The 164,461-nt window shown below is 50.0% G+C and carries 135 protein-coding genes and 1 pseudogene; 56 read left to right on the top strand and 80 right to left on the bottom strand.

The window, feature by feature from the left end; translation table 11 throughout:
- Positions 1-680 precede the first annotated feature (680 nt).
- The gene (gene mnmC / locus QN379_RS09120) at positions 681-2,657 is read left to right on the top strand and encodes an FAD-dependent 5-carboxymethylaminomethyl-2-thiouridine(34) oxidoreductase MnmC (protein WP_323506516.1); all 1,977 of its coding nucleotides are present in this window, start codon (positions 681-683) and stop codon (positions 2,655-2,657) included.
- A gap of 235 nt (positions 2,658-2,892) precedes the next feature.
- Here the strand turns inward: mnmC and QN379_RS09115 are convergent, their stop codons facing one another.
- Positions 2,893-3,207, bottom strand: a complete 315-nt coding sequence (locus QN379_RS09115; RefSeq protein WP_322235066.1) for a YXWGXW repeat-containing protein — start codon at positions 3,205-3,207, stop codon at positions 2,893-2,895.
- A 339-nt stretch (positions 3,208-3,546) separates the two neighbouring features.
- Between QN379_RS09115 and QN379_RS09110 the strand changes: the two genes are divergently transcribed.
- On the top strand, positions 3,547-5,160 hold the full coding sequence (locus QN379_RS09110; RefSeq protein WP_323506515.1) for an NAD(P)/FAD-dependent oxidoreductase: 1,614 nt from the start codon (positions 3,547-3,549) through the stop codon (positions 5,158-5,160).
- Between the two features lie 78 nt (positions 5,161-5,238).
- Here the strand turns inward: QN379_RS09110 and ygiD are convergent, their stop codons facing one another.
- Positions 5,239-6,045 carry a 4,5-DOPA dioxygenase extradiol gene (gene ygiD, locus QN379_RS09105; RefSeq protein ID WP_323506514.1) on the bottom strand — a complete coding sequence of 269 codons (807 nt, stop codon included), beginning with the start codon at positions 6,043-6,045 and terminating at the stop codon, positions 5,239-5,241.
- A 234-nt stretch (positions 6,046-6,279) separates the two neighbouring features.
- Here ygiD and QN379_RS09100 point away from each other — a divergent pair, with 234 nt between their 5' ends.
- Positions 6,280-7,197, top strand: a complete 918-nt coding sequence (locus QN379_RS09100; RefSeq protein WP_323506513.1) for a LysR family transcriptional regulator — start codon at positions 6,280-6,282, stop codon at positions 7,195-7,197.
- Positions 7,198-7,372: 175 nt separating this feature from the next.
- Here the strand turns inward: QN379_RS09100 and phaP are convergent, their stop codons facing one another.
- The 6 genes from phaP to QN379_RS09070 all read right to left on the bottom strand — a co-directional run bounded on the left by phaP (position 7,373) and on the right by QN379_RS09070 (position 15,783).
- Complete coding sequence (gene phaP / locus QN379_RS09095; protein ID WP_322235054.1) at positions 7,373-7,942, bottom strand: TIGR01841 family phasin; 570 nt, start codon at positions 7,940-7,942, stop codon at positions 7,373-7,375.
- A gap of 179 nt (positions 7,943-8,121) precedes the next feature.
- Positions 8,122-8,958 carry a M15 family metallopeptidase gene (locus tag QN379_RS09090; RefSeq protein ID WP_322235052.1) on the bottom strand — a complete coding sequence of 279 codons (837 nt, stop codon included), beginning with the start codon at positions 8,956-8,958 and terminating at the stop codon, positions 8,122-8,124.
- Between the two features lie 13 nt (positions 8,959-8,971).
- On the bottom strand, positions 8,972-10,375 hold the full coding sequence (locus QN379_RS09085) for a patatin-like phospholipase family protein (RefSeq protein ID WP_322235050.1): 1,404 nt from the start codon (positions 10,373-10,375) through the stop codon (positions 8,972-8,974).
- A gap of 578 nt (positions 10,376-10,953) precedes the next feature.
- Positions 10,954-12,414 carry a TolC family protein gene (locus QN379_RS09080; RefSeq protein WP_323506512.1) on the bottom strand — a complete coding sequence of 487 codons (1,461 nt, stop codon included), beginning with the start codon at positions 12,412-12,414 and terminating at the stop codon, positions 10,954-10,956.
- Complete coding sequence (locus QN379_RS09075) at positions 12,411-14,528, bottom strand: peptidase domain-containing ABC transporter (RefSeq protein WP_416348538.1); 2,118 nt, start codon at positions 14,526-14,528, stop codon at positions 12,411-12,413. The genes QN379_RS09080 and QN379_RS09075 overlap by 4 nt, the downstream gene beginning before the upstream one ends.
- A 10-nt stretch (positions 14,529-14,538) precedes the next feature.
- Positions 14,539-15,783 carry an HlyD family secretion protein gene (locus tag QN379_RS09070; protein ID WP_323506510.1) on the bottom strand — a complete coding sequence of 415 codons (1,245 nt, stop codon included), beginning with the start codon at positions 15,781-15,783 and terminating at the stop codon, positions 14,539-14,541.
- Positions 15,784-16,914: 1,131 nt separating this feature from the next.
- On the opposite strand from QN379_RS09070, the gene QN379_RS09065 reads away from it, so the two are divergent.
- Together QN379_RS09065 and QN379_RS09060 are read left to right on the top strand one after the other, a co-directional pair.
- Positions 16,915-17,112 carry a hypothetical protein gene (locus tag QN379_RS09065; RefSeq protein WP_322235044.1) on the top strand — a complete coding sequence of 66 codons (198 nt, stop codon included), beginning with the start codon at positions 16,915-16,917 and terminating at the stop codon, positions 17,110-17,112.
- Between the two features lie 210 nt (positions 17,113-17,322).
- Positions 17,323-18,846, top strand: a complete 1,524-nt coding sequence (locus QN379_RS09060) for a B12-binding domain-containing radical SAM protein (protein ID WP_322235042.1) — start codon at positions 17,323-17,325, stop codon at positions 18,844-18,846.
- A gap of 71 nt (positions 18,847-18,917) precedes the next feature.
- Here the strand turns inward: QN379_RS09060 and QN379_RS09055 are convergent, their stop codons facing one another.
- On the bottom strand, positions 18,918-19,136 hold the full coding sequence (locus tag QN379_RS09055; protein ID WP_323506509.1) for a DUF3717 domain-containing protein: 219 nt from the start codon (positions 19,134-19,136) through the stop codon (positions 18,918-18,920).
- 317 nt (positions 19,137-19,453) lie between these two features.
- Between QN379_RS09055 and QN379_RS09050 the strand changes: the two genes are divergently transcribed.
- Positions 19,454-20,209 carry an ABC transporter substrate-binding protein gene (locus QN379_RS09050; protein ID WP_416186797.1) on the top strand — a complete coding sequence of 252 codons (756 nt, stop codon included), beginning with the start codon at positions 19,454-19,456 and terminating at the stop codon, positions 20,207-20,209.
- A 79-nt stretch (positions 20,210-20,288) separates the two neighbouring features.
- Here the strand turns inward: QN379_RS09050 and rbsD are convergent, their stop codons facing one another.
- From rbsD to QN379_RS08985, 13 genes are all read right to left on the bottom strand, one after another.
- Positions 20,289-20,681, bottom strand: coding sequence for a D-ribose pyranase (gene rbsD / locus QN379_RS09045; protein ID WP_322235039.1), 393 nt, complete (start codon positions 20,679-20,681; stop codon positions 20,289-20,291).
- Between the two features lie 56 nt (positions 20,682-20,737).
- On the bottom strand, positions 20,738-21,667 hold the full coding sequence (rbsK, locus tag QN379_RS09040; protein WP_323506508.1) for a ribokinase: 930 nt from the start codon (positions 21,665-21,667) through the stop codon (positions 20,738-20,740).
- Positions 21,668-21,854: 187 nt separating this feature from the next.
- Entirely contained in the window at positions 21,855-22,886 is a 1,032-nt protein-coding gene (locus QN379_RS09035) for a LacI family DNA-binding transcriptional regulator (protein WP_323506507.1), read from the bottom strand.
- 147 nt (positions 22,887-23,033) lie between these two features.
- Positions 23,034-23,996 carry an ABC transporter permease gene (locus QN379_RS09030; RefSeq protein ID WP_323506506.1) on the bottom strand — a complete coding sequence of 321 codons (963 nt, stop codon included), beginning with the start codon at positions 23,994-23,996 and terminating at the stop codon, positions 23,034-23,036.
- A 61-nt stretch (positions 23,997-24,057) separates the two neighbouring features.
- Positions 24,058-25,674, bottom strand: coding sequence for a sugar ABC transporter ATP-binding protein (locus QN379_RS09025; RefSeq protein WP_323506505.1), 1,617 nt, complete (start codon positions 25,672-25,674; stop codon positions 24,058-24,060).
- Positions 25,675-25,864: 190 nt separating this feature from the next.
- On the bottom strand, positions 25,865-26,842 hold the full coding sequence (locus QN379_RS09020) for a sugar ABC transporter substrate-binding protein (RefSeq protein ID WP_322235028.1): 978 nt from the start codon (positions 26,840-26,842) through the stop codon (positions 25,865-25,867).
- Positions 26,843-27,061: 219 nt separating this feature from the next.
- On the bottom strand, positions 27,062-28,549 hold the full coding sequence (locus QN379_RS09015; RefSeq protein ID WP_323506504.1) for a SulP family inorganic anion transporter: 1,488 nt from the start codon (positions 28,547-28,549) through the stop codon (positions 27,062-27,064).
- Positions 28,550-29,285: 736 nt separating this feature from the next.
- On the bottom strand, positions 29,286-30,296 hold the full coding sequence (locus tag QN379_RS09010) for a hypothetical protein (RefSeq protein ID WP_323506503.1): 1,011 nt from the start codon (positions 30,294-30,296) through the stop codon (positions 29,286-29,288).
- 1,044 nt (positions 30,297-31,340) lie between these two features.
- A complete protein-coding gene (locus tag QN379_RS09005; RefSeq protein WP_323506502.1) occupies positions 31,341-32,411 on the bottom strand; it encodes a fimbrial protein in 1,071 nt (356 codons plus the stop codon).
- 1 nt (position 32,412) lies between these two features.
- Entirely contained in the window at positions 32,413-35,211 is a 2,799-nt protein-coding gene (locus QN379_RS09000) for a fimbria/pilus outer membrane usher protein (protein ID WP_323506501.1), read from the bottom strand.
- 31 nt (positions 35,212-35,242) lie between these two features.
- Positions 35,243-36,019, bottom strand: a complete 777-nt coding sequence (locus QN379_RS08995; protein ID WP_322235019.1) for a molecular chaperone — start codon at positions 36,017-36,019, stop codon at positions 35,243-35,245.
- Positions 36,020-36,317: 298 nt separating this feature from the next.
- Entirely contained in the window at positions 36,318-36,857 is a 540-nt protein-coding gene (locus tag QN379_RS08990) for a fimbrial protein (RefSeq protein ID WP_322235017.1), read from the bottom strand.
- A 628-nt stretch (positions 36,858-37,485) separates the two neighbouring features.
- Positions 37,486-38,697, bottom strand: coding sequence for a pyridoxal phosphate-dependent aminotransferase (locus tag QN379_RS08985; protein ID WP_323506500.1), 1,212 nt, complete (start codon positions 38,695-38,697; stop codon positions 37,486-37,488).
- 277 nt (positions 38,698-38,974) lie between these two features.
- Here QN379_RS08985 and pip point away from each other — a divergent pair, with 277 nt between their 5' ends.
- The 3 genes from pip to QN379_RS08970 all read left to right on the top strand — a co-directional run bounded on the left by pip (position 38,975) and on the right by QN379_RS08970 (position 42,326).
- On the top strand, positions 38,975-39,943 hold the full coding sequence (gene pip, locus QN379_RS08980; protein ID WP_322235013.1) for a prolyl aminopeptidase: 969 nt from the start codon (positions 38,975-38,977) through the stop codon (positions 39,941-39,943).
- A 215-nt stretch (positions 39,944-40,158) separates the two neighbouring features.
- A complete protein-coding gene (locus tag QN379_RS08975; RefSeq protein WP_323506499.1) occupies positions 40,159-41,787 on the top strand; it encodes a DNA-3-methyladenine glycosylase 2 family protein in 1,629 nt (542 codons plus the stop codon).
- Positions 41,784-42,326 (top strand): methylated-DNA--[protein]-cysteine S-methyltransferase, encoded by a 543-nt coding sequence (locus QN379_RS08970; protein ID WP_322235010.1) that lies wholly within the window; start codon positions 41,784-41,786, stop codon positions 42,324-42,326. The genes QN379_RS08975 and QN379_RS08970 overlap by 4 nt, the downstream gene beginning before the upstream one ends.
- A gap of 304 nt (positions 42,327-42,630) precedes the next feature.
- Here QN379_RS08970 and QN379_RS08965 read toward each other — a convergent pair.
- Together QN379_RS08965 and QN379_RS08960 are read right to left on the bottom strand one after the other, a co-directional pair.
- A pseudogene (locus QN379_RS08965) lies at positions 42,631-43,040 on the bottom strand (putative toxin-antitoxin system toxin component, PIN family).
- Complete coding sequence (locus QN379_RS08960) at positions 43,040-43,219, bottom strand: ribbon-helix-helix domain-containing protein (protein ID WP_322235008.1); 180 nt, start codon at positions 43,217-43,219, stop codon at positions 43,040-43,042. Before QN379_RS08960 ends, QN379_RS08965 begins: the two are co-directional and overlap by 1 nt.
- A gap of 560 nt (positions 43,220-43,779) precedes the next feature.
- On the opposite strand from QN379_RS08960, the gene QN379_RS08955 reads away from it, so the two are divergent.
- Positions 43,780-44,397: a GspH/FimT family pseudopilin gene (locus QN379_RS08955; protein ID WP_323506498.1), complete on the top strand. Its 618-nt coding sequence runs from the start codon at positions 43,780-43,782 to the stop codon at positions 44,395-44,397.
- 120 nt (positions 44,398-44,517) lie between these two features.
- Here the strand turns inward: QN379_RS08955 and QN379_RS08950 are convergent, their stop codons facing one another.
- From QN379_RS08950 to QN379_RS08935, 4 genes are all read right to left on the bottom strand, one after another.
- Complete coding sequence (locus tag QN379_RS08950; RefSeq protein ID WP_323506497.1) at positions 44,518-47,211, bottom strand: DNA topoisomerase III; 2,694 nt, start codon at positions 47,209-47,211, stop codon at positions 44,518-44,520.
- Between the two features lie 379 nt (positions 47,212-47,590).
- Positions 47,591-48,070, bottom strand: coding sequence for a DUF494 domain-containing protein (locus QN379_RS08945; RefSeq protein ID WP_322234999.1), 480 nt, complete (start codon positions 48,068-48,070; stop codon positions 47,591-47,593).
- A 383-nt stretch (positions 48,071-48,453) separates the two neighbouring features.
- Entirely contained in the window at positions 48,454-49,626 is a 1,173-nt protein-coding gene (gene dprA / locus QN379_RS08940) for a DNA-processing protein DprA (protein ID WP_323506519.1), read from the bottom strand.
- 138 nt (positions 49,627-49,764) lie between these two features.
- Positions 49,765-50,838, bottom strand: a complete 1,074-nt coding sequence (locus QN379_RS08935; protein WP_323506496.1) for a LysM peptidoglycan-binding domain-containing protein — start codon at positions 50,836-50,838, stop codon at positions 49,765-49,767.
- A gap of 341 nt (positions 50,839-51,179) precedes the next feature.
- Between QN379_RS08935 and def the strand changes: the two genes are divergently transcribed.
- Both def and fmt read left to right on the top strand, forming a co-directional pair.
- Positions 51,180-51,704, top strand: a complete 525-nt coding sequence (gene def / locus QN379_RS08930; protein ID WP_322234995.1) for a peptide deformylase — start codon at positions 51,180-51,182, stop codon at positions 51,702-51,704.
- A gap of 399 nt (positions 51,705-52,103) precedes the next feature.
- Positions 52,104-53,066 carry a methionyl-tRNA formyltransferase gene (gene fmt / locus QN379_RS08925; RefSeq protein WP_323506495.1) on the top strand — a complete coding sequence of 321 codons (963 nt, stop codon included), beginning with the start codon at positions 52,104-52,106 and terminating at the stop codon, positions 53,064-53,066.
- Between the two features lie 31 nt (positions 53,067-53,097).
- On the opposite strand, the gene QN379_RS08920 is transcribed toward fmt, so the two are convergent.
- The 7 genes from QN379_RS08920 to phnG form a co-directional block, all read right to left on the bottom strand.
- The gene (locus QN379_RS08920; protein WP_323506494.1) at positions 53,098-54,231 is read right to left on the bottom strand and encodes an alpha-D-ribose 1-methylphosphonate 5-triphosphate diphosphatase; all 1,134 of its coding nucleotides are present in this window, start codon (positions 54,229-54,231) and stop codon (positions 53,098-53,100) included.
- Positions 54,232-54,559: 328 nt separating this feature from the next.
- Complete coding sequence (gene phnL / locus QN379_RS08915) at positions 54,560-55,291, bottom strand: phosphonate C-P lyase system protein PhnL (protein WP_322234987.1); 732 nt, start codon at positions 55,289-55,291, stop codon at positions 54,560-54,562.
- 55 nt (positions 55,292-55,346) lie between these two features.
- The gene (gene phnK / locus QN379_RS08910; protein WP_323506493.1) at positions 55,347-56,135 is read right to left on the bottom strand and encodes a phosphonate C-P lyase system protein PhnK; all 789 of its coding nucleotides are present in this window, start codon (positions 56,133-56,135) and stop codon (positions 55,347-55,349) included.
- Complete coding sequence (locus QN379_RS08905; RefSeq protein WP_323506518.1) at positions 56,132-57,064, bottom strand: alpha-D-ribose 1-methylphosphonate 5-phosphate C-P-lyase PhnJ; 933 nt, start codon at positions 57,062-57,064, stop codon at positions 56,132-56,134. Before QN379_RS08905 ends, phnK begins: the two co-directional genes overlap by 4 nt.
- Positions 57,064-58,269, bottom strand: coding sequence for a carbon-phosphorus lyase complex subunit PhnI (locus tag QN379_RS08900; RefSeq protein ID WP_323506492.1), 1,206 nt, complete (start codon positions 58,267-58,269; stop codon positions 57,064-57,066). Before QN379_RS08900 ends, QN379_RS08905 begins: the two co-directional genes overlap by 1 nt.
- A gap of 39 nt (positions 58,270-58,308) precedes the next feature.
- Entirely contained in the window at positions 58,309-58,929 is a 621-nt protein-coding gene (gene phnH / locus QN379_RS08895; protein WP_322234980.1) for a phosphonate C-P lyase system protein PhnH, read from the bottom strand.
- Complete coding sequence (gene phnG / locus QN379_RS08890; RefSeq protein WP_322234978.1) at positions 58,926-59,402, bottom strand: phosphonate C-P lyase system protein PhnG; 477 nt, start codon at positions 59,400-59,402, stop codon at positions 58,926-58,928. The genes phnH and phnG overlap by 4 nt, the downstream gene beginning before the upstream one ends.
- Before the next feature lie 234 nt (positions 59,403-59,636).
- On the opposite strand from phnG, the gene phnN reads away from it, so the two are divergent.
- Positions 59,637-60,995 carry a phosphonate metabolism protein/1,5-bisphosphokinase (PRPP-forming) PhnN gene (gene phnN, locus QN379_RS08885; RefSeq protein WP_322234976.1) on the top strand — a complete coding sequence of 453 codons (1,359 nt, stop codon included), beginning with the start codon at positions 59,637-59,639 and terminating at the stop codon, positions 60,993-60,995.
- Between the two features lie 52 nt (positions 60,996-61,047).
- On the opposite strand, the gene QN379_RS08880 is transcribed toward phnN, so the two are convergent.
- The 11 genes from QN379_RS08880 to QN379_RS08830 all read right to left on the bottom strand — a co-directional run bounded on the left by QN379_RS08880 (position 61,048) and on the right by QN379_RS08830 (position 73,179).
- Positions 61,048-61,896: a D-hexose-6-phosphate mutarotase gene (locus tag QN379_RS08880; protein ID WP_323506491.1), complete on the bottom strand. Its 849-nt coding sequence runs from the start codon at positions 61,894-61,896 to the stop codon at positions 61,048-61,050.
- An 82-nt stretch (positions 61,897-61,978) separates the two neighbouring features.
- Positions 61,979-62,440 (bottom strand): GNAT family N-acetyltransferase, encoded by a 462-nt coding sequence (locus QN379_RS08875; protein WP_322234972.1) that lies wholly within the window; start codon positions 62,438-62,440, stop codon positions 61,979-61,981.
- A gap of 154 nt (positions 62,441-62,594) precedes the next feature.
- Positions 62,595-63,368, bottom strand: coding sequence for a phosphonate ABC transporter, permease protein PhnE (gene phnE / locus QN379_RS08870; protein WP_416186859.1), 774 nt, complete (start codon positions 63,366-63,368; stop codon positions 62,595-62,597).
- A 47-nt stretch (positions 63,369-63,415) separates the two neighbouring features.
- Entirely contained in the window at positions 63,416-64,393 is a 978-nt protein-coding gene (gene phnD, locus QN379_RS08865) for a phosphonate ABC transporter substrate-binding protein (protein WP_323506490.1), read from the bottom strand.
- A 167-nt stretch (positions 64,394-64,560) separates the two neighbouring features.
- Positions 64,561-65,406, bottom strand: a complete 846-nt coding sequence (gene phnC, locus QN379_RS08860; protein ID WP_416348539.1) for a phosphonate ABC transporter ATP-binding protein — start codon at positions 65,404-65,406, stop codon at positions 64,561-64,563.
- Between the two features lie 284 nt (positions 65,407-65,690).
- Positions 65,691-66,791 (bottom strand): septal ring lytic transglycosylase RlpA family protein, encoded by a 1,101-nt coding sequence (locus tag QN379_RS08855; protein WP_323506488.1) that lies wholly within the window; start codon positions 66,789-66,791, stop codon positions 65,691-65,693.
- 250 nt (positions 66,792-67,041) lie between these two features.
- Positions 67,042-68,154, bottom strand: coding sequence for a rod shape-determining protein RodA (rodA, locus tag QN379_RS08850; protein ID WP_322234961.1), 1,113 nt, complete (start codon positions 68,152-68,154; stop codon positions 67,042-67,044).
- A gap of 105 nt (positions 68,155-68,259) precedes the next feature.
- Positions 68,260-70,242 (bottom strand): penicillin-binding protein 2, encoded by a 1,983-nt coding sequence (mrdA, locus tag QN379_RS08845; RefSeq protein WP_323506487.1) that lies wholly within the window; start codon positions 70,240-70,242, stop codon positions 68,260-68,262.
- Between the two features lie 68 nt (positions 70,243-70,310).
- Complete coding sequence (gene mreD / locus QN379_RS08840) at positions 70,311-70,823, bottom strand: rod shape-determining protein MreD (RefSeq protein ID WP_322234957.1); 513 nt, start codon at positions 70,821-70,823, stop codon at positions 70,311-70,313.
- Positions 70,820-71,872, bottom strand: coding sequence for a rod shape-determining protein MreC (gene mreC, locus QN379_RS08835; protein ID WP_322234954.1), 1,053 nt, complete (start codon positions 71,870-71,872; stop codon positions 70,820-70,822). Before mreC ends, mreD begins: the two co-directional genes overlap by 4 nt.
- 263 nt (positions 71,873-72,135) lie before the next feature.
- Positions 72,136-73,179, bottom strand: a complete 1,044-nt coding sequence (locus QN379_RS08830) for a rod shape-determining protein (RefSeq protein ID WP_322234952.1) — start codon at positions 73,177-73,179, stop codon at positions 72,136-72,138.
- 371 nt (positions 73,180-73,550) lie between these two features.
- Between QN379_RS08830 and gatC the strand changes: the two genes are divergently transcribed.
- From gatC to gatB, 4 genes are all read left to right on the top strand, one after another.
- Entirely contained in the window at positions 73,551-73,853 is a 303-nt protein-coding gene (gene gatC, locus QN379_RS08825; protein WP_322240352.1) for an Asp-tRNA(Asn)/Glu-tRNA(Gln) amidotransferase subunit GatC, read from the top strand.
- A gap of 332 nt (positions 73,854-74,185) precedes the next feature.
- Complete coding sequence (gene gatA, locus QN379_RS08820; protein ID WP_323506486.1) at positions 74,186-75,652, top strand: Asp-tRNA(Asn)/Glu-tRNA(Gln) amidotransferase subunit GatA; 1,467 nt, start codon at positions 74,186-74,188, stop codon at positions 75,650-75,652.
- 19 nt (positions 75,653-75,671) lie between these two features.
- Positions 75,672-76,190 carry a hypothetical protein gene (locus tag QN379_RS08815; RefSeq protein ID WP_322234946.1) on the top strand — a complete coding sequence of 173 codons (519 nt, stop codon included), beginning with the start codon at positions 75,672-75,674 and terminating at the stop codon, positions 76,188-76,190.
- A gap of 93 nt (positions 76,191-76,283) precedes the next feature.
- A complete protein-coding gene (gatB, locus tag QN379_RS08810; protein ID WP_322234944.1) occupies positions 76,284-77,744 on the top strand; it encodes an Asp-tRNA(Asn)/Glu-tRNA(Gln) amidotransferase subunit GatB in 1,461 nt (486 codons plus the stop codon).
- Between the two features lie 125 nt (positions 77,745-77,869).
- On the opposite strand, the gene QN379_RS08805 is transcribed toward gatB, so the two are convergent.
- The gene (locus tag QN379_RS08805; RefSeq protein ID WP_322234942.1) at positions 77,870-78,580 is read right to left on the bottom strand and encodes a hypothetical protein; all 711 of its coding nucleotides are present in this window, start codon (positions 78,578-78,580) and stop codon (positions 77,870-77,872) included.
- Positions 78,581-78,776: 196 nt separating this feature from the next.
- Entirely contained in the window at positions 78,777-79,442 is a 666-nt protein-coding gene (pyrE, locus tag QN379_RS08800) for an orotate phosphoribosyltransferase (protein ID WP_322234940.1), read from the bottom strand.
- 351 nt (positions 79,443-79,793) lie between these two features.
- Here pyrE and lipB point away from each other — a divergent pair, with 351 nt between their 5' ends.
- Entirely contained in the window at positions 79,794-80,441 is a 648-nt protein-coding gene (gene lipB / locus QN379_RS08795; protein ID WP_323506485.1) for a lipoyl(octanoyl) transferase LipB, read from the top strand.
- Between the two features lie 28 nt (positions 80,442-80,469).
- Complete coding sequence (gene lipA, locus QN379_RS08790) at positions 80,470-81,504, top strand: lipoyl synthase (protein WP_323506484.1); 1,035 nt, start codon at positions 80,470-80,472, stop codon at positions 81,502-81,504.
- A 213-nt stretch (positions 81,505-81,717) separates the two neighbouring features.
- On the opposite strand, the gene QN379_RS08785 is transcribed toward lipA, so the two are convergent.
- From QN379_RS08785 to pxpB, 5 genes are all read right to left on the bottom strand, one after another.
- Positions 81,718-82,674: a DUF979 domain-containing protein gene (locus QN379_RS08785; protein ID WP_322234934.1), complete on the bottom strand. Its 957-nt coding sequence runs from the start codon at positions 82,672-82,674 to the stop codon at positions 81,718-81,720.
- Positions 82,671-83,420: a DUF969 domain-containing protein gene (locus tag QN379_RS08780; protein ID WP_323506483.1), complete on the bottom strand. Its 750-nt coding sequence runs from the start codon at positions 83,418-83,420 to the stop codon at positions 82,671-82,673. Before QN379_RS08780 ends, QN379_RS08785 begins: the two co-directional genes overlap by 4 nt.
- Before the next feature lie 55 nt (positions 83,421-83,475).
- Positions 83,476-84,312 carry a 5-oxoprolinase subunit PxpA gene (gene pxpA / locus QN379_RS08775; RefSeq protein WP_322240349.1) on the bottom strand — a complete coding sequence of 279 codons (837 nt, stop codon included), beginning with the start codon at positions 84,310-84,312 and terminating at the stop codon, positions 83,476-83,478.
- Positions 84,313-84,418: 106 nt separating this feature from the next.
- Entirely contained in the window at positions 84,419-85,411 is a 993-nt protein-coding gene (locus QN379_RS08770; protein ID WP_323506482.1) for a biotin-dependent carboxyltransferase family protein, read from the bottom strand.
- Complete coding sequence (gene pxpB, locus QN379_RS08765; RefSeq protein WP_322240347.1) at positions 85,408-86,079, bottom strand: 5-oxoprolinase subunit PxpB; 672 nt, start codon at positions 86,077-86,079, stop codon at positions 85,408-85,410. The genes QN379_RS08770 and pxpB overlap by 4 nt, the downstream gene beginning before the upstream one ends.
- A gap of 423 nt (positions 86,080-86,502) precedes the next feature.
- Here pxpB and QN379_RS08760 point away from each other — a divergent pair, with 423 nt between their 5' ends.
- Positions 86,503-87,012 carry a winged helix DNA-binding protein gene (locus tag QN379_RS08760; RefSeq protein ID WP_322234928.1) on the top strand — a complete coding sequence of 170 codons (510 nt, stop codon included), beginning with the start codon at positions 86,503-86,505 and terminating at the stop codon, positions 87,010-87,012.
- Between the two features lie 86 nt (positions 87,013-87,098).
- On the opposite strand, the gene QN379_RS08755 is transcribed toward QN379_RS08760, so the two are convergent.
- The 5 genes from QN379_RS08755 to QN379_RS08735 form a co-directional block, all read right to left on the bottom strand.
- Entirely contained in the window at positions 87,099-87,626 is a 528-nt protein-coding gene (locus QN379_RS08755; protein WP_322234926.1) for a TlpA disulfide reductase family protein, read from the bottom strand.
- Positions 87,627-88,017: 391 nt separating this feature from the next.
- Positions 88,018-88,659, bottom strand: a complete 642-nt coding sequence (locus QN379_RS08750) for a BON domain-containing protein (protein ID WP_322234925.1) — start codon at positions 88,657-88,659, stop codon at positions 88,018-88,020.
- Positions 88,652-89,248 carry a phosphoheptose isomerase gene (locus tag QN379_RS08745; RefSeq protein ID WP_322234923.1) on the bottom strand — a complete coding sequence of 199 codons (597 nt, stop codon included), beginning with the start codon at positions 89,246-89,248 and terminating at the stop codon, positions 88,652-88,654. The genes QN379_RS08750 and QN379_RS08745 overlap by 8 nt, the downstream gene beginning before the upstream one ends.
- 105 nt (positions 89,249-89,353) lie before the next feature.
- The gene (locus QN379_RS08740; RefSeq protein ID WP_323506481.1) at positions 89,354-89,809 is read right to left on the bottom strand and encodes a YraN family protein; all 456 of its coding nucleotides are present in this window, start codon (positions 89,807-89,809) and stop codon (positions 89,354-89,356) included.
- Between the two features lie 105 nt (positions 89,810-89,914).
- Positions 89,915-91,063: a penicillin-binding protein activator gene (locus QN379_RS08735; RefSeq protein ID WP_323506480.1), complete on the bottom strand. Its 1,149-nt coding sequence runs from the start codon at positions 91,061-91,063 to the stop codon at positions 89,915-89,917.
- 12 nt (positions 91,064-91,075) lie between these two features.
- On the opposite strand from QN379_RS08735, the gene rsmI reads away from it, so the two are divergent.
- Positions 91,076-92,008, top strand: a complete 933-nt coding sequence (rsmI, locus tag QN379_RS08730) for a 16S rRNA (cytidine(1402)-2'-O)-methyltransferase (RefSeq protein ID WP_322234918.1) — start codon at positions 91,076-91,078, stop codon at positions 92,006-92,008.
- Positions 92,009-92,384: 376 nt separating this feature from the next.
- The gene (locus QN379_RS08725) at positions 92,385-94,286 is read left to right on the top strand and encodes a potassium transporter Kup (RefSeq protein WP_323506479.1); all 1,902 of its coding nucleotides are present in this window, start codon (positions 92,385-92,387) and stop codon (positions 94,284-94,286) included.
- Between the two features lie 268 nt (positions 94,287-94,554).
- Here the strand turns inward: QN379_RS08725 and QN379_RS08720 are convergent, their stop codons facing one another.
- Positions 94,555-94,812, bottom strand: a complete 258-nt coding sequence (locus QN379_RS08720; protein ID WP_322234915.1) for a DUF3567 domain-containing protein — start codon at positions 94,810-94,812, stop codon at positions 94,555-94,557.
- A 402-nt stretch (positions 94,813-95,214) separates the two neighbouring features.
- Here QN379_RS08720 and QN379_RS08715 point away from each other — a divergent pair, with 402 nt between their 5' ends.
- On the top strand, positions 95,215-95,850 hold the full coding sequence (locus tag QN379_RS08715; protein ID WP_416186796.1) for a tRNA-uridine aminocarboxypropyltransferase: 636 nt from the start codon (positions 95,215-95,217) through the stop codon (positions 95,848-95,850).
- Positions 95,851-95,896: 46 nt separating this feature from the next.
- Here QN379_RS08715 and QN379_RS08710 read toward each other — a convergent pair whose 3' ends face one another.
- The 3 genes from QN379_RS08710 to QN379_RS08700 form a co-directional block, all read right to left on the bottom strand.
- Entirely contained in the window at positions 95,897-97,462 is a 1,566-nt protein-coding gene (locus tag QN379_RS08710; RefSeq protein ID WP_323506478.1) for a YifB family Mg chelatase-like AAA ATPase, read from the bottom strand.
- Between the two features lie 58 nt (positions 97,463-97,520).
- Positions 97,521-97,763 carry an accessory factor UbiK family protein gene (locus QN379_RS08705; RefSeq protein ID WP_322234911.1) on the bottom strand — a complete coding sequence of 81 codons (243 nt, stop codon included), beginning with the start codon at positions 97,761-97,763 and terminating at the stop codon, positions 97,521-97,523.
- A 249-nt stretch (positions 97,764-98,012) separates the two neighbouring features.
- Positions 98,013-98,747 carry a GNAT family protein gene (locus QN379_RS08700; protein ID WP_322234909.1) on the bottom strand — a complete coding sequence of 245 codons (735 nt, stop codon included), beginning with the start codon at positions 98,745-98,747 and terminating at the stop codon, positions 98,013-98,015.
- Between the two features lie 437 nt (positions 98,748-99,184).
- Between QN379_RS08700 and QN379_RS08695 the strand changes: the two genes are divergently transcribed.
- The 15 genes from QN379_RS08695 (at position 99,185) to QN379_RS08625 (ending at position 117,431) form a co-directional block, all read left to right on the top strand.
- Positions 99,185-99,994, top strand: coding sequence for a TorF family putative porin (locus QN379_RS08695; protein ID WP_323506477.1), 810 nt, complete (start codon positions 99,185-99,187; stop codon positions 99,992-99,994).
- Between the two features lie 11 nt (positions 99,995-100,005).
- Complete coding sequence (locus QN379_RS08690; protein ID WP_322234905.1) at positions 100,006-100,344, top strand: P-II family nitrogen regulator; 339 nt, start codon at positions 100,006-100,008, stop codon at positions 100,342-100,344.
- Between the two features lie 13 nt (positions 100,345-100,357).
- The gene (gene amt, locus QN379_RS08685) at positions 100,358-101,902 is read left to right on the top strand and encodes an ammonium transporter (protein ID WP_323506476.1); all 1,545 of its coding nucleotides are present in this window, start codon (positions 100,358-100,360) and stop codon (positions 101,900-101,902) included.
- 339 nt (positions 101,903-102,241) lie between these two features.
- Positions 102,242-103,534: a glutamate--cysteine ligase gene (gshA, locus tag QN379_RS08680; RefSeq protein ID WP_322234901.1), complete on the top strand. Its 1,293-nt coding sequence runs from the start codon at positions 102,242-102,244 to the stop codon at positions 103,532-103,534.
- Positions 103,535-103,603: 69 nt separating this feature from the next.
- Positions 103,604-104,554 (top strand): glutathione synthase, encoded by a 951-nt coding sequence (gshB, locus tag QN379_RS08675; RefSeq protein WP_322234899.1) that lies wholly within the window; start codon positions 103,604-103,606, stop codon positions 104,552-104,554.
- A 198-nt stretch (positions 104,555-104,752) separates the two neighbouring features.
- On the top strand, positions 104,753-105,157 hold the full coding sequence (locus tag QN379_RS08670) for a PTS fructose transporter subunit IIA (RefSeq protein ID WP_322240343.1): 405 nt from the start codon (positions 104,753-104,755) through the stop codon (positions 105,155-105,157).
- A 249-nt stretch (positions 105,158-105,406) separates the two neighbouring features.
- A complete protein-coding gene (locus QN379_RS08665) occupies positions 105,407-105,676 on the top strand; it encodes an HPr family phosphocarrier protein (protein ID WP_322234898.1) in 270 nt (89 codons plus the stop codon).
- Between the two features lie 235 nt (positions 105,677-105,911).
- Positions 105,912-107,669 carry a phosphoenolpyruvate--protein phosphotransferase gene (gene ptsP, locus QN379_RS08660; RefSeq protein ID WP_323506475.1) on the top strand — a complete coding sequence of 586 codons (1,758 nt, stop codon included), beginning with the start codon at positions 105,912-105,914 and terminating at the stop codon, positions 107,667-107,669.
- Between the two features lie 732 nt (positions 107,670-108,401).
- Positions 108,402-108,632, top strand: a complete 231-nt coding sequence (locus QN379_RS08655) for a hypothetical protein (RefSeq protein WP_323506474.1) — start codon at positions 108,402-108,404, stop codon at positions 108,630-108,632.
- A 431-nt stretch (positions 108,633-109,063) separates the two neighbouring features.
- Positions 109,064-110,269, top strand: coding sequence for a homoserine O-succinyltransferase MetX (gene metX / locus QN379_RS08650; protein WP_323506473.1), 1,206 nt, complete (start codon positions 109,064-109,066; stop codon positions 110,267-110,269).
- Positions 110,259-110,861 carry a methionine biosynthesis protein MetW gene (gene metW / locus QN379_RS08645; RefSeq protein WP_322234890.1) on the top strand — a complete coding sequence of 201 codons (603 nt, stop codon included), beginning with the start codon at positions 110,259-110,261 and terminating at the stop codon, positions 110,859-110,861. Before metX ends, metW begins: the two co-directional genes overlap by 11 nt.
- 83 nt (positions 110,862-110,944) lie before the next feature.
- A complete protein-coding gene (locus QN379_RS08640; protein ID WP_322234888.1) occupies positions 110,945-112,192 on the top strand; it encodes an AmpG family muropeptide MFS transporter in 1,248 nt (415 codons plus the stop codon).
- 232 nt (positions 112,193-112,424) lie between these two features.
- The gene (locus tag QN379_RS08635) at positions 112,425-114,347 is read left to right on the top strand and encodes a PrkA family serine protein kinase (protein ID WP_322234886.1); all 1,923 of its coding nucleotides are present in this window, start codon (positions 112,425-112,427) and stop codon (positions 114,345-114,347) included.
- 277 nt (positions 114,348-114,624) lie between these two features.
- The gene (locus tag QN379_RS08630) at positions 114,625-115,893 is read left to right on the top strand and encodes a YeaH/YhbH family protein (RefSeq protein WP_322234884.1); all 1,269 of its coding nucleotides are present in this window, start codon (positions 114,625-114,627) and stop codon (positions 115,891-115,893) included.
- Positions 115,890-117,431 carry a SpoVR family protein gene (locus QN379_RS08625; RefSeq protein WP_322234882.1) on the top strand — a complete coding sequence of 514 codons (1,542 nt, stop codon included), beginning with the start codon at positions 115,890-115,892 and terminating at the stop codon, positions 117,429-117,431. Before QN379_RS08630 ends, QN379_RS08625 begins: the two co-directional genes overlap by 4 nt.
- A gap of 107 nt (positions 117,432-117,538) precedes the next feature.
- Here QN379_RS08625 and guaD read toward each other — a convergent pair whose 3' ends face one another.
- The 4 genes from guaD to xdhA form a co-directional block, all read right to left on the bottom strand.
- Positions 117,539-118,876, bottom strand: coding sequence for a guanine deaminase (gene guaD / locus QN379_RS08620; RefSeq protein WP_322234880.1), 1,338 nt, complete (start codon positions 118,874-118,876; stop codon positions 117,539-117,541).
- A 130-nt stretch (positions 118,877-119,006) separates the two neighbouring features.
- Entirely contained in the window at positions 119,007-120,161 is a 1,155-nt protein-coding gene (gene xdhC, locus QN379_RS08615; protein ID WP_323506472.1) for a xanthine dehydrogenase accessory protein XdhC, read from the bottom strand.
- 96 nt (positions 120,162-120,257) lie between these two features.
- Positions 120,258-122,627: a xanthine dehydrogenase molybdopterin binding subunit gene (gene xdhB / locus QN379_RS08610; RefSeq protein WP_322234876.1), complete on the bottom strand. Its 2,370-nt coding sequence runs from the start codon at positions 122,625-122,627 to the stop codon at positions 120,258-120,260.
- A gap of 34 nt (positions 122,628-122,661) precedes the next feature.
- Positions 122,662-124,254, bottom strand: a complete 1,593-nt coding sequence (gene xdhA, locus QN379_RS08605; RefSeq protein ID WP_323506471.1) for a xanthine dehydrogenase small subunit — start codon at positions 124,252-124,254, stop codon at positions 122,662-122,664.
- A 577-nt stretch (positions 124,255-124,831) separates the two neighbouring features.
- Between xdhA and QN379_RS08600 the strand changes: the two genes are divergently transcribed.
- Together QN379_RS08600 and QN379_RS08595 are read left to right on the top strand one after the other, a co-directional pair.
- Positions 124,832-126,133 carry an NCS2 family permease gene (locus tag QN379_RS08600; RefSeq protein ID WP_323506470.1) on the top strand — a complete coding sequence of 434 codons (1,302 nt, stop codon included), beginning with the start codon at positions 124,832-124,834 and terminating at the stop codon, positions 126,131-126,133.
- Positions 126,134-126,410: 277 nt separating this feature from the next.
- Positions 126,411-127,934 carry an argininosuccinate lyase gene (locus tag QN379_RS08595; protein ID WP_323506469.1) on the top strand — a complete coding sequence of 508 codons (1,524 nt, stop codon included), beginning with the start codon at positions 126,411-126,413 and terminating at the stop codon, positions 127,932-127,934.
- A 134-nt stretch (positions 127,935-128,068) separates the two neighbouring features.
- Here the strand turns inward: QN379_RS08595 and QN379_RS08590 are convergent, their stop codons facing one another.
- Positions 128,069-128,764 (bottom strand): Crp/Fnr family transcriptional regulator, encoded by a 696-nt coding sequence (locus QN379_RS08590; protein ID WP_323506468.1) that lies wholly within the window; start codon positions 128,762-128,764, stop codon positions 128,069-128,071.
- Between the two features lie 184 nt (positions 128,765-128,948).
- Between QN379_RS08590 and QN379_RS08585 the strand changes: the two genes are divergently transcribed.
- A complete protein-coding gene (locus QN379_RS08585) occupies positions 128,949-130,583 on the top strand; it encodes an acyl-CoA synthetase (protein ID WP_323506467.1) in 1,635 nt (544 codons plus the stop codon).
- Between the two features lie 242 nt (positions 130,584-130,825).
- On the opposite strand, the gene QN379_RS08580 is transcribed toward QN379_RS08585, so the two are convergent.
- From QN379_RS08580 to rocD, 6 genes are all read right to left on the bottom strand, one after another.
- On the bottom strand, positions 130,826-131,224 hold the full coding sequence (locus tag QN379_RS08580) for a hypothetical protein (RefSeq protein ID WP_322234864.1): 399 nt from the start codon (positions 131,222-131,224) through the stop codon (positions 130,826-130,828).
- Entirely contained in the window at positions 131,221-131,628 is a 408-nt protein-coding gene (locus tag QN379_RS08575; protein WP_322234862.1) for a hypothetical protein, read from the bottom strand. The genes QN379_RS08580 and QN379_RS08575 overlap by 4 nt, the downstream gene beginning before the upstream one ends.
- A gap of 47 nt (positions 131,629-131,675) precedes the next feature.
- Complete coding sequence (locus tag QN379_RS08570; protein WP_323506517.1) at positions 131,676-132,440, bottom strand: DUF6402 family protein; 765 nt, start codon at positions 132,438-132,440, stop codon at positions 131,676-131,678.
- Between the two features lie 497 nt (positions 132,441-132,937).
- Positions 132,938-136,696, bottom strand: coding sequence for a methionine synthase (gene metH, locus QN379_RS08565; RefSeq protein ID WP_322234858.1), 3,759 nt, complete (start codon positions 136,694-136,696; stop codon positions 132,938-132,940).
- A 167-nt stretch (positions 136,697-136,863) separates the two neighbouring features.
- Positions 136,864-137,826 (bottom strand): dimethylarginine dimethylaminohydrolase family protein, encoded by a 963-nt coding sequence (locus tag QN379_RS08560; protein WP_323506466.1) that lies wholly within the window; start codon positions 137,824-137,826, stop codon positions 136,864-136,866.
- Positions 137,823-139,058: an ornithine--oxo-acid transaminase gene (gene rocD / locus QN379_RS08555; protein WP_322234854.1), complete on the bottom strand. Its 1,236-nt coding sequence runs from the start codon at positions 139,056-139,058 to the stop codon at positions 137,823-137,825. The genes QN379_RS08560 and rocD overlap by 4 nt, the downstream gene beginning before the upstream one ends.
- A 118-nt stretch (positions 139,059-139,176) precedes the next feature.
- On the opposite strand from rocD, the gene QN379_RS08550 reads away from it, so the two are divergent.
- Positions 139,177-139,644, top strand: coding sequence for an Lrp/AsnC family transcriptional regulator (locus QN379_RS08550; protein WP_322234853.1), 468 nt, complete (start codon positions 139,177-139,179; stop codon positions 139,642-139,644).
- Between the two features lie 263 nt (positions 139,645-139,907).
- Positions 139,908-140,306, top strand: coding sequence for a 4-oxalocrotonate tautomerase family protein (locus QN379_RS08545; protein ID WP_323506465.1), 399 nt, complete (start codon positions 139,908-139,910; stop codon positions 140,304-140,306).
- Between the two features lie 86 nt (positions 140,307-140,392).
- Here QN379_RS08545 and QN379_RS08540 read toward each other — a convergent pair whose 3' ends face one another.
- Entirely contained in the window at positions 140,393-141,292 is a 900-nt protein-coding gene (locus QN379_RS08540; RefSeq protein ID WP_322234847.1) for a LysR family transcriptional regulator, read from the bottom strand.
- Positions 141,293-141,554: 262 nt separating this feature from the next.
- On the opposite strand from QN379_RS08540, the gene QN379_RS08535 reads away from it, so the two are divergent.
- Positions 141,555-142,322, top strand: coding sequence for a class II glutamine amidotransferase (locus QN379_RS08535; RefSeq protein ID WP_322234846.1), 768 nt, complete (start codon positions 141,555-141,557; stop codon positions 142,320-142,322).
- Between the two features lie 73 nt (positions 142,323-142,395).
- Here QN379_RS08535 and QN379_RS08530 read toward each other — a convergent pair whose 3' ends face one another.
- Together QN379_RS08530 and QN379_RS08525 are read right to left on the bottom strand one after the other, a co-directional pair.
- Positions 142,396-148,008 carry an autotransporter domain-containing protein gene (locus QN379_RS08530; protein ID WP_323506464.1) on the bottom strand — a complete coding sequence of 1,871 codons (5,613 nt, stop codon included), beginning with the start codon at positions 148,006-148,008 and terminating at the stop codon, positions 142,396-142,398.
- Positions 148,009-148,606: 598 nt separating this feature from the next.
- A complete protein-coding gene (locus QN379_RS08525) occupies positions 148,607-149,380 on the bottom strand; it encodes an exodeoxyribonuclease III (protein WP_322234842.1) in 774 nt (257 codons plus the stop codon).
- 393 nt (positions 149,381-149,773) lie between these two features.
- Between QN379_RS08525 and QN379_RS08520 the strand changes: the two genes are divergently transcribed.
- Positions 149,774-150,367: a YigZ family protein gene (locus tag QN379_RS08520; RefSeq protein ID WP_323506463.1), complete on the top strand. Its 594-nt coding sequence runs from the start codon at positions 149,774-149,776 to the stop codon at positions 150,365-150,367.
- Between the two features lie 142 nt (positions 150,368-150,509).
- Here QN379_RS08520 and QN379_RS08515 read toward each other — a convergent pair whose 3' ends face one another.
- Entirely contained in the window at positions 150,510-150,809 is a 300-nt protein-coding gene (locus QN379_RS08515; protein ID WP_322234838.1) for a DUF2917 domain-containing protein, read from the bottom strand.
- 186 nt (positions 150,810-150,995) lie between these two features.
- Between QN379_RS08515 and gcvA the strand changes: the two genes are divergently transcribed.
- Positions 150,996-151,910, top strand: coding sequence for a transcriptional regulator GcvA (gcvA, locus tag QN379_RS08510; RefSeq protein ID WP_322234837.1), 915 nt, complete (start codon positions 150,996-150,998; stop codon positions 151,908-151,910).
- Between the two features lie 144 nt (positions 151,911-152,054).
- On the opposite strand, the gene QN379_RS08505 is transcribed toward gcvA, so the two are convergent.
- The 3 genes from QN379_RS08505 to QN379_RS08495 all read right to left on the bottom strand — a co-directional run bounded on the left by QN379_RS08505 (position 152,055) and on the right by QN379_RS08495 (position 154,225).
- Entirely contained in the window at positions 152,055-152,330 is a 276-nt protein-coding gene (locus tag QN379_RS08505) for a DUF493 family protein (RefSeq protein ID WP_322240341.1), read from the bottom strand.
- 84 nt (positions 152,331-152,414) lie between these two features.
- Complete coding sequence (locus tag QN379_RS08500) at positions 152,415-153,272, bottom strand: D-amino acid aminotransferase (protein WP_323506462.1); 858 nt, start codon at positions 153,270-153,272, stop codon at positions 152,415-152,417.
- Between the two features lie 242 nt (positions 153,273-153,514).
- Positions 153,515-154,225, bottom strand: a complete 711-nt coding sequence (locus QN379_RS08495; protein ID WP_323506461.1) for a LuxR family transcriptional regulator — start codon at positions 154,223-154,225, stop codon at positions 153,515-153,517.
- Between the two features lie 1,122 nt (positions 154,226-155,347).
- On the opposite strand from QN379_RS08495, the gene QN379_RS08490 reads away from it, so the two are divergent.
- The 10 genes from QN379_RS08490 to QN379_RS08445 all read left to right on the top strand — a co-directional run bounded on the left by QN379_RS08490 (position 155,348) and on the right by QN379_RS08445 (position 164,405).
- On the top strand, positions 155,348-155,968 hold the full coding sequence (locus QN379_RS08490; protein ID WP_322234832.1) for an acyl-homoserine-lactone synthase: 621 nt from the start codon (positions 155,348-155,350) through the stop codon (positions 155,966-155,968).
- Positions 155,969-156,545: 577 nt separating this feature from the next.
- Positions 156,546-157,937, top strand: a complete 1,392-nt coding sequence (locus QN379_RS08485) for an undecaprenyl-phosphate glucose phosphotransferase (RefSeq protein ID WP_323506460.1) — start codon at positions 156,546-156,548, stop codon at positions 157,935-157,937.
- A 97-nt stretch (positions 157,938-158,034) separates the two neighbouring features.
- Entirely contained in the window at positions 158,035-158,637 is a 603-nt protein-coding gene (locus QN379_RS08480; protein WP_323506459.1) for a hypothetical protein, read from the top strand.
- A 137-nt stretch (positions 158,638-158,774) separates the two neighbouring features.
- On the top strand, positions 158,775-159,656 hold the full coding sequence (locus QN379_RS08475) for an EpsD family peptidyl-prolyl cis-trans isomerase (RefSeq protein WP_323506458.1): 882 nt from the start codon (positions 158,775-158,777) through the stop codon (positions 159,654-159,656).
- Between the two features lie 135 nt (positions 159,657-159,791).
- Positions 159,792-160,592 carry a polysaccharide export protein EpsE gene (gene epsE, locus QN379_RS08470; RefSeq protein WP_322234822.1) on the top strand — a complete coding sequence of 267 codons (801 nt, stop codon included), beginning with the start codon at positions 159,792-159,794 and terminating at the stop codon, positions 160,590-160,592.
- A 127-nt stretch (positions 160,593-160,719) separates the two neighbouring features.
- Complete coding sequence (gene epsF / locus QN379_RS08465) at positions 160,720-162,078, top strand: chain length determinant protein EpsF (RefSeq protein WP_322234820.1); 1,359 nt, start codon at positions 160,720-160,722, stop codon at positions 162,076-162,078.
- Between the two features lie 165 nt (positions 162,079-162,243).
- A complete protein-coding gene (locus QN379_RS08460; protein ID WP_323506457.1) occupies positions 162,244-163,068 on the top strand; it encodes a hypothetical protein in 825 nt (274 codons plus the stop codon).
- 36 nt (positions 163,069-163,104) lie between these two features.
- Positions 163,105-163,518 (top strand): hypothetical protein, encoded by a 414-nt coding sequence (locus QN379_RS08455; RefSeq protein WP_323506456.1) that lies wholly within the window; start codon positions 163,105-163,107, stop codon positions 163,516-163,518.
- 12 nt (positions 163,519-163,530) lie between these two features.
- The gene (locus tag QN379_RS08450; protein ID WP_322234817.1) at positions 163,531-163,797 is read left to right on the top strand and encodes a hypothetical protein; all 267 of its coding nucleotides are present in this window, start codon (positions 163,531-163,533) and stop codon (positions 163,795-163,797) included.
- Positions 163,798-163,922: 125 nt separating this feature from the next.
- Positions 163,923-164,405, top strand: a complete 483-nt coding sequence (locus QN379_RS08445; protein WP_323506455.1) for an acyltransferase — start codon at positions 163,923-163,925, stop codon at positions 164,403-164,405.
- The last annotated feature ends 56 nt before the right edge of the window (positions 164,406-164,461 follow it).

The following is a 164,461-nucleotide window of genomic DNA, read 5'->3' as shown; positions in this document are numbered from 1 at the left end:
TCATGGTAGCCCGACAGTTGACTTCATCAACATGGGTCGTTTCAGTAAAAAATAGGTCTTTGATATTCGGTGGCATGAAACTCCTGTCTTTTGGCTTTCAGGTAAATCGAAAAAATAGGCAGGGCTTAGATAGTGCTGTTGTCCGGTTTCTTTGTTACCAACCGCGCTGCAGACAAATCCACCGTTGCCGTACAGTACGATCATCAACTCAAGGCTTCGGGCTTTATCAGCACGCCGGTTTAGTGAAACAACGCGTTCAGTCCCTCTGTTCCGCAGAGACTGAGTGGACCAGCGCAGGTTGATTCAAGCGTGTTGGAATAGCGCTGCCAGATGCGCTGAAAGTGCGACTGCTGGACATGATGGAAGACCTTCCGCTACGAACGTGAGGACGATTGAATGCAATCTTTATCTTTATTACAATCTTGCAATCGTGGAGGTGAAAAACTCTGCGGCAATAATAAACGGGAATGGTCGTGAATAGTTCTAAGAAGATTCTGGTTCTTGTAGGGAATGGCAAATCAAAAATGAGGCGAGCTAAGAAGCGAGTGTCGGAATTAACTATTCTTTACTGAGTCTTATGTAAACAATGCCAACCACAAACTTACCAATCCATCTAACGAAGAATTCGCCTTGCAGTCATAATTACATCTATTGAAAGGAAATGTCGTTACACTCTCCGCATGCACAAATCTGTCCCACCTTTTCTGCCTGGCGCGCCTCCTCCTGACAAATCCGATCCAGCTTCGGCGGAAGGAATAGCGCGTGACGAATCGATTAATACCATCATTGATACCGTCGTCGAAAAATCGGTAAATACTTCAGCCAATACATCAATGAATAACTTGCTCGGCATTGCATCGCCTATCGATCAATGGCAGCAACAGGATTGCTTCACAATTCTCGATACAGCGTTCGATGCAGGTGGTCATTTTCTCGCTACATGGCAGAGTTGGTGCGAACATCCCGAGCGCCCACAACAGTTACATTATTTGGCGTTGATGCCAACCTCATTTTCCATCGCGGAACTGACCGAAGCGCACGCAACATGGCCGGAATGGGCGATGCACGCGCAGGAATTACGTGCGGTCTGGCCAACCTTGATGGTGGGCTTTCATCGTCTTTATCTGGCGCACAACAAGATCGTATTGACGTTGATGATTGGCGACAGCGGTAAATGCTTACAACAGATTGAAGCCCGTATAAATACATTTTATGTCCATGGTCCAGCGCAACAACTATGGCCACTACCTTTGCTGGGAAGACTCAATCGACTAGCGATTCCCAACGCAAGATTAACTATTGTTGATCTGAGCGATAGACAACAAAAAAGTTTGGAGCAAGCCGGATTTGTTTTCGAGAATTCTGCCATCATCGACAATACAAAAAATTCTGCCGGCTTTGCAAACACTGCAATCGCGTATTTTTTGCCACGCTGGCAGCCAACTTTGCCAACTAGCAATCCCTCTCAGAATCAGCGTCACGCGATTATTATCGGCGCAGGATTAGCGGGCGCTGCCGCTTGCCAACGGCTGACATTGCGCGGCTGGAAAGTCAGCCTGATCGAGCGTCATGCCGATATCGCGCAAGAAGCATCCGGCAACGCCGTCGGCATTTTCATGCCGGTTTTGTCAAGAGATGATAATCCGACTTCGCGCTTGAGTTGTGCCGCGTATCTTTTCGCACGCCATGTATGGGAAAGTCTCGGCGGTATAGGCAATGCCTTCTCGGGTGCAAGTTGCGGTGTACTTCAGATTGCGCGCGACGCCGATCAGGCCGATGCGCAACGGCGTTGGGCGGCGCAAGCCAAGCATCCAAACGACTATGCGCAATGGCTCACGCAGTCGGCCGCCAGCGCGCTACTCGGAACCGAAGTGAACCATGGCGGTTGGCGGTTTCCCGGCGGCGGATGGGTGCATCCGCGTAGCTTATGTCAGACAATGCTGGAGGCTTGCGGTGAACGATTGGAAATGCATTTTAATAGGTCGGTCAGCTCGCTCATAAAAACGGTCGATGGTTGGCAAGTATGCGACGACCAAGGAAAAGGGATTGCCAGTGCGCCGGTGGTGATTATGGCAAATGGAATGGGTGCGCTAACGTTTCCACAAACCCGCGATCTGCCACTAACAGCCATTCGTGGTCAGGTTACCTACCTCCATGAGGACAGCGCCCCAAACATCACACAAGTGCTGTGTGGAGATGGCTATTTAACGCCGGCCGCTGACGGTTGGCACAGCTTGGGTGCGACGTATGACGAAGACCACGAGGAGATATTGCGGCAAAAAAGTCAGAATGAAAATATTGTCCGTCTTCAGAAAATTTTACCCGATTGGAAAGTCGATACGGCGCAACTGCCACTCGCTGGAAGGGTGGGTTTCCGCTGTGTCTCCACCGACCGTTTACCGTTAATCGGTGCCCTTCCAGATCCGATAACAAACTCTGCACTGCGTGAACCGCAACTGAAAGATCTGCCGCGATTTCCTGGCCTGTATGGATTGCTGGGATTTGCTTCGCGTGGGTTGATCTGGGCACCGCTCGCAGCCGAACTGCTGGCGGCAGAATTGAACGGTGAGCCGTTACCGATCGAAGCGGAGCTGGCGGCGGCCGTCGATCCTGCACGTTTTCTTTTGCGGACGCAGCGTCGGAAAAAATCCAATTAATGTAAACATGTAGCTGGCGATGAATTAAAAACCGTTCGCGACACCAATCCTGCAAAAATCTTCAATCACGAATCGATATTTCTAGAAGACTTCAAATAGACAAAAAAGATGCATAAAGGCGTGCGGCTACTTGGAGTGCACTTCGCCAATAAATATCGAAAAAGCAATAAAACGTACGAATACGTAAGAAAAACAATGATGACCCAAACGCATCAGGGCCATCATCACCAAAAAGTTATCTTTCCCAACCGCGCTCACGGAACCGCCAGTCACCGCGGGGACCGTGCTCCCAACCCGGTGCATGGTAACGATAGCCGGGACGCGCCCGCATATAATGTCCGCCGACCCAGACATGCCGACGACCATTCCAGCGCCAATAGCCCGGTGCCCAGATAAAGCCGCCACGCGGTGGCGGTACAACCTCATAGCGTGGAGGCGGCGGAGCAACCCCGATACCGACGACCACCTGTGCGTGTGCCTGCGTTATCGGCGCTATGAATCCAGCGCTCACTGCGAGCAAGCTGACGCAAAGAATCGATTTGAACTTCATGAAAATTCTCCTTTAATGTGAGCAAGTCCTGATAAGTAATATAGGCCAGCACTTTCACATTAACTGTAATTTTTTGTTTCCAATTTGACCAAACAACCGGTTTTTCAGCGTTTTTGACACAGTTTGAAACACCTCTCACGCTGCTTATCCTGCTCAGGCTAAATTCGACGGGAATCGACTGTGGTAAAAGCCGGAATGGGCGAGCGCTAAGGTAAAATGCATCCATTCAGCCGTGACCCGCAGGTCCGACAGGCCCCTAAGATCCGTCCGATGCATTCGACCCATGAATCAGTCCAATGATATCGGCACTTACTATTTACCAAAAATACCGGAACACCCATGTTGCGATTGAACGAAATACAGCTACCGCTCGACCACCCGGAAGACGCGCTCCGCAGCGCGATTCTGGACCGGTTAGCAATTAAACCGGCCGCGCTGCTTGGCTTTACGATTTTTCGTCGAAGTTATGACGCCCGCAAAAAGAATGCAGTGTTGCTGACCTATACGGTCGATGTCGAATTGGAAGATGAGGCGGCGGTGCAACAACGTCTCAAGGCGCTTAAAAATGTGACGCCAACCCCAGACATGGAGTACAAATTTGTAGCGCATGCAAACGGTACAGAAAAGTCGCGACCAGTTGTTATCGGCACCGGGCCTTGTGGACTGTTTGCTGCCTTGATTTTGGCGCAGATGGGTTTTAAACCAATTGTCCTGGAGCGTGGCAAAGCGGTGCGCGAACGGACCAAAGATACGTGGGGCCTCTGGCGCAAGCGCGAGCTGCAACCCGAATCGAATGTACAGTTTGGCGAAGGTGGCGCAGGAACCTTCTCCGATGGAAAATTATGGACGCAGATTAAAGATCCAAAGCACTACGGTCGCAAAGTGCTGACCGAATTTGTCACGGCAGACGCCCCGGAAGAAATCATGTACGTCAGCAAACCGCATATCGGCACCTTCCGTTTGGTGAAGATGGTCGAGAAAATGCGTGCATCGATTGAAGCGCTGGGCGGAGAGTTTCGTTTTGAGCAAAAAGTCCAGGATCTGGATATCGATAAGGGGCAAATCCGTGCCGTGATCCTCGCCAGCGGCGAGACCATTGTCACCGACCATGTAGTGCTGGCAATCGGTCATAGCGCCCGTGATACCTTTCGAATGCTTTTCGAGCGCGGTGTTTACGTCGAGGCGAAGGCATTTTCGGTCGGTTTTCGCATTGAACACCCGCAATCACTGATCGATAAATGTCGATTTGGCCCAAGCGCCGGTCACCCTATCCTTGGCGCTGCCGATTACAAATTGGTGCATCACTGCGCTAATGGCCGCGCGGTATACAGCTTTTGCATGTGTCCTGGCGGCACGGTCGTGGCGGCAACCTCCGAACCGGGACGCGTTGTCACCAACGGCATGAGCCAGTATTCGCGCAATGAACGCAACGCTAACAGCGGCATCGTGGTCGGTATTACGCCGGCTGATTACCCCGATCATCCGCTGGCCGGAATTGCCTTGCAGGAACATTGGGAGTCGCGTGCCTATGAACTGGGCGGCGGCAATTACAACGCACCAGGACAACTGGTGGGCGACTTTTTGGCGGGTCGCGCCTCAACTGAATTCGGCACGGTATTGCCATCCTACAAACCTGGCGTGCAGCTTGGCGACCTCAGTTTGGCACTGCCGGAGTATGCCATCACCGCCATGCGCGAGGCGTTACCCGCGTTCGATAAACAAATCCGTGGCTTTGCTATGGCGGATGCGGTACTGACGGGCGTGGAAACCCGCACCTCTTCGCCGGTGCGGATCAAGCGCCACGACGACAGCCTGCAAAGTTTGAACACTGTCGGTTTATTCCCTGCTGGCGAAGGTGCGGGCTATGCGGGTGGCATTATGTCCGCGGCAATTGATGGCATTCGTGTTGCAGAAGCGGTGGCGCTGAGCATGACCAGTAGCACCGGCAACTAGCCTGATCAGGAGATCATGTGACGCAAAAATAGCGCAGAGCGATAGCCGTTGAACACATGCCGGCGTCGCTCTACCGCTTCAATCCCATAGCGCACCCACGACCACCGACATCATACTGATCGCGCCCATTTCAATGCCGTCTACCGGGATTGAAATCGCTTCGTCATCCTGTTGCGTACCGATCACATACAGTAACGGCAAAAAATGTTCGGCGGTGGGGACTGACAATTGCCCATCTTCGCCTAGTGCAGCGTAATCCGTCACTTTTTGCACATCGCCAGCCAATAAGCTTTCTCGGATAGTGGTGTTGAAACGCATCGCCCAATCCCGAGCCGGTGCGTGTGGGTCCCAATTTGCCAGCCGCAAATTGTGCACCACATCCCCACTCCCGATAATCAACACGCCTTGCTCGCGCAAAACGGCTAATTTCCGTCCAAGTTCAAGATGAAATTGCGGTGGCTGCGTTGCATCGATGCTCAACTGGATAACCGGCACGTCGGCTTTTGGAAAAGCCTTCACCAGAACCGACCAGGTACCGTGATCCAACCCCCAGGAATCATCCATCTCAACCGTCATCGGTGCCAGCAAGTCACGCACTTGGGCCGCTAACGCAGGATCGCCCTGGGCTGGATACTGAATATCAAACAAGGCCTGCGGAAACCCTCCAAAATCATGAATAGTTTTCGGCATTGGCATCGCCGTAACATTGGTTCCACGCGTGTACCAATGCGCTGAAATAGATAAAATTGCCCTTGGCTTCAAGGCGGTTACGCGCGCGCCCAACTGTTCCCAAGCGGCGGTGTAGCGATTATCCTGCAAGGCGTTCATAGGACTGCCATGACCAAAAAATATCGCTGGCATGCGATGGGTGACAACATGGCTCATAAAATCTCTCCGCTAATAATGTAAAAAATTGAAAAGGCTGGGAATCACGCTACGCCAGCCGCTCAAATGGCCTTGAAACGAGCTGTGATACAAGCCGTTAATTCCAGCCGTTGATGCCAGCCGTTGACACAAGCCCTCAAACTGCGAATATTCACTATATATTTTTTCACTTGAAAGAAAAATAGGCTTCGTAGAAAATGATCATTCCGAATTCCAAAATAATAGTGCGTCGTTATGAATTTATTTGAATCGATGAAAGTGTTTGTCAAAGTCGCCGATTGCGGCAGTTTATCGGCCGCGGCGCGGGCATTGGATATCTCAAATCCATCGGTGACCCGCCACATTGCTGACCTTGAAGCCTATTTGCACGCGCGCCTTCTTAATCGCACGACCCGCCGGATTAGCCTCACCGATACCGGAACCGCGTATCTTGAGCGCAGTCGCCAGCTCTTATTTGATCTCGATGAAGCGGAAACGGAAGCCAGCAATAGCGCGGCGAACCCAAGCGGGATATTGCGTATTAACGTTCCGGTATCTTTTTCAGTGAATCATCTTGGCCGCGTATTACCGCTTTACGCTGAGCGATATCCTAATGTCGTACTTGATGTCTCCTTATCGGACCGCATCGTTGATCTGGTCGACGAAGGTTACGACCTCGCGATCCGAATCGGCAAACTACAAGGACAAAGTTTAGTTGTGCGGAAAATCGCACCGGCGCGGGTTTTGTTGTGCGCTGGGCCCGGCTATCTTGCAAAAAATGGTACCCCCCAACATCCGATAGACTTGGAAAACCATGTCTGTTTGAATTATGCCTACTCGACACCGCGTGATGAATGGCGTTTTTTACGCGATGGCAAAACGATTGCTGTGCATGTCAAAGGCCGACTTAACACGAACAACGGCGATCTGTTGCGTGAAGCTGCGATAGCGGGGATGGGAATTATTCGGCAACCTTCGTTCATTGTCGGTGATGATGTTCGCGCGGGGCGACTTGTCATGTTGCTACCCGAATATCACAGCGAGACACTTTCTATCTACGCGGCATATCCCAGCCGTCGCCATTTGTCTGCCAAAGTTCGCACCTTTGTGGATTTTTTGGGAGAGCAATTTGGGGACACGCCCTATTGGGATCTGGGATTGCCACACGAGTGAACCCGTCATACGGTTGATGTGCAACCAATCAATCCCTTGGCGCACCACAAAACCGCAATGCAAGCGGCACACAATAGTCCTTTCACCGCATATAACAAAAAGGGCCACTTAGCAAACTAAGTGGCCCTCTTGATGCAGCCGAACCAATGTTCGACTGACCATATTAATGCGAATATTATTTCTTAGGCGTTGCGGCGCGCGCAGCTTTTTCAGCTGTTTGTGCAAACTGAGTTGTTGCGTTATTTACATTAGCTTCCAATGTTTCAACGGCTTGCTTAGCTGACTTAGTCAATTGCTCGTAACCAGCGTTAGCGTTGCCAATGACAGACTTCAGAATCGCGATTGCATTTTCCGAACCTGCTGGAGCGTTCTTGCTAACTTCATCAATCAACGCGTTAATACGGCGGCTGGTTTCTGCAATTTGTACTTCTGCTGCTTTAGTCAATTCATTTTGTGTACCAGTAGCGATACCTTGCAAATGACGACCGTAAGCGGCTGCTTTTTCTGCGCTTGGCTTAGCTTGTGATGCCGATATCGACATAAATTCTTGCGCATCTTTCGCGCCCAACAATTGCTTGGCCGAAACGCTCGACTCTTCCATCGACGCTTTAGTTGCATTCATGTTCAATTCGATAACTTTTTCAACGCCTTCGAATGCTTTAGTAGTCAGCGTGTTCAATAGTGCGAGTTGCGCTTCGAAATGGGCTTTAGTGGCTGCGGAAAACTGCTCTTGAAATGAAAACATGTTCTTCTCCTAAATTATAAGTAGTATTGCTAAAGATCAGCCACCAAAATGGTGCGCTGCAACAAAACGTATTTTACATATAGAAAATATGACGTCAAGAACTATTGTGCGACGCAACAAATATAAACGAATGATTTAACATTTGTCTCTCGACACTTGTATTTATCCCACAACAGCACCTATTCTGCAAGGGTACAAAATCTTTTAGATTCGGACATTTTCCGGTTTCGCACTAAGCAGCTTTGATAGGCCTGGATGCTATTTTCAAAATACGTGCGTCCTTCTTTGAGTCCCAATTTGGCCAGGTGTTCCGCTGTCTTTCTGCTCACTTGAAAATGCTGATAATCAATCGGTTTACGCCAATCGCCGCCCCAAATCGGGAATCCATGCGCGGCAAAAATCTGGACTACCTGATCGTCGACCATTCCAGGTCTTAATGGTAAACGCGCTACATACGCCTTCCCGGCCGCTGGACTAACATCCACCCTTCCATTGCCAGAGCGGAGCAAATAGGGATTTTGTAGAGGATTAATATCAATCGCCAAACCGTATGCGTGTAACGACGGTGCACCACCGCCGGTTATCGGCCGATAGTTGAAAGCGGAGGTATTATTATCGGCCATCGACGCATCGTCATCCCCAAGATAACTATTCATCAAATGCGCACCGGCCAAAGGAAAGCGGCGTGCCAGCAATAGCGAGAAAATAGTGCGCACCTCCGGCGCAACCGCCGCCATCACCATGACTTCTCCGTCATTGTGTAAGCGATCATCGAAGCCGATATAAGAGAAACGCACTATTTGCAATTGGGAGCAATTCACAGGCGCGCCCGGTCGCATGACGCGTGTACTTTTAAGACGCGCGCAGTTGACATCGTCAGGCGCCACCATTGCCGGACGATCTGTCGACACTTCAGCGCCAGCCGCAACCACGCAACTCAGGGTAAGAATGAGGTGGGGAAGCAGCCTTAGCGATGGCAACAATCGCAATGTCAACGTTGTTGTTAATCGGTTCACAGCTGCCGACCTGTCAAGCGGGGACCTCAATCAGATCATGGATCACCAGCCCTGCATCGGTTCTGCCAAACATGCCGACTGTTGCACTTTGTATCGCCTTCAATGCATCTTGATAGCCTTGCTCCCAACGCCATTGCACCGAACCACGCGAAAAATTAACGTCCTTCGAGGCCATATTCCAATCATGACCGGAATAGCGTAGCCGCACCAAATGGATGGTGCTGGTGTCGGCGAGGCCAGCAAATTGTTTGAGATCGGCTTTGCTCCGCTCTTCTGCTGGTAATTTTTCATATAACGCCCGCGCTGTGCGGCGTAACTGATGATTGAGTAAATAGTTTTCAATGTGGCGCTGTGATCGAGATGCAAATGTCACATCCTTCTGGCGCGTTTCAACCTCATCGAGGGTGCGCGGCTCTTCACCTTCTGCACTCCAGAGATCCACCATCAGGCAGATCGTATCAACCCGCGGTTTATCGGGCCGATCATCCTGATCATCGAGCACGATTTCCAAAGGTGTATTCGAGTACAAACCGCCATCCCAATACAAGTCGCCATCCACGCGCACCGGGGCGAAACCGGGTGGCAACGCGCCACTAGCCATTACGTGTTCGATACCGATTTTGCGCTGATCGGAGTCAAAACAGACCAATTCGCCAGTCGTCACCTTCATGGCACTGACCGTTAGCCGAATACTGTCGGGACAGTTCAGAAAATCCAGATCAACCAATCGCGCCAGAGTCTCGCCTAACGGCGCTGTGTCATAGAAACTTGCTTGTTCCGGCTCTACCGGTAAACCCAGCGCGAATGGGTTAATGTGGCGCGGCTTAAAAAAACCCGGCACGCCGCGTAACACCGTATCTAACGTTGTCCACCAGGTACTGGACTTGCGCGCAGCATCCGGCACTTGCGCCATGTCCACCAGATCTTTATGCGAGACCGAATCCCAGAATTCTTTTAAGCGTGCGAGTCTTAACTCTCGCGAGTTACCGGCAATAATAGCGGCATTGATTGCGCCAATGGAAGTACCCACCACCCAATCCGGCGTCATGTTGTGTTCGTGCATGGCTTGATAGACGCCAGCCTGATATGCACCTAATGCGCCACCGCCCTGCAACACCAATACAATGCGGGGACTCGCGGCTGGTTTAGTTGTCGGCCTCGTGACTGGCTTACTACCTGACTCATTACTCGGCTTGGTCGTCGATTCAACTCCTGCTTTGCTGCCGTCCTTGATGCTTCGTTTAATGCTGGCCTTGGAGCTTGGTGCGGTATCGGCCTTGATAACTGCCTTTGCGATAGCCGGTTTATCGACTTTTTTCATACCCTTAGCAGGAATGACCTTGGTTGCGCCAGAGGTTGTCGCTTTAAGGGGAGATGCCACGCTAGCAGCACGTTTACTCGTAACTTTACTGGTCATGTGACGCCATCCTTTGCGGTAACAGAAACCTAATCTTACCCGACCTTACTAATGTGGTGCCGATAAGCAACTACTTATGCATTAAGCCAATGACGTTATCTTGCTTTGGCGCATCCATTAATCAGCGACACGGCCAACCGCAACTTCACTTTGCTAAGAGTCTCATGCCGAGAACTGACTCTACAGTCTCAATGCCAGCACATTATTGTAAACCTCCTTGATGAAGCAAGTCATCCGACGACGAATCGATTTCTTGTCGATACTTCATTTTTTTCTAATTAAATAGATTGCCAAACCGATCATCACCACCACACTCAGTTCCAATCCGACTACTACATAGTTCGCTAACATTTACTCCACCATTCCTTGTTATCACTCAGTTGTCGCTTAGCCATTGAAAATCAACCATGCAAAAAAGGAAAATTATCGCCTGATCAACTTACATGCGCTGTTTTTTTACCAACTGTGAGCATAGCATTAACCCAGCAATGCACCTTACCAATTGAAGCCGCCACATGATCGATTTACGCTTGCAGTCCACATTTTGAGTCCCTGCGCAGGCACATCCTACACGGCAATTATAGAACGTCCATCCGTAAGCGTGCCAGGCTGGCTGCCAATCTGAGGCGCGCAGTTTGTCCTCGCGTTAGCGCAATAATACGCTGCTGCCCAGCAGCGGCCAGTTCGCTCTGCGCCTTTAATAGTTCCAACATGGTACCGACGCCCGCCTTGTATCTGCCTTGCGCCACAACCATCGACTGCTGCGCACTCTGAATCAATATCAATGTTGCTTTTGCGCTCTCTGTTTCAGTGTGCAAACTCTTGGCGCTGTTCCAGACTTCTAGCGCCACCACTCGCTGCGTCTCTGCCAACTCCGCAGCAGCGCTTTCAACGCCCGCTTGCGCGCCGCGTGCCTGATAGTTGCGACTGATACCATCAAGCAATGGAATATTGATCTGCAAGCCGATACTGCGACTATTATTGATCTGCCGAGACGCCACTTGGTTGATAGGCGTATCGCTTCGATCACCCGTCATATACAGCGACAGCGTCGGTTTTCCTTGCGCCTGCGCTGCTTCCTCCTGCGCTTGCGCCGATTGCAACCGCGCTCGCGCCGCAATAATTTTTGGATGCACGCTCAACGCCGCCTCGATCAACTCTCCAACAGCTTTCTCAAAAACCGGCGCTGGCCCAACATCTTCCGCCTCCATGCCGATGTCCGCCAACTGCAACGGCGTATCGGGGCGCAGGCCCATAACACTCGCCAAACCACCTAATGCAGTCTGCCAGTCGCCGTCAGCGCGAACGCGTTGCACCACGGCCGACGCAGAAGCGGTTTGCGCCAGCAACTTATCGGCAAGAGAGCCGGCTCCTGCCACGTATTTAGCTTGGGCCGCGCGATAGCTCTGTGCCGCTGCCTGCTCCGCATCCTGAGCTGCCAATAACCCGGCTTGCGCTGCTTGTGCTGCGTTGAAACTGGTCGCCGTGCTTAAAAACACAGTTTGCAACACATCATCTTGCGCTGCCACCGCAGCATTTAGCAACTGGCGCGCACTCTCCAGATTAGCAGCGCGCAGTCCGAAGTCATATAACACCCAGTTCAAGCTTAAGTTCACGTCACTACTGCGCGCACTCAGCGCACTAGAAGCTGCAGGATAGTCGGGAATCGTAATCCGGTTAGCCACTTTCGCTACATTCGCACTGGCATTCAGGTGTGGCAGATACGCCGCTTGAGCGCTGCCGACAGAAGCAGCCTGCGCTTTCACACCGGCCCAACCCTGAGCGGTTTGCGGGTTATTACACAGGCTGCGACTGACAGCTTCGGCCATCGTTAATACCGTCGGCAAAGTCAGCCCGCCACATACACCAGCTAAAGCCATGTTCTTGTCAATGGTTGGTGAGACAGCGACGTTCACACCAAAAGGATCATGCAAAAAATCTATCGCCAAACATGACTTTGCGGCAAACACTGTCAGATAACACATCCATACTGCCATCCGTATGGCATTCCGACCTGTCGTCATGCTTTGGCTATTCATGCCGGTTGTGCCGGTGGCTGCTGCGTCAGTTTGCCGTCTTCAAGTATTAACACGCGGTCGGCTGATGCGATTGTTTCTGGTCGATGAGCGATAATCACCCGTGTAATGTGCAGCGATTTAACCGCATCATTAACCAGCCGTTCACGGGCGATATCCAGATGGCTGGTGGCCTCATCGAGAAACAATATCTTCGGCCGCTTATATAAAGCACGCGCCAGCAACACGCGCTGTTTTTGACCGCCCGACAACACCGTTCCCATATCACCCACCATTGTGTTGTAAGCCATAGGCATAGCGACAATGTCATCATGAATTGCCGCCAGCCTCGCGCACTCTCCGATCCACTCCCGATCCGCCGCAGGATCAAAAAAACAGATATTGTCAGTTATCGATCCGGCGAACAAAACATCGTCCTGTAACACCGTAGCGACCATACCGCGCAAAGTAGACAGACCCACCCGCTCAAGGTTGCGCCCTCCTATCAGCACCTCGCCCTCGGTCGGCGTCAGCACGCCTAACAAAATATTCATTAGCGTCGTCTTGCCGCCACCGGACGGACCAGCGATAGCCACAGACTCTCCGGCTCGAACCATGAACGATACGTCACTCAGTACGTCGCGCTCGCGCTCACTGTAGCGAAAGCGCACATTTATTACCTCCAGCGTTGCGGGTAGTCCATCCGGATTTTCATCGTTGGTCGCCATCGGTTCCGGCTTTTGCAACACAATATCCGACAGTCGTTCTCCTTGCAGTTTCAGCATCTTGACCTCGACCCATTTATCGATGAGCGAACTCACGCGCGAATCGAATTGTCCTTTATAGGCAACGAAAGCAATCAGCACACCGACGCTGAAATTTCCCTCCATGATTAGCTTTGCTCCAAGACTGATGATCAAAATATTTTCGATGCCGAAGATCATGCCATTGAGCGATTTGTAAAGCAGGTTAAGCTTTTGGGTGCGCAGATCCGCATTGATCTGATCGACCAGCAATCCCAGCCAACCCACACGTCGCGCATCACCGCGCTGAAACAACTTGATGGTTTTAACGCCGCGTATGGTCTCCAAAAAATGTGTCTGCTGAACAGCAGCGTGAATGATTTGTTCTTCAGTTGCTCGCCGCAGTGGCGCAAACCAGGCCCAGCGCACTAGTCCATATAACACCATCGCACCGACTGCAATCCATGCCAGCAAAGGACTATAGAGAAACATGAGCGTCAGCGTTAACGTCGCCATTACGCCATCAAGCAGCGCCTCCAGAAAGGAGATCGTCAGTGTGCGTTGAATGACGCCGACTGCACCGAAGCGCGACACGACATCACCCAGATGGCGTTTCTGAAACCAATCAATCGGTAAGCGCAGCAAATGCGATAAGACGTTACCTTGCCACTGCACATTGAGTGTCGTGCTCATATACATCGTTGCCCAACTGCGGACCAGGCCAATCAATTGCTGCAGTACCAGCAAAAATCCGAACCCCAATGCCAGCGTTAGTAACAAATCATGATCCGACGATATCAGTACATTATCGATCACCCACTGCATAAAGAACGGGCTCACCAGTGCAAATGTTTCAAGCGCCAGCGACAGCAAAATAATCTGACCGAACGATCGGTATAAGCCGCTGACATGTCCCAACAAATCGCGCAAACGCACACGCTTGGTTTCTTCCGCTGTCTTAAATCCGGGATCTGGCCAACATTCCAGCGCCACACCAGTGAAAGCATTCGACAGCTCCTCCAGCGTGCAGGTGCGGATGCCTGTTGCCGGATCGTGTATCGTCACTGTGCGGCGCCCCACCTTTTGCAACACGACAAAATGATTAAAATTCCAATGCAGCACACACGGCAGGCGTAACTGGTCAAGCGCATCAAGGTCAAGCTTGATCGGGCGCGACGCCATCGATAATTGGGTCGCGACGTGGATCAAATCACTTAATGTTGACCCTTTTAACGAAACCGGGAAGCGTTGCCGTAATGTCGCCAAATCGCTCCGATAACCATGATAGCCAGCCACCATCGCAACGCACGCAAGGCCGCATTCGGCGCTTTCGGTTTGTAAGATCAGCGGCAACGACGTAGCAAAACCAAAGGACAGCGGGGCCGCCATCATCAACGAACTTTCATCAGCGTTTTCCTGTCAATGTATATAACGGCTCAAGCACCCATTCATACAAATGTCTTTTTTCTTGCGCGATATCGGCCTCTAGCGACATACCCGCCAGCAATGGTTGCGGACTTCCATAGGCGCGTACGGATTGGTTTTGCAATGCCACGGTGATACGGTACAAGGGCTCTTTTGCACCGCTGGCGGTGCCGCCCAATTCGCTCCCAGATAAAGTAGTGAGCGCCACCGTTTCTACGGTACCGCGTTGATGTCCAAATTTTTGATAGGGATAAGCTGAGTAACGCAACGACACCTGATCACCGACGCGCACAAAACCGATTGAGCGGCTCGGCGCATAAAGCTCAGCGCGCAAACTAACGCCCGATGGGACGATGCTGAGCAAGGGGTGGGTCGGGTCTATGGTTTGTCCCATTTCGGCCAACACTGCAGTTACCCTCCCCGCTTGAGGGGCCTTAACTACCAACCGCCGACGCGCTTCACTTTCGCTCAATTCCTGCGAGGCGTTACTTAAGCTACGCTCGATCTGTGCTGACTGATTCTGCTGCTGCAAAGACAAAGCGCCAAGTGCATTCCGTTGCGCCGCAAGTTCGATCACAACGCTTATACGATCACGCTCCAGACTTTGCTGGCGATTGCGCTGATCAAGCAATTCTTCCTGCTTTTGCTGCCACTGTTCCTGAGAAATAAAATCCTGTTTCAGCAAGCCGTGATATCGCGCTTCTGTCAGTTGCGCAAGTGCGACACGGGCGCGCTGACCGTCGATCTGACCAGCAAGATTTTGACGTTGCGCATCCGTGCCAGTAATCTTGATGATTAATGCGCCACGCTCTTGCTGCTGCAAACTTCGCATGGCTTGTAACTCGCTTTGCAGACTGACCTGTCGTTGTATTACTGCGGCGCTGATAGCCGCTTGTGTAGGGCCACCGCTACTGCTGTCGCGCTCGCCCGACAATACGTACAACACTTCGCCAGCGATGACATTACTGTCCTCGGTCACCCGTTTTTCGACCACGATGCCGGGCTGCATTGCATAGACTTTGATAAAACCGGACGTTGGAATTAATTGGCCCGTTACGGTGCTGTGACGGGTATAACTGCCCCAAGTCAAAAACGCTCCGAGCAGCAACGCCAGTATGAATGCGCAACCTGTCAGAACTGACATTGACAGCGGTCGAATCAATATGATTCCATTCAGATAGTTAGCCTGTTGAGCGGCTATCGCTTGTTCTCGAAATAGAGGCATAGGCAACGTGGATCGATGAAATGAAGTAAAGGAATGCTGCGCCGTGGCGCGTTTTAGCCTCGCATGAAAACGGTTGATTCCGCAAATATTCGGAGAAATTTTTTGACGCTTAGGTTGCCAACCGACACTGAATATTAACTCGTAAAATTTCTCAATGGAAATAATATTTTATGGCATTCCAAGAAATTGATGGGCATATACAGACCCTGAAACAGGGTCTGTATATGCCGAGAAAATCTGTCAATAACCTCGAAATACTTATCCCGAATTTGCAACTGATCGAGTCACCAAAATAATTCTATCTAAAGCAAATAATTTTCCTTGTGGAAATATTTTTTTGTTCTATCCTAAATCTATTGTTCCTGCCGTAGACTTAAACTTTGCTGGTATCACCGACAAAATAAACGCATCCCGATCATGTTGAGCGGCAAGAGAAACCTGTTATTTATCACAGGTGATTACCTCGCATCACTTCACATGATTTGCACGCCAGAACATGCTGACCGATCCACAAATCGACATCGAGAAAAAATCTCCGGTATGCAAACTGTCACACTAAAAAACATCATTTGTTTTTTAAGCTGGAATAGATTTCCTTCCGCCCTTGCGAACCTGGAGGAAGCAGCAGGCAGTGACCGTATTGACGATCAGTGACAAAGCGTTTATCGACAACAGTTTTTTAACCACCTAAAAGGTGAATATCATGAAGAATGGCAATCTAATCGCACTGCAAGTCTGGGAACTGGATACTGTCTCTGGGGGAGCTATTATTCCCTCGGTCGTGCAGGGTACGGGCTTGCTTGTCCACGCTGGAATTTCCGAAGCTGACAGCATCATAGACAGCACCCTTGGAACTACTGTACCCGGCTTTCCGTCCGTAAGTTTAAATAATTCACCCAACTTTTTGTGAACCCCGGTATTCCCGTATGGGATGAGCAAGACAGATAAACCCACTCTCGCATTTGTACCTAACCCATCCAACCTGGCGCCGGGCCGGATGGGGTTTGTGTTGGAACAGGGATTTTGCATACGCATTAAAGAAAGGAAACTATGCGCATCGTGCGCGGAGTGAATACGTCTTAAAGCCTCTTTCACCGAAACACTGCATGTACCATCCCTGAGGTAAAACCCATGAAACATGATAATTTGATCGAACTGGAAATCTCTGCGCTGAATGCTTTTGCTGGACCAGAGGTTCTATTGGATACTTTACATGGTGCTTTTAACAATTTAAACCAAGAAGCGGCCGCGGCAGTTTTCGATTTGAAGGGAACGCTCATGAGCGCCCACGAACTCCGGGCAAGGCATCGTCAACAGCCCAGAAGTTAAGTCAACTTGGTAACATCAGCTAACGGCGCCCGCCGTTAGCAAAACGTCCCCATCACCCTTACATCTGGGATAAATCAGGGCGAAAGTCCATGCCGGTCATTCTCTACACATCAATTCCATTGCCCGTATTAACACGACAAAACACTATGCGGTCCTAAGACGCGTAAAATCGTGCATCAATTAGCTTATTGCGCGTCTGCCAAGCCCATTATGACCATCCTGTTGTCCACTTTAAACGCGCGTTACTCCCACGCCTCGCTCGGCTTACGTTACCTGCAAGCCAATATGGGCGCACTGCGTGAGCAAACCCATCTCCACGAATTCGTCATCGGTGCAAAAACCACTGACATCGTCGAAAAACTGATAGCCCACAAGGCCACCGATGGCAGCACCACCATTATCGGATTTGGCGTCTACATCTGGAACATCGAAGAGTGCACCAAGGTAGTAGCGATGCTGAAATGTGTCGCTCCCGAGATCGTGATCGTACTTGGCGGCCCGGAAGTATCTTATGAGTCAGAACAGCAACAGATCGTCAAACTGGCTGATTACCTGGTCACCGGATGGGGCGACATCACCTTCCCCGACCTTTGTCAGCAAATCATTAACGGCCCCAAACCGCTGATGAAAACGCATATCGGCAAACAGCCGCCGATGGAAGATATCGCCCTGCCGTATTCACTTTACAGTGACCATGACATCGCCCACCGCACCCTGTATGTCGAAGCCTCGCGCGGCTGCCCGTTCAAGTGTGAATTTTGCTTATCGGCACTGGATAAAACCGCGTGGCCATTCGCGCTCGACAATTTTCTGGCCGAGCTGGAATCACTGCATGCGCGTGGTGCGCGCTTGTTCAAATTCGTCGACCGTACTTTTAATCTCAATGTCAAAACCAGTCTCAAGATTCTGCAATTTTTTCTCGATAAACTAGCTGCAAATCCAGATGATCCGGTGTTCGCTCATTTTGAATTAGTCCCCGATCATTTGCCGGATGCGTTGAAAGAGGCAATTACCAAATTTCCCGCCGGTGCACTGCAATTTGAAATCGGTATCCAAAGCTTTAATCCGGAAGTCCAGGCGCTGGTCAGCCGCAAACAAAATAACCAGAAAGCTGCCGACAATATCCGCTGGCTGATTACTGAATCACACGCCCATTTACACGTCGATTTGATCGCAGGTCTGCCCGGCGAAGATGTCGACAGTTTTGCACAGGGCTTCGACAAACTGGTGGCGCTGGAACCGCACGAAATCCAGTTCGGCATCTTAAAACGTTTGCGCGGCACGCCCATCATTCGCCATACCCAGACTTTCGGACTGGTCTTTGATCCACATCCGCCGTACACCATTCTCGCCACCAACCTGATCGACTTTGCCACCATGCAGCGACTAGTCCGGTTTTCACGTTATTGGGATCTGGTGGCCAATTCTGGACGTTTTTCCCACACGCTGCCGATCATTCTCGGCGATACGCCATTCTTTAGTTTTATGGCGTTTTCGGATTGGCTGTATGGAAAAACCGATGCGACACATCGGATCGCGATGGACCGATTGGCGGGATTAGTCGGCCAATGGTTGCGCTTGCAAGGCTTGAGTGACGCGACGGTGAACGCGGTACTCAGTACGGATTACGCCGGTCAACCGCCAAAACTACCCAATACGCCAAAGCCGAGCATCGCCAAAGAGCATGCACCAACAGTTGCACCGCAGCGGCAAGCGCGACATTTGACGGCTTAATGAGGCTAAGTTCGCTCTAATGAGGTCAACGCGTAGTCTTGGTTAAAGTTGGCGACGGCGGTAAAAATAGCTCAAGCCGCTCGCTGATTTCGCCAGGCTGCGATCAGCTTTTGCGCAATGCCGTCGATCGTATCCAGCGAAACAGTCGATATCTGATTGAAAATCATCAATGCATAGACGGTCGCCAACGCGTTGACCTCGGGTGACAACGCGCATTCCTCACCAATCGCTGGGCGTTGCAAACGCCAATAATTAATGGCTTCTTCGAGTTCCGGTAGCGAAATATTCATAACTGTATTGTACTCGCGCAATTTAACTATTTATCAAGTTTACAGCGTTTATTCCCTTACCAAATGTTCCATCGAGGGCGATTTTACACTGCCCATTTTAAAATTTAATCCTCGATCTGGACAAGAATGACGTTGGCTGCAACATAACATTGGGTTAATTACTAAAGTGTTGCCTAATGCGGATCGGCCTGAATCCAAGTGCTATTATCGGCTTTATGCAGTGCGCACGGAAACGGCGGAATATCTTCCGTGCATCAAAAATCGCAGATCAACATGTGTCAATGCATTAACGCACCCATTACAGAAGGAGAACAACGATGACCTTGGCGCTGACACCGGCAATCCGAGACGCTTTTACGCCTACCGGAAAATTACGTGCTTCGATCAACCTCGGCAATCCAATTCTGGCGCATGCGGATGACGCACAAGGCGCACAAGGCGTTTCAGTCGATCTTGCCAGAGAATTCGCAGCATTACTCGGTGCAGAACTAGAGTTGATTGTATTCGACACAGCCGGGAAGTCGGTCGAGGCGGTCGCGGCCGAACAAGCTGACATCGGATTTTTTGCCATTGATCCGGTGCGTGGCGCCGACATTGCCTTCACTGCCGCGTATGTCCTGATTGAAGGTTTTTATTTGGTGAAGCAAGATTCGCCAATCACCTCCAACGCGCAAGTCGATATCGCTCAGAACCGCATAGTCGTAGGCAAAGGCAGTGCTTATGATCTGTATTTAACCCGCGAACTAAAGCAAGCGACCATCGTGCGCGCACCGTCGTCACCCACCGTGGTCGACACTTTTTTGAAGGAGCGCGCGGAGGTTGCCGCGGGAGTCAAGCAACAGTTAGAATCCGATGCGGCGCGGGCTGGTGGCCTGCGTCTACTCGACCAGCGTTTCATGGTGATTCAACAGGCGATGGGTCTACCAAAAAGTCGCAATGCCGATGCGGCAACATTTCTCAGTGATTTCGTCGAGCAAATGAAATCGTGCGGATTCGTCGCCGCTGCCCTCAAACGTCACGGCATCAAAGGCGCGTCGGTTGCTGGTCCAGTTGCCTACTCAATCGCGGACTAAGTTAACGCGTTTCTAACTGAGTTGCCAATGCCAGATCAGATCATCTTGTGAACCACTCACGCCAGGACTGTAGGTTAATTCAAAATACAACGCCAGCCACCAAAATGATATTGGCGTATGGCGTGCATTCACCAGTCCGGACGATAGCACGCGCACCTTGCGTCAGTTTTTTGAACTCTGTATGCGATAACACGCGCTTATCGGGCAAACCAAAACTCTCAAGCTGGGCTGCCAAATGCGGACTTTTATGCGCCAGCGCGTCTCCTACAACGTGATGTTCCACCTGCATTTCACTCAATATTGTCTTCACGGTTTCGATGAATCCGGGCACCCCATGCGTGAGCGCCAAATCAATTAGCGGAACGCCGGATGGGACTGGCAGTCCAGCGTCGCCAATCACGACCATGTCACCATGACCAAGCGAGGCGATCAACTGCGACAGGGCAATATTCAGTAATGGTGTTTTTTTCATGATGGTTTTGGGATGTTTATAAAAACGGTTGAATCGATTCTGCTAACAAAAAATATCTACACCGATGCAGAATTCTGCAACAGCTCGCGGCGGTAAGGAATAGAGGTCTGCGCACCAAACCGCGCCACACTTAGGGCCGCAGCGCGTTGACCAAAATTAATTGCATCGGCTTCAGTTTCACCATCAGCCAGCGCCGCCACAAATCCACCAATAAATGTATCACCGGCAGCAGTCGTATCAATCGCCGTTGTTGGTTGCGCTGCGAAATGGTGCGTACCGTCCGCAAGGGCAGCGCGTACGCCCTTTGCGCCGAGCGTTACCAGCACATTGGTGCAACCCAAACTACGTAATTCGCCGATGACAGCATCAATCTCTGAATCACTTTCCAGACTGGATGTAGCGTACCCCGCTAACATCGCGGCTTCGATTTCATTCGGAATCAGATACGACAGTTGATGCAATAACTCCACTGGTAGCGATTGCGCAGGAGCTGGATTGAGGACAACGATTTTGCCCAATGCATGCGCCATTTGTATCGCATAACGCACGGTCGCCAATGGCGTCTCAAGCTGCAATACGACTACCTTCGCCAGCGCGATCAAGCCATGCGCCGCATCAATGTGCGCAGGGCTCAGTGCATCGTTCGCACCCGCGGCCAGCATGATACTGTTTTGGCCTGTGGCATCAACCGAAATGACTGCTACGCCGGATGACGTTCCTGCGATGCTGTGAACGTGGGTATCGTCAATCCCATCATGCCTTAACGCTGCGCGTAATTCTGTACCGAAGGCATCTTCACCCAAACACGCAACCATCGCGACCGTTCCAGACTGACGACTCAGGCGCGCACAAGCGATCGCCTGATTAGCGCCCTTGCCGCCGGGAATGGTTTGAAACTGTCCACCCGACAATGTTTCTCCAGGATGCGGTACACGCTGCACGCGCATCACTAAATCCATATTAATGCTACCGATGACAACAATCATTTGCTGCTTTCCTATTACTTTTATTACCATTAGGGCTTATACAAAATCGCCTGGCGGCGCTGAACTTTTCTGGTTGTACTTATGTAGACGACAGACTATATAAATCCAATACTTGCCAGAACCGACATTCGGGTTGTTTTTTTGCTGAAAATTTTAAAATATAGCCACGATCGTTATCGTCATTTTTTTATTTTTTATTCCCGGTACCAACCACAGTGACCGTCGAGCCTCTGATATGTAATTCTGGCGCAATAGTATGCTGTTGCGAATCCATATCCGGCCTTGCAATCCGTGCCAATAAACACTCGGCCGTCAGTTGACCCAATCTGCGCGTGTTCTGTGCAACACTCGTCAACGTGGGATGGACAAATTGTGCCAGATTGATGTCATCGAAACCGATCACTGCAAGCGCTTCCGGTACTGCGATATCGCGCTCGGCAGCGGCCCGCAATGCGCCAATTGCCATTAAATCGTTACAACAAAAAATGGCATCGGGACGTTGCGACGGTTCAATATCTAACAATGCACAGGCCGCAACATAGCCACCAGCACTCGTAAAGTCGCCATAAACACATAGCGCTTCAGACAAGGCTATGTTGGCTTGCGTCAATGTCTGCTGTAGACCGGCAATCCGTTCGCGTGATACCGCAATTTCCTCTGGGCCACCAATACAGGCGATACGCGTACGTCCCAATGCCAACAAATGTTGCGCAGCGAGAGCGCCGCCGCCAACATTGTCGACCGCGACCAAATCGATCGCCAAATCCTCTGCTAAATCTTTCCTGGCCCGATCAAGCAGTACCGCAGGCACCTTCATTTTGCGCAGCAACTCGCCATCGGCCAAACCCAGCATCGCCACGATCAAACCATCGCAACGCTTGCTCAACAGCATGTTCAGATAATCACGTTGCTTGGCCGGATCATCATCCGAATTACACAAGATGACGCTATAACCGGCTGCATAACAACTATCTTCAATTCCCCGTGCAACCTCAGAAAAGTACGGATTGGTATTGTTGGGAATAATCAGGCCGATTGTGCCGGTAGTCTTAATTTTCAGCGACCGTGCCAATGCACTCGGTACGTAACCAAGTGCCGCAGCTGCTGCGATCACTCTTTCACGCGCGCCATCGCTGACAGGTCGGGTCCGATTCAACACATGCGATACGGTTGTGTAGGACACGCCCGCCGCCCGCGCGACTTCTTTTATGGTTGCCATCTGAGATTGACTAGTTCGCTATACGTTATCTAAAAAAACCGCCTTAATTAAACCACTGGTAAGACCCTCGGTCGGTTGTTTTGCCTGCTGTCGCAGGGCACTTTGGCAACCTTATTTCGAACCTTATTTGCAAACTTATTTGCAAACTTATGCAGCGCGTTCATTACGGCGACGGTATGCATCGAATACTACCGCAGCAACAATCACAACTCCGGTAATAATGCGTTTCATCGGCTCGCTCACGCCAACTTGCGCCAATCCGGCTTCCAGCACAGAAATAATCAGCACGCCGATAAACGTACTTACTACCGAACCACGACCGCCCATCAAACTGGTACCGCCAATCACGACCGCTGCAATCACCTGCAATTCCAACCCAACGCCGCCATTAGGATCGGCCGCTTCCAGTCGGGAAACCTGAAACAGCGCGCCCACACCCGCCAGCAAACCCATCAACGCAAAGACCATGATCTTGCTTGGTCGTGGATTGATACCGGCTAGTCGCATCGCTTCTTCGTTAGTACCGATGCCGATCCAGTGTCGCCCGACCACCGTTTTAGTGAGCACTAACTGACCAGCGATAACGATCAGCAGCGCGGCCAAAAATGCGGGTGATAAACCGAATGCAATCGGTGAACTGATCGAATCGACGGCGCTGCCAATGTACACAGTGCGCGAATTGGTGACCTGATACGCCATTCCGCGAGCGATTTCTAAAACACCTAACGACACAATAAAAGAAGGTATCCGCCAACCGACCGAGATTGAACCGGTTACCGCACCGCATAAAGTGGCAGCCAAAACGCCCAATACACAGGCCGGAAACAAGCTCCATCCCCATTGCACCATTGCTGTCGATAGCACCGAAGCGGCGAGCGCCAATACCGATCCAACTGACAAATCGATACCGCCAATAATCAGGACAAAGGTCATGCCGACCGCCATCACTACCAACGTCGGGATGTCGTTGGACAGCGTTTTGAAGGTTTCCATCGTGAGGAAGTTCTCACTCAAAACAGAAAATAGTGCGCACATTGCCAGCAACGCGCCAATTAGCCCAACATAATTCAACATGCCAGACATGGCGGTTTTTAGAGAAGTTTTTGTCATCTTCGGCACTTAAAAAGGTTCAAAAAAAGCGTATCACTATTTGCAAGGAGAATCGCCTAACCTAGGCGGCATGCGCAGCATCGTTAGCTACAGTCGCTGCCCCGCCATCCTTCGCTTTGGCGTAGCCGCTGAAAGCGGCCTGCAAAATCGTATCCTGACTCCATGCGCCGCGGTTAAACGTTTCCACCATGCGTCCGGCACTCATCACAGCGATGCGGTCACTGATCAACATCAATTCACGCAAATCACTCGACACGATAATCAGTCCTTTTCCCTGCTTCGCCAGCTCGGTAAGCAACTGATAAATCTCAAACTTGGCACCAATATCGATTCCACGTGTCGGTTCGTCAAATAACATGATGGGGCAATCCCGATATAGCCAGCGAGCAATCACCACTTTCTGCTGATTGCCACCGGATAGTTCGCCGACCGCTTGCGCGCCGCTACGACAGCGGACCTTGAGACGTCCGATATAGTCATCGGCCACAGCCATTTCGGTATCGCTATTGATCCATCCGGCGTTGCTGACACTGCCTAATTTAGCGAGCGTGGTATTGGCCGCAATCGATTGAGACAGCAATAGGCCTTGCCCTTTGCGATCTTCTGTAATCATTGCAAGGCCAGCGGCAATCGCCATTTGTGGAGAATGTATTTTTGTTGCGGCCGTATTTTGGCCGAAGAGCACTTCACCCTGATCGGCGCGATCCGCACCAAAAATCAATCGCAGCAATTCTGTGCGTCCCGACCCAATCAAACCAGCGATACCAAGAATTTCACCAGCGCGCAGATCAAACGAAGTCGGATGAACCACGCCGCCGCGCCCCAGATCACGTACGCGCAACAACGGTGCACCAAACGTGCGTGTACCATGCTCGCGCTCGGCATCGATGGACCGTCCGACCATCAGTTTCACCAGATCGTCGGCGGTGTAACCTTGAATATCCGCATCACACACCAGTTCGCCGTCGCGCAGCACCGCAATCCGGTCAGCCACCCGCTTGAGTTCCTCCAGACGATGCGAGATATAGACAATCGCCACGCCTTCCGCTTTGAGTCTGGCAATTTGCAGAAATAGTAATTCGACCTCACGATCGGTCAGCATGGCGGTCGGCTCGTCCAGCACCAGCAAACGACACTCGTCAATCAGATTGCGTGCAATTTCAACCATTTGCTGATGACCAACGCCCAGATCGCCAACGTGTGTCCACGGATCAATATCGGCCAGACCTACCGCCGCCATTTGTGTACGCGCCATGGCTTCCAGTCGCGGTCTGTCGATCCAGCCAAAGCGACTCGGCAACTTCTCTAAATAAAGATTTTCTGCGATGCTCAGCGTGGGAATCAAGTTTAATTCCTGCAACACCATCCGAATGCCGAGCTTCTCCGCGGCCTGACGTGAAGTCGGCTGATACGGCTGACCATCTAGTAACATATTGCCTTGCGTAGCAGAGATCAGGCCGCATACTATTTTTGATAATGTACTTTTTCCAGCGCCATTTTCGCCCGTCAGTGCCACAATCTGACCAGCGCTAATCTCCATTGAAACGCCGCCAAGTACCGGCTCTACGTAACTCTTGCCGATGTTGCTTAACGATAGCAATGGAATAGCAATCGCAGCATTGCTGTTACCAACTTGCGACTTATTTTTACGCGATAAAACGTGAGATGTATCGGACATACGGCCTCCACCAGACGTGGCGTGGGTTGCAAAAACAGGCAACATTGCGATGTGGGACGGTATAAAAAAGTACACAAAAGCGGATAGGCGATCGCACAAGATTGCCTATCCGCTATGCACTATTTATATGTACTGAGCAATGCCCCAAAATAGATAAATGATCACACTTGTGATCATCCACCTTTGGACTTTATTTAGTATCTTTGGTCACTAGTTGCACCTTGGTTTCAACTACGCCAGAAAGCCCGGATTGTGTCTTCTTGGCGGCAAGCGCCTTCAACACAGTATCAATACCGAACACTGCCTGTTGCGAACCAAACTGATCAACTGTGGCCAACACGCGACCATCTTTTAACATCGGCTTGATAGCATTGATATTGTCATAGCCGACGACCAACACTTTGCCAGTTTTGCCAGCTGCACGAACCGCAGCGACTGCGCCTAATGCCATATTGTCGTTACCAGCTAACAGCGCCTTAATATCTGGATGGGCATTCAGCATCGCGGCGGCTACTTTGTTGCCGGGATCAAGCTCCCATTGACCAGACTGAACGCTGACCACATTCGCGCCAACCGCCTTCATCGCATCCTGAAAACCTGCGGTGCGTTGTTGCGCATTGTAGGTGGACGAGACACCTTCTATGATGCCAACCTTGTCGCCGCTTTTAATTTGTTTGCCGAGATAATCACCGACCAATTTAGCGCCCATGCGATTGTCAGGACCAACGAACGGTACAACAATGCCTTTTTCTTTCAACGCGCCATCATCCAGTTTGTTGTCAATATTCACCACGATAATCCCAGCGTCGATGGCTTTCTTAATCACTGGAACCAACGCCTTCGAATCGGCGGGCGCGATCACCATGCCGTTGACCTTGGCGATAATCATCTGCTCGACGATCTTGATCTGGTTGGAAGTGTCTGTTTCGTCCTTGATGCCGTTGACGATCAAATCATATTTTGAAGCGTTAGCTTTTTGATTATCTTTAGCACCTGTTTCCATATTCAAAAAGAACTCATTGGCGAGCGACTTCATCACCAACGCGACTTTTGGTTTGGTCTGCGCCATCGCGGGCAGACTAATGGCAGGTAAAGCGCAGACTAGAATAGTTGCCGCAATCAATTTCAAACGCGTGCGAGCGGACGTGTGGAAGGGTCTGAATTTCATTAAAAGTCTCCTGTTATCTTTATCATTATCTTTTTTGAATCGCCTGTAGCGCATCGCGAGATGCTTGGCTAATCAGCTGTAATCACGCGCGCAAACGTTTGCGCGTCTTAATAATAGCATCAGATTGAAAAGGTGCAAGGAACATTATTAAATACAGGAAAGACTGCGAAAGACCGATCTATCGCGATTTTCGATCATGGATTAAGCCGATTTGTACAGTTAGCCCATACTGATCTCTAGACCTGCACGTTGCAACAACAACCGGTTCCGGTCCGACAAATGGGTCACCCGCAATTGTTTGCCAGCCTTTTGATAACGCTCGAACAATGCCTCCACAGCAGCGATAGCGGAATGATCGGCCAGATGAAGTTGCCGGCAATCAACTATAACGTGGACCGGATCGTTTTGTAGATCGAACAGGCCCTGAAAATGCGTGGTTGAGGCAAAGAATAATGTACCGTGGGGTGTGTACGTTTTTTCACCCGATTGATTTTCAACGATATCAGCACGCATCTCGCTAGCATGCTGCCAGGCAAAATTCAGTGCGGCGATAACGATGCCGCACAGCACGGCGGTCGCAAGGTCAGTGAACACGGTAATCACGGTGACTGCGATGATCACCAAGGCGTCGTGGCGCGGCACTTTGCCCAATACTCTTAACGATCCCCACGCGAAGGTTTGCTGGGCCACGACGAACATGACCCCGACCAATGCGGCCAGCGGAATGCGTTCGATCAAAGGCGACAAGAACAAAATGAACATCAACATCATGATGCCGCTGGTCAAGCCGGAAAGCCGCGAGCGACCGCCAGAACTTAGGTTGATCATGGTCTGACCAATCATGGCGCAACCGCCCATACCGCCCAACAAACCTGATACGACATTCGCCGCACCCAATGCCAGACATTCGCGATTTGGCTGGCCCTGCGTCTCAGTGATGTCGTCAGTGAGGTTGAAAGTGAGCAGGGTCTCCAGCAGCCCAACAATCGCCATCAGTACCGCATAGGGCAATATGATCCGCAGTGTCTCCATGCTAAAAGGCACGCTGGGGAAGTGCAGACTGGGCAAGCCGCCCGCGATATGAGCCATGTCCCCCAAAGTACGCGTCGGCAAATGCAGCAGTTGGCTCAATAATCCAATGCCCACAATTGCCACCAGCGCCGGTGGTACGGCCTTGGTCAGGCGCGGCAATAGATAGACGATTAACATGGTCAAGCCGACCAGAACGACCATCACCAAAAGAGGTGTGCCCTGCAACCATTGCGGACCTTGAGCCGTGGCCTGCTTAAAGTGTTCGAGTTGCGCCATGGCGATGATGATCGCCAAGCCATTGACGAAACCAAGCATCACCGGATGCGGGACCATGCGGATCAATTTACCAAGACGCAATGCGCCAAATAACACCATCAACAAACCGCTGAGAACCACGGTCGCCAACAAATACTCGACGCCGTGTTGCACCACCAACGCGACGATGACAACGGCCATAGACCCGGCAGCGCCGGAGATCATACCCGGACGACCACCAAATATAGCGGTCAATGTACAGATGATCACGGCACCGTAAAGCCCCATCAGCGGGTTGACTTGCGCTACAAGCGCAAAGGCGATGCATTCAGGGACTAAGGCGAAGGAGGATGTGAGGCCAGCTAACATATTTTTTTGCATCGCCGAGAACCACTCTTCTCGCAAGGTAATAATTTTCATTTATCGCAATCTGTGCACTAGTGACGCGAAACATCGGCATGTCTCATCCTGGCTTATTTGTATTGGCCAATTCATGTTTGCCGATGCGCGTTTGTTATATTGACCGGAAACCGTGGGCTACGTTTTTGTGCCATCGCAACTTCCACACGCTGAGTCCGATTGACACAAAAACGGTTTGATCGCAACGCGCTGCCATGCCGCCATCAGACACGCGCACGTGGTCTTAAACCTCCACACTGGAAGCCGCTTTAAAACCGTTTTGAGATTCTCTGAAAGCTACATGGGTGCGATGGACGAACCAAGAGGGTGGCTACAAAATGTATGCTTTTGCCGACAAAGGTTGATATTTTACAACATTCAGAGAGAGTTGATTGAATCTGGACCTAGCCGCCCATCCACAATCGCATCTGGCAACACCATGGGTGTTTTATTAATCGCGAATTCAAGGTTCATGGGTGCAGTGGGATGGTACGTGCGCAATTCAGATTGGAACAGAAAGGGTAAAAATCGATCTTTGAATATCAATATATTACGTATGGCCAGAACGCTTAGCGCATGAAAATTTGCCCGTGTACGGCATTTTTTGCAGACCTTTATACGCGGTAGAAAAAACCGTTTGAGAAACGAAAAAAATGGTCCCCAGCATTTTGCCGGGAACCATTTTTGTTGCCTACTGGCTAGGTCCTAACTTGGTACGCGTTACGTACAAATTAGAAATAAATAAAATGTATTTTATTTATTTCGAAGGACCACCCTCAATGTTTTTCACACGTTTTTCGAGAGCAATAAGGCTATCTTCGATGATTTTAAATTTAGCTTGCGACGCATCTAACTTAGCTGCAGATTCTGCTAACTTCGCTTCCGAGGCAACAACCTTGACTTCTGAAGCAGCGACCTTCGCTTCTGCGGCAACTAATTGCGCTGCTGCGGCATCCAGTTTAACCGCTGCTTCGTCGAACTTAGCTGCCGAAGCATCTAGTTTTTCTTCCATGGAAGCCATGCTATTGTCAAACGGCGTGATAACTTCGATCAATTGACGTACGGTAATCGCATCGCTCATTTCCGAACCATCTGCAACACGTTTGATTTGACGGTGACCGCCAAGCCCTTCGGAACGGCCGTAGTAATACGAACCAATCGATACCGGACCTTGACGACTATCTTCTACTGCGAAAGTAAGCTTTGTTTTCTTACCAACAAAAACATCTTTGTCCTCTCGCGGTGTCAAGTCGCGTGACGCATCCAGTTCAGAACCGGAACCGAGTGCTACGCCGCCACTTTGTCTTACACTGGTGTTAGAACCGATTGCAGTGGTTGACGAGGCTGAGGCTTGACTGCCATAACCAACTGCTGTCGTATTTTCCAGGACATTACCGGAACTACCATTGATATCACCAGCAACGGCTTTAACACCGATAGCTGTACTACGATATCCCCATGCACGGGCATCAGCACCCACTGCGGTTGCCCATGTATTCTCTTTGTACCAAGTGGCGCCCGGCTTTACTGCTGTGGCGTCAATAGTTGCGTAGGTATTTACACCAATTGCAACACCACGTTGTGAAGTTGATACGCGCATTCCCTCACTGTTCCAATTGCCAGAAATAGTACCACCTGCGACCAAAACAGATTCCGATCGATTACCGCCCAAGTCGCTTGCGGGCACACTGAACGCACTACCAGAAACCGTCAAAGCAATAGCAGCCAGGATCAGTGAAGAAGAAGTTTTCAGTTTTAACATAGTCATATTTATTTTCCAAAAATTAGCAAAAGATTCTTACCCGTTTTCGACATCTCACAATCGGCAGATATCTGATACGCTCAAGTGATAAGTTCAAAGAACGCACCATTTTTTTCTCTGCTATTTTTTGCCTGCTAATTAGCAACATCACTAACGGCCCATAACAACTTATGGAAATCAATCAACTAAGATTGCATGATGCCCAATGATGATGCGTTAATACAAATAGCAAATAGCATCTGTAACCAGAAAAGGCGCCGTGAGAGTGGTCAGCATGCCGGATGTAAAATCACGTTAAGTTCAGGAATAAACACCCAGAATGTTGTGTGTTTATCCTTAAGGGTGTTGCAATCACCCATGCACAAATTATCTGGTAAGTAGTTTTTATTTAATATCAGCAGACTCTTTTTTTTAGCGAGATAAATCTCTATTTGACCAAGATAAGTGAGTCTATGCAGTGAATTTTCCATCAGATATTTCTCGATTCTTCACAGATTTTGAAATAAACAGATTTAAAAATAACACCAACATTGGCCGAGATATAGGAAGAAATGCGATGTGAATGTTGACTACTACATTGTAGATTGTGCGCAGATGGGCAAACTTTTTCGCGCGTGATTTACATCACCTGATAGAAATTAATTGTGTTGATCCAAAACTGCGGATAGTGCGCCACAGTGCGACTGTTTTATCGACCAAAAACACCTTGCGGTGACGCAGGAAATAAAGCGATATCGCTCCGAAAATGCGCTTTACACAGACAACATAAAATAAAAAATAACGTGAAGACTTTTAACTGCCATGTAGGGGGAGAGGGGCACGAAGTACGCTCTAAAATCAATCCTCTGATTTGATAAAATGGCGTCAATCGATTCTCCTTATGATCCGCTAACAGCCGTTACGCTATTTTATGACAGCCGATTTAATCAAAATAAAAATCGTTAATTTTGATAGAAGCGCAATGCCTATTACCATTATTTTTATAAGAATAATGGCAAGGACAGCCATGAAAGGTAAAGCGCCCTCAACCACAATCAATACGCATCAAGTCTATTTATAGCTCAACGTAAAAGTGACTGCACCGTTTGCCACACCAACTGTTGGCTTATTAGAGATTTGGAAATAGGCTGCTTGCAATCTGACTCTCTGCTGACCAGCTTCGCCTGTATGCGCTCCCATTTTTTGCGGCGTGGCAAATGCAATCGGTGCGCCCGCGTTGTCCAATAACTGAATGCCAATTCCTTGCGCCACACCCGGCTCAATCGTTAATCCAGCCACACCCACGAGGCCATTAACAGCATTGGGGGTGTCAAATTGCATATAAGTGTCTTGATTTTCGTTTCCTATATCCGAACAATTTAGAACGATATCAAAGGACTTCGATGGACCGGCTGTGCCAGCACCTTTAAAATCAGTGAGTGCGGTTTTCGGCATATCCACTTGAATCGTTTTAGATCCCGGATCGAGCGTGCAACTGGCCGGAATAATAGTAATCCCCCTACCACTCAACGTCGTTGTAATCATGGGCTTTCCTGGGCCCTCACCACCGGTATAGTAATTCGTAAAGCGCCCCATTTTCAGCTCGCCCCCGTACGGTATCGGCCCCGTTTTGATGACCTCAATTTTGAATTGTGATCCAATATATAAACGTCGCAAACCTTCTTCCATGAGCGTATGAGGATACAGATGCTCTTTCGATTCAGCCCCCTCCCCCATAGCCATTACCCGCGTCATCCGAAGGCCAATACCGTCAATATCCGTATCAAATACATTCGGGTAAGTCGAGTTGGGACGAAAGTGGGGTTCAACTTCACCAATTAGTAAGGCCTTTCCTTCGCCTGTCGGACAATAAGCCATAATTTCGCTTTTTCCTATGACGGGAATATTGACCGACTTTTCTGCCAGCACGCTACCTATCGGCTGGTCTCGAATAATAATATTGCCAACATCGATTTGGACTTGCTTCGCCACGTATCCCGACACCACATGACAAACAGCCCAACTACCACTTGCCGCGCACATCAAAACACCTGCACAGATCATCTTTTCAATCTGCGCCCGTAATCGCCCAGGGGGAGCCGCTTCACCGGTCTTGGCGAACAACTTTGTTTGCTTGATCATCTTAAATTTCTTCCGTAATGTTGCACTTCGCGGTTATTTCTTTGAAGGCGCTGCTTTCCGTCACATTGCCGTCGATGGCATAAGGAACCTGACATTGCTGGTTGGGCTTTTTGCCCCATTTAACGGTCAGGCTGCCTTCGTTTTCCAGGCCGGTGACATACGCTTGCCCGTCAGGCCCGACAATGCCCAGTTCGCGTCCGTCATCGTCTTCAACGCGTGCGCCAAGCGGCAAGGATCTGCCGTTTGCGTCTGTTAATTCGAACAGCACGCGATGACCGACTCGCGCCTCAAATCTGGCTAGTACCACCGCGCCGCGCCGGGGAATAACATCTTGCACGGCGTTGGCAATTTCAATATCGTTACCTAACTCCTCGGTCCGCAATGCGATTCGATTTTTGTTGTAGGGACTGATATAGGGAATCACTGCGTTTCCGGCAGCATCGGTTTCGATACCGGCGTAGCCTTCAATCGGGATCCCTTTTCCACCCGGCACGTTGACCACGGCAACGGTCTCGCCCAACGACTGCGATAACGTCACGCCATCAGCGTGTGCCACAACACCACCTGTGACCGACATGCTGGTCTGGCCGTAGCCGCGACCCTGGCTGCGGCTGGCGTCGAAACGCGCAACTGGCGACAAGTACGTCATGGTTCCACTACCCGACATCCCACCGTCGGTACTCTTGTCGGCGTAGACACCATAAGTCAGGCGACTATCATCGAACGCCGACCCCGTGTAACTTGCATTCTGGACCAGATTGCCTTGATCATTGCGTGATGCGCCGTAACCAACGTAACCATCTTTTCCACCTAGTGGCATGGACAGGCTGACGCTAATCTGTTTGTTGGAACGACCGCCGTCGTAGGTGTTGTAATCGAGGTAAACGCCATAATTAATTTGTCTGAAACGACTGTTATAACTAAGGCGAACAGTGTTGTCTTTTGCCCGTCGTCCCCAGTAACTTTGCTGACCAGCGGTAAAGTACATTGCGCTATCGGTGCCGATACGTTGTGATACGGTACCTTCCATGCGGCTGCGCTGGTTATACAAAGCGTATCCGGGTGCCATGTCCTGCAATTGTGCCGCCTCGGCAAAAGTACGATAGCCGCGCGTTGAGTAGCGATAACCGAGTACGGAGAAATTGGTCCCGGATGACGCGAAGGATTTAGCATAGCGAAACCGAATCGAGCTACCCCGATATTCTGATCCGCCATTCGCTTGTGTGCGGGCGTGCGCCACATCAATCGAATACGCCCCAAAGCTATGTAAATTGATACCCGTACCAACCAACACAGAACCGTAAATAGTCGAGATATTTGCGCCGCCATACACGGTGACACCTGCCGGCAAACCACGTGTCACTGTGGCCTGCACAAAGACTGGCGTGCTGCCGGAATAGCCGCTGCGATATTTACCAGCAGTCGCGCTATAACGCCATGCACCATCTCGCATCATGACCGGCAAGGCTGCAAATGGCTGGATGAATTTGGTCTCGCGGCCATCGGCTTCGGTGATGGTCACTTCCAGATCGCCGCTGCCCGAAGTGGAGTACAAATCGTCGATGACGAATGGTCCCGGCGCAACGTAGGTCGTGTATATGATGTAGCCATTTTGTCGCACTGCTACTTTGGCAGCAGTTTGTGCTACGCCACGAATAGTGGGTGCGTAACCGCGCTGGCTGTTTGGCAACATCGCCTCGTCTGTTTGCATCTGCACGCCACGGAACTGTACGCCATCAAAAATATCGCCGGGCGAACTGCCATCGCCCACCACCAGTTGACTCTTGAGCGAAGTGATATCCCGTTGTCCGTAAGCGTTGACCGTTTGCCAGCCGCCACGGCCATTGCGGTTGGGGCTAAAAGTAGAAAAAGTACGCGCGCGCCAGTCGCCAACATTGACGCCGCTGCGCAGCCCTGCGAAGACAGTATTGCGCGAGTCGCCATCGGAGTGGCCCATATTAATCTGGTAATCCAGCAAACCCGCGGTGATGCCCGTATTCCACAATTTTAGATTCACCGTGCCACGCGCCACCCGTCGCATTGCTGCTTGCGGAACGCTGACATCAAGTCGAAATTGCCCTGCATCATAGGTCACATTCGCGGCGGGAATAAGGGTTGAAATATCAATACATTGTTCATCGGGAATATTAGTTGCGTTGTCCGCAGACGCTGTGCCGTTAGCCCCCATTGTATTGGCGGCATCGGTCTTAACTTTGGCGGGTATTGCGGGAAATGCGGCAAGGTTCACACCCCAACGACTCAACATTTTACGCGTGATGCAGGCTGTTACTTCCTTGCCGTTATCGTCTTTTGAAAAGCGAATATCGCGTCTTTCTTTAAAATTTTCATTGATATAAATATCGACAGAATAGATACCGGGCAACACCACATTGCGCTTGGAAAATACTGAAAGATCGGCTGTCGGCTGATTGCCGCTAATACTTAAAAAGGACGCATTAAACTCCAAATCGGTATCCGCCGCGCATGCCCATTGCGGCACCATCACCAGTGCAATAGCCGCCAAAGCACTCTGAATTTTGTTCAGTCGCCATTTTGGATGTCGCGTTGTATGTGGCAAGAAGATGGCTTCGGCAGATTGCCTGACCGCTATCGTCGCTATGGATTCCAATTTTCGGCTTAAATTCAGACGCGTCTGCTTCTTTGAAACTAGAGTGTTGGCTGAAGATTGTCCTGCACTCTGATCCAGAACGGAATCCAAAACAGGTTCCATCGTTTCAACCAAAATGTGGTCAAGATGTGCTGCCATCAACACGCCGGCTTTATTTTTTGACCCACTCATTTCGGCTCCTCTACTCTGCCAGTCTTTTGCATTACTCCGCCCTGTCCTGCGTATTGGCGAGACTTACCATGATGTCTTTTGAATCAGAGTGCGCACCATAATCGTTGATGGTAGAAAAGGTGATTTGCAATGGTCCGGTCGCATCGGCGTGCACGTCGCCTTGCGCAACTGTCAACGGAAAAATACGTTCACCGGATGGCGGAACCATATCGAGATCAATCTCCTGTTTGGTCGCGCCGTGTACTGTCAGCGACGCAAAAGTGACGTGATAGGGTGTCGGGTTGTTGACTTTTAATGCCTTGCCGACGCCGTTGGTGGCCGGCACCAAAGCCCACTGAAGCGCAGCCGGAGCCGCTAGCGAGCCACCTTCGAAGCTTGGCATGGCGGCCGGCCTGTAGAATATTTTGATGCGCGTACGCAACGCAATTTGCAGCACATTCTTTTCTTCTATTTTGGTCGGAATTTCTTTTACATTTAGCCAGAGTACCGATTCACGATCCTCGGGCAATGCTCCGCCACCGCGCACAATGCGGAGAATATTTTCCTTACCGGCATCCAGACGGGATAGCGGCGGCGTAACGACCAGCGGCGTTTTATCACCGGCAACGCGTTCCTTGCCAGCATCGACCCAGGTCTGCACGACATACGGAGAAGTGCCTAAATTACGAATAGAAACAGACGCTTCACGTTTTGTCGCATCATAGATTACGCGAGTTCCGCCTACGCTGACCCCGGCTGCGGCCTGCAACGCAAATCCAAGGGACAACAACGCGCCCACGCAGGTGTGCGCAAAATGTTTTTGAAACATGAGTATCCTTAGTATGCATACCCCTCAAACGGCGACCAGCGCTGTAGCTGGCTTTCGGACGTATTTGCGTCGGAGGTATGGCAAAGAAATGAATCAGGAAGCGAACCGAGAAATGCGTTGATTGGATTGCGCTAAACTGCTTCTTGATGCGCGGCCTTTGGCATAAACTACCAACGACCGCCCTGGCATAATTACCTGCCAATTTGCAGCAATTTTCCATCTATCTTTCAGCTATTTTGAAGCTGAATTTAAGCTGGATTTATGCTGAACCAATGCTGTTTTACTGATAGCCTGTTGATTACTTGTAAGTAATGTTGAATTGCGCAACAGCAGTAACATCACCAGCAATCATTTGTGATGCTTCAGCCATGGTACGAACAAAACGTGCATCGAATGGCAGCTTGTTAACACCGTCGAGCAATGGATACGCACGCGAGTCAGCACCCAGAATTGATGCGCCATCTACGTCCATAATTTGAACACCAACGCCTTGACCTTTACCGTTACCGACATCGACTGCCAGCAATGCAGCATCAATCGAATCGGTAGTGCCAGAAAATTGCACGGTTGCATTTTTCATTGCAGTCGTGTCGCAGTTTTCCAGATCGATATAAAAGCGATTGTTGATACCTTTATCGCCTGGTTTTTTCATCGAAGCATCGCTTAGTGCTAGCGTACCCAGATTCACATAGTTCATACCTTTGTTGGTACAAGTAGTCGCTTCAATTTTTCCAGAAAAAGCAACTTGACCATCAGGAATACCCGCAGCCATGGCTGATTGTGATGCGATACCTGCGAAAGTCAAAGTGACGATAGTTGCGGCTAATTTCAGTTTCATGTAAATCCCTTAAGTGATGTAAGCTTCCAGTAAAATGCGTCTGGCGAGAAAAATTCGCCGGGAAGAAAGCCGCTCTATAGTAAAGATTTGAAATGATAAAAAACATCAGAGAATTCTAATAAGAGATAAGACTTTGCTGAAAATGCATACAGAAATATCAGTCTATGTAGATACTTTTTTGGCGACAACTAACAAAAAAACGAAGATTAAAAAATCGTTGCAGATCAAAATGAGGCTTTCGCCTCCTATGAGGCGTTGCACATTTAACACCGCTTGGGATGTCATAAAAAGAGAGAGCAATGCGGCGAGAATTACCTTAGCAATCGAAGGGCTCTTGACCGTTGACTATTTGAAATGGCTGGATGTGGTTGTTTCAAACCGGCTGAGCGCCGATTGGAGGTAAAAATTGGTGGGCGAATCGTTGGATGAATCAGGAGATGAATTAGCGGGGGAATTGGTGGACGGAATTGCCAAACAAATTTGCACGCAAATTGGAAAATCGATACACCAGCGAATGGCACGATACGTCACCAGTTACACAAAAAAATTGGTCTTGCGATTGCCAAGACCAATGATGCGTGACCTTTTGTTATCGGGCAGAAGGATTAAAAGCGTAAAGATAACGCCTTCATCGTGCTAATAAAAACTTCTCTAACCGCTGCACGCCAGATGCGAGACGTTCTACCGAACTGGCAAAACACCAACGAATATAGCCCTCACCTTCAGGACCAAATGCACTTCCCGGAGCCAATCCCAAGCCAGCATCACGCACCAGTTGTTTGCACAATGCCAAACTGTCAGTAACGCCATCCAAGCGGAAAAATAAATACATCGCCCCTTTGGGCAACGGCGCGGTAATACCCGGCAACGCATTGAGGCGCTGATATAAAAAGTCGCGCGCGGTTTGATAGCGGTCAATAGTAGTGGCGATAATATCGTCCCCGCGTTCAACGGCGGCAATACCCGCACGTTGCACAAATCCGGGCGCACACGAGGTATTGAATTCGATCAATTTACCCAGATCAGTCATCAAGGTCGGCGGGGCGACCAACCAACCCAGACGCCATCCTGTCATCAACCACGCTTTTGAAAAACTATTGGATGAAATAAGTCGATCATTGGGTTCCGCAATATCCAGAAACGAAGGCGCGCAGAGCTTATCGTCATGGGCTTGCGTATCGTTGGACCGTCCGCTTATGGATGGGCGATACACGACCCGCTCATACACATCATCCGCGACGATCCAAATGCCGTGCTGACGGCAATGGTCCAAAACGATTTTCTGTTGCGCACGCGACATCACCCAACCGGTCGGATTGTTGGGGGAATTAATCATCACCGCCCTTGTGCCTGGCGTCAGTGCATCAATTAATTGCTGGATATCGAGATCCCATACCTCGCCAAATTGTAGTGGCACACGCACGACTTCAGCACCTAAAATCTTAGGGATTTCGACGACATTGGGCCACAACGGTGTGACCGCCACAACCCGATCACCCGGACTCAAAATCAGTTGAGACAGTAACATCAGCGCCGATACGCCAGAGGAAGTGACGGCAACGCGGCTAGCGTCCAGTGGTTGATGTAATGCGGATAAATAGCCAGCAAGCGCTTCACGTAACGGCGGTATGCCATAGTTGCTGGTATAGAACGTATCGCCGTCATCAAGCGCTGCTTTCGCGGCATCGCGAATGAAGGCTGGCGTTACCTGATCCGGTTCCCCGAACCAGAAAGGCAATACATCACTGCGTCCAATGCCAACATTTGCCACTTCACGGATACGTGAGGCTTCAAGACTTTGAACGACTAAACGGGCGCTAGGAGAAGGTGACAATACCATAGACTTCTGACTCCAGAAATGACAAATGAAGCGAAACGAATCCCGATCATTCTGCGCTATGAAGAGGAAGCGCTGACGACGTGAACCTAAATGAACCTAAATGAGCCTACGCGACACTGCACTAATTTGAACAAAACCAAGTGTAACGCATCCTGCAACGCTGTTTTCCGAACATCTTTGATTTTTTATCCTGTGGGCCACTCTGTGCGTTTTTTTACTATTTTGGCCGATTTCAGTTATTGTTCATCTCCTCAGGGCTATTGATGATGGAGTGGATATGAACAAGTTAAGTACAAATAATCTACGAGGGTTTTATCCGCCGATTGCTCCGTTCCGACAAGGCATGCTCGAAGTTGGAGACGGTCATCAGGTGTATTGGGAAGAATGTGGCAATCCTGCCGGTAAGCCGGTCTTGTTTTTGCATGGCGGCCCGGGTGCTGGTTGCAATGACAATCACCGACGACTGTTCGATCCGGCACGGTACAGGATCGTACTATTCGATCAACGCGGTTGCGGCCGCAGCAAACCCCACGCGCATCTTGAGGCGAATACAACCTGGCATCTGGTCGACGACATTGAACGGTTGCGCATCATGCTAAAAATTGAGCGCTGGCAAGTCTTTGGCGGCTCATGGGGAAGCACGCTGGCGCTAGCTTATGCACAATCGCATCCGCCGCGCGTTACCGAATTGATCGTGCGGGGAATTTTTACATCACGACAGCAAGAACTTGACTGGTTCTATCAATGTGGCGCATCGATGATTTTTCCGGAAGCCTGGCAAGAATTTATCGCCCCTGTGCCAGTGGCTGAGCAAGGCGATTTGATGGCGGCGTATCATCGGCTATTGAATGACGGCGATGAGCAAACCCAACTCGCTGCGGCACAAGCGTGGAGTACGTGGGAAGGACATGCGATTAGCTTGCTACCGAACCCGCAATTTGTGGAAGAATTTGCTGAAGCGCATCATGCATTGGCGGTAGCGCGGATCGAAAATCATTACTTCGTCAACGCGGGATTCTTTACGCCCGATCAGTTGATTATGAATGCCGGAGAACTGCGGGATATTCCCGGCATTATTGTGCAGGGCCGATACGACATCATTTGTCCACCACAAACGGCTTGGGAGTTGCATAACGCTTGGCCAAACAGCGAATTGATAATGATTGCTGATGCTGGTCATGCTGTCACGGAACCGGGCATTTTGGATCAATTAATCAGGGCCACCGATCGGTTCGCGAATCATTAAATAATAAAGCCATCGATAGTCGTTACGCGACTATTCGACTATTCGATTACCATCGTTCATCGCAAGTATTTTCCATCAAGCCATTGCGAGCAAGCAGGATTAATTGCTCGCAATGATTTAATGTAGCGCAAAACGTCAGATAGGTTATTCCAGGCGTCTATTTACGCGTCCGAAAACGGCTAGACGCCAACTTCCCTACGGCGTATAAATAGAGCATGAAAACTCTACTTTCACATCGACTTAGTACGTCATTATTGCCGCCACCAATCATCGACACCAAAATTGAATCAAGCACCAAACCGCTCAATGATGAGAGTTGCTATCGCGCATTGGCTGCCAAAGATAGTCGCTTTGACGGCGTCTTTTTTGTCGGTGTCAGCACTACCGGAATCTACTGTCGCCCAATCTGCACTGCCAAAACACCGCGCCCTTCGTCCTGCACATTTTATACAGGCGCAGCAGCGGCAGAAGCCGCAGGTTTTCGCCCATGTCTTCGTTGTCGTCCAGAATTAGCGCCCTACGCATTGCAACAAAATCTGGCCTATGCAGTGTGGCAACGCATTACTGCGGGTGCGCTGAACCGCAACAGCGACAATCGTAGCATCACCAATAGCACAGAAGATAAAAATACCGAGGGCGGCCGACTTGAGCAATTGGCAGCAGAAGTCGGGCTTTCTTCCCGCCAGTTAAGGCGGGTTTTGCTGCAACACTTCGGCGTTTCACCAGTTGAGCTGGCGCAAACCCAGCGTCTTTTATTTGCAAAAAAACTATTGCAGGAAACCCACTTATCCATGACCGAGCTGGCCGACGCCGCCGGATTTGGCAGTATCCGGCGCTTTAACGCCCTCTTTAACGCACGTTACGGCATGGCACCGACCGCATTGCGTCGACAGCATAAACCTGGTACCGCACACTCAAATCCGATGGAAGATGTGGTGACTGTGCGGTTGGCGTATCGCCCGCCGCTGGAATGGATTTCTATCTTGCAGTATTTGCAGCCACGCCTGATTGCAGGCGTCGAAGCAGTGCAACTGGCACACGCCAGTCCGGCCTACATTCGTAGTATCCGACTCGACAACGTCAGCGGCTGGCTGCGCGTGACGCACCTCGCCAGACAGCAACAATTGGAAGTACAGATTTCGCCGACACTGACCCCGATGCTAATGCCGATTCTGGCGCGGCTGCGCAATCTGTTTGATCTGGATGCCAACCCCGCGGTAATCACTGCGCATTTACGCTTAGACCCAGCGCTGGCAAACCGCATTGATGGGCAATCCGTTCAACATCGCCAACCGTGGATTCGAGTTCCGGGCACGTTTGCGCCTTTTGAGCTTGCGGTGCGGGCAATACTAGGGCAACAAGTCAGTGTAGCTGGCGCGAGCACATTGACGGCACGATTGGTGAGTCGATTCGGGTCATTATGCGAGACGCCCTTTCCTACAATCACACATCATTTTCCGGACGCAGAAACGCTGACGAATTTACCTGCGTCTACACTGGCAAGCATTGGTATTCCGACCTCGCGTGCTGAGACTATCCGGAATATGGCGCGCTATGCAACTGCGCATGCAGCCGATGGAAATCTACCCACCAGACCCGGTGCAACGCTCGCCGAAACAATCGCACAATTAACCGCGATACCGGGAATCGGCAACTGGACCGCCCACTATATTGCTCTGCGCGCTTTACGCTTTCCGGATGCATTTCCCGCTGGCGATCTGGGACTACAAAAAGCGATGGCCGAAGCTGGCGGTCGCCTGACTGAAAAACAACTCGCCGCGATAGCTACCGCATGGTCACCATGGCGCGGTTACGCGGCATTACTTTTATGGCAAACACTATGAATACCGTATCGATAAACACACTCAAAACCGTCGATGTCACTTATTACGTCGCCCATAACAGTCCGGTTGGCACGCTATTGATCGCAGCGACCGACGCCGGTATCAGCGGCATGTATTTTGAGGTGCACCGTCATTTCAAGGGAAAAGATGGATGGATACTGGCGCCCGACCATCCGCACCTCAAAGAAGCTGCACAGCAGTTAGATGAATACTTCGCAGGCGTTCGTCAGCAATTTGATCTGCCGCTGGCGTTGCATGGAACGGCGTTTCAACGCGCCGTATGGGACGCCTTAATCGCCATTCCTTTCGGCCAGTCGACCACCTACGGTCAGCATGCCGTGCAGATCGGGCGGGCCAATGCGGTGCGAGCGGTCGGCACGGCAATCGGGCGCAACCCGGTCTCCATTATCGTGCCCTGCCATCGGGTTTTAGGAGCCTCTGGGGCGCTAACCGGCTATGCGGGTGGCTTGGAGCGGAAAGGCTTCTTGTTGCGGCTGGAAGGCGCTACCGATCACAAAGCGCATGATGATCTGTTCTGAGCCAAGGAACAGGAGGCATTAGATGATTCACGTCCGATTAGCTGCCACTAACGCCTAGCGAAGTAGAGGATCATTTTTTCTAAGTGTCGGGCTGCGAGTGTTTCAAAAAGCGACAACCGGCAAACCCTGACTTAAAAATTGATCAAAAATGTGGGGCAATTTATGTTGAAATGCCGATCGCTTAAGGAAGTGTCATTGTTTGCACTTCTTTTTGGCAACATTCCGCAACCCCCTAAAGCGGCGCAGAGACTCAAATATTCTGCGATTGACTGCCCTGTTAGCGACGCTTACATCGTTTGCAATATTAAAGAATTTCGGGGCGGAATCCGCTGGGAGTAAGAATCCGTGTTCGACCAAAGCTCCCTCTCTGTAATAGACCCGCCCGCCGCTCTCAAGTCACCAGATAGTCAGCATCGCCTGCGAGCGCCATAGCGAGCAAAAACGCATCATTCGGGTCATCAGCCTCAACGTCTGATGTGAGTCGATCTAAAACAATTGCCCGTTGAAAATTGTTGACCATCGTGCCCACCTGATGGGGTTGCAATACTGCTTTGAATTTGGGGTATCGACTGGCGCGGCGCAATTCATCAAGTTGCACCAATGAATTGACAACTTCAAATTTCGCTGCGCGCCAAGCCCGATAATCGCGTCTGGTGCGCCATGAGGGGAAATAAGTGCGGACAATAAGACCTTCGTATCAAGTACCACCCGCATCAGTGGTTCCGGGCCCATTGCACGGCTTCATCAACCATGGCTGTCAGATCGACCTCGCTCACGCCCGTATTGGCCATTTTTGTCTGCTCGGCCGTTAGCTCGAGAATATGAGCGCGAACGGCCTCCTCAATAAACCGGGAAAGATCACCTTTTCGACCACCCCGACTAGCGAGGAACATACGAAGCGATTAATCTGTGTCCGGCGAAACCGCAATATTCCAGCGTATTTGGCGCATAATTATTTCCTTCTTAGGCGTATAACTGCTTATGTGTTTATGTGTTTATGTGTTTATGCACCAAGCTGAGACTCCGCTCAAGTTTATGTGGAATACGAGAATTTACTACCCTTTCCACAACCTGCAAATCTTGACTGAAAAACAGGCTAAATGCGGTTCAGCGTGATCACCGCCGATTTGTCTTTTTTATAATGCGTAAATTACGGTCACAAAATTGACTTTCAGGCCGTGCCTCTGAAAATCCGGCCCACTCCAAAACACTTCGTCCAAAATGCGCTAGTACTCAATCTATTTTTATAGATAAGTCTCCCCCCATTTTCAGATTTTTCTTAAATCTTTACACAGCACTTTCCTGCAGAATGAGCATTCTATCTTCTTAAAAAGACATGCCTTTCTGCGCCGGATCGTGGGTGATCTTTATCGCTTTGCAGTTTCTCCGCAAATAACATCGCCCTGTTTTTCCTCCCTCTTACTTGCTTGTTGCACCTACGAAGGTAGCCATTATGCTTAGTCCGAACAAAGGTTTTACGCTGGTCGAACTAATTATTACGATTGCGGTGGTCGCAATTCTGGTAGCGGTAGCGTTGCCATCCATGCGTGATTTTGTGACTGATATCCGCGTCGCCAGTAACGTCAAGTTGTTCTTGGCCGCGAATCGGTTCGCCCGATCAGAGGCGATTATGCGGGGTCGAATGGTAAGAGTGTGCGCGGCTTACGACATTGTCATGCCTGACAGACCTAACATAATTGTGTGTCGCGGCGGTGGCGCTAGCTACAACAGCCGATCACGGGGACACGATTATGATCCGGACGGCGATTATGAGCTCATTGAGCGCGATTGGTCTCAAGGATGGATTGTAGACGTTTCTATTGGCCGTTTTGATACCGAGCCAGTAATAAGGCTTTTCCACAGCCTCACATCCAATAGCATGACCACAATTACCGGCTCACACTCATATGTGGTATACAGCGCGACAGGCGCCCTTTCGGCCTCATACCGCTATACATTGTTTAATGTTCTATTCAGCCCCGGCACCAAATTTGCGCGACGCGTATGTATTTCGGTTACTGGGCTCGCACGAGTCGTCCGCAAAACAGGCGCTGCCGATCCTGTTTGCTAATAGCTAAACGCAGCAGCGCCAGAAGAAAACGCCTTAACAAAAAGCCGCCAGCGTTGCCACTGACGGCTTTTTGTAATGCTATCGCATCGATAATCGCGACCTAACTACATGTTAGTGCAATTATGCCGCTTTGGCTTTTGCGATCACGCGCTTCACCACTGCTTTTTTAACTGCTGGTTTCTTGGCGACGGCCTTCTTCACGGCAGCCGCTTTCACCACAGTTTTCTTTACGACGACTTTTTTGGCCGCGGTTTTGACCACTGCGACGTCTGCTGTATCAGCATCTGCGTCACCATCAACGACTGCCGCTTTGGCCTTCCCTTTAGCCGGTGCTTTTGGCTTCCGTTCTTCAAACTCAAAACTGACCTTGCCGTCCTTGCCTTTGACCAGAAATGCCTTGAATGGCCTACGTGTGCGTTGGGAAACAAAGCCCGGCAACAAATCGGTCTTTCCTTCATTGAGCAACTTCGCCATTTGCTCGGGCAAGATTTCTTGCTGCAAGATGATGCGGCCGCTGCGGAAATCACATTCTTTCGGCTTGGCGACGCTCTTCTCGCAAACGTACGCAAGACCCAGTTCAAATACGCCGTTGCCACATTTTGGGCATGGTCCTACGGGCGTTTGACCGGTGAAATCAACGCCTTCACCGTTTTCGCCTGCCTCGTCGTTTTGACCGAAATCAAACTCAAGTTTTGAGTTCTTGATCTCTTCATCGCGACTGATTTTGAGGATGGCCGCAAACGGACGTCCCATCTTGGAGCGGAAACCTTGTAACGGGCCGATAGTCCGATTGATCAGCAACTCTTCGACTTCTGCAATTTCAAATTGGCGGCTTCCCGGCGTTTTGCTCATTGAGAATTCGCATTTTGTACAAGCAAACCGACGATAATTTTCTTTGACTACAGCGCCACAATTTGGACACGGCGCAACCAATGTTGCGTAGTCGCCAGGGATCGTGTCGTTGTCGTATTCTTTGGCGCGCTTGACGATGGTTTGGGTCATCTGGGCAATTTCACGCATGAACTCTTCGCGCGTGATTTTGCCTTTTTCCATCTGCGATAGCTTATGCTCCCATTCGCCGGTCAACTCAGGCTCGGTTAATTCGTCAACACCCAGGCCATGCAAGAGCGTCATTAACTGGAACGCTTTGGCGGTCGGAATTAACTCACGGCCTTCACGCAGCATGTAGCGTTCAAAGATCAAACCCTCGATAGTGGCCGCGCGCGTGGCTGGCGTGCCCAGACCTTTACCGGCCATGGCTTCGCGCAGTTCACCATCATCAACCAGCTTGCCAGCACCTTCCATCGCGGACAGCAGCGTGGCTTCCGTATAGCGCGCTGGCGGTTTGGTGACTAATCCGTTGGCTGTGACTTTGTCGGTCTTGACCTTCTCGCCGCTGGCCACGGCAACTAATGTGCCGCTGTTTTCTGCATCTTTTTCGTCCGCGACTTCCTTGCCATAAATCGCCAGCCATCCCGGATTGATCATGACCTTGCCTTCAGTCTTGAACTGATGACCGGAAACTTCCGTAAAGCGTGTAGTCACCTGAAATTCAGCGGCAGGGAAAAACACCGCCATGAAGCGCCGGGTGACCAGATCGTACAATTTTTGCTCAGGCTCGGACAGATTCTTCGGTGCCTGCGTAGTCGGAATGATCGCAAAGTGATCACTGATCTTGCTATTGTCGAAAATACGCTTGTTCGGCTTGACCCAACCTTTGTTGAGAATCTGCGCGGCGAACTGTTGATAGTTGTTGTTCTCCGACACGGTTTCCAGCGTTTCTTTGACCGTGCTCAGATAATCTTCCGGCAAATGGCGCGAATCGGTACGCGGATACGTCAGGACTTTGTGGCGCTCATATAAAGACTGAGCAAGACCGAGCGTATTTTTTGCGGAGAATCCAAAGCGCGAGTTAGCCTCACGCTGCAAACTGGTCAGGTCGAATAATCCCGGCGCCATTTGCGTGGTTGGCTTGGATTCTTCGGTGACGTTGCCCATCTTGTTGCGGCAAGCCGCAACAATCGATTCTGCGGCAGCCAGACTCCACAAACGCTCGGCGCGTTTTTCGGGATCATTCTCGGTTTTTTTGTGTTGCGTATCGAGCCAGCGACCTTCATAAATACCGGCGGCGCAGATAAACTCTGCCCGCACTTCCCAGAAGTCACGCGGAACGAATTTTTTAATCTTCTCTTCGCGCTCGACCACGATCGAGAGTGTCGGCGTTTGTACGCGACCAACGGTGGTCAGATAAAAACCACCCTCTTTCGAGTTAAACGCGGTCATTGCGCGGGTACCGTTGATACCGATCAGCCAGTCAGCTTCACTGCGGCAACGGGCGGCGTCGGCCAATGGCAACATATCTTCATCGGCACGCAAATTGGCGAAACCATCGCGGATAGCGCCCGGCGTCATTGACTGCAACCAAAGGCGTTTGACCGGCTGTTTGGCTTTGGCGTGTTGCGCAATCAGGCGGAAAATCAGTTCGCCTTCACGTCCGGCATCGCAGGCATTGATCAGTGCGGTGACGTCTTTACGCTTGATCAGCTTGTTGAGTACTTTTAATCTGGCTTCGGTCTTGGCGATCGGATTCAACGCGAAATACGGCGGAATCATCGGTAAATGGGTAAAGGTCCACTTTCCGCGTTTGACATCGAACTCTTCAGGTACGGCGATTTCCAGCAGGTGACCGACAGCTGATGACAGCACGTATTCGTCGGACTCAAAGTACTCATCGTGCTTGGTAAAGCCGCCAAGCGTCTTCGCGATATCGTTCGCGACAGAAGGTTTCTCGGCGATGATGAGGGTCTTGCTCATAAATATGGTCTCGAAAGTGGCGCGCTTTCCCATCAAATGAGTTGGCGCATGTTACAGCTAAATACTCGTTTAACTAGTCGGTGAAATGCAGAACTTAATCATTGCTACGTTGGTACGACCGGGCTAAAACAATTGGGTTGAATCGGCCGGATTGAAACAGCTGGGTCGGAACAACTCGGTCCAAACAACTGCGAAATACAGCGTTATCGAAAGGAGTTATTAGCTTACCAAAAGGCAACTCTCGCACACTATAACAGCCAACATAGAATACGGCAGTGATTAAGCGGCCAATGATAAGCGGGTTATTGGGAATATCGCAAGCCCGGCAAGCGCTGCCGTTGCTTACAATTAATGGTCGAAGAAGCCTGCGCTGCCAATTCTAATGCAACAGGCGCGGTTCCGGGTCTTCATCGTCGTCAAGAAACAACTCATCAAACATCAATCCGTCCGGCTCTTTGCCTTGGCTCCACAACACCATCAACACGATTACTTTAAGCTTATCGAGTGATATTAGCGATTCCCCTGCGGCTAAAGCACGTTCGATGACGATTTCGCGCTGTACCGGATTGAGCATCTTAGCTGACTCAAGGAACTGAACGAAGCCTATTGCTTCTGTGCCAAGTGCGTCCATTTCTTGCGGCGCGTATATCCGCATGCCAAATGAAAATGCAGTTTGCTGAGGATAGCGGTCAGCGTAAGAGTGATTACTTACAGCCAGATCAGTCAGCCAGCCAAGCGCTTTGGTAATTTCATCATCTTCAAAACCAATTGCCGTCAGTTTCCTGACCAAGGCCTCAGGTTCCGGGCAGGCATCGGGACGGTAATATGTTTCATATAGGTAAACTAGGACTTCAAACATGGTTCTACTGTATCGCTAAGATTGGACTAAAACAAGTTGCTAAAACTATTTGCAAAAACAGCAATCAGCGAGGAGAGGTTGGGCCGCGTGGATTGCCAGGATACAACCCAATTGGGGCATTTTTGCGAAAATCCTAGACAATTATCGCAAAATTGCGGTCTTTACAATCGATTAAACGCCCAAATAAGGTGATTTACCCATAATTTATAGATACCTTTATACCAGTATCGCAGGATTTAACGCATTCTGCCGAAAGTGTCATTCTGACATGTGTAACTGGCGGTAAAAAAATTCGCTGAAATCTGAGCTTGAATCTACGCCAAAATTCACGCGAGACCCAAGCGGATTGATATCAAGATGCGCGACCAGCAGTAAAATTGTTTCTATTGGCCGATGCGCCGATAAACACCGCCTGGAAGCAACTCTACTAAACCCTCTAGCTCAAGCGTCAATAGCTGCGCACTTAATAGTGCGATATCGATACCACTGCGCGCTGCCAACATGTCGATGCTCGCCGGATCAAAGCCGAGAGCGGCTAGCAAAGGATCATCAACATAGCGCGTATGCTCACTATCGTCTGATGGCGTAGAAAACAATAATGGCTGCGCTAGTAATTCACCTTGCTTTGAGACCGCAGAAGCTGGACGCGCCGGCGATACAAAGGATGCCATTTCCTCCAGGATATCCTGCGCTGACTCAACGAGCTTGGCTCCTTGCTTAATCAACTGATGACAACCTTTAGAAAGCGGCGAATGAATTGACCCGGGAATCGCAAAAACGTCTCTGCCCTGCTCCGCCGCCATTCGGGCGGTGATCAACGAACCGGACTGGGCGGCGGCTTCTACCACCAGAACTCCGGCAGACAGCCCTGAAATAATCCGGTTCCGACGCGGAAAGTTAGCCGCAATACCCGACATGCCAAGCGGGTACTCACTAACAATACAGCCAAATTGTGCAATCTCATGGGCCAGACTGCGATTGCGTGACGGATAAACGATATCCGCGCCGGTCCCGATCACCGCGACTGTGCTCCCCGCGTCAAAGGTTTGGCGCGTGTTGCGCAACGCACCGACATGCGCAGCACTGTCGATGCCTAGCGCCAGACCCGAAATAATCGTCAGTCCGCGCTGGCTCAGGGTCTCAGAGAATCGCTCGGCATTAGTGGTGCCTTGCACGGTTGCATTGCGACTACCAACTACTGCCAGTGAAGGTCGCGCCAGCAATTCAACCCGACCTTTCACGTATAGAACTAATGGCGGATCAGAAATATTAAGCAACGTCGCGGGATAGTCGTTATCGGCCAGCGTCAGAATCCGGTTGCCCTTCTGCTGCGCCCATTCCAAAGCACAATCAATCCGTTGTTTAGTCAAATCCGATAACGGTGCCAACAGCGCCAGCGCAATTTTGTGCGAGACAACGTTTTGGAGAGCGGTTAGCGAGCTGGAAAAAATATTGGCTGGCAGGCCGAAGGCAGCCATCAGACGGCGTGCGGTGGAAGATCCGACACCCTCCGTCTGCTCTAACCTAAGCCAGTCTGCAAGATCGCTCGCCAACATCGGTTGAAACACCGATTGAGCAACCCCTGGCCGGCCGGGTGGTTGGGAGAATGTATTTGCCGCTGTGAATGGCGTTTCAATGACAGCGGCATCGTTACTAATATTGAGGATATTTTCTGTTTGCAACACTTAGCCCGTCTACTCTGGTGATCTGGCAATATCGCCGACCTCCACTGTATCGCGAACTTGCATGATCAATCCGTAAGAAATATGCCTAAATATTCTGAAGATAAATAACGTGCCGTATTGCTCATCGGGAAGTTTCACAGCTTTTTTTCCATCTAAAGGATCGGCGATGGTTTTACCAAATCGGTATAACTGCAACACATTGCCAACCTCCATGTTGTCTTCTGCACCCTTATTGATGGTGACAATCTGGTTCTGACCTGCATTGGCAACCCCACCGTAAATCGAGACAATGCGCGCATTGACGTCAGCCAAAGGTGGGTGCGGTACGTAGTTCAAAATGGCGGTAATCGGCACTGCCACCAAACGATCTCCGACGCTCATCTCTTCCTTCGACTCAACGATGCGGAAGGTATCCGCTTCATTTTCTGCTTTGCCTGCACGCTCCAGTTTCAACGTGCCTAAATATACTGCCTCATAGGCGATGACCTTGCCAGTGACCGGATCTTTCAAGGGTTTGCCGGGACGGAAAGCCTGGAATGAGGTACCGCCCTTAAGATCGCCACGCACGTAAGCGAGATCATTACGGCCCAAATTTACATGACCTTCCTGTACGGCAACAATATGCGGAGCGTTATTTAATCCGTCCTCTTCAATGATCAACGGCTGCGAAAGAAACGGCGCGATTTCCTCCGCCGGAATCGCAGAGATCGCTTCGCTTCCCAGACCTTCTACCCGAATTTGTGGCGACAACTTAATCGTGCCAGACGTGCCGCCAGTTGGCGTGCCGAGTCGCAGTCGACCCGCCGCGCGGTCAAAATAAACGATCTGTCCAGGATAAATCCAATGAGGATTTCGAATTTGCTCTCGGTTCATTCCCCACACTTGCGGCCAGCACCACGCATTCTGCAAAAAATGCCCCGAAATTCCCCACAGCGTATCGCCACGCACGACGACATGCTGATCTGGTGCATTGGGCAAAAACGCACAGCGCGCCTTTGCCGTCGTTTGCGCTTGGGAGATTGGCAAAATACCAATGCCAGCTACAAAAGCGAGAAGGAGTGCAGCTGTGCTAAACTTTTTCATGTTGTTTCCGGTAAATGTGGCGTTAAGTTAGCGCATCCTTAGTGCATCAATACGCACCTTTCCAACCACCTTTTCCCCCACCCTTAATGGTCAACGCAGCTGCTACGTAGAGCCAGCGAATTGGTCGGCCAGGTGAGTAAGGTGATTTGCGGACTATCAATGCGTTAAACTGGAATTGACTAACAAAATGCAATTGCGTGGTTTGCCGCGTAAAATACCGCTGTACACACCCACAATAGTTGTAAAAATGTTTGCCAAAGCGCATCAAATTTTGCCTACAAACGCTGAAACTAGCAAGTGATAAACCATTTTCGAATCGCCTTATTGTCGTCCAGAACCGTATGTCTCTATTAAATATCTTGCGTTACCCCGATGCCCGCCTGCAAAAAATTGCTCGGCCGATCACCGTTTTTGACGCCCGTCTTAAGCGCTTAATTGCCGACATGGCCGAGACAATGTACGAGGCTCCCGGCGTTGGTTTGGCGGCGTCCCAAGTCGATGTCCATGAGCAACTGTTGGTGATTGATACCTCCGACACGGGTAAAGAACTGCGCGTTTTTATTAACCCGGAAATTCTCTGGGCCAGCGAAGAAAAGCAAATCTACGACGAGGGATGCCTCTCAGTGCCGGGAATATACGACGGCGTCGAACGTCCAGCGCGCATCAAAGTGCGCGCATTGGATGCTGATGGAAAACCATTTGAAGTTGACGCTGAAGGTCTGCTTGCGGTCTGTATTCAACATGAAATGGACCATCTTAAAGGGAAGATGTTTGTCGAATATCTGTCGCCGTTAAAGCGCAACCGCATCAAAGCAAAGATGCTTAAAGAAGAACGAGAACTGAAGCGGGAAAAGCAATATCGCTAACAAGAAAGTATGGGGGAATACTTAAGCGATAATTGTTAAGCGTTAAGCCTCCGCTTTAAGCCCCTATAAATTGCCTGCATTTAGCACTCATGCAGGCAATTTTTTTAGCTAAAACAATGCTAAAAAAGATAAACTCACTATCAGCCGTTTCTGGCGACCATACCATCAAGACCGATTCGGTCGCCTGCAACGCACCTCACCACTTGCGGGGCCAATGCATCCGTGTCAAACCTTCCGTGTTAAATATTCCTTATCATTCCAATTTGATCAAGCTGCTGTCATCTATGGTGTGTGATGCATCACCATTGCATGATGACTATCTTGTCGCTTTTGCTAAAAACAAATAGTGAATAGCATTCATAAGCAGCAAAACAAACTCATCCGTAATAAAATCTTGGTATGAAAATAATCTTTGCCGGAACTCCTGAATTCGCCGCCGTTGCCTTAAAAGCCCTTCACGACGCAGGGCATGAGATCACGCTCGTACTCACACAGCCTGATCGCCCTGCTGGCCGCGGTATGCAATTGCATGCCTCCGCAGTGAAGGCGTTTGCGCTCGCGCATGATATACCCGTCGCACAGCCGGTCTCGTTGCGATTGGATGGAAAATATCCCGACATCGCACAAGACGCGCACACGTTATTAAAGGCCACACCGCATGACGTGATGGTAGTCGCCGCTTATGGCCTCATTTTGCCTCTCAGCGTTCTAACGATACCGCCCCATGGATGTATTAACATTCATGGTTCACTCTTGCCGCGCTGGCGCGGTGCGGCTCCGATACATCGGGCCATTGAATCCGGTGACACAGAAACCGGCGTGACCATCATGCAAATGGAGCAAGGTCTGGATACCGGTCCGATGATGTTGATTGAACACGTGCCGATTGGCGATCGCGACACCACCGGTAGTCTGCACGATAAGTTGGCGGTGCTCGGTGCCAGAATGATTGTGGAGGCAATTGGCAAGCTGGAGAAAAATGAACTACCGGCGACACCGCAACCGGACGTTGGCGTGACCTACGCGGCAAAGATTACCAAAGAAGAGGCGGCTGTAGACTTCAATTTGCCAGCAGATAGTTTGGATAGAAAAATTCGTGCGTTTAATCCCTTCCCCGGGGCGTTTGCCACTTTCGGAGGCGTGACATTAAAAATATGGGATGCCGAAGTCGTTCTCGACAGCAACCTAAACAATCAGTATAGCGCAGGGCAAGTAATCAGCGCCGATCCGCAAAATGGTGTCATCGTTGCTTGTGGTGCGAATGCATTGCGGCTCACCGTACTGCAAAAACCTGGCGGAAAACGCTTGCCGGCGAACGACTTTATACGCGCATTTCCAATGGCTGATGGGGCGTTTGATTAACCGGAAGGTACATACCCGGCAATTCCGTCGATCAGATCGCCCGCTGCCCCGACTTCCACACTTGCAAAATCACGGGAATATCATCGACCACGCGAACCCGCAAAAAGTCTGCACGCAAACCGGGCGCAATCTCGCCGCGATCATCGAAGCCAATCATACGGGCCGGATTGCGCGAGACGGTGTTGATCGACTTTGGCAAACTGAACCCTTCTTTTTGTAGCAGAAATGCTGCATGCAACAAGCTCGCTGGCACGTAATCCGACGACAATACATCGAGTAAATCAGCGCGCGCCAATTCGGCCGCCGAGATGTTCCCTGAATGCGAACCGCCTCGTACCACATTCGGCGCGCCCATGATGGTACCCAAACCGTTTTGCCGTGCAGTTTGCGCAGCAATCAGGGACGTAGGAAATTCACAAATCTTGATGCCTTCAGCAACGCCTTCAGTCACGTGCGCAACGGTAGTGTCGTCGTGCGTCGCCATCGGCTTGCCGATCGCATTACAACTCTCGACGATACGGCGACGATTATCGTCTGCATAGCGCACCTGGCGCTCAAGCATGTTCTCCAGCATTGAATCTACTTTTTCGTTGCTCCATCCCCGTTTTCCGGTGGTATAGATACGGTAGTGACTGAGGTCGGTCCACTGCCGCTGTCCGGGCGTGTGATCCATTAGAGACACGAGCTTTAAAGACGGATCGTTCAAGAACGGCAAAAACATTGTAAGCAGATTTTCTTCTGCCAGTTCAAGCCGCAAATGCAAAAAGTGCTCTACCCGCAAAAGACCTTTTTCGCGTGCACGCTGAATATTTAAAACACACATTGCGAGCATCGTGCTACGCACGCTTTCCGGATCGATATCACCAACGCCCAATGCGTCTAGTACGGTCGTGATACCAGCGGCCGCAATTTGTGCATCATGCGCCAGAATGGCTGGCAGGATTGGCCAGTTCACTTTTGGACGCGGCATCAAATGTTTTTCGAGATTATCGGTATGCAGTTCGACCATTCCAGGGATCAGATAATCACTCTCCCAATCCTCGCCCACCTGAGAGTTGCCAATGGCAACGTTGGCGATGGTGTCTGCGGCAACCGAAAGGTTACCGATAAAATGTTCTTGCGCCGTAACGATGCGCGCATTTTTTATGGCGGAGAGTATGGTCATAGTGATCGTAAGCCAACAAAGCTAAGGAAGTGCTGATTAAGCTACTGGGGGATCCAATTTCAGGTCTATGATGCTTTTCGTACATGCGTACGATTGCTTCCAGCCTAAAACCTGAACCGCTCGTAACGCTTGCTCAGAACTTACTCTACTTAATCAGAGATTTCCTAAAATAATAACGTTATAAGAACCGACAAATATTTGCGCATACAACGCACTGGCAACTGGCTATTGGGAGCGTCGCTGATGAATTTTAAATGTATCTCAGGTTTTGTATCAGGCTTTGCATCAGATTTTGTGTCAGACTCTACCTGAGACCCTATTCATCATGTTAAGTTGCCAATTCGACTGATTGGATCGCCGCCAGCGGAAATAGACGCGTCGCCAATGCACGACGCACATACTCATCGTGGAAAATCCCCACCACTGCAGTCCCACGATCACACGCTTCTTGAATCATGGCGATCACCGTATCACGATTCCCTTCATCGAGCGATGCCGTCGGTTCGTCCAGCAACAATATCGGAAAGTCACTAATCAGGGTACGCGCAATATTTACGCGTTGCTGTTCACCACCTGAAAATGTCGCCGGCGGCACTTGCCATAACCGCGCCGGAATCTTCAGACGTGACAGCCAGGCCTTCGCCTGATCCTTAGCCTCATCAACCTCGACACCCTTAACGATCAACGGCTCGGCAACCAAATCGAGCGTGCTGATACGCGGGATGACGCGTAAGAACTGGGTGACAAAGCCTAACGTAGTTTTGCGTACGGCGTGAATCTGTTGCGGCGACGCTGTGGCTAAATCAACCCAATCAGCGTCCGCGCCGTCTTCCAGCGTGTGCCGAATTTTGACACTTCCGCTGCTAGCGCGATAGTTCGCATACAGGCAGCGCAACAATGTACTTTTTCCTGCACCCGACGGCGCATGAATCACCACACACTCACCGGCATCGACATCCATATCCACATCGGAAAAAATCGGCATGTGCAAACCGCCTTGCAGATGCAATACAAACGCTTTTGAAAGCTGCCTTGCTTCGATACGTCTTAAAGAATGCATACTATTTTCGTCCATCATATTTTTTGAGTCCGCAATTGTTTAAGCCTGCAACCGTCTAAGCTTGCAATACGGATGAGACCAGCAACTGCGTGTAAGGATGCTGTGGATCGTCGAGGACCTGATCAGTCAAACCTTGTTCCACAACGCGTCCCTGACGCATCACCATCAATCGATGCGCTAGCAATCTGGCAACTGCCAGATCGTGCGTGACAATCACCGCAGCGACATGTAATTGCGACACCAGTTGGCGCAACAGATCCAACAGTCGCGCCTGCACCGAAACATCCAGACTAGCCGTCGGCTCGTCCATAAAAATCAACCGCGGTTTGGTCACCAGATTGCGGGCAATTTGCAATCGTTGCTGCATGCCACCGGAGAAATGACGGGGCAAATCATCGATCCGATTGGCATCGATTTCAACCCGATCCAGCCAATGCAATGCCTCTTGCCGAATATCGCCGTAATGCCGTGAACCAATTGCCATCAGACGCTCGCCGACATTCGCGCCCGCAGATACATTGGCACGCAAGCCATCCCGCGCGCTTTGATGCACGAAACCCCAATCGGTGCGCGACAACAACCGACGACGTGCTTCGCTAATTTGATACAGATCGACGACGCCCTCGTGGCGTGTCGAAAACAATACACGTCCTTCACTCGGCGCCAGATGACCAGCCAAACAATTTAGCAGCGTGCTTTTTCCAGAGCCAGATTCACCCACAATACCCAGCACTTCGCCAGGATACAGCTGCAAATCAATGTTATCGCATGCAGAGAAAGCACCGAAACGGTGCGTCAAATTCTTGGCTTCTAAAAGCGGCGATGAAAGAGTTTGGCTATTCATGATTGACACTCTATCGCTGATGGATGCGGCGTGGGCGACGGCCTATTTTCTTCCGCTAACACACGCTGTTGGCAATAATCGGTATCGCTGCAAACGTACATCCGTGCGCCGTGATCGTCGACGATAATCTCGTCGAGAAAACTATCTTCAGCGGCGCATAAACTGCAGCATTGATCCCAGCTTTCAATTTCAAACGGATAGTCTTCAAAGTCTAGACTTTTGACAGAGGTGTAAGGAGGAACAGCGTAAATACGCTTTTCACGGCCCGCACCGAATAATTGCAAAGCGGGACTCTGATGCAATTTTGGATTGTCAAATTTGGGTATCGGCGAGGGCCGCATCATGTAGCGATTATTCACCACTACCGGATAATCATAAGCCGTCGCAATTTTACCCATACGCGCAATATCTTCGTACAACTCCACGCTCATCAGGCCGTAATCAGCCATCGCGTGTAATTTACGCGTCTGTTGTTCACTTGGTTCCAGCCAACGTAACGGCTCGGGAATCGGCACCTGATAGACCATGATCTGGCCGGGCGATAACGGTGTTTCCGGTATCCGATGCCGCGTTTGAATCAACGTTGCTTCGGTCGTGCGTTCCGTCGTGGCGACGCCGGTCGTGCGACGAAAAAAGCGGCGGATATTGACCGCATTGGTGGTATCGTCGGAACCCTGATCAATCACCTTTAACACATCACTTTGCCCGATCACCGCAGCGGTGACTTGAATACCGCCCGTTCCCCAACCATATGGCAGCGGCATTTCACGTCCACCGAACGGCACCTGATAACCAGGAATAGCGACCGCCTTTAAAATGGCGCGGCGAATCATGCGCTTGGTTTGCTCATCCAGATAGGCAAAGTTGTAACCCGCCTCCGGCTGGATTGAAGCCTGGGATTGCGTTGGCTGATTAATAATAGATTCCATCATGCTGCTTTCTGCACATCAAAACTTGATGCTTCCGTATCGGACAAGTCGTCTTCAACTTCCGAGAGACTCGCGCTGTGATTGGGCATCGTTGCTGCATCGGCTGCATCAGCGCTCTGCCGGCGTAACGCACGAATCAAATTAAGCTCGGCCTGAAAGTCAACATAGTGCGGTAATTTCAAATGTTGCAAAAATCCCGAGGCTTCAACATTGTCCGAGTGGTAGAGCACAAATTCAGCCATTTGCGCCGGTGAGTTGGCCTCTTCGCCCAGTTCCTGACAGCGTAAAGTCCTGTCCATCAATCCCATTGCAATCACCTTACGCTCGTTGTAGCCGAACGTTAATCCATAACCTCGTGTGAATCGTGCTGCCTCGGTGTGTGAACCGGCAAACTGATTCACCATCTGGCATTCAGTGATTTCAATGTCGCCGATATCGATCGCAAAACCAAGCTCTTCCGGGATCACTTCCACGTTCACTTTTCCATGACGTATTTCTCCGGCGAACGGATGGCTGTTGGCATAGCCACGTTGCGTAGAGTAAGCCATTGACAGGACGAACCCTTCGTCCGCACGCGCCAGATTTTGCAGCCTGATATCGCGCTGCGCCGGAAACGCTAATGGGTCTCGCGTTAAATCTCCGGGTGCTGGGTCGCCTTCAGGAATATGTTCTTGCTCAATCAAACCTTCGGCATTTAAAAAGTCCAGTACACGCGGCATGGTAGCCGTGTTCTCTGGGTTGCCATCGCAGATGCTATTTGATGGCGGCAATGTCTCGACTACAACCTGCAAAGTCGATTCAGCAGCCAGTGAAAAGTCTAACAAGCGCTGAGTGTAGTCGTAGGTCGCGCCTAATATCTGGCCACCTGGAACATCTTTAAATGTCCCTGAAATACGTCGTTCAATCACCATCTTTGCGGTATCCAGCGGAACCGTGGATAGTAGTCGCGGCAAGGTCGTGCGATAGGCACGTAACAGAAAAATGGCTTCCATCAAATCGCCACTAGCCTGTTTGATCGCCAGTGCCGCCAGATCACGGTCATACAACGATCCTTCGGTCATTACACGTGCGACGGCCAGCGGCATTTGCTCACGTATTTGTGCAACCGTGAGCTCCGGCAGCGCAGGATCTCCACGGCGAGTGCGGGCTAACGCCAGATAGGATTCTTCGATGGCTTTTTCGCCACCTTTGACTGCAACATACATAATTAATACTCCATCAACCTGCGTGATTTATGGGGCCGATCACGGCTTCCAGTTGGCAATATTGGTCGTGCGCGGAAGACCCATCATCTGAGAACCATGACAAAATATGAGATCAATACCAAGGGGAAACTGATCAATATTTTTTTGCCATATTGCATCAAAATTTTCAGGCAGACCGGCAACGTTGATAACGCGTTGATGTGCGATTCCGGGCCCAAACAAAGACCGTTGCGGGCCATCAATCAAACTGGGTACCTGAACAAATAGCGTGGTCGAACGATCTGGATACTCCATGGTGCCGATTGCGAATTTTTCCAACGCGTTTACACCGGCCAATTGGAGAGGATCAGTCATAACGGCAAAGGTCGCCAACTTTCCATCTTCCACCAACCGGCAACCACAATGAAAACGCAAATAAGCGTTAAGCGCGGCGCTGTTGGCACCAACGTCTAGCCACATCGCAGTGTCAACGTCTGCAAGTGCCAGACAAAGCGCGGTGGTCGAAAGAAATAGCGGTGCAGGAAATGGAATATCGGCCACAACGGTTTGTATCGAACCTGGCTCAGACAACGCTTTAAGGACTGCCCGAAAGGTGGATTGTGCATCGTGCACAGGATCGTTCCACGCCGGTAATAGTGTGGCTTCAAAAACTGCACTCATTCATTCTCTCCACGGACCATCGTCATAAAATCGACTTTCGTAACAGCGGCACGGGATTCGGTTAAAGCACGTTGTGCGGCCAGCGCCTGCCGGATTGGGGACAAGACCATTTGCTCAACTTGGCCGGCAGCATCGCCTTGCATCAGGGCGTCAAATAGCGCCGCCCATTCAGCATGTTGCGCGTCGCGTCCCGCAACGTAAGAAACGCCCATCTGACCAGAAGACAAGCGTAATGCGCAACGCGTAAGAGACATTTCACCCAAATTGAATTGCTGGCCGGTCCCTCCCGTGCGTGCGCGCACCATTGCTAATCCAATCTCCGGACGGCGCAACCAGATATAGGAAGGAAGCAAGCCGTGTTGTCGCGTATATTGACTTACCGCTTCAATTAAAACAGGGCCTGGCGCTTTAGCCAATAACGACATCCAGGACGCACGGGCTGAGTGCGCTGAAGTAATTGTTTGAGATTCCATCCAGACATTGGAACATCGTAATGTTAAAGCTTGATGACATTGCACCGCGGAATATATATTAATTGATGACGGATATAGTTGTGTCATCCTGTCAAAACGCGGTAACAATTGAAGCCTAAACTATCAGGATAGGCGATGTATATTTTCTGCATGGCATAATATTCTTTCGTTCGGTACAGTTTTGTATTGACCTGTGAACCTGCTTACTTTCGCGTATCTGACGCGCTAATTTCTATGACAAACACCGGACGCATTGCTGCAAGCATTGATAGTGACATTGTCGATGGCAGCTTTCCTGCCAGATACGCTCTCTATTTCGCACCTGTCCACAACGTCAGTTGGTGGACTGCAGGCAGCCATTGGTTGGGCCGTGATGCCGCAACCGACATATCTTGCACGCAACCGAGCATCGACAATGTATCAACGGCCGCATTACATCAAATGACGACGGATGCGCGTCGTTATGGATTCCATGCGACTTTAAAAGCGCCATTTCGGTTAGCAAAAGGCTTTTCGGAAGAGCATCTTGTGAGCATGGCGCAGTCCTTTTCTGATACGCAAATTTCGTTTGAGGTCAAAGACGTCGGCGTGCATTTTCTTGGCGCTTTTCTGGCATTGCAAACGCCAGATCCCGCTAGCAAGGAATTAATTAGCGCCCTCGCTATGCGCTGCGTGCGCTACTTCGATCTGCTCAGAGCGAAACCGACTGCGGCAGAATTATCCAAGCGTAGGAAAGTTGCATTAAGTGCGCGCCAGGAAGCCTTGCTCGCACGATGGGGATATCAATATACGGAAGAGGAATATCGATTTCACATGACGCTGACCGATGCCTTAGCATCGCAAAATAGCGAGACTGTAGCGGTAATCCGCGACGCCGCAGAGAGCTGTTTTTCCACTCACACCAATGCGCTAACGACGCCATTGATGATCGATGGTTTGACTATTTTCAAGGAGTCTTCACCCGGTGCGGCGATGACGGTTTGGAAGCATTTTCTTTTTTTGAAATCTGCGCCTTCTCATCATACAAATTCACTTGATTTACCAGCGGAGGGCCGCTTATTTTTTGTTGTTGGTCCCTCGGGAGTCGGCAAAGACGCACTGCTGCAATGGGTCCAGACGCAAATGCCGGACGATACCAGATCGATTTTCGCCAGACGCAGTATCACGCGTCCTGCCCACGTTAGCGAAGCACATGAAACGATGACCGCGGACGAATTTTTGCAAGCGGAAAAAGAAGACTGCTTCAGCATGACCTGGCAAGCTAACGACACATACTATGGAATCCGCAGAGGTATTGAAGCAGACTTGAAAACGGGGCGAGACGTGATCGTCAATGGATCGCGTGAATACATCACCCAATTACGAGGATTATTCCCACAGGCGAAAGTTATCTGGATTATTGCCGATCCTGAACTCATCAGAAAACGTATTGAAAATAGACAGCGTGAATCCGGATCGGCATTAGCGTGCCGTTTGTTACGGAGTGCGGCATTCACTGCTAAAGAAGACGACGATGTCACGTATATCGACAACAGCGGACCGATCGAAATTGCGGGACGCCAACTAGCGGATATTTTTTCTAGTGCACGCTAATTTGCTGCCAGGATGACGTTCGTCCGAACGTCATCAATCAATCTAACCGTCACTACTTTTCAGAGGAAGTCATGATAGATGGCGCGCAGGCTGTGAGTTGCTGATGTCCGTCCCATTGCGCACCGGCGGCGACGGTTAGTGGCTTTTCTATGGCGGCCGATTCGATACAAACAAAATGTTTATATGCATCATCCTGAAGATCGGGAATACTTTTACTCACTTCGATCCATGGATTCCACACCACAGCATCTGCAAAGCCGTTTTGCTGCATCGTCACCATCGCATTATTGGTGACCAACGTCACTGGCGCGCCAGCCTCGAAGAAAATACTATCCACTTCTGAATTAATACGCAAAATGCCATCGGCATCGACATTCAGGGGACTATCAGGCACACTATTTTCACGCCGTAAACCACCTATGCCGTTGATCGCCACTTGCTCAACTTCTGCCGCTAAATAGGTGTGCAACGCGCATGTAAAGCTAAAAGCCTGTTGGCCCGTATTCGTCACCAATAACGCTGTATCAAGCGATGCGCCAGAAAAGGTAATATGCAAATCTAGCTTGAAATGATAGGGAAATTGCAGCCTTGATTCGGTTGAATCGGACAAAGTGAGATGCAGCAATCCATCGCCATTTTCGCCGACCTCGGATGCGACCAAGGTCCACTGTTCGGTGCGCGCAAAACCGTGCTTTTGCAGTGATCCCCGATTCCCAAACTGGGGAAATATTACTGGTATTCCACCGCGAATCGCCGTGTGTCCATCCCACTTTGTCAGTGGGCTCAAGAACAGCCGTTCGAAGCCGTCAGCAGTACGCCAGGAACAGATATGACCACCATGCAATGACACCGAAACCTCTGCGCCATCGCCGGACACAACGGTAATTAAATCAGTTGGCAAGTGATGCCCCTTTACGATTTTTGTTGCTGATCTGAACGTATGGCGCGCATCTTCCTTTAATTTCGACTAAGAATAAAAACCTCTATAACGGCAACGAAAAACTAATTCCATGTTGCTGAAAACCATAGGTTTCATAAAAGCGATGGGCATCCAAACGTTTAAGATTCGATGATAACGCGATTTTGTAGCAACCAGCGTCAGCCGCTATTTTGCAGGCATGTTCCAGCATCACGCTACCGATTCCCTCGCCGCGACATTGACGACTAATGACGACCGCATCCAGTATGGCTTGCTCACTGCCATCATGCGCAAGACTGCAAAAGATCAACAGGCTAAAGGTACCGACAGCCACACCATCAGCAAAGATCAGGAACACGCGGAAGTTGGGATAAGACGCCATCTGCGCCACGATGTCACGCGCGCCATCGATATTCAATCGCACTTGCTCTCCGGAAGGTTCGTCCATTTCGGCCAACAGTGCAACCAGTGTCGCAGCATCGTCAACCGTTGCAAGCCGTATCATGAAATTATGGGAAGAAGGCATACTAGCGCTGGAGGGTGTATTCATATTTTGCGGAAAAACGCGAGCGGAGGAAAAAAAAGGGCGAATAGTAATTTTCGCCCTCCAGAATAACAGTTTGTTGCCGCCTCGGTGTCGATTCAGAATCTTCACCTTTTCAGTCCACCAATCCGGGTAACTAAATGAACAATTTACGTAAGCGCGAAGAGGCCAGATCAATCAACGTCACAGCCACTACGATCATTAATAGAACAGCACAAGTTTGGGCATATTCAAAACTACGAATAACTTCCCACAAGATCACGCCGATACCGCCCGCGCCGACCATGCCGACGACCGTCGCGGAGCGCACGTTCGCTTCGAAACGATATAGTACGTATGAGATCCACAGCGGCATTACCTGCGGTAATACACCGAACACGATTTCTTCCAGTGCGTGCGCACCAGTGGCGCGGATGCCTTCAACTGGTTGCGGGTCAATGGCTTCAACCGCTTCTGAAAACAATTTTGATAACGTTCCGGTCGTGGCGACAAATAATGCCAGCACGCCCGCAAATGGCCCTAGTCCAACCGCGACCACAAACAACATGGCGAACACCATTTCGTTAATCGCCCGCGCCGCGTCCATCAAACGGCGCACAGGCTGCGTGACCCATGGCGGTGCAATATTCGACGATGCCAGCAAGCCACACGGAACAGCGCACACGATAGCGAGAGCGGTGCCCCATACTGCGATTTGAATGGTGACCAGCATTTCTTCCAGATAGATTCTCCAGTCATGGAAATCTGGTGGAAAAAAGCTCGCTGCATACACGCCCATATTGCCACCGTCTCGCAACAACTCCAGTGGGCGCATATCCGCACCCTTCCAGGACGCCAGTAAGATCGCCACCAGCACGCCCCAAAATAAGGTGCGTGCAATAGACTGCTTTGGCGGCACTGGCAGCGGCATGTTGGCGCTGGGTTTATGCACTTTCGTTGGCGCTAACGTCGTCATTTTTACGCTTTTGCCAATTCGGTCAATTTGCGGTTGATATCGTCCAGCTTGGCTTTCTTTTCATCAACGTTCAAACTCGTATCTGCTTCAATTTTATTTTTATCTTTAAACAACTCAAGCTGCCGTACCGGATTCAACTGTGCATCACTGGAATCGTTGAAGCCGCTGAACTGCAATTTTTCCAATTGCGCTTTTTCCTGCGCGGCATTCGGGCCTGTCTTGCCATAGTTCAGAAAGAAATCCTTGATTTTGGTTTTAGTTGCCGTCGGCAAATCTTTGCGCCATACCAAAGGATCAGCGGCAATCAGCGGAGATTTCCAGATGATGCGCACTTTGCTGGCTGTCTCTGGCTGACGGGCAGTAATACGATCCAACGTGTCGGACGCAAATACCGCAGCATCGACTTGCTTATTGGCGACAGCAAGAATATTGGACTCATGATTTGCGCTACGGATAGTCTTGAATGCCGTCTTCGAATCAAGATTATTTTTAGCAAAAATATAGTAACTCGGCACCAGGAAACCAGATGTCGAGTTTGGATCGCCGATACCAAAGTTGAGGGTCTTTGCATTTTTCAACACATCTTCGAGGCTTTTATTCGGGCTATCTTTCGATACGCCGACCATGCTGTAATAACCTGCAGAGCCATCGGGATTGACTACATGCGCAAACACCTCACCACCGGCGCGATCAACCGCTTCCATCGCTGATTTATTTCCAAACCATGCCAATTGAACTTTGCCAAATCGCATGCCTTCGATCACACCAGCGTAATCAGAAGCAAAGAAGGCATTCACTTTCATGCCAATCCTCTTACTCATTTCATCCAAAACGGGTTGCCAATCCTGCTTAAGATTTTTCGAAGACTCAGTGGAGATAATACCGAAATTGATCGTCTTTTCTGCATCTTGAGCGTGTACGACACCCGTTGCGAATACCGCAACAGCCATGGCAACAGTGGAGATAAATTTCTTAAGCATGTCAGTACCTTGAAGGAAAATTAAATATAAATGTGGGAGAATTTTTATGGCTTGATCAGGTGTCAGCGCATGCTGATTAGTATCTAATTGCTAGTCAGCATTGGCTGACTTTTGGTAGTAACCAGTCCAATGCGTATTGAAAAAATATTGCATTTTATTGTTAATTTTCAGGCCGCCGCGACCCGAACTCGTGCTGTATCAAACATAGTCGGGACATCAATCCTCGGGCGCGTTAAGGTGTTCGATCCGCCTAAAATATCTTCTGCTTCAGTACCATATAAGTCGCGCAACATTTGTTCAGTCAACGCGCTGGATGGGCCGTCATATACCACGCGACCTTTGTTTAGCGCCACTGTACGTGCACAAAAGCGTAGTGCAACATCGACTTGGTGCAGGGACACAATGACGGTCGTCCCATCCTCACGATTAAGGTCCGCCAATGTTTGCATCACACGACGTGCAGATTCAGGATCAAGCGAGGCGATCGGCTCGTCCGCAAGCACAATGCGCGCCTTTTGCACGATCGTGCGAGCGATTGCAGCGCGTTGTTGCTGACCGCCTGACAAGGCCGATGCCCGCTTATACGCATGATCCGAAATACCGACCCGTGCCAACGCCGCCATCCCCAACGCTTTTTCTTCTGCTGTAAATAGTTTGAAACAACTACGCCACAATGGCATGCGTGATAAGCCGCCGGTCAGTACGTTAGTGAGGACTGGCAGACGACCGACTAAATTAAATTGCTGAAAAACAAATCCAATATTTGCGCGCACCGCACGAATGTTCCGATTTATCAATCCATTCTGCTGCACGGGTTGCCCGTCGACATGGACTTCACCACCGTCGACATCTGCGGCCATCAAACCCGACAGATGACGCAGTAAGGTTGACTTACCTGAGCCTGACGCACCGATCAGTGCCACCATTTCTCCGGACTTAAAAGACAAGCTGACCTGATTCAACGCCTTAAATCCGCCGCGGAATGTTTTCGATAAGCCGTTAATTTCAAGCATCATTTTTAATACCAATCTGTGGTGTACAAAGAGGGAACGCAGCATCAAAAGTATGCGCAGCATGAGTGGACGAAGTATCGCGAACAAATATGTCATGCGTATGAAATTTGCATGACGTTTTGATGACTTGGGACAGGTTTAGGCGATGAAAGCCGTTTCCGCAGGTGCGATGCATGCTTGCAAAGCACTGAAATTTGAGAGAAGGGAAAAAACTATCGAATCAATCCCTGACTGAATTTGGGATACTTGACTTCGAAATTAAGCAACAATGAAACGAATGAAAACTACCTCAATACGATGATCGCAACTACCGAAGCACGTTGCCGTACTAGTGCTGCCGCTTCTTCCGCGGCCGGACGACTAGCGTACGGTCCGGCATATAAGCGATAAATACCGCCAACGACTACATCATCCAGCGCGCTCACGATCCCCGGTAACTTCTCCAACAATCGTTGCCGCTCCAGTTCGGCATTGGGTTTCCAGGAGAACGCACCAAGCTGTAAATAATACCCTTGCGCGGCGGCATTGCTGTCGCCTTGGCTCTCGGTTGGCCATTTGTTGACAACCACGCTATCGATGCTTTGACTTGGTACCGTAAGTTGGGGGGGCGTTAATTCCAACGCTATGCTATCCACGGTCGGGGCCGTTACCGCCATTGCTGTAGGCGCTTCGACTGCTTCCGTCACCGTTGTACTTGCCGTTTTATTCATCGCAAGAATGTCCGCAGGCAGCAGTCGATCCACTTCAAGTTCGCCGCTACCAGTGCCCAAATAACCCAATCTCAGCGCTGCCGTGTAAGACAAATCAATAATGCGGGTAGAGTGAAAAGGTCCACGATCATTAATGCGGACAACCACTTGTTTACCGTTTTTCAGGTTTGTCACGCGTGCGTAGGAAGGAATCGGCAACGTGGGATGCGCCGCTGTCATTTTGTACATATCGTACGGCTCGCCAGAAGAGGTGCGTTGTTTGTGAAATTTCTTCCCGTACCAACTACCAATGCCGCGCTGGGTGAACGGTTTTTCATCAATTAAAGGCGTATAAGTTTTCCCAAATACGACATAAGGCTTATTTCCGGTACGAGAATACGGTTCAATCTTGGGGACGGCATCGGCGACGTTCTGCAAACCGTCCGGGATATTATCGCCGGGACCGTCATCCTTGTAGTAGCCGCCGCGACCGGAGCCAGCGGCGGGCATCACCGGCGCACCAGATGCACTGCGTGAGGATGACTTGGCTTGGGTCGTGGGGGCCGAGCGGCCGTCCGGTGCTGGCGGCGCAGTGCTACAACCCGCCACGATCAACAGCGGCACTAACGCGCTTATTATTCGGCGTAAGTCGATAAAGCGGTTGAGGTGATGGGAGATAACGTTGCGAAATATCATGACGTTTTCCTAGTCAATCGGATGAATCTGATCGGTCCCGACTTAATATCGCAGCAATTCGTGAGGCTGATAACGTATATAAAGACTAGCCCGGCAACCCAAATTATGATTTAAATGACAAGTCCACAAAGGACTAAAAAGGTAAGACTTAACGAAACTACTGGATCGATTTATGTTTTCATAAACAGTAAAACTGGATAAGCAGTGCAGTGCAGCATCGCAAAAAGATAGATATTTCAATCAACAATCGTTACGTCTGAATTAATTTGCGATGCCGTTGAATACTCATCAAAATTCCGGCGCCCAGTCCGAGTGTTACCAAGGCCGTGCCGCCGTAACTCATAAAAGGAAGTGGTACGCCAACTACGGGAAGAATACCACTGACCATCCCCATATTAACAAACGCATAGGTAAAGAAAATCATCGTGATCGAGCCCGCCAGCAAACGCGTGAACATGGTCGGCGCATTGGCTGCAATCATGAGCCCCCGTGCGATCAGCAATACATAGAGAAATAATAAAATCCCGTTTCCAATTAATCCGAACTCTTCTGAGAACACTGCAAAAATAAAATCGGTGGTCCGCTCGGGGATAAATTCGAGATGCGACTGCGTGCCTTTAAGCCAGCCTTTGCCGAAGATGCCGCCGGAACCCACAGCAATAGTTGACTGAATAATATGAAATCCTTTGCCGAGCGGATCAGAGGTCGGATCAATCAACATCATCACACGCTGGCGTTGATAGTCATGCAACACGGTCCAGACTACCGGCAAACTAGCCAGCACGGCAATCACCAAACCGACCAGTACACGCCAGCTCAAGCCTGCCAAAAAGATAACATAAAACCCAGCGGCGAGTACCAACGTCCCCGTTCCCAGATCCGGTTGGCGAATGATCAAACCGACCGGCACTACCAGCAACAGTCCGGCAACCAGATAGTCGCGCCAGGAAATCATGCCTTCGCGCTTCTGAAAATACCACGCCAGCATCAGCGGCATGGCGATTTTCATAATCTCGGAAGGTTGAATCACGACACCGAAATTTATCCAACGACGTGCGCCTTTTTTGACCATGCCGAACATCGCTACCGCAATTAATAATGCAACACCAACGGTATAAATGGGGACCGAAAATCGCATCAAGGTTTGCGGCGGTATGCTGGCCGCGATCCACATCACGACGAACGCCACCAAAATATTTCGCAATTGATCTTCCACGCGTCCTGGAAAGTCAATTCCGGCAGAATATAACGTCACGATTCCCACCGACAAAATCAAAAAAATGATCAGCGACAACGGGCCATCAAAGATCGCAACATGCGATCTAATCTGACGCCACCAGGAATTTTTTGGGGACAAATTCATTGTTCAGTTCTAATTAAACTACTGAGATCAAATAGTTACATTAAATGTAAGCATCAACATAACAAAGCAAAACTTCAGTCACATCGCCATTTAAGCTAAAGACATCTACTCTCGATTACCCTGCGTTTCAGCGCCCGGTTTATACATATCCACATCGCCAGCATCAGGCTTGCTTTCGGTGACCGGAGCCGATTCGTCTAATCCTGGCATGACGACACTCGGCTTATCTTTGTCTTCAGGCCGTTTTCCCAGCAAATAGTAATCTAATGCCTTACGTGCGATTGGCGCCGCCGCCGCCGCACCGAAACCGCCGTTTTCGACAATGACGGCGATGGCAATCGTCGGTTTATCTGCCGGCGCAAAAGCGGTGTACAACGCATGATCACGGAAGCGCTCACCGACGGCATGCTGATTGTATTTTTCGTTTTGCTTGATCGTAAATACCTGCGCGGTACCGGTTTTGCCACCTGATTCATAGCCAGCACCGGCAAAAACCCGCGCTGCTGTACCTTCGTGCGTCACACCCACCATCGCACGCTTAATAAAATCGATATTTTCCTGCTTTAACGGAATTCTAAAACTCTCTTTTGGCACCGTCACCGTGTGCTGATGCGTCACGCCATCTTCAATAATTTTTACCAGATGCGGCTTCATGACAATGCCATCGTTCACCAGCGTAGCCGTCGCATGCGCAATCTGCAGCGGTGTAAAGGTGTTGAAACCCTGACCAATTCCCAGAGAAACAGTATCCCCGCCTTGCCATTTCTGACGCGCAGCAGTTTTAAAGGCCGACCGTTTCCATGCGGTCGATGGTAGCAATCCCTTGCGCTCATGTTCGAGATCGATCCCTGTGATCTGTCCGAAACCAAACGGCTTCATAAAATCGTGAATCGCATCGACACCCAAATCGTTGGCTAGCATATAGAAATACGTATCGCAGGATTCAACAATCGCCTTATACATATCAACCACGCCATGGCCACCCACCTTATCATCGCGGAAACGATGACCTCCGAGCATGAAAAATCCCATGTCTCTGATTGTTTGCTGTGGTGTACGCTTCCCTAGTTCAAGCCCGGCCAAGGCCATAAATGGCTTGTAGGTAGAACCCGGAGGATACGCACCATTCATTGGCCGGTTGATGAGCGGATGGTCTGGAGAATTGAGTAGTTCGTTCCAGCTTTGCTGATCAATGCCATCGACAAACAGATTCAAATCGTAACTTGGTTGCGACACATAGGCAAGAATGTCGCCCGTTGCAGGGTTAATTGCCACCAGCGCACCACGATGATCACCAAAGGCTTTCTGCACGATTTTTTGCAATTCAATATCAATGGAAAGAATCAGATTTTTGCCGGGTATGGCCGACGTACGCGATAAAGTTCGCACGGCACGCCCACTCGCTGATATCTCGATTTCTTCGTAACCGGTGGTGCCGTGAAGCTGGCTTTCGTAACTCTTTTCAAGGCCTTCCTTGCCAATATAATCGGTACCTTTGTAATTAGCCGCATCGTCGCCTTCATCGATTGCTTTGGCGTCATTTTGACTGATGCGTCCGATATAGCCGATCACGTGCGCGGCGACGTCGCCGAGTGGATATTCACGGAATAAGCGCGCCTGAACATCAACGCCGGGGAAGCGATAACGTTGTACCGTAAACTTTGCCACTTCTTCGTCAGTCAATCGCGTGCGAATAGGCAAGCTGGCAAAGCTTTTTGAATCATCCATCAATTTTTTGAATCGCCGCCGATCCTTCGGCTCAATGTCGATTAACTTGGACAAATCATCAATCACATCTTCAAGTTTACCGTTGATTTTGGAGCGCGTGATTTCAAGCGTGTACGCAGAATAATTGCGCGCCAGCACGACACCGTTACGATCCAGAATCAGTCCGCGATTGGGAACGATAGGAACTAACGAAATGCGATTTTCCTCGGCTTGCGCTGCGTAAACGTCATGACGAATAATTTGCAGCCAGACAAATCGCGCCACCAAGAGGGAAAAACAAAACAACACGAATACCACCGCAGCGGTGATCCGCATCCGGAAGTTATGTAGCTCGCGTTCCGTATTCTTAAATTCTGTCATGAGGTTTGCACCGTGAGATTCTGGCGCAGAGAAGAGCGACCGGCGTCGCCCAAAGCGATGTCGCATAATTAGATCGGTCGATTATCATCACGATTGATGGCACGTCGTTGCGGTGCCAATAACATCCAGCTAAGCAATGGCCATAAAAGCATGCTGACCAGGCTTTCCGTAAAAAACAACCAGCCGGGAAATTTGCCACTGATAATCAGACGCAAAACGAGTTGCACCGCTTGCGTCAACAAGAGTAACGGTAATATGTGGAGAGCCTGACCCAATGGCGAAAACCATAATACGCGCCGATGGATCATGATTGCGAAATACGAAAGTAGTGTGTACGCCAATGCATTTTGCCCCAACAGCGTTGCATCATGCACATCAACCAGCAATCCCATGCAGAACGCGATAACGATGCCGATCTTGCGTGGCTGATGAATGCTCCAGAACACCAATACCAATGCAACAAAATCAGGCACACCCGGCAACTGGCCCCAAGGCATCAGGTTCAGAAAAAAAGCCAGCAGTAACGTCATCCCGATAAAAAGCGGATTAGCAGGCAATAAAATATAGTGTGGGCGACTCATCGGCTACGTTCCTGCAATTTTTTTCGCGCAAGCTCGGCCTTCGCATCGCGGGCGGCATTCTTCATCGCATCTTTGTTCGCTTCTTTGTCGGCTTCACTCGCCGCGTTTGCTGCTTCTTGCGCTTTTTCTCTAGGGCTGTCAGTCAAGCGGCGCTTGCTCAGCGTATCGACTTTTCCACTACTCGGTTTGACAATATCATCCGGGCGCGGTGCCGGTTTTGGATCAACCAGCAAAATCAGTAGTTGTCTGTGGCGGTCAATCCCGGCCGCAGGTGCGCAGACGATATGTGCAAATGCATCGGCAGATTTATTTTCAACCAAAACCACTTTCGCGACGGTCAAGCCGGGCGGATACACGCCGTCGATGCCCGAGGTCACCAATACATCGTCTTTTTTGACATCTGCATTGGCCGCCATAAAACGCAAATCGAGAAATCCGGATTGACCGCGACCATACGCGACACTTCGCAAACCATTCCGTAAAACCTGCACCGGAATAGCCTGATCTTTATCAGTTAACAATGTGATTTCAGAGGTAAAAGGAAATACGCGAGTGACCTGCCCAACAATGCCCGCGTCGTCAATGACCGGCTGTCCGGTAAGAACGCCCTGCTGGGAGCCACGATCAACCACGACCTTGCGCGTAAAGGGATCACGCGCGTCATAAAGAATTTCACTCATTACCGATTTCACTGCCAGCTGTTGTTGCGCACCCAACAACTTACGCAACTGAACATTTTCTACTGCCAGCAATTGCGCTTGTTGCAATTGCTGCGCACGCGATGCCTGTACGGTACGCAATTCTCGGTTTTCTTTTTCTACCGACGACAATGTCGAGAAATAATCGATCATCCGATAGGTAGCATCACGCGGCATGAGCGCTACGGCCTGGACCGGATAAAGCACGGTACTGACTGCCTGTCGCAGAAGGACGAGCGCATGCAAACGCGCGTCGACGATCAGCAGCGTGAGCGCCAGCAACGTACAAACAATCGCCTTTCCGCGTGCCGAAGCACCTTGCTTAAAGAGGGGAGGCGGGCTGTATTCCATTGATGGCAAACAGGTTATTGGTGACTAAATTGAAGAAAAATGCACTAAAAATGATCGCCTGACGAGAGTATCAAGCGAGCCGCAAACAACTGCGGATCACCGAAAATCACCCCAAATAATCAAGGACGACCACGGAGCACCGTGGCTGTTCGCCCATCGACACGAAGGGCCGAGTCCGGAAAAAACCGTCTCAGCCATCGTTGCACTGCCTTAAATCGAAAGCCGAAGCATGAAGATATGGCAGCACACCCTATCTAGGTGAATTACTCGTACGAGAAAATCGATCCCAGCTTGTCCATCCGTTCCAGCGCCATGCCAGAACCGCGCACCACGCAAGTCAATGGGTCTTCGGCAACGATGACCGGCAAACCGGTCTCTTCCATTAACAGGCGGTCCAAATCACGCAGCAAAGCGCCGCCACCCGTGAGCATCATGCCTTTTTCGGCAATATCCGCACCAAGTTCCGGAGGCGTCTGTTCAAGGGCATTTTTTACTGCAGAAACAATGTTATTGAGCGGATCAGTCAGTGCTTCCAGGATTTCGTTGCTGGAAATAGTGAACGAACGCGGAATACCTTCCGACAAGTTGCGCCCTTTTACTTCCATTTCTTTCACTTCAGAACCCGGGAATGCAGAACCGATAGCTTTCTTGATTGCTTCCGCGGTTTGTTCACCGATCAACATGCCGTAGTTGCGACGGATGTAATTAACAATAGCCTCATCAAACTTGTCGCCACCAACGCGTACTGAGCCTTTGTAGACCATGCCGCCCAATGAAATGATACCGACTTCGGTTGTGCCACCACCAATATCGACCACCATTGAACCAGTCGCGTCAGAAACCGGCAAACCTGCACCGATTGCTGCAGCCATTGGCTCTTCAATCAGGAATACCTGAGAAGCGCCCGCGCCCAATGCCGACTCGCGAATTGCACGGCGTTCAACCTGTGTAGAACCGCAAGGTACGCAGATAATAATCCGCGGCGAAGGCCTGAACATCTTCGTATCGTGAACCATGCGAATGAACTGTTTAAGCATTTGTTCGGTGACAGTGAAATCGGCAATAACGCCGTCTTTCATCGGCCGGATCGCCTCGATATTGCCAGGAACCTTACCCAGCATTTGCTTGGCTTCGCGCCCTACCGCCTGAATTGTTTTTTTACCATTGGGACCGCCTTGTTGGCGGATAGCAACCACAGAGGGTTCGTCGAGAACGATGCCTTTGTCACGTACATAAATAAGCGTATTCGCGGTACCTAGATCAATCGCCAGATCGTTCGAGAAGTAACTGCGTAAAAATCCAAACATGAATTGTCCTGATGCGCAACAATGGTGCGCCTAAGCGTTTTATAAGGGGAATCTATTATCAGCGCATGGCCTTCTTCAGCGCTCTTTAAAAATCAGTTAACCGGCCCAACCCTAAATATGACACGTTTAACAACGCATTATAGTTGCAATATTTGCAACCACATTCTTGGCCTAAGCTGTTTTCCGAGTGTTTTTAAAGCAGCACCTCTGCGACATGCGGCATGGACCCGACATTCTACCTTATAATTTGAAAGACATTGATCGACAAAAGGCTAGAAATGCTGGCCTTTTACAAAGCTTTAAGAAGTTTTATCGACATTAAAGACCTTCATACAACACTTTCAGCAGCGCATTTTGCGCCACCAAAACATATGTCTCTAGCCCTTTCCGACGTTAAACGTATTGCCCATCTCGCCCGCCTTGAGCTGACCGAAGACCAGGCCACGGCCACCTTAGATAAACTAAATGGCATTTTTTCATTGGTGGAACAGCTAAGCGCCGTTGATACCACGGGTGTTGAGCCGTTAAGTCATCCGATTGCCGCGCTGCAGACAGATCTTTCATTGCGCCTGCGCGACGACGTTGTTACCGAAACCAACCGCCGCGAGGATTACCAACGCACTGCACCAGCAACCGAGGACGGCCTCTATCTCGTTCCAAAAGTCATCGAATAATTTTCTTTAAAGAAATATAACGCACTCGAGTGATAAATAAATTAATTAATTCATTTAATTATTTATCTGCAATAACCCAATAACCCAATAACCACTATTCACTAACGTCAGGCGCGCTATTTTCGACGCATCATGGAGCGACCATCCGTGCATCGAAAATATAATAAAACGGCAAACCGGTGCCATTTGCGCAACACTCACCGGCAGAAAACCCTAGGAAATATGAATTGCTGAAAACACATCTTTTGTCCGTATCTTACGATTAATGCAATTAATTCGGACGATGTGCAGCGAATGAATCATTCCTTATTTACCCGGCAAGTTTCCATCACATGCATACAAAAACTCTTAAACAACTGTCGATACTGCTTCACGATAAGAAAATTTCTTCTGTGGAACTGACTACACAATTTTTGGCACGTATTCAGCAAAGTGATCTCAATGCTTTTCTGCACGTAGACCCCGAGTTGACCTTGCAACAAGCGCGCAACGCCGACCAACGGCTGGCTCAAAATAACGCCACACCCTTGACCGGCCTACCGATCGCGCACAAAGATATTTTTGTCACGCGTGACTGGCGTTCCACTGCCGGCTCCAAAATGTTGGAAAATTACGTCAGCCCTTTCGATGCAACCGTCGTGTCGCATTTTAAAGATGCCGGCATGGTGCACCTGGGCAAGCTGAACTGCGATGAATTTGCGATGGGTTCATCGAACGAAAACTCCCATTTCGGCGCCGTTAAAAACCCTTGGGATAAAACCGCGATTCCGGGCGGCTCATCAGGCGGTTCGGCAGCGGCTGTGGCCGCAAGATTAACGCCAGCGGCCACCGCAACCGATACGGGCGGATCAATCCGTCAACCCGCGTCGCTATGCGGCGTCACGGGCATCAAACCGACCTACGGAAGCGTATCTCGCTTCGGCATGATCGCCTTTGCTTCGTCATTGGATCAGGCCGGGCCCGTCGCTCAAACTGCAGAAGATTGTGCTTTGTTACTCAATGCGATGGTTGGATTTGATCCGCGCGACTCCACCAGTCTGGAGCGCCCAAAAGAAGATTTTACTCTTGGCCTGAACGACGATATCAAAGGTTTGCGAATCGGCATTCCAAAAGAATATTTTAGTAGCGGCCTCGCCCCCGACGTTGAACAAGCGGTGCGCGCAGCCTTGAGCGAGTACGAAAAATTGGGTGCCGTTCTGGTCGATATTTCACTCCCGAAAACTGAACTATCAATTCCCGTGTATTACGTGATTGCGCCAGCCGAAGCGTCGTCCAATCTGAGTCGCTTCGATGGCGTCCGCTACGGACATCGCGCAGCCGATTACAAAGATCTGGCCGATATGTATCAAAAATCGCGTGCTGAGGGATTTGGCGAAGAAGTCAAACGTCGTATTCTTGTAGGTGCCTACGTGTTGTCGCACGGTTATTACGATGCCTATTATTTGCAAGCGCAAAAAATCCGTCGCCTGATCGCAGAAGACTTTCAAAAGGCACTAACTGGCCCTAACCGTTTATGTGACGTCATCATGGGCCCCGTATCACCTACCGTAGCGTGGGATTTAGGCGCGAAAGCGAATGATCCTGTGGCGAATTATCTAGCCGACATTTATACCTTATCGAGTAGTCTGGCTGGCTTGCCAGGCATGTCGATTCCATGCGGTTTTGGGCAGGGAGCAAAAAATGCGCAGCGTCCGGTTGGATTGCAGATTATCGGAAGCTATTTTGATGAAGCGAAGCTGCTTAACGTTGCACACCAATATCAACGCGTAACCGACTGGCATTTGCGGTCGCCCAACTAACCGAAACGAGAAATTCGCCATGCGCGTCATCCACACCTGTTTGCACCGCTATTTTGTTACGATGCTGATCCTACTGGCCATAACGCTACTGTCGACATCCGTGTATGCGCAAGAATTGCAGACCAAATTTGGCTGCAATACGACCCATACTGAAGGCGGTGAAAAAGTTATTTTGGCCGACGAAGGCGAAATACATTTGGATGGCGCCAAGATAAAAACTTTTCGCTGGGAGTCGGATCAGTATCGGACGATGCACGGTTTCGATTGCAGCGTGGATGAAAGCGACGAACCGGTCGCCGAAGTCACCCAGAGTGGCGATAAACCGGGCTGGCGTGTCACCCTAAAAGATCCAGTGGCGGCACGAGATCGACGTGGTTTTGATTTTTATAATCATGGCAAAAACTGCAGTATCCGCTTGCAACGCGATGGTGACACGTTAAGCATTAAACCGAGCTGTCCGGCGTTGTGCGGCTCAAGAGTAAATTTTACGGAATTGTCGGTAAATTTAAAAACCGGCACGTGCCGTCACGAAGAATAAACACAGCATTGTGCGCGATTGCCTGAGTTGGCGACACTTTCAATATGGTCAATAAGGCCCATCGCGCACGTACAGAAAAGAAACGAGAAAATTATGCAATGGGAAGTCGTAATCGGTCTTGAAACGCATGCACAGCTTTCGACCAAATCAAAAATTTTCAGTGGCTCCTCTACGCAATTCGGCGCTGAACCCAATACCCAGGCCAGTCCGGTCGATCTGGCATTACCCGGTGTATTGCCGGTTCTTAATCGTGGCGCCGTTGAGCGCGCTATCCAGTTTGGTCTGGCGGTCGATGCGGTCATTGCGCCACAATCCGTTTTTGCACGCAAAAACTATTTTTATCCGGATTTGCCTAAAGGCTACCAAATCAGTCAGTTTGAGATTCCGGTTGTACAAGGTGGCAAGGTGTCGTTCGTGATGGAAAAAGACGGAAAGAGCGAAATTCGCTCGGTTCAGCTGACGCGCGCGCATCTGGAAGAAGATGCAGGAAAATCGCTCCACGAAGACTATCAAGGCATGACCGGTATTGACTTAAATCGTGCCGGCACACCATTGCTGGAAATCGTCACCGAACCAGATATGCGCAGCGCAACAGAAGCGGTTGCTTACGCCAAATCATTACATGCATTAGTCATGTGGCTGGGTATTTCTGACGGCAACATGCAGGAAGGCTCTTTCCGCTGCGATGCCAATGTTTCGGTACGCCCGGTCGGACAAAAGGAATACGGTACGCGGCGTGAAATCAAAAATCTGAACTCGTTCCGCTTCCTTGAAGAGGCGATCAATTACGAAGTTCAGAACCAAATCGAAACCATTGAAGACGGTGGCACGATTCGCCAGGAAACACGCCTCTACGACCCTGATAAAAAAGAAACACGCTCAATGCGCAGCAAGGAAGATTCGCAGGATTATCGCTACTTCCCGGACCCTGATTTGCCACCGCTGGTCATCTCCCGGGAATGGGTCGAACGCGTACGGGCGACCATGCCGGAATTGCCGGGAGCGATGCGTGAGCGTTTTATGCGCGAATATGGTCTGTCGGACTACGATGCAATCGTCTTGACCCAATCGAAGGCAATGGCCGCGTATTTTGAAGCGGTGGTAACCATAGCGGGCAAAGACCAGGCCAAACCGGCTGCTAACTGGCTGATGGGCGATATCTCATCGACACTTCACCGCGAAGACGTCGATATCAGCGTCGCACCGGTCAGCGCGAGCCAATTTGCGTTGCTGCTGCAACGTATCGCTGACGGCACTATTTCCAACAAAATAGCCAAAGAAGTGTTTGCCGCAATGTGGGACGCAAAAGCTTCTCAGGATACGTTGGCTGATGAGATCATCGATAGCAAAGGTCTGAAGCAGATTTCGGATAGCGGCGCGTTAGAAAAGATCATCGATGATGTATTGGCCGCCAATACCAAATCGGTTGAAGAGTTCCGGTCCGGCAAGGAAAAAGCATTTAATGCGCTCATCGGTCAGGCGATGAAAGCCAGTAAGGGCAAAGCCAATCCTACCCAGTTGACAGAATTATTGAAACAAAAACTGGCATCGTAGACGCTGAAAAAAAGGTCGGGGCTAATCACGCAATCAGGTCAAAAGGTATACCGCCCCGACCTGATTAGGCTCAATCAAACTTGCCGCACTCGCACATGGCTCTGCTACCCATACAAAACGCGTCATCAGCGATTCGAGGCGGTTGACTGGCTAACGGTTAGCGCCCGGTAACGCGCTAACGTTTCATCAAATTTAACATTGATTCCGGCGGCTTCTTTTTGATGCGCATTCAAGCTGGTTTTACCGCTCTCTAAAGCATGCTGCGCATCGTCGATACGCCATTGGACGTTGCCGGGAAGCTTTCTATTTTTATAGAATTCTGTATCTGCCTGCGCCTGCTTCAATTGATTTTCTGCATCCAATATAAACGCTTGATCGCGTTTAATCATATCTTGCGACAGACCAAGGTAATAACGCCGCGACGCTGCGATATCACCCTCGCTACGATAGCGCGCCATCAATGCCCTATCTTGCTGGCGCTGCTCTTCCACCACTGCAACCGCTAAGCGACGCTTATCTTCCAGCAGTTGCTGCTGCCGTTTTTGTTCAGCATTGAGTGGCGCGGGGATTTCGCGCCGTAACAAACCGGTATTACTGAGTTCACGCATCGCCCGATCAGCACATTCTGGCATAGGATGATCAGAAGTCATCGTCCGTCCTGCGGAGTCCTTGCAAGTAAAAATCTGGCTGCGCACTGGCAACGGCAACGCACAAATAACACCTATAAAAATCATCGTAAAAACAGTCAGACAAGGCAAACTCAATGCACTTGTGAAGCTGTGCATTCGTTGTGCCATTAGTCGCGTTTTTAGTTGAATCTTTACGCTTGAATTCATGCGCTTATCCGCAAATTAACGCCGCCAGTCAGTGTGAGCCCATTTTGCATTACATCGCCTAGCGCTAGCTAACATTCATCCCGCCAACCAATCCATTTGGGTACTATCCTGGCAACCAAGGTTTGCCTCGAACAGATAGCAATGAACGAACATATACGCCAACTGTGGCGCATGATGGAGTCAACATTTTTTATAATCAGTTCACGCCATAACGCGTACGATAAGAAGCCACTGCGTCTTTATATTGCGCCAACTGCGGGTCCGCACCGGCAGCCGAAATATACGTCAGCAAATCGTTTAAATTGCCTATTGAAATCACTGGCAATCCAAATTCTCGACCCACTTCTTCCACTGCTGACTTCTCGGAAAGCGCATCGTCCTTACCTGAGCGCTCCATCCGGTCCAGTGCGATCAGGACCGCACATGGGGTTGCACCGGCAGCGCGGATCATCGCTACTGATTCACGTACCGAAGTACCGGCCGAAATGACGTCATCGATAATGACTACGCGCCCTTCCAACTTGGCCCCAACGATAGTGCCGCCTTCGCCATGATCCTTGGCTTCCTTGCGGTTATACGAAAATGCTACATTGCGGCCTTCGGCAGCCATTGCGACTGCCGTTGCCGACGCCAGCGTAATGCCTTTATAAGCGGGACCGAACAGCATGTCGAACTCAACCCCGGAGTCCAGCAAAGTGCGGGCGTAAAACTGCGATAACTGCGCCAGCGTTGCGCCTTCGTTAAATAATCCGGCGTTAAAGAAATAAGGCGAAGTGCGCCCCGCTTTGGTCACAAAATCACCAAACCGCAGAACGCCCGAGGCGACAGAAAACGCAATAAACTGCTGACGTAAATTATTCAAGATAGTTTCCAGACGGTAAGCATGCAGATTAAAATAACCAATTCGGTGACAAATTTTGTCGCTTTCATACAGAAATCCGACACATCGCATCATTTTAAATGGTGTTCACGCCAACGGGTAATCAATTGCAAACAACGTGCCCACGTAGATTTGCGCTCGAGCAACTCTGCGTAAAAACGCCAAATTCAGACTAACGCAACTTAGGCACTTTAACGTTATTCATTATCCAACTCTTCTACCAGACAGTTGATCTAGGTTCGCAAAAATATAAAGCGTCGTTTTCAAGTGTGAACAAAACGACAATTTATCTGACTAACCCGATATCTCCCGATTTTCGGTACACTATCGCCTATGCCGCTTTCTTCTTCCCCCGAAATAATCCAGCGTGGCAACGAACCGTATCAGGTCACTTTTGACGCCATGCGCGCCTTCACTGACGCCCGCACCTCCGACACCGCCGATCAGTTATGGATCGTCGAGCATCCGCCCGTATTCACGCTGGGGCTTGCTGCCGATCCGGGCCATGTTCTGGCACCGCATGCCATTCCGATCGTACAAACTGATCGTGGAGGTGAAGTCACTTATCATGGCCCCGGTCAGGTAATTATCTATTTACTGATCGATTTGCGCCGAAAACGCACAGAAAGCCGTCTTTTTGCACGTGAATTTGTCCACGTCATTGAGCAAGCGGTGATCGAGACCCTCGCAGCGTATAATCTTGCTGGTGAGCGCAAATCCGGCGCACCCGGCATTTACATGGCCGATGGCCCATGGCAAGGTGCTAAGATCGCAGCGCTCGGGTTGAAAATTCGCGCCAGCGGCTGCACATATCATGGCGTCTCGCTCAATGTTGCGATGGATTTGACACCATTTTCCTGGATCAATCCGTGCGGCTACGAAGGCTTGGCGACGATCGATATGAAAACGTTGGGGACTGATGCGGCGTTATCTGCAGTGCAGTTAGCACTCGCTCACATACTGATTGAACGCCTCGGTTGATGCTTCACCAAAGAAGATTACTTAGACTATGACTACAGAAACTACTCCACTACACGTTGTTGATACTGCTAAAGCTGCCCTCGCCCCTAATACTGGTGCTATTCCGGCCGCGCCCTATAATCCGCTAGAAAAGCAAAAAGGTGCCAGCAAAACTGCGCGCATTCCAATCAAAATCATTCCGATTGAGCGCCTCAAAAAGCCGGACTGGATTCGCGTCAAGGCGGCATCGCCGACCACACGCTTCTATGAAATCAAAGATATTCTGCGCGCCAACAGCCTGGTGACGGTCTGTGAAGAAGCCAGTTGTCCCAACATCGGTGAGTGTTTCGGTAAGGGCACGGCAACCTTCATGATCATGGGTGATAAATGCACCCGCCGCTGCCCGTTCTGCGACGTCGGCCATGGCCGTCCTGATCCGTTAGATGTCAACGAACCCGAAAATCTGGCAAAAACCATTGCCGAATTACGCCTGAGTTATGTTGTCATCACCAGCGTTGACCGCGATGATTTACGCGATGGCGGTGCAGGCCATTTCGTCGAATGTATCCGTCGCGTCCGCGAATTGTCACCCAACACGCGGATTGAAATCCTGACGCCTGACTTCCGCGGCCGCATGGACCGCGCACTTGAAATCCTCAATGCAGCTCCCCCGGACGTCATGAACCATAATCTGGAAACTGCACCGCGCCTGTATAAAGAAGCGCGTCCGGGTTCGGATTATGATTACTCGCTCAATTTACTCAAACGTTTCAAGGCGCTGCATCCAAAGGTTCCGACCAAGTCCGGCATCATGGTGGGATTGGGCGAAACGGACGAGGAAGTATTGCAAGTAATGCGAGATCTGCGCGCGCATGACGTTGACATGCTGACGATCGGCCAGTATTTGATGCCAAGCGGCAACCACTTGCCAGTGCGTCGCTACGTGCATCCTGATACGTTTAAAATGTACGAAGAAGAAGCGTACAAAATGGGGTTTGTCCATGCTGCGGTCGGCGCAATGGTGCGTAGTTCGTATCATGCGGATGAGCAGGCGCACGATGTTTTGGCAGCAATGCCAAAATGAATGATGCAAAAAAATAATACGATTACATCGAAAAGCATCCAATAACGGTTTGCTTTTCGAAATATGTTTCTACGCTGCACCATCTCGCTTGCTGGATACGCTGAACTAAAGCGTATTCAGCATTCCAACATTATTCCCTATGCACGATTCCATCAGCCGGTTCTTTGTCTGAAGTGTTTACCTGTGCGCCGGCTAATCGATCTCACACCCAACTTAACGGTTCATCAAGAAATATAAAAGAAACACATTAACGACTAAAAGCACTAGCGCGGTAGGCAACTGGGCCTTAATTACAGCGTTTCGATCCGGCAACTCCAGCAACGCTGCCGGTACGATATTAAAGTTCGCTGCCATGGGCGTCATGAGCGTGCCGCAATAGCCGGAGAACATCCCGATTGAGGCCATTACGGCTGGATTTGCGCCATATACGCCGACCAATACCGGCACACCGACACCGCCAGCCATGACCGGAAACGCAGCAAAACCGTTGCCCATCACCACCGTGAAAAGCGCCATACCAAACACGTACACCATGACGGCGACAAATTTATAATCCATATTGATGTACGACGTGGTGATATGCGCGACCGCCTTGCCGACACCGGCGTCAGAGAACACCAAGCCGAGCATTCCCAGCATTTGCGGCAACACTACCGCCCAACCCAGCGCTTCGGTCAGGCGTCGCGATTCCCGCATCGATTGCGCAGGCGTGTCATGTGTCAACCAGCAAGCCAATCCCAGCGCGACGATACAGCCTATTCCGAGGCTGACGAGCGTGGTATTTTTCGGGTCTAGCAAAAAGCTGTCACCAAATTTGACGTTGTGCAGCAGTACCGTACCAATGACCGTTACGATAGGAATTGCTAAAGCAGGAACAAATAATTTATTCCCGAGCCGACCGGCACTGGCGCGCCGCGCCGCATCCGGAAGCTCAACATGTTTACCAGCCCCGACCCATCCTAAACCGGCGATCAACGCCATCAAAATCACGCCCAGTCCGACCAGTGCTGGTGGCAAACGGTCACCAATCAAAAAAGCTGCCGCAAATAATCCCCAAAATAAACCACTAGACCAACGACGTGGGTTGCTGCTGTCGCGTAACGTCATCACAGCAGTAATGGCGAGAATCACACCAACCAGATAATAAAGATAAGTAACTGAAATAATCATGACTTAGTTCCGTCCTGGTTGCTCGTCGGCGCTGATGTGGCGGTCTTTGCATGCGGTTGATAATTCATCTCCCTATCCAGCGCGGCGTCTAATCGCGACAAGCGATAGCCGTGAATAATGAAGGCTGAGATCGCGGTGGGGATACCCCACAACGCAATATGTAGCGGTTCGACGTCGATACCAGCCTCATGCAGAAAGGTGGACATCAAGACGATTGCACCAAAGGCTACAAAAATATCTTCACCAAAAAATAGGCCGATATTATCCGTGGCGGCAGCATAAGCACGTAACTTGAAGCGTACAGCATCGGTCAGTTTGCCATAACGGGTTTCGGCGGCCCCTTCGGTCATCGGAGCCAACAGCGGCCGCACCATCTGCGGATGACCACCCAGACTAGTCAAACCGATAGCGGCAGTCAATTCACGCGCGGCCAGATAAACGATCAATAAACGTCCAGCAGTCGCCGACTTGATACGCCCAATCCAGTTTTGCGCATGCAAGCGCAAACCGTGCCGCTCAAGTAGTCCGATGATGGCCAACGGCAGCAGGATGATTAAAGGTAAATTACGGGTCTTGATAAAACCAGTGCCGATTTCTGCAAGCACCTGTTCGGCCGGAAACTGTGCAGCGACCCCGGTCACTATCGCGGCAACGGCGACCACCAGCATGGGATTGAAGCGCAGGATAAAACCCGCAATGATCACAACGACGCCGATTAAAGGCCACAAACTGACTGCAGAGTGCATATATTTCCAATATTAAGATTGCTAACTGGTGCGTCGTTGATGCTTCTGGTGCGGATTACTTTAGTAATGGGAATAGCGAAAAATCGTCTGTCACGGAGGCAATCTCCGGCCCGCGTCGGGCAGTCACGGCAATACCCTCTTGCGCCAAATAAGCGCGAATGCGCTGAGCAAAAGCCAATGCATGTGCGCCATCGCCATGTAAACATACTGTATCCGCTATCAACGGAACCCAACAGCCGTTTATCGCCTGCACCTTGCCATCACGGACCATGCTGATTGTTTGTGCCAGCGCTTTCTCTTCATCCTCAATCATGTCACCCGGTGTGCCGCGCTTGACCAGGCTGCCATCAGCGTTATATCCACGGTCGGCAAAAACTTCTTCAACCGCCACCAGGCCCGCCTTTCTAGCGGCGGTAATCAACGCGCTATTGGCCAAGCCAAACAATGCCAGAGCGGGATCAAAATCACGAACCGCTGCCACAATCGCAGCGGCCAATTTGGGATCGCGCGCAGCTTGATTATATAGCGCGCCATGCGGCTTGACGTGGACTAACCGCGCACCTTGTGCTTCCGCAATCGCAGCCAGCGCGCCGATCTGGTAAAGCATGCCACTGTAAATCTCTTGCGCTGGCAAATGCATCTCGGTCCGACCAAAATTATCGGGATCAGGAAAACTAGGATGCGCACCAATGGCAACGCCATACTGTATCGCCCATGCAACCGTTTGCTGCATCAACACTGCTCTGCCGGCATGCCAACCGCAGGCGATATTGGCGGAACTGATCAATGCGAGCAAGGCCTGATCGCTGGCACCACCTTCACCGAGATCAGCGTTCAGGTCAACGTTAAGGGCCACATCTCGCGTTTGAGAAGAATGATGCGTCAACGGCATCGCAGAAGTCTCCGTCGAATCAGGCAATAAAGTGGACGTAGAAATATCTGCCAAATTTACCTCTTTTTTTGTCGTCTTCTTCATCAGTTACTCCTTCATTTTCGCGTCATTTTTTTTCCGGATGCAGCCACGTCATGGCCCTATCGATTTGCTCCAGATATAACGTTTCATTAATGAGCTCCTGGCGAGCTTGTTCGGCATTACACTCAATAAACTGTAGCGTCCGATTAAAGCGAAGCTGTGCAAGCTTGGGAATATCAGCGGCGATGACGACGCCTATTTTTGGGTAGCCACCGGTGGTTTGAGCATCGGCCATCAAGACGATTGGTTGACCTGCTGGTGGTACCTGAATGACGCCGGGAAAAACGCCGTGCGATAGCATATCAACGCTCTTTTTAGTCTTCAACTCCGGCCCCGACAAGCGAAATCCCATACGGTTACTTTGCGGAGTGAGTGTCCATACGCTTTTCCAAAAAGCACGTTGTGCCGCCACCGAAAACAGCGCATATTCCGAACCAGGAATTACCCGAATCTGCATTGGTTGTGCGTACTTCGATTCTGTGTCCAAGTCGTACCAATCGGGTGCGCGAACGCCAAATCGAGGGGCGCACCGGATAGGTGACGAGGCCGGATTCGGCACCGCCATCGTCAATTGATCTCCATCCAAAAGTGCTCGGCCACAATGGCCGCCAAATCCGGCAGACATATCGGTCGAACATGAACCCAGCTGCAAAGCAACATCAAGTCCACCTGCGATGGCAATATAGGCACGCATACCTTTTTTTGCCGAATGCAATTTTAAAGTCTGACCCGCCCTGACCGGAATACTCCAACATGGCCCAACGCTTCTACCGTCAAGTGTCGCCGCAAAATCAGCACCGCCAACAGCAATCCGTGTGTCAGCAGTGAAGCGCAATACGCAAGGACCGAGCGTGATTTCCAGCCCCGCGGCATCAATTGCATTACCGACCAACTTATTTGAAATAGCGAGCGCGATGCGGTCCAAGGCGCCCGACTGACAGATGCCCAAATGCCGAAAGCCGCTGCGCCCCATATCTTGGATGGAGTTCAAGCGACCAGCGCGGATGACGTCAATCATGATAAATCCCCACTAGCCACAAAGCGCACCCGGTCACCGGGTTGCAACAGTGTTGGCGACGCAGCGGATGGATCGAATAACCGCACATCCGAATGACCAATTAACTGCCATCCACCGGGCGATGCGGCGGGATAGATGGCAGTTTGGCTGCCGCCAATGGCGACCGAACCGGCGGGCACAACTAAGCGTGGCTCACGGCGACGCGGAGTAGCTAGCAACGGATCTAGTCCACCCATGTACGCAAAACCAGGTTGAAAACCAAGGAAAAAAACGACGTAATCAGCAGCTGTGTGGCGCCGGATCACTTCCGCTACGGACAATCCGGTATGTTCTGCAACCGCTGTTAAATCAGGACCGCGGTCTCCGCCGTACACTACAGGAATGTCAATCTGACGACCGCTCTTAGTGACAGCTGTCGATTTATTCCAGGCGGTTAATAATTTGTCTGCCAGATCATCGAAGTCAGCAATCAATGGGTCAAACAATATCGTCAAATTATTCATCCCAGGGACAACATCACGAACGTGCGGCCACGCGTTTGCTTTAGCCGCAATGGCCCACAAACGCTGCTGGCAATCCAGTGTTGCGCTGACTGCAACGCTGCCGATGCCGCCGACAGTTAATGTCAGGGAACCTTCGCCCAAAAAATGAATTTCCGCCTGATCCAGGGTCGGTTGAAGCTTGGACTCGGTCATCTCGCTTATTTCCTTCCACACGCTACAAAGCGGTGCATGATGGTGATGGATTAAGTCAAGTTAAGCGACTTAAACAGTAATTAGCATAAAGAAGCTAGCAATATCGGCCATCAAAAATAAAATGTCAATAAATTGTATGTAAATAGATCATAAATCGTATTCAAATCATCATCTTCGAACCATGAATCCTTGGGCAAATTCACGTCTTCATCAATAAATCAAGACACTGAAAAGCAATTCTCAATTAGCATGCAAACGAAGCCTCTTTTATGTGCTTAGCGATTGTTTCATAATAGCAACTATACGGCACATACTGCTTTTAGACTAATCTCGCGTAGATTCATAGATTGTTTTTTATTTAATTTTGACGCCTTCAAAGGTGTACCGGGACACAACATGAATACCCCATCAAAAATACTGTCATCGGCGCATCTGGCGTCGGAAAGTACCTCAGAGTTATCTGAACTTGAATATGCGTTAATTATTGCTGGCAATGCTTTTAACCGCTGGATGGCACGTTGCATGGCGGCGGCTGGCGTAAAAGATATGACACCAATTGAGGTGTCTTTGTTGCATCATGTTTGCCACCGCGAGCGCAAAAAAAAATTAGCCGATATTTGCTTCGTACTGAATATTGAGGACACGCACGTTGCTAGCTATGCGCTAAAAAAATTGGTTAAAACGGGCTTGGTAGCGAGCGAGAAAGTCGGCAAAGAGGCTTTTTTTTCGGCAACTGAGAAAGGCTATGCACTAGCTCAGGCATACCGTCAAGTGCGAGAGGAATGCCTCATTCCACTGCTATCGGATACCGGCTTATCGAATCAAAGCCTGGGCGAGACGGCTAAATTGTTACGAACGGCGTCGGGGCTATACGATACGGCATCGCGCGCGGCGACTTCACGGTAAATCAGTCGACAAACAAAAAGGCGCATAGAAAATCCATGCGCCTTCATTATTTGATTTGCGATCTTGCGATCAAGATCATCAATTGATCATGCTGCTAAGGCCTTATCGAGCAATTGATGCAGCTCAGCAAAAGAGGGCTCGCCCACATAACGCTTAATAATATTGCCTTTTTTGTCGATGACAAAAGTAGTCGGTGTCAGTTTGACGTCACCAAATGAATTAGCAATCTTATCGTTGGTATCTAACGCTACCTGAAACGGCAAACCGCGTGTTTTCACAAAATTCAGGACATAGTTTGGGGGATCGTAGCTCATGGCGACCGCCACAAAATCCAAACCCTGGGCTTTATATTTATCGTAAGTTGCCACCATTTTAGGCATTTCACCGACACAGGTAGTACAACTAGTGGCCCAGAAATTGACCATCACAACTTTGCCACGCAAACTCTTGAGAGAGACCTGCTCGCCTTTCAAATTCGTGAAACTGACGTCCGGTGCAGGATTTTTATGCGAAAGCGACAGCATGACAAACAAGCCTGTTGCCACAATCACGATCGCGATTGCAAGCTTTATCCAGAGCGGCTTGCGGGGTGCGGCGTCTACTTGAGATTGCATAAATTATCCAATACCGATCAGGCCAGAAGACCTTCATTATAGTCATCTGGCTAGCGACTTGCTGAAGTAGACGCAAGGATTGCCAATCGAATAACAATCTAACGCGTTACTTGCCCAAGAGGGAGCAAAAAGAATCGAAGAATTAGCCTTGCCATATCGAGCCAATAATCTTGGCCCCTGCCATCCACATGCATAGTCAGAAACCCCATTCGGCAGCTTACGTTCACCCAAAAAATCGAGATCACTGCAAGACTTACTCATATTGCTTTCATAGCATCAACATTAACAATCTGGCGCTTTGGTCAGCGCGGGTGTCGGTTATTGACCAGCCCGCGCTGCCAAACGCTATCCATCAATTTTTTAGCTTTTTATTGCTATTTTTGTTACTTTTTTATTTCTGAGGTGCCGACGACAACTGCGTCAACTCTTCTTCCGTCATGTACTCAAAGGCCTTAACGACTTTTTGCACACCATCAACGCCGGCCGCGATTTCCGCCGCACGCTTGGCTTCACGTTCGGTCGCCTGGCCCATTAAGTATACGACCCCACGCTCAGTGACGACTTTGACCGCATTGCCAAAGACATCTTTTGCGTCAAGCAAGGAAGCTTTGACCTTGCTCGTAATGTACGTATCGTTAGAACGTTGCCCAAAAGATGATGGCTCAGCGACTACCAATTCATTGAGGACTGAATGCACACCTTCGATTGCTTTCGTCTCTTGTTCTGCGGCAACTTTCGCAGCATCATCGCGCACTTCGCCGGTTATCAATACGCGGCGATTGAAGCTGGTCACATTAATGTGACTTGGCTCTCCGACGATACCGACAATGCGTGACTCGGCTTTAATAGCAATCGTTTTATCATCGGTTTGCGCACCCAGCGTACGACGATCAGTTGCCGCAAATCCTCCGACTACCGCGCCGCCAAGCAACAATCCGACACAACCTTGCACGCTCATCGCTACCGCGCCGCATAAAGCTATTGTCATCAACGGACGTCGTAACGTATTCCAACGACTTTGTGCACTAATCATTCACATCTCCTCCGAATAAAGCGACATCGATGCCGTCGCATAAGCAATGAATTGTCAGCAGGTGTACTTCTTGAATGCGCGCGGTACGATCATGCGGCACGCAGATATGGACATCTGCATCGGTCAATCTTTGATTTATGGCGCCACCACCTTTGCCCGTCAACGCCACTACCCGCATATCACGCTCAAGTGCTACGTCAATCGCCGCAAGGATGTTAGCGGAATTGCCGGATGTCGTGAAAGCCAGTAACACGTCACCCGCTTGTCCAAAGGCCTGAACCTGTTTGGAAAAAATCTCATTGTAACTATAGTCATTGGCGATCGCTGTAATGATCGATGTGTCCGTGCTGAGCGCCATTGCAGGCAACGGCAACCGCTCACGTTCAAATCGGCCGACCAGTTCTGCTGCAAAATGCTGACTGTCCGCAGCGGAGCCGCCGTTGCCACAGCAAAGAATCTTGTTCCCGTTTGACAACGCAGAAAACATTAGTTCAACTGCCGCTGCAATTGGTTGTACTAATTCCGCCGCAGCGTTGGTTTTGAGTTCGGCACTTTCTTGGAAATGCGCCAGGATACGTTGATTGATCATAATAGGCTGTTTATAAAAGAGTTAATTAGAGTAGCAGATTGGCCAGCATGGTTTCATTATTCGTGTTTCAGGTATCTTTTAGTCTGTGCGGCGCACTGCGAATCATCACGCGTCGAAAGCATTTTTTATCCATTCCATGACCTCTCCGTCGATGGCAATAACATCAAACCGGCAAGCCGGTGGTTGGCGATAACGCTGTAAAAAATGTTGCGCAGCGATAATCAGGCGGCGTTGTTTACTAGCGGTGACACTGGCTGCTGCCCCACCATGCCGTCGATCGGCACGCTGCCGGACTTCGACAAAAACGAGCGAAGCCGTCGCAGACGCCGATCCGAAAGCAACCCGGCGATGTGGAGAAGGCGTCACTTCTTGCAATCGTCCTTGACCCGTGCCGTCCAGCATAATCAGATCGATTTCGCCACCCTTGCAACTAAAATTTCGCTCAATCAGCGTAAGTTGACGATGCTGCAGATAATCTAATGCCGCGTCTTCTGCCAGTTGTCCACTAATTTGGCGTGTGCTGCGACGATCAGGTATTAGCAAATTTTTGAAAAAATTCATCGCCTAGTTTTCTTCGCTCGGATTCTTCACTTATTTTTTACATTTCTGCGCTTCAATCGGCTACCGTCGATTCCTGTAATCGGTGCCTTAAATCAGTTCCTATAGTTAGCGATCTTCAAGCGGTACAACGACGCCATCCTGATACGCCGCCGTTGGCTCGGTCCGCTCGAAAGCCGGAGTACCGACGCCAAAACCGATATTCAACTGACCCGTAACACCCCGAAGCTGAAAAGCGATATTTCGCTTGGCAATCTGGCGACTTACGTTAAAAGCGTCAATGCCGAGTGCATATAACCGTTCCAGATCCGCATTATGCGCCCCGCCTTCGCTCGCCACTCGCCGCGGATATAATCTAATGGCAGGATTTTCCGGCGTGAGTAGCCAAGGAATATCCAGCAATCGCACACCACTCAGTTCTGCCAAGCGCTTGCTATCACCGCCATTTAAAGAATTTAATTGAGAGATGCCATACATAGTCGTCTCTGGACCGACGGACGTGCGCACTTGCGAGGCTTGATCGGCGGTCAACGCGACAAATATTGCCCTCGGATTTTCAGTTTGGATACGTTGGTTGAGCTGATCCATAGCACCAGCGTTGGCGACGCCTTGCGTCATGCTGATCGTCATCACTTCAGTCACCAGTCCAGCACTGGCGGCCTGCTGCACAAAAGCACTAACGACGCGTCGTTGCCAACTAGCGGCGGTGGCAATCACAAACACTTTGCCCGGGCCTTGCTCTACACCGATCCAATCGGCAACCTGGCGCGCTTCAGCCTCAATCGACAAGCCAATAGGCAGCAATAACGGTGGCAATCTGGTCTCTTCGGCAGCGGATAAGTCCGGTTGCGTCAGGGCGACAGTCGGTTTGGTTATCTGCCCATTTTTGACGATGGCAGTCATCCCCGTACGCGATAACGGACCAACCAGAATATCGTAATGCGGACTCGCCGCAAGATAGGCAGCAAGCATGTCGGCTGGTGTATCAGTCGCCTCGATCACGGTAACGGCAAGACCACTTTTATCGCGCTCATAGGCAGCAAGAAAACCACTTCTTAATGCCTCCGCAGCACTTCCCAGCGGTCCCGAGCGCGTCGGTAATAACAAGGCAATACTCGCCAGTGGGATATGATCATCGCCGATATCATTGGCAACCTGCTCCACAACTGTTGTGTTTGCCAGCGCAGCGGGGGACAATCCGTGCATCATGACACCGGCCAACACAAGCAACAACGGCTTTGCCCATTTGTATAACATTGATAACTCTCCATGACTGAACATTCTGCCAGCAACCTTCTTACCTTACCGATTCTTTCGGAGGTTAGTCTGCAAACATATCCGCTGTCGACATTATATGTGCTTGCCACGCCAATCGGAAATGTCTGCGACATTAGTCTGCGCGCACTGCATGTCCTGTCGCTGGTTGACGCGGTCGCTTGCGAAGACACCCGAAACACGGCACATTTGCTCAATCGATATGGTATTTCCAAGCCGCTTCTGGCGGCGCATCAACACAACGAGCACGAAGCAGCAGAAAAGATCGTTGCCAGACTGCAAGCGGGCGAGCGTATCGCACTGGTTTCTGATGCCGGTACGCCTGGAGTTTCCGATCCAGGCGCGCGAATCGTTGACGCTGTTATAAAAGCTGGTTTGCGTGCCTTACCGTTGCCAGGACCATCGGCAGCTATTACAGCGCTTTCGGTTAGTGGCCTGTTGCACGATCAATTTCAATTTGTAGGTTTTTTACCAAGTAAAACGCGTCAACGAGAAACGGTATTGGCTAGTTTGGCCAACGTCGCGGCGACGCTGGTCTTGTATGAAGCACCACATCGCATCATAGAGACCGTTGATGCGTTGGTCCAAGCGTTTGGCCCAGTTAGACAGATCGTTCTGGCGCGTGAGTTAACGAAGCTGTTCGAGACCATACACCGCTGCCCTTTGGGAGACGCACCTACATGGCTTGCGGCAGATCCCATGCGCCAAAAAGGAGAATTTGTCATTCTCATCGACTCACCGCCGGTGGCAGTGGATGACGGTGCGGAAGGCGATCGAATTCTCAAAATTCTGCTGGCAGAACTATCCGTTAAGCAAGCGGCATCGCTGGCAGCGCAAATCAGCGGGCAAAAGAAAAACGCCTTGTATGACAGGGCGCTGGTATTAAAAGGGGCGCAGGAAAAAGGGGCGCAAGAGGCCGAGCTGTGATGCGCGAACAAGTTTGCTTATGCCATGGTTAATTTAGAAACTATTGATTAAAAATCCAACATAATCATGGACGTTCGGCATGTTGAATACTCGCCCGGGGTCATTTATTGTGATGATTATGAGGTTAATGGATTGCATAAAAAATCCACATTTTTATAGCCATACTGGCAAGATGGGCGACGTATTTTTGCAACGTTTAACCCTAGTTACTGGTTGGTATTCGGGTTCAAGCGTAGAATCCCGCAAATTGTGCAGTGCATCACAGCATGTAAAATCCGTTATTTTTCAGATAACAAAACGGGACAGACGCAAATATTAAGCACAAGACACATTTAATAACCTGGTTTATATAGGCGCCATAAATAAGAAAGAAACCATGAGTAATACGCAAAGCGGTAGCAAGACACCTTTTACCTCAGCACGATTACATGTCATTACGCTTGGTGCTTTGGGTGTCGTGTTTGGCGATATTGGCACAAGCCCGTTGTATGCACTAAAGGAGAGTTTTAGCCCGGAACACGGCATTCCCTTTTCATCCAGCGCAGTGATGGGCATCATTTCGATGCTATTTTGGGCGATTATGGTCGTCGTCACACTGAAGTACATTTATTTAGTGATGCGCGCCGATAACAATGGCGAGGGTGGCGTTTTAGCGCTGATGGCACTCGCTTTACGCACCGCCAAAAGCGGCTCGCGCTGGGCCAAATGGCTCATGATGCTTGGCGTGTTCGGTGCATGCATGTTTTATGGCGACGTGGTGATTACACCCGCCATTTCGGTGCTATCCGCGGTTGAGGGTCTTGGCATCGCAGCGCCGCAATTAGCACATTTCATTATTCCATTAACCGTAGCCATTATCATCGTCCTCTTCTTGATCCAGCGACATGGCACGTCAATAGTGGGCAAGCTATTCGGTCCGGTGATGTTGCTGTGGTTTATCTCCCTCGGTCTGCTCGGTATTTATAACATTCTGAAAGCACCGGAAATTCTGGCTGCGATAAATCCTTACTACGCGCTCCAATTTATGGTGGAACATGCGCAACTTGCGTTTGTTGTACTCGGTTCAGTTGTGCTGGTCCTCACTGGCGTAGAAGCGCTATATGCGGATATGGGACATTTTGGCGTCAGGCCTATCCGTTTTGCCTGGCTGTATACCGTCATGCCTTGTCTGCTGCTATGTTATTTCGGCCAGGGCGCTAACTTGATTGTGAACCCATCCGCGGTATCGAATCCTTTCTATCTAATGGTCCCGGATGCATTGCTTTTGCCGATGGTGATTCTTTCCACTTTTGCCACTGTGATCGCCTCTCAAGCCGTAATTTCCGGTGCATTCTCGCTCACAAGCCAAGCAATTCTGTTGGGCTTCGTCCCCCGCATGCGTATTTTGCACACTTCAGAAGATGAGCGTGGTCAAATTTACGTCCCGGTCATCAACTGGATGTTGCTGGTGCTGGTTGTCGCTGTCGTGCTGGCATTTAAGAAGTCAGACAATCTTGCTGCAGCGTATGGTGTTGCCGTGACCGCCACAATGCTGATCACGACGATGCTCCTAGCGGTGGTCATGCGCACGTTATGGAAGTGGCATCCATTGGTCGTGGCGCTGATTATCGGTGCTATTTTTATCGTCGATTTCGGTTTCTTCGCTGCCAACCTGATGAAAATCCCTGACGGTGGCTGGTTCACTATTCTGCTCGGCGTGATCACTTTCTTCCTGCTGATCACCTGGTATTCAGGTCGCATGCTGCTGCGTGAACGTAGTCAGGATGAGGGTATTCCGCTTGAACCGTTCATTGAAGGCCTGCTGGCCCATCCACCACATCGGGTTGATGGTACGGCAGTCTTTCTTACTGGCAATATTGCCACGGTGCCGGTTGCGATGCTGCACAATCTCAAGCACAATCGGATTTTGCACAAACGTGTTTTCTTCCTGAAGATCAGCATATGGGATATCCCTTACGTTGACGACAATAAGCGGTTGACGCTGAAAGAAATGGGTGGCGAGGTTTATTTGCTGCGCGCCGCGTTTGGCTTCAAAGAAGCGCCGGACGTCAACACCGTCATGAATTTAACCAATAAACAATTCGGACACGAGTTTGACTTGATGGACACCTCGTTCTTCCTGGCCCGCGATACGATCGTGCCGAGCAAATTACCTGGCATGTGGTTATGGCGTGAAAAGTTATTCGCCTGGATGTATGCCAATGGCGCTAAACCATCAGACTTCTTCCACATCCCTATTAATCGTGTGGTCGAGTTGGGTACCAAGGTTGAGATTTAAAGTTTGCATCTATGTATCGGTCCGATCTTCGATAATCGGACCAATTGCAGCAAAAGATGTTTTAAATAAGAAAGGGAGCCAATGGCTCCCTTTCTTATTTTTGACTTTTCGAGTGCATATTCAACAGCGCATTACTGAGTTTATGGATTAGCGGCTATCAATTGATTATCAATTATCAGCCCAATCATTTCGATGCATACTTCATAATTCACTAAATTCAATTCACTCAATTTAATTTCTTAAAAAAGAACATCAAATCCAAAACAGCTTATTGCAAAGTGACCGGCTGACTCATTAAAGCATCGTAATTACCAAGGAAAGCATCGATATCTTCGATAGTTGGCTCGGAGGCGATTAGTTCTTCCACGCCTTGACGAAAGAATTCTGCCAAGGCTCCTGCAATAAAAATTTCACGTTTAAATGACTTATCGACAATTTCGTAACCGCCAAAGCGTAACGCTTCCCGATGCTCATCTGCCCCGAATTCGACGACGCTGTATTGGTCACTGTTGTAGATCAGGTTCATATGCGCTCCCTGTAAAGTTAGACAGAAGGTGATGATCGATAAGCAGTTTTCAAGCCAGATCGTGTAAATATTTTGGCGCACTCCTTTTGTTCAGAGTCAAAACCATGAATAGAACCCTCTGAATTCAATACTACGCCTTAGGGCATTTTTGTCACGCATTTAATGCAAAACGTTAACGTCAATTGCAACCAGATGTGACAAAACGGTGTGTTATTGCCAAAATATTAAAACTATTACCCTTTTTAATTGCCATTAATATATCAATCGCTCATTTGGCGCACAAGGTATCGGTACAGAATGGCTAATTGACTTAATAAGTATTGATCACTTATTGTTCCCTAACTCCACGACTTGTCTGTTTTGTTCATATTTAAATAGCTTTCCTACCAACAAGTGACAGTAATGCATGCCATTGAGACCACGAAAAAACGGATGCGATGCGCGCAGTGCGCCCGCCCGCAAAGTCACTGCCTATGCGGATTGATTCCGCGCATCGAAAGTCGCACGCGGATATTGCTTCTGCAACATCCCAGTGAGGCAAACCACGCCTTGAACACAGCTCGTCTGGCAGCGCTGGGATTGGTGAACGCAGAACTTCTTATCGGTGAAGTATTTCCGAAATTGCCAGCGCTAATCTCTCAAGCGGAATATCAGACTTGCCTGTTATTCCCCAGCGACGATGCGCAACCGCTTGTCTACACAGAAGACACACTTGCATCCCAACCATTGTTAATCGTCGTTTTAGATGGTACCTGGCGAAAGGCACGCAAGCTGCTGCACGTTAATCCCGCGCTAGCCACCTTGCCGCGCTTCGTTCTGCCAGCCGGTTTGCAGTCGCGCTATCGCGTCCGTAAAACACCCGCGCCCGGCATGGTTTCGACACTAGAAGCAATTGTTTGTGCGCTCAATGTCATAGAAGCACCGCGCAATTTTGACGCGCTACTTACTCCTTTTGAAGCGTTAATCGATCAGCAAATCACCGCAATGGGACCACAAACCTACATGCGTAATCACGGTTCTATTAACCAACCGGATTAACCGGATATTAATCTGCCATTTGTTGCGTTATAACCTTCACATAGCGCTATTTCTCTCGCAACGCCCGACGATACTGGATCGCTTCCGCCACGTGCGCTTGCGCGATGTTTTCGCAGGCCGCCAGATCCGCAATCGTACGCGCAATTTTTAGCACGCGATGATAGCCACGCGCCGACCAATTAAGACGCGTCATCGCGGTTTGCAGTAATTGTTCGCCCGCTGCATCTGCTTTGCAAAAAGCATCGATATCATTGGTCGACAGCGCATTATTACCCTTCCCTTGTCGCGCCAGTTGTATCGCATGGGCTTGCGCAACACGGTCTGCGATCTTGCTCGACGATTCGCCATCGGCTTGTTTTTTTAACTCATCGTGCCGTAGTGATCCGACCTGAATCTGCATATCAATCCGGTCCAGTAAAGGGCCAGAAATTTTGTCCTGATATCGCGCGATATTGTCAGGCGTGCAGCGACACTTATTTGATATATGGCCAAGATAACCGCACGGACAGGGATTCATGGCAGCGATTAGTTGAAAACATGCGGGAAAATCCGCCTGACGGGCAGCGCGGGAAATGGTGATGCGTCCAGACTCCAGCGGTTCACGTAAAACCTCTAAAACCCGCCGGTCAAACTCGGGAAGCTCATCCAAAAACAATACGCCACGATGGGCCAGCGAAATCTCCCCGGGACGCGGCGTACCACCACCACCAACCAGCGCCACGCCAGACGCCGTGTGATGCGGCGCACGATACGGCCGCACCTTCCAACTGCTGCTGGAAAAACCACTGGTCAACGATTGCACGGCTGCTGATTCCAACGCTTCCTGATCGGTCATCGGCGGCAAAATACCGGCAAAGCGCGTGGCCAGCATGGACTTTCCGGTACCGGGAGGACCGATTAACAGCGCGCTATGACCGCCAGCAGCAGCGACTTCAAGCGCGCGCTTGGCTTGGAGTTGGCCTTTTACATCGCTGAAATCAAGATAGTGCGGCGTGCGTATCTGCGGCGCGGCGATATGCCGGGTTAGTCTTCCTTCAGCGTCTTTTGCTGAAAAATGCGCACAGACATGCAACAACGAATCCGCCGGATAAATCGCGGCATCTGTGACCAGGGCGGCCTCGTCAGCATTTTGGCGCGGCAAGATAAATGCGCGCTGTTTTTTTGGGGGTGGCTCTCGATTGCTATCGGCATTGTCAGAAATCGCGGCGGTCGCGCTGGTTGTCATCATCGCAAACGTCATCGCCAGCGCACCGCGAATTGGGCGCAACTCGCCCGAGAGTGATAGCTCGCCGGCAAATTCGTAATGATCGAGTTGATCGGCAGGCATTTGACCCGACGCAGCCAAAATACCTAATGCAATCGGCAAATCGAAACGACCAGATTCTTTAGGCAAATCCGCCGGTGCAAGATTGACGGTTATTCTGCGCGAAGGAAATTCAAAACAAGCGTTTTGAAGGGCCGCACGTACCCGGTCTTTGGATTCCTTGACCTCGGTTTCCGGTAAGCCAACGATGGTAAAGGACGGTAACCCGTTCGCAAGATGTACTTCAACCGTTACTTCCGGGGCTTGCATTCCTGCAAGCGCCCGACTTTTCAATACTGCCAACGTCATCGGTCTTGCCGCCTGTTCCAATATTGCAGATGCTGTAGAGCGAACGTATTGTCCAATCTCATGGACGCTTCAGTTGTGCTTCAAGCTCAGTGACGCGCGCCTCTAACAGTTCCAGTTTTTCGCGCGTCGTTGCCAACACTTGCGCTTGCACATCAAACTCTTCACGGGTAACGAGGTCAAGCTTTGAAAAGCCGCTGCTCAACATCGCCTTGACGTTTTTTTCAACGTCTTTCGCTGGCGAGTTTTCAATTGCCTTATTAATTTTCGACTGCATATCTTCAAAAAAAGTCGGCTTACTCATGGTGGTGCTCCTATAAATACTAACAATACTGAGAATAAAAAAATGATACCTCATCTCATCGCGAACGAGGGTATACCCAAACTGCATCTTAAGATAATTTCTTGGTGTTGTTACGAGAAGTTTTGGGCGCTCACCGCCGACGTTCAAAGCGCACCTTGCGCCCTGACTTTTCCGCAGTAACGCACAACCACGCTTGCGGAGGAAGCGCTTGCAACCAATCACAACCGGCTTGCATCAGTTAGGCTGATGTCAGACCGACTTATCCGATCCGCCATTCAACAAGTTGGCGCGAATCTCGCCCAATGACTGTATCTGCCGCGCATTTGCATCAAAGTTTGTCCCATTTAACCAAAGCTCAAAAGCAGCACGTTGAAGCGGCCACTCGTGATCTATGAGCGAAAACCAGGCAGTGTCGCGATTTCGCCCCTTGTTGACGCGATGTTGGCGGAAAATGCCTTCGGGCGTAAAACCAAAACGCAGCGCCGCCTGTTGCGACCGCTGGTTACGCGTGTCGCATTTCCATTCAATACGTCGATAACCGAGATCGTCGAACGCATGCTGCGCTAAAAGATAAATCGTTTCAGTACCCTTGCTGGACTGTTGCATAGCAGCACTAAACCAAATGTGCCCAATTTCAATGGATCCATGTTCTGGCGCGATACCTAGATAACTCACAATGCCCTGTGCCGCACCGGTTTGCCTATCAGTAACGACAAAGAATAGGGGATCTCTGGTTTTTTCGCATTCGCTCAGCCAACTCGTAAAACTGATCTGATCTTCGAAAGGTCCGACCGCCAGATAATCCCATTGACCGACATCCGCGCCATCACCGGTCGCCACACTATATAAAGCCTCCGCATAGCGTTTAACATCAAGCGGTACTAACAACACATTTTGCCCCTCCAGCACAACACCAGGTGGAACCCGCGCAGGCTGCCAGCCCGGCAGCAAACCTTCTATATGTGCGGCGTTTTCGAGAGACATATTGATCCTTGGTTTTGTTCTGTTTTGCGCTATGAAGGAATTGAAATTCGCACTAATTATGTGCTTATTCAGGTGCTTCCTCAGGTGCTTATTTAAGCGCCAGTTCGGCACTTAATTGACAGATGAGCGCGATGTCTTCACCTAAACATCGGGCCAAATCAAGCACAGCATCGCCATAAACGCTTCCAGAACACCAATTTCATCTCACCATTTAAGTGCGAAAAGCTAAAATCGCACTACTATGGTGCTAAATTTTGCTAGTTTTACCATAGAAAAGGACCACAACTAGCAACAATGCATAAAATCAATTATGAATCGTGCCATAAGCGCATACAAACTAGTTGATATGTAGTTGGCATGAGTCCTGCTAGTAGAAGACTGAACTAAGTTGCTGTCTAACTATAATCTTAATGCATATAAACCCAAGGGACTCATAAATGAAAAAGCTGACTTATAAGCTGATACTTGCCACAGCAGTAGCGACAACACTGGTTGCCGGCTTTGCTTACGCCGACGACGCTCCAGTTGTAGCACCGGCCGCAGCCGAACCGGTACCTGATAATCAAGTTGCTTATAACATCGGCTTGGTAAATGACTACCGCTTCCGCGGCATATCACAAAGTCGCTTTGATGCCGCCGTTCAAGGTGGCGTCGATTACACAAATAACCCAACCGGCCTTTATGCCGGAACCTGGTTATCAAACATCAAATGGATTAAAGACTCAGTAAATGCTGGCGGTTTTAATGGCAAAGGCAATATTGAGTGGGATCTCTATGCAGGTAAGCGCGGCGATCTTCCAGCCGGTTTCACGTATGACGTCGGCGGTCTGTATTACTACTATCCCGGTAACAACTACAGTCTTATTGGCAAAAATGCCAATACTTTCGAACTGTACGGTCAACTTGGTTACGGTCCAGCTTACTTCAAATATTCGCATGCGCTGACTAACTTGTTCGGCACAGTCAACAGCAAGAACAGCGCTTATTACGATCTGGGTGCCAATTTTGATGTTGGTTCCGGTGTCACGCTGGGTCTGCATTTTGGCCATCAAACAGTCGAAAACTTTAGCTTTGCCAGTTATAACGATTGGAAAGTTGGCGTCACTAAAACCTTTGACAGCCTATATGGCGTTACTCTAGGCGCTGCTTTCGTCGGAACTGATGCCAAGAACGGCGCATATGTCAGCCCTAACGGCAAAAATCTCGGCAAAAACGGCCTGGTCTTCTCTCTCGCAAAAACTTTCTAAACGAGGTCAACATGAAACTGATCACTGCGATTATCAAACCATTCAAACTTGATGAAGTCCGTGAGGCACTGTCCGCCATTGGCGTACAAGGCATTACCGTCACGGAAGTAAAAGGTTTTGGACGCCAGAAAGGCCATACCGAGTTGTACCGCGGTGCAGAATATGTCGTCGATTTTTTGCCAAAAACAAAAATCGAAGCAGCTGTTGATGACAGTATTCTAGAGCGTGCAGTTGAGGCGATCGAAACGGCAGCACGTACCGGCAAAATCGGTGACGGCAAAATATTCGTTCTCGATCTGCAAGAAGTTATTCGTATTCGTACCGGTGAAACCGGCAAAGATGCAATCTAAGGGGACTTTTAAAATGAACATCAAGAGATTTTTCGCCACGTTTTTGGCGTTTTGCGCACTCATGCTCGCAGTCGGCTTTATGCTGCCAGCCTCTGCTGCCGATGACGCTTCGACGTCGGCCTCAGCTGCGGCCAGCGCTACCAGCACTGCAGTAATTGCCGCGCCTGCTCCTGCAGTCGTCGCGCCTGCCGCTGCCGCAACTGGCGCACTTGCTGCTGCTGCCGCTCCTGCCGTACCTGCTCCAGCCGTGCCTAACAAGGGCGACACTGCGTGGCTACTTGTATGTACCGCTTTTGTGATTTTAATGACATTGCCAGGCCTCGGCCTGTTCTACGGCGGCTTGGTTCGCAGCAAGAACATGTTGTCGGTTCTGATGCAATGTTTCACCATCTTCTCGCTGGTGATTGTTCTGTGGATCGTCTATGGCTATAGTCTCGCATTTACCGAAGGTAATGACTTCATTGGCGGCATGAGCCGGTTGTTCCTCAATGGAATGACACCAGACTCATTGGCGGCAACATTCAGCAAAGGCGTTGTATTGCCAGAGTTTGCCTTCGTCGTATTTCAAGGTGCTTTCGCTGCGATTACCTGCGCATTGGTCATCGGCGCATTTGCTGAACGTGCCAAATTCTCCGCCATCCTCGCGTTCACCGTGTTGTGGTTCACTTTTTCGTACTTGCCAATTGCCCATATGGTTTGGTATTGGCCTGGTCCTGATGGCTTCACTGATGCTGCTGCAGCAGCAAAAGCGTCGGCGACTGCTGGTTGGTTGTTCCAAAAAGGTGCGTTGGATTATGCGGGTGGTACGGTCGTTCATATCAACGCAGCGGTTGCCGGTCTGGTCGGTGCGTATGTTATCGGCAAACGCGTAGGCTACGGCAAAGAAGCTTTCAAGCCACATAGCCTGACATTGACCATGGTTGGTGCTTCATTGCTGTGGTTTGGTTGGTTTGGTTTCAACGCCGGTTCCGGTCTGGAAGCAAATGGCGGCGCAGCATTGGCCTTCATCAACACGCTGGTCGCAACGGCTGGTGCAGTATTGACATGGAGTTTGGGTGAGTGGGTTGGCAAGGGTAAGCCTTCCATGTTGGGCGGCGCATCTGGCGCGGTTGCCGGTTTGGTTGTCATTACTCCTGCCGCTGGTTTCGTCGGTGTTGGCGGTGCGTTGGTGATGGGCTTGATTGCTGGTTTTGCTTGCTTGTGGGGCGTAACTGGCCTGAAGAAACTCCTCGGCGCTGATGACTCACTAGACGTATTCGGTGTGCATGGCGTAGGTGGTATTCTAGGTGCACTGCTCACCGGTGTGTTCGCTGCGCCTAGCCTTGGTGGTGTTGGTATTTACGACTATGTCACCAACGCTGTTGCTCCTGACTATTCGATTAGCGGTCAGCTCTGGATTCAACTGCAAGGCGTGTTGACTACAGTGATCTGGTCCGGCGTGGTGGCATTTATCGCCTTCAAACTGGTCGACATCGTGATCGGTCTGCGTGTTACAGAAGAAGAAGAACGCGAAGGTCTGGATATTTCCAGCCACGGCGAGTCTGCTTATCACGGTTAATAGTATTAATATTGCCTGATACAGCCGCGGACTGCAGCCTGGTCCGGTGGTGTCCGGTGTATATTTATTAATATCACGCAGGCAAACAAACAGAAGCGCCCCAATCGGGGCGCTTTTTCATATTCAGGGCTTTAAAAACCACACATTGCCCTAATGTTGATAGCCCGGTCCGGTTGATCTCGTCACCTAAATCTCCTCTCTCGCACGTTGCGAGTCGGTAATTCCCGTTAAAATCGAGATCACTCAAGCGCAGCCGTAGTTTCGTCGTTTGATGAGGCATGCCCCGCTGGCACCTAAAAGCGCTTAACAGCGTCTAAACATGAAAGTGTAAGAGTTTCTATGGTTCCGCACCTCGTCACTGCCCTTAACGGCCCGTTACTCGATCTCGAAAAGAAAATTCTCGCCGCCACTCCGGCGATTGAACGCTGGTTTCGGATGGAATGGCAGGAGCACACGCCACCGTTTTACTGCTCGGTCGATTTGCGTAATTCGGGCTTCAAACTAGCCCCGGTAGACACCAACCTGTTTCCTGGTGGATTTAACAATCTATCGCCGGAAATGTTGCCGCTAGCGGTGCAGGCTGCGATGGCTGCGATTGAAAAATATTGTCCTGACGCAAAGAATTTGTTGTTATTGCCCGAGTTGCATACTCGCAACACTTTCTATTTGCAGAACGTTGCGCGCCTCATGCAAATTTTCCGGCAAACCGGCTTAAATGTCCGACTAGGTTCTTTAGCCGAAGATGTTACCGAGCCGGTCACCATAGAGTTGCCAGATGGCACAACCGTGACGTTAGAGCCGCTGGAACGCTCGCATAACGGACGCCGTCTGGGTTTGAAAAACTTCGATCCATGTACGATTTTGCTTAACAACGATTTATCGTCAGGCATTCCGTCAATTCTGGAGAATCTGAACGAGCAGACTTTGTTGCCACCTTTGCATGCTGGTTGGACGATGCGCCGCAAAAGCAGCCATTTTTCCTCTTACGATGACGTGGTCAAAAAATTTGCAAAACTGGTTGATGTCGACCCCTGGATGCTCAATCCATTTTTCACCAAATGCGATCAGGTTAACTTTCAGGAACAGGCCAGTGAAGAGGCTTTGACCTCGAGCGTTAGTTCCTTGCTATCCAAGATCCGCAAAAAATATAAGGAATACGGCATTAAGGAAAAGCCGTTCGTGATCGTGAAAGCCGATGCAGGAACGCACGGCATGGGCGTGACAAGCGTCACCGATGCCGGTCAGGTAAAAGAACTTAGCCTGAAGCAACGCAACAAAATAGCCGATGGCGGTCAGGCAATCTACGATGTCGTGATTCAAGAAGGTGTCCATACCTTTGAACACATCAATGATGCCGTTGCAGAACCTGTGGTCTACATGATAGATCGATATGTGGTCGGCGGTTTTTACCGGGTACACGCTGAGCGCGGGATCAATGAAAACCTGAACGCTCCCGGCGCACATTACGTACCGTTAGCGTTTGCACAACAGCACGCATTACCTGATTTGCTTGCAAAACCGGGGACGACCGCGCCGAACCGTTTTTACATGTATGGCGTAGTGGCCCGACTGGCGTTACTGGCAGCGTCGCTGGAAATGGAAAAAACAGATCCGAATCCTGAAATCTACTAACCTGGATTAGGATTTCACCTGTCTTTGATGACAGTTATTAAAAAACAAGATTCCAATAAAGGCTTGATAATGAAAATTGCTTTCCTCGCCGACCCGCTCGACAGTTTTAAGATTTACAAAGATACGACGTACGCCATGATGGTCGAGGCCGCAAAACGCGGTCACACAATCTATGCCTTTGAACAACAAGACATGGCGCTGGAAAGCGGCATCGTCACAGCCAATGTTGCACGTGTGACGCTCACTGGCGACAACAAGGATTGGTATCGGGCAGCCGCGCCAAGCGCGATGTTTCTGTCTGAATTCGACGCCATTTTGTTGCGCAAAGACCCACCATTCGACATGGAATACATCTACACCACGTATTTGTTGGAGCTGGCTGAAAAACAAGGCGCAAAGGTCTTTAACAAACCGCAGGCGATTCGCGATCACAACGAAAAACTGGCGATAGCGCAATTCCCGCAGTTTATTTCACCTACTTTGGTAACGCGAGATTCCGCACGCTTGCGCGCCTTTCACGAAGAGCATCAGGACGTCATCCTCAAACCATTAGATGGTATGGGCGGCGCTGGTATTTTCCGCGTCAAGTCCGACGGCTTGAATCTTGGCTCCATTATTGAAACATTGACCAATAATGGACGTCAAACCATCATGATCCAACGCTTTATTCCGGAAATAGTCGCCGGCGACAAGCGCGTCTTGGTTATCGGCGGTGAGGTCGTACCCTTCACGTTGGCACGCATTCCGCAAGGGAGTGAAGTCCGCGGCAATCTCGCAGCTGGTGGTTTGGGCGTCGCCCAGCCCCTGACAGCGCGTGAACGCGAAATAGGTGAAACGCTAGGGCCAATACTCGTCAAACGTGGTCTGTTACTGGTAGGATTAGATGTAATTGGCAATTATTTAACAGAAGTGAATGTCACTAGTCCGACTTGCTTTCAGGAAATTATGCAGCAGGCTGGTTTTAACGTGGCAGAGATGTTTATTAACGCGCTGGAAGCAGCTGTTCAGGCTAAAGCTTAACTAAGCACGCATCTGAAGATGCGGCGGCGAAAATGAATGGCTGACTATAAATCCATTATTTGGATGTAAACAGAATGAATAGGCGGATGTAATGTGCAAGTTTAATACGCACTTTGTCGAAAGCGCCTAAAATTACCGCGCAATATGCCATCCGGCACATTCGTTTTTATCCGCTCTGCGGGTCTGGTATCAAAAATTATGGTTGGCATTCTCCTATTAACGCATTCGCCGCTTGGTCAGGCCTTCGTTTCTGCCGTGTCGCATGTTTTCCGTCAGGTGCCGGAACGGTTCGAGGCAATTGATGTCATCGCGGATCAAAATCCGGCCGATGTTAAATTATTGGCGAAACAAGCCGTGGACCGTTTGGACGATGGATCTGGCGTGCTGGTGATTACCGATGTGATGGGCGGTACGCCATCAAACTGCACGTTGCCATTATGCAGTGGCGCGCAAACTCAGGTAATTGCAGGAATCAGTTTGCCGATGCTGTTGCGCGCACTCACCTATCGTAATGACACACTCGATGTGGTGGCAGAGATGGCCCTCGCTGGCGGCCAGGGTGGCGCTGTGCGGGTCGACAATCGGGTTCGCGTTTCACAATAAGCCGCAATAAGTCGCAATAAGTTATTTAGTGTCTGGATCAACATACCGGGCTTAAAAGCGATAACTTGCCGACCACGCAAGCCGCACTTTACGTTATGTCCTTGCATTTGAGAGATTGCTATTTTGTTGCCACATTTCTTACCGCCTCTATGTAATATGTATCCAATATTTACTCCTTGCTATTCGCCAACAATGAAAAATTAGCCGGGTGCGCTGTCGGGTATTAACAAAACAAAGATAAAGAACCCCATGATTCAAAAAAATATCGAAATCGTCAACAAATTAGGTCTTCATGCCCGTGCATCGGCTAAATTCACCCAACTTGCCAGCAAATTCAAATGTGAAGTCTGGATTTCGCGCAACAATCGCCGTGTCAATGCGAAGTCAATCATGGGCGTCATGATGTTGGCAGCAGGCAAAGGCAGCACCGTGTTGTTGGAAGCCGAAGGTTCAGACGAAAAAGAATGTTTTGATGCACTCAATCAGCTCATCGAAGACAAGTTTGGCGAAGGCGAATAATCTGCTGCAAAAAAAGAAACCACAGCGCAGCGCTGAGGTCATAGCAGTACCGTAAAGCGAGATAGAAAAAATAAGACTAACGCAAATTTACGCCGCTTTGGCAATTTTAGAATAGTCCGAAAGTGTTCAACAAAGCGTCTGCCATCATTGCCTTGCGCAATTGCCGACGCCTTGAGGGAAACTGCTACAGACTGTTCCATCATTTTGAGACACCCATTCACTGCGGGCTGAACAGATGGCATCTTTTTCCTTACATGGTATTCCGGTTTCGCGCGGTATTGCGATAGGTCGGGCGCATTTGCTGGCGCCAACAGCGATGGACGTCAAACACTATTTAGTGTCTGAAACCCAAGTTGAAGCCGAGGTGCAGCGTCTGGAAACCGCCGTCGCTACCGTCCGCAAAGAGCTACAAACCATCCGTAGTGAGCTACCCAAAGAGTCACCCGCCGAATTAGGCGCTTTCATCGATGTGCATTTGCTGATTCTGGCCGACGCGATGTTGGCCGAAATTCCGCTGGAGATTATTCGCCAGCGCCAGTACAACGCCGAATGGGCGCTGGTCACGCAAATTGACGAAGTCTCAGCACAATTCGATGAGATCGAAGACCCTTATTTACGTGAGCGTAAAACCGACATTCAGCAAGTCGGCGAGCGAATATTAAAAATATTGATGGGAACGGCGACAAAGTTGCCGGAACTTGAGGTCGACGTCGACGGTGCCTCTTCCCCCAACATCATAGTTGTCGCCCACGATATTTCTCCAGCTGATATGTTGCAATTCCGCAACCGTGCCTTCGCTGGTTTTATCACAGATCAGGGCGGCCAAAACTCGCACACATCAATCGTGGCACGCAGTCTGGATATCCCTGCCGCGGTCGGTATGGGCCACGCCTCGTTGCTGATCAAGCAGGACGACTGGATCATCATTGATGGCTTGGCCGGTGTGGTCATCGTTGATCCATCTCCACTGATATTGCAACGATTTCGTGAGCAACAAGCCCAACAAATCAAAGCCCGAAAAAAACTCGGCAAACTCAAAAAAACCCGCGCAGTCACGCTAGACGGAGTTGAGATTACGCTGTTGGCGAACATTGAACTGCCCGACGATTGTGCGCCGGCGATGGAATCTGGCGCCAATGGTGTAGGTTTGTTTCGCTCTGAATTTTTGTTTATGGGCCGCATTGGCATCAAGCAACAACTTCCCACAGAAGACGAGCAATTTGCGTCCTACAAACAGGCGGTAGTTGCCATGAAGGGCCGACCCGTCACCATCCGCACGCTTGACGTGGGTGCAGACAAACCGCTCGATACGAGCGAGCAGACCGCGCTCAATCCCGCGCTTGGGCGACGCGCGATTCGTTATTGCCTTGCTGAGCCACAATTATTTTTGACGCAGTTACGCGCTATTTTGCGCGCCTCCGCCTTCGGCACAGTCAAGTTACTAATACCCATGCTGGCGCACGTGTTTGAAATTGATCAGACTTTATTAATGATTGCGCAAGCCAAGCAGCAACTACGCGATGAAAAGATCAAGTTTGATGAAGATATCAAGATCGGTGCCATGATCGAAATCCCGGCCGCCGCTTTGGCGCTGCCGATGTTTATCAAGCGCATGGACTTTCTATCGATCGGTACCAATGATCTGATTCAATACACGCTGGCGATTGATCGCGTCGATCACGAGGTATCACACCTTTATAATCCCCTCCATCCAGCAGTATTGTTCTTGCTATCGAGCGTCATCGCAATGGGACGCAAAGCCGAAATTCCGGTCTCCGTATGCGGCGAGATGGCTGGCGATATCAAATACACACGTTTACTACTCGGTATGGGATTACTGGAATTTTCGATGGACCCAATCCATTTATTGTCAGTAAAGCAAGAAATTCTAAATAGCGATCTCGAAATGTTAACCGCGCAAACTAAGAAAATTCTGCGCACCACCGAACCCAGCGCGATTGCCACGGCAATCAATCAAATGCGCAGCGCGTAGGGGACGATTACCCATCTATGGGTGGCGAATAGTGAGGAGGCTACGGCCCTGCCGGTTGCTTTGGATATCGGTCTACCAAACTTGCTATTTGCCGCCCACCTGTTTGGTCCCGTTTTATTTGCAGCAACGTGAACACTTTCTCAACAGTGACGTTATGCTCGAAATTTTATAACTTTCCCCGAAAAATCTTCGCTTTTTGGAGGAATTCCCCTCTTCTATCGAGAAATCCACACTTTTTGTAGGTATCTCGTCCATTTCTTTCCTGTCCAGCGCCTGACGAATACGCCCTTGATGCAATTGAACGCCTGATCCGCAACGTCAGAATACTGTTTACTACGGTTCGAGAAGAGCGAATTTTTGTTTGAACTGAATCATCGGGGTCAGCAGAAAAGTTTTTCACAGAAACGCTACTTTCCAAATTTAAACAGGACCATTACTACTTTGGGCTAACAAGTAGCCTCTAAAACTTGCGCGTTCGTCCAAAATGCCAGATACTAAAAAGGTCCCTGACAAAGAGGGGAACGGGTGTGGTAGCCCGATTTATCCAAAGCGCACAAACCGCGTAATGCGGTTTTTTTAAGTGCGTTTAACCTTGTTGCATCTCTTATGGGGGGCAATAGCGGGGAGGCTTCGGCCTGCCGGTTGCTTTGGATATCGGTCTACCAAACTTGCTATTTGCCGCCCACCCGTTTGGTAGCGGGCGCGGATTCAATACTATCCAAGAAAGTCACAATGCCGACACAAACTCCAGCACGCACTCCCCGCATGATCGAAATCCTCGATAACCTCACCTTATTACATAGCCGCACTTCTGCAATCCTTGCAGCCCTGTCGATGGCGTTTGACAGCCAGCAAGACCGACTTCCCAAACCTACCGTGCAAGAAGTATTAGAAGCGACGAACGCTCTGCTAGAGAAAGCACAAGAGCAAGTTCGGGCGCTGGAAGCGCACTTACCTAGTTAGAATCGCATTGTGAGATGGCCTCTAACGAGGCTGCCAACGCGCTTCAAAAGGCAACATTACACCTTTGGACCAACAAGTCAACCGCAGCATTTGACGCCAGCCCCTGACTTGGTTATTCTTAATACCGTTGCTACGTTGCGTAGCAACAAACAGCGCCGATTTGAACGGTTAACTACCTCAGCTTGCGGGCGCGTGACATTTCCAAAAGGAATGTCGAATAAATACGGCTAAAGCGAGCTTGCATTGCAAGCCCCCTTGATTTAGCCCGATGAGCGCAAGCTTTCGGGCTTTTTTATTGTTTAATCAGGAGGAGACATTTGACGCTGGCGCTGACAGAGCCATCAGAGCAAATTGCCGCTGGGGCAATGTTGCGACAGTCTTCCTTATAAACTAAAACCTCAGTCATCCATAACGTTGCGACACCACCACACATGTCTTCAGGAATAGTCTCACCGCAATCCATGCACTTTGCGACACCGCTCACATTGCAAAGCGGTGCGTCATTGTCTAATTACACACTCGTCTATGAAACCTATGGAACGCTCAATGCTGACAAATCCAACGCCGTATTGGTTTGCCATGCGTTGAATGCCTCGCATCACGTCGCTGGCAAATATGCCGATGATGAGAAGAACGTCGGCTGGTGGGACAACATGGTTGGTCCCGGAAAGTCAGTCGATACCGATAAATTCTTCGTCATGGGTGTCAATAACCTTGGCTCATGCTTTGGTTCTACCGGGCCGATGCACATCGATGCGACAACAGGCAAACCGTACGGCGCCAATTTCCCTGTCGTCACGGTGGAAGATTGGGTGCAAGCGCAAGCACGACTTGCCGATGCACTTGGCATTACGCAGTTTGCTGCCGTGATGGGCGGGTCGTTGGGCGGCATGCAAGCGCTGGCGTGGAGTTTGCTGTATCCAACGCGCTTGCTGCATTGCGTGGTGATTGCGTCTACACCGAAGCTATCGGCGCAAAATATCGCCTTTAATGATGTTGCACGGCAAGCTATATTGACTGACCCAGATTTTCATGGCGGCGATTTCTACGCCCATGGCGTGGTACCGAAGAACGGCTTGCGGGTGGCGCGCATGATTGGGCACATCACGTATTTGTCAGACGATGACATGGCAGAAAAGTTTGGCCGGGATCTGCGCTCGGGTAGCTATCAGTTCGGATTTGGTATCGATTTCGAGATTGAATCGTATTTGCGTTATCAGGGTGACAAATTCTCTGAATACTTCGATGCGAATACCTATTTACTCATTACCAAGGCGCTGGATTATTTTGATCCCGCGGCAGAATGCGGCGGCGATTTAACCGTCGCGCTGGAAAAAACCCGTGCAGAATTTCTCGTGGTGTCGTTCATGACCGATTGGCGCTTCTCGCCACAACGGAGCCGCGACATCGTTCAGGCCTTGGTGAACAACCGCCGACGCGTGAGCTACGCAGAAATTGATGCACCGCACGGTCATGACGCTTTTTTGCTGGAGGACGCCCGCTATCAAAATGTGGTGCGTGAATATTACAACCGTATTTGGAAAGCGATCAATCAAGGCGGTACCATCACTAACGTATTGCGCCCAGACGCCAATGAGATAGCACAAAATAGCGCCGGAGAACAACATGAACTTTGAACAACTAAGTGATCTACGGCCCGATCTTGCCTTCATCGCCCATTGGGTCCCCAAACAATCTCAGGTGCTGGATTTGGGTTGCGGCGATGGGGTAATGCTGGATTACTTGCAAACTGACAAGCAATGCGCCGGTTATGGCGTTGAAATCGACGATAGCAAAATTCCTCCCTGTGTATCGCGCGGTGTATCGGTCATTCAGCAGGATTTAGAAACGGGGTTAGCCTTATTTGCCGATAACGCGTTCGATACTGTCTTGTGCCTTTCAGCGTTGCAAATGATGAAAAACGTCGAGGGTGTTTTACGTGATATTGCACGCGTTGGCCGCGAAGCAATTGTATCGTTCCCCAATTTTGCCTATTGGCCACATCGCATGGCGCTGCTGCGCGGTCGTATGCCGGTGTCCAAATTGTTGCCTTATGAATGGTACGACACGCCCAATTTACGTTGTGCAACCATCAAAGATTTTGAAGAATTGGCGAACGAAGTGGGACTTGAAGTGCTCGAATGTGTAGCATTGCACGATGGCAATCCTGTATCATTTTTACCAAACTGGCGCGGTAGTTTAGCGGTATTTCGCTTTCGCAAAAAATAGGCAACGGACTTGCGCAAAATCGCCCCACCTGCATAAGTCCCATTATTCATTTTGATTACTAACGCCCGGTTATGGGCGCATTAATGACTTCAACCTCACAACCCTGGCATCACTATCTGAACCGACGCATGTTGATCTGCGTTTTTCTCGGCTTCACTTCTGGCTTACCGCTTTTTATATTACTGAGTTTGTTGCAAGCCTGGCTTGCAAAATCCGGATTGAACGTCAAAGCACTCGGGTTATTCGCGTTAGTCATGTTTCCTTATACGTGGAAATTTTTATGGTCGCCACTAATGGACCGCTTCCACTTTGGTCGCATGGGCCGCCGGCGCGGCTGGATGGCGCTGACGCAAGTGGCGCTGTTTATCGCTATCGGCGTCATGGGAATGTTCGACCCGATCAACCAGTTGTCCGAAATAGCGGCGATGGCGTCGCTGGTGGCGTTCTTGTCGGCCAGTCAGGACATCGTAATTGATGCCTATCGACGTGAAATTCTGCCCGATAGCGAGCAAGGTCTGGGCAGTGCGATCCACGTTAATGCCTATAAAGTTGCGGGAATGGTGCCAGGCGCGCTGTCGTTGGTCCTCGCCGATATCCTGCCGTGGCATCAGGTATTCTGGATTACAGCCGGATTTATGTTGCCTGGATTAATATGCACATTGCTCATTAAAGAACCAAAAGTATACGGCGACCCACCGAAGAATATTCGTGCTGCCGTACTGTTGCCGTTTCAAGAATTTGTTTCCCGTAATGGTTGGCAAAGTGCGCTGTGGGTACTTGGTTTTATTTTTCTTTATAAACTTGGCGATAGTATGGCAACGGCGCTGGCGACCAAATTTTATATTGATCTCGGCTTTACGATGACGCAGATCGGCGCGATTTCCAAAACAACCAGTCTTTGGTCGAGTGTTGCGGGTGGCATTATCGGCGGCATCTGGATGGTCAAAATTGGCATCAATCGTGCGCTATGGATTTTTGGTGTGGTGCAAGCGGTGACGATTCTCGGCTTTGCATGGCTGGCGAATGTCGGTGCGGAACCGTTTGTACTGGCCATCGTGATCGGTGCGGAGGCTTTCGGTGTAGGACTCGGGACAGCCGCCTTCGTCGCCTACATTGCTCGCACGACAGACCCGCGTTACACCGCGACGCAATTTGCTCTATTCACAAGTCTGGCAGCTGTTCCGCGCACGTTTATCAATTCTTCGGTCGGTTACATCATTGCCGAAACTGGCTGGTTTAACTTTTTTATTCTATGCTTCGTATTGGCTTTGCCCGGCATGTTGTTGCTACCAAAGGTCGCGCCGTGGAACGAAAAACGCATAAACGCATAGAAAATTCGCTGTTGTCTGTAACCTCTATTTACATAAATTCTCGGTTGCGTTCGAGAAAAACATATAGAATCAAAAGTGTGGATTCCTGTTCTGTTAAATACCGCGCCAATTCAGATGCATTCAACTGCATTTAGCGGGCTCTAAACAGACTCATACACATGGTGAGAAATCCTACGTAGTAGCAATTATTTGTTCAGTTCGTTTTTCGCAACATCGTTGATGCGGGGGTGATATGGATATTTACAGCAGCTTTGCGAGTCGGTTCGACAAGACCAGAGAAGAAGAGTTTTCACTTGAAGAGTATCTGACGCTTTGTAAGAACAACCCCACCGTGTATGCGACGGCGGGTGAACGCATGCTGATGGCAATCGGTGAACCCGAAAAAATCGACACGCGTCAGGACCAATTGTTGTCGCGGATTTTTGCCAACAAAGTCATCAAAGTCTATCCGGCCTTTAAAGAATTTTATGGCGCCGAAGAAGTGATCGAGCAAGTCGTCGCTTATTTCCGTCATGCGTCTCAAGGTCTCGAAGAGAAAAAACAAATTCTGTATTTGCTGGGTCCCGTTGGGGGCGGCAAATCGTCTATCGCAGAACGTCTGAAACAATTAATGGAGCATGTACCGTTTTACTCCATTAAAGGTTCGCCGGTGAACGAATCGCCACTGGGTTTGTTCGACTATGACGAAGACGGCGGAATTCTAGAAGAACAATACGGCATTCCACGTCGGTACATCAAGTCCATCCTCAGTCCGTGGGCAGTAAAACGTCTGCACGAATATAACGGTGATATCCGTAAATTCCGGGTGGTCAAACGTTTCCCTAACGTTCTGCGTCAAATCGCCATTTCAAAAACGGAGCCAGGCGACGAAAACAATCAGGATATTTCTACCCTGGTCGGCAAAGTCGATATTCGCAAACTGGAACAATACTCACAAGATGATGCCGATGCTTATAGCTACTCTGGCGGATTATGCTTATCGAATCAGGGTTTGCTCGAATTCGTCGAAATGTTTAAGGCGCCGATAAAAGTTTTACATCCGTTGCTAACCGCCACGCAGGAAGGTAACTTTAAAGGAACCGAAGGATTTGGTGCGATCCCGTTTGACGGCATTATTCTGGCGCACTCAAACGAATCTGAGTGGAAAGCCTTCCGCAACAATAAGAATAATGAAGCGCTGCTGGATCGTATTTACATCGTCAAAGTGCCTTACTGCTTGCGTGTTTCAGAAGAAATTAAGATTTACGAAAAGTTGATTCGTACCTCTTCACTTGGCAAAGCGGTATGTGCGCCAGGAACATTAAAAATGATGGCGCAGTTTTCGATTCTGACGCGTCTTGCTGAGCCCGAGAACTCAAATATTTTTTCTAAAATGCAGGTCTACGATGGCGACAATCTGAAGGACAGCGATCCGAAGGCCAAGTCGTTTCAGGAGTACCGCGACTATGCCGGCGTTGATGAAGGAATGACCGGCGTTTCTACCCGTTTTGCTTTCAAGATATTGTCGCGAGTGTTCAATTTTGATTCGGCTGAAATCGCTGCTAATCCTGTCCATCTTATGTACGTGCTGGAACAACAAATTGAACGAGAACAATTCTCTCAGGAACTTGAGCAAAAATATCTTTCTTACGTCAAGGACACGCTCGCATCACGATACGCCGAGTTCATTGGCAAAGAAATCCAGACCGCTTATCTGGAGTCGTATTCTGAGTACGGACAAAACGTGTTTGATCGTTATGTCACGTACGCGGATTTCTGGATTCAGGATCAGGAGTTCCGTGATCATGACACCGGCGAAAGCTTTGACAGGGCTGCACTGAACGCCGAACTGGAGAAAATTGAAAAGCCAGCCGGCATCAGTAATCCAAAGGATTTCCGTAACGAGATTGTTAATTTTGTTCTGCGGGCCAGAGTCTCGAACGGTGGCAAGAATCCACTTTGGACCAGTTATGAAAAACTGCGTGTCGTCATCGAGAAAAAGATGTTCTCGAATACGGAGGATCTGCTTCCCGTCATTTCATTTAATGCGAAAGGCTCAGCTGACGAGATGCGCAAGCATGAAGATTTTGTCAATCGCATGGTGACTAAAGGTTATACCCCCAAGCAGGTAAGGCTTCTCTGCGAATGGTATCTGCGGGTACGTAAATCGTCATAAACTTTTTTTACCGTCTGCTGATAAGACCTGAATGGGAGCTAAATGGTGCGAAGAACGCGGAATGGCCTTAAACAGTTGAGGAACCGCTGAGGATTCGGAGCGCCGTTTAGCCCCACATCATGTCAGAGCATGGACGGTAGAAAGATAGACGACCCTATCTGCGGTGGTGGTGTGAACTGTAACTGCACAGGGCTGCTTTTGTAAGTCTGGTATCGGTTAAGGGATTAAGCGATACCGGTGGCAGCTCCCAGATACATTCCGATCAGGAGACTGTACCGTGTTACATCAGATAATTGACCGTAGGTTGGCTGGAAAGAACAAGGGCATCGCGAACCGCGAGCGCTTCTTGCGTCGCTATCGCGACGATATTCGACGTTCGGTAACAGAAGCGGTACGTGACCGCGGTATCACAGAAATCGAAAAATCCAAGAGCATTACCATTCCCCGTAAAGATATTTCCGAACCGGTCTTTCGACACGGATCAGGTGGCATGCGCGAGGTAGTTCATCCCGGCAATCAGGATTATCTTCAAGGTGACAGGATTGCGCGCCCGGACGGCGGCTCGGGTCGCGGCGGTGGTAGCGAAGCAAGTGATCAGGGCGAGGGTCAGGATGACTTCGTTTTTGAATTGTCGCGTGAAGAGTTCATGCAATATTTCTTCGAAGACCTGGAGCTGCCGCGTCTGATTAAAACCAATCTGATGACAGCACCGACCTGGAAAAATATGCGGGCCGGTTACTCTACTGACGGTTCTCCCAACAATATCGATATTGTCAGATCGCTACGTAGTTCGCTGGGACGACGCATTGCGCTAGGTTCGCCGCTAGTGGCGCGACTACGCGAGCTTGAGCTATTGATGGAAGCGCTGAAGGATGATACAGAAGACCGTGGCGAAGAAATCAAGCGTCTGGCTGATGACATTCATCATCTGAAGGGGCGCATCTGGCGTATCCCGTTTATCGATCCTTTCGACTTGCGCTATGTCAACCGCGTCCGTCAGCCGCAACCGTCAAGTCAGGCGGTGATGTTTTGCGTCATGGACGTGTCAGGATCAATGGACGAGCAACGCAAAGATCTCGCTAAACGCTTTTTTATTTTGCTGTATCTGTTTCTCACGCGTAACTATGAACACATCGAAGTGGTCTTTATTCGCCATCACACGCGCGCCGATGAAGTCGATGAAGACACCTTTTTCCACTCGCAGGAAAGCGGCGGTACGGTCGTATCGAGCGCGCTTGAGCTGATGTCTAAAATCATCGATGACCGTTATCCACCGGGTGACTGGAACATTTATGGCGCGCAGGCGTCAGACGGTGATAACTGGAATGATGACTCACCAAAATGTCGCAAAATTCTTGAACAAAAAATATTGCCACGTTCGCGTTATTTTGCTTACATTCAGGTAGTTCCTGAAGAGCAAAATTTGTGGATGGAATACGCACAAATAGTGCCAGATTATCGCCAGTTCGTGCAAAAGAAGGTTCAGCACGCGAGCGATATTTATCCGGTATTTCGTGAACTGTTTGAAAAACAGGTGAACGTATGAATGCACGTGCTGATATCAACAAGCGCAAATCGCCGTTACCTTGCCCATCCGACTGGACTTTTGAGTTAATCGAGCAATATAACGTCGAAATCGCGCGCGTCGCAGCAGCGTATAAGCTCGATATTTACCCCATTCAACTTGAGATAATTACTGCCGAGCAAATGATGGATGCCTACGCGTCATCGGGGATGCCGGTGAATTATCGCCATTGGTCATTCGGCAAGCATTTCCTATCGACAGAGCGCGGCTATAAACGTGGGCAAATGGGTCTGGCCTACGAAATCGTGATCAATTCGAATCCTTGTATCGCTTATCTGATGGAAGAAAATACCCTGACGATGCAAGCGCTGGTGGTAGCGCATGCCGCGTATGGCCATAATTCGTTCTTCAAGGGCAACTATTTATTCCAGCTGTGGACAGATGCAAACGCCATTATCGATTATCTGGTGTACGCCCGTAATTACATCGCAGAATGCGAAGAACGCCATGGATTTGATCGCGTTGAAGAATTGCTGGATTCTTGTCATGCACTGATGCATTACGGCGTCGATCGCTACAAGCGTCCGCAGCATTTGTCTTTGCTGAAAGAACGCGAGCAAGCCAGAGAGCGTGAGGAATACAACCAGTCACAAGTGAATGCGTTGTGGCGGACTTTGCCAACCAAAAAAGAAGAAGCCACCGCGCAGGATGAAAACCGCTTTCCGCCAGAACCACAAGAAAACTTGCTGTATTTTGCCGAAAAGAATGCCCCGCTTTTAGAGCCATGGGAACGTGAGGTCATTCGTATCGTGCGTAAAGTCGCGCAATACTTCTATCCGCAACGACAAACCCAGGTGATGAACGAAGGATGGGCGACATTTTGGCATTACACCCTGCTCAATACGCTCTACGATGAAGGTCATCTGACCGACGGTTTTATGATGGAGTTTTTGCATTCGCATACTAGCGTGGTGTATCAACCACCGATCACGAAATCGTATTACAACGGGATCAATCCTTACGCATTGGGGTTTTCAATGATGTGCGATATTCGACGCATCTGCGAACATCCCACCGATGAAGATCGCGAATGGTTTCCTCAATTAGCAGGAACGCCATGGCTTGAAGCGCTCCATTACGCGATGCGTAACTTTAAGGATGAAAGTTTTATTGCCCAGTATCTGTCGCCCAAATTGATCCGCGATATGCATTTGTTTTCGGTGCAAGATGATGAAAACCGAAGTGAATTGGAGGTGACGGCAATCCATAACGAGTCGGGCTATCAGTACGTCCGTGAAACGCTGTCACGCCAATATGACATCAATCATCGTGAACCGAATATTCAGGTATGGTCGGTCAATACCCGCGGTGACCGGAGCCTGACTTTGCGTCACTTCCGCAGTGACGGCCGACCGCTGGGTGAGAACACAGATGAAGTATTACGACACATGGCGCGATTGTGGCAATTCGACGTGCATCTGGAAAGCGTGGATGACAGCGGCAACGTGCTGCGTCGCTATCAATGCGTTAGCAATAATCGCTATACGTTACGGTCTTAAGGTACGGCCTTCATTGCGAAGTGCGTCGTCCGTATAGCAATAGAACGGTGAGAGTATGAAAGCCACGCGGTGCAGGGATGCAATGCGTAGCTTTATCATTTATCAGGTTAGCGTTGATAAACGCGTTTCCCCGCCGCAAAAGTCGCCAGAATACTGCGATCATCCCCTAGCAATGCTATTGCAAACAGTAGCTCTTCAAGGCCGTCAGTATTAGCGGTGCGTCGCGCCAGCAGCGGCGTGGCATGCGGGTCCAGCACGATAAAATCCGCCTCCGCACCGGCGACAAAATTGCCGATCGTGTTTTCCAGTTGCATACTGCGCGCGCCACCCAGTGTCGCCATGTAAAACATCTGCAATGCTGGCAAAAACGTGCCGCCCATGCGGGCGACTTTGTATGCCTCATTCATGGTTTGCAGCATCGAAAAACTGGTTCCGCCGCCAACATCGGTTGCTAATGATAACGGCACGCGATGCGTATCAGCCCGTTCAAAATCGAATAAGCCACTACCCAGAAACAGGTTGGAAGTCGGACAGACCGAGATGGCCGATTGCGTTTCGGCCATGCGCCGACGATCACTGTCGTCTAACCAGACGCAATGCGCATACATTGAGCGTGGGCGTAGCATGCCATATTTGTCGTAGACATCCATGTAGCTGCGCGAATCTGGGAACAGTGATTTGACCCACGCCACTTCATCCGTATTTTCCGCCGCATGCGTCTGCAAATAGACGTCAGGATAGGCCGCTGCCAATTCGCCCGCCAGTTGCAATTGCGCGTCACTGGACGTGGGTGCAAAGCGTGGCGTGATGGCGTACATCTGACGCCCGCGGTTGTGCCATTTTTTGAGCAGGTCTTCACTTTCACGGATACCGCGTTCGGCAGTGTCTTGCAGAAAATCGGGGCAATGTCGGTCCATCAAGACTTTGCCGGCGACCATCCGCAGGTTGCGCGCTTCGCTTTCCGCAAAAAAAGCCTCGACGGACTCTGGATGCACGGTGCAATACACCATCGCGGTTGTGGTCCCGCAACGTAGTAACTGATCCAGAAAAAAATCTGCCACTTTGCGCGCATGCACCGGATCGCTGAACTTGCGCTCGGTCGGAAAAGTATATTTTTCCAACCAAGGCAGCAAACCCGGCGATGGCGACGCGATCATATCGGTCTGCGGATAATGAACGTGTGTATCAATGAAACCCGGCATGATGATCTTGCCGCGATAGTCGTGGATTTCTTGACCGTCTGGCAGCGATCCTTTTAAATACTGATAATCCCCAGCCGCGACCACCTGTCCGCCTTTGATCAACAACAGGCCATCTTCATACCAGCAAATCGCATCGGCTTGATGCGCGGGGTCTGCAGGATCCGCAGTAAAGTGCAACACACTGGCGCGATAGGCCTGAAGCGTTGCGTGATCGGATTGCGCGGTGTTGTCGCCTGCTGCCATGAGATACATTCCTTTAGTAATCAAAATCTATTTTTTTACATCTATTCTGAGATGCGGTTTACACATGTTTCAACATCCAAGTGTTTCTGGTATCTATATACGAAAGTAACTTACCAAACCGAAGAGAATCTTAGAGAAGCGTTCCAGCGTCACTAAACATCTGCGGTGCTACTGTATTCGACACGCTGGAAACTTCGGATATAGCGGATAAAACAGGCGTGACCGGCAATGTGCGGCCGATGCTTTCCCACACCTGAAGCAGTTGTGCCGTCACTGAAGCAGCGATCACCGCTGGCTCTTTGCCAATGATTCCCGGAATGCCGATTGGACACACCATCTCGGCCAATCGCTGCGGTGGTATGCCGCGCTCTTCGAGTCGATGCTCGAACTGCATGCGCTTGGTTTTTGAACCAATCAAACCAAACCACGCCACATCGTCGCGCTGCAAAATAAGCTCCGATAAGCGTTGATCCAGCGCGTGGTTATGCGTCATCACCAAAAAGCTTGCGCCGGCCGGAGCGCTGGCGACCACGGCTTCGGGAGTATCAGTGGCTTCTATCGTGACATTGGCAGGCTGAAGATCGGGAAACATTTCTTCCCTTTCATCGATCCAGGTTATCCGACAAGGCAAATCGGCCAACGCGCGAACGATGGCTGCGCCGACATGGCCTGCGCCAAATAGAAATAATTGTGGCCGCGGCGCAAGACAGCCATCCAATAACCAGCGCTGACCCGCGCTATCACGTATCAGCATTGCGCCATCAATCAAGGCAGGCAACCGCGGCAACATACCGGGACCGTGCAGGCGCCTACCATCCACATCGCAGAGACTAGGCGCGGCTGCGCTATTTACGCTTTCCGTGCCGCCGACGCGATCCAAGGCAACTAAACGCCAGCTGTCCTCGGCTTTGCGCAGGCGTAATTGTAGATAATTAAAATATTCTGCGGCATTGGCATCGACGCGTTCAAACGCTAAATGCACCACACCGCCGCAACATTGGCCAAGCGACGGCCCCAAAGAAAATCGTTGCAAGCGCCGTTCACCGGCTCCGCTAAAGGCATCCGATTCGGCATCCAAAAGCATCTGACGCGCGATGTCGATGGCACACAACTCCAGGTGACCGCCACCGATGGTGTCAAACTGCGCCAACGTCGTCACCACCATCTTTGCGCCAGGCGCGCGCGGGCCGGAACCCTCGACCTGCGCGACCGTGATCAAGATCGCTGGATTGGCCGGTGTCGGCTGCTTCATCAGCGTGATCAATGCATTTAACCAAAGTGTCATGGCGGTTTACCTTTTTTGAAGATCATGTGCAGTGATCGACGTTTGCATCAATTTTCGATTTACAGCGCTTTAGCTGGCTTTGCAACTAGCGCCATTTCAAGCACCAGCGGCCATCGCTTCAACCGCCGTAATCGCATTCAAGATTGCTTCACTGGTCGCTGGCGCATTTAACGGCGGGTTGTAGCGATGATCAACGACGCTGGCAACGGCGTCACGGATCGCAAAAAACACCGAGAAAGGCAACAATAATGGCGGTTCACCAACAGCTTTGGAGCGATGAATACTGTCTTCTACGTTGCGATTCTTGAACAAGCGCACGCGGAAGTCTTGCGGACAATCGGATATGGCCGGAATTTTGTAAGTCGATGGCGCGTGCGTCATTAACTTACCATCCTTGTTCCACCACAATTCTTCGGTGGTTAGCCAACCCATCCCCTGAATGAACGCCCCCTCAACTTGCCCTATATCCAGTGCGGGATTGAGCGATTCACCCGCGTCGTAAAGAGCATCTGCGCGCAACAGTCTCCACTCGCCAGTAAGCGTATCGACCACCACTTCGGAGACCGAAGCACCGTAGGCAAAATAAGAAAATGGATGACCGGTCATGGTCTTGGAATCCCAATACAAACCCGGCGTGGCATAAAATCCGTCGGACCATAACTGCACTCGCGCCATATACGCTTTTTGCACCAGATCAGCGAAAGTAATGCTGTGTTCGCCCATTTGTATCAGACCCGCGGCAAAGGTCACCGCCGTCACATCGCCCGCATATAAGGTGATGAAGAATTCGGCCAGACGCTGACGTATTTTGTGCGCTGCATTTTGTGCTGCTTTACCGTTCAAATCAGCGCCAGTGGAGGCTGCGGTGGCGGATGTATTGGCAATCTTGCTGGTATCGGTTGCCGTGACGCGCACCAACGCCAACGGAATGCCTAGCGCGTGCGCGACAACCTGTGCAACTTTGGTGTTAACGCCTTGCCCCATTTCGGTGCCGCCATGGTTGACCAGCACAGAGCCGTCGGTGTAGACATGCACTAGCGCACCGGCCTGATTCAAGTGGGTGACGTTAAAGGCGATACCGAATTTGACTGGCGTGAGCGCGAGGCCTTTTTTGAGCACCAGACTGTTGGCGTTAAAAGTATCGATAGCTGCACGGCGCTGGCGATAGTCACTGGTACTTTCCAGCTCTTCAACCAGTTCATGGATGACGTTGTCGACGACTATTTGACCGTACTGCGTCACATTGCGGCCTTCTTGCTCATTACGACCATAGAAATTATGTTTGCGAATATCCAACGCATCACGACCAAGATTACGCGCAATCTCGTCGAGTATGTATTCAATCGCAATTGCACCTTGCGGTCCGCCAAAGCCCCGGAACGCCGTATTCGACTGGGTATTGGTTTTGCCGCACATAGCGCTGATGTCTACGTCTGACAAATAATAGGCATTGTCAAAATGGCAGACCGCGCGCGTGGCAACCGGTGCCGACAAATCGGCTGAATAACCCGCCCGACTGACCATCTGTACCCGCGCGCCAACTATGCGTCCGCCGTCGTCATAACCGACCTCATACTCATAATGAAAGCAATGCCGCTTGCCAGTCACCATCATGTCATCGTCACGATCAGCCCGCAGTTTGACAGGACGCTTTAATTTATGCGCAGATATTGCTGCAACCGCTGCCCATAAAGCCGATTGCGATTCCTTGCCGCCAAATCCGCCGCCCATACGACGACATTCAACCACCACATTGTGCGCGTGCAAACCCAGCGCGTGCGCTACAACGTGCTGCATTTCGGACGGATGCTGGGTCGAGCATTGAACCAACATGCCGTTACCTTCTTTGGGAATCGCATACGAGATCTGACCTTCCAGATAGAATTGCTCCTGACCGCCGACCAGCAACTCGCCGCTTAATTTATGCGGCGCATTGGCAAACGCCGACTCAACATTGCCGCGTGCCAGATGCATCGGCGGCAACACATACGACTTTGCCGCATGCGCTGCCTGCGGCGTCAAAATCGCTGGCAGTTCATCATAGTCGACCACCGCTTTGCGCACTGCACGGCGAGCGTTGTCGTGGCTGTCGGCGACGACCACAAATATTGGTTGTCCGACATATTGGACCAGACCATCGGCAAGAATTGGATCATCATGAATGATCGGACCGCAATCATTGGTACCAGGAATATCGCCGGCAACGTAGACCGCGACCACGCCTGTGGCGCTACGGACCGCTTCCAGATTGATCGAACGAATCCGCGCATGCGCCTTTTGAGACATCCCGAGCGCGGCGTGCAACGTGCCTTGCGCTTCGGGTATGTCGTCGGTATAGGTAGCTTCGCCCAGTACATGGAGAACCGCCGATTCGTGCGGATGTGACTGGCCGACTTCCGCCCAGGTAGTCTTATCGGCAGGTGCGCCACTATCAGTTTTTAAAAAAGCGTCAGTTTGGGTATTCATAATCTTTCTTCCTTATGCCGAATGGCGCTTAATGTCAGGCAGCGCACGCAACGCTGGCAAACGCATTAACCTGGTCCGGCCGTAACGGCGCGTCAATACGGGTTTCTAACCAGAAGCGACGTAATAGATTCTGCGCTGTTTTCATCCGATAGGTGCTGGATGCGCGCATGTCTGATAACGGTGCAAAATCTTCTGCCAATAAGGCCATGGCCGATTGCAAACGCGTTTCGTCCCAAGGCTGCCCTAATAGCGATGCTTCGGCTTTGGCGGCGCGTTTCGGTGTCGCCGCCATGCCTCCAAAAGCGATACGGATCGCACCAATGTTGTCGCCGTCCATCACCACAGAAAACGCGGCACATACCGCAGAAATATCCTGATCAAACCGCTTCGCCAGTTTGTAAGTGCGGAACTGCGTAGCGCCATTTGGAAGCGGCACCCTGACCGATTCAACGAACTCATCGGGTTGCATGTCTTTTTTCATGTAATCCAGATAGAGCGACTCCAATGGCATCACGCGTTGACCGGTCGGTCCGCGTAACACCACTTCCGCACCGAGTGCGATCAACCATGGTGGAGAATCGCCAATCGGGGAGCCATTCGCGACATTGCCACCGAGTGTGCCAGCATTCCGAATCGGTAACGAAGCAAATCGTTGCCACATCTCACGCAATTCCGGGTAATGCGTGCTGAGCGCTGAATACGCATCGTTAAGTGTGACGCCTGCGCCGATGTGAAGTTGACCGTCTTTGATGACGACGGTGGCGAGTTCTTTGACTTGCCCCAAAAAGATGATGTCGCCCAGGTCGCGCATTTGTTTGGTGACCCATAAACCAACGTCGGTCGATCCCGCCAGCATGCGCGCCGCTGGATGCATGGCGCGGATGTCGACCAATTGTTGTAAGGTGCGCGGCGCGTAAAAATGTTGTCCTTCGTAACTATAGGTAAACAGTTCGTCGCGCTGTAGTAGCTGCAACGATGCCTGCAATCTGTCGCGGTCGAAATTGACCAGCGGCAACTCGCCCATTCGGTGCGCCGCATCAATAATCGGACGATAACCCGTACAGCGGCATAGATTTCCGGACAATGCCAGATCGATATCCTGGCGCTGCAAAGGCTGCCATTGGATGGATTGCTGGGATTGCAAGCATTGGCTAGTTGGCGCAGCAGATGTCGCGGGCGATGACGAAAGCGCGTGCACGCCTTCGTTTTTGAGATATAAATCCCACAACGACATGACGAAGCCGGGGGTACAAAAGCCGCACTGCGAGCCATGGCATTCAACCATTGCTTGTTGTACCGGATGCAACGCGCCATCCTGTTGTTTCAAATCCTCGACTGTAAACAAGGCTTTGCCATCCAGCGTTGGCAAAAATTGAATACAGGAATTCACTGATTTCATCTGGACGCCATCAGCGCCGATTTCACCGATCACCACAGTGCAGGCACCACAATCGCCCTCGGCGCAACCCTCCTTGGTTCCGGTGCAATGCAGATCTTCGCGCAGATGCTGGAGAATGGTACGGGTTGGTGCGGCGCGGTCGACCGTGTGCACCTCACCACGATAAAAAAACCGAATTGGGCTGCTGGCTGCGCCGGATGGTGCGGTGGTTTGGATGGCAGTAGACAAGAAAGACTCCAATATGATTTATTTATACACTATAGATTAGCAGTCGCGCACGTTGACGAGTGCGCTATACCGATGATGTCGACTATTTGCAGAATGAAATATCGATACGGTTTTTGATGCTGGCTGGTTGATACCGGTCTTGTATCTACTTTTTATCGACCCAAAACTTTTCAATTATTACTATGCGTCATCTTTCACCAACATTAACTACGATGATTCAGCATGGATCACCTTCATTATAGTAATCATTTAGTACCATAAATATTAACAATTGCTATGCGCTGACGTGTGCCGTTTTGCCCTGCAATTGCAATTAGAAATAACAATATTCCTAATTGGACGTTTATCTTTTACTTGCATCCATAATAAGTAAAATCAGGCGAGCGCAGTTATCATCTATTTTATATACCTATTATTCGCAAGGAAGCATCCTCCAGCCCGCAATCTGGAACACATTACGTTGCCCGAACGCTGCTTAATGCGCAACTAACGGGTAACCTCACAAAAACTAAAAACAGGTCAAAAGGGCAACTGTGGACGTCGACCACTGCGGCCTTACAATAATAAAGGAGACACCATGCAATTTCTCGAGAAATTTTTTAAGCTGAAGGACAATGGCACCGACGTGCGTACCGAGCTGATCGCCGGACTCACAACGTTTCTAACGATGGCCTATATCATCTTCGTCAACCCGGCGATTCTGGGCGACGCCGGTATGCCAAAAGACTCCGTATTCGTGGCGACCTGTATCGCGGCCGCGGTCGGTACACTGATCATGGCGTGCTATGCCAACTATCCTATTGCGCTGGCGCCCGGAATGGGACTGAACGCCTACTTCGCCTATACCGTGGTCAAAGGAATGGGTGTACCTTGGGAAGTGGCGCTTGGTGCGGTCTTCATTTCTGGCTGCCTGTTTTTAATCATCAGTCTGGTCGGCGTCCGAGAAATCATCGTCAATGGGATTCCCCCCAGTATCCGAATAGCCATCACAGCCGGTATCGGACTATTTCTGGGACTTATTTCTCTCAAAACTGCTGGCATCGTGGTCGCCAATCCGGCCACCTTTATCTCGTTGGGTGATCTGCATCAAATCCCTGCGATTCTGGCGATTGTCGGATTTCTGATCATCGTCGTGCTCGACCGATTCCAGGTCAAGGGTGCCATATTGATCGGCATTGTGACGGTGACTATCCTGAGCTTTCTGATCGGCGGCAACAAGTTTATGGGCATATTTTCCATGCCGCCATCAGTCATGCCGACCTTGTTCAAACTCGACATCATGGGTGCGCTATCGATGGGCGTCATGAACATCGTGCTGGTATTTTTTCTGGTAGAGCTGTTTGATGCCACCGGCACCATGATCGGTGTCGCCACGCGCGCTGGTCTGGTCAAGAATGGCAAGATGGAACGCCTTAACCGTGCTTTGCTGGCAGATAGCACAGCGATTGTGGCTGGCACCTTTCTCGGCACTTCCAGCACCACCGCTTATATCGAAAGCGCGGCGGGCGTGCAAGCCGGTGGTAGGACCGGACTGACCGCACTGGCCGTGGCGATCCTATTTCTGGCGTGCCTGTTTATTGCACCATTGGCCGGAGCAGTTCCTGGATATGCGACCGCGCCAGCACTATTTTATGTCGCTTGTCTGATGCTGCGCGAAGTCACGCATCTGGATTGGGACGACAGCACTGAGAGCGTACCTGCAGTTATTACGGTATTAATGATGCCGTTCACCTACTCCATCGCCAACGGGATCGCCTTCGGCTTTATTTCCTACGCCGCATTGAAATTGTTCACCGCCCGATTTAAGGAAGTGAAACTGGTGGTGTGGATTATTGCCGCGGTCTTCTTGTTTAGATATATTCATTTGGGCGCTGAATAATAGACGCGCTAAACGCTCACGTAATAAGTGAGAGCATTAGTTGACCAACCAATAAGTTAATTAACAAGCGGCGATTTAAATATCGCATCGATTCAAGGCAGAACCAAGGGGCGTGTTGCAGAACACGCCCCTTTTACGTTCGCATGGTGTGCATGGTGTAAATGGGGTGTACATGGTGTATTTAATCACGGCAATGACCCGCATTCCATTAGAATCGACGCTCCAACCAGCGCAACCCAGGCAAAAAATGTCCCGTCCTCATCTCAAGACCATTCAAATGTCCGTTCTCTCCCCATTTTCCCGACGGATCAGCATATTGGCGCTCATTCCTCTGATCGCATGCTCACTAGCGTATGCCGCAGCAGACGCACCAACTGGCAAGGATTTGCACGACAACTTTCACTTTCTAGGCGAAATGAACAAGGCCTCGACCGTCATGGTCGTAGAAACAGGCATTGTGCCGCCCGCCCTTGGTAAAAAGATCGCCTCCGCAGTCGACCAAGTCATCCAGAACGGTGACCAGCCCGGCGCGAAACGACCAGCAGACTATCTACAATATGAGCCGCTGATCCTTGCCATTGCTGGGCCGGATGGCTCGCGCATGCATTCTGGTCGCAGCCGTCAGGACATCCTGTCAACGACCCGTCGCCTGATGCAACGCGAGCGCGCCTTAAAACTGATGGATGCGATGAACAAATCGAAAGCCGAGTTCCTTGCGCTAGCCGCAAAGCATCTTGACACCATCGTCCCCGCCTATACCAACGGCGTGCAGGCGCAACCCACGACTTACGCGCATTATTTGCTCGCATTTGCGTCTGCGTTTGGTCGCGACAGCACCCGCTTGCAAGAGGCTTATGCACGCCTTAATCAAAGTCCGTTAGGCGGCGCGGCGCTGGGCACATCAAGCTTTCCAGTGGATCGGCGACGACTGGCAGAATTATTGGGATTTGATGGCGTCATCGAGAACTCGTACGATGCCACCCAGTTAGGTGCGCTGGATCAGGGCGTCGAACTCGTCACGTTATGCAGCAATGCGGCGTTGATGATCGGTATTTTGATGCAAGACATTCACACCCAATACCACCAGCCTTATCCCTGGATCATGATTCAGGAAGGACGCCTGACCGGGACCAGCAGCATCATGCCGCAAAAACGCAATCCCTACGCCCTCAATATCCTTCGCTTGCAAGCGAGTGATATCGTTGGTGGGTCAATGACATTCCAGTTAGAGGCACACAACGTCACGCCAGGGATGCCGGATTACAAACGCGATCAGGTCGAAAAGACGCTGGACATGACCACCGACGCCTTCATCAAACTGGCCGATCTGATGGACAACCTGATCATCGACAAAAAACGCTCGTTGCAAGAAGTAGACGAAGACTATTCGACAACAACGGAACTGGCCGATATCCTGCAACGCGACTCCGATATTCCGTTCCGCGTAGGTCATCACTTTGCCTCTGATCTCGTTACCTACGGTCGCACCAATAAGCTCAAGCCGACCGACATACCTTTTGACATCGTGCAACAAAAGTATGCCCAAGCAGTGAAGGTCTTCGGGTTCACCGAAACGCAATTTCCATTGACGCAAGAACGTTACAAAAAATCGTTGACCGCACAAAATATGCTGTCTTCCAGCAAAGGCCTGGGCGGACCGCAGCGCAGTGAAACCGAACGCATGCTCGCGGTTGAAAAAGAGAAATTGATGCAGGACGTCGCGTGGTTAAATACCCAGCAAAACAAACTTGCGCGTGCACAAGATAATCTTGATAAAACGTTTCATAAACTCGAAAATTAATAGACGCTTTGAGCCAGCAGTTGGAGTCCGCTCGAGACTCCAACAAAAATCCATCCACCGTTTCATCGGCAAATCTTGGATGTTAATTCAATGCGGCAAACATATTCCATTACCGCCAAGCCCGTCAATCAGTCTCATAATTCCGCCAAACCAAAGCGCCGCAATCCATCCAGATCCACCACCTGAATCGATTGGTAGGAAGTTGTCACCAGATTCAATCTGGCCAGTTCCTGCAACGCCTGATTGACGCGCTGGCGTGATAATCCGGTCAACAAACCGATTTCCTCTTGAGAAAAGGCGAGTACCGCCATCGTGCGGGGGTACAACACAGGATGAAATAACTGCGCAATCGCTTGAGCAACCTGCGCATCGGCACTTAGCAACCGCGTGTTTTGCAACGAAGCAATGAACTCGCCCATACGCTCATTCAGTTGCCGAATAACGAAGGCGGTGAACGGCAAGCTTTCAGCCAAGAGAGTATGAAACGTCTGCTCCGGAATTAACATAATCTCAGCGTCGCGTACTGCAATCACGTCATATTTGCGCACCTCCCGTTTGATCACGCTGCCCTCACCGACCCAACCACCGGCAGGAATACCTGAAAACGTACAACTGCGACCATCTGCGCTGTAGATAGCCAGCTTGATTAATCCGCGCTGCACACCGATCCAATAGTGCGAAATAACGCCGCGGCGTGCCACAAATTCCCTTGGGGAAAAATGCTGGATCACTGTCGTTTTTGCTACCAGCGTCTGATGTTCCGGAGCCAGCGCCAAAAACCACGCATGCATGGAAAGCTGATCAATAAGGTTTAACCCGACACTTGTCATGGCATCTACTATGAAATGGAAATAGTTGAATATTTTTTGTCCAAAGTGCGCAACCTGTCATCTGCATGACAAACAAAATGCCTAGCAAGTGATAGGCTAACGCCTGTTACACCATTACACCATTACGCCATTACACAATAACAAAACCAATCAGGATAGTGGCATATTCCATCAGGAGACTAGCATGGCAGCAGATTTCGACACCGGCCTTGGCAAGAATCAAGCCAACTTTGTAGCACTCACGCCCATCGATTTCATCGCTCGTGCCGCCGAGGTCTACGGCGACCGGCTAGCGATTGTGCACGGGCAACTCCGGCAAAACTGGCGCGAAACGTACGACCGCACCAAACGACTTGCCAGCGGTTTGCAGCGACTTGGCGTCAAAAAAGGTGACACTGTCGCCGTCATGCTGCCGAATACACCCGCAATGGTAGAGGCGCACTTTGGCATTCCGATGGCAGGGGCAATACTAAACGCGCTGAACATTCGACTCGACCTGACTTCGCTGGCTTTCATGCTGCGCCATGCCGAAGCCAAAGTCCTCGTCGTGGATACCGAATTCGCTGAACTGGCGGGGCAACTCGCACAGCAGATTGCTGGTCTGACGATTATTGCCGTGCATGATTTGCTCGGGCCGCAAGCCGCGCCATTTGGCGATACCGACTATGAAGCGTTACTGGCAACCGGCGATACCGATTTTGTCTGGGAGCCGCCAACGGATGAATGGGACGCGATAGCACTGAACTACACTTCCGGCACAACGGGCGACCCTAAAGGTGTGGTGTATCACCATCGTGGCGCAACGCTGAATGCCATATCGAATATCCTCGAATGGGATCTGCCGAAGCATCCTGTGTATCTGTGGACGCTGCCGATGTTTCATTGCAACGGCTGGTGTTTTCCATGGACAATTGCCGCGCGCGCCGGCGTCAACGTGTGTTTGCGCAAGTTTGAACCAAAGCTGGTATTTGACCTGATCAAAGAACAGAAAATTACGCACTATTGCGCAGCCCCGATTGTGCATGCCGCATTAGCCAACTCACCCGCCGAATGGCGCGATGGCATACAGGGCGTCGTACGCGGCATGGTCGCAGGATCGCCGCCGCCCGCCGCCGTACTCGCAAAAATGGAAGAAATGGGCTTCGATCTGGTCCACGTTTATGGATTGACCGAAACCTACGGTCCCGCAGCCGTGTGCGCAGAACAAGCCGATTGGAGTGGACTCAGCGTCGACGCCCGCGCCGTCAAAAAATCACAGCAAGGCGTGCGCTATCACCTGCAAACATCGCTCGCCGTATTGCACCCGACGACGCTGCAACCAGTAGCAGCCAATGGCTTAGAAATTGGCGAGATCATGTTTCGCGGCAATATCTGCATGAAGGGCTACCTCAAAAACGAAAAGTCCACACAAGCAGCATTTGAAGGTGGCTGGTTTCATACCGGTGATCTCGGCGTGTGCATGCCCGACGGCTATGTCAAAATTAAGGATCGCAGCAAAGACATCATCATCTCCGGAGGAGAAAATATTTCGAGCGTCGAAGTCGAAGAAGCGCTCTATCGCCACCCAGACGTTTTAGCCGCCGCAGTAGTCGCCCAGCCGGACGAAAAATGGGGAGAAACGCCATGCGCTTTTGTCGAGTTAAAAGAAGGGGCAACAGTAACGGCAGCGGAAATAATCATTTTTTGTAAAAATATTCTGGCAGGATTCAAAGTGCCGAAAGCCGTGTATTTTGGTACGCTACCGAAGACCTCAACTGGGAAAATTCAAAAATTTGAATTACGCAATCGGGTGCACTCGCAAGCGGCTATTGATGTTTAAGTGGAGACTGCTGGATTAAATTGAGCTGGTGGGATTGACGCTGAATGTGGCGTATTGGAAAATATCATGATGAAACTTGCGGCCTGTTGAGATGTTAAGCAGGCCGCTTTTTATTAACAGAACAAAAATTTGTTCAGACTATATTTTTTCTTCGTATGGAATTTTCTGGTGAATATTTACATATTGAAATAGACAATCAGGAGGCATTATTAATGTGAACAGCCATTTTTTTCTGATATTTATCATGGCTCGCTTGAACTTCCCGGAAGGATAATTATGCCCTCGCCATCCTTGCCGCTTTCCTCACCATCCATCACTGCGAGTTTATTGCGCCACCAAGATTTGGTTGCCATTGGCATTCCGTGTGCGTAGGCTTCTCCAATAAAGTCTCCGGCCGCCGTATATGCTCTGACGTAACCGTCTACATAAAACAAACTGTCAGAACCTCCGCCCGGCAGCGGCATGAAGGGAATCAAGTCGTCGATGGTGAAGACTTTGTATCGCTGATAATAGAACTCCTTATTCGGGCTATATTGTTTTTCGCCGTACGGCGTTCCCTCATGCCAATTTTCATAAGAAAAATAAGCAAGCACGGGAAGGGCTATTAATATGAAAAGCCATTTTCTTCTGATTTTTATCATGGAAAACCTACATCTTTTGGAAACTTAATTCGTCCATCATCATCATTGTTACTAGCACCATCCATCACGACAAGAAAGTCATATATCCAGAATATGTTTGCCATCGGCATTCCGTGTGCGTACGCTTCTCCAATAAAATCTCCGTTTGCTGTATATCCCCTGACGTAACCGTCTACATAAAACAAACTGTCAGAACCTCCTCCTGGCATCGGCACGTACGGAATCCACTCCTCAATGGTGAAGACTTTGTATCGCTGATAATAGAACTCCTTATTCGGGCTATATTGTTTTTCTCCGTAAGGCGTTCCCTCATGCCAATTTTTATACGTAAAATAGGCAAGTACAGGAAGAGCTATTAATATGAAAATCCATTTTATTTTGATTTTGATTTTGATTTTTGCCACGGTAGCGCTATCTCCATTTTTTTAGGTACTTTTACCCACATCACATCCTAATACACCACAAAATCCCCACCTGTCTTATGGCGCGTTTGGTAGCGTCGGAAGTCGTCGTTAAAGGCAGGGACCACACTAGGAAATTGTTTACTCATGTTTGTTTTGTTTATAGCGCTGTACAACAACATGTAAGCAGCCATTTCATCTTTTGGAAGTAACCGCGTTTTGCTCCATACCCCCAAAGGAACCATTTCTTCAAAAGTGCTAGTAGTATTGAAGTCGTAGGTATCGCGTAAGTAAATGCCGATATGCTTGACATGAAATATGTCCTGTTGCAGCAACCAATTGGTGCTTGTTTCGCCGACTACGGCCAGTTTAAAAATGCCCTTGCCAACAGCACCGTATAGCTCGTCCATAACATCTAGTTTTGTGCCAAATTCTCGGTAATTCACCTGGCACTTACTATCTAGTTCACGCGCAGACAGGGTGCGGCTTCCTAACTTGCATGGCTCTATCGATTTTGGTTTCCAACCCCATTTTATTAATTTTTTAACAAGCTCATCCTTTCCATTATCCGTTGCCCAATTTTCCAAAACATCATCAAACGCCTCCACCGCACGCGGAAATTTCAGTAACCACGCCATCTTGATAATCTGGTCGTCATACTCCGCTGGCGTCAGTTTACAAGGATCAAATTTCCCTATTTTTACGTCGTTGGGCATCACCCAACCAGAGTCGTTCTCGAACCAGTGCCGCATAATCTGTGCGGCGATAGGCCAGCCCATTTTTTCCATGATGTCGGGGATGTCACGGAGCTGCATAATTTCTATTGCGCATTCCACTCCCTTACGATCACTGCACGGGGTTGTCATGGCGACTGCAATGGGTAGACTCATTTTTTGTCCACTCCGAATCGCGTTGGTAATGCGTCCTGTCTTGTCATAGCATTCTCAATAGAGTTGGTCATCGAAATTTACGACGAGTATCAACGCTATTGTTTGCATTTTTACGATGTTTGAATGCTTGTTAGGTGTTCGACTTAGTATCGGGGGTGTATCCATTCTGAATAGAACGGTGAGGAACGGACCGCATGTAGTGGCGCAGACGCAAGCCAGTTGCGCAACTGCCGATTGCTGGATACGAACTAAGAACGCGCCATATAATCAACGCTGATCAAGGCGGTTCAGCAAAGACTTTGAACAGCGGTAATCCTCATCAACGATCAGCGCGCGCCTATCAACACAGTCATCGATACCAACCGCTATCGTATTTGAGATATAAAAAAAGCCCTTTGAGACAAAGGGCTTGAACAATAACGTTACAGATTCGGTGCCATCCAGCGTTCGATTTCTTCCTTCGGCACGTCACGCCGTTTCGCCATATCGCTGACCTGATCGTCACCGATCTTGCCGACGACAAAATACTTCGATTCCGGGTGGGCCATATAGAAACCTGATACCGCCGCACCAGGAAACATCGCGTAGGATTCTGTGAGTAGCATGCCGATTTCTTCGCATTGCAATACCTTGAACATGTCGGCCTTGACGGTATGTTCAGGACACGCAGGATAACCTGGCGCAGGACGAATACCGCTATAAGATTCCTTGATCAATGCTTCACTTGACAGGTCTTCAGTCGGCACATAACCCCACAAATCTTTGCGCACCCGTTCATGCAAGTATTCTGCAAATGCTTCGGCTAAACGGTCTGCCAATGACTTCAGCATGATGGACGAATAATCGTCGTGCGCATCTTCAAAACGCTTCTCGTATTTCTCGATGCCGATGCCTGCGGTGACTGCAAACAAGCCGATGTAATCGGCGATGCCGGATGATTTCGGCGCGATGAAATCGGAGAGGCATTGATTTGGTCGTGCGACGCCATCAATGATCGGTTTTACCGTTTGCTGGCGTGCGCCGTAGTAGGTGAAAGCAACCTGCGTACGGGTATCGTCTGTGTAGACTTCGATGTCGTCGTCGTTGACTGTATTTGCCGGTAACAAGGCGATCACGCCGTTGGCTGTCAGCCAGCGTCCGTCAATGACTTTCTTCAGCAAAGCCTGACCTTCTTCGAATACTTTGCTGGCAGCATCGCCAACCACTTCATCGGTCAAAATGGCGGGATACGGACCTGCCAAATCCCAGGTTTGAAAGAACGGACCCCAATCGATATAGCGAGCAAGTGTGCCGAGATCCACATTTTTGAACAGGCGACGGCCTATGAATTTCGGTTTTACCGGCGCAAAATCCAACTTGGTACGATTGGCCCGCGCATCTGCCAATTTCAACATCGGAACGGCTTTTTTGTTGGCGTGCTGGACGCGAATACGCTCGTAATCAACGGCGATTTCGGCAACGTATTGATCCCGCTGTTCTGGCGTCAGCAGCGATTGCGCCACTGACACGGAACGCGATGCATCCGGCACATACACCACCGGACCTTCATAATTAGGCGCAATCTTGACCGCAGTATGGGCGCGACTGGTGGTTGCACCACCAATCAATAGCGGCATTTTTACGCTACGGAAATAAGGATCGCGCTGCATTTCTTTAGCGACGTAGGCCATTTCTTCCAGCGACGGTGTGATCAGACCACTAAGACCGATGATGTCGGCATTTTCTGCCTTTGCCATTGCCAGAATTTCAGAGCACGGGACCATGACGCCCATGTTAACGACTTCAAAATTATTACACTGCAAGACCACTGAAACAATGTTTTTGCCGATGTCATGGACGTCGCCTTTGACCGTTGCGATAACGATTTTTCCCTTCGGCTTGGCGGCGATGCCGGTGCGTTCTTCATCAAGGCGTTTTTCTTCTTCGATGAACGGAATCAAATGCGCAACCGCTTGTTTCATCACGCGTGCCGATTTCACCACTTGCGGCAAGAACATTTTTCCTTGCCCGAACAAGTCACCGACGACGTTCATACCGTCCATCAACGGACCTTCGATAACGTGGATCGGACGACCACCGTTATCCAGCAATTCCTGACGTGCTTCTTCGGTATCTTCGACAATCCATTGCGTGATACCTTGCACCAACGCATGCGACAAGCGCTGCTGCACCGTGCCGCTGCGCCATTCCAGGGTTTCTTCTTCCTTCTTGGCGCCAGCTTTCAAAGTAGAGGCGATTTCAATCATGCGTTCGGTCGCGTCATCACGGCGATTCAACACCACGTCTTCGACCCGTTCGCGCAACTCAGCGGGCAGGCTGTCGTACACGCCCATCATACCGGCGTTGACGATTCCCATGGTCATGCCAGCTTTGATCGCGTGATACAAAAATACTGTGTGAATTGCTTCACGCGCCGGGTCGTTGCCGCGGAAACTGAAGCTGACGTTCGATACGCCGCCACTGATTTTGGCGTACGGCAGATTCTGATGAATCCAGCGCGTGGCGTTGATAAAATCTACGGCGTAATTATTATGCTCTTCGATACCGGTGGCAATCGCAAAAATATTCGGATCAAAAATAATATCTTCCGGGGGAATGCCAACCTGTTCGACCAGAATATCGTATGCGCGCTTGCAGATCTCAATTTTGCGTTCGTAGGTATCGGCCTGACCTTTTTCATCGAAGGCCATCACAATTACCGCAGCGCCATAACGGCGGCATAATGTGGCTTGGCGAATAAATTCCGGCAAGCCTTCTTTCATCGAAATCGAGTTGACGATGGCCTTGCCTTGCACGCATTTCAAGCCCGCCTCAATCACCGACCACTTCGACGAATCGATCATGATCGGCACGCGTGCGATGTCCGGTTCGGAAGCGATCAGGTTGAGGAAACGGGTCATCGCCGCTAACGAATCCAGCATCGCTTCATCCATGTTGATGTCGATGATCTGAGCGCCGTTTTCAACCTGTTGCCGCGCTACCGCCAGCGCTTCGTCGTATTGCTCGTTAAGAATCAATCGAGCGAAAGCTTTCGAGCCAGTGACGTTGGTGCGTTCACCAACGTTGACGAAGAGCGAACTGTCGTCGATGGTAAAAGGCTCAAGGCCGGACAGACGCATCTCGTGCGTCGTCTCGGGAACAACGCGTGGCGCAATGCTGGCGACGGTATCGGCAATGGCTTTAATATGATCCGGCGTGGTGCCGCAGCAACCGCCAGCGATGTTGACGAAGCCGCTTTCGGCGAAATCTTTTAGCAGCGATGAAGTCACATCCGGCGTTTCGTCAAACCCGGTATCGCTCATTGGATTGGGCAAACCGGCGTTTGGATAGATGCAGACAAAGGTGTCGGCAATCTTGGACAATTCTTCGGCATACGGCCGCATCAAGGCCGCGCCTAGTGCGCAGTTGAGGCCCACGGTCAGCGGGTTGGCATGGCGAATCGAATTCCAGAACGCGGGCACAGTCTGGCCCGATAAAATACGTCCCGATGCGTCGGTGACGGTGCCGGAAATCATGATCGGCAAGCGCAGACCGGACTCTTCGAAGAAGGTATCAATTGCGAACAAAGCGGCCTTGCAATTGAGCGTATCGAAAATGGTTTCGACCAAGAGTACGTCGGCCCCGCCTTCGACCAGCGCGCGCGTTTGATCCAGATAGGCCGCAACCAGTTGATCGAACGTCACGTTACGCGCCGCCGGATCGTTGACCTCTGGCGAAATTGACGCGGTTTTTGGTGTCGGTCCCAACGCGCCAGCGACAAAGCGCGGCTTGTCCGGGGTCGAATATTTGTCGCAGGCGGCACGTGCCAAACGCGCTGAGGCAACGTTCATCTCATACGCCAAATGCGCCATGTGATAGTCGTCTTGCGCAACGGTCGTCGCACCGAAGGTGTTGGTCTCGATCAGATCGGCGCCAGCGGCCAGATACTGTTCGTGCACTTCGCTGATGATATGCGGTTGGGTCAACGACAGTAATTCGTTGTTGCCTTTGACAAACAATTCGCGACCGGGACCTTGAAAGCCGATGAAGCGCCCAACTGGACCACCGCGATAATCTTCCTCCGTCAGCTTGTATTGCTGAATCATGGTGCCCATCGCGCCATCGAGTATCAAAATACGCTGCGACAATAACTGCCGCAAATGGGTTTCGGTAGGAGATATCTGGTTGACGACGGGCTTCATAGGCTTACTTTAGTCTTTGAAATGAACAGGTATTGATCCGCAGTCAAAAAAATGCAAAAACCCGGTCGCAGGCAGCGCCGGGTTAGACATACGGTGGATAGAAGAAATTATACGTTAAATCAAAGGGTTATGTTCTTTGAAACAATAGCTTAACGCGCTGGTATGGATCATTCCTGGCAATCGACAGCATCCACTAGCCTGATAACTGAAGGGATGGTTTGTTGGCACGGCACAGGTTCATTTAGTTTTAAAGTGAGACATTTAGCCGCGCCTCCTGCTTTTAAGAATTCGGTGAGTGGTGTTTGGTGCACGATGTAGCCATGCTCTGTGAGCACATTAACCAACGCCACCGATGCACAATTAAGAAAAATGTGTTGGCCGCAATTGACACTATTGCATGCAAAATGCAAGGCGTCGTCTGCGCTGACAATCAAACGTCGATGCGGGGGAACACGGGCCGCAATAGCTATCTGTGATGCAGCATCAAAAGCGTCCGGGAAATACATCACTTCGCCGCCCTCAAGCGGGCAAAAACAGGTATCAAGATGATAATACCGCGCATCGACCAAACGCAGTGGTTGTACTTCAACGTCCAACAGTTGAGAAAGCGGTTCTGCGCAAGCCACGTCAGAGCGATGGCCGTGTCCAAACCACAACAAGTCATCATGACGGTCTAACAAGGCGTCCCCCGCCCCTTCAAATGGTAAATGTGATGCCAGTTTTAACACTTCAAATCCGTGCGCCGCAAACCAATGTTCGAAATGACTTTCTTCCGCTTGTCGTTCAACATGGCGAAATCGGGAGAGCACCACTTTATTTCCCCGTACTACGCCGCCGTTAGCGGTGAACACGAGGTCAGGCACGCCAGCTTTGGCAGGAATCTGTTGAACGATGGCAACGGAGGCAATTTCACTGACCAATTCTTCCCATTGCAAACTGGCAACATCGTGGTCGGCATGCGCAATATTGCCCGCCATCCACGGATTGATGACGTATGCGACTTCAAAGTAATCTGGCGCACACATCAAGTAAGTTGATTTTGTGGCGCTCAACGTGCTAGCGACATTGGCTTCGACCAATTCACTTTTTTCGATGCCCGCTTGCGCCGTGTCATATCCGGCGTAAGTCATGCGTAGCTCCGTTCCGCTGGCGCGGTGACCGATGGTATTGCTTCGAGTGCCTTACGAATGATGTTGAGTCCGGTGTCTATTTCGCTGGCGCTAATTATCAACGGCGGCGCAAACCGCACCACGGTTTCATGCGTGTCCTTTGACAACATGCCTAACTCCAGCAATATTTCACAAAATGCGCGGGCCGAAATAATGGACGGGTCCAGTTCCATCCCGATCAGCAACCCTTTGCCGCGCACTGCACGGATGGCCGGATGCGACATCGCGCGCAAGCCGCTTTGCAAGCGCTGTCCCATGCGGTCAGCGGCTGCCGCCAGATGGTCATCGCGCAGCAACGATAGCGCGGCGTGACCAACCGCAGCGGCCAACGGATTGCCGCCAAAAGTGCTGCCGTGGTCGCCCGGTGTAAACACGGCCATGACGTCTTCTCGTGCCAAAAATGCCGATACTGGCAACAAGCCGCCACCTAGCGCTTTGCCCAGAATCAGGCCGTCCGGTACGACATTTTCGTGGTCGCAAGCCAGTAGCTTGCCGGTACGACCCAATCCGGTTTGCACTTCATCGCAAATAAGGAGGACATTATGGCGTGTACAAATTTCTCTGCACGCAGCGAGGTAGCCATCGGGCGGGACGATAATACCGCCCTCACCTTGAATTGGCTCGACCAAAAAAGCGGCTGTTCGCGGTGTAATTGCCGCTTCCAGCGCTGCTGCATCGCCAAACGGTATTGATACAAAGCCTGACGGAAACGGACCAAAACCGTCACGATATTGCGGCTCGGATGAAAATCCGATAATAGTCGTGGTGCGTCCCCCAAAGTTACCCTTGCAGACGATGATTTCGGCACTGTTATCAGGAATTCCTTTCACCTTGTGGCCCCATTTCCGCGCGGCCTTAAGCGCGGTTTCGACAGCTTCTGCACCGCTATTCATCGGCAGCGCTTTGGGTTGTCCGGTCATTTCACACAGCAACTGCAAAAATGGGCCGAGTTGATCGGTATAAAACGCACGGGAAGTCACGGCGAGCCGGTTGGCCTGACGGGTTAAGGCTGCGACTAAAGTGGGATTGCTGTGACCGAAACTGACTGCCGAATAGGCGGACATCATGTCGAGATAATGCTTGCCTGTTTCGTCCATAAGCCACACGCCGCGCCCGCTGCTGAGAACGACAGGCAAAGGTGAATAGTTATGCGCACTGTAGCGATTTTCTAGTGCGATGGCTGGGTTTTTCATGATGCGCTCCGGTCACAGTTTATGATTACATGATAATCACAAAGCATAAAAATATTTGTGCATAATGAAGCATGTTTCGCTACTTAAACGCATGATTCGTGCAGGAATGAGATGATAAATGGAAAAATTGGATCGATATGACAAAATTTTGTTGCGCACGTTGCAGGCGAACGGGCGGGCGTCTAATGTCGAGTTATCGGATCGGGTCAATCTATCGGCACCGCAATGCTATCGGCGGGTGCAGCGGCTCGAAAAGGACGGCATTATTCGTGGTTACGCGGCGCAAGTAGAACCTGCGGCGATTGGTTTGGGCGTTACGGCATTTGTCAGCTTGAACATCGCGCGTGAGCAGTTCAAACAGGTCCGCAAGGTTGAACAAGCGATTCGCGCATTTCCGGAAATTCTTGAGTGTTACACCATCTCTGGCGATTTTGACTACTTGCTCAAAGTAGTGGCGAGCGATTTGAAATCGCTGTCCGGATTTTTGACCGACCGGTTGATGCAGGTCCCGGGCGTGGCGGGCGTTAAATCGATGGTTTGCCTGGAAGAGATCAAACCACCAAGCCCGTTACCACTTGCAGATTGATGGATCGATGGATCGATTGCCTTTAGCACAGAGAAGACAAAGAGTGCGAACCTGCTTTCGATCACACTAAGCGATCCATTGGTGACGATTAGTGCGTAATTTGCACGAATTATGTGTTTAGGGATGGCTGTATTGCGGATTCCGGCGCGGCTACACTTTGGTCTCCATCTGACCGACGGGTTCCCCGAGATCAGCAGCAGCCAGGAAAGCACAGCGCCGCTGGGGCGTTGCGGGCCAGTCCGAAATACTATTGAAAGCACATCATGCCCATACTTACTGTACTTCTATCAACTCCGCCAAATGCCATAACGTCGGCCAAGGTTGCGCAATCGCTTTCGCAATTGACTGCGGACATTTTGCATAAGAAACCGGAGCTTACCTCGATTGCTATTTCGCACGTCGATCCGGCCCATTGGTTTGTCGGGGGAGAGAGTTTGCACGCGCAACACAAAACCAGCTTCTTTTTGGCTATTCGTATCACCGATGAAACGAATACGGCTGATGAAAAAGCCGCCTATATCGCCGCAGTATTCAATGCAATGGCAGATTTGCTCGGCGATTTGCATCATGAAAGTTATGTACACGTGCACGATGCACGCGCCGCGGCATACGGTTATGGCGGCTTAACGCAGCAACAAAGGGCCGTGGTCGCAAAACTGTAATGCGCGAACCGGCGGTCAATCTTCCCAAAAAAATGACCCGCATCGCTCCCTCGAAGGTGGCCGCCGTTTTGACAGCATGCCGATCACTACCAGCGTGGCGTCCGATACCAGTCACTCGCAAACTCCACAAAAGCGCGCACCTTCGGCGAAAGATGACGATTTTGTGGATACAGCACATACAACTCACGTGGCTTTAACGTAAATGACGGCAATACGTGCACCAAAGCGCCGCGACGTAAATCTTCATGCACGATAAAAGAGGCGGTTGCAGCGATACCCAAACCGGCGAGCGCTGCCGAACGAAGCGCAATACCGGTGTTGGCTTGCAAGTTGCCGCGCACCGCAACCGGATGCGACGTTCCATCGGTTGCCGTGAAAGTGAATAGGCTTGGCTTCGAGGCGAGAGAATATATCAGGCAATTGTGGGTCGCCAGTTCCAGCGGATTTTGTGGAATGCCATTCCGCTGAAGATAGTCGGGAGAAGCCACTAACAGTAAATCACTTACTGCAAGTCGCCGAGCGATGAGGGTCGAGTCTGCCAAGTCATGCGCCAGACGCAGCGCGACATCGAAGCCCTCCTCAATGAGATCAACAAAACGGTCGTTACAGACCAAATCCACCCGTAACTGTGGATGAGCCATCACAAATGTCGGCAGCCAACTTGACAGTTCGATGGTGCCAAATGCTTGCGGTGCGTTGATGCGCAGCGTGCCGGACGGCCTCGCCTGATGGGAAGATATGGCTTCTGCCGCGTCATCCAGTTGATTAAGTATTTGTTTGCATCGCTCGTAATATTCCTGCCCTGCCTCGGTTAGCGAAAAGCGGCGCGTAGTACGATTGAGCAACTGTGCACCCAGCTCAATTTCAAGCTGGCGTATTTGTCGTGAAACGATGGTGTGCGACTGGTTGAGTTCAGCCGCGGCAGCGGTAAAACTGCCATTTTCCACCACCCGCCGAAAGGCACGCATCGCCGCCAATTGATCCATGACGCCTTGCTCCCAAAATCATTAACATCCAAAGTTATCAGATTCATCAATCGGTGACTACGAATGCTTTGGTACTTTGAAGTCTCAAAGGTGGAAAATCGCGCAGGTTGTGCCGTAGTTATCTTTGATTTTTAATAGGCTACTACTCGTGTTGATATTTCTTTTTTGTCAAACGACTTGCACGTGGTAACGTTAGCAGTCTGTTTTCGCTTTGTTGATTCGTTGTAAAGCGGCTTTTTATACCACTTCTTGACCTGAAACCATGTGCCAGTTACTTGGAATGAATTGCAATGTCCCGACCGACATTGTATTTAGTTTTACCGGATTTTCGACCCGTGGCGGTCAAACCGACCATCATAGCGACGGCTGGGGAATTGCCTTTTTTGAAGGCAATGGCGTACGCCATTTCGTCGATTACCAGGCCGCTGTTGCCTCACCGGTGGCTGAGTTGATTCGTCGTTGCCCGATTAAGTCAAAAAACGTCATCGCCCATATTCGCAAAGCGACGCAAGGCCAGGTGGCGTTGGAAAACTGTCATCCGTTTGTGCGCGAATTATGGGGTCGCTATTGGGTATTTGCACACAACGGCGATCTTAAGGCTTTCGCACCGACGTTAAATGGCGCTTTTCGTCCGGTTGGCAATACGGATAGCGAGTTGGCTTTTTGCTACATTCTGCAAGAGTTACGACAACGTTTCGGCGAAAACTTGCCGACGACGGCCCAATTAACGATGGCGTTGCAAGAGTTGACTAAAGAGATCGCGCAACATGGCACATTTAATATGATGCTATCCGATGGGTCGGCACTTTTCGCCCATTGCTCGACCAATTTGTATTACATCATCCGCCAGTTTCCATTTGCCGAGGCGAAACTATCGGACGAAGATGTCACAGTCGATTTTTCTCAGGTAACCACGCCCAAAGATCGCGTCGCCGTGATCGTGACTTCACCGTTGACCACAAATGAAACATGGATGCAATTTGGCGAAGGGGAGTTAAAGGTTTTTATAGATGGTGAAGTACGACCCTGAATATCGTTTTATATCACTTCACCACCAGTTTGCCACATACAGCTAAAACAAATTCTGCATGCGGCGCAACTGTTTAAAAACCAATTTTCAATCCAATTGAACCTTCGACCGATGATCTGACCTGAGCATCGTCACTGTTACCTACCCTGAATAATTTTCCTACCTCACCATACAGGCTAGTCATTGGGGCAAGCTGCAAGGTTAATCCGAGCGCTGTTTCGGTTGAGGTGTAACCGACACTTGTTGATATTGGCGTTGTCGCAGCAGGATTCACAAAAGTCGTTGTGTCCTTCCCTGAAAATCCATGCCATAGATTTAAGCGTGCATAAGGCTGTAGATGTCCGAGTGAAGTCGCCATGTCCGTCGTAATACGGGCTCCAAGGCGGCCAAATACTTTTCCATTTGCATCCTGCTGCACAGTGGCTCCTGCGATATCTACGGTGTCGAGCTTGCTACGACCATAAATCAGTTGTGCTTGTGGCTCCAGAGCCCAGCCATGGCCCAAGGAGAAGCGCTTGCCAACCTCAATCGATGCCATAGTGCTAAACGCATTACTATTTGATTGTGTGGTCGGGGCGGTAACAGAAAGTCGGTGCATGCCATACTGAAACACTAAGTCGGTATAGAAACCGTTGTCCAGGTACGTCCCATAGCCACCTATAAATTTACTATCTGAGCGCATCGTGCCAGCGCTTCCAAAAATACCTCCGACGTTTCCGTTGACGCTACTGTTTGTCTCAAGCGCGCCCACATATACGCCGACGCCCCAATTGTGACCTGCGTAAATGTCCACGCCACTCTGAAAGCCGCCCATGTTGGCGTGACTGCTCAAACTCGCGTCGCCTGCCTGAGCCATATTGATGTTACCGCCAATAGCACGCCCCCAGCCGCGCCGATTTGCATTGACCCAACCTTCATCACTGCCATCGTCTACCACAATCTGCCTATTTTCATCGCCAACACGCCGATGCAAGGTGGATAGCATTGCCAAATCACCTTGCCGCAATATATTGGGCAGCGCGTTATACAAGGCCACCTCATTACGATAGGCGCGATTGGTGGTAACTTTAATATCGGGAACTGCCGCAAAAGTGGTCAGATAACGTGTACCAGCCGCATCCGTCAGATGGTACTGATAAGCGCCCGCATCGATATGGCCACCAGCGTTTGCGAGCACAAACGTCCCGACATCCGCTGTCGCTCCATTTTGTACCAACACGACAGGGATGCCGCTTCCTGTGGTCAGCGCACCGAGCCCGCCGCGATTCACCACCAGCAAATTTGTCATTCCCTGTGCGATGGCTGCGGTACCACTCAATACTAAGGCATCCGTCGCACTGCTATCTACGCCGAGCTTAGAACCTAAAAGTACCGTGCCTCCATTGCCAGCTATCGGGCCGGTGATGGTGAGTTGAGTACCAGCCAAGAGTGCGTCGGAAGAAGAAAACAGACGCACAGTACCCCCGTTGTTCAGACCCGCGATACGTTGATCAAAACCTGCCAGATCCAGCGTCGCCCCAACATTAACTGTGTGCACGGATGCGGCACTGAAGGTATTGGTCGCCCCCGCGGCCAGCGTCCCGCCGAGGACAGTGGTAATCCCGCTATAAGTATTCCCACCCGTCAGGGTAGTTGTACCGGTCAGATCACGCGTCATGTTACCGCTACCACTGATCGCACCGCCGTAACTCTGGATATCGAGATTATCGAATACAACATTGCCCTTATCTGTAATGTTACGGTTTAATACGCTACCTGCGGTAGCACCGCTGCCGCCAATACGCAATACGGAAGTAGTATCGGCCACGTTAAGGGAAGAGGCGGCACTCTGCATCGATAGATCGCCAATAACGCGCATATCTGCACCGTTTGATAGCGTGATGGCATTATAGCTATTACCAATATTAAGGCCCCGCGTCATATCGTCTGCAGTAAACGAGCCAAAGCCACGACTGGCGTTTTGGGTGCCAGAAAATTCCAGTGTATTGCCCGTGGTACCGGCATTGGCCGTGACGTGACGTGTAGTTGCAAGGTCGACAGCACCAACCAACGCCTTGTTATTATTCCCTGAACCCAGGTTAATTTCACCCGCGAGTGTGCCCCCGGTCCAGTTGACCGTATTGGCACCGGAACCACCGTTGATTTTACCGGTCACTGCGCCACCGACCAGACTAATCTTGTCGCCGCCGTCACCGCCCAGAATCGCGACGTTAGCGTTGCTTGCTGCAACGATGGTCCCAGAGTTGATAATCATCTTAGCGGTGGTACCAGAAGCATCAATGACACCAATAGAACTGATGCTAGCGGAAGAGAGAGTTCCGGTATTGGTAATCGTGGCAGCATCATGCGCCACTATCGCTGCACCGCCGCGTGTATTACTGACAGTTATCAAGCCGCTGGTAATGACATCGCCGGTGGTCTTTGCCTGGATGCCGGTTCCACTCACACCCGATACGTTGATCGCGTAACGCGGCCCGACTACCACATTGCTGGCGACATCTGCGCCGGTGCCATACTGTTGGAACGCAATACCTGTTCCGCTTCCCAGAACGTTCAGCGTAACGCTGGAGGTTGGATCAAAACTGGTGGCTGTACGAATGGCCGAGCCACTGCTGGCGTTGATCGTTACGTTGTTGAGTTTGACAGCACCGATTTCAGCCTTGTTTTCGATACCTGCACCGGTTCCATTGGCTGTAATAGTCAAATTGCTGGCGTCGAGTGAAGCGGCATGGGTATCAAGCAGCACCCCACTGGCGGCGCCAGAGGTGGTAATCCTATTGTTGGTGCCGGTCAATGTCAAAGCCGCGCCATTCACCAATTGCACACCAGCAACTCCTGCATTGACAGTCACCGTGCCGAGGTTGGAAATTTCTGCATCGCTACCCGATGCCCTGACTCCAACACCGCCACCCACGGTAATGGTTCCCGTGTTATTCAAACGTCCAGCCTGCTGGACATCAATACCCATACTATCCGTACCGGTGAGGGCAATATTACCGCTGTTATCGAGCTGTCCCAAATTGCGTGTAATGAAGCCAACGATATTGTCCGCACTGCCGGTGAGCGCTTTTGCGGATGTCAATCTGGTCGCCGCATCGGGTGTCCCGAGCAGCGCCCCAGTCAAACTATGCTGCTGACCATCGACCACGCCGCCAATGGCACCTGCACTATTAAGGTTGATGTCAGCCAATGCGCTAATATCGCCGGTAGCCCCGCCTTCAATCAGTACGGCAGTTGCGCCAGCGTTGTTGACGTTAATCACCGCATTATCGATTTTGATCGCCGTACCTGAGCCCGTACCTAACAACGCAGTACTATTGATACCGCTGGCGGTCATCTTCAATCCCTGACCACTAAAACTGGCACCGTCAGCAATGCGAAACAGCGTCGATCGATCGGTATTTACAATCAGATTCGCGGCCGAAACATTTATTTTGGCATGTGCGCCGTCAATAAAAAATCCGATTTCATCCGTGTTGCCAAAATCACGCAACACGTCTGCTCCTACATTAATCACGGCGTTTCCACGTGCCAACACACCGATAGCGCCAACCCCGGTTAAATTGATTGCGGAGTCAATATTGGCAGTCGCGACACCACTGCCGGTTCCCTCGGCCCAGACGCCATAATTGCGTGTTCCAGAAGTCGGATCAATACCGCCGGCTACCGTAATGCTGCCCGCGATCGTGGACGTTATTTCAGATCCGAAACTGCCTGTATCGAGAACTTTAATTCCGACATTATTCGCGCCGACTACAGAAATTGCACCATTGTTGATCGCGCCAGCACCAGTACCCACAGTTGAATCCAGCACTAGAAAGCCGACATTTTGAAGCGGGGCAGCCAGCCCAGCGCCACCGTTGACATTTATTGCGCCATTATTGGTGGCACTAAAATTCGTCGCGCCGAGCACGGCAATTCCCGCCGCATCCTGGACTAGCGACCCGAGCGTCAACGTACCGTCATTCACAATAGAAACATTGTTACCATTCGTCATGATGGCAGCGTTGATGACATTTCCGTTATTGATGGCGACGTCAGGAACTATGTCCCCTGCGTGCGCTTGCGGTGCACGTCCAATATAAATGGTACCGCTCGCTTGATTAACAAAGCTGCCGGCTCCCTGGATCAGAACGCCGAAGGCTTGACCATTTGGTGCCGATGCATTAGTGCTGCCCCAACTCTCGCTAATATTAATAATCCCGCTGTTACTCGCTGCAGCGCCGCCACCATTTAAAAAAATTCCGATTGCTTGCGCTGGCCCTCCTTCTAACGCCGCATTAATGATGCCGGTATTCGTAAAGACACCATTATTGGTCACTTGTGCACCGAAGCTTTGATATAGGTTACCTTGTGAGAGTGGTCCTTGCGGCACTCGCGTGCCGTCGGCATTCAGCCATGCCCCAGACGTAACGACGCCGCTGTTGACGCCAGTGCTGCCGGCCCCGTCAATCGTCATCGCAATTGACCGAAGTGTGCTGCCACTGAACTGCATCACAGATAGCAGGCCGTTATTAATAATGTGCCCACCTCCATCAGCGCGTAAGGCGCCGTCAGTCGAGCCCGCAACTTCCAATACACCGGTGCCTGTTAGTGTCGCCGTTGCATTGGTGCCGGAAGCGTGCATGACACTCAGATATTTGACGTCAAGGGCAGCAGCGTCCGTCGTATTGGCCTGTCCGTTGGTCCATTGTGGGGCACTCACCGTAATCGGCGTCTCTGCTCCCAATGCTTGTTTAAAGGCGGCATTGTAAGCCGCCTGAGTGAGGCCGAATGATCCTGTCACCAAGCTAATAAGATAGGCGTTGTAGGTTTGCAAGGCGACCGGATTTGTGACGGAAAACAACGCACCGTCCGGCGCGATGACAGCCCCTCCAAATTGCGTAACGTAGCCTTGAATAGTTGTCGCCGCAACCGGAGCGATGACCGGCGTGCTCTCGAAAATAATACGATTTTTTGACGTCCAGTTAATGTTGCTGGCAGCGCTACCCGTACCGTCGGCAAAAGTAATATCCGTTTGCCTCGCGGCAATCTTTAACGCATTCCCACTGTCTGTGGTGTTGACGTTATCACCAATATTGACGTTCAGTGTGCCGCCTGTGTGGTCGACGCTCGCCATCCCGGCCTGAATATATAAATTGGCAGTGCCGGGCGTTGCGACAATAAATCCGAAATTCCCCGCGTCTCCGATTGTGGCATAGCTAAGGCTGGCGTCGGTATATACAGAAACTGTCCGATTCACTTTCGTCACCGGATCCACTTGTGTGACTGAAGCGTTCTGATTTGTAGGGCTAACAGCCCAGTAGTTATTGAGGTTCAAGGGCAATGCAATAGGATTGCTTTGAAGATTTGGCAGGTTCGCGGCATTGGCCGTATTGAGTGTGTAGCTATTGAAGATGGCGCCATTTCCTACCACCGCGTTCGCATTGAACGGGGTCGTGAAGGCAGCCGTATTTCCATTGCTCACGGTTGTTAATGTCTGGCTGTAACTGTTGCCCGCAGGGGCAATATAGCTTTGGGCAAAACTGTTCAAAGCTGGAATACCAATGAACGCCAGTGCAGTCATCGACAGAATAGCGGTGGATCTGCTGCCCTTGCTACTTTTAACTCTGCCCTTAGCATTCTCGGAGACAACTATCCAAGAACCAGTAGCTTCATTCCATACAGATTTATAAATTTTATTCACGTTTGTGCCTTTTAAAATTGACATCTATAGATGTTTCTACTGAATAAAAAAAAGGCCACTTATTCGGCGACGCATAAAAAATAAGCCAAAAAAATATTTTTTATATGGCATTTCTGATGGCAAAGTTACATTTTGAGAAGGGAGGCAGTCAATGCGATTAATGACAGGTAGCGCACAGAATAAATTGCAAAAAAATCGAAAAAAGAGACACGATTTTTTAGGCGTGGCGGACTGCGGATGCGGTCCCAGCGCAGCCGGACGCTACTTCGTTTTCGTAACGAAATATTGGCGATATTAGAGGGAAAATGTCGGCTTGACGGCGACGAAATAAAACCGGGAAAGAGCTACCGTTTCGTGAAAAGAATCCGGCAAAAATCCACCGTGAACGCTCACTGGGTAGCGGTACGGTGGATGGGTAAAGCTGCCAACTTTTACAGGCTAGTTTTTAGCGTGAACAACACAGCTCGATAATTGAACACGCGTTAACCAAGCGCGGAATATGACAATCAAAGCAGGGAGTTATCGGCGCAGGTAAGTGGAAAAGATGAGGCAACTCACCTATCCAATTTTTGCCGGAATTTAAAGCTTATTTTTAAACTTATTGATCCGCGTAATCAATCGTCAGCGGAGCGTGATCGGAAAAGCGCTCATCCTTGTAGATGGCGACGGTGTGTGCTTTTGCGGCAATGCCTGGCGTCGAGATATGATAATCGATACGCCAACCAACATTTTTAGCCCAAGCCTGGCCGCGATTGCTCCACCAGGTGTATTGCTCTGGGCGTGGATCCACCGTCCGAAACACATCGACTAACGCGACCTCATCAAATAACTGGGTCAGCCAAGCGCGTTCTTCAGGCAAAAATCCGGAATTCTTTTTATTCCCTTTGAAGTTTTTCAAATCGATTTCGTGATGGGCGATATTCCAGTCGCCGCAGATCACGACTTCCCGCCCGCTGGCTTTCAACTCTTGCAAATGCGGTAGAAAACTTTCCATAAAGCGAAATTTTGCTAATTGACGTTCTTCGCCGGACGATCCTGATGGGCAATACAGTGAAATCACCGTTAGATCGCCAAAGTCACATTCAACGTAACGGCCTTCCGCATCAAACTCCGGGTTTCCAAATCCAATCCGGACCGCGTTTGGGGCGCGTTTGCTGTAAAGTCCAACGCCTGAATAGCCTTTCTTCTCCGCATAGTGGAAGTGGCCGACGTAACCTTCTGGCGCGAGCATTTCAGGCGACATGTCAGGAGCTTGGGCTTTCAACTCCTGCACGCAAATAAAATCGGCAGATTGTTTGCTCATCCATTCAAAAAAACCCTTTTTAGTGGCGGAGCGAATACCGTTGAGATTGGCAGAAATAATTCTTGGCATAGAGATGTCGACAATAAAGGTGTTAAAACAAGTGCTGTTAAGAGGGAATAGAGAAAAACAACCGCAGCAAAGTCGATCAGCTATTCTGGAACATCAGGATAACCGATCTGGCGGTCGGGTCAAATGACGGTATGTTGTAAACTAGAAGTAGGGAATTGGAAGGTCGCCTAAAAGGTGTGTGACATTTCACCAATTGGCATAACGAAAAATGGATTGCGTGCGATAGTTCGCATCAACTTCAGGTGACTTTACTTCAATGTAATCTGCCCGGGCCTAACTGACATGACTAGCATTTATGTAAGCAACACCCTTTCGAGCAAGAGTATTTCTAGACTCCAATGTCTTTTTATCAATAAAAACTCTATTTCTACGACCAATTAACGCGGATCAAACATGGCATTTAGCTTAGCTCAACCTGCGCATAGCAAAATTGATATTAAGAAAAGTACGTTTATCGGTTTTGTCACCGCTGTTGCCGGACGACCTGAAGCTTTGACTGAAATCGCCAGATTGCGCGGCGAACACCCGAATGCCACCCATGTTTGTTGGGCGCTGTTGGCTGGCGGTCATTCTGGCGCATCGGATGATGGCGAACCGGGCGGTACCGCTGGTTTGCCAATGCTCAATGTATTACGCCATCAGGATTTGGAACAGGTTCTGGCGGTCGTGGTTCGTTATTATGGTGGCATTCGATTGGGCGCTGGGGGTCTAGTACGTGCTTATACCGATACGGTGGCACAAGCCCTATTAACGGCAGAAAAAATCGCATTGGTCGTGACTGTCACGCTGCGCGCCGCTGTACCGTATGCCTTGGAAGGACCTTTACGACGGTTGCTACAGCAAAGCGGTGCAATCTTGGCTGAAGTGACTCATACCGACGTGGTCAGCATGTGCTTTTCGTTACCACTTTCTGCAGCACCGGGATTTCAGCGAGAGGCAAATGACATTTGCCATGGTTCTTTGCAATGGCGCGAAGAGAGTCTTTAATTCGCCGATCCGTCCTGCTAGCCCATGGCGATTGCCAGCATCAATTTCCAAGCAGTCTAGTCCCAGTCATCCGCCATGTTCTCGAAAAACAAGAACGTGGTATTCCACGTCTTTTTTGCCGAAAACTATGCCGCCAATCGCTTTAGCTCAGTAACGCTAGGCGACCAGACTGAACAAATCGACTTACTGCCGGAATTTGAGGACGCAAATGCATCACACTACGGCCCTTGTCGGCCTCAAGAACCATGAGACTACCAGCGGCCACGTTGAGATAATCACCTGCATTCAGCCAGTAATCGTCACTTTGACCAGAAATAGTGACCCAGACACGACCGCTGGAAACTTGCAATATTTCTGCAGATTCTGCTTGCATCGACAACACTTGGCCTGCGTTGAGGGCTAATGGCTGTTGCATCTCTTTAGTGAATAAATTTCTCATCATGTTTCTCCGATAACTGCTGGTATAGTTCTACAACCCACCCGGATAATCTCTGTCAGCCCCTAATTGCAGCTGATGGAAATCTTTGCTGGACCGGTAAGAACATTCTAGTCAACACATTCGGTAAAACAAAACGAGTAATTGCACGCGTTCTTGCTAATTTTATTCACATAGGGATGCGCGACAACTATGGCCGACCTACGCAAACTTCCTCCCCTTTCTGCCTTGCGGGCTTTTGAGGCGGCATCACGCTATGACAGTTTTTCGCGCGCTGCCGAGGAAATACGCCTGACGCCCGGTGCGATCAGCCATCAAGTGCGTGCGCTTGAGGTCGAATTAGGCCTCGCATTATTCACGCGCCACGGCAAGCGCATCGCAATCACTGACCAAGGCCAACGGTTTGCCACAACGATACGCAAAGCGCTGACTGAAATTGCGCTTGCTGCAGAGGCCTTGAAAATCGATGCCAAGCAAAAACGACTCACTATTTCAGCCCTACCGTCATTTGCCGCACGTTGGCTGGCACCGCGGTTATGGAAATTCATTGACCTGCACCCGGATACGGAAGTCGTACTGCAATCATCAAGCCAACTCCAGGACCTCGCGCAGGAACAGATCGATGTTGGTATTCGCTTTGGCGTCGGGCACTATCCGGGATTGGTGGTGGAAAAATTGATGGATGATTTTTATTATCCGGTCGTCAGCCCTCGTTATCGGCAAGGCCATTTGCCAGAAAAGCCAGAGGCTTTAGCGCAATGCACGCTGTTGCGCATGGATTCAGAGGAGTCCTGGCAACCGTGGTTTGAGGCTGCAGGTATAACACTACCAGAACCAAGTCGTGGCTTGAGAATTCAAGATGCATCGATGCTACTTCGCTCAGCCTCGGATGGGCTTGGTATCGCCTTGACGCGGCATGCCATCGCGCTACAAGAAATCGCCGCCGGTGAGTTAATTCGGTTGTTCGATGTTGTCGTGCTATGTCCGAATGCGTATTATTTTGCTTGCTTACCGGAGGCCATGAATAAACCACAGGTCCAAGCCTTTCACGGCTGGTTAACACAAGAAATAGCAGAATTTAAAGCACAAAACAGTTGGCCCGGTTAACCAGAACAACTGTTTATTTTTGCGATTGACACAAACCTATTTTCGACGCTCGCGAAACGGCACGCGCGATGCCATAGCATAACTAGTCCATAATCATTGGCTCGGCAAGCGTCCGATCGCAATACACTAACCTGATAATCACGATTACAGAACCATTTTCACCATCGGATGAGTCGATAATGCGCTGTATAAATTATCAAGTTGCTCACGACTAGTCGCTCGCACAGTGACTGTCAAACCAGTGTAATTGCCTTTAGCGGATGGTCGTACTTCAAGCTTATCGATATGAAAAGTTGGGTCATGTTGCACCACTAGGCCGACGATCGTTTCCGCAAATGCGTCGTGCGTTGGCCCCATAATCTTGATAGGAAAATCGCTCGGATAGACGATCAGGCTGTCTTCGTGAGGAATGGTCGGCATAGTCATAACGATTGCTTTCTAAAAATCAGGCAACATAGCAAAAGACACGTTGCCCGAGGGACAAATCAAGCTATTAAGGTCACCTTAATCACACAAGGCGGCTTTCGCTCCCTGATAGGCTTGATATAACGCCTTGTAAATGGGGCCAGGTTGACCGTTTCCAATAGTTTTGCCATCAATAACGGTCACAGGCAAAATTTCTTTGGTTGCCGATGACAGCAGCACTTCATCGGCCTCAACTACTTCCGCGCGCGAAATCTGGCGCGCAACAAACTGAAGATCATGTGCGGCGCAAAGCTCTTCGATCAAACCGTAACGGATGCCTTCCAGAATGAGGTTATTCTTGGGGGGCGCCATCAGGACGTTATTTTTGACAATCCAGACATTAGACGACGACGCCTCAGTCAGAAATCCATCACGGAATTGGATTGCTTCCATTACACCGTGCTCAGCCGCATTTTGCGCTGCCAGTACGTTGCCAAGCAAAGAAATCGACTTGATCTCGCAATGCAGCCAACGTTGGTCTTCCATAGTGATACATGATACGCCTTTGGCGCGTACCGCATCGCTTGGCAGAACCAAAGGATTGGTCATGATGAAAACCGTGGGCGTAATCACGTCTTTGGGAAACGCATGTGCCCGCTTCGCCACGCCCCGCGTAACGTGAATATAAACCATCTGGTCGTCTTGTCCATAAGGCGCGACCACTTGGTTAATCAAGGCCATCCACTCTTCAACCTTATGCGGATTTGGAATATCTATCGCCGCTAGACTACGAAATAAGCGGGCCATATGATGCTTGGCACGGAATGCTTTGCCGGAATACATTGGAATGACCTCATACACACCGTCACCAAAAATAAATCCACGATCCAGCACAGGAATACGTGCGTCGGACAGGGGCGTCATCACGCCATTGAGATAGACGATGGAATCTTGCATGATTATTTTCTTAAGAAGGTGGGGGATTTGATTCTTGCACAAGTATGAACAGCAGAGTATGCAAAAAAAGTATAGAAATTCGACGCCCGCGATACTACATTGTAACAACTTTGCTCTATCCAATTCTCATTCCAAATATCCAGATACTGGAATAATTATTAATAGCAAAACATAAATAGTCAAACGTGGGAATGGGAGATATCCAACGCGCCCCACATTCTTTTACGCTCCTCCAACCCCGGTTATAGCAATCCTAAAATTGCTGCCTTAATGACGGCTCCGGTTTTATTTGCTGCGCCAAGTTTTATTAGCGTATTAGTGATGTGGAAATTCACCGTCCGCTCTGCAATATTCATGATATGACCAACTTCACTAGAAGTCTTACCGTCGGCGGTCCAGCGAAGGACTTCGACTTCTCGCGCGGTTAGTCGCGCAACAGCCTCCGGCATCAACTTTGGAACCAGCAATCGAGTCAATCCCTCATGCGCGGTGTGGGTCAGCCAGGTTAAATTTGACGAGATGTGATGCAGTTCTTTTAATGAGAGTGCTTCATCAGAGCGCGATAAGCTGAGCAACCCTCCCACGCCTCTTGTGTCGTGGCAAGATCGGGCCCAACCCACACCGAGACCATGCGCGTGGGCATCCTCCCAAAAAGGGCGGGATTTGACACCAATTTCTTCCGACCAGACCAATGGCATGCTTGAGCGCATGCCGTGTGCGATCGTTGGGTCGGTCATAAGGTAATTTTGTTCAAAATAACGCTGTTTCCATGCTCTCGAATAGTTGTTGAGCATGACCAACTTCGGCTGAGAGATAGGAAGCGGCATCCGCATACCGTACGCGCAATAGTCGAATCCAAGTTTATGAGCAGCACCAGATAGCGCGGCAAAAAAGGCAGCCTCGTTCTCTGCGGTTAGTAAGGCTTGAATTTGATCTCCCTGAAAGCTATTCATACTCCCTCACAATTTTTTTATGCATAAATAATGTCCGTTAAAATGTCACACAGGAAATATACACGTAATTATTTGTATTTTTGGAATATCTTTCGATGATTTTCTTCTTTTGTAGAAGGACAACTTATCAGTACAACCATGACCAGAATGTCAATAAATAAAAAATCTGCCGCTCCAGTTAATTTTCGATAGCAGTTAACTCTATCGCCGTTCAATTTTTTTTGAGATTTACCGTATTTCTAAAATAAATGCATCACAAGAATCAACTCAACTAGCCCCCCTTAAAATGATCCGTTTACAACTAGTCGCATCTCGATGGGTGCATATGCGGTTGCAATGTGAAGAGCTTCTTCATAAAGAGCCGATCCTTTTCATTTCAGGGCTGAGCCCCCGTATGCGGTACTCGACAGCCTCCATCCACATTGGGCCGGATACCAAGCAGCATCGTTATGAGGAGAGAGGTCGAGCAGATATCCGGCAATCGAAAAATCGCTCTTCTGGAAGAATTTAGTGACACATTTAACTAACAGCCGGTAGTGCAAGAGCAAATCACCGTGTGTCGCTCGGCAAGTCCAGTAGCACGTAAAATAGTGCTTAAAATCTTATTTAAAATACTAATGCCGCATCGACACGCAGAGTTCACCAAACCAGTTCTCCATCTCAAAAAAATGGCTCACGAAATAGCTATTTAAGTAATCAGATAACTCCCAGTAAATCTTCGCCTGATGCAGCGCTGCGACCTAATATTTTTTCCTCCATTTCGACTCTATTACCGTCCAACTTTCGCACACATCGAATGATCTGCATGCTACCGCGGTGCCTGTTCGGGACGCCTAATCAAGCGACAGATCCCTCGGCTCACGTGAAAAATAATCAAAGTGATACAGCGGCTATCCAACCGACACTTCCATTCACCGCTGATATTCCCGCCTCAGCTTTCAAGACTCAATCCTGTTCGAAAATTTAGGCGCAAATTAAATTACCAAAAAGTGCATTTAGTGTCAGCAAGTATCAGTCGTTATTGTTACGTCGTAAGACTGTAATTAGTGACAGTTACCTAGCTTTTTGAACTCCGTCATCATTTCAATATGAAAAAAAATAAGAATTTTCTGGGGTGGAAAAATGAACGTTATTTCGGGCGCTAGAGACCTCTTAACAAGCGAGTTAATCACGCAAATGTCAAGGTACCGGCATAAAGTCTTTATTGAAACACTTGAATGGAACCTTGAGAGTAGCAATGGGGCAGAGTTAGATCAATTTGATCGTCCAGATACCGTGTACGTGGTCGCGCATGACGAACATGGAAATTTGAACGGCTGCGCCCGTTTATTACCCACTACCTCGCCTTACCTCTTGGGCGAAGTATTTCCCCAACTTCTCCATGGCATGGCCATGCCCCACACACCAGAGGTCTGGGAGTTATCTCGCTTTGCTGCGATGGATTTCAATCATCAAACAAATTCGGCCATGGGCGAATTTTCTTCGCCGATTGCCATTAACCTGATGCAGGAGTCAATTCGCTGTGCTGCCGAGCATGGGGCTAAGCGGCTCATCACCGTCTCACCACTTGGCGTTGAGCGCTTGTTGCGACGCGCGGGATTTCAAGCACATAGAGCCGGACGACCAGTGATCGTCGATGGACAACCTATGTTTGCGTGCTGGATTGAAGTGGAATTAAACCGTAAGTTGATCCCAGGTAAGGAGAAATCTGACACCAAATTGTCAGGTCGTTACCGTTTTTGATTACACCGACATTTATTTGCGAACCCGAAGAGTAAGGCCTTATTGTCGGAAGACGGTCTTTCCCACAAATTAACGCGATACGTACCAAAAAAATGTTTTCGAACGTTGGATTTTTGCGTCCAGCTGCGTCTTGACGATTAAAGAAAGATAGCTAAATGAGCAAAGGTTTAAAACGCCTCACTGGGCCTCAATCGTTACGTTGGAAACCCATTTTAGTACTACCTATTTACTCCTGCATTGCTGCGTTGGGGGACATTGGCGACCTCATTGCAACTGATTTCATGACACCACCCTTTGATTCCTCACGCCTTATATTGGTTACGGTATGAAAGACAAAAATAATTTATTGAAAGTGGCAAGTTCAGCGGCGGCCCAGGATTTGGGTGTGATCAGCAAGTTATCAGAGGTCACCTCTAATACTCCGTTTCGACTTGTTACGAAAGGAAGAAATTTTTGTTCGTCAGCGGGTCGCACTATCAAAGGCCTGCGATACAGAAGTTCTGGCCATTGCTACAGGTCGATACGCAAGCAACGACATCACGGCCAATACGTGCCATGTATTTTAAGGTAAGACAAAATGACCGAGAATGATATCCCCCTCATTTCGTTCTTCAAGCGTTTGCTCGATCCAGCCATTATTCTTGGGCTTCTCTATTTGGTCATCGTCGTTCAGGATGAAATGTTTACCGGTAATTATTTGGCGTTAATGATTATTGCCTTCTTTATTTCTTCGTTTATTTACGAACAAATTGATCTTTACCGCACTTTACATGCTGGGAAAAAACTGGCTTTTGCAACAGATATTTTTATGGGATGGGCAGTAGTCGTTTGCCTGTTGGCGCTAATTGGCCAGGGTACCGGGCTTCGATATGAATTTTCGGATCAAGTCGTCTTGACCTGGTTTACGCTTGCGCCATTCGCGCTTTTATTAAGTCGTTTGACTGCCTATCGGCTGGCATTCAATATTGGCAAAGACCGGGAGGTGCGCTCGGCTATCATCGTCGGAGCGAATAATCTAGGGACCGATATTCTACGACGTTTGACATCCCGCAGTAATGCGGGCATGGACGTACACGGATTTTTTGATGACCACTTAGCGCTCAACCAAAAGTATGCGGTCCCAATGCCGTCACGCCCCTATCTTGGCCTGATCGCCGACGTTGCTCTCTACGCGCGTACGCATAAAATTAGGACCATTTTTATCTGTCTGCCAATGTCTGAAAATGCGGGTTCCTCCTCCTTAATGGAAGAGTTGAGAGACACGACGGCATCCGTCTATTTTGTGCCCGACATTTATACCTTTGATCTTATTCAGGCGCGACTTGATCACGTCGGCGGCATTCCTGTCATTGGAATTTGTGAAACGCCATTCACCGGCTTACGGAGCGTTCTAAAGCGCAGCAGCGATATCGTCCTGGCGCTACTGATTCAGATCATGTTGTTACCAATTATGTTGCCTATTGCAATTGGTGTGAAATTATCGTCGCCAGGCCCGATCATTTTTGCACAGCGTCGCTACGGTTTGAACGGGGAAGAAATAGTGGTCTACAAATTCCGTTCAATGGGCGTTTGTGAAGACGGGGCGGTGGTGGATCAGGCTACCAAAAACGATATCCGGGTGACCCGTTTTGGCGGCTTTTTACGCCGTACATCGCTAGACGAATTGCCGCAATTTATCAATGTCTTACAAGGTCGCATGAGCATTGTCGGCCCTCGTCCTCACGCCGTTGCACACAATGAAATGTATCGAAAACTGATTAAGGGATACATGTTGCGACACAAAGTAAAGCCCGGGATAACCGGATGGGCCCAGATAAATGGTTTCCGGGGTGAGACCGACACGCTGGACAAAATGCGGTCAAGGATCGAATTTGATTTGGAGTATTTGCGTAACTGGTCACTAGGACTGGACCTGTTAATTATCATGCGCACGGTCAAGGAAGTATTAAAAAAAGACAATGCCTATTAATAATTAAGTCGTGCGTCCCGGTAGGTGGAATCGGTGAAGAAGATGGTAATTTTGCATACAAGTGTTGCGCGTTTCAGTACATATCCTTAAAGGAAATATGATGAAAATAGTTATGCTGTTGTTGGGTTTCATGAGCTCAGGGCACGCTGGCATTGTTAGCGCCACAACGCCATCTATTCATTTTTCATCGCACGAAATCAACACCCTGTGGTCAGCCCAAAAAATTGACGTAAGCGTTGGCGATAGCAGTCACACTATCTCCCCAAATATTGATTGCGTGAGTTTTCAGCAAGCCATCTCTGTCCCTCAATTAAGTCTAAGGAACGCTGCCATAACGCGGCATGGTTTCTTTATCGCGTCTGATAAGTCAGGCGGCATCTTCCGACCTGGAGATGCTGCAACGATAGAATCCCACGCTCCCGTCGAGGCAAATCACGTATCCCAAAAAACGGTCTCACATACCAATGCCGCGGATGATTCACGCTATTACCTCTTTAGAAGTTTTAGAAAACAAACGCCACCAAAACCTGCGTCATGGACACTACTTCTGACGGGGCTTTGCTTGTTGCTGTATCAGGTACGCCGTCGTTCAGTCAGAGTATCGATCGGATTGCATTCGGCTTCATTCAGCTTATACGCCACGCCAGACTTACGAAATATTCTGCCAACAGATACGGGCTTTGCCCTTCGTAGCTGGTAACGAGGCGTGAAGGTTCTAGCCATGAGAAAAATAGAATGACGGTATTTATTGGCGGGAGTCGCACCTTGAGTTGCTCAAAAAATTTTTATGCTCTCTTTTACGTTAGTGCAGCTTTAAGCCGCAATAGGATAACCATATTGAAAATATTGTCGCTTCTCGTGCCGCTTGCTGCCTTGAGCTTATGCGGGTGCGGTGATACCAATACCAATACCAATACCAATACGAATACGAATACCAGCAAGATTTTGGTACGGGTAAATGAAGAGGAAATTACCACGCGCCAACTTGAGGACGAACTGGCACACGAAAATCCGGTAAATGACAGCAATGTGGCAGTTACACCAGCCCAGCGAAATCAAACATTGGAAGTGCTGATCGACCGGAAATTATTGTTGAAGGAAGCGCGGCGACAAAAATTGGACCGTGATCCAAAAGTGTTACAGATTATTGAGCGCTACAAAACACAGGCAATCGTGCAGGCGTATCTGGAAACACAAACAGGAAAAATCGACCAGCCGACCAAGAACAATGTGAATGAATTTTTTCGGAGTCATCCCGAATTGTTCACGCATCGAAAATTGCTTAATGTCGACCAATTAAGTATTGCCTCAGCGAATTTCACCAACCAGCTAAAAGGGGTAATGAACGCGGGAAAATCACTTGATCAGGTAGAGGCTTGGCTGACTGCGCACAAAATTGTGTATATAAGAACTGCCGTTTCCTATGATAGCGCTGAGTTGCCCGCTGATATCTATAACCAGCTTCATAGCCTTGCAAAAAATCGTCTATTTGTTTTAAAAGATGGCGACCGGAATTTACTTTCCGCAGTGACAAAATTGGTGGATAACCCAGTTCCGCCAGCGTTGGAAAAAATGCAGATTGAACGCTTCCTGATGGCAAAAAACATGCAGGAAATAGCGGCAAAAGAAATTGCCCGCTTACGCCCGTTCGCCAAACTTGAGTATGTCGATAAAAGCGATAGCAATCTGGAAAAAAGTCACACCCGGCAACGGCAGTAAACAAAAATGATGACTATTATCAGCATCGATATTGGTCGATTGGCAGCACCATCACGCTACCTGAAATAGAAAATGGCAACTGAACCCCTGATCAAATTTTCCGCAACGGTGAAACACCTCATGAAGATGCGCACAATGATAAAAAAAATTTACTTAGTCGTACTTGAACTGTTAGTGGTTCTAGCGGCGCTAGCAGCATTTAGCGCGCATGCGGCCGATATTCCGCTTGGCGCCGGTGATGTCGTAAAAATAACCGTATTTGGAAATCGTGATTTAAACCTGGAAACGAAAGTCAGTGAGACCGGAAGCATTACCTTTCCACTCATAGGTGAAGTCGGGGTGGCAGGATTATCGACATCGAACACGGAAAAAAAGATCGCGGGCTTATTAGTCAGCGGTGGCTTTTTGCGCACGGCACAAGTCAACATCATGGTCACGGAACTACAAAGTCAAAAGGTTTCGATGCTTGGACACGTTTTGCACCAGGGCATGTATCCCATTGATGGCCCACGCACTGTCACCGATATGCTTGCCCTAGCCGGCGGTGTTGGTCCTAATGGTGGCGATACCGCAACCATTATCTTTACGCGTAATGGCGTAGTTAACAAGCAGATTGTCGATCTTGTCGACATGGTTCACTCCGCTGACATGAGGCCGAATATGCCGCTGATCAGTGGTGACATGGTGTACGTCGAGCAGGCACCTAAATTTTATATCTACGGTGAAGTCCAACATCCCGGCGGGTATCGACTAGAGCGGCATATGAGCGTGATGCAAGCGTTGTCTGTTGGCGGCGGCCTTACACCGCGCGGCACGGAAAACGGCTTACGCGTCAAGCGTCAAAATACAGCAGGAAAAGTGCATACGTTTGGCGTAAAAAATGACGATGAATTGTTACCGGACGATGTCGTGTACGTCAAAGAAAGTCTGTTTTGATAACCGCCATAGCTTTCTATAAAAAGGCGCCTGGCAGGGCATCCACCAGTCAATGAATATGTGTGCGCGCCGGATTGCCGGCGCCATTAATTTTATTTTTTACTAGCTTTGTTTCAAAGGTGCAGTCATGAATTTTTATCAACTGTTAACCATACTTCGTACTCGTTACAAAATCGTGCTCATAACATGGTTTTTGGTGGTGATGGTGACTGCTGGTGTCAGTCTACTTTTACCAAAAATGTACAAAGCATCAAGCACGATACTGATTAACTATAAAGGTACCGATCCGGTGTCGGGAGAGATTTTGCCCGCACAGTTAGCTACCGGTTACATGGCGACTCAGATGGACATCATTACCAGCAAGACTGTGGCATTAAAAGTTGTTGCCAATCTAGGTCTGGCGAACGATCCACTTTTACGCCAGCGTTTGGACAAAATCGCAAGTAGCGACTCGATCAGCGACTTGCTAGCTGATATGTTGCTAAAAATGGTCGATGTGACGCCAGCGCGAGAAAGTAGCGTGGTCGAAATTAATGTCAGAGACAACGATCCAATATTCGCCGCAACTGTGGCAAATGGTTTCACCAAGGCATATCAACAGGTCAGTCTCGAAATCAAGGCAGCGCCGTTACGACAAGCCGCAATCTATTTTGCACAGAGGATCAAGACCTTGCGCGCGAACCTTGAAACGGCACAACATAACCTATCCGAATACCAGCAAGTGCACGGACTAATAAGTACCGACAAACGTCTGGACGTTGAAACCCTGCGTTTAAATGATCTTTCAAGTCAGTTGGTGATCGTTCAGGGACAGGCAATGGAAGCGTCGTCACGCAGTAAACAGGCAATGGGTAGTGGCGGTGTAGATTCGCCGGACGTCATTGCGAATTCGCTGGTTCAGACGCTGAAATCATCACTGGCGCTAGCTGAAGCAAAGTTTGCGCTGTTATCACAAAATCTGGCACCTAATCACCCTCAATATCAGGCTGCACAAGCGGAAGTAGACGGCCTGCGTGATGCGCTAAGCAGCAATATTAAAGCAACAAATAACGGCTCTTCGCATAACGGCCGCATATTACGTCAGCGTGAGGCCGAAGTGCGCGCCGCACTTGCGGCACAAAGAACCAGGATATTCGAACTCAACCGCTTCCGCGATGGGCTTGCAGTTCTGGTCGAAGATGTTGATAACGCACAGCACGCTTACGACGCCGTCCATTTACGCCTGACCCGCTCTAATCTCGAAGGCAATTCCAATCAATCCGATGTGTCTTTACTTAGTGTGGCAACGACACCAATGCATCCGTCGAGCCCCAATGTTCAATTTAACGTCGTTCTGTCGATTTTGATGGGATTGATGCTTGGAGTGGCACTCGCTGTATTAAAAGAATTGACGCATCGCGGGGTCGGCTCCGGCAGGGATACCCCAGTGCCAAATGTGCCCACGCTTGCCAGCATTAATAGGGCAATACCGAGCATGCCAAAGTGAAATCGGTCGATTGATTATTACGGACGAACTGAATCTGGGATAAAGGAATTGTTGGTATTGAGGACTTGGTCGAGGATTTCGAGCATCGGTGGCTCCCGTGATTAGCAATCGCACCGCCTTAGGGCCGATTTAATCGTTTTGCGTTATTAAAGGTCAATAAGCCATATGCATTATTTATCCGCCATCAGGAATTTTATTTTTCCTCGACAGCTCGATCTACAGATACCGGATAAAGGTCTGGTATTTTGGATTTTGATCGGCGCATTGGTGTATCAGACAGTCTTGTGTGCGATCCATACGAATATTCATCCCATTTCCATGGCTGGCGTGGAATTAACAGAAGCGTTCATCTATCTTGCCGCTCTCCTGGTATTGGTCCGACACATCAGACTTGAATTTCTGGCAGTTGCCGCGTTGGTCGGGACATACCTGTTTTTGATGGCGATTTTTCGTAACCAACTAGATCCAAAGGGTTTCCGGGACGTGATGATTCCACTCCTGTTTTACGCTCTTGGGCGTCATATTGGGGATAGCAATTATGCCGACCGTGTACTCAAAATGATGGTGCTCGTGGTGCTATTTTTTGGTTTTTTCGAATTATTTTTTCTGGATGCGTTTTCCCGTATTTTTAATATCTTTTCGTATTACGTCACTCAGGGCGGCCTGATAGCAGGTTCGAATTGGACTAAGGGCAGCGTCTTAGGACTGAACGGCATGCGGCCGGAGGGAATTGGGAGAACGATCTTGCCAGCCTTACTTGGCGGTCACCGAATATCGTCGATTTTTCTTGAGCCAGTATCGCTTGGTAATTTTGCGGTGATCATCGGAGCGTGGGGTTTATCTAAGCGAAGTAACGATCTCGTCAACATGCTTTTCTTTGTGTTTGCAGCCATGACGATGATTGCATTAAGTGACTCGCGCTACGGATTGATTACTTTAGCTTTTCTGGTGTTGATGCGCTGCATCCCTTTCAGTAAAAAAAATATCTGAATGATTGCTTTGCCATTACTTATCGTAGGAATGCTGTTGAGCATTGCCCTATTTTTTGACGGTCGGTATAGCGATAGCGTGATCGGGCGACTGTTCGTTAGTGGCAAGATGCTGCTGAGTCTGGACTTAGGAATGATATTTGGTGGAGTTGGATTTGACATCTATTTCGGCGATATGGGCTATCCGTCTCTGCTGACAAGGCTTGGTGTGGTGCTATGTCTCTTTTTATGGATCGCGTTCTGGTTGGTAAACATGGAGGACGAAAGAGGCGATCGTTTTCGGGCCTCTATCACCCTATACATGTCGCTGATCTTAAGTATCAGCGGAACGTCGTTATTCGCTTTGAAGACCGCTGGCGTTCTCTGGTTCCTTGTCGGTTGCCTGGCAGCGCGTCAAAAAATGACATTACCAGCGACATCCGGATGCGCTGCAGCCTTCTCCCGAACATAAAGGACTTTCACTATGCCTATTAAAGCCGTGCTCATTGTGCGTCAACGTTCTCCTTCCTTTGGCGGCATGGAAGACGTGGTACAAAATATCGCCCGACAGCAGCGGGAACACCATGACCAACCTCTGAAGGTTATGACGCTTAACCGATTGTTTAGAAACTCTGCGGAATTCCTCGCACCTGACGCGGTGGTGAATGGTATCGGTGTTCTGAGACTTCCATTTCACGGCAATACCGGCTCCCCTTTGCCCTCAGGTATTACAGCATGTCGTCGACGCTGACGTGATCTGGCGAGATATCGCCAATAAATATGCAGATGTCTTTAAAAAATATGATGTCACGTTAAAACGCCTTATCTTTTTTTTAATCAAAAATAGTTTTGAATAACATTGAGTCTAATACAGCCATGACAAAAACGAAAATAAATGAAATTACCGGATTACGTGGAATAGCAGCGTTAATGGTGATGTATACGCATTTCGTAAGTTGGTTTTCGCTTCCTCTGAGAACAAATTTTTCCGGCGAAATCGGCGTAACGATTTTCTTTTCGCTCAGCGGTTTTTTGATGGCTTATCTTTACATAGAAAAAAATTTCTCGACGTCAGATGTGATCGAGTATGCAATCTCCAGATTTTCAAGAATCGCGCCTGCTTATTTGTTTATTATTTTTATCGCTTACATCATCAGTACGAAACTTGATCCACATTTTATTTACGATATTACAAACAGAAATATTATTCGCCATATTCTTTTTTCCGGAAACATAGCTGTTTTCTGGAGCATTACGCCCGAAGTTGAATTCTATTTTCTCTTTATTTTTATCTGGGCTGCGGCCAGCCGTCTCGTGGTGCGATTCGATATTGTTGCCTGCGTATTCTGGTCAACGTGACCGCTCATTCTGGCCGATCGTGACCGCTGCGCCTGCGATGTTGTTACGCGGTTAAA

The sequence above is a fragment of the Glaciimonas sp. Gout2 genome, from assembly GCF_035018905.1.
GTDB lineage: Bacteria > Pseudomonadota > Gammaproteobacteria > Burkholderiales > Burkholderiaceae_D > Glaciimonas.
Note: the sequence above shows the minus strand (reverse complement) of the source record. Positions and strands in the feature narration are given on the sequence as shown.

Excerpts from the sequence above, each read along its gene's own strand:
- mnmC (WP_323506516.1), top strand. The coding sequence starts at position 681 with ATGCACAAATCTGTCCCACCTTTTCTGCCTGGCGCGCCTCCTCCTGAC.
- QN379_RS09115 (WP_322235066.1), bottom strand. The coding sequence starts at position 3,207 with ATGAAGTTCAAATCGATTCTTTGCGTCAGCTTGCTCGCAGTGAGCGCT.
- QN379_RS09110 (WP_323506515.1), top strand. The coding sequence starts at position 3,547 with ATGTTGCGATTGAACGAAATACAGCTACCGCTCGACCACCCGGAAGAC.
- ygiD (WP_323506514.1), bottom strand. The coding sequence starts at position 6,045 with ATGAGCCATGTTGTCACCCATCGCATGCCAGCGATATTTTTTGGTCAT.
- QN379_RS09100 (WP_323506513.1), top strand. The coding sequence starts at position 6,280 with ATGAATTTATTTGAATCGATGAAAGTGTTTGTCAAAGTCGCCGATTGC.
- phaP (WP_322235054.1), bottom strand. The coding sequence starts at position 7,942 with ATGTTTTCATTTCAAGAGCAGTTTTCCGCAGCCACTAAAGCCCATTTC.
- QN379_RS09085 (WP_322235050.1), bottom strand. The coding sequence starts at position 10,375 with ATGACCAGTAAAGTTACGAGTAAACGTGCTGCTAGCGTGGCATCTCCC.
- QN379_RS09080 (WP_323506512.1), bottom strand. The coding sequence starts at position 12,414 with ATGAATAGCCAAAGCATGACGACAGGTCGGAATGCCATACGGATGGCA.
- QN379_RS09070 (WP_323506510.1), bottom strand. The coding sequence starts at position 15,783 with ATGCCTCTATTTCGAGAACAAGCGATAGCCGCTCAACAGGCTAACTAT.
- QN379_RS09065 (WP_322235044.1), top strand. The coding sequence starts at position 16,915 with ATGAAACATGATAATTTGATCGAACTGGAAATCTCTGCGCTGAATGCT.
- QN379_RS09060 (WP_322235042.1), top strand. The coding sequence starts at position 17,323 with ATGACCATCCTGTTGTCCACTTTAAACGCGCGTTACTCCCACGCCTCG.
- QN379_RS09055 (WP_323506509.1), bottom strand. The coding sequence starts at position 19,136 with ATGAATATTTCGCTACCGGAACTCGAAGAAGCCATTAATTATTGGCGT.
- QN379_RS09050 (WP_416186797.1), top strand. The coding sequence starts at position 19,454 with ATGACCTTGGCGCTGACACCGGCAATCCGAGACGCTTTTACGCCTACC.
- rbsD (WP_322235039.1), bottom strand. The coding sequence starts at position 20,681 with ATGAAAAAAACACCATTACTGAATATTGCCCTGTCGCAGTTGATCGCC.
- rbsK (WP_323506508.1), bottom strand. The coding sequence starts at position 21,667 with ATGATTGTTGTCATCGGTAGCATTAATATGGATTTAGTGATGCGCGTG.
- QN379_RS09035 (WP_323506507.1), bottom strand. The coding sequence starts at position 22,886 with ATGGCAACCATAAAAGAAGTCGCGCGGGCGGCGGGCGTGTCCTACACA.
- QN379_RS09030 (WP_323506506.1), bottom strand. The coding sequence starts at position 23,996 with ATGACAAAAACTTCTCTAAAAACCGCCATGTCTGGCATGTTGAATTAT.
- QN379_RS09025 (WP_323506505.1), bottom strand. The coding sequence starts at position 25,674 with ATGTCCGATACATCTCACGTTTTATCGCGTAAAAATAAGTCGCAAGTT.
- QN379_RS09020 (WP_322235028.1), bottom strand. The coding sequence starts at position 26,842 with ATGAAATTCAGACCCTTCCACACGTCCGCTCGCACGCGTTTGAAATTG.
- QN379_RS09015 (WP_323506504.1), bottom strand. The coding sequence starts at position 28,549 with ATGAAAATTATTACCTTGCGAGAAGAGTGGTTCTCGGCGATGCAAAAA.
- QN379_RS09010 (WP_323506503.1), bottom strand. The coding sequence starts at position 30,296 with ATGACTATGTTAAAACTGAAAACTTCTTCTTCACTGATCCTGGCTGCT.
- QN379_RS09005 (WP_323506502.1), bottom strand. The coding sequence starts at position 32,411 with ATGATCAAGCAAACAAAGTTGTTCGCCAAGACCGGTGAAGCGGCTCCC.
- QN379_RS09000 (WP_323506501.1), bottom strand. The coding sequence starts at position 35,211 with ATGAGTGGGTCAAAAAATAAAGCCGGCGTGTTGATGGCAGCACATCTT.
- QN379_RS08995 (WP_322235019.1), bottom strand. The coding sequence starts at position 36,019 with ATGTTTCAAAAACATTTTGCGCACACCTGCGTGGGCGCGTTGTTGTCC.
- QN379_RS08990 (WP_322235017.1), bottom strand. The coding sequence starts at position 36,857 with ATGAAACTGAAATTAGCCGCAACTATCGTCACTTTGACTTTCGCAGGT.
- QN379_RS08985 (WP_323506500.1), bottom strand. The coding sequence starts at position 38,697 with ATGGTATTGTCACCTTCTCCTAGCGCCCGTTTAGTCGTTCAAAGTCTT.
- pip (WP_322235013.1), top strand. The coding sequence starts at position 38,975 with ATGAACAAGTTAAGTACAAATAATCTACGAGGGTTTTATCCGCCGATT.
- QN379_RS08975 (WP_323506499.1), top strand. The coding sequence starts at position 40,159 with ATGAAAACTCTACTTTCACATCGACTTAGTACGTCATTATTGCCGCCA.
- QN379_RS08970 (WP_322235010.1), top strand. The coding sequence starts at position 41,784 with ATGAATACCGTATCGATAAACACACTCAAAACCGTCGATGTCACTTAT.
- QN379_RS08960 (WP_322235008.1), bottom strand. The coding sequence starts at position 43,219 with ATGTTCCTCGCTAGTCGGGGTGGTCGAAAAGGTGATCTTTCCCGGTTT.
- QN379_RS08955 (WP_323506498.1), top strand. The coding sequence starts at position 43,780 with ATGCTTAGTCCGAACAAAGGTTTTACGCTGGTCGAACTAATTATTACG.
- QN379_RS08950 (WP_323506497.1), bottom strand. The coding sequence starts at position 47,211 with ATGAGCAAGACCCTCATCATCGCCGAGAAACCTTCTGTCGCGAACGAT.
- QN379_RS08945 (WP_322234999.1), bottom strand. The coding sequence starts at position 48,070 with ATGTTTGAAGTCCTAGTTTACCTATATGAAACATATTACCGTCCCGAT.
- dprA (WP_323506519.1), bottom strand. The coding sequence starts at position 49,626 with ATGTTGGCGAGCGATCTTGCAGACTGGCTTAGGTTAGAGCAGACGGAG.
- QN379_RS08935 (WP_323506496.1), bottom strand. The coding sequence starts at position 50,838 with ATGAAAAAGTTTAGCACAGCTGCACTCCTTCTCGCTTTTGTAGCTGGC.
- def (WP_322234995.1), top strand. The coding sequence starts at position 51,180 with ATGTCTCTATTAAATATCTTGCGTTACCCCGATGCCCGCCTGCAAAAA.
- fmt (WP_323506495.1), top strand. The coding sequence starts at position 52,104 with ATGAAAATAATCTTTGCCGGAACTCCTGAATTCGCCGCCGTTGCCTTA.
- QN379_RS08920 (WP_323506494.1), bottom strand. The coding sequence starts at position 54,231 with ATGACCATACTCTCCGCCATAAAAAATGCGCGCATCGTTACGGCGCAA.
- phnL (WP_322234987.1), bottom strand. The coding sequence starts at position 55,291 with ATGCATTCTTTAAGACGTATCGAAGCAAGGCAGCTTTCAAAAGCGTTT.
- phnK (WP_323506493.1), bottom strand. The coding sequence starts at position 56,135 with ATGAATAGCCAAACTCTTTCATCGCCGCTTTTAGAAGCCAAGAATTTG.
- QN379_RS08905 (WP_323506518.1), bottom strand. The coding sequence starts at position 57,064 with ATGGAATCTATTATTAATCAGCCAACGCAATCCCAGGCTTCAATCCAG.
- QN379_RS08900 (WP_323506492.1), bottom strand. The coding sequence starts at position 58,269 with ATGTATGTTGCAGTCAAAGGTGGCGAAAAAGCCATCGAAGAATCCTAT.
- phnH (WP_322234980.1), bottom strand. The coding sequence starts at position 58,929 with ATGAGTGCAGTTTTTGAAGCCACACTATTACCGGCGTGGAACGATCCT.
- phnG (WP_322234978.1), bottom strand. The coding sequence starts at position 59,402 with ATGGAATCTCAAACAATTACTTCAGCGCACTCAGCCCGTGCGTCCTGG.
- phnN (WP_322234976.1), top strand. The coding sequence starts at position 59,637 with ATGACAAACACCGGACGCATTGCTGCAAGCATTGATAGTGACATTGTC.
- QN379_RS08875 (WP_322234972.1), bottom strand. The coding sequence starts at position 62,440 with ATGCCTTCTTCCCATAATTTCATGATACGGCTTGCAACGGTTGACGAT.
- phnE (WP_416186859.1), bottom strand. The coding sequence starts at position 63,368 with ATGCCGCTGCCAGTGCCGCCAAAGCAGTCTATTGCACGCACCTTATTT.
- phnD (WP_323506490.1), bottom strand. The coding sequence starts at position 64,393 with ATGCTTAAGAAATTTATCTCCACTGTTGCCATGGCTGTTGCGGTATTC.
- phnC (WP_416348539.1), bottom strand. The coding sequence starts at position 65,406 with ATGCTTGAAATTAACGGCTTATCGAAAACATTCCGCGGCGGATTTAAG.
- QN379_RS08855 (WP_323506488.1), bottom strand. The coding sequence starts at position 66,791 with ATGATATTTCGCAACGTTATCTCCCATCACCTCAACCGCTTTATCGAC.
- rodA (WP_322234961.1), bottom strand. The coding sequence starts at position 68,154 with ATGAATTTGTCCCCAAAAAATTCCTGGTGGCGTCAGATTAGATCGCAT.
- mrdA (WP_323506487.1), bottom strand. The coding sequence starts at position 70,242 with ATGACAGAATTTAAGAATACGGAACGCGAGCTACATAACTTCCGGATG.
- mreD (WP_322234957.1), bottom strand. The coding sequence starts at position 70,823 with ATGAGTCGCCCACACTATATTTTATTGCCTGCTAATCCGCTTTTTATC.
- mreC (WP_322234954.1), bottom strand. The coding sequence starts at position 71,872 with ATGGAATACAGCCCGCCTCCCCTCTTTAAGCAAGGTGCTTCGGCACGC.
- QN379_RS08830 (WP_322234952.1), bottom strand. The coding sequence starts at position 73,179 with ATGTTTGGATTTTTACGCAGTTACTTCTCGAACGATCTGGCGATTGAT.
- gatC (WP_322240352.1), top strand. The coding sequence starts at position 73,551 with ATGTCTCTAGCCCTTTCCGACGTTAAACGTATTGCCCATCTCGCCCGC.
- gatA (WP_323506486.1), top strand. The coding sequence starts at position 74,186 with ATGCATACAAAAACTCTTAAACAACTGTCGATACTGCTTCACGATAAG.
- QN379_RS08815 (WP_322234946.1), top strand. The coding sequence starts at position 75,672 with ATGCGCGTCATCCACACCTGTTTGCACCGCTATTTTGTTACGATGCTG.
- gatB (WP_322234944.1), top strand. The coding sequence starts at position 76,284 with ATGCAATGGGAAGTCGTAATCGGTCTTGAAACGCATGCACAGCTTTCG.
- QN379_RS08805 (WP_322234942.1), bottom strand. The coding sequence starts at position 78,580 with ATGAATTCAAGCGTAAAGATTCAACTAAAAACGCGACTAATGGCACAA.
- lipB (WP_323506485.1), top strand. The coding sequence starts at position 79,794 with ATGCCGCTTTCTTCTTCCCCCGAAATAATCCAGCGTGGCAACGAACCG.
- lipA (WP_323506484.1), top strand. The coding sequence starts at position 80,470 with ATGACTACAGAAACTACTCCACTACACGTTGTTGATACTGCTAAAGCT.
- QN379_RS08785 (WP_322234934.1), bottom strand. The coding sequence starts at position 82,674 with ATGATTATTTCAGTTACTTATCTTTATTATCTGGTTGGTGTGATTCTC.
- QN379_RS08780 (WP_323506483.1), bottom strand. The coding sequence starts at position 83,420 with ATGCACTCTGCAGTCAGTTTGTGGCCTTTAATCGGCGTCGTTGTGATC.
- pxpA (WP_322240349.1), bottom strand. The coding sequence starts at position 84,312 with ATGCCGTTGACGCATCATTCTTCTCAAACGCGAGATGTGGCCCTTAAC.
- QN379_RS08770 (WP_323506482.1), bottom strand. The coding sequence starts at position 85,411 with ATGATTGACGTCATCCGCGCTGGTCGCTTGAACTCCATCCAAGATATG.
- QN379_RS08760 (WP_322234928.1), top strand. The coding sequence starts at position 86,503 with ATGAATACCCCATCAAAAATACTGTCATCGGCGCATCTGGCGTCGGAA.
- QN379_RS08755 (WP_322234926.1), bottom strand. The coding sequence starts at position 87,626 with ATGCAATCTCAAGTAGACGCCGCACCCCGCAAGCCGCTCTGGATAAAG.
- QN379_RS08750 (WP_322234925.1), bottom strand. The coding sequence starts at position 88,659 with ATGATTAGTGCACAAAGTCGTTGGAATACGTTACGACGTCCGTTGATG.
- QN379_RS08745 (WP_322234923.1), bottom strand. The coding sequence starts at position 89,248 with ATGATCAATCAACGTATCCTGGCGCATTTCCAAGAAAGTGCCGAACTC.
- QN379_RS08740 (WP_323506481.1), bottom strand. The coding sequence starts at position 89,809 with ATGAATTTTTTCAAAAATTTGCTAATACCTGATCGTCGCAGCACACGC.
- QN379_RS08735 (WP_323506480.1), bottom strand. The coding sequence starts at position 91,063 with ATGTTATACAAATGGGCAAAGCCGTTGTTGCTTGTGTTGGCCGGTGTC.
- rsmI (WP_322234918.1), top strand. The coding sequence starts at position 91,076 with ATGACTGAACATTCTGCCAGCAACCTTCTTACCTTACCGATTCTTTCG.
- QN379_RS08725 (WP_323506479.1), top strand. The coding sequence starts at position 92,385 with ATGAGTAATACGCAAAGCGGTAGCAAGACACCTTTTACCTCAGCACGA.
- QN379_RS08720 (WP_322234915.1), bottom strand. The coding sequence starts at position 94,812 with ATGAACCTGATCTACAACAGTGACCAATACAGCGTCGTCGAATTCGGG.
- QN379_RS08715 (WP_416186796.1), top strand. The coding sequence starts at position 95,215 with ATGCATGCCATTGAGACCACGAAAAAACGGATGCGATGCGCGCAGTGC.
- QN379_RS08710 (WP_323506478.1), bottom strand. The coding sequence starts at position 97,462 with ATGACGTTGGCAGTATTGAAAAGTCGGGCGCTTGCAGGAATGCAAGCC.
- QN379_RS08705 (WP_322234911.1), bottom strand. The coding sequence starts at position 97,763 with ATGAGTAAGCCGACTTTTTTTGAAGATATGCAGTCGAAAATTAATAAG.
- QN379_RS08700 (WP_322234909.1), bottom strand. The coding sequence starts at position 98,747 with ATGTCTCTCGAAAACGCCGCACATATAGAAGGTTTGCTGCCGGGCTGG.
- QN379_RS08695 (WP_323506477.1), top strand. The coding sequence starts at position 99,185 with ATGAAAAAGCTGACTTATAAGCTGATACTTGCCACAGCAGTAGCGACA.
- QN379_RS08690 (WP_322234905.1), top strand. The coding sequence starts at position 100,006 with ATGAAACTGATCACTGCGATTATCAAACCATTCAAACTTGATGAAGTC.
- amt (WP_323506476.1), top strand. The coding sequence starts at position 100,358 with ATGAACATCAAGAGATTTTTCGCCACGTTTTTGGCGTTTTGCGCACTC.
- gshA (WP_322234901.1), top strand. The coding sequence starts at position 102,242 with ATGGTTCCGCACCTCGTCACTGCCCTTAACGGCCCGTTACTCGATCTC.
- gshB (WP_322234899.1), top strand. The coding sequence starts at position 103,604 with ATGAAAATTGCTTTCCTCGCCGACCCGCTCGACAGTTTTAAGATTTAC.
- QN379_RS08670 (WP_322240343.1), top strand. The coding sequence starts at position 104,753 with ATGGTTGGCATTCTCCTATTAACGCATTCGCCGCTTGGTCAGGCCTTC.
- QN379_RS08665 (WP_322234898.1), top strand. The coding sequence starts at position 105,407 with ATGATTCAAAAAAATATCGAAATCGTCAACAAATTAGGTCTTCATGCC.
- ptsP (WP_323506475.1), top strand. The coding sequence starts at position 105,912 with ATGGCATCTTTTTCCTTACATGGTATTCCGGTTTCGCGCGGTATTGCG.
- QN379_RS08655 (WP_323506474.1), top strand. The coding sequence starts at position 108,402 with ATGCCGACACAAACTCCAGCACGCACTCCCCGCATGATCGAAATCCTC.
- metX (WP_323506473.1), top strand. The coding sequence starts at position 109,064 with ATGTCTTCAGGAATAGTCTCACCGCAATCCATGCACTTTGCGACACCG.
- metW (WP_322234890.1), top strand. The coding sequence starts at position 110,259 with ATGAACTTTGAACAACTAAGTGATCTACGGCCCGATCTTGCCTTCATC.
- QN379_RS08640 (WP_322234888.1), top strand. The coding sequence starts at position 110,945 with ATGACTTCAACCTCACAACCCTGGCATCACTATCTGAACCGACGCATG.
- QN379_RS08635 (WP_322234886.1), top strand. The coding sequence starts at position 112,425 with ATGGATATTTACAGCAGCTTTGCGAGTCGGTTCGACAAGACCAGAGAA.
- QN379_RS08625 (WP_322234882.1), top strand. The coding sequence starts at position 115,890 with ATGAATGCACGTGCTGATATCAACAAGCGCAAATCGCCGTTACCTTGC.
- guaD (WP_322234880.1), bottom strand. The coding sequence starts at position 118,876 with ATGGCAGCAGGCGACAACACCGCGCAATCCGATCACGCAACGCTTCAG.
- xdhC (WP_323506472.1), bottom strand. The coding sequence starts at position 120,161 with ATGACACTTTGGTTAAATGCATTGATCACGCTGATGAAGCAGCCGACA.
- xdhB (WP_322234876.1), bottom strand. The coding sequence starts at position 122,627 with ATGAATACCCAAACTGACGCTTTTTTAAAAACTGATAGTGGCGCACCT.
- QN379_RS08600 (WP_323506470.1), top strand. The coding sequence starts at position 124,832 with ATGCAATTTCTCGAGAAATTTTTTAAGCTGAAGGACAATGGCACCGAC.
- QN379_RS08595 (WP_323506469.1), top strand. The coding sequence starts at position 126,411 with ATGTCCGTTCTCTCCCCATTTTCCCGACGGATCAGCATATTGGCGCTC.
- QN379_RS08590 (WP_323506468.1), bottom strand. The coding sequence starts at position 128,764 with ATGACAAGTGTCGGGTTAAACCTTATTGATCAGCTTTCCATGCATGCG.
- QN379_RS08585 (WP_323506467.1), top strand. The coding sequence starts at position 128,949 with ATGGCAGCAGATTTCGACACCGGCCTTGGCAAGAATCAAGCCAACTTT.
- QN379_RS08580 (WP_322234864.1), bottom strand. The coding sequence starts at position 131,224 with ATGATAAAAATCAGAAGAAAATGGCTTTTCATATTAATAGCCCTTCCC.
- QN379_RS08570 (WP_323506517.1), bottom strand. The coding sequence starts at position 132,440 with ATGCAGCTCCGTGACATCCCCGACATCATGGAAAAAATGGGCTGGCCT.
- metH (WP_322234858.1), bottom strand. The coding sequence starts at position 136,696 with ATGAAGCCCGTCGTCAACCAGATATCTCCTACCGAAACCCATTTGCGG.
- QN379_RS08560 (WP_323506466.1), bottom strand. The coding sequence starts at position 137,826 with ATGACTTACGCCGGATATGACACGGCGCAAGCGGGCATCGAAAAAAGT.
- rocD (WP_322234854.1), bottom strand. The coding sequence starts at position 139,058 with ATGAAAAACCCAGCCATCGCACTAGAAAATCGCTACAGTGCGCATAAC.
- QN379_RS08550 (WP_322234853.1), top strand. The coding sequence starts at position 139,177 with ATGGAAAAATTGGATCGATATGACAAAATTTTGTTGCGCACGTTGCAG.
- QN379_RS08545 (WP_323506465.1), top strand. The coding sequence starts at position 139,908 with ATGCCCATACTTACTGTACTTCTATCAACTCCGCCAAATGCCATAACG.
- QN379_RS08540 (WP_322234847.1), bottom strand. The coding sequence starts at position 141,292 with ATGGATCAATTGGCGGCGATGCGTGCCTTTCGGCGGGTGGTGGAAAAT.
- QN379_RS08535 (WP_322234846.1), top strand. The coding sequence starts at position 141,555 with ATGTGCCAGTTACTTGGAATGAATTGCAATGTCCCGACCGACATTGTA.
- QN379_RS08525 (WP_322234842.1), bottom strand. The coding sequence starts at position 149,380 with ATGCCAAGAATTATTTCTGCCAATCTCAACGGTATTCGCTCCGCCACT.
- QN379_RS08520 (WP_323506463.1), top strand. The coding sequence starts at position 149,774 with ATGGCATTTAGCTTAGCTCAACCTGCGCATAGCAAAATTGATATTAAG.
- QN379_RS08515 (WP_322234838.1), bottom strand. The coding sequence starts at position 150,809 with ATGATGAGAAATTTATTCACTAAAGAGATGCAACAGCCATTAGCCCTC.
- gcvA (WP_322234837.1), top strand. The coding sequence starts at position 150,996 with ATGGCCGACCTACGCAAACTTCCTCCCCTTTCTGCCTTGCGGGCTTTT.
- QN379_RS08505 (WP_322240341.1), bottom strand. The coding sequence starts at position 152,330 with ATGCCGACCATTCCTCACGAAGACAGCCTGATCGTCTATCCGAGCGAT.
- QN379_RS08500 (WP_323506462.1), bottom strand. The coding sequence starts at position 153,272 with ATGCAAGATTCCATCGTCTATCTCAATGGCGTGATGACGCCCCTGTCC.
- QN379_RS08495 (WP_323506461.1), bottom strand. The coding sequence starts at position 154,225 with ATGAATAGCTTTCAGGGAGATCAAATTCAAGCCTTACTAACCGCAGAG.
- QN379_RS08490 (WP_322234832.1), top strand. The coding sequence starts at position 155,348 with ATGAACGTTATTTCGGGCGCTAGAGACCTCTTAACAAGCGAGTTAATC.
- QN379_RS08485 (WP_323506460.1), top strand. The coding sequence starts at position 156,546 with ATGACCGAGAATGATATCCCCCTCATTTCGTTCTTCAAGCGTTTGCTC.
- QN379_RS08480 (WP_323506459.1), top strand. The coding sequence starts at position 158,035 with ATGATGAAAATAGTTATGCTGTTGTTGGGTTTCATGAGCTCAGGGCAC.
- epsE (WP_322234822.1), top strand. The coding sequence starts at position 159,792 with ATGATAAAAAAAATTTACTTAGTCGTACTTGAACTGTTAGTGGTTCTA.
- epsF (WP_322234820.1), top strand. The coding sequence starts at position 160,720 with ATGAATTTTTATCAACTGTTAACCATACTTCGTACTCGTTACAAAATC.
- QN379_RS08460 (WP_323506457.1), top strand. The coding sequence starts at position 162,244 with ATGCATTATTTATCCGCCATCAGGAATTTTATTTTTCCTCGACAGCTC.
- QN379_RS08450 (WP_322234817.1), top strand. The coding sequence starts at position 163,531 with ATGCCTATTAAAGCCGTGCTCATTGTGCGTCAACGTTCTCCTTCCTTT.
- QN379_RS08445 (WP_323506455.1), top strand. The coding sequence starts at position 163,923 with ATGACAAAAACGAAAATAAATGAAATTACCGGATTACGTGGAATAGCA.